200 protein-coding genes, 3 tRNA genes, 3 pseudogenes and 1 riboswitch (1 of these 207 running past the window's edge) are annotated in these 221561 nt (G+C 71.1%); of the genes and pseudogenes, 102 read left to right on the forward strand and 104 right to left on the reverse strand.

What is annotated here, in order from left to right; translation table 11 throughout:
* Positions 1–590: the 3' portion of a ferritin-like domain-containing protein gene (locus ABZV93_RS20360; RefSeq protein WP_354938369.1), read on the forward strand. Its footprint begins 226 nt before the window's first position; the window shows 590 of its 816 coding nt (coding positions 227–816); its start codon lies off the left edge, out of view; it ends in the stop codon at positions 588–590.
* Between the two features lie 64 nt (positions 591–654).
* Here ABZV93_RS20360 and ABZV93_RS20365 read toward each other — a convergent pair whose 3' ends face one another.
* Positions 655–1218, reverse strand: a complete 564-nt coding sequence (locus ABZV93_RS20365) for a helix-turn-helix domain-containing protein (protein ID WP_354938372.1) — start codon at positions 1216–1218, stop codon at positions 655–657.
* 347 nt (positions 1219–1565) lie between these two features.
* Here ABZV93_RS20365 and ABZV93_RS20370 point away from each other — a divergent pair, with 347 nt between their 5' ends.
* On the forward strand, positions 1566–3131 hold the full coding sequence (locus ABZV93_RS20370) for an MDR family MFS transporter (protein ID WP_354938375.1): 1566 nt from the start codon (positions 1566–1568) through the stop codon (positions 3129–3131).
* Here ABZV93_RS20370 and ABZV93_RS20375 read toward each other — a convergent pair.
* Entirely contained in the window at positions 3120–3968 is an 849-nt protein-coding gene (locus tag ABZV93_RS20375; RefSeq protein ID WP_354938378.1) for a hypothetical protein, read from the reverse strand. The genes ABZV93_RS20370 and ABZV93_RS20375 overlap by 12 nt on opposite strands.
* Positions 3969–3988: 20 nt before the next feature.
* On the opposite strand from ABZV93_RS20375, the gene ABZV93_RS20380 reads away from it, so the two are divergent.
* Both ABZV93_RS20380 and ABZV93_RS20385 read left to right on the forward strand, forming a co-directional pair.
* Entirely contained in the window at positions 3989–4414 is a 426-nt protein-coding gene (locus tag ABZV93_RS20380; protein WP_354938381.1) for an NUDIX domain-containing protein, read from the forward strand.
* On the forward strand, positions 4411–5208 hold the full coding sequence (locus ABZV93_RS20385; RefSeq protein ID WP_354938384.1) for a class I SAM-dependent methyltransferase: 798 nt from the start codon (positions 4411–4413) through the stop codon (positions 5206–5208). The genes ABZV93_RS20380 and ABZV93_RS20385 overlap by 4 nt, the downstream gene beginning before the upstream one ends.
* On the opposite strand, the gene ABZV93_RS20390 is transcribed toward ABZV93_RS20385, so the two are convergent.
* The gene (locus ABZV93_RS20390; protein ID WP_354938387.1) at positions 5209–5862 is read right to left on the reverse strand and encodes a DUF1707 domain-containing protein; all 654 of its coding nucleotides are present in this window, start codon (positions 5860–5862) and stop codon (positions 5209–5211) included.
* A gap of 106 nt (positions 5863–5968) precedes the next feature.
* Here ABZV93_RS20390 and ABZV93_RS20395 point away from each other — a divergent pair, with 106 nt between their 5' ends.
* A complete protein-coding gene (locus ABZV93_RS20395; protein WP_354938390.1) occupies positions 5969–7354 on the forward strand; it encodes an FAD-binding oxidoreductase in 1386 nt (461 codons plus the stop codon).
* 86 nt (positions 7355–7440) lie between these two features.
* Here ABZV93_RS20395 and ABZV93_RS20400 read toward each other — a convergent pair whose 3' ends face one another.
* The 5 genes from ABZV93_RS20400 to ABZV93_RS20420 form a co-directional block, all read right to left on the reverse strand.
* Positions 7441–8043: a hypothetical protein gene (locus tag ABZV93_RS20400; RefSeq protein ID WP_354938393.1), complete on the reverse strand. Its 603-nt coding sequence runs from the start codon at positions 8041–8043 to the stop codon at positions 7441–7443.
* 242 nt (positions 8044–8285) lie between these two features.
* Positions 8286–10445: a catalase gene (locus ABZV93_RS20405; protein WP_354938396.1), complete on the reverse strand. Its 2160-nt coding sequence runs from the start codon at positions 10443–10445 to the stop codon at positions 8286–8288.
* A 93-nt stretch (positions 10446–10538) separates the two neighbouring features.
* On the reverse strand, positions 10539–11426 hold the full coding sequence (locus tag ABZV93_RS20410) for an SDR family oxidoreductase (RefSeq protein WP_354938399.1): 888 nt from the start codon (positions 11424–11426) through the stop codon (positions 10539–10541).
* Entirely contained in the window at positions 11423–12478 is a 1056-nt protein-coding gene (gene selD, locus ABZV93_RS20415; RefSeq protein WP_354938402.1) for a selenide, water dikinase SelD, read from the reverse strand. The genes ABZV93_RS20410 and selD overlap by 4 nt, the downstream gene beginning before the upstream one ends.
* A 53-nt stretch (positions 12479–12531) precedes the next feature.
* Positions 12532–12951: a DUF3224 domain-containing protein gene (locus tag ABZV93_RS20420; RefSeq protein ID WP_354938405.1), complete on the reverse strand. Its 420-nt coding sequence runs from the start codon at positions 12949–12951 to the stop codon at positions 12532–12534.
* 174 nt (positions 12952–13125) lie between these two features.
* Here ABZV93_RS20420 and ABZV93_RS20425 point away from each other — a divergent pair.
* The 7 genes from ABZV93_RS20425 (at position 13126) to ABZV93_RS20455 (ending at position 22638) form a co-directional block, all read left to right on the forward strand.
* Positions 13126–13220: transfer RNA gene (locus ABZV93_RS20425), tRNA-Sec, on the forward strand.
* Positions 13221–13307: 87 nt separating this feature from the next.
* A complete protein-coding gene (gene selA, locus ABZV93_RS20430; RefSeq protein ID WP_354938408.1) occupies positions 13308–14681 on the forward strand; it encodes an L-seryl-tRNA(Sec) selenium transferase in 1374 nt (457 codons plus the stop codon).
* Positions 14682–14693: 12 nt separating this feature from the next.
* Positions 14694–16586, forward strand: a complete 1893-nt coding sequence (gene selB / locus ABZV93_RS20435) for a selenocysteine-specific translation elongation factor (RefSeq protein WP_354938411.1) — start codon at positions 14694–14696, stop codon at positions 16584–16586.
* A gap of 55 nt (positions 16587–16641) precedes the next feature.
* Complete coding sequence (gene fdh / locus ABZV93_RS20440; protein WP_354938414.1) at positions 16642–19962, forward strand: formate dehydrogenase; 3321 nt, start codon at positions 16642–16644, stop codon at positions 19960–19962.
* On the forward strand, positions 19962–20909 hold the full coding sequence (locus ABZV93_RS20445) for a 4Fe-4S dicluster domain-containing protein (protein ID WP_354938417.1): 948 nt from the start codon (positions 19962–19964) through the stop codon (positions 20907–20909). The genes fdh and ABZV93_RS20445 overlap by 1 nt, the downstream gene beginning before the upstream one ends.
* Positions 20906–21973, forward strand: a complete 1068-nt coding sequence (nrfD, locus tag ABZV93_RS20450) for an NrfD/PsrC family molybdoenzyme membrane anchor subunit (RefSeq protein WP_354938420.1) — start codon at positions 20906–20908, stop codon at positions 21971–21973. Before ABZV93_RS20445 ends, nrfD begins: the two co-directional genes overlap by 4 nt.
* The gene (locus tag ABZV93_RS20455; protein ID WP_354938422.1) at positions 21973–22638 is read left to right on the forward strand and encodes a uridine kinase; all 666 of its coding nucleotides are present in this window, start codon (positions 21973–21975) and stop codon (positions 22636–22638) included. Before nrfD ends, ABZV93_RS20455 begins: the two co-directional genes overlap by 1 nt.
* A 45-nt stretch (positions 22639–22683) precedes the next feature.
* Here the strand turns inward: ABZV93_RS20455 and ABZV93_RS20460 are convergent, their stop codons facing one another.
* From ABZV93_RS20460 to ABZV93_RS20470, 3 genes are all read right to left on the reverse strand, one after another.
* Positions 22684–23724 carry an MIP family channel protein gene (locus tag ABZV93_RS20460; RefSeq protein ID WP_354938425.1) on the reverse strand — a complete coding sequence of 347 codons (1041 nt, stop codon included), beginning with the start codon at positions 23722–23724 and terminating at the stop codon, positions 22684–22686.
* A gap of 91 nt (positions 23725–23815) precedes the next feature.
* Positions 23816–24994 carry a cytochrome P450 gene (locus ABZV93_RS20465; protein WP_354938428.1) on the reverse strand — a complete coding sequence of 393 codons (1179 nt, stop codon included), beginning with the start codon at positions 24992–24994 and terminating at the stop codon, positions 23816–23818.
* Positions 24991–25674 carry a class I SAM-dependent methyltransferase gene (locus ABZV93_RS20470; RefSeq protein WP_354938431.1) on the reverse strand — a complete coding sequence of 228 codons (684 nt, stop codon included), beginning with the start codon at positions 25672–25674 and terminating at the stop codon, positions 24991–24993. The genes ABZV93_RS20465 and ABZV93_RS20470 overlap by 4 nt, the downstream gene beginning before the upstream one ends.
* Before the next feature lie 251 nt (positions 25675–25925).
* On the opposite strand from ABZV93_RS20470, the gene ABZV93_RS20475 reads away from it, so the two are divergent.
* The 4 genes from ABZV93_RS20475 (at position 25926) to ABZV93_RS20490 (ending at position 29167) form a co-directional block, all read left to right on the forward strand.
* On the forward strand, positions 25926–27494 hold the full coding sequence (locus tag ABZV93_RS20475) for a serine hydrolase domain-containing protein (RefSeq protein ID WP_354938434.1): 1569 nt from the start codon (positions 25926–25928) through the stop codon (positions 27492–27494).
* Positions 27491–28033 carry a GNAT family N-acetyltransferase gene (locus ABZV93_RS20480; protein WP_354938437.1) on the forward strand — a complete coding sequence of 181 codons (543 nt, stop codon included), beginning with the start codon at positions 27491–27493 and terminating at the stop codon, positions 28031–28033. Before ABZV93_RS20475 ends, ABZV93_RS20480 begins: the two co-directional genes overlap by 4 nt.
* Positions 28034–28177: 144 nt before the next feature.
* On the forward strand, positions 28178–28375 hold the full coding sequence (locus ABZV93_RS20485; RefSeq protein WP_354938440.1) for a hypothetical protein: 198 nt from the start codon (positions 28178–28180) through the stop codon (positions 28373–28375).
* 63 nt (positions 28376–28438) lie between these two features.
* Positions 28439–29167 carry a GntR family transcriptional regulator gene (locus ABZV93_RS20490; protein WP_354938443.1) on the forward strand — a complete coding sequence of 243 codons (729 nt, stop codon included), beginning with the start codon at positions 28439–28441 and terminating at the stop codon, positions 29165–29167.
* 13 nt (positions 29168–29180) lie between these two features.
* Here ABZV93_RS20490 and ABZV93_RS20495 read toward each other — a convergent pair whose 3' ends face one another.
* From ABZV93_RS20495 to ABZV93_RS20505, 3 genes are read right to left on the reverse strand one after another with little or no spacing between them, the layout of a single operon-like run.
* Positions 29181–30137, reverse strand: coding sequence for a BadF/BadG/BcrA/BcrD ATPase family protein (locus ABZV93_RS20495; RefSeq protein WP_354938446.1), 957 nt, complete (start codon positions 30135–30137; stop codon positions 29181–29183).
* Between the two features lie 16 nt (positions 30138–30153).
* Positions 30154–31860, reverse strand: coding sequence for a DUF4127 family protein (locus ABZV93_RS20500; RefSeq protein ID WP_354938449.1), 1707 nt, complete (start codon positions 31858–31860; stop codon positions 30154–30156).
* 59 nt (positions 31861–31919) lie between these two features.
* Positions 31920–32678 carry a putative N-acetylmannosamine-6-phosphate 2-epimerase gene (locus tag ABZV93_RS20505; protein WP_354938452.1) on the reverse strand — a complete coding sequence of 253 codons (759 nt, stop codon included), beginning with the start codon at positions 32676–32678 and terminating at the stop codon, positions 31920–31922.
* Between the two features lie 514 nt (positions 32679–33192).
* Here ABZV93_RS20505 and ABZV93_RS20510 point away from each other — a divergent pair.
* Positions 33193–34209, forward strand: coding sequence for a sigma-70 family RNA polymerase sigma factor (locus ABZV93_RS20510; RefSeq protein ID WP_354938455.1), 1017 nt, complete (start codon positions 33193–33195; stop codon positions 34207–34209).
* Here the strand turns inward: ABZV93_RS20510 and ABZV93_RS20515 are convergent.
* The 5 genes from ABZV93_RS20515 to ABZV93_RS20535 all read right to left on the reverse strand — a co-directional run bounded on the left by ABZV93_RS20515 (position 34120) and on the right by ABZV93_RS20535 (position 38793).
* Complete coding sequence (locus ABZV93_RS20515; RefSeq protein ID WP_354938458.1) at positions 34120–34548, reverse strand: STAS domain-containing protein; 429 nt, start codon at positions 34546–34548, stop codon at positions 34120–34122. The genes ABZV93_RS20510 and ABZV93_RS20515 overlap by 90 nt on opposite strands.
* A 231-nt stretch (positions 34549–34779) precedes the next feature.
* On the reverse strand, positions 34780–35898 hold the full coding sequence (locus tag ABZV93_RS20520; protein WP_354938461.1) for a sigma-70 family RNA polymerase sigma factor: 1119 nt from the start codon (positions 35896–35898) through the stop codon (positions 34780–34782).
* 14 nt (positions 35899–35912) lie between these two features.
* Positions 35913–37481 (reverse strand): AAA family ATPase, encoded by a 1569-nt coding sequence (locus ABZV93_RS20525; protein WP_354938464.1) that lies wholly within the window; start codon positions 37479–37481, stop codon positions 35913–35915.
* 20 nt (positions 37482–37501) lie between these two features.
* A complete protein-coding gene (locus ABZV93_RS20530; RefSeq protein ID WP_354938467.1) occupies positions 37502–37924 on the reverse strand; it encodes a CBS domain-containing protein in 423 nt (140 codons plus the stop codon).
* A 101-nt stretch (positions 37925–38025) separates the two neighbouring features.
* Entirely contained in the window at positions 38026–38793 is a 768-nt protein-coding gene (locus ABZV93_RS20535) for a sigma 54 modulation/S30EA ribosomal C-terminal domain-containing protein (protein WP_354938470.1), read from the reverse strand.
* Positions 38794–39278: 485 nt separating this feature from the next.
* Between ABZV93_RS20535 and ABZV93_RS20540 the strand changes: the two genes are divergently transcribed.
* Together ABZV93_RS20540 and ABZV93_RS20545 are read left to right on the forward strand one after the other, a co-directional pair.
* On the forward strand, positions 39279–40643 hold the full coding sequence (locus ABZV93_RS20540; RefSeq protein WP_354938473.1) for a phosphoribosyltransferase: 1365 nt from the start codon (positions 39279–39281) through the stop codon (positions 40641–40643).
* 805 nt (positions 40644–41448) lie between these two features.
* Entirely contained in the window at positions 41449–43242 is a 1794-nt protein-coding gene (locus tag ABZV93_RS20545; RefSeq protein WP_354938476.1) for a DUF222 domain-containing protein, read from the forward strand.
* A gap of 89 nt (positions 43243–43331) precedes the next feature.
* Here the strand turns inward: ABZV93_RS20545 and ABZV93_RS20550 are convergent, their stop codons facing one another.
* The 5 genes from ABZV93_RS20550 to ABZV93_RS20570 all read right to left on the reverse strand — a co-directional run bounded on the left by ABZV93_RS20550 (position 43332) and on the right by ABZV93_RS20570 (position 48408).
* Positions 43332–44147, reverse strand: coding sequence for a discoidin domain-containing protein (locus tag ABZV93_RS20550; protein WP_354938479.1), 816 nt, complete (start codon positions 44145–44147; stop codon positions 43332–43334).
* A gap of 142 nt (positions 44148–44289) precedes the next feature.
* A complete protein-coding gene (locus ABZV93_RS20555) occupies positions 44290–45978 on the reverse strand; it encodes an alkaline phosphatase D family protein (RefSeq protein ID WP_354938482.1) in 1689 nt (562 codons plus the stop codon).
* Between the two features lie 319 nt (positions 45979–46297).
* The gene (locus ABZV93_RS20560; RefSeq protein WP_354938485.1) at positions 46298–46465 is read right to left on the reverse strand and encodes a hypothetical protein; all 168 of its coding nucleotides are present in this window, start codon (positions 46463–46465) and stop codon (positions 46298–46300) included.
* 262 nt (positions 46466–46727) lie between these two features.
* Positions 46728–47675, reverse strand: coding sequence for a nucleoside hydrolase (locus ABZV93_RS20565; protein ID WP_354938488.1), 948 nt, complete (start codon positions 47673–47675; stop codon positions 46728–46730).
* Between the two features lie 121 nt (positions 47676–47796).
* Complete coding sequence (locus tag ABZV93_RS20570) at positions 47797–48408, reverse strand: ParA family protein (protein WP_354938491.1); 612 nt, start codon at positions 48406–48408, stop codon at positions 47797–47799.
* Between the two features lie 224 nt (positions 48409–48632).
* Between ABZV93_RS20570 and ABZV93_RS20575 the strand changes: the two genes are divergently transcribed.
* Positions 48633–50285, forward strand: coding sequence for an FAD-dependent oxidoreductase (locus ABZV93_RS20575; RefSeq protein WP_354938494.1), 1653 nt, complete (start codon positions 48633–48635; stop codon positions 50283–50285).
* A 36-nt stretch (positions 50286–50321) separates the two neighbouring features.
* On the opposite strand, the gene ABZV93_RS20580 is transcribed toward ABZV93_RS20575, so the two are convergent.
* Genes ABZV93_RS20580 through ABZV93_RS20590 form a run of 3 tightly spaced genes read right to left on the reverse strand, consistent with a single transcriptional unit; the run spans position 50322 to position 51978 of the window.
* The gene (locus tag ABZV93_RS20580; protein WP_354938497.1) at positions 50322–50777 is read right to left on the reverse strand and encodes a YbaB/EbfC family nucleoid-associated protein; all 456 of its coding nucleotides are present in this window, start codon (positions 50775–50777) and stop codon (positions 50322–50324) included.
* Positions 50778–50812: 35 nt separating this feature from the next.
* The gene (locus ABZV93_RS20585; RefSeq protein ID WP_354938500.1) at positions 50813–51682 is read right to left on the reverse strand and encodes a hypothetical protein; all 870 of its coding nucleotides are present in this window, start codon (positions 51680–51682) and stop codon (positions 50813–50815) included.
* Positions 51682–51978 carry a hypothetical protein gene (locus ABZV93_RS20590; RefSeq protein WP_354938503.1) on the reverse strand — a complete coding sequence of 99 codons (297 nt, stop codon included), beginning with the start codon at positions 51976–51978 and terminating at the stop codon, positions 51682–51684. Before ABZV93_RS20590 ends, ABZV93_RS20585 begins: the two co-directional genes overlap by 1 nt.
* A 144-nt stretch (positions 51979–52122) precedes the next feature.
* Here ABZV93_RS20590 and ABZV93_RS20595 point away from each other — a divergent pair, with 144 nt between their 5' ends.
* The 3 genes from ABZV93_RS20595 to ABZV93_RS20605 all read left to right on the forward strand — a co-directional run bounded on the left by ABZV93_RS20595 (position 52123) and on the right by ABZV93_RS20605 (position 55126).
* A complete protein-coding gene (locus ABZV93_RS20595) occupies positions 52123–53322 on the forward strand; it encodes a hypothetical protein (protein ID WP_354938505.1) in 1200 nt (399 codons plus the stop codon).
* Positions 53323–53362: 40 nt separating this feature from the next.
* Positions 53363–53749, forward strand: a complete 387-nt coding sequence (locus tag ABZV93_RS20600; protein ID WP_354938508.1) for an MmcQ/YjbR family DNA-binding protein — start codon at positions 53363–53365, stop codon at positions 53747–53749.
* Between the two features lie 240 nt (positions 53750–53989).
* Positions 53990–55126 (forward strand): carboxymuconolactone decarboxylase family protein, encoded by a 1137-nt coding sequence (locus ABZV93_RS20605; protein ID WP_354938511.1) that lies wholly within the window; start codon positions 53990–53992, stop codon positions 55124–55126.
* Positions 55127–55311: 185 nt separating this feature from the next.
* On the opposite strand, the gene ABZV93_RS20610 is transcribed toward ABZV93_RS20605, so the two are convergent.
* The 3 genes from ABZV93_RS20610 to ABZV93_RS20620 form a co-directional block, all read right to left on the reverse strand.
* Entirely contained in the window at positions 55312–56529 is a 1218-nt protein-coding gene (locus ABZV93_RS20610) for an RNA polymerase sigma factor (RefSeq protein WP_354938514.1), read from the reverse strand.
* A 28-nt stretch (positions 56530–56557) separates the two neighbouring features.
* On the reverse strand, positions 56558–56920 hold the full coding sequence (locus tag ABZV93_RS20615) for a YciI family protein (protein WP_354938517.1): 363 nt from the start codon (positions 56918–56920) through the stop codon (positions 56558–56560).
* A gap of 67 nt (positions 56921–56987) precedes the next feature.
* Entirely contained in the window at positions 56988–57974 is a 987-nt protein-coding gene (locus ABZV93_RS20620) for a DMT family transporter (protein WP_354938520.1), read from the reverse strand.
* A gap of 132 nt (positions 57975–58106) precedes the next feature.
* On the opposite strand from ABZV93_RS20620, the gene ABZV93_RS20625 reads away from it, so the two are divergent.
* The 5 genes from ABZV93_RS20625 to ABZV93_RS20645 all read left to right on the forward strand — a co-directional run bounded on the left by ABZV93_RS20625 (position 58107) and on the right by ABZV93_RS20645 (position 62191).
* Complete coding sequence (locus ABZV93_RS20625; protein ID WP_354938523.1) at positions 58107–59441, forward strand: DUF4038 domain-containing protein; 1335 nt, start codon at positions 58107–58109, stop codon at positions 59439–59441.
* Between the two features lie 154 nt (positions 59442–59595).
* On the forward strand, positions 59596–60120 hold the full coding sequence (locus ABZV93_RS20630; protein ID WP_354938526.1) for a GNAT family protein: 525 nt from the start codon (positions 59596–59598) through the stop codon (positions 60118–60120).
* 138 nt (positions 60121–60258) lie between these two features.
* The gene (locus ABZV93_RS20635) at positions 60259–60675 is read left to right on the forward strand and encodes a PPOX class F420-dependent oxidoreductase (protein ID WP_354938529.1); all 417 of its coding nucleotides are present in this window, start codon (positions 60259–60261) and stop codon (positions 60673–60675) included.
* A gap of 430 nt (positions 60676–61105) precedes the next feature.
* Positions 61106–61675: a phosphotransferase gene (locus tag ABZV93_RS20640; protein ID WP_354938532.1), complete on the forward strand. Its 570-nt coding sequence runs from the start codon at positions 61106–61108 to the stop codon at positions 61673–61675.
* A 42-nt stretch (positions 61676–61717) separates the two neighbouring features.
* Entirely contained in the window at positions 61718–62191 is a 474-nt protein-coding gene (locus ABZV93_RS20645; protein ID WP_354938862.1) for an NUDIX hydrolase, read from the forward strand.
* 73 nt (positions 62192–62264) lie between these two features.
* Here the strand turns inward: ABZV93_RS20645 and ABZV93_RS20650 are convergent, their stop codons facing one another.
* Positions 62265–63068, reverse strand: a complete 804-nt coding sequence (locus tag ABZV93_RS20650) for a nucleotidyltransferase domain-containing protein (RefSeq protein WP_354938535.1) — start codon at positions 63066–63068, stop codon at positions 62265–62267.
* Positions 63069–63165: 97 nt separating this feature from the next.
* On the opposite strand from ABZV93_RS20650, the gene ABZV93_RS20655 reads away from it, so the two are divergent.
* The 3 genes from ABZV93_RS20655 (at position 63166) to ABZV93_RS20665 (ending at position 65084) form a co-directional block, all read left to right on the forward strand.
* Positions 63166–63660 (forward strand): GNAT family N-acetyltransferase, encoded by a 495-nt coding sequence (locus ABZV93_RS20655; RefSeq protein ID WP_354938538.1) that lies wholly within the window; start codon positions 63166–63168, stop codon positions 63658–63660.
* 223 nt (positions 63661–63883) lie between these two features.
* A complete protein-coding gene (locus tag ABZV93_RS20660) occupies positions 63884–64687 on the forward strand; it encodes an ArsR family transcriptional regulator (protein ID WP_354938864.1) in 804 nt (267 codons plus the stop codon).
* A gap of 7 nt (positions 64688–64694) precedes the next feature.
* On the forward strand, positions 64695–65084 hold the full coding sequence (locus ABZV93_RS20665; RefSeq protein WP_354938541.1) for a VOC family protein: 390 nt from the start codon (positions 64695–64697) through the stop codon (positions 65082–65084).
* Positions 65085–65094: 10 nt separating this feature from the next.
* Here ABZV93_RS20665 and ABZV93_RS20670 read toward each other — a convergent pair whose 3' ends face one another.
* Positions 65095–65874 (reverse strand): HAD family hydrolase, encoded by a 780-nt coding sequence (locus tag ABZV93_RS20670; RefSeq protein ID WP_354938544.1) that lies wholly within the window; start codon positions 65872–65874, stop codon positions 65095–65097.
* A 98-nt stretch (positions 65875–65972) separates the two neighbouring features.
* Positions 65973–66098 (reverse strand): hypothetical protein, encoded by a 126-nt coding sequence (locus ABZV93_RS20675; RefSeq protein WP_354938547.1) that lies wholly within the window; start codon positions 66096–66098, stop codon positions 65973–65975.
* Between the two features lie 399 nt (positions 66099–66497).
* Between ABZV93_RS20675 and ABZV93_RS20680 the strand changes: the two genes are divergently transcribed.
* Positions 66498–66944 carry a PPOX class F420-dependent oxidoreductase gene (locus ABZV93_RS20680; RefSeq protein ID WP_354938550.1) on the forward strand — a complete coding sequence of 149 codons (447 nt, stop codon included), beginning with the start codon at positions 66498–66500 and terminating at the stop codon, positions 66942–66944.
* A 14-nt stretch (positions 66945–66958) separates the two neighbouring features.
* On the opposite strand, the gene ABZV93_RS20685 is transcribed toward ABZV93_RS20680, so the two are convergent.
* Both ABZV93_RS20685 and ABZV93_RS20690 read right to left on the reverse strand, forming a co-directional pair.
* Complete coding sequence (locus ABZV93_RS20685) at positions 66959–67318, reverse strand: VOC family protein (protein ID WP_354938553.1); 360 nt, start codon at positions 67316–67318, stop codon at positions 66959–66961.
* 128 nt (positions 67319–67446) lie between these two features.
* Positions 67447–67851, reverse strand: coding sequence for a GNAT family N-acetyltransferase (locus ABZV93_RS20690; RefSeq protein WP_354938556.1), 405 nt, complete (start codon positions 67849–67851; stop codon positions 67447–67449).
* A gap of 157 nt (positions 67852–68008) precedes the next feature.
* Here ABZV93_RS20690 and ABZV93_RS20695 point away from each other — a divergent pair, with 157 nt between their 5' ends.
* Together ABZV93_RS20695 and ABZV93_RS20700 are read left to right on the forward strand one after the other, a co-directional pair.
* Positions 68009–69082, forward strand: a complete 1074-nt coding sequence (locus ABZV93_RS20695; RefSeq protein WP_354938559.1) for a phosphotransferase — start codon at positions 68009–68011, stop codon at positions 69080–69082.
* Positions 69083–69100: 18 nt separating this feature from the next.
* Complete coding sequence (locus ABZV93_RS20700; protein ID WP_354938562.1) at positions 69101–69289, forward strand: DUF2750 domain-containing protein; 189 nt, start codon at positions 69101–69103, stop codon at positions 69287–69289.
* 74 nt (positions 69290–69363) lie between these two features.
* On the opposite strand, the gene ABZV93_RS20705 is transcribed toward ABZV93_RS20700, so the two are convergent.
* Together ABZV93_RS20705 and ABZV93_RS20710 are read right to left on the reverse strand one after the other, a co-directional pair.
* Positions 69364–69996, reverse strand: a complete 633-nt coding sequence (locus tag ABZV93_RS20705; protein WP_354938565.1) for a class I SAM-dependent methyltransferase — start codon at positions 69994–69996, stop codon at positions 69364–69366.
* Positions 69993–70832 carry an alpha/beta hydrolase gene (locus tag ABZV93_RS20710; RefSeq protein WP_354938568.1) on the reverse strand — a complete coding sequence of 280 codons (840 nt, stop codon included), beginning with the start codon at positions 70830–70832 and terminating at the stop codon, positions 69993–69995. The genes ABZV93_RS20705 and ABZV93_RS20710 overlap by 4 nt, the downstream gene beginning before the upstream one ends.
* A gap of 133 nt (positions 70833–70965) precedes the next feature.
* Here ABZV93_RS20710 and ABZV93_RS20715 point away from each other — a divergent pair, with 133 nt between their 5' ends.
* Positions 70966–71832 carry an endonuclease/exonuclease/phosphatase family protein gene (locus ABZV93_RS20715; RefSeq protein WP_354938571.1) on the forward strand — a complete coding sequence of 289 codons (867 nt, stop codon included), beginning with the start codon at positions 70966–70968 and terminating at the stop codon, positions 71830–71832.
* Between the two features lie 23 nt (positions 71833–71855).
* On the opposite strand, the gene ABZV93_RS20720 is transcribed toward ABZV93_RS20715, so the two are convergent.
* Entirely contained in the window at positions 71856–72689 is an 834-nt protein-coding gene (locus ABZV93_RS20720) for a DUF899 family protein (protein WP_354938574.1), read from the reverse strand.
* Positions 72690–72841: 152 nt separating this feature from the next.
* Here ABZV93_RS20720 and ABZV93_RS20725 point away from each other — a divergent pair, with 152 nt between their 5' ends.
* Both ABZV93_RS20725 and ABZV93_RS20730 read left to right on the forward strand, forming a co-directional pair.
* The gene (locus ABZV93_RS20725) at positions 72842–73174 is read left to right on the forward strand and encodes a YciI family protein (protein WP_354938577.1); all 333 of its coding nucleotides are present in this window, start codon (positions 72842–72844) and stop codon (positions 73172–73174) included.
* Entirely contained in the window at positions 73171–74418 is a 1248-nt protein-coding gene (locus ABZV93_RS20730) for a sigma-70 family RNA polymerase sigma factor (protein WP_354938580.1), read from the forward strand. The genes ABZV93_RS20725 and ABZV93_RS20730 overlap by 4 nt, the downstream gene beginning before the upstream one ends.
* A gap of 14 nt (positions 74419–74432) precedes the next feature.
* Here the strand turns inward: ABZV93_RS20730 and ABZV93_RS20735 are convergent, their stop codons facing one another.
* Positions 74433–74948, reverse strand: a complete 516-nt coding sequence (locus tag ABZV93_RS20735; RefSeq protein ID WP_354938583.1) for a putative immunity protein — start codon at positions 74946–74948, stop codon at positions 74433–74435.
* 181 nt (positions 74949–75129) lie between these two features.
* On the opposite strand from ABZV93_RS20735, the gene ABZV93_RS20740 reads away from it, so the two are divergent.
* From ABZV93_RS20740 to ABZV93_RS20770, 7 genes are all read left to right on the forward strand, one after another.
* On the forward strand, positions 75130–76005 hold the full coding sequence (locus ABZV93_RS20740; protein ID WP_354938585.1) for an MEDS domain-containing protein: 876 nt from the start codon (positions 75130–75132) through the stop codon (positions 76003–76005).
* On the forward strand, positions 76002–76967 hold the full coding sequence (locus tag ABZV93_RS20745) for a sensor histidine kinase (RefSeq protein WP_354938588.1): 966 nt from the start codon (positions 76002–76004) through the stop codon (positions 76965–76967). The genes ABZV93_RS20740 and ABZV93_RS20745 overlap by 4 nt, the downstream gene beginning before the upstream one ends.
* 65 nt (positions 76968–77032) lie before the next feature.
* Positions 77033–78388 (forward strand): serine hydrolase, encoded by a 1356-nt coding sequence (locus tag ABZV93_RS20750; protein ID WP_354938591.1) that lies wholly within the window; start codon positions 77033–77035, stop codon positions 78386–78388.
* Positions 78389–78423: 35 nt separating this feature from the next.
* Positions 78424–78873, forward strand: coding sequence for a VOC family protein (locus ABZV93_RS20755; protein ID WP_354938594.1), 450 nt, complete (start codon positions 78424–78426; stop codon positions 78871–78873).
* 27 nt (positions 78874–78900) lie between these two features.
* Positions 78901–79833: an aminoglycoside phosphotransferase family protein gene (locus tag ABZV93_RS20760; protein WP_354938866.1), complete on the forward strand. Its 933-nt coding sequence runs from the start codon at positions 78901–78903 to the stop codon at positions 79831–79833.
* A gap of 24 nt (positions 79834–79857) precedes the next feature.
* Positions 79858–80985 (forward strand): nucleotide disphospho-sugar-binding domain-containing protein, encoded by a 1128-nt coding sequence (locus tag ABZV93_RS20765; protein ID WP_354938597.1) that lies wholly within the window; start codon positions 79858–79860, stop codon positions 80983–80985.
* Positions 80986–81005: 20 nt separating this feature from the next.
* Positions 81006–81350 (forward strand): DUF664 domain-containing protein, encoded by a 345-nt coding sequence (locus ABZV93_RS20770; protein ID WP_354938868.1) that lies wholly within the window; start codon positions 81006–81008, stop codon positions 81348–81350.
* A gap of 17 nt (positions 81351–81367) precedes the next feature.
* On the opposite strand, the gene ABZV93_RS20775 is transcribed toward ABZV93_RS20770, so the two are convergent.
* Genes ABZV93_RS20775 through ABZV93_RS20785 form a run of 3 tightly spaced genes read right to left on the reverse strand, consistent with a single transcriptional unit; the run spans position 81368 to position 82908 of the window.
* The gene (locus tag ABZV93_RS20775) at positions 81368–81946 is read right to left on the reverse strand and encodes a dihydrofolate reductase family protein (protein ID WP_354938600.1); all 579 of its coding nucleotides are present in this window, start codon (positions 81944–81946) and stop codon (positions 81368–81370) included.
* 60 nt (positions 81947–82006) lie between these two features.
* On the reverse strand, positions 82007–82351 hold the full coding sequence (locus tag ABZV93_RS20780; RefSeq protein WP_354938603.1) for a DUF6578 domain-containing protein: 345 nt from the start codon (positions 82349–82351) through the stop codon (positions 82007–82009).
* Positions 82303–82908 (reverse strand): hypothetical protein, encoded by a 606-nt coding sequence (locus ABZV93_RS20785; protein WP_354938606.1) that lies wholly within the window; start codon positions 82906–82908, stop codon positions 82303–82305. The genes ABZV93_RS20780 and ABZV93_RS20785 overlap by 49 nt, the downstream gene beginning before the upstream one ends.
* A 165-nt stretch (positions 82909–83073) precedes the next feature.
* Here ABZV93_RS20785 and ABZV93_RS20790 point away from each other — a divergent pair, with 165 nt between their 5' ends.
* Entirely contained in the window at positions 83074–83610 is a 537-nt protein-coding gene (locus ABZV93_RS20790) for an alpha/beta hydrolase (protein WP_354938609.1), read from the forward strand.
* 465 nt (positions 83611–84075) lie between these two features.
* On the opposite strand, the gene ABZV93_RS20795 is transcribed toward ABZV93_RS20790, so the two are convergent.
* Entirely contained in the window at positions 84076–84699 is a 624-nt protein-coding gene (locus tag ABZV93_RS20795; protein ID WP_354938612.1) for a GNAT family N-acetyltransferase, read from the reverse strand.
* A 451-nt stretch (positions 84700–85150) separates the two neighbouring features.
* A complete protein-coding gene (locus tag ABZV93_RS20800) occupies positions 85151–85762 on the reverse strand; it encodes a VOC family protein (RefSeq protein ID WP_354938615.1) in 612 nt (203 codons plus the stop codon).
* 49 nt (positions 85763–85811) lie between these two features.
* Here ABZV93_RS20800 and ABZV93_RS20805 point away from each other — a divergent pair, with 49 nt between their 5' ends.
* From ABZV93_RS20805 to ABZV93_RS20815, 3 genes and pseudogenes are all read left to right on the forward strand, one after another.
* Positions 85812–85964: a helix-turn-helix domain-containing protein gene (locus tag ABZV93_RS20805; RefSeq protein WP_354938618.1), complete on the forward strand. Its 153-nt coding sequence runs from the start codon at positions 85812–85814 to the stop codon at positions 85962–85964.
* 650 nt (positions 85965–86614) lie between these two features.
* Positions 86615–86908 (forward strand): annotated as a pseudogene (locus ABZV93_RS20810) (tyrosine-type recombinase/integrase); the annotation flags it as partial.
* A gap of 323 nt (positions 86909–87231) precedes the next feature.
* On the forward strand, positions 87232–88797 hold the full coding sequence (locus ABZV93_RS20815; protein WP_354938621.1) for a class I adenylate-forming enzyme family protein: 1566 nt from the start codon (positions 87232–87234) through the stop codon (positions 88795–88797).
* A gap of 66 nt (positions 88798–88863) precedes the next feature.
* Here ABZV93_RS20815 and ABZV93_RS20820 read toward each other — a convergent pair.
* Positions 88864–88936 (reverse strand) — tRNA-Arg (locus tag ABZV93_RS20820).
* 225 nt (positions 88937–89161) lie between these two features.
* Between ABZV93_RS20820 and ABZV93_RS20825 the strand changes: the two genes are divergently transcribed.
* Genes ABZV93_RS20825 through ABZV93_RS20840 form a run of 4 tightly spaced genes read left to right on the forward strand, consistent with a single transcriptional unit; the run spans position 89162 to position 95155 of the window.
* Positions 89162–91096: a polyprenyl synthetase family protein gene (locus ABZV93_RS20825; RefSeq protein WP_354938624.1), complete on the forward strand. Its 1935-nt coding sequence runs from the start codon at positions 89162–89164 to the stop codon at positions 91094–91096.
* Positions 91081–92670, forward strand: a complete 1590-nt coding sequence (locus ABZV93_RS20830) for an SDR family oxidoreductase (RefSeq protein WP_354938627.1) — start codon at positions 91081–91083, stop codon at positions 92668–92670. The genes ABZV93_RS20825 and ABZV93_RS20830 overlap by 16 nt, the downstream gene beginning before the upstream one ends.
* Positions 92667–94217: a phytoene desaturase family protein gene (crtI, locus tag ABZV93_RS20835; RefSeq protein WP_354938630.1), complete on the forward strand. Its 1551-nt coding sequence runs from the start codon at positions 92667–92669 to the stop codon at positions 94215–94217. The genes ABZV93_RS20830 and crtI overlap by 4 nt, the downstream gene beginning before the upstream one ends.
* A complete protein-coding gene (locus ABZV93_RS20840; RefSeq protein WP_354938633.1) occupies positions 94214–95155 on the forward strand; it encodes a phytoene/squalene synthase family protein in 942 nt (313 codons plus the stop codon). The genes crtI and ABZV93_RS20840 overlap by 4 nt, the downstream gene beginning before the upstream one ends.
* On the opposite strand, the gene ABZV93_RS20845 is transcribed toward ABZV93_RS20840, so the two are convergent.
* Together ABZV93_RS20845 and ABZV93_RS20850 are read right to left on the reverse strand one after the other, a co-directional pair.
* A complete protein-coding gene (locus ABZV93_RS20845) occupies positions 95037–95420 on the reverse strand; it encodes a lycopene cyclase domain-containing protein (protein ID WP_354938636.1) in 384 nt (127 codons plus the stop codon). The two genes, ABZV93_RS20840 and ABZV93_RS20845, sit on opposite strands and share 119 nt — an antisense overlap.
* Positions 95413–95808: a lycopene cyclase domain-containing protein gene (locus ABZV93_RS20850; RefSeq protein WP_354938639.1), complete on the reverse strand. Its 396-nt coding sequence runs from the start codon at positions 95806–95808 to the stop codon at positions 95413–95415. The genes ABZV93_RS20845 and ABZV93_RS20850 overlap by 8 nt, the downstream gene beginning before the upstream one ends.
* 107 nt (positions 95809–95915) lie before the next feature.
* On the opposite strand from ABZV93_RS20850, the gene ABZV93_RS20855 reads away from it, so the two are divergent.
* From ABZV93_RS20855 to ABZV93_RS20870, 4 genes are read left to right on the forward strand one after another with little or no spacing between them, the layout of a single operon-like run.
* Positions 95916–96815 (forward strand): B12-binding domain-containing protein, encoded by a 900-nt coding sequence (locus tag ABZV93_RS20855; protein ID WP_354938642.1) that lies wholly within the window; start codon positions 95916–95918, stop codon positions 96813–96815.
* Positions 96812–98221 (forward strand): deoxyribodipyrimidine photo-lyase, encoded by a 1410-nt coding sequence (locus tag ABZV93_RS20860; RefSeq protein ID WP_354938645.1) that lies wholly within the window; start codon positions 96812–96814, stop codon positions 98219–98221. Before ABZV93_RS20855 ends, ABZV93_RS20860 begins: the two co-directional genes overlap by 4 nt.
* On the forward strand, positions 98218–100614 hold the full coding sequence (locus tag ABZV93_RS20865; RefSeq protein ID WP_354938648.1) for an FAD-dependent oxidoreductase: 2397 nt from the start codon (positions 98218–98220) through the stop codon (positions 100612–100614). The genes ABZV93_RS20860 and ABZV93_RS20865 overlap by 4 nt, the downstream gene beginning before the upstream one ends.
* 30 nt (positions 100615–100644) lie before the next feature.
* Positions 100645–101409, forward strand: a complete 765-nt coding sequence (locus ABZV93_RS20870) for a phosphotransferase (RefSeq protein ID WP_354938651.1) — start codon at positions 100645–100647, stop codon at positions 101407–101409.
* A gap of 29 nt (positions 101410–101438) precedes the next feature.
* Here ABZV93_RS20870 and ABZV93_RS20875 read toward each other — a convergent pair whose 3' ends face one another.
* The 3 genes from ABZV93_RS20875 to ABZV93_RS20885 form a co-directional block, all read right to left on the reverse strand.
* Complete coding sequence (locus tag ABZV93_RS20875) at positions 101439–102452, reverse strand: DUF5914 domain-containing protein (protein ID WP_354938654.1); 1014 nt, start codon at positions 102450–102452, stop codon at positions 101439–101441.
* Positions 102453–102545: 93 nt separating this feature from the next.
* Complete coding sequence (locus ABZV93_RS20880; protein WP_354938657.1) at positions 102546–103565, reverse strand: TAXI family TRAP transporter solute-binding subunit; 1020 nt, start codon at positions 103563–103565, stop codon at positions 102546–102548.
* Complete coding sequence (locus tag ABZV93_RS20885; RefSeq protein WP_354938660.1) at positions 103562–105673, reverse strand: TRAP transporter fused permease subunit; 2112 nt, start codon at positions 105671–105673, stop codon at positions 103562–103564. The genes ABZV93_RS20880 and ABZV93_RS20885 overlap by 4 nt, the downstream gene beginning before the upstream one ends.
* A gap of 16 nt (positions 105674–105689) precedes the next feature.
* On the opposite strand from ABZV93_RS20885, the gene ABZV93_RS20890 reads away from it, so the two are divergent.
* The 3 genes from ABZV93_RS20890 to ABZV93_RS20900 all read left to right on the forward strand — a co-directional run bounded on the left by ABZV93_RS20890 (position 105690) and on the right by ABZV93_RS20900 (position 110540).
* A complete protein-coding gene (locus tag ABZV93_RS20890; protein ID WP_354938663.1) occupies positions 105690–107396 on the forward strand; it encodes an FAD-binding oxidoreductase in 1707 nt (568 codons plus the stop codon).
* A 159-nt stretch (positions 107397–107555) separates the two neighbouring features.
* On the forward strand, positions 107556–108446 hold the full coding sequence (locus tag ABZV93_RS20895) for a TIGR03621 family F420-dependent LLM class oxidoreductase (RefSeq protein WP_354938666.1): 891 nt from the start codon (positions 107556–107558) through the stop codon (positions 108444–108446).
* 237 nt (positions 108447–108683) lie between these two features.
* A complete protein-coding gene (locus tag ABZV93_RS20900) occupies positions 108684–110540 on the forward strand; it encodes a phosphoenolpyruvate carboxykinase (GTP) (protein ID WP_354938669.1) in 1857 nt (618 codons plus the stop codon).
* On the opposite strand, the gene ABZV93_RS20905 is transcribed toward ABZV93_RS20900, so the two are convergent.
* The 3 genes from ABZV93_RS20905 to ABZV93_RS20915 form a co-directional block, all read right to left on the reverse strand.
* On the reverse strand, positions 110515–112323 hold the full coding sequence (locus ABZV93_RS20905; RefSeq protein WP_354938672.1) for an acyltransferase: 1809 nt from the start codon (positions 112321–112323) through the stop codon (positions 110515–110517). The two genes, ABZV93_RS20900 and ABZV93_RS20905, sit on opposite strands and share 26 nt — an antisense overlap.
* A 73-nt stretch (positions 112324–112396) precedes the next feature.
* The gene (locus ABZV93_RS20910; protein ID WP_354938675.1) at positions 112397–113629 is read right to left on the reverse strand and encodes a hypothetical protein; all 1233 of its coding nucleotides are present in this window, start codon (positions 113627–113629) and stop codon (positions 112397–112399) included.
* Positions 113630–113828: 199 nt separating this feature from the next.
* Positions 113829–113919 (reverse strand) — tRNA-Ser (locus ABZV93_RS20915).
* 407 nt (positions 113920–114326) lie between these two features.
* Here ABZV93_RS20915 and ABZV93_RS20920 point away from each other — a divergent pair.
* Positions 114327–115853 carry an LCP family protein gene (locus ABZV93_RS20920; RefSeq protein ID WP_354938677.1) on the forward strand — a complete coding sequence of 509 codons (1527 nt, stop codon included), beginning with the start codon at positions 114327–114329 and terminating at the stop codon, positions 115851–115853.
* Between the two features lie 19 nt (positions 115854–115872).
* Here ABZV93_RS20920 and ABZV93_RS20925 read toward each other — a convergent pair whose 3' ends face one another.
* Together ABZV93_RS20925 and ABZV93_RS20930 are read right to left on the reverse strand one after the other, a co-directional pair.
* Positions 115873–116400: a hypothetical protein gene (locus ABZV93_RS20925; RefSeq protein ID WP_354938679.1), complete on the reverse strand. Its 528-nt coding sequence runs from the start codon at positions 116398–116400 to the stop codon at positions 115873–115875.
* Between the two features lie 36 nt (positions 116401–116436).
* The gene (locus ABZV93_RS20930; protein WP_354938681.1) at positions 116437–117027 is read right to left on the reverse strand and encodes a TetR family transcriptional regulator; all 591 of its coding nucleotides are present in this window, start codon (positions 117025–117027) and stop codon (positions 116437–116439) included.
* 91 nt (positions 117028–117118) lie between these two features.
* Here ABZV93_RS20930 and ABZV93_RS20935 point away from each other — a divergent pair, with 91 nt between their 5' ends.
* The gene (locus tag ABZV93_RS20935) at positions 117119–118078 is read left to right on the forward strand and encodes a nuclear transport factor 2 family protein (RefSeq protein WP_354938683.1); all 960 of its coding nucleotides are present in this window, start codon (positions 117119–117121) and stop codon (positions 118076–118078) included.
* Here the strand turns inward: ABZV93_RS20935 and ABZV93_RS20940 are convergent.
* The 8 genes and pseudogenes from ABZV93_RS20940 to ABZV93_RS20975 form a co-directional block, all read right to left on the reverse strand.
* The gene (locus tag ABZV93_RS20940; protein WP_354938685.1) at positions 118068–118964 is read right to left on the reverse strand and encodes a carbohydrate ABC transporter permease; all 897 of its coding nucleotides are present in this window, start codon (positions 118962–118964) and stop codon (positions 118068–118070) included. The two genes, ABZV93_RS20935 and ABZV93_RS20940, sit on opposite strands and share 11 nt — an antisense overlap.
* Entirely contained in the window at positions 118964–119911 is a 948-nt protein-coding gene (locus ABZV93_RS20945; RefSeq protein WP_354938687.1) for a sugar ABC transporter permease, read from the reverse strand. The genes ABZV93_RS20940 and ABZV93_RS20945 overlap by 1 nt, the downstream gene beginning before the upstream one ends.
* A 6-nt stretch (positions 119912–119917) precedes the next feature.
* Positions 119918–121204 (reverse strand): extracellular solute-binding protein, encoded by a 1287-nt coding sequence (locus ABZV93_RS20950; RefSeq protein ID WP_354938689.1) that lies wholly within the window; start codon positions 121202–121204, stop codon positions 119918–119920.
* 562 nt (positions 121205–121766) lie between these two features.
* Positions 121767–121982 (reverse strand): hypothetical protein, encoded by a 216-nt coding sequence (locus ABZV93_RS20955; protein WP_354938691.1) that lies wholly within the window; start codon positions 121980–121982, stop codon positions 121767–121769.
* A gap of 304 nt (positions 121983–122286) precedes the next feature.
* Positions 122287–123228 carry a cation diffusion facilitator family transporter gene (locus tag ABZV93_RS20960; RefSeq protein WP_354938693.1) on the reverse strand — a complete coding sequence of 314 codons (942 nt, stop codon included), beginning with the start codon at positions 123226–123228 and terminating at the stop codon, positions 122287–122289.
* A gap of 251 nt (positions 123229–123479) precedes the next feature.
* Positions 123480–123707: pseudogene (locus tag ABZV93_RS20965) on the reverse strand (metalloregulator ArsR/SmtB family transcription factor); the annotation flags it as partial.
* 193 nt (positions 123708–123900) lie between these two features.
* Positions 123901–124695 carry an SDR family oxidoreductase gene (locus ABZV93_RS20970; protein ID WP_354938695.1) on the reverse strand — a complete coding sequence of 265 codons (795 nt, stop codon included), beginning with the start codon at positions 124693–124695 and terminating at the stop codon, positions 123901–123903.
* Positions 124692–125717, reverse strand: a complete 1026-nt coding sequence (locus ABZV93_RS20975) for an alcohol dehydrogenase catalytic domain-containing protein (protein WP_354938696.1) — start codon at positions 125715–125717, stop codon at positions 124692–124694. Before ABZV93_RS20975 ends, ABZV93_RS20970 begins: the two co-directional genes overlap by 4 nt.
* Before the next feature lie 240 nt (positions 125718–125957).
* On the opposite strand from ABZV93_RS20975, the gene ABZV93_RS20980 reads away from it, so the two are divergent.
* On the forward strand, positions 125958–126935 hold the full coding sequence (locus tag ABZV93_RS20980) for a pirin family protein (protein WP_354938698.1): 978 nt from the start codon (positions 125958–125960) through the stop codon (positions 126933–126935).
* A 47-nt stretch (positions 126936–126982) separates the two neighbouring features.
* On the opposite strand, the gene ABZV93_RS20985 is transcribed toward ABZV93_RS20980, so the two are convergent.
* On the reverse strand, positions 126983–127918 hold the full coding sequence (locus tag ABZV93_RS20985) for a LysR substrate-binding domain-containing protein (protein ID WP_354938700.1): 936 nt from the start codon (positions 127916–127918) through the stop codon (positions 126983–126985).
* A 198-nt stretch (positions 127919–128116) separates the two neighbouring features.
* Here ABZV93_RS20985 and ABZV93_RS20990 point away from each other — a divergent pair, with 198 nt between their 5' ends.
* Positions 128117–129262: a putative sulfate exporter family transporter gene (locus tag ABZV93_RS20990; RefSeq protein ID WP_354938702.1), complete on the forward strand. Its 1146-nt coding sequence runs from the start codon at positions 128117–128119 to the stop codon at positions 129260–129262.
* 18 nt (positions 129263–129280) lie between these two features.
* Here ABZV93_RS20990 and ABZV93_RS20995 read toward each other — a convergent pair whose 3' ends face one another.
* Positions 129281–130456 carry a low temperature requirement protein A gene (locus ABZV93_RS20995; protein ID WP_354938703.1) on the reverse strand — a complete coding sequence of 392 codons (1176 nt, stop codon included), beginning with the start codon at positions 130454–130456 and terminating at the stop codon, positions 129281–129283.
* 258 nt (positions 130457–130714) lie between these two features.
* Between ABZV93_RS20995 and ABZV93_RS21000 the strand changes: the two genes are divergently transcribed.
* Positions 130715–131656, forward strand: a complete 942-nt coding sequence (locus tag ABZV93_RS21000; RefSeq protein ID WP_354938705.1) for a diacylglycerol kinase family protein — start codon at positions 130715–130717, stop codon at positions 131654–131656.
* Between the two features lie 42 nt (positions 131657–131698).
* On the opposite strand, the gene ABZV93_RS21005 is transcribed toward ABZV93_RS21000, so the two are convergent.
* The 3 genes from ABZV93_RS21005 to ABZV93_RS21015 all read right to left on the reverse strand — a co-directional run bounded on the left by ABZV93_RS21005 (position 131699) and on the right by ABZV93_RS21015 (position 133459).
* Positions 131699–132538 carry a DUF1206 domain-containing protein gene (locus ABZV93_RS21005; RefSeq protein WP_354938707.1) on the reverse strand — a complete coding sequence of 280 codons (840 nt, stop codon included), beginning with the start codon at positions 132536–132538 and terminating at the stop codon, positions 131699–131701.
* A 170-nt stretch (positions 132539–132708) separates the two neighbouring features.
* Positions 132709–132948 carry a DUF6458 family protein gene (locus ABZV93_RS21010; protein WP_354938709.1) on the reverse strand — a complete coding sequence of 80 codons (240 nt, stop codon included), beginning with the start codon at positions 132946–132948 and terminating at the stop codon, positions 132709–132711.
* A 298-nt stretch (positions 132949–133246) separates the two neighbouring features.
* Complete coding sequence (locus ABZV93_RS21015) at positions 133247–133459, reverse strand: CsbD family protein (protein WP_354938711.1); 213 nt, start codon at positions 133457–133459, stop codon at positions 133247–133249.
* Positions 133460–133657: 198 nt separating this feature from the next.
* On the opposite strand from ABZV93_RS21015, the gene ABZV93_RS21020 reads away from it, so the two are divergent.
* Complete coding sequence (locus tag ABZV93_RS21020; RefSeq protein ID WP_354938713.1) at positions 133658–134371, forward strand: hypothetical protein; 714 nt, start codon at positions 133658–133660, stop codon at positions 134369–134371.
* A gap of 42 nt (positions 134372–134413) precedes the next feature.
* Here ABZV93_RS21020 and ABZV93_RS21025 read toward each other — a convergent pair whose 3' ends face one another.
* Together ABZV93_RS21025 and ABZV93_RS21030 are read right to left on the reverse strand one after the other, a co-directional pair.
* On the reverse strand, positions 134414–136594 hold the full coding sequence (locus ABZV93_RS21025) for an ABC transporter substrate-binding protein (protein WP_354938715.1): 2181 nt from the start codon (positions 136592–136594) through the stop codon (positions 134414–134416).
* A gap of 206 nt (positions 136595–136800) precedes the next feature.
* Entirely contained in the window at positions 136801–138168 is a 1368-nt protein-coding gene (locus ABZV93_RS21030) for a class I SAM-dependent RNA methyltransferase (protein ID WP_354938717.1), read from the reverse strand.
* Positions 138169–138263: 95 nt separating this feature from the next.
* Here ABZV93_RS21030 and ABZV93_RS21035 point away from each other — a divergent pair, with 95 nt between their 5' ends.
* Positions 138264–138914: a hypothetical protein gene (locus ABZV93_RS21035; RefSeq protein WP_354938719.1), complete on the forward strand. Its 651-nt coding sequence runs from the start codon at positions 138264–138266 to the stop codon at positions 138912–138914.
* Here the strand turns inward: ABZV93_RS21035 and ABZV93_RS21040 are convergent.
* The gene (locus tag ABZV93_RS21040) at positions 138885–139736 is read right to left on the reverse strand and encodes an AraC family transcriptional regulator (RefSeq protein ID WP_354938721.1); all 852 of its coding nucleotides are present in this window, start codon (positions 139734–139736) and stop codon (positions 138885–138887) included. The two genes, ABZV93_RS21035 and ABZV93_RS21040, sit on opposite strands and share 30 nt — an antisense overlap.
* A gap of 147 nt (positions 139737–139883) precedes the next feature.
* On the opposite strand from ABZV93_RS21040, the gene ABZV93_RS21045 reads away from it, so the two are divergent.
* The 3 genes from ABZV93_RS21045 to ABZV93_RS21055 all read left to right on the forward strand — a co-directional run bounded on the left by ABZV93_RS21045 (position 139884) and on the right by ABZV93_RS21055 (position 142992).
* Positions 139884–140720 carry a phytanoyl-CoA dioxygenase family protein gene (locus ABZV93_RS21045; protein WP_354938723.1) on the forward strand — a complete coding sequence of 279 codons (837 nt, stop codon included), beginning with the start codon at positions 139884–139886 and terminating at the stop codon, positions 140718–140720.
* A gap of 65 nt (positions 140721–140785) precedes the next feature.
* A complete protein-coding gene (locus tag ABZV93_RS21050) occupies positions 140786–141118 on the forward strand; it encodes a hypothetical protein (RefSeq protein WP_354938725.1) in 333 nt (110 codons plus the stop codon).
* A gap of 185 nt (positions 141119–141303) precedes the next feature.
* A complete protein-coding gene (locus ABZV93_RS21055; protein ID WP_354938727.1) occupies positions 141304–142992 on the forward strand; it encodes a diguanylate cyclase in 1689 nt (562 codons plus the stop codon).
* A gap of 106 nt (positions 142993–143098) precedes the next feature.
* Here the strand turns inward: ABZV93_RS21055 and ABZV93_RS21060 are convergent, their stop codons facing one another.
* The gene (locus ABZV93_RS21060) at positions 143099–144340 is read right to left on the reverse strand and encodes a S8 family peptidase (protein WP_354938729.1); all 1242 of its coding nucleotides are present in this window, start codon (positions 144338–144340) and stop codon (positions 143099–143101) included.
* A 533-nt stretch (positions 144341–144873) separates the two neighbouring features.
* On the opposite strand from ABZV93_RS21060, the gene ABZV93_RS21065 reads away from it, so the two are divergent.
* The 3 genes from ABZV93_RS21065 to cbbX all read left to right on the forward strand — a co-directional run bounded on the left by ABZV93_RS21065 (position 144874) and on the right by cbbX (position 147866).
* Positions 144874–146319, forward strand: a complete 1446-nt coding sequence (locus tag ABZV93_RS21065) for a form I ribulose bisphosphate carboxylase large subunit (protein WP_354938731.1) — start codon at positions 144874–144876, stop codon at positions 146317–146319.
* A 34-nt stretch (positions 146320–146353) separates the two neighbouring features.
* Positions 146354–146806, forward strand: coding sequence for a ribulose bisphosphate carboxylase small subunit (locus ABZV93_RS21070; protein WP_354938733.1), 453 nt, complete (start codon positions 146354–146356; stop codon positions 146804–146806).
* Positions 146807–146990: 184 nt separating this feature from the next.
* On the forward strand, positions 146991–147866 hold the full coding sequence (gene cbbX, locus ABZV93_RS21075) for a CbbX protein (protein ID WP_354938735.1): 876 nt from the start codon (positions 146991–146993) through the stop codon (positions 147864–147866).
* 12 nt (positions 147867–147878) lie between these two features.
* On the opposite strand, the gene ABZV93_RS21080 is transcribed toward cbbX, so the two are convergent.
* A complete protein-coding gene (locus tag ABZV93_RS21080; protein WP_354938737.1) occupies positions 147879–148847 on the reverse strand; it encodes a phosphoribulokinase in 969 nt (322 codons plus the stop codon).
* Positions 148848–149102: 255 nt separating this feature from the next.
* Here ABZV93_RS21080 and ABZV93_RS21085 point away from each other — a divergent pair, with 255 nt between their 5' ends.
* A complete protein-coding gene (locus ABZV93_RS21085) occupies positions 149103–149876 on the forward strand; it encodes a response regulator transcription factor (RefSeq protein ID WP_354938739.1) in 774 nt (257 codons plus the stop codon).
* Positions 149873–151081, forward strand: a complete 1209-nt coding sequence (locus tag ABZV93_RS21090) for a GAF domain-containing sensor histidine kinase (protein ID WP_354938740.1) — start codon at positions 149873–149875, stop codon at positions 151079–151081. The genes ABZV93_RS21085 and ABZV93_RS21090 overlap by 4 nt, the downstream gene beginning before the upstream one ends.
* Before the next feature lie 13 nt (positions 151082–151094).
* Here the strand turns inward: ABZV93_RS21090 and ABZV93_RS21095 are convergent, their stop codons facing one another.
* Positions 151095–151652, reverse strand: a complete 558-nt coding sequence (locus ABZV93_RS21095) for an NAD(P)H-dependent oxidoreductase (protein WP_354938742.1) — start codon at positions 151650–151652, stop codon at positions 151095–151097.
* A gap of 115 nt (positions 151653–151767) precedes the next feature.
* On the opposite strand from ABZV93_RS21095, the gene soxR reads away from it, so the two are divergent.
* Together soxR and ABZV93_RS21105 are read left to right on the forward strand one after the other, a co-directional pair.
* Complete coding sequence (soxR, locus tag ABZV93_RS21100) at positions 151768–152223, forward strand: redox-sensitive transcriptional activator SoxR (protein WP_354938744.1); 456 nt, start codon at positions 151768–151770, stop codon at positions 152221–152223.
* Between the two features lie 77 nt (positions 152224–152300).
* Entirely contained in the window at positions 152301–153308 is a 1008-nt protein-coding gene (locus ABZV93_RS21105; protein WP_354938746.1) for a phosphotransferase, read from the forward strand.
* A 92-nt stretch (positions 153309–153400) separates the two neighbouring features.
* Here ABZV93_RS21105 and ABZV93_RS21110 read toward each other — a convergent pair whose 3' ends face one another.
* Both ABZV93_RS21110 and ABZV93_RS21115 read right to left on the reverse strand, forming a co-directional pair.
* Positions 153401–156586: a discoidin domain-containing protein gene (locus ABZV93_RS21110; RefSeq protein ID WP_354938748.1), complete on the reverse strand. Its 3186-nt coding sequence runs from the start codon at positions 156584–156586 to the stop codon at positions 153401–153403.
* A 146-nt stretch (positions 156587–156732) separates the two neighbouring features.
* Positions 156733–157524 carry an LLM class F420-dependent oxidoreductase gene (locus tag ABZV93_RS21115; protein WP_354938750.1) on the reverse strand — a complete coding sequence of 264 codons (792 nt, stop codon included), beginning with the start codon at positions 157522–157524 and terminating at the stop codon, positions 156733–156735.
* Positions 157525–157731: 207 nt separating this feature from the next.
* Between ABZV93_RS21115 and ABZV93_RS21120 the strand changes: the two genes are divergently transcribed.
* Positions 157732–159471: an ABC transporter ATP-binding protein gene (locus ABZV93_RS21120; RefSeq protein WP_354938752.1), complete on the forward strand. Its 1740-nt coding sequence runs from the start codon at positions 157732–157734 to the stop codon at positions 159469–159471.
* Between the two features lie 62 nt (positions 159472–159533).
* On the opposite strand, the gene fdhF is transcribed toward ABZV93_RS21120, so the two are convergent.
* Genes fdhF through ABZV93_RS21135 form a run of 3 tightly spaced genes read right to left on the reverse strand, consistent with a single transcriptional unit; the run spans position 159534 to position 166523 of the window.
* Entirely contained in the window at positions 159534–162251 is a 2718-nt protein-coding gene (gene fdhF, locus ABZV93_RS21125; RefSeq protein ID WP_354938754.1) for a formate dehydrogenase subunit alpha, read from the reverse strand.
* On the reverse strand, positions 162248–163963 hold the full coding sequence (locus tag ABZV93_RS21130; RefSeq protein WP_354938756.1) for an NAD(P)H-dependent oxidoreductase subunit E: 1716 nt from the start codon (positions 163961–163963) through the stop codon (positions 162248–162250). The genes fdhF and ABZV93_RS21130 overlap by 4 nt, the downstream gene beginning before the upstream one ends.
* Before the next feature lie 7 nt (positions 163964–163970).
* Positions 163971–166523 (reverse strand): cation-transporting P-type ATPase, encoded by a 2553-nt coding sequence (locus ABZV93_RS21135; protein WP_354938758.1) that lies wholly within the window; start codon positions 166521–166523, stop codon positions 163971–163973.
* 119 nt (positions 166524–166642) lie between these two features.
* Here ABZV93_RS21135 and ABZV93_RS21140 point away from each other — a divergent pair, with 119 nt between their 5' ends.
* The 3 genes from ABZV93_RS21140 (at position 166643) to ABZV93_RS21150 (ending at position 172679) form a co-directional block, all read left to right on the forward strand.
* A complete protein-coding gene (locus ABZV93_RS21140) occupies positions 166643–169402 on the forward strand; it encodes a GNAT family N-acetyltransferase (protein WP_354938760.1) in 2760 nt (919 codons plus the stop codon).
* A gap of 27 nt (positions 169403–169429) precedes the next feature.
* Positions 169430–170689, forward strand: a complete 1260-nt coding sequence (locus ABZV93_RS21145) for an NAD(P)/FAD-dependent oxidoreductase (RefSeq protein WP_354938762.1) — start codon at positions 169430–169432, stop codon at positions 170687–170689.
* 79 nt (positions 170690–170768) lie between these two features.
* A complete protein-coding gene (locus ABZV93_RS21150; protein WP_354938764.1) occupies positions 170769–172679 on the forward strand; it encodes a hypothetical protein in 1911 nt (636 codons plus the stop codon).
* Position 172680: 1 nt separating this feature from the next.
* On the opposite strand, the gene ABZV93_RS21155 is transcribed toward ABZV93_RS21150, so the two are convergent.
* The 4 genes from ABZV93_RS21155 to ABZV93_RS21170 form a co-directional block, all read right to left on the reverse strand.
* A complete protein-coding gene (locus ABZV93_RS21155) occupies positions 172681–174834 on the reverse strand; it encodes an HNH endonuclease (protein ID WP_354938766.1) in 2154 nt (717 codons plus the stop codon).
* Positions 174835–175477: 643 nt separating this feature from the next.
* Positions 175478–176161 (reverse strand): SUMF1/EgtB/PvdO family nonheme iron enzyme, encoded by a 684-nt coding sequence (locus ABZV93_RS21160; protein ID WP_354938768.1) that lies wholly within the window; start codon positions 176159–176161, stop codon positions 175478–175480.
* 219 nt (positions 176162–176380) lie between these two features.
* Positions 176381–176755: a TraR/DksA C4-type zinc finger protein gene (locus ABZV93_RS21165; protein WP_354938770.1), complete on the reverse strand. Its 375-nt coding sequence runs from the start codon at positions 176753–176755 to the stop codon at positions 176381–176383.
* Entirely contained in the window at positions 176748–177374 is a 627-nt protein-coding gene (locus ABZV93_RS21170; RefSeq protein WP_354938772.1) for a TetR/AcrR family transcriptional regulator, read from the reverse strand. The genes ABZV93_RS21165 and ABZV93_RS21170 overlap by 8 nt, the downstream gene beginning before the upstream one ends.
* Positions 177375–177462: 88 nt before the next feature.
* Here ABZV93_RS21170 and ABZV93_RS21175 point away from each other — a divergent pair, with 88 nt between their 5' ends.
* Both ABZV93_RS21175 and ABZV93_RS21180 read left to right on the forward strand, forming a co-directional pair.
* Positions 177463–178854: an MFS transporter gene (locus tag ABZV93_RS21175; protein ID WP_354938774.1), complete on the forward strand. Its 1392-nt coding sequence runs from the start codon at positions 177463–177465 to the stop codon at positions 178852–178854.
* A gap of 30 nt (positions 178855–178884) precedes the next feature.
* Positions 178885–179361, forward strand: a complete 477-nt coding sequence (locus ABZV93_RS21180; RefSeq protein ID WP_354938776.1) for an NUDIX domain-containing protein — start codon at positions 178885–178887, stop codon at positions 179359–179361.
* An 84-nt stretch (positions 179362–179445) separates the two neighbouring features.
* Here ABZV93_RS21180 and ABZV93_RS21185 read toward each other — a convergent pair whose 3' ends face one another.
* The 3 genes from ABZV93_RS21185 to ABZV93_RS21195 all read right to left on the reverse strand — a co-directional run bounded on the left by ABZV93_RS21185 (position 179446) and on the right by ABZV93_RS21195 (position 181906).
* A complete protein-coding gene (locus ABZV93_RS21185; RefSeq protein WP_354938778.1) occupies positions 179446–179703 on the reverse strand; it encodes an acyl-CoA-binding protein in 258 nt (85 codons plus the stop codon).
* A 150-nt stretch (positions 179704–179853) separates the two neighbouring features.
* Complete coding sequence (locus ABZV93_RS21190; RefSeq protein ID WP_354938780.1) at positions 179854–180861, reverse strand: Gfo/Idh/MocA family oxidoreductase; 1008 nt, start codon at positions 180859–180861, stop codon at positions 179854–179856.
* Between the two features lie 154 nt (positions 180862–181015).
* A complete protein-coding gene (locus ABZV93_RS21195) occupies positions 181016–181906 on the reverse strand; it encodes a phytanoyl-CoA dioxygenase family protein (RefSeq protein WP_354938782.1) in 891 nt (296 codons plus the stop codon).
* Between the two features lie 167 nt (positions 181907–182073).
* Here ABZV93_RS21195 and ABZV93_RS21200 point away from each other — a divergent pair, with 167 nt between their 5' ends.
* Positions 182074–183288, forward strand: a complete 1215-nt coding sequence (locus ABZV93_RS21200; protein WP_354938784.1) for a cytochrome P450 — start codon at positions 182074–182076, stop codon at positions 183286–183288.
* On the opposite strand, the gene ABZV93_RS21205 is transcribed toward ABZV93_RS21200, so the two are convergent.
* Entirely contained in the window at positions 183285–183878 is a 594-nt protein-coding gene (locus ABZV93_RS21205) for an NUDIX domain-containing protein (protein WP_354938786.1), read from the reverse strand. The two genes, ABZV93_RS21200 and ABZV93_RS21205, sit on opposite strands and share 4 nt — an antisense overlap.
* Positions 183875–186505, reverse strand: coding sequence for a hypothetical protein (locus ABZV93_RS21210; RefSeq protein ID WP_354938788.1), 2631 nt, complete (start codon positions 186503–186505; stop codon positions 183875–183877). Before ABZV93_RS21210 ends, ABZV93_RS21205 begins: the two co-directional genes overlap by 4 nt.
* Before the next feature lie 249 nt (positions 186506–186754).
* Between ABZV93_RS21210 and ABZV93_RS21215 the strand changes: the two genes are divergently transcribed.
* Positions 186755–188230: a sugar porter family MFS transporter gene (locus tag ABZV93_RS21215; RefSeq protein ID WP_354938790.1), complete on the forward strand. Its 1476-nt coding sequence runs from the start codon at positions 186755–186757 to the stop codon at positions 188228–188230.
* 64 nt (positions 188231–188294) lie between these two features.
* On the opposite strand, the gene ABZV93_RS21220 is transcribed toward ABZV93_RS21215, so the two are convergent.
* On the reverse strand, positions 188295–190394 hold the full coding sequence (locus ABZV93_RS21220; protein ID WP_354938792.1) for a phosphocholine-specific phospholipase C: 2100 nt from the start codon (positions 190392–190394) through the stop codon (positions 188295–188297).
* Positions 190395–190645: 251 nt separating this feature from the next.
* Between ABZV93_RS21220 and ABZV93_RS21225 the strand changes: the two genes are divergently transcribed.
* The 4 genes from ABZV93_RS21225 (at position 190646) to ABZV93_RS21240 (ending at position 193626) form a co-directional block, all read left to right on the forward strand.
* Entirely contained in the window at positions 190646–191188 is a 543-nt protein-coding gene (locus tag ABZV93_RS21225) for a HEAT repeat domain-containing protein (RefSeq protein WP_354938793.1), read from the forward strand.
* 175 nt (positions 191189–191363) lie between these two features.
* Entirely contained in the window at positions 191364–192179 is an 816-nt protein-coding gene (locus tag ABZV93_RS21230; RefSeq protein WP_354938795.1) for a helix-turn-helix transcriptional regulator, read from the forward strand.
* A 38-nt stretch (positions 192180–192217) separates the two neighbouring features.
* The gene (locus ABZV93_RS21235; protein ID WP_354938797.1) at positions 192218–193333 is read left to right on the forward strand and encodes an exo-alpha-sialidase; all 1116 of its coding nucleotides are present in this window, start codon (positions 192218–192220) and stop codon (positions 193331–193333) included.
* Between the two features lie 8 nt (positions 193334–193341).
* Positions 193342–193626, forward strand: coding sequence for a hypothetical protein (locus tag ABZV93_RS21240; protein ID WP_354938799.1), 285 nt, complete (start codon positions 193342–193344; stop codon positions 193624–193626).
* 40 nt (positions 193627–193666) lie between these two features.
* On the opposite strand, the gene ABZV93_RS21245 is transcribed toward ABZV93_RS21240, so the two are convergent.
* Together ABZV93_RS21245 and ABZV93_RS21250 are read right to left on the reverse strand one after the other, a co-directional pair.
* Entirely contained in the window at positions 193667–194359 is a 693-nt protein-coding gene (locus ABZV93_RS21245; RefSeq protein WP_354938801.1) for a methyltransferase, read from the reverse strand.
* 224 nt (positions 194360–194583) lie between these two features.
* Positions 194584–195717, reverse strand: a complete 1134-nt coding sequence (locus ABZV93_RS21250) for an NlpC/P60 family protein (protein WP_354938803.1) — start codon at positions 195715–195717, stop codon at positions 194584–194586.
* A gap of 9 nt (positions 195718–195726) precedes the next feature.
* Positions 195727–195914: riboswitch (cyclic di-AMP (ydaO/yuaA leader) on the reverse strand.
* A 507-nt stretch (positions 195915–196421) separates the two neighbouring features.
* Between ABZV93_RS21250 and ABZV93_RS21255 the strand changes: the two genes are divergently transcribed.
* Positions 196422–196577: a hypothetical protein gene (locus tag ABZV93_RS21255; protein WP_092650604.1), complete on the forward strand. Its 156-nt coding sequence runs from the start codon at positions 196422–196424 to the stop codon at positions 196575–196577.
* Between the two features lie 138 nt (positions 196578–196715).
* Positions 196716–197483, forward strand: coding sequence for an alpha/beta hydrolase family protein (locus tag ABZV93_RS21260; protein WP_354938805.1), 768 nt, complete (start codon positions 196716–196718; stop codon positions 197481–197483).
* A gap of 79 nt (positions 197484–197562) precedes the next feature.
* On the opposite strand, the gene ABZV93_RS21265 is transcribed toward ABZV93_RS21260, so the two are convergent.
* Genes ABZV93_RS21265 through ABZV93_RS21275 form a run of 3 tightly spaced genes read right to left on the reverse strand, consistent with a single transcriptional unit; the run spans position 197563 to position 200679 of the window.
* Positions 197563–198912 (reverse strand): ABC transporter substrate-binding protein, encoded by a 1350-nt coding sequence (locus ABZV93_RS21265; protein WP_354938807.1) that lies wholly within the window; start codon positions 198910–198912, stop codon positions 197563–197565.
* Positions 198913–198931: 19 nt separating this feature from the next.
* On the reverse strand, positions 198932–199810 hold the full coding sequence (locus ABZV93_RS21270) for a carbohydrate ABC transporter permease (RefSeq protein ID WP_354938809.1): 879 nt from the start codon (positions 199808–199810) through the stop codon (positions 198932–198934).
* Positions 199807–200679 (reverse strand): sugar ABC transporter permease, encoded by an 873-nt coding sequence (locus tag ABZV93_RS21275; protein ID WP_354938811.1) that lies wholly within the window; start codon positions 200677–200679, stop codon positions 199807–199809. Before ABZV93_RS21275 ends, ABZV93_RS21270 begins: the two co-directional genes overlap by 4 nt.
* A gap of 280 nt (positions 200680–200959) precedes the next feature.
* Here ABZV93_RS21275 and ABZV93_RS21280 point away from each other — a divergent pair, with 280 nt between their 5' ends.
* The 4 genes from ABZV93_RS21280 (at position 200960) to ABZV93_RS21295 (ending at position 203983) form a co-directional block, all read left to right on the forward strand.
* A complete protein-coding gene (locus ABZV93_RS21280) occupies positions 200960–201082 on the forward strand; it encodes a hypothetical protein (RefSeq protein WP_354938813.1) in 123 nt (40 codons plus the stop codon).
* Positions 201083–201175: 93 nt separating this feature from the next.
* The gene (locus ABZV93_RS21285; protein ID WP_354938815.1) at positions 201176–201799 is read left to right on the forward strand and encodes an SDR family NAD(P)-dependent oxidoreductase; all 624 of its coding nucleotides are present in this window, start codon (positions 201176–201178) and stop codon (positions 201797–201799) included.
* 64 nt (positions 201800–201863) lie between these two features.
* Positions 201864–202907, forward strand: coding sequence for a Gfo/Idh/MocA family oxidoreductase (locus ABZV93_RS21290; protein ID WP_354938817.1), 1044 nt, complete (start codon positions 201864–201866; stop codon positions 202905–202907).
* 113 nt (positions 202908–203020) lie between these two features.
* Positions 203021–203983, forward strand: coding sequence for an aldo/keto reductase (locus ABZV93_RS21295; protein ID WP_354938819.1), 963 nt, complete (start codon positions 203021–203023; stop codon positions 203981–203983).
* On the opposite strand, the gene ABZV93_RS21300 is transcribed toward ABZV93_RS21295, so the two are convergent.
* Positions 203971–204204: a hypothetical protein gene (locus ABZV93_RS21300; RefSeq protein ID WP_354938821.1), complete on the reverse strand. Its 234-nt coding sequence runs from the start codon at positions 204202–204204 to the stop codon at positions 203971–203973. The genes ABZV93_RS21295 and ABZV93_RS21300 overlap by 13 nt on opposite strands.
* A gap of 79 nt (positions 204205–204283) precedes the next feature.
* On the opposite strand from ABZV93_RS21300, the gene ABZV93_RS21305 reads away from it, so the two are divergent.
* The gene (locus ABZV93_RS21305) at positions 204284–204811 is read left to right on the forward strand and encodes a hypothetical protein (protein ID WP_354938823.1); all 528 of its coding nucleotides are present in this window, start codon (positions 204284–204286) and stop codon (positions 204809–204811) included.
* A complete protein-coding gene (locus ABZV93_RS21310; RefSeq protein ID WP_354938825.1) occupies positions 204808–205998 on the forward strand; it encodes an XdhC family protein in 1191 nt (396 codons plus the stop codon). The genes ABZV93_RS21305 and ABZV93_RS21310 overlap by 4 nt, the downstream gene beginning before the upstream one ends.
* A 33-nt stretch (positions 205999–206031) precedes the next feature.
* Here ABZV93_RS21310 and ABZV93_RS21315 read toward each other — a convergent pair.
* The 5 genes and pseudogenes from ABZV93_RS21315 to ABZV93_RS21335 form a co-directional block, all read right to left on the reverse strand.
* Positions 206032–206469 (reverse strand): annotated as a pseudogene (locus ABZV93_RS21315) (transposase); the annotation flags it as partial.
* A gap of 58 nt (positions 206470–206527) precedes the next feature.
* Entirely contained in the window at positions 206528–206707 is a 180-nt protein-coding gene (locus ABZV93_RS21320) for a transposase (RefSeq protein WP_354938827.1), read from the reverse strand.
* A gap of 210 nt (positions 206708–206917) precedes the next feature.
* A complete protein-coding gene (locus tag ABZV93_RS21325) occupies positions 206918–207949 on the reverse strand; it encodes a hypothetical protein (RefSeq protein WP_354938829.1) in 1032 nt (343 codons plus the stop codon).
* A 110-nt stretch (positions 207950–208059) separates the two neighbouring features.
* A complete protein-coding gene (locus ABZV93_RS21330; protein ID WP_354938831.1) occupies positions 208060–209655 on the reverse strand; it encodes a CYTH and CHAD domain-containing protein in 1596 nt (531 codons plus the stop codon).
* A gap of 114 nt (positions 209656–209769) precedes the next feature.
* Positions 209770–210195 carry a pyridoxamine 5'-phosphate oxidase family protein gene (locus tag ABZV93_RS21335; protein ID WP_354938833.1) on the reverse strand — a complete coding sequence of 142 codons (426 nt, stop codon included), beginning with the start codon at positions 210193–210195 and terminating at the stop codon, positions 209770–209772.
* A 59-nt stretch (positions 210196–210254) separates the two neighbouring features.
* Between ABZV93_RS21335 and ABZV93_RS21340 the strand changes: the two genes are divergently transcribed.
* The 4 genes from ABZV93_RS21340 to ABZV93_RS21355 are packed head-to-tail and all read left to right on the forward strand — an operon-like array spanning position 210255 to position 211775.
* Complete coding sequence (locus ABZV93_RS21340) at positions 210255–210434, forward strand: hypothetical protein (RefSeq protein WP_354938835.1); 180 nt, start codon at positions 210255–210257, stop codon at positions 210432–210434.
* A gap of 41 nt (positions 210435–210475) precedes the next feature.
* On the forward strand, positions 210476–210664 hold the full coding sequence (locus ABZV93_RS21345) for a hypothetical protein (protein ID WP_354938837.1): 189 nt from the start codon (positions 210476–210478) through the stop codon (positions 210662–210664).
* 31 nt (positions 210665–210695) lie between these two features.
* Positions 210696–210845, forward strand: a complete 150-nt coding sequence (locus ABZV93_RS21350; protein WP_354938839.1) for a hypothetical protein — start codon at positions 210696–210698, stop codon at positions 210843–210845.
* A 24-nt stretch (positions 210846–210869) separates the two neighbouring features.
* On the forward strand, positions 210870–211775 hold the full coding sequence (locus ABZV93_RS21355; protein ID WP_354938841.1) for a phosphotransferase: 906 nt from the start codon (positions 210870–210872) through the stop codon (positions 211773–211775).
* Positions 211776–212059: 284 nt separating this feature from the next.
* Here ABZV93_RS21355 and ABZV93_RS21360 read toward each other — a convergent pair whose 3' ends face one another.
* The 3 genes from ABZV93_RS21360 to ABZV93_RS21370 all read right to left on the reverse strand — a co-directional run bounded on the left by ABZV93_RS21360 (position 212060) and on the right by ABZV93_RS21370 (position 216087).
* Positions 212060–213499 carry a sulfatase gene (locus ABZV93_RS21360; RefSeq protein WP_354938843.1) on the reverse strand — a complete coding sequence of 480 codons (1440 nt, stop codon included), beginning with the start codon at positions 213497–213499 and terminating at the stop codon, positions 212060–212062.
* On the reverse strand, positions 213496–214767 hold the full coding sequence (locus ABZV93_RS21365; RefSeq protein WP_354938845.1) for an MFS transporter: 1272 nt from the start codon (positions 214765–214767) through the stop codon (positions 213496–213498). The genes ABZV93_RS21360 and ABZV93_RS21365 overlap by 4 nt, the downstream gene beginning before the upstream one ends.
* Positions 214768–214878: 111 nt before the next feature.
* Entirely contained in the window at positions 214879–216087 is a 1209-nt protein-coding gene (locus ABZV93_RS21370; protein WP_354938847.1) for an FAD-dependent monooxygenase, read from the reverse strand.
* A 209-nt stretch (positions 216088–216296) separates the two neighbouring features.
* Here ABZV93_RS21370 and ABZV93_RS21375 point away from each other — a divergent pair, with 209 nt between their 5' ends.
* Positions 216297–217304 (forward strand): TetR/AcrR family transcriptional regulator C-terminal domain-containing protein, encoded by a 1008-nt coding sequence (locus tag ABZV93_RS21375; RefSeq protein WP_354938849.1) that lies wholly within the window; start codon positions 216297–216299, stop codon positions 217302–217304.
* Positions 217305–217348: 44 nt separating this feature from the next.
* Here ABZV93_RS21375 and ABZV93_RS21380 read toward each other — a convergent pair whose 3' ends face one another.
* Positions 217349–218944, reverse strand: coding sequence for an alkaline phosphatase D family protein (locus ABZV93_RS21380; protein WP_354938851.1), 1596 nt, complete (start codon positions 218942–218944; stop codon positions 217349–217351).
* 375 nt (positions 218945–219319) lie between these two features.
* Between ABZV93_RS21380 and ABZV93_RS21385 the strand changes: the two genes are divergently transcribed.
* Positions 219320–221473 carry an AAA family ATPase gene (locus ABZV93_RS21385; RefSeq protein ID WP_354938853.1) on the forward strand — a complete coding sequence of 718 codons (2154 nt, stop codon included), beginning with the start codon at positions 219320–219322 and terminating at the stop codon, positions 221471–221473.
* Positions 221474–221561: the final 88 nt, after the last annotated feature.

Consider the following 221561-nt stretch of genomic DNA (forward strand, 5'->3'; position numbering starts at 1 on the left):
AGGAGTACTGGCACGGGGAGGTCATCGACCGGATCCTGGCCGTGCACGGGGAGGACCACGGACCGGCCCGGGCCCGCACGGTCCGGCGCGCGCAGGGCGTCGCGAACGTCGTCAGCCCGATCAGCCAGTGCCTCGCGGCGGCGGCGATCGGAGAGGACTTCATCGCCACGCACATGAGCTGGGGCGCGATCAACGAATGGTCCACCCATGCCGCGTACGCCCGGCTGACCGAACGCGAGAACCACCCCGTCCTCACCACCGTGCTGCGCCGGATCATGCGCCAGGAGACCCGGCACGTCGCGTTCTACACCTCCGAGGCGCGCACCCGGCTGGCCCGCAGCGCCCGTGCCCGCAGGTTGACCCGCTGGGCGCTGCGCACCCGGTGGCGCCCGGTCGGTTCCACAGTGATGCCGAGGTCGGAGACGAGGTTCCTGCTCGGCTACCTGTTCGGCGACGAGAACGGCCGCGGCGTCGTCGGCGACCTCGACCACAGGATCGACCGGCTGCCCGGCCTGGAAGGACTCGGGCTGGTGTCCCGGGCCGTCGGCCGGTTCGGCCCACGTCCGGGCGAACTCGCCGAGCCGACCTGACCTGACCTGACCCGGCCGACCCGACCTGACCTGACCTGACCCGGCCGACCCGACCGGACGCCGGTCAGCCGCGCTCGGCACCCTCAGCACCCTCGGTGCTGTCGCGGTCGACGAGGTCGAACGCGACGTCGAGGGCCGCCTGGTTGGCCTCCTCGACGCTCAGTCCCAGGCCTCCGCCGAAGGGCATGCCGGAGTCCCCGCTGAGCGCGGCGGCCATGTGCATGCCGACGATCGCGAGCAGCGCCCTGATCCGGCTCTGCGGCGGGCCGCCGTCGTAGAGCACCCCGTGCAGCGCGGCCATCCGCTGCTGGAACTGCTCACCGAGTCCCGACTTGTGTATCCCGGCGGGGTTCTGCTGGAAGAACCTCATCGACGGGAACCGGACGCGCACGATCTCGGCGTAGCGGCGCAGGACCTCGTGCCTGGTGTCGGTCGTGCGGGGCTGGTCCTCCGCCCAGGCGACCAACTCGTCGATGTCGGCGAGGAAGTCCTCCACCGTCGCGACGACGATCTCTTCCTTGGACCGGAAGTGGTAGTACAGCGCCGCCTTCGTCACCCCGAGCCGGTCGGCGATCTCCCGCAGCGAGGTGGAGTCGTAGCCCTGCTCGGCGAACAGTTCCAGGGCCACCTCCTGGATCCGGGCCCGGGTGTCCGACCCACCCGCCGGCCGGCCCGTCCGCGTCTCCGCCCGCCGACGCTCCGACCGGTGGTCGGCCCGGCTACTCCCCCGGCTGCCCGCTCGGCCACTACCGGTGGACCGGCCACGCCGGGGCTGATCGGACGACTCGTTCGGGCGTTGCGGCATGTGTCCTCCGTGGCCGGGGCGGGGAGACCTCACTTGACGAGCTATTTACTTGACGGCCGGTTAGTTCGCAACTTACCGTACGGCAAGTAAGCCTACTAGCCGGTCGGCAAGTAAGCCAGCGCGCGGCAGTCGCCGCGACGCAGTCGGCCAGTCTCACCAGCGGAGATCCAGTGACCACGACCGTGACCCCACCGGCTCGACGGGAAGTCCTCGTCGTCCTGCCGGGACTGCTCCTCGCGATGTTGCTCGCCATGCTCGACCAGATGATCGTCGGCACCGCCATGCCGCGGATCGTCGGCGAACTCGGCGGCCTGGACCACCTGTCCTGGGTGGTCACCGCCTACGTCCTGATGTCCACCGTCTCCACGCCGCTCTACGGCAAGCTCGGCGACCTGTACGGTCGCAAGCGCCTCTTCCTCGGCGCCATCGTGATCTTCCTCGTCGGCTCGGCCCTGTCCGGGATGGCGCAGAGCATGGTCCAGCTGATCGGGTTCCGTGCCCTGCAGGGCCTCGGCGCCGGCGGCCTGATCGTCGGCGTGATGGCGATCATCGGCGACCTCATCCCGCCCCGGGAGCGGGGGCGCTACCAGGGGTACATGTCCGCGACGATGGCGGCGGCCACGATCTGCGGCCCGCTGCTCGGCGGCTTCCTCACCGACCACTTCAGCTGGCGCTGGGCCTTCTACGTGAACATCCCCGTCGGCGTCCTCGCACTCGTCCTCGTGGGCACCACCCTGCAGCTGCCGCGACACCGGATCAGCCACCGCATCGACTACCTGGGGGCCGCGCTGCTGACCGTCGCCGCGACGTCCCTGGTGCTGGTGACCACCTGGGGCGGTACGCAGTACGACTGGGGATCGGTGCAGATCCTCGGCCTGGCCGTGCTCGGCGTGACGTCGGTGGTCGGCTTCGTGTTCGCCGAACGCCGGGCGGTCGAGCCCGTCCTGCCGCTACGGCTGTTCAGGGACCGCAACTTCACCGCGGCCACGCTGATGGGTTTCCTGGTCGGCTTCGCGATGTTCGGCGCGGTGACGTTCCTGCCATTGTTCCAGCAGACGGTGCAGGGCGCCTCGGCCACCAACTCCGGTCTGCTCCTGCTGCCGATGATGGCCGCGTCGCTGGTGGTGTCCCTCGTCGTCGGCACCGTGATCACCCGGACCGGCCGCTACCGGGCGTTCCCGATCGCCGGCGGCGCGATGCTCACCCTGGGCGTCTTCGCGCTGTCGCTGATGGACACCGGCACCACCAAGTTCACCCTGTCGGTCTACATGGTGATCCTCGGTATCGGGATGGGCCTGCTGATGCAGGTCACGCTCCTCATCGTGCAGAACAGCGTGGAGGCCAAGGACATGGGCGTGGCCAGCAGCACCTCGACGTTCGCCCGCTCGATCGGCGGGTCGTTCGGGGTGTCGCTGTTCGGGGCGATCTTCGCCAGCCGGCTGAGCGACTCCCTCGCCGGTATGCCGGGTGCGGAGAAGCTGGCCGGTGGCGGCGGGGCACACATCGACCCGGCCACCCTGCACCAGCTTCCCGCCGCCGCGCGCGACACCGTGCTCACCGCGATCGCGGACGGGATGCACAGCGTCTTCTTGTGGGCGGCGCCGTTCGCATTGGCCGCGTTCGCGATCGGCTGGGCGATCAAGGCGGTGCCACTGCGCGGTGGTCCCGGCCAGGTGGGCCCGGCCGGACCGGCGGGACCGGAGGGGGAGCCGATCCCGGCCGACTCACCCAGCTGACACCACGCCCAGGATCACCGAGGCGTCGTCGTGCACCTTGCCGCGTTCTCGCCGCCGCGCCGGTTCCGCGGCGGCGTCGGCGCGCTCGGCCTCCCGGGTGCGGGCGACCCACGCGTCCGGGCCGTCGGCCACGAGGGCGTCCAGCATTCCCCGCCAGTCGCTGGTCCCGAACGTGTCCACCAGCCGGGTCGCGCCGTCGGTGGCCACGGACAGTCGGCGCAGACCGGTCGCGTCGATGGTTCCGGTCAGGGCTTCGTACGCCGGCTCCGGCCGGTCCGCCGCGACCCAGTACCCGCCCGGCCTGTTGCGGTGTGACCGCACCCGCGGCGCGGAGGGAGTCTCGCCCTGGGCGCGCAGGCGCCGTCCCACGTCGCCGGCCCGGTGATCGGTCAGCACTACCGGGTCCTCGTCGCCGAGATCGAGCAGTACGACCGAGTCGGCGAGCACGAGGTAGTCGAGCACGTCGAGGCCGTCGCCGCGAAGCCGGGCCGCCGCCACCGTCGCCGCGGGGCTGTCCGGGTGGGCCAGGTCGCAGGTCCCGGCGTGCAGGTCGCGGGTCGCGACGATCGCCTCGGCCAGACAGTCGGCCAGCGACTCGGCGCCCTGCCCGTCGCCCGGCCCGTCGTCCCGGCCCGCAAGCCGGACGAAGTGGCCGCCGAGCGTCTGCGCGTACCACGCCACGCCGTGCCGGCATCCGGTGTCGGTGCGGACCATCGGGGTCACGCCGTCGAGCACCACCGCGAGCCGCGGGCCCGCGAACAGGAAGTCCTCGTTGTCGAGGTCGGGACTGCCGGGTTCACTCGCGTACATCACCTGCACGGTGCGCTTGGCCGTCACACCTGTGCACACTATCCGGCATGTCGCAGCCACCGACGGGACGTTCGTACCGCCATCTGGTCTCGGTCAAGGGGGTGTGCTTCCAAGGGGACCGCGTCCTGTTGCTGCGCAACGAGCGCGACGAGTGGGAGCTGCCCGGCGGCAAGCTGGAGTACGCCGAGGATCCGGCCGAGTGCGTGGCCCGGGAGGTCGCCGAGGAGAGCGGGTGGGCCGTACGGGTCGGGCCGATGCTGGACGCCTGGCAGTACGCCATCTCCCCCGGCGTCGACGTGCTCATCCTCACCTACGGCTGCCACGTACTCGACTCCACGGCGCCGGTGCGCAGCGACGAGCACCTTGACATCGGGCTGTTCACCGTCGAGGAGGCGGCCGGGCTGCCCATGCCCGCGGGCTACCTGCGTTCGGTCCGCGCCTGGCGACACCTTGACTTCGGAGGTACGCGATGAAGGGGAACACCGCACGCGGCGGACGGCTGAACTTCGACCGGGTGGTGGACGCCTACGACACCGGCCGGCCGAGCATCCCCTCCGAGGTGGTCGACCGTGCCGTCGAGCGCACCGGCCTGCGAGCCGGCGACACCGTGCTGGAGATCGGCGCCGCCACCGGTCAGCTGACGAAGGAGCTACGGGCGCGCGACCTCTCGGTGGTGGCGCTCGAACCCGGGCCGGCGCTGCGGACCCGGCTGGTCCGCCACCTCGACGAGGACACCGGGTTCGTCGTGCGCGGTGAGCTCTTCGAGGACTACCCCGGAGAGGAGGGGCCGTTCGCCGCGATCTGGTCCGCGAACGCCTTCCACTGGGTCGATCCGGCCGTGTCGTACGAGAAGTCGGCGCGGTTGCTCGCACCGGACGGTCACCTGGTGCTGATCTGGACGCACCCGATCCTGCACGACGAGGTGCAGACCGCGATGAACGCCGGCGCCTTCGCCGAGGAGCCGGACTTCGCCTACGACCCGGGACAGTTCGCCGACTACCTCGACCGGGTGGGCGCCGAGGGCCGGGAGGAACTTGCCGCGTCGGGGGTGTTCGAGGAGCCGGAGTACGAGTGGACGGCGCAGGAGTACACGCAGGACGTGGACACCTACGTCGCGTACCTCATGTCGTACGGCCACGTCGCCGCCCGCGAGCAGGACGAACGCGACGCGCTGGCGACCAAGGTACGCACGACGCTCGGCACCCTCGGCGTGGACCAGGTGGAGCTCACCCTGCACTGCTACACCTGCGTGGCGCGACGCCGCTGATCAGTGGTCGAAGTGGTGGCGCCTGCGCTTCTTGGGGTGGAAGTCGGCGCCGCCGAAGATTGCCACGCCCCGGATCACCACGACCGGCGCGTCCGGCGGCGGATCGGTGTCGCCGGTCTTCACCGAGATCCCGCCCATGATCCCGCTGGCCTCGTTGCGGACCACCACGCCCTCGGGGAGGGCGACGTCGACGCCGCCGAACATCGCGAACAGCTCGATCACCACCTCCGGCGCGTCGAACGTGGCGTCGGAGAGGTCGAGGTCGACCCCGCCGAAGACCGCCACCGCGCGGCTGCGCCGGCGCAGCCGCCAGCGGCCCTTCCGCTCCACGCCGCCGAAGATCGCGATCATCTGGTCGACGCTCTCCGAGGCGCCCACCGGGTCGACCACGGGAGCGCTGGCGGACCGGTCAGCCGGCCGCGCCTGCGCCTGCGGCTGGGGCGAGGTCGCGGCGAGGTCGTAGGTGATCGGCTCGAGCTCGCCCATCGTCTTGGCCTCGTAGACGGCGTCGAGGCGCTCGGAGTGCTCCTGGACGTCCAACCGCCCGTCGGCCAGCGCTTCCCCCAGCACCTTGACGATCCGCTCCCGATCGGCGTCGGAGGCACGCAGGTGAGACGCCCCGGAGGGTCGCACTGGTTCAGGCAGGTTTGTCATGGCGGAAGGATAACCGCCGTTGCCGCCGACGTAGCGTGTGAGGAAGGGGCCTCCTCCGCTGCTTCCCGACCGTTGGTGGTCGCGCCGGAGGGCGGTGAAGGACAACATGGACAAACCCACTGTCGACGACCTCCGCGACCGGGTGCACGGCCGCGTGGTCACCCCGGACGACGCCGAGTACGAGCAGGCGCGGCGGGTCTACAACGCGATGATCGATCGCCGGCCGCGGGTGGTCGTCCAGGCCACCAACGCCGGCGACGTGCGGGCCACAGTGGACTTCGCCCGGGACAGCGACGTCGACCTCGCCGTGCGCGGCGGCGGGCACAGCGTGCCGGGGTACGGCACCTGCGACGACGGAGTGGTGCTCGACCTGTCCGGTATGCGTGGCGTACGGGTCGATCCGCGGACCGCCACCGCGCGCGCCGAGGGAGGCGCCACCTGGGGCGACTTCGACTCCGCCACCCACGCGTTCGGGCTGGCCGCACCGGGCGGGATCATCTCCACCACGGGAATCGGCGGGCTCACCCTCGGCGGCGGCATCGGCCACCTCGACCGGTCGCTCGGACTGTCCTGCGACAACCTCCGCAGCGCCGACGTGGTGACCGCGGACGGGCGGTTCCTCCTCGCGAGCCCGGACGACAACGCCGACCTGTTCTGGGCACTTCGAGGTGGCGGCGGCAACTTCGGCGTGGTGACGTCGATGGAGTTCGGACTGCACCCGGTGTGCGACGTCTACGGCGGGCTGGTCTTCTTCGACCTCCGGCACGCCGCCGACGTTCTCCGCTTCTACCGCGACTTCATCGAGACCGCGGACGAACGGCTGTCACTGTTCCCGGCGTTCCAGATCGCCCCGCCGCTGCCGTTCATCCCGGTCGAACGCCACGGCGAACCGCTGGTGGGAGTGGTGACCTGCTGGTCCGGGCCGATGGAGGAGGGCGAGCGGGCCGTCGCGCCGATCCGCGACCTGGCGCCGCCGGTCGCCGAGCACCTCGGCCCGATGCCGTACCCGGCGCTCAACTCGATGTTCGACGCGCTGGTGCCGCCCGGGATGCAGCACTACTGGAAGACGGCCTTCGCCCGCGAGCTCACCGACGAGGCGATCGCGGCGCACTGCGACTTCGGGCCGCGGCTGCCGGCACTCAACTCCACCGTGCACATCTACCCGGTCAACGGTGCCGCCCAGCGCGTCGACGCCGGCGCCACCGCCTTCGCCAACCGGGACATGACGTTCGCGACCGTCGTCGCCGGCATCTGGCCCGACCCGGGCGACAACGAGGCCAACATCGGCTGGGTGCGCGACTACTACCACGCCGTCGCGCCGTACTCGGCGGACACGGGATACGTGAACTTCATGTCCGAGGACGACCAGCCGAAGACCCCCACCAACTACGGGGAGAACTACGACCGGCTGGTCGCGGTGAAGCAGGCGTACGACCCGGGGAACCTCTTCCACCTCAACCAGAACATCGTCCCCCGACAGACGAGAGGGTGAGGACCCGCAGGGCCTGGACCCCGCGGGTCTTCACGTTTCACGCACGACGATCGAGTTCGGAGTTCGGTGCCGGAATCGCGTACGTACTAGTCGATCCGGCGCAGGTAACGGTGCCGGGCGCGCACCTCGTCCAGGAGTTCGTCGGCGCTCAGCGCCAGGTGGTCGAACCTCGGGTCCACCTCGTGCACCCGGGTGGCGTCGACGAGCTCGGCCTCCGGGGGCAGCTGCTCCCGCACCGCGCTCGCCGCCTCGGCCATGGTCGGGGACTCAAGACCCATGCTCTCGACGTACTTGGACGGGTCGTTCTTGCGGGCCGCCCGCAGGGCGCTCGTCTCGCGGAGTACGACCTCCACCTTCGCCAGCGTCTCCCGCGCGTCGGCGAGGACGGCGTAGGCACCCTCGATCCTGGCCTGCATCTCCTGGCGCTCGAGGACGGCGTGGTTCATCTCGGTCTTGGCGTCGGAGATCCTTCCCTGGTTGAGGGAGTATCCCAGCACCGCGCCCAGGGTCGCCGCGACCACCGCGGCCACACCGGCGTACAGGCTCACGAAGTGGTCCCACGAACCTGCCTGGACGGACAGGTACGCGACGAATCCACCGAACCCGACGATCACCAGCAGGCCGAAGAACGCCCGCGGGTCACTCCACGTGAAACCGCCGCGCTCTCGCCTGGCGTCGTCCCTGCTCATGTTTCCCCCCGCGGAAATCGAATCTGTCGGACACTCCGCACGCGGCCCAGGACTTCTGTTACCGACTCATCATCCTAGACACGGCCGTCGCCGGTCCGCTGTCAATCCGGGGTGGACAAAAACAGGAGAGTGGTGCGGAGATCCCTTGTGGGCAAGGGATCTCCGCACCACCCTTTCGAGCAGGCAGCCGTACGCCAGCACTTCAGTACGGCAATGCGTCAAGCAATGCGTCAAGCAATGCGTCAGGCCGGAACGGCGTCGGTCTCCCGGTCCCAGTGCCGGTGCAGGCTCATCGCCTCGGCGAACACCCGGCAGAAGTCCTCCAGCCGGTTCTTGTCCGGCCCGCGGCCCTGGGTGACCACGCCGCGGTCGTTGACCGGCTGGTCGGCGTTGGTGGCCACCATGACCTCACCGATGGGCGCCCGGGACAGAACGTCGATCCCCTCCGCCACCGCACCGACGGTCTTGGCGTGCTTGAACGCCTCGGCGACGAAGTGCAGCGCCTCGCCGTCGCGGGACAGCGCCTGCGCGGCCTCGGCGCCACCGGGCACGATCACCGCGTCGTACAGGACCGACGCCATGGTGTTCAGCCGGCGGTCGGCCTCGACCGTGGAACCGTTCGTCGTGGTGATCTTTCCGTCGCGCAGACCGAGCACCTCCGGCCGCAGACCCATCCCGGAGAGGTTCTCCACCAGGGCGGTCACGTGCACCTCGTCCACGCCGTCGGCAGCGAGCACAGCGACCATCCGGGTGGCGATCGGCGCGCCGGGGCGCACCTGACTCAGTGCCGGGGACGACTGCCCGTGGTTGGGGCGTTCCGCCTTGGCCGGCGGCTCCACCCCGATGCCCTGGGCGACGGCGACCGCGAGCTCGTGGTCGATCCGGTTGAGGTGCTCGACGACTCGTTCGCGGATGTACGTGCGCTCGACCTTGCCCAGCTCGAACTGGTACGCCGCGACGATGTGCTCCTTCTCCGGCGCCGACATGCTGTTCCAGAACAACGTGGGCTGGTTGTAGTACTCCTTGAAGCTCTCGCTCCGCCGGCGGATCTTGTGGCCGTCGACGCGTTCCTGGTAGTGCCGGAACACCTCGCCGTCACCGCCCACGGCCGGGCAGCCGCCGCCGATGGTGTTAGGGGAGTAGCTGGACTGCGTGCGGTAGATCTGGTGCTGGTGGTAGCCGTCCCGGTGGTTGGTGGTGACCGGAGCGACCGGCCGGTTGACCGGGATCTGGGCGAAGTTCGGCCCACCCAGCCGGATCAGCTGCGTGTCGAGGTAGGAGAAGTTGCGCGCCTGCAGCAGCGGGTCGTTGGTGAAGTCGATGCCCGGCACGACGTTCGCGGTGTGGAACGCCACCTGCTCGGTCTCGGCGAAGAAGTTGTCCGGGTTGCGGTCGAGCACCAGCTTGCCGATCCGGCGTACCGGCACCTGCTCCTCGGGGATGATCTTCGTCGGGTCCAGCAGGTCGAAGTCGAACGCGAACTCGTCCTCCTCCGGCACCAACTGCACGCCGAGCTCCCACTCCGGGTAGCGGCCGGACTCGATCGCCTTCCACAGGTCCCGTCGGTTGAAGTCGGGGTCCTTGCCGGCGATCTTCTGCGTCTCGTCCCACACCAGCGAGTGCACGCCGAGCAGCGGCTTCCAGTGGAACTTGACGAAGGTGCCGCGGCCCTCGGCGTCGACGAACCGGAAGGTGTGGACGCCGAAGCCCTCCATCATCCGGAAGCTGCGCGGCAGCGCGCGGTCCGACATCAGCCACATGACCATGTGGAGCGACTCCGGCTGCAGCCCGACGAAGTCCCAGAACGTGTCGTGGGCGGACGCCGCCTGCGGAATCTCGTTGTGGGGTTCGGGTTTGACCGCGTGCACGAAGTCGGGGAACTTGATGCCGTCCTGGATGAAGAACACCGGCATGTTGTTCCCGACCAGGTCGTAGTTGCCCTGCCTGGTGAAGAACTTCGTCGCGAACCCGCGTACGTCGCGCACGGTGTCGGCCGACCCGCGCGAGCCGGCGACGGTGGAGAACCGCACGAAGACGGGAGTACGCCGGCCCGCCTCGGCCAGGAAGTCGGCGACGGTGATGTCGGCCATCGACTCGTACGCCTCGAAGTAGCCGTACGCACCCGCACCGCGCGCGTGCACCACCCGCTCGGGAATCCGCTCGTGGTCGAAGTGGGTGATCTTCTCCCGGAAGTGGAAGTCCTCCAGCAGCGTCGGACCGCGCTCGCCCACGGTCAGGGAGTCGTCGGTGTGGTCGACGCGGACACCCTGGTCGGTGGTCAGGTGCGTGCCCTCGATGTCCACCCGGGACGCCTCGAGCTGCCGGTCCTTGCTGTCGGCGTCCGCGCGGACATGCCCGTCGCCGGATGCCGTCGTCGGGTTGTTCGTGGTCGGGTCGTCCATGCCCAGCCCCCTGGGGTAGTTGCGTTTGTCCTCTGCCCCTACCCGGGTGACGCGCTGGTACTCACGGCCGGCACGGCCGCGTACGGACCCGGATCAGAACGTGCGCTTGCCGCCGCCCGCGTACAACGTCTGCCCGGACAGCCACCGCGCCTGCTCGGAGGCGAGGAACACCGCGATGTCGGCGATGTCCTCGGGTTGCCCGAGCCGGCCGAACGGGCTCATCGCCGCCGCGGTCCCGGCGAGGTCCGGCCCGATCCAGCCGGTCTGCACCGGGCCGGGCGCGACGGTGTTGACGGTGATGCCGGCCGCGGCCATCTCCTGGGCCGCGGATCGGCTGAGGCTTTCCAGGGCGTACTTCGTGGCGCCGTAGGACACCTCGCCCGGGAACTGCGGCGCACCGTCGGTGCCGATGTTGACGATCCGGCCCCAGCCGCCGCCGCGCGCCAGTACGCGGCGGTGGAAGTCGGCCATCAGCAGGGCCGGCGCGCGAGTGTTGAGCGCGTAGTGCCGGTCGAGGTTCGCCGCGTCCAGGACCGGGTGGTCACCGAAGTAGAAGACCGGATCGCGCTGGGGGACGAACGTGTCCGGTACGGAGAGGGCGGCGTTGTTGACGAGGATGTCGACGGGACCGAGGGTGTGCTCCACCTCGCCGAGCAGACCGGCGCTGGCTGCCGGGTCGGTCAGGTCGACGACGAAGATCTCCGCCTCGACTCCTTCCGCGCGTACCTCCGCGAGCACCTGGGAGCCGTCGGACGCGGTCGCCACCGCGTAGGCCCGTGCACCGGGTTCCCAGTCCTCCGCGTACTCGGGCCCTCCCACGGTCGCCGGCTCGACCGGCGGAGGCGGGGTCGGGAGGAACGCGAGCCCGATCGCGACGCCTTCGCGAGCCAGCGCGCGGGCGATCGCGGCGCCGATGCCGAGAGGGCTGTTCGAACCGGTCACCACCGCCACCCGACCGGCCAGGCCGGTGTCGATCATCATCGGACCACGAGGACGTGCTCGCCGCGCGGGACGAGCTCGCCGACCACGGGCGCGCCGGGCACCTCGCCCGCGACCAGTAGACCGCCGGAGGTCTGCGCGTCGGCGAGCAGCAGCGCGTCGTCGGCGGACACCGCGGACAGGTCGGCGTGCGGCGCCACCCAGTCCAGGTTGCGGCGCGTACCGCCGCTGACGTAGCCGTCCCGCAGTGCCTCCCGCGCACCGGGGAGGTACGGGACCGCGGCGGCGTCCACGACCGCGCTCACCCCGCTGGCCCGCGCCAGCTTGTACAGGTGCCCGAGCAGCCCGAACCCGGTGACGTCGGTCGCGCACCGCACCCCTGCCGCCACCGCGGCGCGCGCGGCCTCGGCGTTGAGCGCGGTCATCGAGGCGACCGCCTCCGGAAACACCTCGCCGGTCGCCTTGTGCCGGGAGTTCAGGACGCCGACGCCGAGTGGCTTGGTGAGACTGAGCGGCACACCGGGCCGGCCGGCGTCGTTGCGCATCACCTGGCCGGGGTCGACCAGCCCGGTCACCGCCATGCCGTACTTCGGCTCCGGGTCGTCCACGCTGTGCCCGCCGGCGAGGTGGCAGCCCGCCTGCCGGGCCACGTCGAGGCCGCCGCGCAGCACCTCGGTGGCCAGCTCGAACGGCAGCACCTCGCGCGGCCAGGCCAGCAGGTTGACGGCGACGACCGGCGTACCGCCCATCGCGTAGACGTCGGACAGCGCGTTGGCGGCGGCGATCCGGCCCCAGTCGTAGGAGTCGTCGACGACCGGGGTGAAGAAGTCGGTGGTGAGGACGAGCGCCAGGCCGTCGCGAACGCCGACGACGGCCGCGTCGTCGCCCGCGTCCAGCCCGACCAGCAACTCACCGGGCGGCGTGGGCGCGTCTCCCCCTGCACTTCCGGCAGCCCCGTCCGCCCGCACACCACCTCCGGCGAGCCCCGCGACGATCTGTTCCAGCTCTCCCGGCGGGATCTTGCAGGCACACCCGCCGCCGTGGGCGTACTGCGTCAGCCGGATCGCGGACGCACTCACCTTCGTCTCGGTCATGTCCTCATGCTTCCCGCGCCGGCCGTCACCCGCCACACCGGGTGTCCTCCGAACTACTCCGCCGGCGCGAAGTCGTACTCGATGGCGTAGGTGTGGCTGCCGTCCTCGTGCACGGTGATCGTCACCTCGCCGCGGATTCCGGTGAGGTCGCCGGTCCCCGTGTCGGGGACGACCGTCACCGTCATGGTGCTGCGCTGCTCCTCGCCCTCGCCCTCCATCGTCGCGGCGTGCTGGACGGCGAAGCTGCCGGTACGGCCGTCCAGGGTGCCGGTCATCCGCTCGACCGCGACGTACGCCGCCGAGGTCGTCACCCGCCCGGCGACCGTGAGCAGCCGGGCGGTGCTCGTCCCCGTCAGGCCGCCGCGGAACTCCTTGCCGACGAGGATGCTCGCGATGGTCACACCGCCGTCCTCCTCCTCGGTGGTGGCGTCCCAGCGGGTGATCTCGAAGCTTCCGGTCACGCGGTGTCCCATGGGGTCCCCTCCTCCTGGCCGGGTCCTGTCCGCCCGGCTGCTGACGGGACCACCCTCGCGGACGTACCTGTCAACCGGTGTCAGGAATCTGCGAAAACCTGCCGCCCGGACGACGCGGATCGGACCATGGCGGGGGCACCCACGTGCGACTGTCATGATGTGGCGGTGGTCCGTGGAGGCGTCTCCGGCCTGGTGGCCGGCACGGTCTTCAACACCGATGAGCGGCAGGAGCTGTCGCTGGCGGGTTCGATTCCCGTCCGCCTCCGCCACCACGCCCACGTACCGACCCACGCACCCGCACCCACCCCTCGGCCACACCGACCAGACCTCGGTCCTCCACCCGGAGTGAGAACGCGATGACCGACGCCCGCCGCCGCGTACCCCGTACGGACGCCGTCCTCGCCGACCCGCGGCTGGCCGAGCCGACGCAGCGCCTCGGCCGGACCGCCGTCAAGGCCGCCGTCGTCGCCGCACAGGAACGCGTCCGCGCCGGCCGGGTCGAGCCGGAGGCGCTGGTGGACGCCGTACTCGCCGACCTTCCCGCCTCGGCCACCAGCCTGCGCCGGGTGGTCAACGCGACCGGCGTGATCGTGCACACCAACCTCGGCCGCGCGCCGCTGTCGGCCGCGGCCCGGGAGGCGCTGGACGTCGCCGCCGGGGCCACCGACGTGGAGTACGACCTGACCAGCGGCGCCCGGGCCCGGCGCGGGCGAGGTGCGCTGGACGCGCTCGCCCAGGCTGTGCCCGACGCGGACGGGGTGCACGTCGTCAACAACAATGCCGCCGCCCTGCTGCTGGTCGCACTGACCCTCGCGCAGGACAAGGAGATCGTCCTCAGCCGGGGCGAGTTCGTGGAGATCGGCGACGGCTTCCGGATCCCGGACCTGCTCGCCGCGAGCGGCGCCCGGCTGCGCGAGGTTGGCACGACGAACCGGACCACCCGCGCCGACTACGAGGCGGCGATCGGGCCGCGGACCGGATTCGTGCTCAAGATCCACCCGTCCAACTTCGTGGTGTCCGGCTTCACCGGCAGCGTGGACGTCGCCGACCTCGCCGGCCTGGGCGCGCGCCTCGAGGTGCCGGTCGTGGTCGACATCGGCTCCGGCCTGCTCGCCCCGCACCCGCTGCTGCCCGACGAACCGGACGCCGCGAGCGCCCTGCGCGCGGGCGCGACCCTGGTCACCGCGAGTGGTGACAAGCTGCTCGGCGGCCCGCAGGCCGGACTGCTGTTCGGCGTACGGGAGATGGTGGAGCGGGTCCGGCGGCACCCGGCGGCGCGGGCGATGCGGGTGGACAAGCTCACCCTCGCGGCCTTGGAGGCGACGCTCCGTGGGCCGGTCGCGCCCGTGCGCGCCGCGCTGGACGCCGAGCCGGGCGAGTTGCGCGTGCGGGCGGACAAGCTCGCCGCCGCGCTCGCCGGAGCCGGGATCGACGCCACCGCGGTCGCCTGCCGGTCCGCGGTGGGCGGCGGCGGAGCGCCCGAGGTGGAGCTGGCGAGCTGGGGCGTCGGCGTGCCCGCGGGGTGGGCGGTGCCGCTGCGTACCGGCGACCCGCCCGTGGTCGGCCGGGTGCACGAGGGCCGCTGCGTCCTCGACCTGCGCACCGTTCCACCCGAGGTCGACACGCTGGTCGCGGACGCGGTCGCCCGGGTGGCCGCGCGCTCGGTTCCCGGCTCGTCGCCCGGCTCGTCGCCCGGCTCGTCGCCCGGCTCGTCGTCGTCGGGGACCTGAGGACGGCACCGGATGTACGTCATCGCGACCGCCGGCCACGTCGACCACGGCAAGTCGACGCTGGTCCGCCGCCTCACCGGCATGGAGCCGGACCGCTGGGCCGAGGAGCGCCGCCGCGGGCTGACCATCGATCTGGGCTTCGCCTGGACGCGGCTGCCCGACGGCCGGCCGCTGGCGTTCGTCGACGTGCCCGGGCACGAGCGCTTCGTCCCCAACATGCTCGCGGGCGCCGGGCCGGTGGCGGCCGCGATGTTCGTGGTGGCCGCCGACGAGGGGTGGCGGGCGCAGTCGGCCGAGCACCTCGCCGCGCTGGACGCGCTCGGCGTACGCCACGGGCTGCTCGTCGTCACCCGTGCGGACCTCGCCGACCCCGAGCCCGCCCGGGCGCAGGCGCTGGAACACCTCGCGGACAGCACCCTGGGCGCCGGCGGCATCGGCGGCACCGTCCCCTCGGTCGCGGTCAGCGGCCGCACCGGCGCCGGGCTGGAGGGCCTGCTGGCCGAACTGGTCGCGCTGACCCGCCGGCTGCCCACGCCGGACCCGGACGCCGACGTACGGCTGTGGGTGGACCGCTCGTTCAGCGTGCGTGGCGCCGGCACCGTGGTGACCGGCACGCTGACCGCGGGCACGATCGCGGTCGGCGACGCCCTCGCCGTCGCCGGCTCCACCACCGGGTCCACCACCGGGTCCCGCGAACGCAGGCTGGTCCGGGTCCGCGGCCTGCAGGCACTCGGCGAGGACCTCGCGCGCGTGTCCGGAACCGCCCGGGTCGCGGTCAACCTGCGCGGTGTGGACCGTACGGACCTCGGCCGCGGCGACGCGCTCCTCACCCCGGACGCCTGGCGGGAGACCGAGGTCGTCGACGTGGCGCTCCGGTGCGACGGGGACGAACTGCCGGGATCGCTGGTCCTGCACGTCGGCGCGGCCGCGGTGCCGGCGCGGGTCCGTCCGCTCGGACCGCACGCGGCCCGGCTCACCCTCGCCCGGCCGCTCCCGCTGCGCACCGGCGACCGCGGCCTGCTGCGCGACCCCGGCCGGCACCAGGTCGCCGCGGGGGTACAGGTGCTGGACGCCGCACCGCCCGGACTGCGGCGACGGGGTGCGGCCCGGGCCAGGGCCGAGTCCCTCGAACCCGCCGTACGGGAAGCGCACGGCACCGCCGCCGAGCCGAGTGCGGCCGCCGGAGGAACCGGCCTCGCCGCGTACGTCGCCGGCCTCCACCTGCGCCACCACGGCTTGGCGCGCCGCTCCGAACTCCGCGCGCTGGGCCTGCCCGAGGTGCCGCCGGGCAGTCTCGACGTCGGCGCCGGCTGGTGCGCCGCGGAGGACCACTGGGCGGAGCTGGTACGCCGGGCACCCCAGGAGCTGTCCGGCTGGGAACGCGAGCAGCCGCTGGCCGCGGGCATGCCGTCCGACGTACTCCGGCAGCGCCTCGGCGTCCCCGCCGCCCTGCTGCCCGCCGTGGCCGGCGCCGCCCACCTGCTGCTGCGCGACGGCCAGGTACGCCGGCCCGGCACCGAGGCGACGCTGCCTCCCGCGGTGGAGAAGGCGGTACGAGCCGTCGAGGACGACCTGGCCGCCGAGCCGTTCGCCGCGCCCGAGGCGGCCCGGTTGGCCGAACTCTGCCTCGGCACCCGCGAGCTCGCCGCTGCCGTACGCGCCGGCCGCTTGCTCCGGGTCACCGACACGGTGGTGCTGCTGCCCGGCGCCCCCGACCAGGCCCGGCGTACTCTCGCCGCCCTCGACCAGCCGTTCACGCTCAGCCAGGCGCGGATCGCGCTGGGCACCACCCGCCGGGTGGCGGTTCCCCTGCTGGAGCTGCTCGACGAGCGCGGCGTCACCGAACGGCTCCCCGACAGCAGCCGTCGGCTCGTCCCGCGAGCCAGTGTCGGCGAAGACCGATAGGGTCGAACGCGCACCACAGCACCACACTCCTCACGCAAGATCGCAGGAGGGCGACATGGGCGTACGACAGTGGATCGAGGGCTGGCCGGTCTATCGCCAGCTCACCGGTCCGGATCCGCTCGGCCGCGGCGCCGCGGTCACCTCCGACCACACCCGCCACCTGCGGGCGCGCACCGAGCAGGCCGACAAGGTGGTCCGGTCGATCTGCCCCTACTGCGCGGTCGGCTGTGGCCAGAAGGTCTTCGTCAAGGACGGACAGGTCACCCAGATCGAGGGCGACCCCGACTCCCCCATCTCCCGCGGCCGGCTGTGCCCGAAGGGGTCTGCCAGCAAGCAGCTCGTCACCAGCCCGAGCCGGGTCACCACGGTGCTGTACCGGCGCCCGCACGGCACCGACTGGGAACGCATCCCGCTCGACCGGGCGATGGAGATGGTCGCCGACCGGGTGCTCGCCACCCGGCGCGAGACCTGGCGGGACGAGGAGAACGGCCAGGTCACCCGCCGCACCATGGGCATCGCGAGCCTGGGCGGGGCGACGCTGGACAACGAAGAGAACTACCTGATGAAGAAGCTCTACACCGCGATGGGCGCGGTGCAGATCGAGAACCAGGCCCGGATTTGACACTCCGCAACCGTTCCCGGTCTGGGAGCCAGTTTCGGTCGCGGCGGCGCCACGACGTACCAGCAGGACCTGAGCAACGCTGACTGCATCCTCATCGAGGGCTCGAACATGGCCGAGTGCCATCCGGTCGGGTTCCAGTGGGTGATGGAGGCGAAGGCCAAGGGCGCGCGGATCATCCACGTCGACCCGCGGTTCACCCGTACGAGCGCGCTCGCCGACACCCACGTGGCGCTGCGGGCCGGCTCGGACATCGCGTTCCTCGGCGGACTGATCAACTACGTGCTGAGCAACGGCCTGGAGTTCCGGGAGTACGTCACCGCCTACACCAACGCGGGCGCGATCCTGCGCGAGGACTTCCGCGACACCGAGGACCTCGACGGCCTGTTCTCCGGCTTCGATCCGGAGAACCTCTCCTACGACGCCGAGTCCTGGATGTACGAGGGGACCGACACCGCGCCGGCGGCGGGCGAGCGGGACCAGTCCGGCGAGGACTCCGGCGACGGCGACGGCGAGGGTTCGGGCAGCGAGGGCGACGCCGGCACCGAGCACGGCGGGCGGCGGCACCGGGAGACGGCCCGCGCCGACACCTACGGCAGCGGTGGCGCGCCCCTGCGGGCCAAGCCGCGGATCGACCCCACCCTCCAGCACGAGCGCTGCGTCTTCCAGGTGCTGAAGCGGCACTTCGCCCGCTACACCCCGGAGGTCGTGGAGGAGACCTGTGGCATCCCGGTCGAGCAGTTCCTCGACGTCGCCCGGGCGGTGACGGAGAACAGCGGCCGCGAGCGCACCACCGCGATCGTCTACTCCGTCGGCTGGACCCAGCACACGGTCGGGGTGCAGTACATCCGTACCGCCTCGATCCTGCAGACCCTGCTGGGCAACATAGGACGTCCCGGCGGCGGCATCATGGCGCTGCGCGGCCACGCCAGCATCCAGGGGTCCACCGACATCCCGACGTTGTTCAACCTGCTGCCGGGCTACCTCCCGATGCCGCACGCGCACCAGCACCAGGACCTCGACGCCTACGTCGCCTCCGACGCGGGCCAGACCGGGTTCTGGGGCAACATGCGCAGCTACGCCGTCAGCCTGCTGAAGGCCTGGTGGGGTGACGCGGCCCGGCCGGACAACGACTTCTGCTTCGACTACATGCCGCGGATCACCGGCGAGCACGGCACCTACCGAACGGTGATGGAGCAGATCGCCGGCAACTGCAAGGGCTACTTCCTGGCCGGGGAGAACCCGGCCGTCGGCTCGGCCAACGCCAAGCTGCAGCGGCTCGGCCTGGCCAACCTCGACTGGCTGGTGGTCCGCGACCTGCAGATGATCGAGAGCGCGACGTTCTGGAAGAACGGGCCGGAGATCGAGACCGGCGAGCTCGCCACCGAGGAGATCGGCACCGAGATCTTTTTCTTCCCGGCCGCCGCGCACACCGAGAAGGACGGCAGCTTCACCAACACCCAGCGGCTGCTGCAGTGGCACCACAAGGCGGTCGAGCCGCCGGACGACGCGCGCAGCGACCTGTGGTTCTACTACCACCTGGGCCGGTTGATGCGGGAGAAGCTGGCCGGCTCCACCGACGAACGCGACCGGCCGCTGCTGGACCTGACCTGGGACTACCCGACCGAGGGCCCGTCCGCGGACCCGTCGGCGGCGGCCGTGCTCCGCGAGATCAACGGCGTCGGACCCGACGGCGCGCTGTCGGCGTACACCGAACTCACCGACGACGGCTCCACCGCCTGCGGGTGCTGGATCTACTGCGGTGTCTACGCCGGCGAGCACAACCACGCCGCGGACCGTAAGCCGGGGCGGGAACAGAGCCTGGTGGCGCCGCAGTGGGCGTGGGCGTGGCCGGCGAACCGCCGGATCCTGTACAACCGCGCCTCCGCCGACCCCGACGGCCGGCCGTGGAGCGAGCGCAAGAAGTACGTCTGGTGGGACACCGAGCAGGAACGCTGGACCGGCGAGGACGTGCCCGACTTCGAGCCCACGAAGCGGCCCGACTACGTCCCGCCCGAAGGCGCCCGCGCCGAGGACGCACTGGCCGGCGGCGACCCGTTCATCATGCAGGCCGACGGCAAGGCGTGGCTGTTCGCGCCCGCCGGGCTCACCGACGGCCCGCTGCCGGCGCACTACGAGCCGGAGGAGTCGCCGGTCGCCAACCCGCTGTACGGCCAGCAGGCCAATCCGGTCCGGCAGCGCTACCCGCGCCGGTACAACCGCTACGGCCCGAGCGACTCCGAGCCCGGCTCGGCGGTGTTCCCGTACGTCTTCACGACGTACCGGCTCACCGAGCACCACACCGCCGGCGGGATGAGCCGCACCCTGCCCTACCTGTCCGAGCTGCAGCCGGAGTTCTTCTGCGAGGTGTCGCCGGAGCTGGCGCAGGAGCGGGGGCTCACTCACATGGGCTGGGCGACGATCATCTCCGCCCGGACGGCGATCGAGGCGAGGGTGCTGGTCACCCCGCGGATGAAGCCGCTGCGGATGCGGCGCCGCACCGTCCACCAGGTCGGCCTGCCCTACCACTGGGGACCGAACGGGCTCAGTGTCGGCGACGCGGCCAACGAACTGCTGTCGGTCGTCCTCGACCCCAACGTCCACATCCAGGAGGCCAAGGCCGCGACCTGCGACATCCAGCCCGGTCGCCGGCCGCGAGGTCGTGACCTGCTGGCGATGATGGACCGCTACCAACTGCGGGCGGGCCTTCCGGCCGACACCCCGGCACTCGACGCCCCGACAGGAGAGCCGACCTGATGAGCAACCGCCTGGCGGGACCCCTCGCCGACCCGGCCGCCGACGCGGGGCACCCGGACGACCATCCGCAGCGGGTGGGCTTCTTCACCGACACCTCGGTGTGCATCGGCTGCAAGGCCTGCGAGGTCGCCTGCAAGGAGTGGAACGCCCTGCCGGAGGACGGCCTGAACTTCCTCGGCCAGTCCTACGACAACACCGGCGCGCTCGGGGCGAGCACCTGGCGGCACGTCGCGTTCGTCGAGCAGCAGGCACCGGCTGCCCGGCCGGCGGTCGATCTCGGGATGCCCGGCATGGGTACGCCGGCCCAGCTCGACCCGGCCACCGCGCGCACCGTCGGCGAGGACGGGCCCGACAGCGGAGCCGGCGCTGAGGACGCCGGCGCCCTGCGGTGGCTGATGTCCAGCGACGTCTGCAAGCACTGCACGCACGCGGCCTGCCTGGACGTCTGCCCGACAGGCGCGTTGTTCCGGACCGAGTTCGGCACCGTGGTCGTGCAGGACGACGTGTGCAACGGCTGCGGCTACTGCGTCTCGGCCTGCCCGTACGGCGTCATCGACATCCGCCCCGACAACGGCGGCGCGTTCAAGTGCACGATGTGCTACGACCGGCTCGGCGACGGGCTGGAGCCGGCGTGCGCGAAGGCGTGCCCCACCAAGTCGATCCAGTTCGGCCCACTGGACGAGCTGCGGGAGCGGGCCCGCGAGCGGGTGGCGACGTTGCAGGAGGCCGGGGTCGACACCGCCCGGCTGTACGGCGCGGACCCCGACGACGGCGTGGGCGGCGACGGCGCGTTCTTCCTGCTGCTGGACGAGCCGGAGGTGTACGGCCTGCCGCCGGACCCGGTGGTGACCACCCGCGACCTGCCGGCGATGTGGCGGCAGGCGGGCCTCGCGGCGGCCACCGTCGCGGTCGCGGTCGCGGCGTCCTTCCTGGGCAGGCGCCGGTGAGCACCCGCGAGGAACTCCAGGTACCGAAGGCGGAGTTTCGCTCCTACTACGGTCGGCCGATCCTCAAGGAGCCGACCTGGAAGGTGCCCGACGTACCTCTCTATCTCTTCCTCGGCGGCATGGCCGGCTCGTCGGCGACGATGGCCGCGCTCGCCGACCTCACCGGGAACCCCGGCCTGGCCCGCACCGGCCGGTATGCCGCGGCGCTCGGGTCGACCGCCAGCGTGGTGGCGCTGGTGCACGACCTGCACCGGCCGACCAGGTTCCTGAACATGCTGCGGGTGTTCAAGCCGACCTCGCCGCTATCGGTGGGTTCGTGGATCCTGGCGCCGTTCTCCGGTGCGGCGAGCGCCTCGGCCGTGTCCGCGCTGACCGGGATCCTGCCGGCCTGGGGACGGGCGGCCGGTGTCGCCTCCGGCGTCCTCGGCCCGGCGCTGTCCACCTACACCGCGGTGCTGCTGGCCGACACCGCGATCCCGGCGTGGCACGAATACCACCGCGAGCTGCCGTTCGTGTTCGGCGGAAGCGCCCTGGCCAGCGGGGCCGGTGCCGCACTGCTGGCCGCGCCGCCTGCCGAGGTGGAGCCGGCCCGCCGGATGGCGGTGCTCGGCGCCGGGATCGAACTCGCCGCCGCCACCCGGATCGAACGGACCGGCGGCATCGTCGGTGAGCCCTACCGCACCGGTCGCCCGCGCCGGCTGATGGCCGCCGGACGGATCCTCACCGGTCTGGGCGCCGGGCTGGCCGTGGCCGGGCGCCGCAGCCGGTGGGTGTCGGACCGGAACAGCCGGCTGCTGTCCGCGGCGGCCGGTGTCTCGCTGCTCGCCGGCGGGGTGTGCACGCGCTTCGGCGTGTTCTACGCCGGCCGGGTGTCCGCGGCCGACCCCAAGTACGTCGTCGTCCCTCAGCGGGAGAGGGTCGCCGCCCAGACCGGCGGCGCGGGCGACGTGTCCGCCCTCGCCCCCGACGAGGGCTCGGCGACGGCGAAGACCGGCGGCGCCACCGGCCCCGGTTCCCCGCCGAGTCCCGGTTCCCCGCCGAGCCCCGGCTCGCCACCCGCGTGATGCGGGTCCGCGCGATCAGTCCCGCCCTGCTGGTCACCGAACTCGCCGACACCATCGCCCGCCTGCCGACCAGCTCGGATATCGACGCCGGCGCCGAAACCGGCGCCTGGACCCGGGTGGCCGTCGACGGTGCGCCCGCGACGAACCCGGACCGGTGGGCCGACGCGCTGATCGAGCCGCTGCGCGAGCGCGGCCGGGCCGTGGTGCGGGTCCGCGCTGACGACTACCTTCGCCCGGCGTCGCTGCGGCTGGAACGCGGCCGGGAGGACCCGGACGTGTTGTACGAGGACTGGCTGGACGACGCCGGCCTGGTCCGCGAGGTGCTCGAACCCCTCGATCCCGGCGGCACCGGCCGGGTGCTGCCGGCGTTGTGGAACGCGCGGACCGACCGGGCGCACCGCGCCGACTATGTGACCGTCGCGCCCGGCGGGCTGCTCGTGCTCAGCGGCTCGCTGTTGCTCGGGCGCTGGCTGCCGATCGACTTCGTCGTCCACCTGGAGCTGTCGCCGGCCGCGCTGGCCCGGCAGACCCCGGCCGAGCAGCAGTGGATGCTGCCCGCGTACGACCGGTACGCCGCGGAGGCCGAACCCACCCAGGCGGCCCAGGTGGTGGTCCGGCTGGACAACCCCGAACGCCCTGCTGTGGTGGAGCACTCGGCCGACTGAGCCGACCGGCCCACCCCGACCGGACCAGACCTGTGATCGCACGCGCTAGGGGCCCTCACCGCGGGGACCTCGAGGCCCCTCGTCGGACGGCCCCCGGTCGGTGCGGCCGCGCTCCTCGCCGAACCCGCCGTCGCCGAACCCGCCTTCTTCGGCCGCGCCCTCACCGGCCCGCCCGGCCGGCGGCGCCTCCGCCTGCGCCCGCCGCGCCGCCAGTACGTCGCCGATGAAGTAGTCGTACACGAACACGCCGATCACACCGCCGACGAACGGCCCGACGATCGGTATCCAGAAGTACCAGCTGAACGCCCCGGGTACCGAGCCGGGCAAGGCCACCTCACCCCAGCCGGCGATCCAGGCGAGGACGCGCGGCCCGAAGTCGCGCGCCGGGTTGATGGCGTACCCCGCGTTCACACCGAACGACAGGCCGATCGCGCCCACCACCAGGCCGGTGACCAGCGGCCCCATGTTGCCCGCGGGGGCCATGTTGCGCTTGTCGATGACCGCCACGATCAGCAGCAGGAGCAGGGCGGTGCCGACTATCTGGTCGACGAGCGGTCCGACCCAGCTGCCGTGGAAGTACGGCGCGGGGAAGGTGGCGAAGATGGAGAACGTCGGCAGCGCGTGGCCGGAGCTCTTCGGCGTGTGGGCCGCCGCGTTGTAGGAGTTGATCGCCGACTGGTACACCGCGTACACCACCGCGGCCCCGACGAACGCCCCCGCCACCTGCGCCCCGATGTAGGGGCCCACCTTGTTCCACGGGAACTGCCTCCGCACGGCGAATGCCAGGGTCACCGCGGGGTTGATGTGCGCGCCGCTGATCCCGCCCGCGACGTACACCGCGAACATCACCGCGAAGGCCCAGCCGAAGACGACCAGCAGCCAGTCGCCGACGCCGACGAACGACGTCACGGACGTGGCCGTACGCCCCGACCCGGGCAGACCGGCGACCGCCGTCGCGACCGCGCCGTCGCCGAACATGATGAGGATGAAGGTGCCCAGGAACTCGGCGAGGACCTCTCCCCACGTACCGCCGACGCGCTTCAGCCCGCGTGGGCCCCGCCGCAACGCGGGGATCTCTTCGCTCACCCCTCGCCCCTCTCCCCCGTGGACGCTCTCCCTCCTGTCTTGCCTCACGCTGAGGTACTTAACCTCTCATTTGGGTCACCGGCGCCATCTGTCACCAGCGGACCGGGAGTTCCGCCCACCCGCCGGTGAGCAGGTGGCTGCGCGGACGCAACTGATCCGGCGGTACGGCCAGCCGCAGCTCCGGGAACCGCGTGAACAGCGTCTCGAACAGCGCCGTCAGCTCGATCCGGGCCAGCGGCGCGCCCACGCAGAACCGCGGTCCGTGGCCGAACGTCACGTGCGGGTTGTCGGTCCGGCGTACGTCGAAGTCCGCCGGCTCGGGGAACCGCTCGACGTCCTGGTTGGCGTCGCGCAGGTCCAGCACCACCAGGTCCCCCGCCGCGATCGTGACGTCACCCACCTCGATGTCGGCGTTGGCGTACCGCGGCAGGCCGGCCGCACCCTCCTGCTCCGCGCCGGGGTTGGGCAGCCCGAACCGCAGGATCTCCTCCACCACCCGGGACACCGCCTCCGGTCCGCGTTTCAGTTCGGCGATCTGCTCGGGGTGGGCGAGCATCAGGACGACGCCGGAGTCGATCGCGGTGACCGTCGTCTCGTGGCCGGCGAAGAGCAGGCCGGCGCCGAGCTGCGCCGCGCTGTCGGTGTCGTACGCCGGCCGCCCGTCCACCTGCGCGGTCACCAGGTCGGTGATGACGTCCTCGGCGGGTTCGGCCCGGCGGCGTTCGACCAGCTCGCGCATGTACGCGTGCAGGGCGCCCATCGCGGCCGCGGACCGCTGTCCGTCGGTCATGTCGCCGACGTCGTCGGACCAGCGCCGGAAGTCCTCCCGGTCCGCGTACGGAACGCCGAGCAGCTCGCAGATCACCAGCGCCGGAAGGGGGAACGAGATCGCGTCGTGGAAGTCGGCCGGCTGCGGCCGGGCGGCGAGGTCGTCGAGGAGTTCGGCCACCACGGCCTCCACCCGCGGCCGGAGCAGCGCCAGCCGGCGGGCCGAGAACGACTTCGCCAGCAGCCGGCGCATCTGCCGGTGCTCGGCCACCTCGGTCGGCCGGGCCTGCTCGGGACCGAGGACCTGCGCGTCGGAGAAGCGGGCCGCCCGCTCCGGCTCGGGGTGGGAACGGCCGAGGCGCGGGTCGGCGAGCAGCCGCTTCACCGTGTCGTAGCCGGTGACCAGCCAGGCCGGGTCCCCGGCCGGAGTGGTCACCTTGCGCACGTCGGGCGTCGTCGGGGTCGCCGGGGTGGTCGGCGTCGTCGGCGTCGTGGGAGTCATCGCGGTCCTCCGGTTCGGGTGGCGGTGCCGAGGATGTGCGGGCTGGAGGGAGAGGGCAGCGGCCCGTCGGGAAACCGGAACCGCTCCAGGTGGTTCACGGCGAACCCGGCCGACTCGATGCCGGTGAGGGTGTCGCGGGACAGGTGGCAGCCGCCGACCAGCGCGGGCCACACCGTCAGGTCGAGGACACGCTGCAGGCCACGCAGCGCACGGTGGTCGGCCCGGACGTGTTCGAGGAAGCGGAGCTGGCCGCCCGGGCGGATCACCCGGTGCAGCTCCGCCAGCGCGGCCCGCTGGTCGGGTACGGAACACAACACCAGGCAGACGACCGCGGCGTCGAAGGCCCCGTCCGCGCCCGGAACGTGCTCGGCGGTGCCGTCCACCAGCGCCACCGGCACCGGCGCGTGGGCGGCGTTGCGGACGGCGTACCGGAGCAGGCTCGGCTCGGGTTCGACCGCGAGCACCCCGGCGACGCCGGCCGGGTAGTGGGCGAAGTTCAGGCCGCTGCCGGAGCCGATCTCGACCACCCGTCCGGTCAGCCCGGCGAGCAGCCGACGGCGACGCCCCGCCAGTCCGGCGAGGTCCATCGCCGGCGCCAGCCGCGCGTACACCCGGGCGAACAGCGGATGCCGGGCCAGTCGCCCGGTCCGCCGCTGCCGCCACTTCGGTAGCGCCCCCATCGCTGTCCACTATGGCGCAGTCACGCTCCGCCGTAACCCCCGCGAGTGATCATGACTGGCCCCCGGGGCGGAAGGTCACGAAATTTCGGGCTCGGGAGAAACAGCGCGCATAGGATCGGCGTTCGTCCGGCAGGTCCGGCTCGGTCAGGTGATTGGTCCCGGCAACGGGATCGGCAACAAGATCGGTAACGGGATCGGCAATTGTCCCGGCAAAGCTCTCGCAACGGTCTCGGCAAGGGGAGGTGCGGCCGATGCGGCGAACCACAGGCACCCGTGCGGTGCTCGTGTTCGCGGCCCTCGCGATCCTCGCCGCGCTGCTCACGCTCGCCGCCCTGGTCGTCGTCGCCGGGGCCACCTCCCGGCCCGCGTCCGCCGCGTCCGCGCCACCCGCCGCGTCCGCGCCCGACTTCGCCGCGATCGACCGGTTCGTGAGCGACCAACTCGCCGCGCAGGTCGTCCCCGGCGCCGCCCTGGTCGTCACCCACGGAGCAGAGGTCGTGCACGTACGCGGCTTCGGCCACACCTCGGCCGGTACGCCGGTGAGCCCGCGCACGCAGTTCCGGCTCGGCTCGGTGAGCAAGTCGTTCACCGCGACGGCAGTCCTGCAGCTGGTCGACGCGGGCCGGGTCCGGCTGGACGAGCCGGTCCGCACGTACGTCCCCGACTTCGCCGTCGACGACCCCCGCGGCAACCGGATCACCGTCCGCCAGCTCCTCAACCACACCAGCGGCCTGAGCGACCGGGGCTTCCCCGAGCAGAAGCTGCCCGCGCCGCACAGCCTGGCCGATCGGGTCACCAGCCTGCACACGGCGAAGCTGGTCAGCGCGCCGGGCACGCGGTTCCAGTACTTCAACCCCAACTACGACGTCGCGGCCAGGGTGGTCGAGGTGGTGAGCGGGAAGCCGTTCGCGACCTATCTGCGGGAGAAGGTCTTCGCACCCCTGCGGATGAACGACACCCTGCTCGCGTACACCAAACTGATCCCGTCGACCGCGCCGCGACTGTCCCGCGGCTACGCCCTCGTCCTCACCCGCCCGGTCGCGCGGCCCGAGCCCGACGGCTTTCTCGGCGGAGACGGCGCGGTGATGTCCACCGCCGCCGACCTCGGCCACTGGCTGGCGATGCAGAACTCGAAGGGGCGGTACGCCGGACGGCAGATCGTCTCCGCGAACGGCCTGGCCACCGAGCACACGCCGCCGACCGGACCCAACGGCCCTAACGGCCCGGACGGCCACGACACCTCGTACGCGATGGGCTGGACGGTCGAGCGGCCCGAGGTCGGACAGCCCCAGCTCACCCACAACGGCGTCCTGTCGACCTACTACGCCGAGCAGGCACTGGTCCCCGGTAACGGCTACGGCGTGGCGCTGATGTTCAACACCTCCAACGGGCTCGTGCCCTACCACGCGATCACCGAGGGCGTGCTCGCCCAACTGGAGGGCCGGGAGCCGGCGGCGGTGCAGCCACCGACGCGGCTGGTCGAGTACGTCCTGGTGGCACTCACCGTGCTCATCCTGCTGGTCCGCTGCTGGGAGCTCCTGCGCGCCCGGGCCTGGGCGCGGCGCCGCCGGACGCGTTCCACGTGGCGGGTCGTCCCCGGCATGGTCTGGCTGCTGGTCCCGACCGTGCTGCTGGCCGGACTGCCCTGGCTGGTGGGCACGTTCGCCGGGCGCGTGTTCACCCGGGAGCAGCTGTTCTGGGCGATGGCGACGGTGCACGTGTTTCTCGGGGTGGCGGCGGTCAGCGGCCTGGCCCTGATCGCGGTTCGCCTGGTGGCGTTGGTCGGTACGAAGTCGGTATCCACTCCGGAGGCATCATGAGCGACGCGGCACGGCAGACTGGCACGGTGCAGCACGACCTCACCCGCCTCACCGTCCGCCCGGCACGCGCCGAGGACGACGCCGCCCTGCTCGCCATCGACGGCGCGTCCTGGACCTCGACTTCGGGTTTCCCCTCCCTGCAGGGCGAAACCCGCACGTCGTTCTTCGACGACCACAACACCCCCGACCTGCACTTGGTGGCGGTGTCGAACGGCACGCTGGCCGGATACGTCCGGATCACCCCGATGGTGCCGTTTCCCGAAGGTGCGCACGTCCTGGGGATCTACGGGTTCGCGGTCGCGCCGGCAGTGCGGGGGCAGGGAGTGGGGTCCGCACTCCTGATCGCCGCGCAGGAGTACGCCCGCGGCCGCGGCGCGCGCAAGCTCAGCTTGCGGGTGTTCGGCACCAACACGACCGCGCGACGGCTGTACGAGCGGCACGGGTTCGTGGTCGAGGGCACCCTGCGGGCGGCGTTCCTGATCGAGGGCCAGTACGTCGACGACGTATGGATGTCGAAGTTCCTCGACCCCACCGACTGATCACGACCCGATCCGGCTGCCCCGGCCGAACTCTCCCGTTTCCGTGCACGCCAGACGTTCAGCGGTGGGGCTCGCGACGTGCGATCATCGACCCCTCGTCGGCGTCGCGGGCCCTGGGCCCGCCCTGGAGTGGGAGTACAGCACATGAGGATCGTCGGGGTCATCATCGCCATCTGGCTGCTCATCGGCGTCGTCGCAGTCGCCCAGCGGGGCTACTTCGGCGGGGGCGAGCAGAACTGCGCCAAGGCCGGCACCATCGCGGTGACCGTGGTGGCCGGGCCGCTCAACTACGCGGGCGCCAACCCGAAGGTGAAGTGCGAGCTGCCGCAGCCTTCCTCCTAGGTCGGCGCGCCGCCCCCTAAGGTTTCCCTGCAGGCGAACCAACGCGGCAGGGAGGCGATCGGTGTGGCGGATGCGGAGCCCGGCGGCGGTACGGTCGCCAAGTACGCCACGGTCCGCGCGCACCTGCTCGACCTGATCCGCGACCGGCTCGAGCCGCACGAGCGGCTGCCCACCGAGCGCCAGCTGTGCGCCGACCTCGGCGTGAGCCGGCTGACCGTACGCCGGGCCGTCGAACAGCTCGTCGGCGAGGGCGTGGTCTACCGCATCCAGGGTTCGGGCACCTACGTCGCCGAGCCCGCCATCCGCAAGCGCGAACTCCTGTCCTCGTTCAGCGACGACATGCGCACCCGCGGCCTCACGCCGGGGGCACAGCTGCTGAGCGCCGAGCAGACCGTCGCCGGCGCCCGGGAGGGCTGGCGCCTCGGCGTGAGCCCGGGCGAACCACTCGTCCACCTGGTCCGGCTCCGGCTGGCCAACTCGGTGCCGATGTGCCTGGAGGACGTCTGGCTGGTGGCCGGGCTGGTTCCGGACCTGCTGGACTCGCCGGTGGAGGGTTCGCTGTACGAGACGCTGCTCAGCCGCTACCGGATCACCCTCGACCGGGCCGAGCAGGAGGTACGCGCCACCGTCGTCGACCGCGAGCAGGCCGCGCTGCTGGAGGTACCCGCGCTGACCCCCGCCCTGCTGGTGGAGCGGGTGACCTACGACGTACGCGGGCGGGCGGTCGAGCTCGCCCGGTCGCTGTACCGCGGCGACCGCTACAGCCTGGAACAGACGCTCCGCCGACAGTAGACCTGCGCGGGGCTCAGCCGTTCACGGCGAGCAGCACGGCACCGTCCAGACCCTCGCCCACGGGGTCGACCACGCGGGCCCGCGGAATCTCGGCCTGCACCCGCCGGCGCCACGGCTCCCGTACCAGGTCGGCGACGCCCATCAGCCCACCCGCCCAGGACACGGCTACGTCCGCTCCCGCTCCGTCGGGGGACGTCGCGGTCAACTCCAGGTAGCAGTCCACCGCGGCGCGGGTCGTACCCACCAGCGCGGCCACGCCGTCGCGCCAGATCCCGACCGCCACCGGGTCACCAGAGCGGGCGGCCTCGGCGACCTGCCGGCTGAACCCCGCCACGTCGGCCACCGTCCCGCCGGTCCCGTAGAGCCGGCGCGGCAACCCGTCCAGCGGACCGAACCGCTCCGTTGCCGCGGCGACCAGCGCGGTCCGCGGCCCCCTGCCGTCGTACGCGGCGAGTGCGGCCCGCAGCCCGTGCCGGCCCACCGCGAAACCGCCGCCCTCGTCCCCGAGCAGGTGGCCCCAGCCGTCGACCCGCGCGGTGGCCGCCGCGCCCCCGCCGTCACCCGTCCTCGCCAGCGCCACCACGCCGGTACCCGCGACCACGACCACGCCGGGTGCCCCGCCCAGCGCGCCGAGGTGCGCCGTCACCGCGTCGTGGGCGACTCGTACCTCCACTCGTCTTCCGGCGCGCGTCCCGGCCGCGCCCAGCAGGTCCGCGACCCCCGCCTCGATCCGGCGTACCTCCTCGGGCCGGTGGTCACCGGTCAGGCCCATGCCGATCCGGTCCACCGGCCTGCGCTGGTCCGCGGGCAGCCGGTCCCAGGCCTGCTTCACCAGCGCGAGTACGGTCGCCGCCGGGTCGCCCGCGTCGTAGTCGAACCCGCCGGCCGTCGCCGTCGCCGTACTCCCGTCAGGCCCCACCACCCGCAGTCGCAGACCGGTCTGCCCGCCGTCGACCGCCGCGATCCTCACGCCGCCTCTCCCCCGTTCATGCACGGGGCACCAGGTCGAAGTCGATCTCGAAGGTCCGCCCCCACGGCAGCCGCGGCGCACTGATCAGCCAGCGGCGCGCGTCGGCCCCACCCAGCTCCTCGGCCACCTCCGGCAGCCGCTTCGCGCAGCGTTCCAGGTAGCTCTCGACGTCGGCAGGGTCGGCGAATGGGACGGACATGTGGTCACCGTACGGCTGCTCCTGCGCCAGCTCGCCGCGTACCACCGCCTGGTACGCGTAGTCCTCCACGATCCGGTGCCACCGCAGCCGGCTCTGCGCGGTCTCGTCGACGCCGCCGCGCCGGTGCCCGACGACGTGCGCGACCAGCGCGGCCACCACCGACCCGACCGTGTTGCCGGCGGTGTTCCAGCCGCCGTACGCCGTGATCCGGTCCAGTACGCCGCGCTCGGCGAGCGCGCGGACCAGCCCGGGGTCGGCCCCGTTGACGTACCGGACGTCGGCCACGCCGACGCTGCGGCCGGCCTCCACCAGTTCGGCCACCCGGTCCACCACGGCCTGCACGACCTTCCGGTCGGTGGCCTCGCCGGCACGTGTCCGGTCGCCGCGGTGCGGGTCCGGCGCGTGCACCACGATCACCGCGTCCGCAACGGCCCGCTCCCCGGATTCCGCCCCGCCCGGCACCGTCCCGCTCGGCTCGCCTCCATCCGGCGCACCACCCAGCCGGCCACCACCCGGCACCACCTCGGCACCGGCGGCGGAGATCTGCCGGGCGACGCCGGCGGCGACGGGCACGTTCTCGTACGGCGCGATCCGGTCCGCGCCGCCCTCCTCGCAGATCTCGATCGCGATCCGCACCGCCTCGTCGTGCACGGGCTCTTCCTGCGCCGCCTCCTCCCGCACTGGCTCCTCCTGTGCAGCCTGCCCGGCCTGTCCCGACTGCCCGTCCTCGGCGGAGGACAACTCCACCGCGTCGCGCGAACCCTCCTTGCCGGCGGGACCGTCGGCGAGAGCGCGGGCCACGAGCACCGACCCCACCTCGTCCGCGCCCGGATACATCAGCACCCGGGTGTCCAGCCCGGTCGCCGACACCCAGTGCCTCAGCCAGACCTGCTCCAGCGAGCCCGCCGCCCGCGGCGCGGTGTCGTCGGCGGTGACCAGCAGGGTGTCCAAGGTTCCCCGCCCGGCCAGGCCGAGGGCGAACAGGTCGACGGTGTGGTTGCGCAGTCGCCGCAACCAGAAGTCGGCCTGTACGTCGGCCGGCACCGCCGCGGTCAGCCGCTCACGTTCGTGGGACTCGCCGAGGAACTCCCGGTGCAGCGCGCCACCCAGATCGTGCAGCTCGACACCGTGCTGGGACCAGTACTCCGGCTCCTCGGCTGGGCTGTACGAACGCGACGCGCGCATCACCGTCGTCACCGCGGTGATCGGCAGCCGTGGCCGGCTCGGCCGGATCCGTTCCAGGACCGCCAGTCGCTCCACCACCACGGACGCCGCGTCCAGCGTCGTCCGCGAACCGATCAGCCCGCCGTACCCCAGCATGTCCAGCGACACCACGAGCGCGTCGGCCTCGCCGGCCACCTCCGCCAGCCAGCCGGTGAGTTCGTCGGCGCGTCCGGGCGTCCGCATCCGCGGCAGCAGTTCCGCGGGCGGCGTGAGGACCTCGACGCCGGCGATCGCCGCGATGTGCGCGGGCAGGGTCGCGTTGACAGGTCGTTCGTCCAGGGGCAACAACGCGATGCGCACGGGAATCCCTTCCAGGGTTGGTCTGTGCTGACACTGTTTGTGAGCAGGTGCGGTTGCACTCACTCACGAGGTACGCGGTTCGGCTCCACGCCGCGCCTGGTGCGTGGCACGCCGGCGGCGTACCTGCGGGTCAGCGAGATCGGGTCGGTGATCGCCGTACCCACCACCACCGTCCACGCGCCCGCCTCGAACGCCGCCCGGACCTGCTCGGGCCGGTCCACCCGGCCCTCCAGGACGGCGCGCACCCCGTGGCGCGCGAGGTCGGCCACCAGGCCGAGATCGGGGCCGACGCGCGACGCCGAGGCGAGGGTGTAGCCGGACAGGGTGGTGCCGACCAGATCCGCTCCGGCCGCCCACGCCGCCAGCCCCTCCTCCAGAGTCGAGACGTCGGCCATCACCGGACGGCCGAGTTCCTCGCGAACGACCCGGATCAGGTCGGCCGCCTCGTCGGCGTGGGCGCGGTTGTCCGGAACCGCCTCCAGCGCGATGATGTCCGCGCCCGCGTCCGCGAGCGCGGCGCAGTCGGCCAGCGTGGGTGTGATGAACGGACGATGCGCGCCCACCTCGACCTTGCGGATGCCGATGACGGGCAACCCGATCCGGCTGCGCACCGCGCGCACGTCCTCGGCCGACTCGACGCGTACGCCGACCGCGCCGCCCAACTCCGCACACGCGGCGAGCCGCGCGATGATCTCCGGGTCGGCCAGCGGATGTCCGGCACCTGCCTGGCACGACACCACCAGCCCGCCCTCGAGTGCCTGCACCGCCGCACTCGCTGCCGCACTCGGCGCCGCACTGCTCTCCGGGCTGGTCGCCATCCGCGCTCCGTTCACTCGTCGTCGGCTCGAACCGCTCGTCCGCTCGCAAGGCGTTCGCCGGCTTGTCGTTCGCTTGTCCTGCATCCTCGGCCGTCAGACAAAGGACAGTACCAATGCCCGCCGCAGTCAATGCCGCACGTCTCACCGATCACTCGGCCAGTCCAGGCCGGGCAGCACCTGCGCTCCGCAATTGATCCGGACCTTTGCCGACGTCGACCGAACCTCCGCGTGGGACGCGCCGCCGCACCGTGGGCGACGTTCGGCCTCCCGCGGGCGCGCGACCGGCGCCTTTCTCCATGACTGCGCAGCGTCACTTCGTCCCCGGTATCGCGATCAGCGTGCCCGAGTAGGTGCAGTCTGTCGGACCCGGCCGTTACGATGCCCAGACGTTCGCGTCGGAGGGTACGTGCCCGATGTCGGCGCGGAGCGAGGCTGCTGATCGACGCTGGTCGACTCTGGTCGAGGGTGATCGACGCGGCCGGGGATCGACGCTGATCGACAGGAGTGCGTTCCGATGACCGAGGCCGCAACCGATGTGACCGCGACCGACGTACGCGACGTGCCGCGTAACGCCGCCGAGTTGGAGGCGAGTCTCGCGCGCCATCGGACGGAGCTGACCGGCTACTGCTACCGCATGCTCGGCTCGGGGTTCGAGGCCGAGGACGCCGTGCAGGAGACGCTGGTCCGGGCCTGGCGGGCGTTCGACCGTTTCGAGGGCCGAGCGGCGTTCCGGTCCTGGCTCTACCGCATCGCCACCAACGTCTGCCTCGACCTGCTGAACGGCCGCAACCGCCGCGCCCGGCCGATGGACCTCCAGGCGGCCTCGACCGCGTCCGCGCCGCTTCCGGGTGCACTGCCCGAGGTGACCTGGCTGGAGCCGATCCCCGACGGGCGAGTGGTGCCCGAGGACGCCGACCCCGCCGAGGTGGCCACCCGCCGGGAGACCGTCCGGCTCGCGTTCATGTCCGCGTTGCAGCACCTGCCTCCCCGCCAGCGGTCCGTGCTGATCCTGCGCGAGGTGCTGGAGTGGCACGCCAGCGAGGTCGCCGAACTGCTCGGCACCACGGTCGCGTCCGTCAACAGCGCCCTTCAGCGCGCTCGAGCCACGTTGGCGGCCGCCAACGTCACCGAGTCCGACGTGTACGCACCGCTGAGCGAGGAGCAGCGTGACCTGCTCAAGCGGTACGTCGACGCGTTCGAGCGGTACGACCTGGAGTCCCTGACCTCGTTGTTGCGCGACGACGCCACGCTGTCGATGCCGCCGTACGACCTGTGGCTGCGAGGGCACGCGGAGATCCAGGCCTGGATGCTCGGCACGGGTTCGGGCTGCCGGGGCTCGCGGCTGCTGCCGACAGTCGCCAACGGCTCGCCCGCCTTCGGCCAGTACCGCCCCGCCGCCGACGGTGGCTACGAGCCGTGGGCCCTGCAGGTCATCGAGATCTCAGGGGGCCAGATCGTCGGGCTGAACAACTTCCTCGACACCGACCGGTGGTTCCCGCTGTTCGGGCTGCCGCCCCGCCTCGATCCCTGACCTGCGTTCGGCCGGCTCCACGCGCATACCCGTCGGCAACGACGGCACCACGTCGGCCAGCCCGACCAGCGCGATCAGTTGCCGTAACTCGCACCCGGCATGCCGTAGCCACAGGTGGCAGCCGAGTCGGCGTGCGGTCAGCTGGAGCCGCGCCAACGCCTCCACCGCGACCGCGTCGCATTCGGTCAGCCCGGCGACGTCACAGATCACCCGCCTACCGGGTCCCTCGCCCAGCAGCTCCTCGAACCGCGCGCACAGGTCCGGAATCTCCGACCGCCCGATCGGCCCTTCCAGGAAGACCACCAGCGCACCGGCACCGCCTGCCGCGGAGTCCGGCACCGACCGGAGGTCGCTGGTGCGCCCTCGTGTTCCCCACCCGTCGTCCACGATCTCTTCGACCCGGGAACCGCCCGCAACTCATCGGTCACCCGGCTCGGATCCGCCGGGGGCAGGTACGGCTGCCCGTCGGCCCCGTCGGCCCCGTTGGCCCGTCAGCCCCGTCGGCCCCGATGGCCCGTCAGCCCCGTCAGTCCCGGCGGCCCTGGCAGCCTCGTCAGCCTCGTCAGCCCGTCAGTCCCGGCGCAGGGGCAGGCCTGCGAACGGGAACATCTTCTCGGTGTCCAGGAACGCGTTGATGGCCGTCACCGCGCCGTCGGCGACCTCGATCACCTGCAGGGCGAACGCGACATAACCACCGGCAGGGTCCGGACGGTACTGACCGAACGCCGGTGAGCCGTTCACGGCGACCGGGACCAGCAGGGAACCCGCGCACCCGATCCCGGGCCCGCTCATCCAGGTGACGATCTCCGCCGGACCGTGCACCCACAGGGAGTACGGCGGCATGGACAGGGTGGCGTCCTCGTGCAACAGGGCGACCAGGGCGTCCATGTCGTAGCGTTCGAAGGCGTCGACGTAACGAGCGAGCAGCTTCTGCTGGTCCTCGTCGTCCATCCGCACCGGGGCCGCGGAGCCGGCGAAGGTCACGTCGAGCTCCTCCAGGGTGGCCCGAGCGCGCTGCAGGGCGCTGTTGACCGACGCCACGCTGGTGTCGAGGAGCTCGGCGACCTCGCTCGCCCGCCAGCGCAGCACCTCCCGCAGGATCAGCACCGCGCGCTGGCGAGGCGGCAGGTGCTGCAACGCGGCCACGAACGCCAGCCGGATCGACTCGCGAGCCACGGCCACCTCGGCCGGGTCGCCCGAGCCCGGCAGCACCTGCCCGTCGACCACGGGTTGCACCCACACGGAGTCCGGGAGCGGCTCGCCGAGGGCGAAGTTGTCCGCGGTCTGTGCCGGCCCGAGATCCATCGGCCGGGCCCGTCGCTTCCGTCCCTCGAGGGCGTCGAGGCACACGTTGGTGGCGATGCGGTAGAGCCACGAGCGCAGGGAGGCTCGCCCGTCGTATCGATCGTGGTAGCGCCAGGCGCGGAGCATGGTCTCCTGCACGGCGTCCTCGGCCTCGAACGACGAGCCGAGCATGCGGTAGCAGTAGCCGGTCAGCTCGACCCGGTGCCGGTCGAGCACCTCGCCCAGCTCACCTCGCTGGCCGCTCGCCGCCAGATCGGGCGGCGCCGGAGCGCCGGCCGTACGGTCACCCGCCGCACGGTCGTCTGCCGCACGGTCACCCGCCGCACGGCCGTCTGACGTACGTCGGCTCGCCGACCCAGGACTCGTCGCCACGGAACTGGCCATGCGGGATGCTCCCCTCACGTCACCGGCACCACGTCGTCGCCGGTGGAGGAAACCGTAGGCGATCCCACCGACAACTCCGTCCCCGTCGGCTCGCGGACGGCGGCCCAGGCAGCCTCCAGCGCGTTCTCCGTGCGGCCGGCACAGTCGATCTCCACCGCCTCAGGCCACGGCGCGTACGTACGCCCCATCCGCCGCGCCACCTCCACCGTCGCCTCGGACAGGTCACCTACCCGCTCCCGGATGCGTCGCTCACCCACGTCCGCCGGCGCCACGCACCGGATCTCCGCCAGCGTGCTGGAGGTGTCCCGGGCGAGCCGTCTCGCGGCGTCGCGTTCGGCGGCGTCGCTCCAGGTGGCGTCGAGAACGACCGAATCGCCACGGGCGAGCAACCGGCGCGCGCGGGCGAGCAGTTCCCGGTACGCGGCGTGCACCCGCGCCGGGGTGTAGCGGCCGCGTTGGTATCCGCCACCGCCGGTTTCTTCGCGGGGAGTGGGCAGCCGCGCGCCCGGCTTCTCGCGGCGGATCTCGTCGGTACGCAGGACGACCGCGCCCATCCGGTCTGCCAGAGCGCCCGCGACGGTCGACTTGCCGGTACCCGGCAGGCCGCCCACCAGCACCAGCCGGACCTCTCCCGCGTGGAGGTGGTCGAGCGTCAGACCGGCCAGCTGCCGTGCCGTCGCCCGAGCCGGCGCCATCCCCTGCCGAAACCGCAGGCAGGCCACCTTCGCCCGGACGAACGCCCGGTACGCCACGTAGTGGTGGACCAGCGACGCCACCGGCAGCCCGCCGGTGAAATCGCCGTACCAGCCGAGGAAGCTCTCGGCCAGGTCGGGCGCGCCCAGGCGCTCCAGATCCATCGCCAGGAACGCCGCGTCGTCGACCCCGTCCACGTACCGCAGCGCGTCGTCGAACTCCAGGCAGTCCAGCACCCGAGGTCCGTCCGGCAGGCAGAAGATGTCGTCGGCCAGCAGGTCGCCGTGCCCGTCGACGACGAGGCCCGCCCGCGCCCGCGCGTTCAGCAGCGCACCGCGTCCGCCGACGTACCGTTCCACCAGCCGGGCGATCTCGGCCACCGTTCCGGGGTCCAGAACCTCGCCCACGAAGGGTTCGGCCCCGGCCAGGTTGTCCCGCCACCTGCGCAACAGCGCGCTGGGCCGGCCGGCGGCCGCGACCTTCGCACCGTGCGGAGCGCGGGCGTGGAAGGCCGCCAGCAGCCGGGCGAGTTCGCGCAGGTCGTGGCGTACGTCCGCACCCGCGGCGACCAGCGTGGACAGCCGGCGCGCGGACGGCATCCGGCGCATGACGAGTACCCAGTCCCGGGTCTCACCCGCGTCGTCCACGAGATGGCGAACCTCGAGGTAGACGTCCGGTGCGAGCCGCCGGTTCAGCTCCAGCTCCCGGCGGCACGCCTCCTCCCTGGCGCGCACCGTGGTGAAGTCGAGGAACCCGAGGTCGACCGGCTTCTTCACCTTGTACGCGCGGTCGCCGACGAACACCACCACCGCGGAATGACTCTCGGCCAGCGCGGCGGAGGCGAAGGCCGCACCTTCCCCGCCCGAAGCTTCGCCGGACGCTCCGGGCAATGCTCCGCCCAAGACGTCGCTCAGGTCTTCGCCGCCGAGACGACCTCGACGAAGTGCGTCACCTGGTCTTCGCTCAGATGGCGGCCGAGGTCCACCTCGCTGATCATGCCGACAAGCCGGTGGTTCTCGATCACCGGCAGGCGCCGGATGTGGTGTTCCTCCATCAGCCGGAGGACGTTGTCGATGTCGTCGTCGGCGCTCACCGTCAACGTGGATCCCTGCGCCAGTTCGCCCGCCGTCATCGACGCGGGGTCGCCACCGGCCGCCACGCACTTCACCACGATGTCCCGGTCGGTAAGAATCCCGTGCAGCCGGTCGTCGTCGCCACAGATCGGCAGCGCACCCACGTTCTGCTGGCGCATCCGGCGGGCGGCGTTCTGCAGGTTCTCGTGTTCGCCGACGCACTCCACTCCGGCGTGCATGATTTCCCGTGCGGTCGTCATCTCGAACCTCCTTGTTCGTCCGGCATCCCGAGTCCCTACGACCCTCGGCGTTCTTACATCCGCCGCGCGTACGGCCCTCCGCCGTTCGCACGACTCACCCGTCACTCCGCGCTGATCAGCCCGTAGTGGCCGTCGTATCGCCAGTACATGACCCGTCCCCGTCCACTCGCGGGGTCCAGGTAGAAGACGAACCGTTCGCCGCCCGCGTCCAGCCGTTCCCGCGCGGCCGCCTCGCTCAGGGGCGGTGGCTCCACCTCCGTCACCGCGGCGACCGCACCCCGCGCACCCCGCACGATCACGGCGTCGCGTCCGGTTTCCCGATCCGTGTACAGGTAGAAGTCGTGGTCGAGGACGTCCATCTCGTACGCCGCCTCCTCCGCCGTCAACGGCACCAGCGCGAACGTCTTGCGGCGCACGACGGTCCGGTCCTCGACCGGGCGCGGGAAGTGCGGCTCCGGGCGGCGGGGCTGGTCACCGTGCCGCCACTCGTGCTCGGCCACCTCACCGGTCCAACGGTGACGGGTGCGTTCCCGGTCCCGCAGGCGCACCAGCCTTCGACGCAGCCGGTCCTTCATCAGGTCGGCGGCCTCGAGGGCGTCGTGCCCACTGACCACGGCCCGGACGGGTACGCCGTCGACGTCCAGGCCCACCTCGAGCCGGACCGGCTGGTCCTGAGCGGGGTTCTGGGACACGACAATCACGACATGCGCGTACAGAGCACGCGCGCGGGTGGCCTCCAGGACGCTCTCGACCTTGCGGACGGCATACGCGGTGGCCTCGTCGGGTACCTCGCCGCGAACGGTCAGCTCGACCGGCGTCCCCTCCGCAGTTCCCGGTGCCGCCGTCGACCTGTGTGCTGATCTGGCCATCGGTCCCCCTCGGCTCGCGTCCGATCCCGCCCGCGTCCGGCTCGCGTCGGGCCCGCGTCCGGCTCGCGTCCAGCGTGCTGGTGGGGACCCGCATCGCCGAACCGTCTTCGGGCCCCCACCAGCACGCTCGCCGGTCCGCCGGGCGCAGGCCAGGGACGAAGGTCACCCAGCATCAATCGCGCCAACCGGCAACGGCACGAGGCGGCGGCTCGGCACGACCCCTCGGCGCGGCCCTCCGGGCATGGGCACCTCGGCGCGGGGCCGCGGGCCCTCCGGCACGGCCCTCCGGGCACGGGCCCTGGCACCTGCCCGGCACGGGCTCCCCGCGGCCCGGCGAAGCTTGTCGGCGCCTCGCCGACGGACTTTCGCCACTGTAATTTCCCGCCGTACGGGCATTGGATCGAACTCGATCCCCGATCATGGCCCGCGCCGCGGGGGGATGACCCGTTGACTTCGTGGTCGTCCCGAGGTTGAGGAGGCTGACGATGCTCTTCCGGAACCGGAAGGAGGCCGGCCGACAGCTCGCTGACCGGCTGATACCCCACAAAGCGCCCGACATGGTGGTTCTCGGGCTCCCCCGGGGCGGCGTACCGGTCGCGTTCGAGGTCGCACGGGCGCTCGACGCGCCGCTCGACGTCCTCGTCGTCCGCAAGCTCGGTGTGCCGTCCCAGCCGGAGCTCGCGATGGGCGCGATCGGCGAGGGCGGCGTGCGGTTCGTGGACGAGTCGCTGGTACGGAAGTCCGGCGTCCGGCCCGAAGAACTCCGGGCCGTGGAGAAGCGCGAACACGCCGAGCTCACCCGCCGCGCGCAGGCGTTCCGCGGCAACCGTCCGCAGACCCGGCTGGCGGGTCGCACGGTCATCGTCGTCGACGACGGGATCGCCACCGGGTCGACCGCCTGGGTCGCCTGCCAGGTGGCCCGCCAGCTCGGTGCGGCCCGCACGATACTGGCCGCCCCGGTCGCCTCGCCCCGCGCGGTCGAGTACCTGTCGATGGCCGCCGACGAAGTGGTCTGCCTTGACACCCCGGAGTCGTTCTACGCGATCGGGGAGTTCTACTCCGACTTCCGGCAGACGCCCGACAGCGAGGTCGTCGCGCTGCTGCACGAGGCCCAGGACGCAGCCGACGCAGCGCACTCGCAGCACACCGAACCCACGCAGCACGCGGAAGGCACGGAGCACGCGGAAGGCGCGGAGCGCGTGGACGAGGAGGTCACGATCCCGGCCGGTACGCAACGGCTCGCCGGTCATCTCACGCTGCCGGAGAACGCCACCGGGATGGTCGTGTTCGCCCACGGCAGTGGCAGCAGCCGGCACAGCCCGCGTAACCAGTTCGTCGCCTCCGCACTGAACGCCGCCGGCCTGGGCACGCTGTTGTTCGACCTGCTTTCCTCCGCGGAAGAAAGCGACCGCGCCAACGTCTTCGACATACCCCTGCTCGCCACGAGGCTGGTGGAAGTCACCAACTGGCTGCGCGAACACCCCGCGACGCGCGACCTGCCGATCGGCTACTTCGGCGCCAGTACCGGTGCGGCCGCGGCACTGTCCGCAGCAGCCGAGGTGGCCGACTCGACCAACGTCGCCGCGGTGGTCTCCCGTGGCGGCCGGCCCGACCTCGCCGCGTCCGACCTCGACCTCGTCCGGGCGCCGACGCTCCTGATCGTCGGCGGCCACGACCCCGTCGTCGTCGACCTCAACCTCGACGCCGCCCGCCGCCTGCACTGCGAGAAGTCCGTGCACGTCGTGCCCGGCGCCACGCACCTTTTCGAGGAACCCGGCACCCTCGAAGCCGTCGCGGACCAGGCCACCCGCTGGTTCACCAGCCACCTGCGCGCCAAGGCGTCGCACTGACCTGCCGCGATCACTGCCGCTGCCCGCTCCGGCTCAGGCGGGCGGGAGTTCCAGTGCCACCCGTGCGCCTCCGGCCGGCGACCGCCCGACCAGCAGGCGCCCGCCTGCCTCCTCCGCGTCGCGGCGGACCACGTCGAGGCCCAGCCCCGTGGAGCCGACTGCGAGTCCGGTCCGTCACCGACGCGTCGCCGACCACTCCGCTCCAGCCCGTACGGGAGGCCGGCGCGGACTGTGACCGCCACCCCGCGGATGACGAGCACGGCCGGATTTTCTTCCGCGGAAGAATCCGTCTCGGCCCGAAGCCACCGGAGGCGGCTTGCCGATGATCTCGTACCGGCGCGAGCTGCCGTGGATGGACGGCCGGCCTCCCGGATTCTTCCGCGGAAGAATCCGGGAGGCGCGTGGGCCCGCCACCTCTCGCGGCTCTTCGTGAGGAGTCTCCCGTCCCCGTCGGACTCCGGTCGGCATGTGTCCGGCCCCGTCGTACTCCGCACCGCAGCTCCGTTGTAGTCCGCACCGCATTCACTCTCGGCGCGAGGCGGCGCGGGGGTGAGACTCGCCGACCGGCCGGTTCGCCGAATCAGCGAGCCTGTCGGCGGCCAGGTCTACCATCGAACACATGAGCGATTGCACTTCCCCCACCTCGGCCTTCACCGCTGTGCCGAAGGACGCGCCCGCGTCGGCCTCCACTCCTGCGGCGCGGATCCCACACCCCGCGTCCCCTGACCAGGCCACTACAGGAGTAGGAGAGTCTCCGCCCGGCTCAGGTGGGGCCGGCTCAGGTACGCCCAGGTCGCTGGAAGGCTTGGAGGCCGAGATCTGCGACCTTGCGTCCAGGATCGCCATCGCCACCCACGAGTGGTTACGGCTGATCGTCGCCTTCGACCGGCGCGAGGGCTGGCGCACCTGCGGGTGCAGGTCGACCGCGCAGTGGCTGTCCTGGCGGTGCGGGATGAGCCTGTCCGCCGCCTACGAACACCTCCGCGTCGGCCGTGCCCTCGAAAACCTCCCGAAGGTCGCCGCGGAGTTCGCCGCCGGGCGCCTGTCCTACTCCAAGGTCCGCGCCCTGACCAGGATCGCCGACGCCGACCAACGCTCGTCCCAAGCCGATCGCCCTACCACCGGCGACAAGACCACGAATGCGGGCAAGACCAAGGGGGCGGGCACGAGCGAGACCGCGGACGAGACCGGCCGTCGAGCACAACATGCCGAACCCGAAGCGAACGGCGAGCCCGGCGCCACCACTCCAGCCAAACACCCCCCAGACACAGCAGGTACGAGCGATCAGGGACCGCAGGGACACGCAGACGCCGAGGACGACCACGGGTACGAGGACGACGAGGACGCCACGGCAGAAGACGCCGAGGCAGACGCCGAGGACGAACTGCTCAATCTCGCGCGCAGTGCCACCGCCTCCCAGCTCGACCGGATCGCCCGCGGCTGTGCGGCGGCTCGTTCCAAGGACCAGAACCTCCGCCGAGCTATGCGCCGCGGGGTCTGGTGGTACACCGACGACGACGGCTCGCTGGTCATCCGCGGAAGACTCGCCCCCGACGAAGGTGCAGTCGTCGTCGCCGCACTCGAAGCCGCACTCGACACCCTGCTCGCTCGGAAACCTGGGCCACCCGCGCCAACTACATCACCCGAGCCAGCCTCCCCTTCCGCAGAAGCGCCGGTCCAGGACCGCGACTCCGCGGGATCCGGCAACTCCACCAACCCCGCCCCGGGCGGCAGCGAACCCACGCCCCCTCCGAACTCGGATTCTTCCGCGGAAGAACCCCCGCCGGACCAGACCCCACCGAACGACCCACCACCAGACGGCACCCCGCGGGCCATCCCGCACCGCCACCGCGGGGCACTGGCCGCCGACGCCCTCGTCCTGATGGCCGAAACGCTGCTGACCAACACCCCGGCATTCCTCAACTCCGCCGACAAGTACCGCATCATCGTCCACCTGACCCCCGCAGCAGCCCCAGGCACGGCCACCGCACCGCACCACCCCGCATCCCTCGACGACGGCACCCCACTCCCACCCGAAACAACCGACCGGCTCGCCTGCGAAGCCACCGTCACCAACCTCCACCTCGGCCACGACGGACAGATCCACGGCCTGAGCGACCCCACCAGATTCCCCCGCACCGCCACCGCACGAGCCGTCCGAATCCGCGCACACCACACCTGCCAAGCCCCCAGCTGCACCACCCGCCGCGGACTCCAAATCCACCACGTACGCCACTGGAGCCACGGCGGCCCAACCAGCCTGAACAACCTCATCCTCATCTGCCGCTACCACCACTGGCTCGCCCACGAAGGCAACCACACCTTCACCGCCCACCCCGACGGGACCTTCACCTTCCACCGACCCGACGGCACCGAAATCCCCGCCACACCCCCACTACCCGGCCCCACCAAAAGACCAGCCCACACCACCACCGACCACGACCACGACCACGCGGCCCGATCCGCGCTCCACCCCTGGATCAACCCACACCAACCACTCGACCAAGACGCCCTCACCCCACCCTGGTGGTCCGGTGACCCCCTCGACCTCCACTACGCCATCAGCGTCATCCTCGACACCCAAGCCGCACCGAACTGACGCCGCCGGCCGCCTGGTCACCCGACACACCCGTCCCTACCCGCAGATTCCGACGCACCGCAGATGCCGGCTCACCCGCAGGTCTCCGGTCACTCGTAGATCTCGAGTTCGACGATGCGGGAGTACGTCGCGTCGTTCGAGGCAAGGGCAAGGATCCGCACCGCGGTCGTGGAGACGGGATCGAAGGTCGAGCTGACCATGGCGACGGTGTTTCCGCGCACGCTGGCGACCGTACGCCAGTCGCCACTACCCGCGTTGGCACCGGCATCCCAGACCTGCACGTCCCAGTCCCGCAGCGCGTTCCGGTCGGCCGGATAGCGAGCGGTGCCCAGCGAGTACAGGTCCACCCGGCTCACCTGGTGCGGTTGGGTGAACGTCGCCGCCAGCCAGTCGGGGAAGATCAGCCTGGTGGCGTCGTTCCACCCGGTCGCGACCAGCCAGTCCTCGGGGTTGTTGTCGCCGTCGATGGCGCCGCACGCCGGGAAGTTCGCGTGGGACGATGACGCACTCACCGTCGCCGACAGCGCGAGATTGGCACCGGGACCGCTCGGTGGGGCCTTCACCACCACAGGGACGGAGATCTGGGGACCGCGGCCTGTCCGGCCCGCCCGAATGGTGACCTTGGCGTCGGAATCGACGCTGCCCAACGGCGCGGACACCTGCACCGGTGTGTGCAGCGTGTATCCCACCGGCAGGTAACTGGAGATGACGTCGGGCGTGACCCTGAGCGGAGCCTCCGCGGTGAGCAGGACATCGGCGTACGTCGGCTGCGAGGAGTCGTTGCGTACGGCGACGTCGACCTTCCGCCCTCCGCAGGGTGCGGCCAACACGTTCAGGGTGGTCGGCGTCGCTGTCAAGGTGAGGTTGTCACCGGCCCGTGCGTTGCCCGCACCCGCGGAAGCCACGGCGGGCGAGCCGATGGCCGCAGTCAACCCCGCGACTCCGGCAATCGCAGCCAGGACGAGCCCCGCCGGATGACCAAACCGCAACCACCGAACGCCGGGCGGTGTTCCGGGTCGCTTCCCTCCGGTCACGTCGACCACCTTCCTACTTGTCCGGCGGGTTCCGCAGCGGCTCGGGCGGCTGGATGTTCTCCGAGTAGCGAACGCCCAGTGTCGGGTTGTCGGCCACCGGCTGCAGGCCGGGGTGACCGTCCTCGGTGACGAAGCTCGCCCTGGTCTGCACGGGTGCGCCGGGCTGCCGGATGTAGGGCACCACCCGGTAGTCCGACCGCAGCTCCTGCTGGTCGAGGTCGAACCGGACGTACCCACGCAGGGCGCTGTAGAACTTCACGTGCTGGTTGGCCAGGAAGGGTTCGGCGAACTCGTCGCGGTCGGCGCCGTCCTGCCCGGAGCTGACCGAGGTTCCGATGAACTCCGTGGCCACCGTCGCCGAGGCCGGGTCGTCGAAGTTCGCCTTCACCTCCGCGGCCATGGCGCGGTGGATGTCGCCGGAAAGGATCACCGGGTTGGTGACCTGGCGCTCGGTCAGGCCGTGCACCACCCGGTCCCGTGCGGGCTTGTAGCCGTCCCACAGGTCCATGCTGAACGCCCCACCCGGGTCGGTGGTGAAGTCCAGCTGCGACAGCATGATCTGCTGCGCGATCACGTTCCAGCGTGCCCGGGAGGCGCCGAGACCGTCCAGCAGCCATGCTTCCTGCTCGGCGCCGAGCAGCGTCCGCGAAGGGTCCAGGCGTTCGGCGCAGTCGGTCTTCAGGCCGTCGCCACAGGCCTGGTCGGAGCGGTACTGCCGGGTGTCGAGGACGCTGAACTCCGCCAGCTGCCCGAAGGTGAACCGGCGGTACAACGCGGTGTCCGGGCCGACCGGTTGCTGCGGCAACCGCAACGGCATGTGCTCCCAGTAGGCGCGATAGGCGTTCGCCCGGCGTACCAGGAAGTCGGCCGGTGGCGCGCTGGGGTGGTTGAGGTTCGCGTAGTTGTTGACCACCTCATGGTCGTCCCAGGTGACGATCCAGGGAGCCGACGCGTGCGCTGCCTGCAGGTCGGGATCCAGCTTGTAGAGCGCGTACCGGTCTCGGTAGTCGCTGAGCGACACGGTGACCCTGTTGTACTTGTCCGGCAGCGCGGGATAGCCGGCGCGCCCGCCGTTGGTCTGGACGCTGTACTCGTAGATGTAGTCGCCCAGGTGGAAGACGACGTCGAGCTCCTCGTCGGCGAGATGCTTGTACGCGGTGTAGTAGCCGTCGAACCAGGCCGCGCACGAGACCGCCGCGAACCGAAGCCGGTCGGGGTTCGCGCTCGGGGCCGGGGCCGTTCGAGTCCTGCCGACCGGAGAGATCCGCGGGCCGGTACGGAAGCGGTAGAAGTACTCCCGGCCCGGTTGCAGGCCGTCCACGTCGACGTGCACCGTGTGGACGTACTCCGGCAACGCGAGGGCTGTTCCCTCCCGCACGATCTTCCGGAACGCCTCGTCCTCGGCGACCTGCCAGTCCACCGCGTACCGCGTCGGCCGCATGCCACCAAAGGAGTCCATCGGATCCGGTGCCAGCCGGGTCCAGATCACCACCGCGTTCGGCAGCGGGTCACCGGACGCGACCCCGAGGGTGAACGGATCGGTGCGGAACGACGGCGCCGCGCTGGCGTGCGTCGCCGTAGGGTCGACCATCGCGAACGCCAGACCGAACGCGCTGATCCCACTCAGCCGGACGAACTCACGGCGGTCCCAGAGCGAGCGTTCCTCGCGTTCCCAAAGACGTCGTAGGTTGACCAATGCCATCCCCCCGAGACCGCACGAATGGTCGCCGGCAGCGAAAAGAAGAGCCACCACAAACCAGCATCAAAGCGTTCGTGGAAAGCGCTGTACCCACATCAGAAGAACAGGAAACGAACAAAGCCGCCGAACACGAGCGTTCCGGACACGACCGGTCAGTGACTCGGACGGTAGTCCAGGGTGCGGCCCGCAACCAGTTCCGCCGTCCTGCTCCGGCCACTCGTGGACGCGCCGCTCTGGTCGCGGCGTCAGGCGTGACGGCTCGGGGAGCGGGGGCAGCGGGTCAGGAACTGACGTCAGGCGTCAGCGCCTGGACGTCAGGGAATCAGGCGTAGATCTGGAGTTCGATGATGCGGGAGTACGCGTGGTCGTTGGAGTTGCGGGCGACGATGCGGACCGCCGTCGTCGTGACGGGCGTGAACGTCGAGGTGACCGCACCCCTGGTGTTGTCGCGCACGGTGGCGACCGTCCGCCAGGCGTTGTCGACGAGCACCTGCACGTCCCAGTCACGCAGCCCTTCTGCGCAGCCGGGTACTTGGTGGAGTTCAGCGTGCGCAGGAACCAGTCGGCGGAGATGGTGTTGCCGTCCAGTGCACCGCACGGGGTCCAGTCCCGGTAGTCGCTCAGGTACGTGGCGAGCTGGAAACCGTCGTCCTGCCATGGGCACGAACGCGACGCCACACCTCGACAAGACTCCGAACGTCCCGGGCTGACAACCTTCGCACCGGTTCGTTACCAAGCCGAAACCCCTGCCCCTATTGGGCAAACCGGTCGTCGGCCCGCTGGGGCTTCCGGTCTGTCCGGGCGAACTGGCGAAGCTTGGCGAAGAAGTCCTCGAACAGGAAGCGGGAGTCGATCGTCTCGTAGACCCGGATCGGGCGGTGGGTCCTGCCCAGGTCGTAGCTGCCGTCTGCGCGGAAGGTCGGCGCGGGACGCTCGACGATGCGGCCGCAGTTCTCGTTCAGCAGAACACCGATCGCCGGTGAGTCGCCCAGGGAGCGGTACTCCATCGGGCCGCGCACGTGGGCGGAGTTCCACTCGACCAGTTGGCGTACGAGATAGTCACCGAGCTCGCCGCACGGCGCCACCTTCTCGTCCAGCTCGGCGTAGCTCACCGCGGTCATGACGTACGTCGACCGGGGAATCTGCCACACCGGGAGCGCGGAGGCGAAGACGACGTTGGCGGCGACGATGTCGTTGGCCAGGTTGAACTCCGGGCGACCGGCGGCCGGCTCCGGCCCGTAGGAGGGCCCGCCGATCCAGACCACGGTGACGTCCCGTTCGGCGATCCGCGGCTCGGCCAGCAACGCGGCGGCCATGTCGGTCAGCGGCCCGAAGAACGCGACGTACAGCGGGCCGTCGTCCTCGCGCATCGCCTCCTCGACGATCAGGTCCGCACCCGGCGAGGGAACCGGCGTCAGCTCGTCCGGCAGCGCGTAGGGCGCGCCGTTCTCGACTCTGACCTTGCCGGTGAGATCCATCAACCGCAGCAGGAGGTCCACCTCGTCGCGGCTGTCCAGCATGCTGCGTTCGCTACGGCCGGGACGCATGCCGAAGTGTGCGGCGACGATGCCCCGGACGTCGAGGCTGGGTGACAGGAGGCCGTGCACGATCGCGAACTGGTCGTCCGCCTCGTTCTTCGCGTCGGTGTCGATGATCACCCGGCGCTGGCGCGGGAGGGTACGCGTGTGCACGGGAAGCATGGGGGCGAGCGTAGGCCCGCCCCGGGCGCACCTCCAGAGCCACGACCGGCTCCGGCTGTCGGACCGTGGCCGGCCCGCGGCCGCCCGCTGAGGCTGCTACCGGCTCCGGCGCTTCCTCCGGCTATCGGCTCCCGGCGGAGGAGCGGGCGGCGGACTGCGCCCGGCGCCACACCTCGCGGTAGGCCTCCAGTCCGTCGGGGCACAGCGGGCCGTCGGGACCGGCGGTGATGGCGACGCGTTCGGGCACCGTCCCCCACACCGTGATGTCGGACTCCGCCCACGACCCGAGCGCGTCCTGGTAGCTGCGGGTGTAGGTGCGGGCCGAACAGACCACCAGGCCGGTGGGGGTCTCGGGGGGTACGACCTCGAGCACCGCCTCCACCCGGGACATCTCGATACCGCCCACCCGGGTCGGGATCACCACGACGTGTGCCTTGCCGAGTGCCTTGTTGAGCAGGCGCTCGTGTGCCGGAGGTGTGTCGACCACCACGACGTCGTCGGCGCCGGCGCGGTCCAGGGCCTTGCCGAGCAGGCGCTCGGTCGGCGCCTCCACGACGGAGACCTTCAGCAGCCGCTCGTCGGCGGCGTACTCGATCCACTCGGCCGCGCTGGCCTGCGGGTCGGCGTCGACAAGGGTGACCGAACGCCGGCCGGAGGCCGCGAGCGCGGCGAGGTAGACGGACGTGGTCGTCTTGCCGACCCCGCCCTTCAGTGCGGCTGAAACCACGATCACCTGACCGACGCTACCCCGCCGAGGGCCCGCGACACGAGACCCGCGCCGATCCGTGTCCGAGACCCGGATCGCCGGCGATCCGAGACGCGGACCGCCGGCCGGTGCGAGACCCGAACCGCCGACGGTGTGAGACCCGGGCCGCTGGCCGGTCCCGGAACGCTCCGCCGGCGCCGTCCCGGGTGGCCGGTAGCGTCGCGCCTCGAGGCTACCGAGAGTGGGAGACGATGCGGGAGACGCGGACCGACGTACTGGTGGTGGGCGGTGGCCTGGGCGGGGTCGCGGCCGCGCTGACCGGGCTGCGGCTGGGCCGGCACGTGGTGCTCACCGAGGAGAGCGGCTGGCTGGGCGGTCAGCTGACCAGCCAGGCGGTGCCGCCGGACGAGCACCCGTGGATCGAGAGCCGGTACGCCTCACCCAGCTACCGTGACCTGCGCCGGCGGATCCGCGACTTCTACCGGCGCAACCTGCCGTTGACGAAGGAGGCGGCCGACGACCCGTTGCTCAACCCGGGCAAGGGTTCGGTGAGCCCGTTGTGCGCCGAACCCGCGGCTGCCGTCGCCGCGATCCACGAGGTGCTGGCGCCCTACCTGACGGCCGGTCGGCTGACCGTCCTGCTGCACCACGCGCCGGTGACGGTGCACGGGCGGGGCGACTCGGTGGAGGCGGTGACGCTGCGCACCCTCGAAGGTGGCGGTGGCGGTGGCGGTGGCGGTGGCGAGGTGACGGTGACCGCCGCGTACGTCGTGGACGCCACCGAGCTCGGCGACCTGCTCGCGCTCGGCGACGTGGAGCATGTCGTGGGGGCGGAGGGGCAGGACCAGACCGGCGAGCCACACGCACCGGCCACCGCGGACCCGCTCGACCAGCAGGCGATCACCTGGTGCTTCGCCGTCGAGCACCGGCCCGGCGAGGACCACACGGTGGCTCCGCCGGCGAGCTACGAGCACTGGCGTACGCACGTGGCACCGTTCTGGCCGGGCCCGCAGCTGTCCTGGACCGACGTCGCCCCGGAGACGCTCGAACCCCGCCACCGCCCGATCTTCGTCGGCGACTCCGACGCCGACCGCTCCCCCGACTTCTGGCACTACCGCCGGATCGTCGCCCGTACGAACTACCGCCGGGACAAGGCGTCGATCGACTCCGACGTGACGCTGGTCAACTGGCCGCAGAACGACTACTGGGAGACTCCGCTGCTCGGCGTTTCCCAGGCCGACCGGGAACGCGCCCTGCGGGAGAGCCGCGAGCTGTCCCTGTCGTTTCTGCACTGGATGCAGACGAGCGCTCCGCGCGAGGACGGCGGCGAGGGGTACCCGGGCCTGCGCCTGCGACCGGACATCACGGGCACGGCCGACGGGTTGGCGATGCGGCCCTACGTCCGGGAGTCCCGCCGGATCCGCGCGGAGTTCACGGTCACCGAGCTACACGTCGGGGTGGAGGCCGCCGGCCCGGACGGGCCGGTGCAGTTCGACGACTCCGTGGGGCTCGGCAACTACCGGATCGACCTGCACCCGAGCACGGCCGGGCGTACGTACGTCGACATCGACTCCTACCCATTCCAGATCCCGCTCGGCGCGCTCGTCCCGGTCCGGATCGACAACCTGCTGCCCGCGAACAAGAACATTGGCTCCACCCACATCACCAACGGCTGCTACCGGCTGCATCCGGTGGAGTGGGCCATCGGCGAGGCGGTCGGTGCCCTGGTGGCGTACTGCCTGGACGGCGGCCGGCGGCCTCGCGAGGTGTACGCCGAACCCGTCCGGCGAGGCGACTACCAGCGCCTGCTGGCCGACGGGCTCGGCATCGAGCTGGCCTGGCCGCGCGAGATCCGCACCCTGTCCACCAGCCGGCGCCCGGCGTACCCCCAGCTGGTCGAGTAGGAAGCCAGGCGCTGGGGAGCCGGTTGAGTAGGAAGCTCAGGACTCCGTCATCCGCCGCATGCGTTCCATGATGTCGGTGATCTCCTGGCCCATGTGCTCGGTGTCCCGGAGGATCTCGTCCATCGTCTGCTCGAACGCCGGTAGCTGTTCGGCGATCTCGCGCGGGTCGGGAGCACCGTCGGCGAACGCCTCGTCGACCAGTCCGGAGATCTGCCGCTGCACGTCGTCACGGGCCTGGTTGACCAACCGGGTGATCTCTTCGGCGAGGTCCTGCGAACCCATCCGCATGGCGCGCGGGTCGATGCTCAGCCCCTGGACGCCGTTGGCCTCGGAGTAGGACACGGCAATGCGGTCGTCGTCACTGCTGGCGGAGCCGACGGCCTCCCGGACCCGGCGCTGGAGCTCCTCCGCCCTGGCCATGCGTTCGCGCTGCGCACGCATGATCTGCTCGGGGTCCTGGAAGAGGTCCGCCAGCTCGAAGTGTCCCGACATTCGCACCCATCCCTTGATCTTTGACCTCGGTGAGTTCAGACCCCAGTGAGTACGGCGAGTTGCTTGCGCTTGAGCTTCTCCACCAGGTCGCCCGCGGCCCTGATCGCCGCGTCCCCCATGTCCTTGTACCCCTCGCCGTTGCCGAGCCGGATCGAGTCGCTGACTCCGGCCTCGAGCGTACGCAGTGCGACGAGCGCGGCGTGCGCCTGACCGACGCGGAGCATGATCTCGTCCATCAGCCGGATGATCCGGGGCAGCATGCGGGCGATCACCTGGCCCGCGTTGCGGATGGAGACCGCGACCCCCTGGCCGAACGGAATGGCCATCGCGATCCAGAACGCCGCGGCCATGATGGCCAGTATCCCGGCCAGGACGCAGGAGATCGCCATCTGCGCGAACCGCAGCGACCCCACGACGGCGGTGAGGGCGGCGGTCTCCCAGGCCAGGCAGTAGGTGTTCTGCACGCTGTCACGGTGCTTGCGGAGGCGTTCGCTGTAGGCAGCCTGGTCGTTGGCCTGCCAGACCTCGGGGGTGATGCTGTAGTACAGGCCGTTGAGATCCTCGAGGTATCGCTTCCCGGCCGAGCCCGACTCGTGGATCCGCGAGCAGGCCTGCAGCATCTTGCCGGTGTCGGTGACGATCAGCTTCAGCCGCACGGGCACGCTGGTGAGGACCCCGCCAGTGACGGTGAGGGTCTGCCCGCCCAGCGACACCGAACGGTTCAGCTTCCACTTCTGGCCCACCCGCTGGAGCTGTTTGAGGAGGATGCCGCTCTTGTCGGCGGGGATCGGCAGCAGCAGCTCCGGCCACACCGAGCAGGCGACGATCGAGGACATGAAGGCGGTCTTCCCCAGCGTCTCGCCGGAGGAGAAGGCGCCGGCCATGGAATCGTAGGCGTTGGCCATCAGCGGATCGTGTTCCTCTCCTCGGTCGTGTGCCAGTGCTCGGCGATCTTCTGCGCCGCCTGGTCCAGCTTCCCGGCGTCGGTCAGCTTGGTGTCCCAGGCCTGCTCTGCGTATTCGGAGGCGAAGAAGAAGGCCAGCACCACGAGAAGGCCGCCGCCCTGCCCGGCGCCCATCATCAGGTCCTGCGCCTCACCGGCGAGTCGCTTCGCCGACGGCACGGCGTCGCCCGCGGTACGGTCGATGTCGCGTCCGAGTCCCCTGATGTATGCCCGGTCGATGACCTTCGGCTCTCCCACGGGAGAGGAGTCTAGGGCGGCGCGGCGACCGCCCGCCGGGATGCCCGGACGATCTGTGGACAACCACGGGACGCGGGTGGCCGCCACGGTGCGTGGAGCCTCCAGTCAGGCTGTTCGTTTCCGGACATGCCCTACGGTGAGCCCGTGGATTACACGTTGCTCCAGGCCCACAACACCACACCGGGGGACGTCGAGGACGCCATCAGGCTGCTCGCCCCCCACTGGGCCGGCGGTACGGCCGTCGACCACTCCGACTTCTGGGTGACGGTCCCGACGACGGAGACCGCGGCGCGCGCACTCGCCCCGCGACTGGCCTCCCTGATCGGGGACGACGTGGTGACGACGACCGTCGCCGGCGACGAGTGCCGGATGGCGCTGGACCGTCCGGGCGGTGACCGGACCGTCGGCCCGGTCGACGGACGCGACACCGGCGCGGCTACCGAGCTGGCGGGTGCACTGCGCGGACGGAAGGCCGAGGAGTTCGCGGCAGCGCTGGCGACGGACCTGCCGGCGGCCGAGCGGCACCGGTCCGCCGCCCGGGCGCTCGGGTTGCCGGTCCCCGACCTGTCCGGCCTGCGTCAGCACGCCGGGCTCCTGGTGGTGTGGGCGGCCGCGGGCACCGTACGATCCCGCCTCCCGGTGGACGGGCACGGAGCGCACGTCGTTCCTCTCGGGTCGAACGCCTGCCTCGTGGTGCCGGACGGTTCGGGGTGGTCGACGGACCCGCGTACCCACGGCCGCGCGTTCACCAGGACCGCGGGCACCCCGCTCCCTGTGGTGGGGATCGACTGGGGCACCAACCCGGCGATGTGGGTGTCGAGCGGGCCGGAGGATTCGACGCTGGACCTGGCCGCACCGAGCCGGGGTCAGGTCGCGGCGGCCGCAGCGGCTGTCGCCCGAGTGGCCGGGCGACCTGAACTGGAGACGAAGGTGGCCGCCGCGCTCGACCCGGCCGCCGACGTCAGCGCGGGTCGGCGCGCCGCCGACCTGCTCGGCGTCCTCGGCGCGGGCGACGTGCCGGCCGGCGCGTCGGCCGGCGACCTGGCGTCCTGGGCGGCCGAGCGTGACGGCGGCACCCACGTCGCCGCCCAGCCGGGCCGGGCGGTGGCGCTTCGCCACGATGACCCCGCGGCGGTGGCACCGGCCTTCCGGCAACGCCGAAACCTGCGGCGCGTACGCAACGCCGCGGGCATTCTGGAGCTGGTCGGCTGGGTCGGCATCGTGATCTTCGTGACGCAGGGCCCGATCGTGTGGGCCGCCCCTACGATCGTGGCGATCGGACTGCTGGAACTCCTGCGCAGATACCTCAAGCGCCGGCTTCCACCGCCGGAGTCCCGCCGGTAGCTCGACGAAGATCTCGACGGAAGTCTCAACGGAGGCAGAGATGGCCGACCAGGACGACGTACGCCGGATCGCGCTCGCGCTGCCGGACACCTCCGAGGGCGAGGACCGCTTCGGGTTCTCCGTACGAAACAAGGGCAAGGACCGCGGGTTCGCCTGGGTGTGGATGGAGCGCGTCCACCCCAAGAAGGCCCGGGTGCCGCAGCCGGAGGTGCTGGCGGTGCGGGTGGCGAACGACGGCGAGAAGCAGGCGCTGCTCGCCTCCGACAGCGAGAAGTTCTTCACCGAGCCGCACTACAACGGGTACCCGGCCGTGCTCGTCCGGCTGGCCAACGTACCGGTCGACGAGCTCGAGGAGTTGCTCACCGACGCGTGGCGCTGCCAGGCTCCACGTCAACTGGTGAAGGAGTTCGACGAGGCCCGCGGCTAGGGCGTGTCCTGCGGATCAGGCGGCGAAAGTGAGCGGGCCATCCGCGCTCGGCTGGCAAGGCGGAGGAGGAGCGCGTAGCGGTGTTCTACGCGCGACGACGACAACGCGGCCAGGCGGGTGCGGGGGCACGCGAGCCGGCGCAAGATCCGCAGGAAACGCCCTAGCAGCCGGGTGGTTGGTTCCTGGGGTCGGGACCCGTCCCGCGGATCACGCCCTTTCACCCGATCGGGGTGAGGCGCAGTGCCCCTTGCGATGTCTTGTGGGGTCTGTGGGGGGCGGCAGACATCCGTTTTGGGCCGCCCGGTCTGTCAGGAAGGAAACGCCATGACGGCACAGACACCTGAAGGAACCTTGGGAGCCTTTTCGCATGGGGAACACCCGATCTTCGCGCAACTGGCCAAGATGAGTGTCGACACGTTGCCCAATTCCGAACTCGACCCGCGCACGTACCACATCGTCAGACTTGCCGCACTGATCGCGATGGACGCCGCACCCGCGTCGTACCTCGCCAACCTCGCGGTCGCCCGGGAAGCAGGGCTGACGGTACAGGACGCGCAGGGCGTCTGCGTCGCCATCGCACCCATCGTCGGCAGCTCGCGCGTCGTCGATGCCGCGGGCAACGTCCTGCGTGCGTTCGGACTGGCAGAGCTCGCCGCGGAGTACGTCGCCGAGGAGGACGTCACCGAGGAAGGCGCCATTGAGGAAGGCGTGCGGGCCGAAGGTTCCGAAGAGGGCACCAGAGAAGGAACCGGTGCGGGAACCGGGGAAGGCATGCGCGAAGGAGCCGGAGGAGGCGCGGCAGGTGCGGTCGCGGGTGGAGCGGCAGGCGCAGGTGCCGCGACCGCGATACCGGGGCAGCGCCGCGAGGAGGCCGCCACCGAACTCGGAGAGGACAAGATCGGCGAGGACCGGATCGAGGAAGGCCGGCTCGAGGAGAGCAGGATCGAACAGGAGAGTGCGGAACGAGTCCCGGAAGGACGCGGGCCGGCCGGGTACGCCGAAACCACGACCGAGGAGCGGTTCGTCGAGGGCTCCGGCGCGGGTGGTGGTGCCGCGATGTACGAAGAGTCCAGGGAGGAACGCTTCGCCGGCGGACCCGAGAGCGCACAGGGTGCGTCGGGCGTCACCGGCGCCCGCGAGGCCGCTGAAGGACGCGCCGAGCAGGGTCGCGAAGAGCGCGGCGGACAGGGAGCAGGCGGACAGAAGGCAGATGAACCGGGAACCGGGGAGAAGCAGGGCTTCGGCGAACAGGTGCAGGGTGCCAAGGAGAAGGCACAGGGCGCCAAGGAGAAGTTGACAGGCGAAGGCGAGAAGGAGGAGACCATCGAGGAGAAGCTGCGCGGAAAGGTCAGCGGCTGGATGAAGCGCGACCAGTAGACCGCTCGGCAGGTCCGTCCAGCACGCCCGTAGATCCTGCAGGTTATGCATATCGTGCAGTCCGTCTGGCAGACCCTTCACCTGTCGGCTGTACATCACCGGGCGCCGCGTCAAGACCTACTTGACGCGGCGCCCGGTCGTGTTCGTATCGGCGGGTCCTGCCGGGTGGTTGGTAGGCGCCGTCGTCAGGCGAGCAGGTCTCGCTGCCGTTCCAGGAAGGACCGCTCGGCGTGGTTGCCGCTGCGGGCGATGGCCGCGTCGTACGCGCGTACCGCCTCCTCGTCCCGGCCGAGTCGACTCAGCAGCTCGGCCCGGATGGCGTGGAACAGGTAGTAGCCGTCCAGGTCCAGCTCGTCGACCAGCGCAAGCCCTGCCTGTGCCCCCTCGACCTCCGCGACGGCGACCGCTCGGTTGAGCGCGGCGACCGGGTTCGGGCCGTGTGCCAGCAACTGGTCGTACAGCGCGACGACCTGCGCCCAGTCCGTCTCCGCGGCGGTGGGCGCGTCGCTGTGCACGGCGTTGATCGCCGCCTGGATCTGGTACGGCCCCGGCCGGCCGCGGCGCAGGCACCGTCGTACGAGCGTCTGACCTTCCTGGACCAGCGCCCGGTCCCACAGCGAGCGGTCCTGGTCCGCCAGCCGGATCAGGTCGCCGTCCACACTCGCCCGCGCCGGCCGCCGCGACTCCACCAGCAGCATCAGCGCCAGCAGGCCGAGCACCTCCGGTTCGTCCGGCATGAGGCCGGCGAGGACGCGCCCCAGCCGGATCGCTTCCGCACAGAGCTCCGCCCGGACGAGTTGCTCCCCGCCACTCGCGGCGTACCCCTCGTTGAAGATCAGGTAGATGACCGCCAGCACCGCCCGCACGCGGTCGGGAAGGTCGGCCTCGTTCGGCACGCGATACGGGATCCCGGCGTCGCGGATCTTGCCCTTCGCCCGCACCAGGCGCTGCGCCATGGTGGGCTCGGGCACCAGGAACGCCCGGGCGATCTCGGCCGTGGTGAGGCCACCCAGCAGCCGCAGCGTGAGCGCCACCCGGGCGGCGGGCGCGAGCGCCGGGTGGCAGCAGGTGAAGATGAGGCGCAGCCGATCGTCGCGCACGGCGCCCTCCTCCAGCGGTTCGTCGGCCGCGTGCAGCAGGGCGGCGTGGGCGTGCCGGTCCGCGCGGGACGCCTCCCGCCGGAGCCGGTCGATCGCGCGGTTGCGGGCGGTGGTGATGATCCACCCGGCCGGGCTCGGCGGAAATCCGGCGTCGGGCCAGCGTTCCACCGCGGCGGCGAACGCGTCCTGCACCGACTCCTCGGCGAGTTCGATGTCACCGAGGACGCGCACCAGCACCGCGACGGCGCGGCCGTACTCCGCGCGGAAGACGCGTTCGATGTCCGCCGTGCTGACCGTCGGCACGACTCGCGAGACCCGGGATCCAGGGGACCTAGAGGTGGTCGCCCGGCTCACCCTGGAACGGGCGGACCTCGATCGGCAGCCGGGCCGCCCTGGCCAGCCTGCGCCCCCATTCCAGGGCCTCGTCAAGGTCCGCAGCGGCGATGATCGACAGGCCGCCGACGTGCTCCTTGCCCTCGACGTACGGGCCGTCGGTGGTGAGCAGATCGCCGTCGTCGTACCGGACCACGGTAGCCGTGGTGGGCTCGTGCAGGCCGCCGGCGAAGACCCATGCGCCCGCCTCGCGGAGTTCGTCGTTGAACCTCGCGACGTCGGCCATGATCGGCTCGATGATCTCCGGCGGAGGCGGTCCGCCGTCGGGCTGCTGGATGCTGAGCAGGTAGTGCTTCGTCACGGTGTCCTCCGAGCTCTCTCGTGCGGTCTCCCCGGCCGGGACGCTCCTTGGTCAGTCCCTGGCCCGGTCAGTCTCGGTGCCGGTCACTCTCCACACGAACGCGACCCGCCCGCATCGACACCCGCTCCCGACCGTTTTCCGCCGAGCGGGAGGCGAAGTAGCCGCATCCGAGGATCAGCACGCATCCCAGCAACTGCGCCACGGTGGGGCGTTCGTGCAGGACCAGCGCGCCCAGCGCCACCGCGCCCACGGGGGTGAACAGCAGCAGGATCGCCCCGAGATGGCTGGGCAGCCGCGGGGAGGCCAGCGCCACCAGCAGCCAGCCGATCACCTGCCCGAACACCGACACGAGCGCCAGCCAGCCGATCGCGGACCAGCCCGGCGAGAGGTCCACGCCGTGCCAGACGGCACCGAGCGCGAGCGAGACGACCGCGGCGGTGGCGATGACGTCGCCGTACGCCGCGACCACCGGGCCGCCGTGACCTCCGCGCCGGAGCAGGAACAGGTAACCCGAGTAGCACAGCGCCGCCAGCCCGGCATGCACCGCGCCGGCGACCGGCCGGCTGCCGGCCGCCCCGCCGTCGAGGACACCGGCCGTCAGCGCCACTCCCGCCAGCAGCAGTGGGAGCACCACGAGGAACCGCGAGGTGACGCGCCCGCGGTCGACGATCCAGGCGAGGAGTGGTACGAACACGACCTGCAGGTTGACCAGCACGGTCGACAGACCCGCGCCGACCTCGGCGATCGCCTGCGTCCACAACAGCATGTCGCCCGCGAACATCACCCCCGCCACCACGGCGAGCAGGTGCAGTCGCGGCGACAGCGCACCAGAGCGCCGGCGTTCCAGCGCGACCAGCGGGGCGAGCAGGGGCAGTGCGAGCAGGCACCGGTAGAACGACGCGGTGCCGGGTGACGTGCGGGACAGGTCGATCAGGACGGCCGAGCCGGAGACGCCGAGCGCGCCGACGGCCAGAACCGGCGCCGGATGACGTCCCAGCCAGGTCCCGTTCTGCCCTGTGGCGTTCTGCGCCGTAGCGTCCGCCGCGTCACCCATCACGTCGCCTCCCGCCTGTGCAGGCGTCGTTTCGCGTCGTCCGGCGGGCCGCGAGCCGGCGTGCGATGCCCGCGGTCCACGTGCCCCGGCGACCCACGATAGGTGTCCGACCTGACTGGTACGTTCCCCCACATGTCGCGGCTGACCGTGGACCCGTCGGGCACTCACCTGCGTCTCGGCGAGGCGTTCTTTCCGCTGATCATGGACACGGCGTGGAGCAGCTTCGCCGACCCGAGCGAGGAGGAGTGGCGCAGCTACCTCGCCACCCGCCGCCGGCAGGGTTTCACCTGCGTGGCCGTGTCGGTGCTGCCGATCCTGCACGACCGGGACGAGCGCGCCGGCTCGCGCGACCCCTTCGCCCTCGACGCGGTCGGGCACCCCGACTTCGACCGGCCCGACGAGGGCTACTTCGCCCAGGCGCGGGAGTTCACCCGGATCGCGCACGAGGAATACGACCTGCGGCTGCTGCTCGTCGTGTTGTGGAACAACTACGTTCCCGGCACCTGGGCGGCGGCCCGCACGCCGTACGCCGTGATGGCCGACAAGCACCGGCGTGCGTACGTCGAACGCGTGGCCCGCACGTTCGGCGACCTGGAGCCGATCTTCGCCGTCGGCGGCGACGACAACTACCGCGTCCCGGAGGCGAACGCGGCCTACCTCGAGGCGGCCGCCCAGCTGCGTGACGTCGCGCCGAGCTGCCTGCTCACCACGCACTCGGCCCCGCATGCCGACCTGCCGGACGACCTCGCCGGCGCGCTGGACTTCTTCTGCCACCAGTCCGGTCACGACGCACGCAACGTCGACCTGACGTGGCAGCAGGCCGCTCCGTACCTCGCCCGGTCTCCGCGGAAGCCGCTGCTGGCGGCCGAACCTGCGTACGAACAACACGGCAGGGTCAACGGTCACGGTCGGTGGACTCGCGACGACGTGCGCCGAGCGAGCTGGACGAGCGTGCTGGCGGGCGCGGCCGCCGGGATCGGGTACGGCGCGCACGGGATGTGGATGTGGCACTCCCCGAGCGCGCGGTTCACCTCCGGCGGCTCCTCACTGGAGCCCTACCCGTGGCAGGTCGCGCTCGGATTCCCTGGCGCGCTGGACATCTCGCTGATGGCCCGGCTGTTCACCGACCATCGGCTGTACCGGCTCACGCCCGCGCAGGACCTGCTCGCCGACCGTGCGGGAGACGGCGTGGAAGGCGGCGTGGAAGGCTCCGGCGCCGACGAACCGGGTGCCGGGGAGGTGCTCCGGTTGGGCGCGAGCCCCGACCGGGACCTTGTCGTGCTCTACCTGCCGTACAGCCGGGATGCGGAGGTGCTGGTCGACCTGCGCGTCCACCGCCTTACCGGGTGGGACCTCGCAGAACGTGCCCCGCTCACCGTCGACCCGGTCTTCGGGGACGGCCGGACGCGACTGCGGCAACTGCCGAGCCTGGGCGACCAACTCGTCGTCGCCGAGCGGACCGCCTGAGGTGCCCGTCACCAGACCGGCCATCCGCTGTTCTGGACCCCGGACGGGGCGGAGGTGATCCGGGCGCGGGCGGAGGCGGTCACGCCGCCGCGCGTCGACGTGACGGCGATCGGCCTGGGGCAGGGCTTCGTTAGGAGATAGGTACGGTAGCCCGATGTCCGACACGTCCATACGGTTCCAGCCCGCCACGCCGGACGTCGCGGAGGCGGTGCTGGACGCGCTGGTGCGCAGCCGGGAGCACATGCAGCTCTGGGATCCGGACCGTCCCGCCGACTTCTTCACCGTTCGCGCGCAGGCCGAACGCCTCGCCGGCCCAGACGTTCGCCGCTGGCACCTGGTCGACGGCGAGGTGATCGCCGGCGAGTTCACCTTGTCGACGATCGAACTCGGCGCGTTCCGCAGTGCGCGTCTCGGGTACTGGATCGACGTCGGCTACACCCGCCGCGGCCTGGCGACCCGCGGCGTGGAACTGGTGTGTCAGGCGGCCCGGGACGAGCTGGGCCTGCACCGCGTAGAGGCGTCGACCATCGTCGCGAACGTCCCGTCGCAGGGGGTGTTGCGCAAGTGCGGGTTCGAGCAGTTCGGCACCGCGCCACGCTACCTGTATGTCGGCGGCGAGTGGCAGGACTGCCACCTGTTCCAGCGGACCCTGCACGACGACCCGCCGCCGGCGGCCTGAGTCGACGGGTGGCCGTGCCTGAAGGGTTTCCGGCGTACGCATCGCACGCGGATCACCGGAATGCGGGCGGCCCGCATCGGGTTGCCGAAGGCGTACGCATTCATTCGATGGGACCGCGCGCCCGGTGAGGAGCCGACCATGACGGCCGTACTGCCCGAGGACCTGAAGAAGCTCATCGACGAGGAGAAGGTGTTCGCGACCGTCGCGACACTACTTGCCGACGGACAACCGCACCTCACCGTGGTCTGGGTGAAGCGCGAGGGCGACGATCTGCTGTTCTCCACCACCGAAAGCCGTGTCCAGGGCAGGAACCTCGCCCGTGATCCGCGGATCAGCGTGCTGATCAGCCCGCCGGGGAAGCCCTACACCTATGCGGAGATCCGCGGCACGGCGACCATCGTGCCCGATCCCGATCGGCAGCTCCCCGACGAGCTCTCCTTGAAGTACATGGGAAGCAAGTACGGCGAGCGGAACCCCGACTCGGTGCAGGAGACCGACCGGATCATCGTGCGGGTCACACCGGAGAAGCTCACCCACTGGCCCAAGCCCGCCTGAACGTCCCAGAGCGGGCTCAACGACCGGCACGCCTACATCGCTGGCAAGGACGCGTTCGTCGCAACCATCCTGGCCGACCTGCACGTGGAGCGGCCGTCAAGTGCGTCCTGACATACCGGACTCCGTGGTCGACCGCCTGTCCGGAGAGGATGGAAGCAGGGTCCTCGACGTCAGGAGCAGTCCCCTGACGGGCGGCACCGGCGCGGCCACAGCCGATCTCACCCGTCTGACCGTTCGCCTGAGTACGCCGAGCGGTCACCTCGCCCAGCGGGACGTCGTACCCAAAACTCTTCGGCCGTTGCGAGGCGGTCCTCATCGGCATGGTACGGAGGATCCCACCCACTGGGCGTACTGGAAGCGCGAACTGTTGGCATATGCGTCCGATGCACTGCCGAGTGGACCGGGCCTGCGCGCACCCCGCTGCCTCGGCGTGTTCGAGTCGACCGTCTACCTCGAACACGTGCCGCCCGCGGCCGCGGACGGCGAACTGGCCGCGAAACACCTTGCCCGTTGGCAGTCCGAAACGACCACCCCCGGCGTTCCCTGGCTGAGCGGACACCAACTGGCGCAGCGCATCGAAGCAACCCACCTGGACTGGTCGGCGGTGGAAGACGCCCGTGCCGAGGCGTTGTGGAGCGATCGTGGACGACTGCTTGCGCGGCTCGCCTCGGTTCCGATGGTGCTGTCCCACGGCGACTTCCACCTGGACAACCTGCGCGCCGACGCCGGCGACACCGTGGCCCTCGACTGGGGAACCTTCGGCCTCGCACCGGTGGGCGCGGACCTCGCGCATCTCGCGCTGAGTGTGCGAGAGGACCTGGTGCCGGCCTACCTCGCCGCCGTCGGAGGACGCTTCGAGGAGCACCAGGTCGTGGACGGCTACCGATGCACGCTGGTGCTGGTGGGCGCGAGCCGCGTGCACTGGATGCTCGCTCGCGGCATCGAACCACCGCAAGGCTACGTCGACTTCCTCTGGGCCAACCGTCCCGCGGTCGACTGAGAACCAGCGTGGCACGTGGAAGACTGTGCGCTCGTGAACGACATGCCTGCGCTACCGGTGAGGAACGCCGACGGGTCTGCTCTGGTGAGTTTCGAACGGTGCGACGAGGATGGCCTCGCCGGCCTGGATCCGTCCGTACCGTTGACTGCCTCGCTGGTCGTGCTCTGGCATGGCGAGACCTGCCTCATGGTCTTCAACCGGTTCCGGCAGTTGTGGGAGTTGCCTGGCGGCATGATCGATCCGGGTGAGACTCCTCGCGAGGCCGCCGTACGCGAGCTCGACGAGGAGAGCGGCCAACGGCCGGGCAAGCTCGACCTCGCGGGCGTGGCTCGGGTGACCTGTGCGCCCGACGACCGGCCGGAGTTCCTGGCCATCTACCGGGGTCGGGTCGACACACCGCTTCCGTTCGTACCGAACGCGGAGATGTCCGACGCGACGTGGTGGCTCCCGGACGAGGACCTCCCCGAGCTGACACCCATCGACGCCGCCCTCGCCCGGTTGTGTCCCGCGGGGTAGGCCGGGCCGGCTGAACCGGAGTCAGACGAACGAGGTCGTGCGAACGAGGTCAGGTGAATGACGTCGAACGGCGTCAGGTTTCGTTCGCGGCGACGACGGTGGCGAGGAAGTCCCGAGTGTCGCGGAGCCGGTGCCGAAGGTCCCCGTACGTCGGCGGCCCGTCGTCGTTGGACCTGATGCGCAGCGCCTCGGTGAGGATCGGCACCCATCGCGGCCCGAACGCCCCGGTCCGCACCGCCCACCGGCCGGCACCACCCTTGGAGTGCAGCCGTCCGGTGACCAGCAGGGCGTGCAGGCGGACGGAGCCGAGCACGCACCACTCCACGAACCACGGATCGACCGCGCGGTCCGGCTCCTTCTCTGCAAGCTCGTCCAGCTTGTCCACCCATCTCTTCCAGTACGTCCGCAGGTTGTTGCGGGTGTTGGCGAGTAGCGCGCCCTCGTCCGTCCACACGCCGAGCTCCGCGATCGCCGGGCCGCGGACCGCCACGCCGTGCTCGGCCAACTCGTGCCACGTCACCAGGGACACCATGATCCGTCCACTGGGCTCGAATCTGGTCTCGTGGCAGCCCGGGATGTCCGGGCAACGGTCCGGATCGGCGGCGAGGTCGGCGGGCAGCAGGTACGCCCCGTCGAAGTACGGGCGCGGGTGGAGCCGGTCCAGCTCCTCGTGGACGGCGGCGAGCGCGCCGATCTCGGCCTCGTCGGGGCGGTGCGAGGTCAGCGCCACGAAGTCGATGTCGCTGTGACCCGGGCTGAAGTCCCCCAGCGCCGTGGATCCGTGCAGGTAGAGCCCCTGTACGAGATCGGGCACGGCCGCGTCGACGAGTCGGAGGTAGGTGTCCGTGACCTCGCGCACCTGCTCAGGCAACGACATGCCACCCCACCTTATTGGTGTTGATCGTCGGGGGGTCACCTGGTAACGATTGCCGAAGGCCGTCAAGGCGTTCCTGACAGAGGAGGCAGGCTGCCACATGCGCGGAGAGTACGAGGTCCGGCCGCCGACTCCCGCCGACGCCGACGCCCTCGGTGTGGTGCACACCCGGGTGTGGCGCGAGGCGTACCAGGGCCTGATGCCCCAGAAGTACCTCGACTCGTTGGACTCCCGCCGGTCGGCCGAGCGGTGGCGAGCCACGCTGAGTGGCGAGAACGACGACCAACTCGTACGACTGGTCGGGCTTCGCGGACCGGAGATCGTCGGGTTCGTCGTCGTCGGCCCGGCGCGAGACGACGACCCGCCGACACCACGGGAACTCCAGGTCATCAACGTACTGACCGCCCATCACGGCACCGGCCTCGCCGACCAACTGCTGGCCGAGGCTCTCGGTGACTCGCCGGCCTACCTGTGGGTCCTCGAGGGCAACGAGCGCGCCATCGCGTTCTACCGCCGGCACGGCTTCGCGACGGACGGTGCCACGACAAGACACGAGCCCACCGGGAAGACCCTGCTCCGGATGGTCCGGCGCTGAACGGGACGGTTCACTACGCGAGGGCTTTCTAGCCGACCGGCCGCGGAGACCCATTGCGCCGGTCCAGGGCGGAGTCCGCTCGCTCTGAGCCGCCACGCCCTCAGCGTCTTCGCCCGCACCATATACATCGAACTGATTTGATGTATATGGTGAGGGCGTGGTTGCCGAGTCGACTTGTAGGGACGTCTCCCCGCCCGCCTTTCTCCAGTTGGCGGGGAATCCCGTGCGCTGGCGGCTCCTCACGGAGCTTGCCCGTAGTGACCTACGGGTCGGGGAGCTCGTCGCCGCGATCGATCAACCGCAGAACACGGTTTCGTACCATCTGGGACGACTGCGTGCCGCCGGGCTCGTCTCGATGCGGCGCAGCTCCGCCGACCAGCGCGACAGCTACTACCACGCGGACCTCGCCCGATGCGGCGAACTGCTCGCCTCGACGGGGGCAGCGATCCACCCCGGGCTGAGCACCGCGGTCCAGCCAGCAGCCCGGCACGGCGTCCAGCCGGACTTGACAGTGCGCCCGCGCCGGCGCGGGGACCGAGAACGTCGCACGGTGCGGGTGCTGTTTCTCTGCACGGGGAACAGCGCGCGTTCCCAGATGGCCGAGGCGCTGTTCGCGCAGGCTGCCGGCGAGTACGCCGAGGTCGCCAGTGCGGGCAGCCGCCCCAAGGACCTCCACCCGCATGCCGTACGTGCCATGCGGGCGTACGGCATCGATCTCACCGTCCGGCGGAGCAAGCACCTCGACGAGTTCGCCGGGCAACGATTCCACTGCGTGGTCACTCTGTGCGACAGGCTTCGCGAGATCTGCCCGGAGTTTCCCGGGAGCCCCGAGACCGCGCACTGGAGCATCGCCGACCCCGCCGCCGAGGGCGGCTATCCAGCCTTCCGGCGCGTCGCGGCCGATCTCCACACCCGGGTTGCGTTCCTCACCAGCTACCTGGCCATACCTACGGGACCAACGCCGTCAACGGCACCCGCGGGACCTACGAAACCAACGACACCCACGACACCCACGACGAGGGAGTGAGCCCGTCATGACCGAGACCGTAGACAACGTCGTCAGCGTCCGCTACATCGTCGACGACGTACAGGCCGCCATCGACTTCTACACCACCCACCTCGGGTTCACCGTGCGAACAGCCCATGTGCCGGCGTTCGCCGATGTGACCCGCGGCCCACTGCGACTGCTGCTGTCCGGGGAGCAGAGCTCCGGCGCTCGCGCGACTCCGCCGGACGCCAAGGAACCGGGCCGCAACAGGATCCACCTCGTCGTCGAGGATCTCGACGACGAGATCGAGCGGCTGCGCGCGGCCGGGCTGTCCTTCCGCAGCGACCTGGTGACCGGCCCGGGTGGCCGGCAGATCCTCCTGGCCGACCCGTCCGGCAACCTCGTCGAACTGTTCGCCCCCGCCGGGCGCGGCTGACCGGCCGGGCTCAGCCGCGTTCGGCAGCCGGGAGTCGCAGCAGGGCAGGGAGTTCGGCCAGCGAGGTGATCACCTGGATGCCGGGCTCGCGCGCCAGGCCGGCGGCTGCCCCCGTACGGTCCAGCCAGTACGCCTGCAGGCCGGCATCGCGCGCGCCCACGGCGTCCACGGCGTACTTGTCGCCGACGTAGGCGACCTCGTGAGGTGGCAGCCCGAGCCGTTCGCAACCGGCCAGGAAGATGCTCGGGTGCGGCTTCGCCGGCCCGTGCGACTCCGAGCAGACGATCGCGTCACCGAAGTACGGCAGCAGGCCGATCCGCTCCAGCTTGTGCAGCTGATGATCGTGTGAGGAGTTCGAGATGACGCCGAGGCGGTAGTCGGTCGCGAGGAGTTCCAGCAACGGCGCCGCGTCCGGGAAGGCCGCCCAGCTCGCGTTCCGATGGGATACGTAACCGGCGAACCACGCGGCCGCCTCCGCGTCGGAGATCCCGCGGTCGGGAAGGTGCCCGAGGTGGGCGAGGAAGCGCCTGGTCCGGGACAGTTGCTGCTCGGTGAAGGTCTGCTCGCCCGCGAGGAAGCGTGCGTGCTCCTCGTCCACGAATCGCCGCCAGACGGCGACGAGTTCGCCGGGTTCGAACTGGTCGAGGAGCCCCAGGGCGGCCAGGTGCCCGAGCAGGCCGGACGTCTCCGAGGACGTGTAGTCGAAGAGGGTGTCGTCGATATCGAACAGGACACCCCGGACGGGCGTCGGTCCGGACTGCATGGGCGACGTCGGCTGGTCGCTTGTCATCGCGGCGGGGCGCCCCTCAGGTGTGGCCGACGTCGCGAAGCGTCGGCCGGCGACAGTTCAGCAGTTCAGCTTTGCCTCGGCGCCGATGACGCCTCGGTTCAGCCCCATCCTGACATGTCGGCGTGGTCCGGAGGCGGGGAGTTCTCCCCACCCTTGCTCGTGCCCAGCGTCCGTGACCTCTGCGCGTCCTGCAGCGCCTCCTCTCCCCGGAACCGAGAGGTCATTCCGAAGAGCGCAAGCGCCGTGATGACGACGAATACGATCCACCATCCCATGAACGGAGTGTGCGAACCGATGCGCGCACCGGCAACGGCCGTGTCCGATCGGTGACCCGATCGTGTCCGGCCCTACGCTTCGGTCAGCCCGCCGCGAGCTGATCTCGCGCCGTGGCCAACCCTCGAGCGGACCGTCTACGATCTTGTCAGGTAAGTAACAGACCCTCGGCATCCCTACGGCCGACCCGCCGTGCGCTCAGCGGCCAAGCGGGCGCGACGCTCATCCGGATGCGGGCTACCCATCCGGTGCCTGCCGCGCTGGTCGTTGGTTCCGCGACTCCGGAACTCCCCGTGGCGGCAAGGATTCTGCACCTTATCGACTTGTGGTGAGTAGGTACGGTGATGTCCATGGCAGAGGGAACACCATCCGCGACCGAGGTTCCCGAGGAGTTGCGGGAGCTGATCGCCTCCGGGCCGATGGCTCACCTGAGCACCATCAATCCCGACGGCACCCCGCAGGTTTCAGTCATCTGGATCGGGCTGGACGGCGATGAGATCGTCAGTGGTCACATGAGCCGGTACGCCAAGCTGCGCAACGTCGAACGCGACCCGCGCGTCGTGTTGTCGTTCGACGCACCGAGGAAGCCCGGCGTCTTCCTCAACCCGTACGCCGTGTTGCGTGCCCGGGCCACCGTCGAGCCGAGTGAGGAGGCGTGGGACCTGCTGAACCGTCTGGCCAAGGTCTACATGGCTCCCGACGCGGAGTTCCCGGCGCCCAGGGGACCCGGCTACATCCTGCGGTACGCCGTCGACCGTATCGGCGGCGTCGGCCCCTGGGTTCCCAGTTCACACTGACGCGGTGTACGCCCTCACTGGTCGGTGTGGCTGTTGACGTTGATCACGTTGCCGTCGGGCGCGCGGACGAAGAACCTGCGGATGCCCCAGGGCTCGGTGGTGAGCGGGTAGACGATCTCGTAGCCGCGCCGTTGCGCGTCCTCGTACGCCGCCTCGATGTCCTCGCCGACCGCGGCCGAGATCACCGAGTCGACCGGGGCGGTGGCGTCACGGGTGACGAGCTGAACGACGGCCTGGCCGTCCGGGGACTGGAAGTTGGCGACCCAGCCCATGTTGAACGCCTCGACGCTCAGCCCGAGGTAGTCGGTGTAGAAGTCGCGAGCTTTGCCGATGTCCGGGACGGACAGGTTGGCCCTGATGCCGGTGACCTGCATGAGAGGCTCCTCTTACTCAGCAGCGGTACGCCAGAGCCATTCTGTGCCGTTCCGACCCGTCGATCCAGCACAGCGCGCGACCCACGGAAAGCGGGTCGCGGCTGACGTCCGTCTGTGCGCGGCTCCACTCACGGGGCTGGATACCGCTTGGCGTCAGGAACCCAGGCCAACCACGGACCTGTGGTTCGCTTGAATCCCGCCGAGGCATAGAAGTCGATCACGTCCTCGTCGAGAGCGGACACGAAGACGACTTCGGCTCCGGACGCCGCCAGCCACGTCAGACTGCGGTCGAGCAGCGAGCGGCCCGTCCCCTGCCCGCGAAATTCTGGGTCGACGACGAGTTCCTCGACCGACCCGTACGCCTCGACTCCGTAGTCGACGAGCGTGGCGACCACCAGGCCGACAACCTGCTCGCCGTCCGTGGCGACGAACGTCTGCGCCTCCTGGCGTACGCGAGGGAGCGTCGTGCCCTCGGCGTCTGCTCCGTGCAGGTGCCGCAGGAGCCGAGTGATGCCGCTCCGATCCGCCGACACCGCCTGGCGAACCGGCCTTGGGTGGTTGTGCCGACCAGCCCTCATTGACCAGTCCTACATCGCCAGGCGCAGGGCACGCTCCCCGATATCCACTCGCCAGCTGGTGAGCATCCCCCGTAGCCTCGGCGCGACCGGCTGACCAGAAGGGCGGGATCACGTGGAGGGCGCTGTCGAGGTCGAGAGGGTACGCGGGGAACGCGCGACGCCGACCCGTGAGCTACTGAGGGCCGTTTGGGGGACGTACGCACTGGATGGCGAGCCCCGGCTCGGCGACGCCTCCGGCACGTCCGGCATCCGCGACCTGGGTGGCAGCTCCAGCCTCAACCTGCTCGCCAGGCGTGCCGGACGTCCGGTGGTCGTTCGCGTCTACCTGCCCTGGGTCGACTCGACCAGGCTGTCCGACCTGCAGCGAATCCGCGGTCTGTTGCGCGACGCGGGCGTTCCCACCCCACGCGTCGTTCCCACCGCGGACGGGCGGCAGATGATGCCGTACGACGGACGCCTGGTGGAGCTGGAGGAGTACGTCGAACACGACGCCGAGATGGACACCTGGGCCCGCCTGAACGCCGGGATGCCGACGCTCGGCCGGGTCCACTCTGTCCTGGATGGCGTCGACGCCGCAGACGTGACGCGATACCCCGGGTTCGCCAACGCGGTCGAAGCCGCCGACGCCCGAGCAGTGACGAGTCGCGGGGTCACGCGAATCCGATCGTGGGGCGACAACAGTGCCGACTGGGCGCGCATGTGCGACGAGGCCGAGGAAATCGCCGAGATCGTCGCAACCGCCGAAACCGCTTCTCCGCCGACACGTCGCCAACTGGTGCACGGTGACTTCTGGGACAACAACGTGCTGTTCTGCGCTGGCCAGGTGGCCGCGGTCATCGACCTCGACTTTCTCGGCCACCGGCCGCGGGTCGACGATCTGGCACTGACGCTCTTCTTCGCGGACCAGACGCTCCTGCCGGCACTGGATGAACGCATCCCTCTGCTACGCAGGCTGGTCGACTGGTACGACAGTGGGCTCGACCAGCCGCTGGCGCCGGAGGAGCGAGCCGCCATCCCGGCTGCGCTCGCACGCCAGCAGTTGTGGGGATTCGGGCATGTCGTCTGGCTCGACGAGAAGCCGGCGAGAAATCTCGTGGACGTCATGGTCGGGGAAGTTCGGCGAACCGTTGCGATCGCACGCGACCTACCCGCCTGGCGCGCCGCCTTCGCCGAGGTGGGAGCCTGATGCGTCGGCAGGAGAGCCATGCGGTTCTGGTCGACCGAGACCAGGGTGAGGCGCATCATCGCGGCAGTTGAGCCGTACGCGGGCTTCGTACCCCAGGCGATCCCGCTGACTTCCTGGCAGGAACGCTGGCTGCCAGGCCTTCGGCGCGACGACCTGCTTGCCGGTCTGAACTGGACCGGCGCCCGGGCAACCGGGTTCGACGTATGACCGGGCCAGTCAGGGTGCCGTGGACATCCTCCGCGAACGCATCGACGGCGCCACGGGCGAGTAGTGCTCGCCGGTCAGTCGGAGATTCGGCGACAGTGAACGGAGAGCCAGTCTCTGTGGGAGCGCGTTCGGCGTGCGGCACGGACCTCGAAGCCGGCAGAACTCAGCAGCGCGGTGAGTTCCTCCTCGCGGTGGTAGGTGAACCAGCGCCGTTGCGTGGCGCCGTAGCTCGACGCGATCTCCCACCCCTCGCCGTCGCCTTCGGCCACCGACAGGTAGAGGTGCCCGCTTTCGTGGACCACACGTCCGAGCTCACCGATGACAGTCGGTACCGCCTCACGCGGGATGTGCAGCAGCGCTGCCTGGCACCAAACAGCGTCAACCGATCCGGTACGAACGGGCAGCTGACGCATGTCGGCCTGCGCTACGCCGGACTGCCCTCCGGCTCGTAGCTGCCCGATGGACAGGTCGAAGCCCACCACCCGAAGCCCGCGCTCGCCAAGGAGCCTCATCTCCCGTCCGGGCCCACAGCCGACGTCGGCGACGAGAGCACCGGGCGGCAGGCATGCAGCCAGCGACGCGATGGTCTCCAGCAGTCGCGGGTAGCCCGACGAGTTCTGCCGTGCGTACTCCCCGGCGATCACGTCATAGGTCTGCCGCGTCTCGCCAAGAGGCTCGCGCATGCCGTCGGATCCGGCGTTGCTCACCAGAACGAGGGGGTGGCCGGAGGTACGTCGTCCAGGAACTCGGTGACCATCGGCTCGAGGACCTGCACGAATCCGGAGATCGAGACGTGCGAGGTCGCGGGGAGAACGACGAGCCTGGCTTGAGGAACCTCGGAGAGCATCCCTCTCGCGGCCGCTTCCTCGTCGCCTCCACCGCGCAGCTTGAACATCTCCACGGCGTGCTCGGGTCGCACCCCGTCCGCATCACCGATGATGACCATCGTCGGAGCCTGGATCGACCGCAGTTGCTCGTCGCTGATCTGCTGGTCCTCGAAGTTCAGCACCCGCATCTTCTCGATCCACGCATCGAACGCCCCGGGATCGTCCGTGTGGTTGCGAAACGCTTCACCGACCGGTGTGTCCTTGAAGACGGCACCGGAGAGACCTTCGAGCGCCTGCAAGACCGAGGGATACCAGCCGTCCTGCCGGTAGGTCGCGGACAACGTGACGAGCTTGCCGACGCGTTGCGGGTGCCGCAGCGCCAACTGCAACGCGACTCCCCCGCCTTGTGAGTAGCCCATCACGTCGGCGCGCTCGATCTCCAACGCCTGCAACAGGGCTGCCGCGTCGTCGCCGAACTGTTCGTACGACATCGCGCGCGGGGTGTCCGCCGTACGGCCGTGTCCCTGCTGGTCGAAGACGATGACCGGGCGTCTGGCGGCGAAGGCCGCGACCCACGGCTGCATCGTTTCGGTGGCCATGAAGGCGCCGGGAATCAACAGCAACGGCGCCTTGTCAGATGCGCCCAGCTCACCATGCACCTCGTAGTACAGCTGAAGGCCGTTGATCGGAAGATGCCCACCGCGCGAAGGCTTCATGCCGGAAGAATAACGAGCCGTTTCCATCGGCTGTATTCGCACACGACGAGGCACTGTCGGTAGCAGCGGATCCGAACGCCCACTAGTCCGACGGCCTGCGTTCGCTGCCCACCCGGACCCCTGGGAGATCCCGTTGAGCTGGTTCGTACGCCTGTCTCGTCGGCTCGCGGCGCTGTCGACGCCGGAGAAGCCCTACTACGCGGCTTCCTCCGACGACGCCGGCATCGTGTCCGGGTTCGCGATCGTCGAACAGGCTGATCTCCCGTACGCCAAGAAGGCCGTCCTCAACGTCCACGGCCGGGAGGTGGCAACGTACGCCGCGCATCTCTACTACCGCAACTACGCGACCTATCTCCCCCGCGGCTACGGCGGCGGCGTCGAGGAGCCCAGCGAGTTCGCGAAGTACGACTGGGACAAGCTGCCGGGCGGACCCGTCCTCGACGTGAACAAGATCCTGAAGGTCAACGCGGACTCCGGCCGGCCCGACGTCATCGGCACCATCGTCGCGGACGCGGCAGGAGAGCGCGCGAAGAGGCGGGCGGTGTTCCTCGGCGGCGACTTCAACGAGCCGTCGGTCCACGACTGGACCGCGGCGACCGGCTCGCTGTTCGACCACCAGGGACTCACGATCCCATGGCAGACGACCGCGCTTCTCCGAGACGCGGGCTATGTCGACGCCTACCGCAGCGAATATCCCAACCCGGTGACTCACCCCGGGTTCACCTGGCCGTCCGACAACCCCGACAAGGCGGTGTCCGACCTGACCTGGGCGCCCGAGGCCGACGAACGCGACCGGATCGACTTCGTCTTCCACCAGTCCGCACCCGGGGTGAAGCTGCTGAGCGCGGGCATCGTCGGGCCGCGTTCGACGATCGTGCGCAGTGAACGGGTCGTCGAGGACACCGGCGACAACTTCCTTCCGATCCCCGAGCACTGGCCGAGCGACCACAAGGCGGCGCTGGCGACCTACCGGCTGGCCGGGCCACCGCCCCGCCGCTGAGCGGCGATCCGGCCGGCCGCCCGTCAGTGGCAGCCCGAGCAACCGGCCGCCGCGCCGTCTCCGCTGCCAAGCTCGACGCCGAGGTCGTCGGAACGGCCGGCGTGGATGCGCGGCCACTGCGCGATCGGGCGTCCGTCGACGCGGAACGGGTCGGCACCCTTCGCCCAGCGCGCCTCCGGCCAGCCGTCCGGCGTGTCCTGCCAGCCCTCCCGCCGGCCGTGGACGGTGAGGTCCAGCAGGCCGTAGGTGTTGTCCATCGCCTCCAGCCCACGACCGGTCGTCCAGTAGGTCTCGAAGACCCGATCCCCCTGGCGCAGGTAGCAGACCATCGGCGCGGGCGAGCGAGGCCGGTCGCCGAGCAGGGCGCCGAGTGAGTCGCGGGCGGAGTACCACGGCACGTCCCAGCCCATGAAGTCGCGGTAGCGGGTGCTCGCGTCGTACGGACCCTGGCAGAGCGTGGCGTAAGTGACGTCGCGCGAGTGCAGGTACGCCAGTTCGCGGACCTGGCCGTTGAAGAACGTGCACCCCTCGCACTGCCCGGCGGCGGGCTGCCCGTCGTGCCACATGTGGAAGTACGCGATGAGCTGCTCGCGCCCCTCGAACACCTCGAGCAGGCTGACCGGGCCGTTCTCCCCGACCACCGTGATCGTGGGGTCGACCTCCACCATCGGCAGCTGCCGCCGGGCCGCCGCCAGTGCGTCCCCTTCGTGGGTGTACGCCTTCTCCCGGACCAGAAGCGCATCCCGCTCGGCCTGGAAGCTGGCCCGGTCGACGATGCGCGGCCGGGCGCTTCCGGCTCTTTCGGCGCTTACTGTGGTTCCGGCGGTTACGGTGCTTTCCCTCGGCGTGGTGGTCATGATCTCTTCTCCTCCGGACGTGGACTCACCCACCGACGAACGGGACCCGCCGCGATTCGACATGGCGCCGAAATATTTCCTGCCCCGAGTTCTAGAGTCGGGTTCGGGAGACTTCGGCGGAGCTCGGACGAGTTCGGAGGAGGTGGCCGCCGGTGAAGTACGCGTTGATGATCTGGCACGGCGAGGAGCACTCGGAGCCGCCGGAGGAGATCGGCGAATGGCCCGACCACAAGGCCTGGATGGACGATCTCGTCGCCCGTGGCGTCTTCAAGGGTGGCGCCCGGCTGCGGCCGACGGCCACCACGAAGGTGCGCGTCCGTGACGGCGAGACGTTGGTGTCCGACGGCCCGTACGCCGAGACCAAGGACCTCATCGGCGGTTTCCTCGTGATCGAGTGTGCGCACCTGGACGAGGCGATCGAGATCGCGGCAGGCCACCCGTTCGCGGCGTTCGGCACGGTCGAGGTCCGGCCGGTCTGGGAATGAGCCGGGACGCGAGCGGAGATCCGAGCGGGGAGTCCGACCAGGACGTCGAGGCTGCGGTCTCCGCCGCGTTCACCGCCGAGTGGGGCCAGGTCGTCGCCACCCTGATCCGCCTCACCGGGGACTGGGACCTCGCCGAGGACAGCGCCGCGGACGCGTTCGCCACCGCGCTCGAACGCTGGCGACGCGACGGCATCCCGCGCAACCCCGGCGCCTGGCTCACCACCACCGCACGCAACCGCGCGACCGACCAGATCCGGCGGGAGGCCACCGGCAACGTCAAGTTGCGCGAACTCGCGCTGCTGGCGCATGACGGTCAGGATGCGGGCGAGCCGGACGAGGTACGCGACGACCGCCTCCGGCTGATCTTCACCTGCTGCCATCCCGCGTTGCCGTTCGAAGCGCGGATCGCGCTCACCCTGCGGACCCTGACCGGCCTCACCGCGGCGGAGATCGCGCGCGCGTTCCTGGTGCCCGAGCCGACGATGTACCAGCGGCTGACCCGCGCCAAGAAGAAGATCCGCGAGGCCGGCATCCCGTACCGCGTCCCGCCCCCACATCTGCTGCCGGAGCGGCTCTCGTCGGTGCTCGGCGTCCTCTACCTGCTGTTCAACGAAGGGTACGCCGCGACGGCCGGCGCCGACCTGATCCGGGCGAACCTCAGTGCCGAGGCGATCCGGCTGGCCCGGTTGCTCGTACGGCTGCTGCCCGACCCGGAGGCACGAAGCCTGCTGGCGCTGATGCTGCTGCACGACGCCCGCCGTGCGACGAGAGTCGGGGCCGACGGTGAGCTGGTGACGCTGGACCGGCAGGACCGTGCGCGCTGGGACCGCCCCAAGATCGCAGAGGGCGTACGACTGTTGCCGGCCACGCCCGGGCCGTACCAGCTGCAGGCGGCGATCGCGGCCTGCCATGCCGTCGCCGAAAGCGTCGAGGTCACCGACTGGGCGCGGATCGCGGCCCTCTACGACGAACTGCTCGTCCATGCACCGTCGCCGGTCGTCCGGCTCAACCGTGCGGTCGCCGTCGCGATGGCTGACGGGCCGGCCGCAGGTCTCGCACTGGTCGACGAACTGACCGCGTCCGGGGATCTCGCCGGCTACCACCTGCTGCCCGCGACGCGCGCCGACCTGCTGCGCCGTACGGGCGAGCCCGAACGCGCCGCCGAGGCCTACCGCGAGGCACTCGCTCTCGCCGCCACCGACACCGAACGCGACTACCTGCAAGCGCGCCTTGACGAACTCTGACAACCCTGCCGGGCTCAGCAGTCGAACACCGACCAGCAGATGTCGTTGCGCAGCCGCTGGTCGTCGAGGACGAGTTCGCGGATGGCCTCCGGGAGCTGGTCGCGTTGCCACTGGCACTCGCGTCGTCCCGCGGCCTCGCCCTCAGCTTTCGGAGCAGCGGCGCGTACGGCCTTGATCGCGTAGGCGGCTGCACCGAGTTCGTGTGCTGCGACGTGGGCGACGACCCCGGCCTGACCCGCGGCGTACGCGGCATGTCGGGCCGCACCACGCAGCTCCCTGGCCGCACCCATCGCGTGGCCGCCCGCCGCACGCGCCTGCATCATCTTCACCTCACCACGCACCCAGGCGCGTGCATGCTCGATCGCCTGCCGCGGTCGTGGATCCTTCGGCCGTTCGGACTCGAACAGGCCGAGGACGTGCTCTGCACACGACGCCGCCCACAGGGCAAGGAGCTGGTGGTCGGAATCGGTGAGGGTCCCACCACGGCGGATCGTCACGAACCGCGGGTCCCGGACCTTCGGGAGGATCATGGTCGCCGCTCCTCCTGGGTGCGTTCCACCTGCGTACGTTGGCCTACGTACCCAGGCCGGCGTGTGGTCTTCTTTTTTAGCAATCCTCGCAAGCAGGGGATTTCGTGAGTGATGGTAGCCGCACGAGGCCTTCTTGCCTTCGGATGTGCGGCGTAGTGTTGGCCGTTGAGGAAAATCAGCCGTGAACGACGTCGCCCAGCAAACCGTCGGCCAGATGCGCGCCGGCGACCACCACTGTCTCAGTTTCGGCACCGACGCTGAGCAGCAAGAGGTGCTCACTTCCTACATCGACAACGGACTCGCACACCACGAGCAGGTGACGTACTTCGCCGCCGACGACCCCGTGGCGGTGCTGGACTTCCTGCGTGCCGGCGGACTCGAGCCGGACCGGTATGCGGCGATCGGGCAGCTTCGGGTCATGGCTCCGCAGGAAGCATTCCTCGCGTACCGGCCATTCGATCCCGACGCGATGCTCGGGGAGTTGAGGCGGGCAGTCGACATGGCGGTCGCCGCCGGTTACCAGGGCCTGCGGGTCACCGGAGAACCCCGGGTCCTTCGCGGTCGGCCCGGCTCGGACAAATGGCGCGAGTACGAACACAAAGTCGCAGATATCTTCAGCGACAGGCCCGTGCTGGGGTTGTGCCAGTACGACCGCCGCGTCTTCACCCCAGCCGAGATCTCCGACGTCGAGTCCCTGCACACCCACACAGTGGTCCCGGACCCTCTCTATCAGGACCCGCACCTGTCGATCTTCCCGATGTTCCAGCCTCCGGGCTTCCGCATGGTCGGCGAACTGGACATCGCACAGGTCGCGGCCTGGCTCAACTGGATCAGCCGGGCGGCCGCGGGCACCGAGGACGACCTGCGGCTGGACCTGGCCGACCTGCGCTTCATCGACGTCGCCGGCGCCCGGATGCTGGCCCTGCTGTCCGACCGGCTCGCGCAGCGCGGCAGACGTCTCGTACTCCAAGCCCTGCAACCCGCGCAGTGCATCGTGTTCCACATGGCCGGTTGGGACCGGCTCCCCAACCTCATCCTGGCGGAGGCACAGAGATGAGCGGCGGCGTGGTGGACAGCTACGCGGGACACATGCACGAGACCGGCTTCTACGCGTCCGACGAGGACTTCCGCGCGCTGATCGTGCCCTTCGTCGAGGAAGGTCTCGCCGCCGGTGAGCCGGTCGTCATCGGCTACGACGAGCGCAAGACGGACCTGCTCCGTTCGTGGCTGGACGACCCGTACGCGGTCACCTTCCAAACCGGCGGGAGCATGTACGCGACGCCCGCGCGAGCGATCGGGGCCTGGCAGAGGACGTTCGAACGCCACGTCGCGGCCGGAGCGTCGCGGGTCCGGATCGCGGGCGACGTTCCCCATGCGGGCAACGGCGGTTGCTTCGAGGGGTGGGACCGCTACGAATCCGCCCTCAACACCGTGTGGGGCAAATTCCCGGTGGACAGCCTCTGCCTGTACGACGCCACGACGGTTCCTGCGCCGGTGCGTGACGTCGTCGAACGGACGCACCCGCGCATCCTCACCACCGACGGCGTGCACACGACCAACAGCCGCTACGACAGGCGCGTCACGAACGCCCGCATTCCCGTGGCCGCTGACCCGTTGGAAGCTTCGGTGCCCAATGTCGAACTCGTCAATCCCTCCGCGGCAGAGGCCCGGCACGCTCTGGAGCAACTCGGCCGCGACCTGGTCCGCGACAGCAAACTCGACGATCTGCTGTTCGGCATCTCCGAGGCCGTCACCAACGCGCGCCTGCACGGCGTGCCGCCCACGACCGTCCGCATCTGGTCCACTGACGACCGGCTGGTGGCCGACGTACAGGACAAGGGGCGCGGACCGACCGACCCGCTCGCCGGACTCGTCCCCATGTCGAGCACCACGTTCGGTACCGGCCTCGGCCTGTGGGTCACCCACCTGCTCGACATCGACGCGGCCCTCATCTCGACGGCGGACGGCTTCTCGTTCCGGCTCCGCGCGGGCCGCGACCCCGCGCTGGTCCACCAGTAGGTCGGGGCAGCCGAATCACGTTCTCGTCCTGTCGGGGAGTCCTCGTCCTGACGTAGGGTCTCGGCATGCAAGATCAGCCGACTGTCCTCGACGACGTGGTGGAGGCGGCCCAGGAGCTCGGCGTTCCCGGCGTCGCCGTGGGTGTCGACCACGGCGGGAAGCGTGAGACCTTCACCCACGGCGTCACCAGCATCGAGCGCGGCCGGCCGGTCGACGAGGCGACGTTGTTCCAGATCGGCTCGACAGCGAAGACCTTCACCGCCACGGCGATCATGGTTCTGGTCGACCAGGGGCGGATCGAGCTCGACCAACCGGTACGCCGCTACCTCCCCGACCTGCGGTTGCGGGACGCCGGCACGACCGAGACCCTGACCGTCGGTCAGCTTCTCAACCACACGGCGGGCTGGGACGGCGGCGACGTCTGGACCGACACCGGTGAGGGCGACGACGCGCTGGAACGCTCCGCCGCACTGCTCGCCGGCCTGCCGCAGCAGTTCACCCCGGGGACGGACGCGTCCTACAACAACGCGGCCTTCGTGCTTGCCGGCCGGGTGGTGGAGAAGGTGACCGGCGAGACCTTCGAACGAGCGCTGGCTCGGCTGGTCCTCGACCCGCTCGGGATGGCCCAGACGCTGACGTCGCTGAACGAGATCATGACGCGGCCGTTCGCGACCGGCCACCGGATCGACGGCGAGTCGCTGGCGGTGTGCCGACCGTGGAGCGACCCACGCGGTTACCTCCCTGCCGGGGCCAGGCTCGCCTCCAGCCTCGGCGACCAGCTGACCTGGGCACGATTCCAGCTGAGCGACGGCCGATCCCCCGAGGGGACGCGGGTGCTGTCCGAACAACTGCTGCGGGCGATGCACACGCCGACGACGAATCACGAGCTGTGGCCGGGCGTCCAGATCGGGATCGCGTGGCTGCTGCGGGAGATCGACGGCGTACGGCTGATCGAGCACCACGGCGACGTCTCCGGCCAGCACTCCACGATCGCGGTGGTGCCCGAGCACGACTTCGCGGTCGTCGTACTCACCAACGCCACCCCGTCCGGCCGGGAGCTTGCGGAACGCATCGTGCGCGAGACCCTGGAGAGCAGGCTCGGACTGGCCGAACCTCCGCCCGAGCCGCTCTCGCTCGGTCCCGACGAGTTGGCTCCGTACGCCGGGGACTACCGCACCGAGGGCCTCGAGCTGCGGATCGTCGTCGACGGCGACGCGCTCGTCATCCACGGCACCCTGACCGACGACGGAGTCGCGGAGACGCTGGAGTTCCCGTCGAGAATGCTGCCCGGTGAACGGTTCCTGGTCGTCGGTGGCCCGTTCGCCGGCCTGCAAGGGGAGTTCGTCCGTGACGCGGGCGGGGTCGTCGCGGTCAAGCACGTCGGCCGGCTGGTTCCGCGGGCCGCGGTGTCGTCGGCCTGACCCGGCGTACCTGAAGCAAGGAGAGTCAACCCGCCATGGCGTACGACATTCACATCGTCTTCGACTGTCACGACGTCGACAGGGTGTCGCGGTTCTGGCTGGCCGCGCTCGAGGGCTACAACTATCCGGGCAGCCCGCTGGACCAGCCACCCGGCAGTCCACCGGAGGGCTTCGACAGCTGGGCGGCCTTTGCCGACGCCAACGGCATACCCGAGGACCAGCGATATGCCGTGCGCACGATCATCGACACGGTGGGCGGGAGGCCGGACATCTTCTTCATCGCCGTGCCCGAGGACAAGGCTGTCAAGAACCGCTTGCATCTGGACATCAAGGTTTCCAGGGGGTTGCCGGCCGACCAGGTACGCATGCGGCAGGACGCCGAGGCGGAGCGACTCGTCGCGGCCGGCGCGAAGGTCCTCACCCGTGTGCCCGACGGGGTCATCGTCATGCAGGACGTCGAAGGAAACGAGTTCTGCATCGCGTAGCTGACTCGTAGGGTGGCCGCTGTGCAGATGTCGCCCGCCCACCAGCGCGCCGCGAGTGTGGTCACCGACTTCTTCGGCCTATCACCGGCCACGGTCCGGACCGTGACGACGTGGAACCCGACGGTGGTCGTGAAGGCGGTGCTCGCCGACGGATCCACCGTCTTCGTCAAGGCCGCCGAGACCGAGAACGTCCACACCGAAGCAGCAGCGCTGGATCACGTACGGCCTGCTGGTGTGCCGACCGTCGAGACGCTCGGTGTCGGCATCGACGATCAGCTGCCTGGTGGGCGTTGGATGATCACGAGCGCGGCACCAGGGCGCACGCTCGAATCCGTCGGCCTGCAGACCCCCGCGACCGCACGGACCCTCGCCGACCTGGCCGAGTGCTACACCCGACTCCACCGGGTGAGGCTTCCGGGCTTCGGTCCGCTCACCGACGACGGGCGAAGCGGCACGCTCGAAAGCTGGTCGCAGTGGCAGCGGCTGGCCATCGAGCAGGCACTGGCAGCGCTGGAAGGCGCTCACGCGGTTGCGCCCGGATTCACCGATCGGGTACGCGATCTCTGTGCGTCCTTCGCGACATCCCTGGACGAGGCTCCGGGTGCGCTGCTGAACGCGGAGGTCGGGGACGGGGAGGCGTTCGTCGACCCCGCAACCGGTGCCGTCACCGCGATCGTGGACTGGGGCTCTGCCCTTGTCGGCGACCCGCTCTACGACCTCGCACGCTTCGTCGCCGGAGGTCCGGCGGACGACCCGCGGCCGGCTCTCGTCCATCCCCGGTTGCACGCCGAGTACTTCGCCCGCAACGCCTACGACCCGGGCCATGCGCGGCGGATGTTGCGCTTCTATCGGTTCCACATCTGTGTCATCGAGGCGGCGTGGGGCCAGGAGCTCGGCTGGACACCGAGTCTGGTCGCCCGGGCCGAACAACTCCTGGCGGAACTCGAACCAGATCGGTGAGGCGCCGCCGGTAGCCTGCAGGTTGTGCGCGTGCTGTTCACGTTCGTCGGCGGTCCCGGCCACCTCCTACCGCTGGTCCCGATCGCGCGGGCGGTCGCCGCCGCTGGCCACGTTGTCGCCTTCGCCGGCAGCGGCTCGATGACCCAGGCCATCGAGACCTGTGGCTTCCGGGCGTTCGCCACCGAGCCGGCCAGTACGGGCGTACGACCGCGACGCCCGTTGCCCAAGCTTGACAACGAGCGCGCCGCGTGGGAACTGACCGAGATCTTCGCCCGGTCCGAAGCACCCAGACGCGCCAAGGCGATACTCGAGCTTGCCCGTGAGTGGGAGCCGGACGTCATAGTGGGCGACGAGGTTGATTTCGGCAGCATGGTCGCGGCGGAGCGGCTGAGTATTCCTCACGCCGGCGTGCTCGTCCTCGCGGCAGGAGGCCTTCTGCGTAAGGAGATCGTCGTCGAGCCGCTGCGGGAGTTGCGGGACACTTACGGGCTTCCGTCAGACCCGGAGCTCGCCATGCTCGACAGCGATCTCGTGTTGTCTCCCGTCCCGCCCAGCTTCCGCGATCCGGACTTCCCGCTGCCGGCGACCGCTCATGCGATCCGCACCTGCGACGTGACGCCGCGACGTCCTGGCCGACCGGACGGCCCGCTGGTCTACTTCACCCTCGGCACGGAGTTCAACACCGAGTCGGGCGACCTCTTCTCCCGCGTACTCGCCGGCCTCGGTCAGTTGCCCGTCACCACTGTGGCCACCGTTGGCGTACACGTCGATCCGGCCGAACTGGGCCCACAACCGCCCAATGTCCGAGTACGCCAGTACGTCCCGCAAGGTGAGCTCCTGCCGACCTGCGATCTGGTCGTGTCACACGGAGGCTCGGGCACCGTCATCGGCGCACTCGCCCACGGTGTGCCGTGCCTGCTGATTCCGCTGGGCGCCGACCAACCGCACAACGCGGCGCGGTGCGCAGCGCTCGGGGCAGGGGAAGTGTTCGACCCGCTCTCGCTCACTCCCGAGACGATGCGGAGTGCGGCGTCGGCGATGCTGTCCGATCCGCGCTACCGCCAGGCAGCCGAAGCCGTACGCCGAGAGGTCGCCGACCTTCCCGGACCCGAGTCCGCCGTACCGCTGCTCGAACGGCTGACGAAGCGCTGACGCCCGAGCCGAACGCGCATCTGTGGGCAACAGCCGACGAGTCACGCGAGCAGATCGTCGAGCGTTACCGCCGGGCCTGGGCGCACTCCGACGCGACCGTCGCCGCTGTGTCGCTGGACACCATCGGCAGGGTGCCGTGGTGGCCGAGCGACGACAACGAGCTGACGTTGCACCATGCGCTGGTCCGCGTCATCGCCGACACTCATCGCCACGCCGGGCACGCCGACATCCTCCGGGAACTCCTCGACGGCTCCGTCGGAATGAACGAGGACAACGACAGCATGGCGCAGCGCGACCCGGCGTGGTGGGCGGCCCATCGAAGCAACCTGGAGTTGACGGCCAAGCAGGCGTCCCACCTCAGCTGAAGAGGAGCGCCACCAAGTCAGCCGTGCAGGGTGGGCCGGTAGACGAGCTCGTGCGTACGGCCGTCGAGGATCCTGCTCTCCAACAGCTCGAGGTCGAAGTCGGCCGCCCCCGCGAAAATGGGGTCCGATCCGGTCTGCCCGGTGATCACGGGGAAGAGCGTCACCTGAACCCGGTCGACCAGGCCGGCTGCCATGAGTGCCCGGTTCATCGACAGACTGCCGTGGGAACGCAGGGGCACGTCGGACTCCTCCTTGAGCCGGGCGACGACGTCGACGGCATCACCTTTCACGAGCGTCGCGTCCGGCCAGTCCAGAGGGCCGTCAAGGGTGGTCGACACCACCGTGGCCGGCAGGTTCGTCATCCGGGTCACCCACGGGTCACGGACCTCGGAGTCCTCCGTACTCGACGCCAGCAGCTGCGTGAACGTCCGGTACGTGTTGGCCCCGAAGACCATCCGCTGCTCCTCGTCGTACACCGCGAGCCGGTGCTCGAGCAGCTCGGGACCCTGCTTGCCCCAGTAACCGGACCAGTTGGCGATGGCCGTGCCGAAGCCGTCCAGGCTGGTGAAGACGTCGAACGTGTAGGTGGCGGTCATGATCTTCTCCCTGAGCGAGGTGGGTCTGCTGTGAGGAGAGACCGGACGGCACGCTGAAACTCATCGCGCCAGGACGAGTTCGGTCTGCCGGAGATCGACGAGGCAGCCGCGTAACTCGACTCCCTTCCTCGCAGGCTCCCACCCGTCGCCGGAGCGGACGTCAACCATGCTCGTCGTTCCCGGCACCGCGCCGAAGAGGCGGTCGTCACTCGGCTCCAGCCGGCAGTACACCGCCCGAACGCCCCGCACCTTTCCACGTACGGCTGGAAGGGAGTCCACGTCACCTTGGTCCCCGATCAGGGGCCCTCCGCCGGGTGGTGTGCGCCGCCCGCGGCGCTCCTTGCGCGCGGCGTGAGCTAGCTCTCGGGGTCGTACAGATGCCTGAGCGCCTCGGCAGGATGGCACATGGCTATCTCGCGGATGCCACCCGCGGTGTCGCTGAGCGGAAGCTTGTAGACGTGGTGCCGTCCGAGCGCGGACCACCTCAGGGGGATCTCCTCGATGCCGGAGGTCTGTCCTTCCTGGCAACGCGGTTTGGTGACCGTCACCCACAGTACGACCCACTCACCGGGCTTGATCGTGACGGGGAAGGGCCGCACGTCGCTCGCGTAGCCGCCCATCAACTCACCGTTGCCCGACGGGGGCACCCAGCCCACAGCGGTGAGGCCGTAGGCGTGGTCGGAGGCCAGGCCGTCGACACGTACGGTGAACCTGCCGTAGTTCTCCAGGTCGTAGGCGAGCCTGCCGTGCCGGCCAACGGCTGCGTCCACGATGTAGCGGGTGGGTGTCACCCCGTCGGTCAACGCCTTGACCGAGCGGGTCTCCGGGGCCATGAAGCTTCCCGTGGACAGCGGCGCGTAGCGGGAGGAGTACACGACCCACCCCGCGACGACGGCGGCCACGACCAGGACGGCGCACCCCACGACCCAGGTCGCGCGCTTGCGAGGTCCACTCCGGCGCACTGCCCCAAGCTCTGACGTCACAGCTGCTCCCCGGACAGGCCCTCGTATGGTGCTCAGAACATAGCTGCCGTGGCAGGCCTTCGGGCGACAGTTCGATCAAGGGCCACACGAACCCCTACCATGCGCCGGCTAGTACGGCCTCGTCCCGGACGGAAGGAACCTCTCGTGAACCGGAAAGCCATCCTCTTCCACGGGACCGGCGCGAACCCCGAGGTCGTGTGGCTCCCGTGGCTACGCGACCGGCTGGGGGGCCGCGGCTACGCCGTCGAGAGCCCGCACTACCCCGACCTCAACGTCGAGCCCGTCGACAGCTTTCTGCCGAGGGTGCTGGCCAACCACACCTTCGACGAAGGCACCGTGCTCGTCGGCCATTCTGGCGGCGCCGCGCTGCTCCTGGCGATCCTGCAACACATCGACGTCCCGGTGGCCCAGGCCGTCCTCGTCGCCGGATACTCCACGCAGCCGAACACCAGCGACGAACCCGTCCTGCAGGCCGCGTACGACTGGACCGCCATCAAGGCCCACGTCCGCGACCTGTACTTCGTCAACTCCCGCAACGATCCGTACGGCTGCGACGAGCGGCAGGGACGGGCCATGTTCGATCGACTCGGCGGCACCCAGATCATCCGCGACGACGGACACTTCGGCGACTATGACCAGCCGTACCCCACATTCGAACTCCTGGACAAGCTGATCGACTGAGCCAACGAGGCCTTCATGATCGTCTGGCATTGCTTGACGGCTCTGCGCGGCCAGATCGCGGTCACTTTCGTGCTCACTCGGGAGCGTCAGGCGGGAGAACGTCGAAGCCGCCGTGGCGCCACAGCCACACGTGGGCGTACCGGTCGAGCCATGGTGTCCAGAACCAGATCCGCGCCCATCGCAGTACTCGTTCGAGGTGCGGTTCGATGCCATCGGGTGGCGTCCAGTTCCAGCCGGGTCGGACTCCTGCTGGTGGTCTCCATCCGCCTGGTGATGGACGAGCGTAGGTCATCCAGCGGACGCGCTGCTTATGGCGCTCACCCCAGTCGTCGCCGGCGTCGCCCGTCGGACCCGTGCCCTCATTGTCCTGGCCGTCGCCGCCGTGTGCGGCGGTCCAGGACGCTCCTTGATGCCATCAACGGGCAGGGAGGCCAACGGAGGGCGTTCGTGCAGGTCAGCGGGCCGTTAGTGATCATGGTTGGATGTCTCTGGCCGGTCTGGTTGCCGTACTTCTGTGCTGTACGCGAGAACCTTCCCCCTGGCCAACCTGCTCGGGGTCGTCGAGGGTTGGCCACCGCCCCCCGGTGGACGCACCATGAACACGTCGATCGAGTCTTGGGCTTCCACGACGAATCCGTGACGCTCGTAGAGCCGACGGGCAGCACTGCCCAGCAAGACGTTCAAGCCTACGGTCATGCCCTGCGCGTCGGTCCGCTCCAGCACCGTGCGCAAGACAGCGGATCCGAGCCCTCGGCCCTGTCGGCGCGGAGCAACGTAGAAGTGCTCCAGCCACTGTCTGCCTCCGGCAGGCCGGACAGTGACGCATCCTGCGAGTTCACGGTCGATCATGATGATCGACGTGTGCTGTGTGGAGAAGGAATCCCTCAGCCGCTGCCGCACCCGGTGCTCGTCGTAACGCCCAAGGCGCTCCAAATCCGCACGCATGACCGTGGCCCGCAACTCCGCGATCACCTCGATGTCCGCTGCCACCGCAGAACGCAGCACCCAGCCCGCGGCGTGCGCCGACGTGCTTTCTGCAGGCACCGCCACGTCCGATCGCGTCCCGCTCCCCGTCACCCCAGCATCCATGGCCGGAGTATCTCGTACGGGAGCGCCTTACCGGGCGGCGGCGCAGGGGCCCGCAGTTCCCGGCACCAGCCACGCACACTGCCGCGGAGCGGGACGTGATGAGGGTCGCCAGTGTTCTGGCGGCCCTCTTGTCGCGCCCAGCCGCGCTGGCCGACCGGGCGCCGAAGGCGCGGAGGGAAGCCGGCGCCGTGAGGCGGGCGGGCGGCGGCCGGTGGCCGCCTTTAAAGACGTAGGGAAACTCTTCACCGCATGGCCGGTGGCACGCGTGTGCTCCGTTGTGCTCGGCTTGGACAGAGCCGCGCCGAGTTGGCTGGCTAGGGTGACCGCGACCTGGCGCTGCTTCATGGTCGGGTGCCCCACCTCAGTGGTGCCAGGCCGTGGCCGCCCGCCGGCAGTTGTCCGCGGCCCGGCCGTCTTCTGACACGACTGGAGGCTGACGTCAACCTCGGCACTACCGGCGACGCAACTCGGACACGATCGAGTGCACAACGTCCATCTCGTCACGCGCCCCCGTCGCCGCGCAGGCTAGCTGCAGTCGATCGTCTTCGACCTCCGACAGAACTCGCCCCAGTAGCTCTTCGACCTCCGCCTTCATGCAGAAGTAGCGGCCGCGCCGGTCGACGGCGAACAGATAGTGCCCGTCCGGATCGAAAAATCCCATCGTCAGGTAGCCGCCCTTGTAGTGAGGCTCCCTGTGAACCTCTGCGCCTGCCTTCTCCAGCCGTCGCTGCAACGCGTCCAGGTCGACGACGGACAGTTCGAAGGGCGAGAACAACTCGCCCCATTGTTCCCAGTGATGATGCCGAAACTCGCCCTCGGCCGCCTTCATCAGATAGAGCCCGGGTTCGGCTCCCGCAGCCGGCCACAGGAGCGATTCGACTTCACCGACCGACTCGCTTCGTGCGTAGCCGATCACGTCGCAGTAGAAGTCCGTCGACCGCGTGACATCGCGGACCGGCAGTCGCAGGCAGCAGTAGCCCGTAACGTGCGCGTCGTTCGACGTGGATCGAGATGCGTTAATGGGATCCCTCCAGCCAGACCATCCGAGCACACGGGTGGTCACTCGGCAGAGGGTATACATCGCCACCGACAACCAGGCTGAACTACTGCGGGTGTGTGAGTACCTGGGCGTGCCGATCGAGACGCTGTATCGGTGGCGCTACATCGGCGCTGGTCCTCGCGCCGCGCGGATCGGCAAGCACCTGCGCTACGACCCGGCCGACGTGTACGCCTGGGTCGCGGAACAGAAGGCGACCGCCGCATGAGTGTGGAGAAGCGGGGCGACCGTTGGCGGGCCAGATACCGCGGCCCGGACGGGCGGGAGCGCAACAAGAGCTTCCGCCGCAAGCTCGACGCGCAACGCTGGCTTGCCGAGGAGCAGACCCGGATCGGTCGCGGTGACTGGGTTGACCCCGCCGCGCCGAGTGTCGAGTTCGGTGTGCTCGCGGCCGAGTGGTTCGGAACAACTCTGCATCTGAAGCCGCGCACGCGAGATGGCTACAGCCGACTGCTGAATCGGCGGATCCTCCCCCGCTGGGGGCGGGTTCCGATGGGCAAGCTCGACGGCCTGGTACCAGAGTGGATCACGGAACTCGGCGCGGCGGGACTGTCACCGACGGACATCCGGCAGACCGTGTACGTGTTCTCGGCGGTGTGCCAGTACGCGGTGCGAACCGGTCGGGCCCGGGCGAACCCGGTGGCGGGTCGGAAGCTGCCCAGGCCGAAGCCCGCGCGGGAACGGATGCTCCTGAGCCATTTGGAGGTGGGCCGTCTCGCCGACGCAGCTGGTCAGTACGGGACACTCGTGCACGCTCGCCTACACCGGACTTCGCTGGGGCGAGCTGATCGCGCTTCGGGTCCGGGACGTCGACCTGGCTCGCCGTGCGGTTGACGAACTTCCCGGCGTTCGGCGTGGCACCCGGCCGTCGCCGCAGCCGGGCTGGACGGGCTAACGATCCACGGCATGCGGCACACGGCCGCGTCGCTCTACATCTCGGCCGGCACTCCGCCCAAGGTCGTCCAACACATCCTCGGGCACGCGTCGACCATGATCACGATGGATCTGTACGGCCATCTGTACGCCGACGAGATGGACACGTGGGCCGCACGGCTGGACGACACCGCCCGGCAGTTCGACGTGTGGCCAGAACGTGGCCAAAACGACGATTCCGAGGTGATCGACTCGAACCCCCAACCTTCTGATCCGTAGGAAAGGGCACCTTGATCACGAGCTGGCCGTTTCCGCTGAGGAGGTACTCGGCCCGGTGCTCATGGTCGTCCGGTGTTGCACCTCGTTGGAGTCAGGCTGGGGTCAGTTGGCAGGCAGCGAAGTCCGCCTTGAGGAAGTACGCTCCTGTGGTGTCGAGAGCGCTTGAAGGCTTCCTAGATCTTGCGGCACCATCAAGGCAGATGGGATGCGCCTGTTGAATGGCGGCTCCAGGTCGGGCGTCGCAACCAACCTCTCACTCTGCAGGCGGCTCCTCATTCGCTTCTACGGCGTTCGATGCTGATCTCGATCACGGGGGTGGCAGCGTGGCCGGGATTGCCGGAAGGGCGTTGGAGGGGCCGGTGAGCCCGTGCGGTCTGCTTCGCACTGGTCTGGATGCTAATCCTGATAGGCTCGCGCTGATCTCGGCGGATACGCGCTGGACGTGGCGCAGGCTCGATGACCTTAGCAATCGCTTGGCTGCGGGTTTGCTGGGTCTGGGACTGAACCCCGGTGATCGGGTCGCTTCGCTCATGCCGAATCGTCCTGCACTCATCGTTCACTACCTCGCCTGTTTCAAGGCGGGCCTGGTCGCAACGCCCCTCAATTACCGTTACATGGCACCGGAGATCGATCACGCCCTGGCGGTCAGCAAAGCCCGCGCGCTGCTCGCGCACGCCGAGCGGGAGGAGGATCTCGCCGCAAGCCAGCTCGCCCGACAGCTGCCGTTGGGCACCATCAGCTACGGCGGCGGACGAGGAGCGGGTCCGGTTTTCGACGAGCTGATCGAGGGACAGGCTGTATCTTCGCCTCCGCCGCCTCCTCCTCCGGCGGCGCCGGCCGTGATCTTCTTTACCTCAGGGAGTACCGGGCGCCCGAAGGGGGTCACGCATACCCACGAGACTCTCGGCTGGATGTTGGCCATCGGGGCGGCAGGGCTCGAATTCAGCCCGGACGATCTGCTGTTGGCTGGTTCGTCGCTGTCGCACCTCGGTGCGTTCTACCTGTCGTTCGCCTCGCTGAGCGTGGGCGCAGGCGTGATTGTGGCCCACACGTTCGATGCAGACGAGTTGCTCCCGCTGCTGCGCGAAGACCGCCCGACGGTGCTGTCGATGCTTCCTTCGAAACTGTCCGCGCTGACCCGCGACCACGGCGCCCGGCACGACGACTTCGCCTCGCTGCGGCTGTGCCGGGCGGCGGGTGACACCGTCTCCGCGGAGCTGGGGCGGGAGTTCACCGCGCTGAGCGGGTTGGTGATCGACGAGGCCTACGGCATGACAGAAGTCGGGCTGGCGACCGTGAGCCCGCCGTCAGGTCGGATCAAGCTCGGTTCGGTCGGGCAAGTGGTTCCCGCGGTCTCGCTGTCAATCCAGAACGAGGACGGCGAGGAGCTGCCGGCCGGGAGTGCAGGCCGCTTGTGGATCAAGACTCCCGCGGCTACCGCCGGCTACTGGAACGACCCGGGCGCGACCGAGGCGGCCTTCAGCAACGGGTGGCTGGACTCAGGCGACATGATGCGAGTCGACGAGGAGGGCTACTTCTTCTTCTGCGGGCGCAAGAGGCAAATCATCGTCCACGACGGCTCGAACATCTGCCCCCAGGAGGTCGAAGGTGCCCTGCTCCAGCACCCGGGCGTCACGAGCGCCGGGGTGATCGGGATCCACGACCTTGTGCATGGTGAGAACGTCCGCGCCTACATCACCCTCGCGGAAGGGACCGAGCAACCCACCAGCCAGGAACTGATCCAGTTCGCGCGCGCGAGGGTCGGCTACAAGGCGCCAGAGGAAATAGTCGTCCTCGCCGACATGCCCCGCACAGCCACGGGAAAGCTGGACCGGACGTCCCTGAAGCGAATGGCCGAGGCGAACCTCGCACGTCGGGCTAGCCGATGAACCCGTTCTCAACGACGAAGGCCCCTGCTCAGGCGTTGTGCCTGGTCAGGGGCCGTCTGGGTGGTGCGCGCTCGGAGGGATTCGAACCCCCAACCTTCTGATCCGTAGTCAGATGCTCTATCCGTTGAGCTACGAGCGCCGGGAACGGTTGGAGAGTCTACAGGTACCCCTCCGGTGCTGCCGAACCAGTTACCCCTCACCGTACCGTGTGCCCGTTCCGGCCCGGTTCAGGCGGATCCCTCACAGGGCGAATCCCCAGGTCAGAGGCATTGTGGGCGAACCGGAGCCGAGGACTGCCTGGCCTCTCCGAAGGAGGGGAGTACTCAACCGTCGGTTTTAAGTGCTAAAACTGAGGTCCACACCGGTGGAACTCCCAGTCCCCGAGCCATCGGTGCACGCGGAGGAGGACGCGACCATGGCCAACGGTTCGGCTGCCGACCCGGTTCGCACAACCGCGTCCACCACCGATCGTGCCCCCGCCCGCCCCCGGCAACCGTCCGTCACCTGCGTAGTTGCCGGTGGCGGGCCGGGGGGCATGATCGCGGCGTACCTCCTCGCCCGCGCGGGAGTCGGGGTGACCCTGCTGGAGGCGCACGCCGACTTCGACCGCAACTCCCGCGGCGACTCCCTCCACCCCGCCACCCTCGAGCTCCTGGACAGCCTCGGCCTGGCCGACGAGCTCCTCCGGCTCGACCACTACCGCGACCGGCACTTTCGCTTCCACACCCCCACCGCGACGCTCACCACCACCGACTACGGCCGCCTGCGCACCCGCTTCCCGTACATCGCCCTGATGCCGCAGGACCGCTTCCTCGACTTCATGGCCGCCAAGGCGGCGGAGCTCCCGACGTTCGAGTTGCGGATGCAGGCCCGGTCACCGGTCTGTGGACGAGTCCGTGCTGACGTCGGCCTCCGCCCACAGCAAGGCGTCGTGACGATGCTGCCCGAGCCCGGCCGGGCAGACGGCGAAGTCCTGGGCACCCACCACGCGGCCAGGGAGAACCCGATGGCTCTCGCCCGACCCGACAACCCCCGATTCCCCGAGGACCGGCTCCCCGAGGACCGGCTCCCCGACGACCGAGCCCGTTTCGACACCCTGCCCGTCGACCTGCCCGTCGACCTGCCTGACGGCCTGTCGGACGGACTGTCCGACGGACTGCCTGACGCGCACGCCGACGCACTTGCGGACGAGCTGGCCGACAGTTCGGTCGCGGAGGTGTGCGACGAATCTCCGGGCAAGCTGACCGCCGGCTTCGACCGGGCGGTCGACGTCTACCTGCGGGACCTACTGGCCACCGAGGTGCGGCCGTGGACCGACGGGCTCGCCGGGAGGCTGACCGACCGGGCCGGCGACCGGGTGGCCGAGTTGCTCGCCGACCTGCGCGCCTGCCTCACCGGCGGCAAGCGATTGCGACCGGCGTTCTGCCACTGGGGTTTCGTGGGAGTGGGCGGTACGCCGCCCGACGACACGGCCGTCCGGGCCGCCGCCGCGCTCGAACTCCTGCACACGTTCGCGCTCGTCCACGACGACGTGATGGACGGCTCGTCCTCCCGGCGCGGCGCGCCCGCGCTGCACGCCACCCTGCACGCCCGGCACACCGGCCGCGGCTGGCGCGGCGACCCGCGGCGGTTCGGGGAGGGACTGGCGGTGCTGGTCGGCGACCTCGCGTTCACCCTCGCCCACCGGATCGCGGCCGGCCTGCCCGATTCGGCCGTACGGACCTGGCATCAGATGTGTACCGAACTCGTGGTCGGGCAGCACCTGGACATGCTGGGCAGCGCCACCGGCGAACTCGACGCCGATTACGCCACGTCCGTCGCGACGCTGAAGTCCGGGCGCTACACAGTCGTCCGCCCGCTGCAGCTTGGGGCCTGCCTCGCAGGTGGAACGAGGTCGCTCGTGGCGGCGTACGCCGAGTACGGAGGTCCCCTCGGCGTCGCGTTCCAGCTACGGGACGACCTGCTCGGCGCGTTCGGCGACAGCGCCGCCACCGGAAAGCCGGTCGGTGAGGATCTGCGGGAGGGCCGGCCGACCCTGCTGCTGGCGGTAGCCGCCGAACGCGCCGGGCCCGAAGACCGGCGGCTGCTGGACCGGGTCGGCGACCCCGACCTGGACGAGGACGAGGTGGCCGCGCTGACCGACGTACTCCGCCGGACCGGTGCCGACGTGGAGGTCGAGCAGCAGATCAAGCTGGCCGTCGACCGCGCGCTGCTGGCGCTGGAGCGGGCGCCGATCCACCCGAGGGCGGTGCCCGCGCTGCGCGCGCTCGCCGAGGAGGCCGCATGGCGGCAGCGATGAACGACGCCGGGACGAACGACGCACCGGTCCTGGTCACCGGCGTCACCGGGTACGTCGGCGGCCGCCTGGTCCCCGAACTCCTGGAACGCGGCTACCGCGTCCGCGTGCTCACCCGGTCGGTCGACCGGATCCGCGAACGCACCTGGTTCGCCGACGTCGAGGCCGTGGAGGGCGACGCCGGCGACCCCGACGTGCTCTCCCGGGCGCTGGACCACGTGTCCGTGGCGTACTACCTGATCCACGCGATGGGTACGTCGGCGAAGTTCGAGGAGCGCGACCGCGGCACCGCCACCGAGTTCGCGCGGGCCGCCGAGCGGGCGCGGCTGGGCCGGATCGTGTATCTCGGCGGCATCACTCCCCTGGACGAGAACGGCCGACCGGCGACCGGCCTGTCGCCGCACCTGCGCTCGCGCGAGGAGGTGGGGCGCATCTTCTTGGACTCCTCGGTCCCGGCCGCGGTGTTGCAGGCCGCGGTGATCATCGGCTCCGGTTCGGTGTCGTTCGAGATGCTGCGTTACCTCACCGAGCGGCTGCCGGCAATGGTGGCGCCGTCGTGGGTGCGTACGCGGATCCAGCCGATCGCGATCCGGGACGTGCTGTGGTACCTCGCCGAGGCGCCGCGGCTCGCGCCGGCCGTCAACCGTACGTTCGACGTCGGCGGCACCGACGTCCTCACGTACGAGCAGATGATGAAGCGGTTCGCCGCCGTCGCCGGACTGCCCCGGCGGGTGATCGTGCCGGTGCCGGTCCTCACTCCGAGGCTGTCCAGCCACTGGGTGGGCCTGGTGACGCCGGTGCCGAGCGGGATCGCCAAACCGCTGGTGGAGTCGCTGCGGTACGAGGTGGTGTGCCGGGAGAACGACATCGCCGACCACCTCGGCGGACCTCCCGGCCGGCTCGGGTTCGACGACGCCGTTTCCCTTGCCCTGAAGCGGATCCGGGAAGCGGACGTGACCACCCGGTGGTCCTCGGCGTCGGTGCCCGGCGCGCCCAGCGACCCGCTGCCCACCGACCCCGACTGGGCCGGCGGCAGCCTGTACGTCGACGAGCGCCGGCGCCGGGTGCACGCGTCCCGGGAGACGCTGTGGTCGGTGATCGAGGGGATCGGCGGCGAGCGCGGGTGGTACTCGGTCAGCACGCCCTGGCGGGTACGCGGACTCATGGACCGCGCGGTCGGCGGTGTCGGGCTGCGGCGCGGGCGGCGAGACCCGAACAGGCTGCAGGTCGGTGACGCGCTGGACTGGTGGCGGGTCGAGGCGCGCGAGCCCGGTCGGCTGCTGCGGCTGCGCGCGGAGATGCGGCTGCCCGGTCTGGCCTGGCTGGAGTTCCACCTGGAAGACGACGGCGACGGCGACGGCGAGGTGACTCTCGTACAGCGCGCGTTGTTCCACCCGCGCGGGCTGGCCGGTCAGGCGTACTGGTGGAGCATCATGCCCTTCCACGGGGTGGTCTTCGGGACAATGATCGCCAACATCGCCCAGGCAGCCGAACGCGGCCGGCCACGCCCGCTGCGCGCCGGCGAGCAGTGGCGCCGGGAGGTCGCAGCACGGCGAGACGAAGGAGACCACCGATGAGCCCGACCGGCTCCAGCACCGGCACCGGCACCGGCCTGTCCGGCACCCGTCCCAGACGCCGGGTGGTCATCGTCGGCGCCGGGCTCGGCGGGCTGTCCGCCGCCTGCCACCTCGCCGGTGCGGGCCATCAGGTCACCGTCGTCGAGCAGGCCGCGCGCCCGGGCGGCCGGGCGGGGCGGATCGAGTCCGGCGGCTTCACCTTCGACACCGGACCGACCGTGCTCACCATGCCGGACCTGCTGGAGGCGACGTTCGCCGCGGCCGGCACCTCGATGGCCGACCTGCTGACGCTGCACCCGCTCGACCCGTCGTACCGCGCGAACTTCGCCGACGGCTCGACCATTGCACTCCGGCACGGCAGGGACGCGATGGCGGCGGAGATCCGGGAGAAGTGCGGGCCGGCCGAGGAGGCCGGGTTCGTGCACATGTGCGACTGGCTGGAATCGCTGTACCAGTTGGAGATGCCGGCGTTCATCGACCGCAACTACGACCACTTCTGGGACCTCGCGCGGCCGCTGGCGCCGGCGCTCGGACTGTTCCGGCTGGGTGCGCTGCGGCGGCTGGAGAGCGCGATCCGGCGGTACTTCACCGACGAGCGGCTGGTGCGGCTGTTCAGCTTCCAGGCGATGTACGCCGGGCTCGCGCCCCAGCAGGCCCTCGCGGTGTTCGCCGTGATCACCTACATGGACTCCGTGCGCGGGGTGTACTTCCCCGAGGGCGGCATCGGGGCGGTGCCGGCAGCGATGGCGACGGCCGCGCAGAAGGCGGGCGCCACCTTCGTCCACGGCGCCCGCGTCGTCCGCGTGCTGCACGAGGGCACCGTGTCCGGGTCGGCGAGCGCCGGTCGCGCCGCCCAGGTGCGGGGCGTCCTGCTCGCCGACGGCACCGAGATCCCCGCCGACGCCGTGGTCGTCAACGCCGACCTGCCGACGGCGTACCGCACGCTGCTGCCCGAGCTCGCGACACCCGTCGCCGCCCGCAAGGGCCGCTACTCCCCCTCGGCGTTCCTGTGGCACGTCGGGGTGCGCGGCCTCCCACCGCCCGAGGCGACCCACCACAACATCCACTTCGGCAAGGAGTGGTCGTCGTCGTTCCGCACCCTGCTGCGCGAGGGCAAGCGGATGCCGGACCCCTCCGTGCTGGTCACCGTGCCCACGCTGACCGACCCAGGCCTGGCGCCGGACGGTTCCTCGGTGCTTTACGTCCTGGAGCCGGTGCCGAACCTGTCCGGCAAGGTCGACTGGACGGTCGAGCGCGGCGCCACCCGCGACCGGCTGGCCGGCCTCGTCTCCGACTGGGGCTACCCGAGCGACGTGGTGGTCGAGGAGACCGTCGACCCGACCGACTGGGCCTACCAGGGCATGGCACGGGGTACGCCGTTCGCCCTGGCGCACACGTTCTTCCAGTCCGGGCCGTTCCGACCGTCCAACGTCGACCGCCGGATGCGCGGCCTGGTCTTCGTCGGCAGCGGAACCGTCCCTGGCGTGGGCGTTCCCATGGTGCTCGTCTCCGGCCGGCTGGCCGCCGAACGCGTGGAGGAGTTGTGAGCGGGGGCTCTGCCGAGAACAACAGACCAGGCAAGAACGGGTTGACACCGGAACTCGAGCGGTCGTACGACCTGTGCCGCACGATCGCCCGCGCCCACGGCAAGACGTACTCGATGGCAGCCCGGCTGCTGGACGCCGAGCAACGCCGGCACGTGCACGCGGTGTACGCGTTCTGCCGGGTCGCCGACGACATCGTGGACGAGGCCGGCGAGCGTGACCTGGCCCGGACCCGGGCGGCGCTCACGGAGTTCGGCGCGAGATTCGACGCGGACCTCGCCACCGGCCACTCCGACCATCCCGTGCTCGCCGCCGTCGTGCACACCGCACGTACGCTGCACATCGACCCGGACTGCTTCACGAGGTTCATGCGGTCGATGTCGATGGACCTCGACACCACGAAGTACGGCACCTGGGCCGACCTGATGGACTACATGGACGGGTCGGCCGCGGTGATCGGCGAGATGATGGTGCCGGTGCTGCGGCCTCGTGACTTGGCGGCCCTGCGCCCGGCCCGCGACCTCGGGGTGGCGTTCCAGCTCACCAACTTCCTGCGCGACGTCGGCGAGGACCTCGACCGCGGCCGGGTCTACCTGCCGCAGGAGGACCTGTGGCGGTTCGGCGCGGACCCGCAGGCCCGCACGGTCACGCCGGAGTGGCGCGCGCTGATGAGGTTCGAGATCGCCCGTAACCGCGAGATCTACGCCGCCGCCGACACCGGAATCCCCATGCTGGCAGGGCGTTCGGCGCGCTGCGTGCACACTGCCCGGGTGCTCTACAGCCAGATCCTCGAACGCATCGAGGCCGCCGACTACGACGTGTTCACCGCTCGCGCCCGGGTGCCCGGGCGGAGGAAGCTGGCGGTCGCGGTGCGGTCGATGCTCGGGCGTCCTCCCGGGCACGCTGCCGGGCGCCCAGCCGATCCCACAGCAGCAACGTGAGCGTCATGAGGCTGAAGCCGAACGCGAAGTCCTCCACCGGGATGTCCCACGGCATCCGGATACCGCTGGCGTGGCTCTCGGCGTACAACACGATCGGCGCGCTCAGCTTGGTGAGCCAGCCGTCCACCGGGATCTGGAAGCCGAACACGATGACGGCGGTGATCCAGAACGCCGGGCGGCGGAACATCCCGGTGCGCAGCCAGGCCAGCTCCAGCGCCACGACGAGGACCACCGACACGACCGCGGCCAGGGTGTACTCAGGCATGCTCGGCCCCCTGCGGTTCCTCGGCTGTTCCGGGCCGGCGGGCGCGACGGCGGTCGGCGAGGTAGCCGAGCATGGTGCTCACCGACTCGTACGTCAGCAGCGCGCAGATCGGGATCGCCAGGAAGAACGCGAACTCCTCCACCGGGATCCGCAGCGGCAGCAGCCAGCCGGTGGTGTAGCGGTCGCTGAAGTGCCAGTGGCCGCGGGCGACCGCCACCGCGTCCCAGGCGAGGAACACCACCAGCACCGGGACGAGCGTCCGCACCAGCCGGCTCGGGCGGCGGTAGACCCGGGCGCGGAACACGAACTCCAACGGCAGGGTCAACACCAGGCACGCCGCCATCAGCAGGAGGTACTGGAACCTGTCGATCTGCGGACTCCTCGGCACTCGGTGCGAAACGGCGACACTCCTGAAGTCTGCCCTGCGACCGACCCACGGCGACTGGTCCGGCCGGGCGTACGCGCGGACAGACCACCTGCGAGGGTAGTAACGAGATGACCGGCACCCAGGGTTCCGGGGGCCGCGACCGCGACGACGATCCCGCCGATCAGGTGGATTCCCCGCGTTCGGGACACCCTCTCGACCTCGCCGAGGTGGCTCGGCGGCTGGACGTGCACTACATGACGGCCTACCGCTATATCCGCCTCGGCCGGCTGCCCGCTGCCCACAGCGGCGGGCGCTGGTGGGTGGATCCGGCCGATCTGGACCGGTTCGTCGCCCAGCGTTCCGCCGCACCGCCCGCACGGCGCGGCGACTGGCATCCGGAGGCCTACCGCACCCGGCTCGGCGAACGCATGGTCGAGGGCGACGAGGCGGGTGCCTGGGCGGTGGTGGAGTCCTCGCTGGTGTCCGGCGTCGCGCCGAAGGAGGTGATCCTCGGCGTACTCGCCCCGGCGATGCGGGCCATCGGCGACGGCTGGCAGGAGGGCCGGTACACCGTGGCCGAGGAACACCGCGCCAGTACCGTCGCCCTGCGCCTGGTCGGCCGGCTCGGGCCGCTGTTCGCCCGCCGGGGACGCCCGCGCGGCATCGTCGTCCTGGCCGCGGTGGCGGGCGACCCCCACAGCCTGCCCACCGCGATGGTCGCCGACGTGCTGCGCGGCGAGGGGTACGCCCTGGTCGACCTCGGCGCCGACGCACCCGTCCGGTCGGTGGTCGAGGCGGTCGGCAAGACGCCGCGACTGCTCGCGCTCGGGCTGAGCGCCGGCGCCGACCAGCACCTGGAAGCCGTACGCCGCACCGTCGGCGCCGTCCGCGCGGAGCGGCCCGAGCTGCCGATCTACGTCGGTGGCCCGGCGGTGGTCTCCGCCCGGCAGGCCACCGACCTCGGCGCGAACGGCTGGGCCGCCGACGCGGCCGGGTTCGCCGACCTTCTGGAAGGACTGACCCCTTGAGCCACGCCGAGCCGCCCGCCACCGGGGCCCCCGGCACGGGAACATCCGCGGCGGCGGGCCACACCACGGTGGTGCTGTTCACCCGTGACCTGCGGGTTCGCGACCACCCGGCGCTGGCCGCCGCGTGCCGGTGGTCCGCGCGGGTGGTGCCGCTGTTCGTCGTGGACGACCGGATCGTCCGCGGCCGGTACGCCTCACCCAACCGGGGCGCGTTCCTGGGCGAGGCGCTGGCCGACCTGCGGGCCGGCCTGCGCGAGCGCGGCGGGGACCTGGTGGTCCGGTCCGGCGACCCGGTGGCCGAGACGCTGCGGGTGGCGAAGGAGGTCGGGGCGGACCGGCTGGCCGTCAGCGCCGACGTCACGGCGTACGCCCTGGCCAGACAGGACCGGCTGGCCCGGGAGTGTGAGCGCGCGGGGCTGGACCTGCGGGTGTTCCCCGGCGTCACCGTGGTCCCGCCGGGTGAGCTCCGGCCCGCCTCGGGTGCGTCGTACCAGGTCTTCACGCCGTACTGGCGGGCCTGGGAGTCCGCCACCTGGCGTAATCCCGACCGTGCGCCGGCGCGGGTCGACCTTCCGGACGGGATCGCGCCCGGTGACCTGCCCGGCCGCTCCGACCTGGTGTTCGGCGAGACGTCGCCGCGGCTGCCGAAGGGCGGGGAGAGCGCGGGCCGGGCCGTACTGGACGCCTACGTGCGCAGGCTGCCCGCCGGCGGCGGCGAACTCGACCGGGACGACCTGGCCGGCGACCAGACCACCCGGCTCAGCCCGTACTTCCACCTCGGCTGCCTGTCGCCGCTCTGGGTCGCCAACCGGCTGCGCGGGAGGGCCGACGACGTCGTACGCCAACTGTGCTGGCGGGACTTCTACCACCAGGTGACCGCCGCGTTCCCGCGCATCACCACCGACGACCTGCGCAACCGGGGCCGGGAGTGGACCGCCGACATCGAGGACGCGGTGGAGGCGTGGCGGACCGGGCACACCGGCGTACCCCTCGTGGACGCCGGGATGCGGCAACTGCTCGCCGAGGGCTGGATGCACAACCGTGCCCGGATGCTGGTGGCGTCGTTCCTCACCAAGCAACTCGGGATTGACTGGCGGATCGGCGCCGCGCACTTCATGCACTGGCTGGTCGACGGCGACGTCGCCAACAACTACGGCAACTGGCAGTGGGTCGCGGGCACCGGCAACGACACCAGGCCCAACCGGGTGCTCAGCCCGATCCGCCAGGGTGAGCGCTTCGACGCCGACGGGGAGTACGTCCGCCGGTACGTCCCCGAGCTGGCCGGGATCGCGGGCGGCGCGGCGCACCAGCCGTGGCGGCTGCCCGAGGACGTCCGCCGTAATCTGGACTACCCGCCACCGTTGATCGACCCCGTGCCCAGGCGCGGACAGAGGGGGCCCACGTGACCGACCGGCTGTTGCGCCCGGCCGAGGTGGTGGCGGGCTTCGACGACGCGGCCGACACCTACGACCTTCTGGTCGGATCCAATCCCGGCTACCACACCCACCTGCGCAGGTCGGCCCGCCGGCTGGTGCCCTCGTCGTCCGGCGACGGCTCCGGGCTGCGGCTGCTCGACCTCGGCTGCGGCACCGGTGCGTCCACCGCCGCCCTGCTGCGGGTCGCGCCGCGCGCCCGGGTCGTCGCCGTCGACGGGTCGGCCGGGATGCTGGCCCAGGCACGGCGCAAGCCCTGGCCGGCCGGGGTGAGGTTCGTCCACGCGGACGCCTCGAATCTGACCGCCGGGCTGGCCGCGGCCGGTGAGGACGGCCCGTTCGACGGGGTGCTGGCCGCCTACCTGCTGCGCAACCTCGACGATCCCGACGCCCTGCTGCGTGAGGTGCTCGGCCTGCTGCGTCCGGGCGGGACGCTCGCCGTGCACGAGTACTCCGTCGCCGGGTCCGCGCTCAGCCGCGCCGTCTGGCGGGCGGTGTGCGCGTCGATCATCGTGCCGATGGGCCGGGCGGTGTCCGGTCATCCCGCGTTGTACGAACACCTGCGACACAGCGTGCTGCACTTCGACAGTGTGGGCCAGCTGTCCGCGCGGCTGCGGTCGGCGGGCTTCACCCGGGTGCGGGTGGCGCCGATGTCGGGCTGGCAGCGCGGGATCGTGCACACGTTCCTCGCCAGCCGTCCGGCCGACGGACAGGTGAACGCTCAGCTCAACGGCCACGCCAACGGCCACGTCGGCGAACTCCCGGACAAGCGGGGCGACGGCTCCGCCGCCCGGCCCGGCGACACCGCCGACACGCCGCGGCCGCCGGGGCGGGACCGCCGGGCGACACTGCTCCCCTCCCCCACGGTGGGCCCGGTGTCGCCGCCGCCGGCCACTCCCCGGGTCGCCGTCGTCGGCGGCGGGATCGCCGGGGTGAGCACAGCGGTCGCGCTGGCCGAACGCGGTGTCCGGGTCGTGTTGTTCGAACGCGAGCCACAGCTCGGTGGGCGGCTGGCCGGCTGGACCACCCGGCTGAACGACGGCAGCGACGTCACCATGACCCGCGGCTTCCACGCGTTCTTCCGGCAGTACTACAACCTGCGCGCCCTGATCGGGCGAGTCGACCCCGGGCTCACCTCACTCGTCCCGCTGCGCGACTACCCGCTGCTGCACGCCGACGGTGTGCGCGACACGTTCACCCGGGTGCCGCGTACGCCGCCGTTGAACGCCGCCGTCTTCGCCGCGACCAGCCCCACGTTCGCCGCCCGCGACTTCCTCCGGCTGAACCCCCGGGCCGCGCTGCCGATGGTGGACGTGTCGGTGCCCGACGTCTACCACCGGCTGGACGAGGTGGACGCGCTCACGTTCCTGAACCGCATCGGCTTCCCGGCGGCGGCTCGCGACCTGGCGTTCTCGGTGTTCTCCCGGAGCTTCTTCGCCGACCCGCGCGACCTGTCCGCGGCCGAACTGGTGGCGATGTTCCACCTGTACTTCCTCGGCTCCAGCGAGGGGCTGCTGTTCGACGTGCCGTCGGCGCCGTTCCCGCAGGCGTTGTGGAACCCGCTCGCGAACTACCTGTACGACCGCGGCGCGCAAGTAGAGCTTGACACCCCGGTACGCGCGGTCGAGCCGAGCACGGTCGGCGGAGGTGGCCGTACCCACCTCGTGCACACCGACCGCGCGGTCTACGACGTGGACGGTGTGGTGCTGGCCGCCGACGTACCCGGTCTGCGATCCCTGGCGACCGGATCCTCCGCACTCGGCACGCCCGAGTGGCGGGACCAGCTCGCCGGGCTGCCGAGCGCACCGGCGTTCCTGGTCTCCCGGCTGTGGCTGTCCAGGCCGGTGCGGGCGGACCGACCGGCGTTCGCGGGTACGGCGGGATATGGCCCGCTGGACAACGTGAGCGTGCTGGACAGGTACGAGGACGAGGCCCGGGCCTGGGCTCAGCGCGCCGGCGGGTCGGTGGTCGAGTTGCACGCGTACGCCGTGCCCGACGGCACCGACGTGGACAAACTGCGCCACGAAGTGCTCGAGCAGCTGCACCGGGTGTTCCCCGAGACCGCCGACGCGACCGTGGTGGACGAACGCCACGAGTTCCGCGCGGACTGCCCGCTGTTCCCGCCCGGCGGGTTCGACCGGCGGCCCACCGTCACCACCCCGGACCCGGCCGTCGTCGTCGCGGGTGACCTGGTGCGGGTGGACGCGCCGGTGGCGTTGATGGAACGCGCCGCCACCAGCGGCCTGCTCGCGGCCAACCACCTGCTCGCCCGGTGGGGCCGGGAGACGCACCCGGTGTGGAGCGTCCCGAACGCCGGCCGGTGGCGGGCGCTGCGCGCGTTGTCCCGCCGGTACGCAAGGTCGTGAGCGGGCTGACGGGCCGAACGCCACAGTTTCATGGCTGAGCAGCGGCTGGAGGGCGGGAACGTCGGCGGTGCGGTGCGGTCAGGGGACACGGTTCGCCGGGCGGCCGGTCCCTGGACGCCGGCCGTGCACGCGCTGCTCGTACACCTTGCCGACAAGGGGTTCACCGGCGCGCCACGACCCCTCGGGTTCGACGTGCAGGGCCGGGAAGTGCTCACCTTCCTGGAAGGCGAGACAGTCGGAACCCGTAGGCCGCGGCCGGCCTGGGTGCACGCCGAGGACACCCTCGACCAGGTCGCCCGCTGGATGCGCGCCTACCACCAGGCCGTCGCCGACTTCGTGCCACCCGCCGGTGCCGTCTGGCGCGGGGGCGGCACGTGGTCTCCGGGCCTGATCATCGCCCACAACGACGCCGCCACCTACAACGCGGCCTGGCATCAGGGCAGGCTCACCGGGTTCTTCGACTGGGACTTCGCCGGGCCGGCCACACCTGCGTGGGACCTGGCTCTCACCGCCTTCAGCTGGGTTCCCCTGCACACCCGGGACGTCGTCGCCGCCGAAGGATTCACCGACTTCGCCGCCAGACCGCGCCGGCTGGCCCGGTTCCTTCGTACCTACGGGTGGCCGTCGACGACCGGAGAGTTCCTGGACGTGGTCGAGGCACGCGCCAGGTCACAGGCCGACAGCATCCGCGACCTCGCCGCCTCAGGAGACGAGGCATTCGTACGACTGCTCGGCCAGGGCATCCCCGATGCCCTGGACCAGGCGGTCGCCGAACTCGCGACCTTCCCGCGATAGCGTCCGGATCTCGCCTCTGCGCGTCCGGCTCAGCCGGGGAAGCGTCCGGTGCTGCGCAGTTCGTACCGGCGTTCGGCGTAGGCCAGGTCGTCCTTCCACAGCCGGCGGGCGGCGACCCGCATCAGCGGCCGCACGGCAGGCGCGACCCGCCGGGCCAGCGCGAACCCGGGCCGCCCGGAGTAGGCGATCGTCGCCTCGATCACCGCGGTCAGCGGCCGGCCCCGCTCGTCCGGGCCGAGCGGGGTGGCGTGGGTCTCCACGACGCTGGTCGCACCCTCGCCGTCGAGGATGTGCATGAGGACGGTGCGCGGCTCGGGACAGCTGAACGCCACCCGCACCGGCACCCCGACCCGGCCGGCGACCCGGAAGGTCACTTCCACCATGAGGTTGTCGTCCTCGAGCGTCGGATCACGCGGGGCGTCCAGCACCTTCAGATGGGCGAAGGAGTACGGGTGGAACCACGCGCCGTGCCACGGGTCGAGCCGGTTCGCCACCACGTCGGACGGCTCACACCGGCCGACCACGGTGGCCACCGCGTCGATGCTCACCGGGAGGTCCGGCCGCGCGGGCAGTACCGGCGCGGGCAGCGGTTCCTCCCCGCCCGGCCCGTCCAGCCGGACCCAGCACAGCACGCCGTCGTCGTGAACCGGGTACGGATCCCAGCCAGGAAAACCCTGTGCGCCGAGGCCGAGTCCGTGCCAGCGACAGATCAGCTTGCCACCGTCAACGGCCGCTTGACACAGCGGTGCGCCGAGGTGTGGGCAGGCACCGGGACCGACGTGCGGCGCACCGTCCGGCGTACGCCAGGCGACCAGCTCGATCCCGGCGACCGTACGCCCGAACGGCCGGTCGGCACGGATCTCCGCACTGCTTGCCAGCACGAACCAGTTGCCGGACGGCCGGGCCTCGGCACGCTTGAGGGCGGCCTCGATCAGCCCCGGGCGAGCACCTTCCCAGGTGGGCGTCTGCTCCGCCCACCGGGTCGCCGCCATTCGCCGCAAGGGGATCTTGCCCGCGACCCGCTCGGTCAACCGCCCGGCCATCTGCCCACCTCGCCCGCGTCGCGTGTGTCACCGCTCCCACGCTAACTGCTGGCGAGCCCGGGGGCGGGTATGCCCTGCCTCGCGCCGAGTTCCCTACTTCGCGCCGAGATCGCTGAGGGCCTTGTCCGCGCCGGAGTTCAGCGGGATGGGGTCGGTCTTGCGCGCGGTGTCCAGGGAGATGTCGTTCGCGGCCGGGTTGACCTTCGCCAACTCCGCCTTGCGGTCGAACACCAGCTTGACCAGCTGGCCCGCGAGGTCTGGGGCGAAGCCCTTCTTCACCACCAGCACGTTGGGTACGACGATGGTGGGCACGTCGGCGGGCTGGTCGTACGTCGCCTTCGGCAGCGTGCCGGCCTCGTAGATCTCGCCGTACTCGTCCCGCAGCTTCGGCAGCTCCGCGGACAGGTCGAGGAACTTCACCTTGCCCCGCAGGGACGTCGCGAGGTCGGTGATGCCACCGGTGGGCAGGCCACCGGACCAGAACATCCCGTCCACCGTGCCGTCCTTCATGCCGTCCTGGGTCTCCGGCAGGCCGAGCCGCTGCGCCTTGACGTCCTTGGCCGGGTCGAGCCCCGCGGCCTTGAGCAGCCGCTGGGCGATCACCTCGGTGCCGGAGTTCGGCGAGCCGGTGGAGATGCGCTTGCCCTTCATGTCCGCGATCGAGTCGATCCCCGAGCCGGTGCGTACCAGCACGTGGGTGTAGTTGGGGTAGAGCCGGGTCAGCGCCTCGACCGGCTGCTTGGTCTTGAACGCCCCCTTGCCCTCGACCGCGTCGCCGGCGGTGTCGGCGAGGGAGAACGCGACGTCGTAGGTGCCGGCCACGATGCCCTGGATGTTCTGCACCGACGCGCCGGTCTCGCTGGCGGTGGCCTTGTAACCGTCGATGTCCTGGCCGATCAGCCGGGCCAGGCCGCCGCCGAGCTGGTAGTAGACGCCGGTGGTGTTGCCGGTGGCGATCGTGAGCCGGCCACCGGAGCTCTTGCCGCCACCGGAGCCACCGCCTGCGTCGTCACTGCCGGCGTCGTTGCGTTTTCCGCCGCAGCCGGCCAGCGCGAGCACGCCCGCGAGCAACGCCACCGCGATCCGCACAGGCATGCGGGTGGACCTGGTCATGTGGTGCTCCCTTGCGTGTCCGGCACCGGCGCGTCGGGCCTGCCACGCAGGCGGCGCCGGAGCAGATGGAGGACGACGGCGACGCAGATCGCAGCGCCGCCGATCCCGGCGGTGAGCGGTTCCAGGTAGAGAAGCAGGAGGGCGGCGGCGAAGGCAAGGACCCGTTCCGGCGCGTTGGCCGGCCCGACGATCCAGCCGCCGGTGGCCGCGGCGAGCGCCGCGACGGCGACCACCGACACCGCGGTGGCCGCGAGGATGCCGACGATCGGCCCCTGTGCCAGCAGGGCCGAGCCGTTGTCGGTGAGCACGAACGCGAACGGCACGAGGAACGCCGGCAGCGCGTACCGCCAGGTGGCCCACATCGTCCGGATCGGGTTGCCGCCGGTGATAGCGGCGGCGGCCACGGCGGCCAGCGCGGTCGGCGGGCTGACCTCGGACAGCACGGCGTAGTAGAAGACGAACATGTACGCCTCGGGCCGGCTCACGCCCAGCTCGACCAGCGCCGGGGTGATGATGACCGACGCGATGATGAAGGACGCGGTGACGGGTACGGCGAGGCCGAGGATCGCCACCGCGACCGCCGCGAACACCGCGGTGAGCACCAGCACCAGCGTCGGGTGGTCGCCGACGACCTGCGCGGCGTCGATGATGATCCCGGCCAGGTTGAGGCCGAGCCCGGTGAGGGTGACGACCGCGACGATGATGCCGGCCGCCGCGCACACCGCCGCCACCGGAAGCACGCTGCGGGTGCCGGCGGCCAGCGCCTCCAGCAGTCGCCGGGGGCCCATCCGGTGCGCGGGGTCCAGGAACGAGAACAGGAACTGCAGGATCGTGGCATAGACCACCGCGCGGAACGGCGGGATGTCGGCCGCCATGAACGCCACGATCAGGAACAGCGACGCGAAGTGGTAGCCGAAGCGCACCAGCAGCTTGCGCGCCGACCCGGCCGGGATGTCCACCGCGCGGGCACCGTGGCGGCGGGCGTCGATCTCGATCGCCAGGATGATGCCGACGTAGTAGAGCAGCGTCGGGATGATCGCGTACACCAGCACGGTGAGATAGCTGGTGCGCAGGAGTTCGGCGATGATGAACGCCGCCGCGCCCAGCGTCGGCGGGGACAGGATCGCCCCGATCCCGGCCGCCGCCAGCACCCCGCCGCCCTGCTCGCGGCCGTACCCGGCGCGCCGCAGGATCGGCCACGACACCGAACCCAGGCTGACCGCGGTCGCGGTGCCCGAGCCGGAAACGGTGCCGAGCAGGAAGCCGGCGAGGGTGACCGTCCGACCCGGTGCGTTCGGTGACTGCCGTCCCTTGCGGCCCTGGAACGCCGCGAACGACAGGTCGATGAAGAACTTCCCCGCCCCCGACATGTCCAGCACCGCGCCGTAGATCGTGAACAGGACGATGTAGGTCGCGGCCACGTTGAGCGGCGTACCGAAGAATCCGCTGGTCCCCATGTAGAGCTGCGGCACGATCTCGTCGATGTTGAAACCCACGTGGGCGAGCGACCAGTCGGCGGGCAGGTAGCCGCCGTAGTAGGCGTAGGCGAAGAACGCCAGGCAGATCGCCGGCAACCACCATCCGGTCGTACGCCGGCACGCCTCCAGCACCAGCAGGGTGAGCAGCAGCCCGGCGACCAGGTCCAGGGTGGTCGGCACCTGACGGCGTTCCAGGAAGCCGTCGAAGTCGATCAGCGGATAGAGCGTGACCGCGAGGGAGAGGATGGCGAGCGCCCAGTCGAGCACGCCCGGGTTGTCGGACGCCTCCGCGCCGCCCGTGCCATCCGGGTCGACGGGAGGCTTCGGCCTCGGCCGGTACGACACGAACGTCAGCGGCAGGATCGCGGCAAGGAAGAGGACGAGGTAGTACTGCGTACCCCGCGCCAGCGGGAAGAACACGACGTACAACACGAACACGCTGACCACCGCACACGCCACCGTGACCACCAGCGCGACCCGGCCGGACAGCCTACGGGCGGGGCGTTCCTCGTCGTGCTCGGCGATGATGCGCTCGACGTCGGGCTGCTGCTCGTCCGCGGCCGGCGGCGTCCCGGCGCCCGAGGGCACGGTGGAGGATCTGGTCGACGCCGGGTGATCACCCTCTGCCATATGTCACGCTCTCCCCATGGACGAGCTTGCGCATGCAGGTCTCGGTCCCCGGCCGTTCGCCCGGTGGGCGGACCCCGAGGACACGGCGGTGCCGTCGAGCAAGGTCCCAGTGTGGCTGGTACGCCGCCTCGGTGGGCTGACCCCGAGCCCGGCGGTGCCGGTGTCGGACATACCGGTGCCGCCGAGCGCGCTGCCGCCCGCCGCCGCGGACGCGCTGCGTGCCGCCGTCGGTGCCGCACACGTCGGCACGGATGCGCCGGCCCGGCTGGCGCACGCGGGCGGGCAGTCCTACCTCGATCTGCTCCGCCGCCGCACCGGCGTCGAGGTCGCCATGCCGGACGCGGTGGTGTCGCCGGGCAGCCACGACGAGGTGGCCGCGGTGCTGTCCGCCGCGGGCGAGCACGGGTTCGCGGTCGTGCCGTACGGCGGCGGCACCAGCGTGGTCGGCGGGGTGGAACCGGTCCGCGGCACCACGCCGGACGGGCAGCCGCGGCGCGCGGTGGTGACGCTCGACCTGTCCCGGATGGACGCGCTGGTCGGGGTGGACGAGGTCTCGCGTACGGCGACGTTCCAGCCCGGAGTCACCGGACCGCGCGCGGAGGCGCTGCTCGCGCCGCACGGCCTCACCCTCGGCCACGTGCCGCAGAGCTTCGCCCGCGCGACCCTGGGCGGCTACGTCGCGACCCGCTCCGCCGGTCAGGCCTCCACCGGCTACGGCCGGCTGGACGACCTGGTGGTCGCGCTCCGGCTGGCCACCCCGGTCGGTGAGGTCCGCGCGGGCACCGGCACGCCGAACGCCGCCGGCCCCGACCTGCGGGCGATGTTCGTCGGGTCCGAGGGCGCGTTCGGCGTGGTCACCGAGGTCACCCTGCGGGTGCGGCCGGCGCCGGCCGAGCGCAGGTACGAGCTGTGGGCGTTTCCGTCGTTCGAGCGCGGGCTGGCAGCGGTGCGGGCGTTCGCGCAGGACTGCCTCCGGCCGCCGGACGTCGTACGCCTGTCCGACGAGGAGGAGACCCGGGTCACCCTCGCCACGCAGGGAGCGGCGGGCCGGGCGCTGTCGATGTTCGTACGGGCCCGGGCGGGCCGCACCCCGGCGGTCTGCGTACTGGGCTGGGAGGGTGCGGCCGGGACGACCTCTGACGCGCGGTCGGCCGTCCTCCCCGTGCTGCGGGCGCACGACGCCATCCGGGTCGGCACCCGGGCCGGTCAGGCGTGGCGGCGGCACCGGTTCGCCGGCCCGCACCAGCGGGACGTCCTGCTCGACGCGGGCGCACTTGCGGAGACGGTGGAGACCGCGACCTGCTGGGCGAACCTGCCCGATCTGTACGCCGCGGTGCGTACGGCGCTCACCACCAGCCTCGACGGGTCCGGCACCCCGCCCTTGGTCTTCGCGCACGTGTCGCACATCTACCCCACCGGCGCGTCGCTGTACTTCACCGTCCTCGCCCGGCGGCTGGCCGACCCGGCGGCCGCACTCGCCCAGTGGTCGGACGCCAAGGAGGCTGCCAGCGCGGCGATCCGGGCCGCCGGCGGCACGATCACCCACCACCACGCCGTCGGCCGCACCCACCTGCCCCACCTCGTGGGCGAGATCGGCCCGGTCGGTACGCGGGTGCTGGTGGCGGTGAAGGCCGCGCTGGACCCGGCGGGGATCCTCAACCCGGGCGTCCTGGTCGAGCCGCCGAGCGGCGCCGACGGCGACGGCGTACGCCCGCGGGAGTAGGCACACCGCGCGCCCGCACGCCGTCCGCCGTACCCGGGATCACCCCGTCGAGCGGACGCGACGGACTCCCCGCCCCGGCCATGCTGGGACGCATCCACTCACGCCGCTCAGATGCCACCCGGCCGGTCTGAGCTACCCAGCCGCAACTGAGGAGTCGTCATGGCCGACCGACCGTTCCGCTTCGGCATCGTCGCCGGGCTCGCCGCCACCGGACCCACGTGGGCGGAGACCGCCCGCCGCGCCGAGAGTCTCGGCTACGACACCCTCCTGGTGCCGGACACGCTGTGGACGCTCTCCCCGTGGGTCGCGCTGGGCGCCGCCGCGACCGCCACGTCCAGCCTGCGGCTCGGCACGTTCGTCCTCAACGCTCCCCTGCGCACGCCCGCGGCGGTCGCGCACGAGGCGATGAGCCTGGACCTGGTGAGCGGCGGCCGGCTCGAGCTCGGCCTCGGCGCGGGGCGGTCCGGAGCCGATGCCGACGCGGCCCGCCTGGGCCTGCCGTGGGGCACGCCCCGCGAGCGCGTCGACCGCCTTGCCGAGACGATCCGGACGGTGAAGGAGACGCTGGCCAAGAGCGCCGCCGACGCCGGCTCTCCCGGCGGCCGGGCGCGCGGACCGGCGCTGCGGGCGGTGCAGCAGCCCGGCCCACCGATCATGGTGGCCGGAGCCGGGCGGCGGCTGCTCACCCTCGCCGCCGCCGAGGCCGACATCGTGGCGCTCGGGGTGCCGCCGACCGGCACGGAGTACGACCTCGCCGCCAAGGTGGGTGAGCTCCGCGACGTCGCCGGTGACCGGTTCGATCGGCTGGAGGTCGCCTACAACCTCGCCGCGGTCGGCTCCGACCTCCCGGGGTGGCTGGCCGGCCAGCTCGGCCGCGACCCGGCCGAGCTGCTCCGATCGGGGTCGGCGGCGATCCTCACCGGTACGCCGGCAGAGATGACCGACACCCTGCGCCGGCGCCGGGACGCGCTCGGGATCTCCTACATCACCGTGAACGGCGCGTTCATGGACCAACTCGCGCCGGTCGTGGAAGCCCTCGCGGGTCGGTGAGATCCACGTGGATCCACCTGGTTTTTGTACAACCCTCGTGAACGGCGAAGCTCCGGCGTAGGTATGGCCTGGTCCGGACCAGTCACGCCGTCTTGCGGCTGATCATGACGAACCCGGCCGGTCGCCGGCAAGACCTTGCAACACATCCGCAAGAACCGGTAGGACAGCCCTTTCCCGTTGTCGCGGGCCCCTTCCCGATCCCGTCCCCGGCCGCGTGCCCGCACCTACCGTGACCGCATGTCCACCACCACTACGCCTACCGGCAGGGTGTTGCACGCCACCGGCGACACCCCCGCCGGAATCCCCACCAGCCATGCCCGCCTGCGCGCCTGGGTCGAAGACGTCGCCCACCTGTGCGAACCGAACCAGATCTGCTGGTGCGACGGTTCGGACGAGGAGTGGGAGCGGCTCACCGACGAGCTCGTCGAGGCCGGCACGCTGGTCCGCCTGAACCCGGCGAAGAAGCCGAACTCCTTCTGGGCGCGTACCGACCCCAGCGACGTCGCCCGGGTCGAGAAACGCACGTTCATCTGCTCCCGGCGAGAAGCCGACGCGGGACCCACCAACAACTGGGTGGACCCGCGGCAGATGAAGGACACGATGACCCAGCTGTACCGCGGCAGCATGCATGGCCGGACGATGTACGTCGTGCCGTTCTGCATGGGCCCGCTGGACGCCGAGAACCCGTTGTACGGCGTGGAGATCACCGACTCGGCGTACGTCGCGGCGTCGATGCGGATCATGACCCGGATGGGGCAAGCCGTCCTTGACGGTCTCGGATCCGACGGCGACTTCGTGCCCTGCCTGCACTCGGTGGGCGCACCGGTGGAGCCGGGCGAGCAGGACGTGACCTGGCCGTGCGACGACACGAAGTACATCTCGCACTTCCCCGAGACCCGGGAGATCTGGTCGTACGGATCCGGCTACGGCGGCAACTCCCTGCTGGGCAAGAAGTGTTACTCGCTGCGGATCGCCAGCGCCATCGCACGCGATGAGGGCTGGCTGGCCGAGCACATGCTGATCCTCAAGCTCACCTCGCCCGAGCAACACGTCCACTACGTCGCCGCCGCGTTCCCGAGCGCGTGCGGGAAGACCAACCTCGCCATGCTCGAGCCGACCCTGCCGGGGTGGAAGGTGGAGACGCTGGGCGACGACATCGCCTGGATGCGGTTCGGTCCGGACGGCCGGTTGTACGCGCAGAACCCCGAGTACGGACTGTTCGGGGTGGCGCCGGGCACCGGCTGGAAGACCAACCCGAACGCCATGCGCACCGTCGAGCGCGGCAACTCGGTGTTCACCAACGTCGCGCTCACCGACGACGGAGACGTGTGGTGGGAGGGCTACAGCGAACAGCCGCCCGCACACCTCACCGACTGGAAGGGCAGGGACTGGACGCCGGACAGCGACGAGCCGGCCGCCCACCCCAACAGCAGGTTCTGCACGCCGCTGCCGCAGTGCCCGATCGTGGCGCCCGAGTTCGACGACCCGCGCGGCGTACCCATCTCCGCGTTGTTCTTCGGCGGCCGCCGCGCGACCACGGTGCCGTTGGTGACCCAGGCACGGGACTGGACGCACGGGGTCTTCCTGGCCTCCACACTGTCCTCGGAGCAGACCGCGGCGGCGGAGGGCAAGGTCGGTGTCGTACGCCGGGACCCGATGGCGATGCTGCCGTTCATGGGCTACAACGCCGGTGACTACTTCGACCACTGGGTCAACATCGGCAAGCACCACGACGCCGCCAAGCTGCCGCAGATCTTCTACGTCAACTGGTTCCGGCGCGACGAGGACGGCTCGTTCCTGTGGCCCGGCTTCGGTGAGAACGGCCGCGTCCTGAAGTGGGCGATCGACCGCATCGAAGGACGCGCTGACGCCCGGGAGACGCCGATCGGGTACGTGCCCGCGCCGGGCTCACTCGACCTGTCCGGGCTGTCGATCGACGACGACACGGTCGAGGAACTGGTGCGGGTCGACGAGGAGGAGTGGCTGGCCGAGGTGCCCGGCATCGCCGAGTGGTTCGAGACCATCGGCGACACCGTGCCGGCAGCGCTGTGGGGCGAGCTCGACGGCCTCAGGCACCGGCTCGGGGAGCGGTGACGCCTCGCAGCGACGGCGCCGGCTCGGGCCGGTGCACGCCGCGCGGTCGGTAGCCGAGGGCGCCGCTCTCGCCGAGATAGTCGGCGAGCAGCCAGATCACCGCCAGCCACATCTCCGTGCCCTGGAGGCCGGGCGTACGGTCGCGCTCCGCGCCGCGGCCGTCCTCCAGGGCGAAGGAGAAGCCCGCGCCGTCACGCCACCGGGTGAGGGCCCGATCCAGTTGCCAACGTGCCCACTTCTCGCCCTCGTCGCGGCGCAGCCTGGTCTGCTTCCCGATCAGCCACAGCGGGTGGATCACGTCCAGCACGTTGCAGGCGTTGCCCAGGTCGTCGGCGAAGTACGCCGCGTCCCGGCTGTGGGTGAGCACGGTGTCCAGGGCCTGCTCGGGATAGGGCAACGGCAGCCCGAACTGCGCGTACGTACCGCGGGTGAGCCGGTAGAAGCCGTTCACGGGCTGCAGCCACCGGCCGTTCACGTCCGGCCTGCTCCACATGCCGGTGAACGGGTCGGCGTGGGTGAGCAGCCAGCCGAACAGCGGCTCCGCCGGTCCGGTGACGCCTGCGTCGACGAGGTTGCGGTGCAGGGCGGTGCCCACGCCGTCCACCCAGGAACCGGCCGACCAGCCACGGGTGTCCCAGGGCAGCGCCGCCAGCCGGGTCAGGAGCTCCGGCCCCGGCAGGTCCGAGACCGCCCGGATCGGCTGGGGGAACGACGTACCCAGCAGTTCCAGCGCGTAGCCCACGCACAGGATGTGGTAGCTCCCGCCGTTGTCAAGGCTGGGTTGCTCCGAGCGTTGCCCAGGTGTGGCGTACTCCGGAACGAGCCCGGTCGCGGCGTCCTGGCGGCCCCGCAGGTGCGCGGCGATCTCCTCACCGGGCAGCTGCGGCGGTGCCGTGCCGAGCAGCAGGTCGGCGATCTCCACCGCGTCGCACCAGGCCCGCACGGTGGGTACGGCGCCGGGCCGGTCCAGGAACCGGCCGCCGTGCAGGACACCATCGCGCGGGCCGTCACCGGCATCGGCGTCCGGCACCGGCTGCCAGCAGCGGGCCAGCACCGCCTCGGCCTGGTCGCGTGCCCGGTCGGCGAACGCCGACAGCCGCGCGGTCAGGTCGCCACCGGGCAGCCGCGTCCGCTCGGTCCCTGTCCGCTCGGTCCCTGTCCGCTCGGCCGGGCGGGTCTGCCGGCGGTCCCTGATCTGCCGCGCGGGGTTGCCGCCGACCACCGCCCACGCGGGCACGTCCTTCGTCACCACCGCGCCCGCGCCGAGCACCGCGTGGTCGCCGACGTGCACACCGTCCAGGACGACCACGTGGGAACCGATCCACACGTCGTTGCCGATGGTGATGCCCTTGGACGTCGTTGGCTGCTTGCACACCGGCCGGTCCGGGGCGATCGAGTGGTTGAAGCCGAGCAGGGAGGTATGCGCGCCGATCCGCACCTGGTCGCCCATCCGGACCTGGCCGCGCACCACGGAGTAGGGGTTGAGAGTGCACTCCGACCCCATCTCCAGGACGTCCACCTTCACCAGGGCATGGCCGCCGATGTAGGACTGCGCGCCGATACGCAGCCGCCCGGGCTGGACGTGGGCGCGAGGAGATACGAACACGTCCGGGCCGAACTCCACGTCGCCGCGGCCGGCGAGTTCGTTCTGCCACTCCTGTTGCGCCTTGCGCTCGGCCTCGGTCGCGTCGCGGTGGAACGACCACGGCGAGCCGAAGTCGTAGTACGTCTCATAGTGGGGCTCTGGTCGGGTCTCGGGCACCGGCACACCGCCGTCGGTCATCGACTCCCCCTCGGGAAAACGCTCTCCGACCTACCAGTCTGGAGCACTCGCCCCGCCCCGGACAACGTGCGGTTCAGGAACCGGCCGACCGGCCCCGTCGGCGGAGGAGCCGCCTGCGGGCGCGCCGGCCCAGGATCCTCACCAGTTCGGTGGAGCGAACCTTGTGCACCGGCACACCGACCTTCTGCGGCTTCACCACCGGCGGAGCGGGGGGCAGTACGGGGTTGAGGGTCGGCACCGCGGCGATCGCGCCGAAGAGCGCCTGGGCCGCCGCCTCCGCGTCCACCAGCGCCGCCGTCGTCGGCTCCTCCGCGGCGTCGGCCAACTGCGTGTGCAGCAGGTCCAGGTCGCCGATGACGCGTACTCCCGAGCCCGCGATCCAGTTCGCGATCTCGCGGCCGATCGCGACCGCCTCCTCCTGCGCCCACCGCGGGGTGGTCACCCTCGGCTCGTCCGGCCCGGGCTGGCGGGCCTCCTTCAGCCGCTGGATCGCGCCGTACCGGACCAGCCTGGAGTAGAAGTTGTCCGGCAGATCGTCCTGGCTGCGGAACTCGACGTTGAAGCGCCGGAGCATCTCGATCTCGCCGAGACTGAGCGACCGGTTCGTCGCCACCGGCACCGCCGGGAGCGTCCCGTCCGGCAGTCCGAGCAGCGATTCGAACACCCGCAGCACCATGTCGCGTTCGGAGTCGTCGACCACGACCACGGTCACCCGGTCGCGCCCGACCACGTCGACCCACCGCTCGATCAGCCGATCGTGCCGGTGCCGGCGCCAGAAGCTGGGGTTCGGCTCCTCGTACGGCGGAACCCGCAGCATGTGGTGCAGCCAGTTCTCGTAGGTCGTCCGCTGCCCGTTCTGCACGTACTGCTGCCACTGCGAGGGAAGGATCTTCACCAGCGGCCGGAGCGTCACCACGACGTGCACCCGCTCACCACCGACGTCCTCGACGATCCGGGCGATCGCCTCCGGTCCGGCCTCGGAGAAGAACTCGCTGCTGATCACGCCGGTCTGTGCCTCCGAGACCAGCATGTCGTTGAGCAGGCGGTCCCAGTGCCGCTGCTTCGGCGGGTCGTCACCCATCATCGAGTGCCGACCGGTCACGGCGAGCACGGCGTGCATGGGATGCCGGTCGTAGCTCGGGTAGTAGATGCCCCGGCCGGCCAGCTCCTCGCGGATCTCGAACAGCGCCGCCTGCACGGCGGTCGTTCCCGTCTTGTGCGGTCCGATGTGCAGCAACCGGGTGCCGGTCGGCAGCCTCCACCCGTCAGCGGGCGGAGCGGACGTCAAGGCGAGATCGTCTGTCATGGCAAAGGCACGGTAATGCCACATACAAGTACGAGCTACGCAGGGTACGTTGCGCGTCCGAATGCGGACACCGATCCGACCGCGGGTGACCGAGCCGCTGCGGTGAGGAGCAATCGGTAAGGCCGACAGCGCCGGGCCCCGCACTCTCGGTGAGGTCTGGGCCCGGCGCTTCGCCGAGGGCGTTGTGCCGTGGTGAGGGCGGAGGCGGCGGGATTTGAACCCGCGAGAGGGGATGAACCCTCAACCCGCTTAGCAGGCGGGCGCCATAGACCGGACTAGGCGACGCCTCCCCTCGCCTGGCAGAGCCAGGACGCCGCATCAGGGTAGCGGGCCGGGGCGGAGCCGGGCAAAGCGACCTGCCACAAGCGGCGAACCACGAGGTCAGATGGTCAATCTCAGGGTGGTGGCGTACCGTGCGCAGATCCGGGTGCACGTCGCCTATGCCGGGAAACCGGCCGATTGCGCGGGCTGAACCGGAGAAAACGTACCGAAAACGGGCATCAACCTGTCACCAAGCCTGTCCACCAACTGGAGCAGCACGTGGAGTTCGGCACACCCTGCGGCACGAGCAGACCGGATAAGGCACCCATAGGTGCAACTCCGGGCACTGCTCGCACGTCGTGCCAGGGTGAGAGCCCGCACATCCGCATCCGAGGGTGGTCATGGACGGGGGTCCGCGTGGGATTGAATACGGTCCATGTCTGAGCTGGTGAGGGACGACCACGGCACGTCGTCGAGGCCGCCGGTGACCGACCGGCGACGTCGTCGGCCGATGTCGTTCACCAGCGCCCTCCTGCTCACGGTCGCCGGCGCGCTCGTGCCAGGACTCGGCCTTCTCGCCGCCGGCCGCCGCCGCCTCGGAGCAGCGGTGCTGGCTGTCGCCGTGGCCCTCCTCGCGGTCTTCGCCTGGATTGGCCTCACCCAGCGTCGGTCGGTCCTGCACTGGCTGGTCCAGGCGGACACCCTCCGGGTGATCGGGATCGTCCTGCCGGTGATCGGCCTGGCCTGGATGGTGGTGATCGTCCTCACCTACCGTTCGCTGCGGCCCTGGAGCGTCAGCGCGCTGCAGCGCATCCTCGGCTCGGCCCTCGTCACCCTCCTGGTGCTGGCCGTGCTCACCCCACTCGCCGTGGGCGGTCGCTACGCGCAGGTGCAGCGCGGCGTGGTCCAGGACGTCTTCGCCGGTACGGAGAGCCGGAGCGCCACCCGGCCCAAGAACGTCACGGCCGCCGACCCGTGGGCCGGACAGGACCGCGTCAACGTCCTGCTGCTCGGCGGCGACGGCGGCAAGGACCGCGCCGGCATCCGCCCCGACAGCATCCAGGTCGCGAGCATCGACACCCACACCGGCAACACCGTGCTGTTCAGCCTGCCGCGCAACCTGGAGAAGGTGCCGTTCCCGCCGGGCTCGTCGCTGGCCAAGGCGTACAAGGGCGGCGTCTACGCCGGGCCGGGCGACCAGCTGGAGTGGATGATCAACTCGATCTACCGCAACGTCCCCGCCCAGCACCCGGGCCTGCTCGACAGCGACAACCCCGGCGCCGACGCCACCAAGCTGGCCGTCGGCGAGGCACTCGGGCTGAAGCTGGACTACTACGTCCTGATCAACCTGCAGGGCTTCGCGCAGCTGGTCAACGCGCTCGGCGGGATCACCGTCAACATCAACGAGCGGGTGGCCATCGGCGGCGCCACCGACGAGGGCATCAAGCCGTCGGGCTACCTCCACCCGGGCCCCAACCAGCACCTGGACGGCTACCACGCGCTGTGGTTCGCCCGCGGCCGCTACGGCGCGGACGACTACCAGCGGATGCTGCGCCAGCGGTGCGCGATGAAGGCGATCATCGACCAGGCCAACCCGGGCACGGTCCTCACGAGGTACGAAGCGATCGCGAAGACGTCGAAGCACATCGTGCTCACCGACATCCCGAGCTCGCTGCTCCCGGCGTTCGTCGACCTGTCGATGAAGGTGAAGGGCGGCGACGTCAAGAGCATCGCCTTCACCAACAAGATCATCAAGCCGTGGAACCCCGACTACAAGCTGATCCACAAGCGGGTGAGGACCGCGCTCGCGGCCAGCGAGAAGGCACCGCCGACCAAGAAGCCGGCGACCAACCGGACGGCGAAGCCCACCCCGACGCCCACACCCTCCGGCAGTGCGACCCCGGACCCGAACGCGCCGGCCGACTCCCTCGCCGACGCCTGCGCGTACCGCCCGGTTCAGTAGTGCGGGCGTAGTCGGCGCTTCACCCGTTGAGCGGGCGGTAGCCGTGCGCGGTGTTCAGCCGGCCCTGCAACTGCTCTTCCAGCGAGCCGACGGGGGCGTCCAGCAGGCGGGCGGCGATCAGGCTGCGCCGGCCGTCGGCCAGCGCGACGACGAACACCGGGCCGGTCGCGCTGTCGGACCGGCCCACGTCGGCGACCTCCGACCAGCGCGCCGACCGCACGCTGTCGCGGCGCCAGTTGGTCCGGTTGACGAAGCCCTCCTCCGACAGCACCAGGCCCGACCGCCGGCTGAGCAGTGACCAGGCAGCCAGCGCCACGACGATCAGGAAAACTGCGAAGAAGATCCACTCCAGTGCCACGACGACGGTGCCGTCGATCGCGGGTACGCCTCGTCGGAGCGCCTCGAGCACCACGACCAGGGCGAGCCACACGCAGGCCATGCCGAGCATGCGTGCACCGAGCGCCGGGCGCAGGCGAAAGCTGACCGGGGAGTTCGAGCCGGGCGAACCGGGCGTGGGCGAGCCGGACGGGGTCTGTGGGGCGGACATGACACCGGAGTCTGTCACGCCGCCACCACGCCCCCGTCAGGCGTCCGGCCCGGTTCCGGAGTCCGCGGGGCCGCCGATCAGCGCCTGGAACGCCGGCCGCAGCAGTTCGGTGATCTGTTCGGGCGAGGCGTCGCGCAGGTGGTCGAGTTCGAGCAGGTGACGTCCGGTGGTGACCCCCAGCAGCACCGCGACCAGCAGGGCCGACCGCAGCTCCGGGTCGTCGGCGGGGATCGCGGCGGCGCCCTGGGCGATCTGCCTGGCCAGCGACTCCCGTACCGCCTCGGTCGCCTCCGGATGGGTGAACGCCGACCGCAGCAGCGGCATGCTGGCGGGCTGCCCGCTCAGCTTGACGCCCAGGATCGACAGCAGCAGCTCGGCGAACTCGGCCGGCTCGGCGGGTAGCTCCTCACCTGCCGCTACGTGCACGGCCTGCCGGAACAGCTGGTCCTTCGAACCGAAGTACTGCATCACCAGCGCGGGGTCGACCCCGGCCGCACCGGCGACGCCCCGGATGGTGGTGCGTTCGTAGCCGCGCTCGGCGAACTCCCGCCGCGCCGAGGCCAGGATCCGCTCCTCGGTCTGCCGGCGGCGCTCGGCCCGGCTCTGCCGTGGACGGTCGGCGCTCATTCTCGTGACTCTACCGGCGTTGACCGAAGCCGGGATTTCGCTCTACGCTCGTTGAGATTCAACACATGTTGAGTGAACAGGGAGCGTCGACATGCCTGATCTGCACCCGGATGCGAAACCGGACCTGACCCCACGCCACGCGTTCGAGCGGTTCCGCCGGTCCGTCCTGTCCGGCACCACCGACGACTCGGGCGACCAGGCCGAGGACGTCGTGGTCGAGTGGCCGTTCAACCCGCCGGGCCGGCCGCGCCGACTCCAGGGCAGATCCCGGCTCGAGGCGCTCACGCGCGCCGGCCGGGCGGCGCTGCCGATGCGCATCGAGGAGGTCCCCGTCGTGGCGATCCACGACAGCCTCGACCCGGAGGTGGCGATCGTCGAGTACGAGCTCGCCGGGACGCTCACCGCCACGGGCGAGCGCGTGTCGGGTGCGGCGCTGGTGCTGCTCCGCGTCCGTGGCGGGCAGGTCGTGCACGTCCGCGAGTACCAGGACGTGGTGGCGATGGCCCAGGCGTTCGGCCGGTTCGACGAACTGCTCGCCGCGGCGAAGGAGCACGACGAGCGGGGCGACCTGCGCGCGGACCCCGGCGAGCGCGAGCGCCTGCCGTTCCTCTCCGGCGACGCCACCGGGCACGTGCCGGACCCGCACGCCGGGCCGCGCGGCGTCTTCGCCCGCTTCCAGCAGGCGGTGCTGGCGAACTCCCGCGACGCGATGGCCGACCTGTTCGCGCCCGACGGCGTGCAGGAGTTTCCGTTCCGGGCGCCGGGGATCCCCGCGCGCCTGGAGGGCCGGGAGGCCGTCCGCTCCTGGCTCTCCCGCAACGCCGGGCAGCTGATCCGGTTCGAGGCGTACCGCGACGTCACCATCCACGACACCACCGACCCTGAGGTGATCGTCGTCGAGCACGCCATCGACTGCACGCACCTGCCGACCGGTCGTCCGCTGCGGATGTCGTACGTCTACGTGCTGCGTGCTCGCGACGGGCAGATCGTCTCGCTGCGCGACTACGTGAACCTGCTGCCGGTGCTCACGGCCCGGCTGGTCAGCCCTTGATGCCGGTCTCGGTGACGCCCTGCACGAGATAACGCTGCAGGAACACGAAGATCAGCACCAGCGGGAGGATCGCGACCGCGGCGGCCACGAACAACTCGTGGATGTTGATGGTCTGCGCGGTGACGAACGTCGACAGCGCCACCTGCACGGTCCACGACGAGGAGTCCTGGCCGATCACCAGCGGCCACAGGAAGGCGTTCCAGTTGGCGATGAAGGTGATGGCGGCGATCGCGGCGCAGAACGGCAGCGAGTTGGGCATCACGATCAGCCAGAACGTCCGCCAGTAGCCGAGGCCGTCGACCCGCGCCGCCTCCTCCAGCTCCTTGGGGAAGTTGACGAAGTACTGCCGGAACAGGAACGCCGCGAACCCGCTGAACAGCCCGGGGATGATCAGGCCGCGCAGGGAGCTCACCCAGCCGAGTGAGGAGACCAGCACGAAGCTCGGGATGAACGTCACCGCCGCCGGGATCATCAGCGTGGCCACGATCAGGTAGAAGATCTTGTCGGCCCAGCGGTTGGGGATCCGGGCCAGGCCGTAGCCCGCCATCGCCGCCAGTAGCAGCTGCCCTCCGGTGCCGAGCACGCCGACGACCGCGGAGTTCCACAGCGCACGCGCCATCGGAACCTCGGTGTCGTTGAAGAGCTCGGCGATGTTCCCCCACTGCAGCGCGGTCGGAAACACCGTCCAGCCTGGCGCGGTGATGTCGGCGTCGGTGGACAGCGCGTTGCGCACGATGAGGTAGAACGGCACCAGGAAGATCACGGTGACGACCAGCAGTGCCGCCCACCGGGCGACCTTGGCCACCATCGCCATCGGGCCGCGCCGGTGCCCGATCGGGACCGGCGTTCCGGTGGAACGTACGGCGGGTTGGGTCGTGGTCGCCATCAGTCCGCCTTACCGAAGCCGAAGATCCTGCTCTGCACCAGCGTGAGGATCATGATGATCGCCGCCAGGATGAGTGCACCGGCGCTGCCCCGGCCGAGGTCCTGGATGGAGCCCAGCGAGACGCTGTAGAGATACACCAGCGGAGGCCGGGCGTAGTTGACCTGGCCGACGAGGTTGTAGAACTCGTCGAACGCCTGGTAGGCCGCGATGAGGTTCAGCAGCAGCACCGCGATCGAGGTGGCCCGCAACTGCGGGAACGTGATGAAGCGGAACACCTGCCAGCCCGGCTTGGCACCGTCGACGTAGGCAGCCTCGTAGAGCTCGGTCGGGATACGTTGCAGGCCGGCGATGAACAAGATCATGTAGAAGCCGAGCTGCAGCCACAGCCGCACGGTCACCAGCGGGATCCAGTACCACGGCGGGTCGACCGTGCTCAGCCAGGCGATGTTGTCGATGCCGAACCAGCTCAGGACGGTGTTGGCCAGGCCGAACCGCACGCCGTTGAAGATGGACAGCTTCCAGATCAGCGAGGCCACGACGTACGAACACGCGGTGGGCAGGAAGAACACCGAACGGAAGAAGGCCCGCGCCACCCGCACGCCGTTGACCAGCAGGGCCAGCCCGAGCGACAACGCGAACGTCAGCGGCACGATGAACACCGCGAACACCGTGAAGGTCACCATGCTGGACAGGAAGTTCGGGTCCGTCAGCATGTCCGCGTAGTTGCGCAGCCCGACGAAGTCGGTCGGCGTGACCGTGTTGCGGGCGTCGAAGAAGCTGAGGAACAGGCTCCACAGGATCGGCACGTAGCCGAAGACCAACAGCCCGACGAGGAACGGCCCGACGAAGAGCCAGAAGGCGAGGGAGGTGCCGCGGATGCCGCGGCGCCTCCCCCCACCCGCCGACGTGGTGCCGTCCGCGGTGGACGGCTCGGTGACGGCGCTCATCGCCCCTCAGCCGAACAGCCGGTTGAGCTCTGCATTGGTGGTCTTCTCCGCCTTCGCGGCCTCCGCGACCGGGTCGGCGCCCTTCTTGATGATGTTGGTGAGCATGTCGCCGAACGCGGTGCCCATCTTCGGTGTCCAGGCCGGGTTGTCGGTGAAGCCGTTGTCCGCAGCGAGTTTCACCGCCTCGGCGGCCGCGCCGGACTGCAGCTTCTTCGCCTTCGCCGCAAGGCTCTTGCGCGGCGGGATGTGGAAGCCGTAGCTCAGGGACCAGTCCTCCTGGAAGTCGGTCTTGTCGATCCACAGCCAGCGGACGAACTTCTTGGCGGCCTCGACGTTCTTGCTCTTCGCCGAGACGAACTGCGTCCAGCCGCCGGAGTAGACCGCGTCCTTGCCCTGCGCGTCCAGCTTCGGGAACGCCATCACGCCCACGTCGTCGCCGAACTTCTTCAGGATGGCGGGCATCGCCCACAGGCCGAGCCACTGCATCGCGGCGAGTTCGTTGATGAACGCACCCGGGTCGGTCCACTCGGTGGGCGCGCCGAGCAACAACGACTTGCTGGCGTAGAGCTCGTGCAGTTTGGAGTACGCCTCGAGGGCCCGCTCGCCGGTGAAGTTGGGCTTGTGGTCCTGGGTGAGGTAGGTGCCACCGGAGGAGTGCAACGCGGGCCCGCCCATGGCTAGGCCGCCGTCGTTGCCGGCGTACAGGCCCTTCATGTTCTTGTTGGTGAGGGCCTTCGCAGCGGTGATGAGCTCGTCGATCGTCGTCGGCGGCTTGAGTCCGGCCTTGTCCAGCAGGCTCTTGCGGTAGTAGATGAGCTGCGGGTCGTCGATCATCCGGATGCCGTAGAGCTTGCCGTCGACGGTGTTGGTGGTGATGTCGTTGGCGTTGAAGTCGTCCTTGACGTCGCTGATGATGTCGTCGAGGGGTACGACCTGCTTGCTCTGCACCATGGCGATGTTGAGCTGGCTCTCGAAGATGTCCGGGCCCTTGTCGGAGAGCAGTCCGGAGGCGAGCTTCGACGCGTAGTCCCCTGGTGTCCACTGCACGTTGACAGCTGCGTCCTTGTACGCCCTGGCGTACTTCAGCGCTGCTTCCTTCGTGCCGGTCTCGCCGTACTGGTGGTACCACTGTGACAACTGCGTGTTGCCACCCCCACCGCCACCGCCGCCACCCGCCGGACGTCCGGTGTTTCCGCCGCAGGCCGCGGCGAACGCGCCGAGGGCTGCGAGCCCACCTGTACGGCGCAGGAAGGTACGTCGGCTCCAGGCGCCGGCCGGCTGTGTCGGGGTCATGCGAACACACCTCCGAGGAAGAAACGCCAGCCGGATCGATCACAGCTGACGGCATACGTGCGTACTCCCGGTCACGTCGACCGACGCGGGAAAGCACGCTGACACTGCCGACGGCCCGTCGGCGACATTAGTGATCTCCCACGTTGGAAAACAGTCGCAGTTGGCGGGAATGGCGTCAAGAGTTAAGTCGTTCGTGCACCGTTTCGTTGCACGCAACATGCACGAAAATGACGAACCCGGGCCGGGACGGCCCAGATCGCGGAGGCGGGCGATCTGGACCCTCCGAGCACGGGCTCGACGAGGGTGCCGGCACCGGGCGATGCGGCGGCCCGGCGGATGTGCGGTCGGTGCGTTGGTGCGGTTGCTGCGGCGGTGCGGGGCGTTCGGTGGTTCGAGGTGCGGCGGTGCGCGGGAACTTCCGGTGGTGCGATGCTGCCGGGTGCTGCGCTGCTGCGAACTTCTTCGAACTCCTTCGACTTTCGTCGTCGGGCGACTCCGCGGTCGGCGGTGCTACGGCGCGCGCCGCGCCTCGGCGTACCAGCCGATGATCGTATCGGCGTGGCTACGGCGTCACCTCTTCCGGGCCGTACTCCCGTCCGGACTCGTCCATCCGGTCGTCGACCCAGTACGCCCCACCGAACCCACCGGTCCCCCCACTCACGCAGAAGACCAGCGGATCGCGGACCTGGCCCCTCCCGACGTCCGGGTCCGGCGCGGTGCACGAGGGCCCGGGAGACCCCTGTGCCGCGGCGAACTCGAACCCGTGTGGTTCCGGCATTGACGCCGCCTTCCGATCTCGTGCTGTACCCCATGGTCACCTGCTCCAATGCCGGTCAGCACCGGTTTCCGCAAATTTGCCACCCAACTTGACGAGGGATCCCTCATGTACGAGACGGCTCCGCGCGGCGCGGCCGGGCAGCGCGCACCGGCGCGGGCTGCGGGTTTTTCCGCGGAAGAATCGGGGGACAAACGAGCCCGGCGCGAGGCGCCGGCGCTTCCCGGCTCACGGATTCTCCCGGGAAGAGAATCGGCGAACTGCCGAGCCCGGCGCGAGGTGATGCGCGGCGCTCTGGCCGCGAGAGTCAGTCGTGTACCGGGCTCTCGTGCTCGCGGTGGGTGGCCGACTCGATCTGGAACGTCGAGTGCTCCACGTCGAAGTGCCCGGCCAGGCAGGTGCACAGCGCGTCCAGCACTCGTCCGGTGTGGCCGCCGGCCATCGTCGCCTCGTCCACGACGACGTGCGCGGACAGGACGGGCAGGCCGGAGGTGATCGTCCAGGCATGCAGGTCGTGTACGTCCACCACACCGGGCACGTGCGTGATGTGGTGGCGTACGGCCTCGATGTCGACGCCGCGCGGCACCGCCTCCAGGAGAACGTCGATCGCCTCCCGCAACAACCCCCATGCCCGGGGCAGGATCATCAGTGCGACCAGACCGGAGGCGACCGCGTCCGCGCGCTGCCAGCCGGTCAGCGTGATGACCAGCGCCGCCACCACCACCGCGACCGACCCGAGCAGGTCTCCGAGGACCTCGAGGTAGGCACCGCGGAGGTTGAGGGAGTCCGACTGCGCCCGGTGGAGCAGCAGCAGGGACGCGGTGTTGGCGGCCAGGCCGACCAGCGCGACCACCAGCATCAGCCCCGACTTCACCTCGGGCGGTTCGGACAGTCGCTGCACCGCCTCCACCAGGATGTACAGCGCGAGGCCGAAGAGGATCACCGAGTTGGTCGCGGCGGCCAGGATCTCCGCGCGTTGCCAGCCGAACGTCCGCCGGCTGGTCGGCGCGCGCTGGGCCAGCGTCACCGCCACCAGGGCGAGCACGATGCCGGCGGAGTCGGCCGCCATGTGGCCCGCGTCGGCGAGCAGCGCCAGCGAGCCCGAGGCGATGGCGCCGACGACCTGGACCATCAGGACCGACGCGGTGAACGCCAGGACGAGCATCAGCCGGCGCCGGTGGCCGCCGGTCGCGGTCCCCCGCGGAGCGGCGTGGCCGTGCCCGTGGCCGTGCCCGTGTCCGGCGGCCATCAGCTGGCCCCTTCCCCGCGCGGGGCCCGATGGCCGGTGCGACCGGGACGGTGCGCGCGGACCGGTCCGGACTCCTGCGTCCGCGCCGGCTCGTGTCCGCTGGCGGGAAGGCTCTCGTGCGGACGGGCCGAGCGAACGAAGCCGGGCGCCGGCTCAACGGAGCGGTCGCGTACGTCGGCCCGGTCGGGTACGCCGGCGTCCGCGCAGGTGGCCTGGTCGGCACCCTCGTTGACCACGGCCAGGAACTCCACCAGTGCGTGCGCGAGGTGCGGGCTGGCCAGGTCGTAACGGACCTGGCGGCCCTCCGGCGTGGCCGCCACCAGGCCGGATCCGCGCAGGAACGTGAGGTGGTTGGAGACATTCGGCCTGGTCAGGTCGAGCGTCTCGGCGAGCTGGGCCGGGTAGGCGGGCCCGGCGACCATGGCGAGCAGGATGCGGCACCGGGTGGGGTCGGCGATCGCCCGGCCGAGCCGGGACATCGCGTCGACGTCAGCCGGGCCGATCGCGGCCTGCGGTCGACGGGGTTCGGGCGACGACGTGAGCACGCAGTCAAGGTACAGCGCTCACTGAATTAAGCAAATACTGAATCGTCGCGTACGCCCGGGATCGGCCGGTACGCCGGTCGGGGACGAAGCGCCGGCCGGGAATCGAATGCCGGCCTCGGGAATCGGATCAGCGTGCCAGCCAGCCACCGTCCACCGGCACGACCGCACCCGACACGTAGTTCGAGGCGGAGGACGCCAGGAAGACGACCACGCCGGCGAGGTCGTCCGGGCGCCCCCAGCGCCCGGCGGGGATCCGCTCCAGGATGGCCCGGCTGCGGTCCGGGTCGTTGCGTAGCGCCTCGGTGTTGTCGGTGGCGAAGTAGCCGGGCGCGATCGCGTTGACGTTCACGCCGTACGGGGCCCACTCGCTGGCCAGCGCCCGGGTCAGCCCGGCCAGCCCGCTCTTCGCCGCGGTGTACGCGGCGACGTTGATCCCGCCCTGGAAGCTGAGCACCGAGCCGGTGAAGATCACCTTCCCGGCGCGGCGGCGCACCATCGGCCGGCCGAGCTCGCGGGTGAGGGCGAACTGCGAGGTCAGGTCGACCGCGAGCACCTCGTCCCAGTTGGCATCGGCGTAGTCGAGGGCAGGCGATCGGCGGATCGTGCCGGCGTTGTTGACCAGGATGTCGACCGGGCGGTCCCGGTCGGCGAGACCGCGCGCGAACTCCGTGACAGCTGCCCGGTCGGCGAAGTCGACCCGGTGACCCTCGAAGGAGCGGCCGAGCGAGGTGACCACGTGCTCGGCCTCGCTGCCGCTGGTCGCCAGGCTGGAACTCACCCCGATCACGTCCGCGCCGGCGGCGGCCAGCGCCCGGGCCATCGCCAGCCCGAGCCCGCGGTTGGCGCCGGTGACCAGCGCCAGCCGCCCGGTCAGGTCGAAGATCCCGCCCGGGCCGGCCGGGGCACCGGAAGGACCACTCACGAGGCGTCCTGGCAGTCGATCAGCACCTTCATCACACCGCCGCCGGACTCCAGCGCGTCGAACGCCGCGCTCGCACCGGACAGCGGGACCACCCGCGAGATCAGCTCCTTGGCCGGCACCTGCCGGTCGGCCACCAGCTGGACGGCGTACTCGAAGTCGTCGCGGGCGTAGACCCGGGTGCCGAGGATGGAAAGCTCCCGCAGGAAGACCTGGTTGAGGTCGACCAGCCGGGGCTCGGAGTGGATGGCCACGACCACCATCCGGCCGCGTACGCCGAGCACGTCGGTGGCGGTCCGTACGCCGGCCGGCGCTCCGGACACCTCGAACGAGACGGGGGCGCCCGCGCCGGAGGTCCAGTCCGCGACGTACGCGCCGATGTCGGTGCGGCTCGGGTCGACGACGGTGAGACCGAGCGCTTCGGCCGTCGCCTGGCGGTGCGGGTCGAGCTCGAGGAGGACGACATCACTTCCCTGCGCCTGCGCGACCCGGGCGATCAGCACCCCGATCGGCCCGCCGCCCACGACGACGGCCTTCTCGCCGGGGGCAAGGCCGGACCGGCGTACGTCGTGCACCGCGACCGCCGTCGGCTCGACCAGCGCGGCGACGTCCAGCGGCAGGCCGGCGGGCAGTCCGACCACGACGTCCGCGGGCACCGTCCAGCTCCCCTGCATGGCACCCGGGATGTCGACGCCGATGACCTTCAGCGTCTGGCACACGTGGGTGTGGCCGGCCCGGCACGCGGCGCAGGTGCCGCACCAGCGCAGCGGCATCACCGTCACCGGGTCGCCGACCTGCCGGCCCTCGACGCCCTCGCCCACGGCGGCGATCCGGCCGGACGACTCGTGGCCGAGCACCGCCTTGGCCGGCACGCGGTGGTCCATCGCGCCGTGCCGGATGTGCAGGTCGGTGCCGCAGATTCCGGCGTACGCCACCTCGATCTCGACCTCGCCCGGCCCGGGGGGAACCCGTTCGCGGTCCTCGACGATCAGGTTCGGGTCACCGGTGTACAGGGCCGCGCGCATGCGATCTCCTCCGCCGTCCGGGTGCGTTGCGTGTCGGTCCGGGGGTCACCTGCACCCCCGGTCGCGGTTGGAGTGCACCACACCGGCGCATTCCCGGCCAAGCCGGTGTCCGGCGCTGTTACGGGCCGCGCCGCCGGAGGGAGCGGGGGTAGCGGGAATGTTGACGCTTCAACTATCGTTCCTCGTGGCAGGACCGGCCGCCAGTCGGGCGGCAGGCCCCCACCGACCCAAGGAGTGACCATGCCCGCGGTCAGCGTCGACAACATCCTCGTGCTGCCTCGCCTGCCCAAGGTCGACCCCGCGACCGTCACCGAGCGGAAGGTCTCGTCGGTGACGACCGCCCCGACCGGGTTCGAGGGCGAGGGCTTTCCGGTCCGCCGGGCGTTCGCCGGCGTCGACCTGAGCAAGCTCGACCCGTTCATCCACATGGACCAGATGGGTGAGGTGGAGTACGCACCGGGTGAGCCCAAGGGAACGCCCTGGCACCCGCACCGCGGCTTCGAGACCGTGACCTACATGATCGACGGCACGCTGCGCCACCAGGACTCCAACGGCGGCGGCGGCCTGATCAGCGACGGCGACACCCAGTGGATGACCGCCGGTGGCGGCCTCCTGCACATCGAGGCCCCGCCGGAGGAGGTCGTGATGAGCGGTGGCCTGTTCCACGGCTTCCAGCTGTGGGTCAACCTGCCGGGGCGGCTGAAGATGACCGCGCCGCGCTACCAGGACATCCACCGCGGCGACGTGGGCCTGGTCAGCTCCCACGACGGCGGCGCGCTGCTGCGCGTCATCGCCGGCGAGGTGGGCGGGCACAAGGGCCCCGGCGTCACCCACACGCCGATCGCCCTGCTGCACGCGACCGTCTCCCCCGGCGCGCAGGTCAGGCTGCCGTGGCGGGCCGACTTCAACGCGCTGGTGTACGTCCTGAACGGCACCGGCACCGTCGGCGCCAACCGGCGCCCGATCCGCAGCGGCCAGCTCGCGGTGTTCGGTCCCGGTGACGTGGTGACGTTGGACGCCGACCAGAACCAGGAGAGCCGCAGCCCCGCGCTGGACGTGCTGGTCCTCGGCGGGCAGCCGATCCGGGAGCCGGTCGCGGCGTACGGCCCGTTCGTCATGAACACCCGGCAGGAGCTCCTGCAGGCCTTCGAGGACTTCCAGGCCGGCCGGCTGGGCACCATCCCGGCCCAGCCGCACCCTGGTCACGACGTGCTCTGAACCTGAACGAGCCCGCCCGGCTCGCCTCTCCCGCTACGACCTTTCCGCTACGACCCTCGCCGGGTCGGCGCCCTCCGGGGCCGCCGGCCCGGCGAACTCGTTGCGGTCGCCAGCAGGCGTGCGGCCGGACCGCTGGGGTCGCGGCCGGGCAGCCACACCGCGCGGAACCGGCGTTCGAACCGCAGGTCGCGTACGGCCACCGCCACCAGCCGTCCGTCGGAGAGCTCCGCGCCGACCGCGAGCGCGCTGAGCACACCCGGCCCCTCCCCGGCCATCACCGCTGCCTTGATCGCAGTGGTGGAGCCGAGCTCGAGACCGGTGTGGACACGGTGGCCCGCCACGGCGAGGCGGCGGACGAACACGTCCCGCGTACCCGACCCCTCCTCCCGCAGCACCAGCCGGGCCGCGGCCAGCTCGTCCGGGCGCACCCCCGCCGCCCGCCGGGTCCACCGGTGGCCCGGCGCCACCACGACCAGCAGTTCGTCCGCACCGACGGTGCGGGACCGCAGGCCCGTCGGGGCGGAGGTTCCCTCGACGAAGCCGAGGTCGGCGCGCCGGTCGCGAACCATCGCCGCGACCTGCTCGGAGTTGCCGACCCGGAGCGCGACGTCCAGGTCGGGTTCGGCGGCGTGCAGCCGGGCCAGCCAGCCGGGCACGAGGTACTCCGCGACCGTCATCGACGCCGCCAGCCGTAGCCGACCGGACTGTTCCGCGCGCAGGGCGGCGACGCCGAGGGCGAGTTCGCGGGATGCTTCCAGGACGGGCCGGGCCCAGTCGACCACCGCGGCGCCGGCCGGGGTGAGCGTCGAACCGACCGTGGAGCGTTCGAGCAGGCGCAGCCCCAGGCGGCGTTCGAGTCCCCGCAGCCGCTGGCTCACCGCCGGCTGGCTGATGCCGTGCAGACCGGCCGCCTGCCGCAGGCTCCCGGTCTCCGCCACCGTGACCAGCAGGTGCAGCGTCGCGACCTCGGGGAGTTCGAGCACACCGCGAGCATAGGCGTCCGGGCGCACGGCTATAAGTCGGCCTTATCACCTGCCCGGCAAACGACGGCTACCGCCGGCGCCCGCTGACCAGCATCGTGGGAACTGCACCGGTAGGTCCGGAATCCGGTCGGCCAGGAGAACCGGTCGGCCTGGAAAACCAGTTGGCCGGAAACAGGAGATCGGAGAGAGAGGGGCAGCGTGGCCACGGATGTGCGGAACCCCACCGTCCAGGAACCCACCGCGCAGGTGGGTGCGGACAGGAAGCACGCCGCCGCGGCACCCCGCACGACAGCGCTCCTGGCGGGTCTCGCGGTCCTGACGATCCTGGCGACCGCGCTGGTGGCCACGGTCCTCGGCGGGCACGTCCCGGTGGTCGGCGCACCAGTGGTGGCGTTGGCGCTCGGCGTACTCCTCACCAGCACCTGCCCTCCGGTGGCCCGGCTGCGACCCCTGCTGGCGCGGATCGGGCGCTGGTGTCTACAGGCCGCCGTGGTCGTACTCGGCACCAGCCTGTCGCTACGGCAGATCGCCGACACCGGCCTGGCCTCGCTGCCGGTGCTGGCGGGGACGCTGGGCGTCGCTCTGGTCGCGACCCCGCTGCTGGGTCGCGCCCTCGGTGTCAACGGTGGCTTGCGCACGCTCGTCGGCGCCGGAACAGCGATCTGTGGAGCGTCCGCCATCGCCGCCACGGCAGGCGTCATCGCCGTCACCGAGGCCGAGATCGCCTACGCAGTCGCCACGATCTTCGCGTTCAACATCGCCGCCGTGGTGGTCTTCCCCGTCCTCGGCCACCTGCTCGACCTGTCCTCCGCGGGCTTCGGGCTGTGGGCGGGCAGCGCCGTCAACGACACGTCCTCGGTCGTGGCGGTGGGGTACGCGTTCGGTGCCGCCGCCGGGACCCACGCCGTGGTGGTGAAGCTGACCCGCACCCTCGCGATCGTCCCGCTCACGCTCGGTCTCGCGTTCGTCCAGGCACGTGCCGCCAGAGCCGCCGGCACCGGCGCCGGCACCGGCACCGGAGCAGGTGGTTCCACTTCGGGCGACGGGACGGCCACCCCCGGTCCGCGAGCGTTCCGGTTGCGACAGGTCGTACCCGCCTTCGTCGTACTGTTCGCCGTCGCCGCCGGCGCCAACAGCCTGGGGCTGGTGCCCGCGACCGTCCACGAACCGCTCGGCCACGTCGCGGCGTTCCTCGTGACGGCGGCACTCGCGGCGGTCGGACTCGGCACCCGGCTGGGCGAACTGCGCACGGCCGGGGCCCGGCCGCTGCTCCTCGGCGCGCTGCTGTGGGTGTGCGTCGCCGGCACTGCGCTGCTTCTCCAGGCCGCGACGGGCCAATGGTGACGGACAGAAACGCCGACGTCAAGATGAGGTTGACGCTGCATCACGACGGGCCAACGTCTCGGCAGTGCTGACCAGGGCCAGGAGCAGCAGGCCGGTGACCAGCGGGGCAGCTCCGGTGAACGTCGACCCCAGCACCAGAAGGGCGGTGCCAGGGTAGACCGCGTTGCGGGTGGCGGAGAGCCGGTGCGGTCGTACGTGCAGAGCCCACAACGCACACAGGAACACCGCGACCGGGACGGTGACCGCCGCGCCGGCGGTGAGCGAGGGCACCGATTCCTGCCGGGACACCCGGTCCACCTCGGCGCCGAGCCCGGCACCGACCGCGGCCGCCGCCGCGAAGATGAGGTAGTGGCCGTAGCTCCACGCGAATGCCTCCCGGACGGACGTCAGGAACACCTGCGCCGGCTTGGAGAAATACAGCCACCACATACCGAACACGATCAGCAGCCCGCCCAAAACCAGTACGTACAGGCCACCTGCCACCCGGCGGGCGTCGATCGCGGTCTGCACCGCGACCGTCGCGGCGAGGATCGCCTCGCCGAGGACGATCAGCGTGAACAGGCCGTATCGCTCGGCGACGTGGCCCGGGTGCCACGACGTGCGCCCGGCGCTCTCGGCGATGACGGGAACCGCCAACTCGGCCGCCACCATGACGACGAACGCCCAGACCGGGCAGTCCGGCCGCAGCAGAAGCAGCGCCCACCCGACCATGCACGCACTCAGGCCTGCGGCGAACCGCAACGCCGTGGCTCGTACAGTCGGCACCTCCACAGCCACTCGCAGCCACTGCCCGACGAGGGCGACCCGCATGACGGTGTAGCCGAGCAAGATGACCACGAAGTCTCGGGACTCGAACGTCCTGGGAACTCCGGCGGCGATCACCAGGGCGCCTGCGATCTCGACCATGGTGGCCAGCCGGTAGGGCACATCGTCGTTGTCGTACGCCGAAGCGAACCAGGTGAAGTTGACCCACGCCCACCAGATCGCGAAGAACACCATCAGATAGCCAGTGACACCGGCGCCGACATGGCCCACCGTGACGGAGTGGTGCAAGTGCGCCGCGGCCTGGGCGACGGCGGCGACGAAGCACAGGTCGAACAGCAGCTCCAGCGGTGTGGCGGCGCGGTGTTCCTCACCGGTGTCGCGGGCCACCATCGTCCGGCGCCAGCCCGTGAGTACCGCGGGCTTCGTCATCTGGCCTCTGCCATGGCTTGTGGCGGGCATCCGCGTCCGTCCGGCGCCTCACCGTAAGGCACGGTACGACGCCGGACGGCGACCCGGCAGGCGGCACGCGGAAGGCGTCGACAGCCGAGCACCGGGACGATCATGCTGTTTCCGTACGGCGGTTCGGTGCGGTCGCGCTTCGGTGCGGCCGAAAGCCTAGGGTGTGCTGCGGCACACCCAGACTCACCGGCCGGTGGGCCGCGGGACGGGACGAAGGATGGGTCGCAGATGCTGGTCATCGCCAACAAGGACGCCGGCAGCACCGAACCCGACGCGATCGAGCAGGCGTTGGAGGTGCTCCGCGGCGCCGCACCGACCGAGCTGGTCTACTGCGAGAGCCGCGACCACCTCCAGGAATGCCTGGACGCCCGCGCCGGCCGGCCTGTCGTGGTCGTCGGCGGCGACGGCTCGCTGCACACCACGATCTCCGCGCTGTACGCCCGTGGCGAGCTCGCCGACACCCCGGTCGGCCTGATCCCGCTGGGGACCGGCAACGACCTCGCCCGCGGGCTCGACCTCCCGCTCGACGCGGCGAAGGCCGCCGAGGTCATCCGCGCCGGCTCGCTGCGGGCGATGGACCTGATCGCCGACGACACCGGCGGGGTGGTCGTCAACGCCGTCCACGTCGGTGCCGGCGCCGAAGCCGCCCAGGCGGCGACCCCGCTGAAGCCGCGGCTCGGTCCGCTGGCATTTCCGCTGGGCGCCGTGGTCGCCGGCCTGCGTACGAAGGGATGGCGGCTCACCGTGGTCGTCGACGGGCGCACGGTCGCCCGGCCCCGGCGGAAGACCCTCATGGTGGGGCTCGCCAACGCGCCGAGCATCGCCGGCGGCACCGCACAACTGTCCCCCGACGCGGTCCCGCACGACGGACAGGTCGACGTCGTGGTGTCGCACTCGGTGGGCCGGCTGGCCCGGATGGGCTACGCCCTGCACCTGACCCGCGGCCGGCACACCGGACGCGACGACGTCGTGGCGCTTCGGGGACGTGAGGTCGTGGTGTCCGGCGAGGAGTTCTTCATCAACGCCGACGGCGAAGTGACCGGGCCACGGCGGCACTCCTCGTGGCGGGTCCTGCCGGGCGCCTGGCGGATGTATCTCCCGAGCGGCCCGCTGGCCGGCGCCGACGCGGCCGCGGACACGTCGACGGGCGGGTCTCCTCACCTGGCGTGAGGAGACCCGCCCGTCGGTCGCTGTCGATCCCTTGGGTGAAGCTCAGCTCCTGCGGAAGCGGGCGTCGAAGAAGCAGTAGATCCCGTAGCACGCCACGCCGAGCGCGATCAGCCCGAGCAGCACCGGGCCGTAGGGCTGCTTCGCCAGCGTCTGCAGCGCGCCGTCCAGGCCGGTGGACTTCTTCGGGTCGTACGTCACCGCCGCGGCGAGAACCAGCACACCCACGAGGGCGTACGCGACACCGACGGCGATGAATCCCACCTGTCCGAGCCGGATCGCAGTCTTGCGGGTGCCCAGGCTCGCCCGCACGAGGTCGAGGTCCTCCAGGAACTTCTTCTTCCAGCCGTGGTAGGCGAGGTATCCCGCACCGGCGATGATGCCGAGCCCGACCAGTCCGACCAGGATCTGGCCGCCGGGGAGTTCCATGACCTTCGCGGTGATGGTCTTCTGCTTGCCTCCGGAGCCGGCGCTGCCGCCGGCCGCGATCTTGCCCGCGCTGAACGCCAGCGCGGCGAACGCGATCGCCTTGCCCGCACTACCGAGCCGGCGGAACGTCCGGCGCTTGCCGGAGTCGGCGTACCCGTATCCGACGCCGGCCTCGGTGAGCTGCCACACCGCCAGTGCGACCAGGCCGATGGTGATCACCCACAGAAGGACGCCACCACCCGGCTGGCTCGCCAGCGTCTGCAGCGCTCCCTGCTTGCTGGCGTTGCCGCCACCGCCGCCGCTGAAGGCGACCTTCGCCGCGAGGTAGGCGAACAGGAGATTGACGAGTCCGTACGCGGCGAGTCCGACCCGTCCGAGCATCCTCACCGGCTTGCTGTCAGCGGCCTGCTGGGCCTGCCGGCCCGCGTTCTCACCGCTTCTCACCTGCGCGTTCATCCGCGCTCCCACCCCTGTTCTCTTCTGCTCGAGCGTGTCGTTCCGGGCTCAGGTTGTCCGTACACAGTCAGTGCCGTTGTTGTCCGGCTTGTCCCGAAAAGGGCTCGACCTGCGGGCATGACTGTGCCGGGGGCAGGTCAGGCGTGACCTGCCCCCGGTCGTGAAGGGGGTCAGACGGCTGGCGGCCCGTCGTCGTACACCCGGCGCTCCTCGACCCGGCTGGTGGGAGCCGCGGCCGCACGGCGACGGCGGGGGCCCCAGATCAGCGCGGTCATGATCAGGCCGATCACACCGACGACGATGAGGATCCAACCGATCACGTGGATGTCGAGGCCGGAGATGTTGAAGTCGACCGCGAACGCCAGAATGGCGCCTACCGCGATGAGAAGAATGCTCGCACCGATACCCATACGTACCACCTCGTGGCTGGGAAAACTGGACCTTGTTGTCCCCCCGATTGCCATACCGTCGGCAAACCATAGGCCAATTCGAAGGTCGGCGCGACCAGGCACGAGCGGGGGCGGTGAGCGGCCGGCCGCACCGGAAATCTCTCGGGGATCCCACCGGTACTTTTCGCCTGCACACCGCACGGATGCGCCCGGACACCGACCGGGATTCCGGCGGCCCGTCCATGCGAAACGGGTGTCCCGCACCGGTCGGCGCGGGACACCCGTCCGTTACGTAAAGACGTGATCCGACCGTGCGGCGTCACTTGTCCTTGTCGAATGCCTTCTTCACGGAGTCCTTGGCGTCCTCGGCGGCGTCGCCCACCTTGTCGCCGGCGCGCTTCACGCCCGACGACGCCTGGTCGGCGCGACCCTCGTCACGCAGCTGGTCGTCGCCAGTGACCTCGCCGGTCTTCTCCTTGGCCTTGCCCTTGGCGCCTTCTGCCTTGTGCTTCATCTTGTCGCCTGCAGCCATTACGGAAGTCTCCCTTCCCGTGACGCGGCCATCGGGTGGTACCGACCGCGACCTCACCCCCAGCACATACCCAAGATCGCCTTCCTGCAACTGGCCACGCCGACTTTGTGAATTTCCGAACAATCCAGAGCGGTCCGCAACAAGACCTTGACGCCCGGTCCCCTAGGGTGTCGGGAAACACACTTCGGGGGACGAATCATGACCGAACACGCTCCGCACCGCCCGGGTGCCGCCGAGCCGCAGACAGGCGCGCAGATGGGCGCGCGGATGGGCGCGCAGCCGACCGGGGGACACAACACCGCGCCGTTCGGGGCGGACGCACCGGCTGCCGGCCTGGCCCGGCCGGAGGTGCGCGGGCGGGCAGTGGGCATCGTGGCGATGTCGGCGTTCGCGCTCGTCTGGACCGCTTGGGGACCGTCCACCGGTGTGCCGCCCGCGATCCAGAACGCCGGGCGCATCGTCAGCGCCCTGTGTTTCCTCGGCCTGGCGGGCTGGGCCGTCCTCGCGTTCCGGCGGTCGGCGTCGCTGCGCCCGGGACGGGACGACTACCAGTCGCAGCGGGTGGGACGCACCTTCGGCATCGTGGTCGGCGCGGAGTTCCTCGGCCTGTTCGTCGTGTCCGCGATCCTCGGGCGTACCGGCCACCCGGAGGTCATCGCGCCGGTGGTCTGCCTCGGCGTCGGCATCCACTTCTTCCCGCTGCGCCGGCTGTTCGGCGTACGCCTCTACGACGCGACGGGGCTCGCGATGTGCGCGATCGCGGTCGCCACCGCGATCGCGGCGCCGCTGTCCGGCAACACCGCCCTGTGGACGCTGCTGCCGGGCGTGGGCGCCGCGATCACGTTGTACGCAACGGCTGCGCTCCTGCTGCGTCCCTCCGATCTACGCGTTCCGGACCGGCCGGCCGACTGAGCAGGCCCCCCGCGCCGGCGGCACTGGTCAGGTGTCGTCCGGTCAGGCGGTGTGCTGGTCGGGGTTTGTCCAGTGCCACGTCTCCGGGTCGTACACTGCGGGCGTGGGATGGCTCCACGGTCCGGCAAACCCGTTCAGGGCAAGGTTGTCCCGTCGCGGCACGTTGCGCAGGTCCTTGTGCGCAAGGATCGGCACCGGAGTGTTCGCCACCGGCCCGATGAAGAACGGCCCATCGGTCACGTGGACCTTCACCATCTCCCACACCAGCCGGTAACGGCGCAGGGCGTCCGGCTCGACCTTCGCCCGGTCGTGCAGCTCCCACAGCCGGGCGATCGGTCCGCCCTTCTCGGGTTCGATGCTCGGCGGCTTCCGCTCGTACGGGTCGGTGTTCTTCACCTTCGCCGCTTCGGGCGTGTTGCGGATCGCGTGGTAGTTGGCGTGCAGCGGAGCCCACCAGTCGGCGAAGCCGGCCAGGGGTACGAGAACCTGCGGCTCCACCAGGATCTCGTGGATACCGCCGCCGTTCTCCCAGGCCGTGGTGGTCATCAGCTCACCGGCCTGCCACTTGATCGAGAACGCGTCCGGCGCAACGGGATTCTGCTTCACCGCGATGCCGATGGCCCGCCAGTCACGTTCCAGCAGTGCGTTCTTGTGGATGTGTTCGGGTGAGGTGCCCGCCGGATAGTCCAGGCGTACGACGAGTTTTCCGCCGTCGGGAAGCTCGCGCAGGCCGTCGCCGTCACGGTCCACGACGCCGAGGTCGTCCAGGATCGCCTTCGCCTTCTCCGGATCGTGGCGTACGTAGCTGTCCCGCCAACCGGTGTAGGCGTGCTTGGCCTGCGCACTTCCCTGCAGGTCGATCGCCTTGGGGCTGTAGGTGCCGGTGGTGAGCTCGCCGGTGTTGAAGTAGATCGCCTTGCGGGCGTCGGCCCGGTTGAAGGCGTACGACAGCGCCTGGCGAAACCTCGGCTCCCGGATCAGCGGCCGCAGCTTGTCGTCCTTGTAGTCGTAGTTGAAGAAGAAGATCGACCCGGTGCCCGAACCCCCGTCCCACAACAGGACTTCCAGGCCGGTGCGCTTCTGCGTCTGCTTCAGCCCGGACACGTCGCCCAGGGTCAGTGACAGGAACGGCCCGTGCGCGTGGTCGAGTTTTCCCTGCTGCAGTTGGAGTTTGGTGACCTCGAGGTCCTGGACCGAGACGAGGGTCACCGTGTCGAGGTAGGGAAGCTGGTTGCCGTCGGTGTCGACACACCAGTAGTAGGGGTTGCGTTCCCACACCGCGCTGCGGCCCTCGCGGTAGGAGCGCACCTTCCAGCCGTTCATCGTCGGGCAGTCCGGGTTGGTGCCGTAGTCACGGAGCCGGTCGAACTTCCCACCGGCCGCCGCCCAGTCGGCGCCGACCTTCGGGTTGTAGCGGGGGTGGTACTGGGAGAGGTAGTGCTTGGGCGCCATCCAGGCCGGCCCGACGTTGCCGTTCACCCACCGGGCAAGGTGAAACGGCGTCAGCGGGGCGGGCGTGGTGAACCGCAGCACCAGCGTCTGCGGGTCGGGCGCGGACATCTTCACGAGTTCGCCGTCCGCACCCTTGGTCTCGTCCGGCGGCGCCTCGGAGTGGTCCTTGTTCAGGACCATGTCCTCCCACCAGAACATGATGTCCGCCGTCGACCACGGCTTGCCGTCGGACCAGCGAAGGCCCTTGCGGAAGAGGAAGGTCCACTCCGAGGCGTCGGCGTTGGAGTCCCACTCCTGCACGAGTCCCGGGCCCACGTCGCGGCCGTCGTTCAGCCAGCGCAGGAGGGAGTGGCCGTACATGTACTCCTTGTTGGACGCCCCGGCCGGGTCGGTGGTGGGCATCCGCAGGTTGCCGCCGTACTTGCCGGGCGTGACCCACCGGTGGGGTACGACGTACGGCGAGGTGGGCAGCCGCTTCGCGACCGGCGGCAGGCTTCCGGCCCTCACCTTCGCGGCCAGGTCGGGTGCCTCGGCGAACTTCGCCGGCGGCCTGATCGGCGTGGTGGCCGAACCCTTCCGGCTCGCCCTGCCGGTGGTGGCGGCGTCCTTCGCGGTGTCCTTCGAGGTCTTTCCCCCACCCTTCCCACCACCCTCGTCGTTCCCGCTGCCGGCGGAGCAGGCCGACAGGGTGACGGCCACGGCGGCCGTGGCGGACGCCAGCAGGAAGGCGCGGCGGTTCGGGGCGACAGGGAGGTTCGAGGGAGGGTTCACAGCCCGGACGCTAGGCGGTGCACCGGGGCGCGCGCGTTCGCGAACGGCGGGTGAAACGTACACGAACACCCGAACCGCTCCCCGCGGTTCCGGATCGGGCCACCGGTGTCGCACCTTCCGGGCCAAGGGCTACGAGGCCACCTCGACCCAGGATCTGTGCGAAGCGACCCGGCTCGGCCGGGGGCGGCCACGCTCGCCCGGTGCAATCAGCCGTGAGCCGCTGACCGGCGCAGGATCGCCACGCACTCCACGTGGTGCGTCATCGGGAACGCGTCGAACGCCCGCAGGCCGGCCGGCTCCCAGCCGTGCTCGGCGAAGTAGCCGAGGTCGCGGGCCAGCGTGGCCGGGTCGCAGGAGACGTACGCGATCCCCCGGCCGGCGAGGCCCGCGACCTGGCGTACGACGTCGGCACCGACCCCGGCGCGCGGCGGGTCGAGCACCACCAGGTCGGCCTGGTCGAGCCGCTTGAGCACCTCGTCGACGCGCCCCTGCTCCACAACGGCGTTGGGCAGGTCGCGCAGGTTGTGCCGGGCGTCGCGGACCGCGAGCGCGTTCTCCTCCACCCCGACCAGTTGGGCGTACGGTCCGACCGAATCGGCGAGCGCACCGAGGAACAACCCCACGCCGCAGTAGAGATCGAGAACCGACTCGTCCGTACGCGGGGCCAGTCCCGCGAGCACCGCGTCCGCGAGCGCCTGGGCCGCGCCCGGGTGCACCTGCCAGAACCCCGCCCCGCTGACCTGCCAGGTCCGACCGGCGGCGACCTCGCGCACGTACGGCAGGCCGGGTCCCGGCCGGGGCTGGCCGTGCAGGACCCGCACCGGGGCGGCCAGCCGGGGTACGCGGACCCGCGCCCTGGGACCGCGCCCGGACACCGCGACCACCCGGTCACCGGTGGCGGCCGAGGCGATGCCCTCCACCCGCGCCGCACCGGGCCAGCGCCGCCGTTCGATGCCGAGCACCTCCACCTCGGGGTGGGCGATCAGGCACTCGTCGACGGGTTCGATGTCGTGCGAGCGGTGCCGGCGGAACCCGATCGCGCCGTCCCGGCGTACCGCGAACTGCACCCGGGTCCGCCAGCCGAGCCCGTCGTCGGCGTCCCCCTCAGCGTCCTCAGCGACGTACTCACCGGCGTCCTCGTCCTCGACGGGGACCGGCACCGGCTCCACCTCGACCGACCGCTCGATCCCGGCGATCCGGCGAAGCTGGTCCTCCACCACCGCGGCCTTCAACCGGCGCTGGGCGGGCAGGGTCGCGTGCTGCCAGTCGCAGCCACCGCACCGGCCCGGCCCGGCGAAGGGGCACGGCGGCGTCACCCGGTCCGGCGACGCGGCCAGCACCTCGATCGCGTCCGCTCGCAGCAGGCGCGCGGTCTCCTCCACCACCTCGGCGCGGACGCGTTCACCGGGCAGCGTGTGCCGGACGAACACGACCTTTCCGTCGTGGTGGGCCACACACCAACCGCCGTGTGCGACCGGGCCGATCTCGAGTTCGAGGACCGTGCCGACCAGCTCGGGGCTGCCGTCGGTGCGGGCTGGGCTGCGTCTGCCGTCGTCGCTGTCGCTGTCGCTCATATCGGGTCGAGTCTGTCAGTCTCCCCGCGGGCGGCACCGGCGACCTCGGGACGCCCCTAGGCTCGACTGGGAATTGACCGCCCCGAGGAGGCTCGATGAAGTTCTACGCCGACCTGCCCGGGCGACGGGCCGCACAGATGCTGGCGGACGTGCTCAGCCTCGTCTGGATCTATCTGTCCGTACGCCTGATCGTCGCGGGATACGACCAGATGATCGGGTACGCCATCCCGGGGCAACGCCTGGAGACGGCCGGAACGGACATCCAGGACAAGATGACCACGGCTGGGCGGGAGGTGTCCGGGACCCCGGTCGTGGGGGACGCGCTGCGGACGCCGTTCGAGACGATGGCCGGCACCGGGTCCTCGATCGCCGACACCGGGCGCACGGTGCAGGACTTCGTGCACCAGCTCGCCGTGGGGACCGCGGTCGTGCTGGGCCTCGTGTTGTTCGGGCTGTTGCTGGTCCGCCTCGCGTTCCGCGTCCGGTGGATCGTGCGGGCTACCTCGGCCAGCCGGCTGGCCAGTACGCCAGGTGGCATCTCGGCACTGGCACTGCGCGCCCTGGTCAACCGCCGGTACCGCCCGCTGGTCGCGGCTGCACCCGCGCTGGGTGACGCCTGGCGCCGCGGCGACCCCGAGTCCCTGCGCCGGCTCGCCTCGGTCGAACTCCACCGCCTCGGCCTCGAGCTCACCTCGGTAACTGGATCCGGGGCCGGCTCAGTGGCCGGCGCGGACCGCACGCGGTGAGGCGCCCAGCTCCCGCCTGCAGGCCTTGTTGAACGCCTGCAGGTCACCGATCCCGACCGAGGCCGCGATGGTCGGAATGGACAACGTGGACTCGCGCAGCAGGTGGCGGGCGCGTTCCAGCCGGCGCCTGCGGATGTGCGCGACCACGGTGTCGCCGGTCTCCGCGCGGAACAACCGGGTCAGGTGGTTGTGGGAGACGCCGGCCGCCCGGGCGACGTCGGGGACGGTGATCGGGCTGGCCAGGTTGGCGGCGATGTAGGCGAACGCCCGGGCGACCGCGGCGTGCGGCCCGCCGTCGGTCGCGGCGCCGAGTTGCACGACGTTCCACAGCGCCGCCCACACCTGCGCGGTGGCCCGGGCCGGCGAGTCCGGCCAGGCCGCGACCGCGCGGGAGAGGAGCTCGGTCAGCTGCGGGGCGTCGGCGCCGGCGTCCTGCATCAGCGGCACGACCCGCGCCGGGCCGGTGGCCGGAAGCCGCAGGTGGGCGTACAGGTGCTCCGAACGTCCGCGGTAGATGTACTGCACCTGTACGCCGGGAGGGATCAGGCTCACCCGGCCCGGCCGGATCACGTACGCCGAGCCGTCCACCACCAGGTCGGCGGAATAGCGGTACAGGTGGAACTGCCACATGTCCGGCAGCCGGAAGACGTCGCGGCGGCGGACCGTGCCGTGCACGCCGACGCCCATGCTCACGACCTGCGGCGGCTCCTCGATCCGGATCGCGACCTGCCCGGGCGGGACCAGACCGGGTCCGGCCAGCCCGGCCCCGGCGTGTCCGGCGTCGGCCAGCGCGGACCGGGTTGGGACAGCGTTCTCCGGCACGGTGAAAAACTACCAGTAATGGTGATTGGAACCCACGCGTGGAAAGGTGATCGCGGCCTAGCGTGGACGGGTGCCTACCAGCACGTCCGCCGGCAGCCTCCAGCTCGCCGGCGCCCACCGGCACACGCCCCGGCCCTCGGAGAGCACATGACCTTCCAGCCAGCCCGCGACCACCTGCTCACCTCGGTGCAGATGGCGCACTTCGTCTCGCACGGCTCCCTCATCATGGAGGCGGTCGTCCCCGACGAGTTGAACGCCCAGGCGCTCGACGTCTTCCGCGCCGGCATCCCGGCGGTCCCGTACGGCACCTCCATCGAGGACTCCTTCCCCGAGGGCTCGTTCGCGCGCCGCCTGGTCGAGGTCCCCCAGATCGCGGGTGCCATCCACAGCCTGGTCGGCCCCGGCCCGACCATCGACCACCACGCGGTGCACATCCGCAGGCCGAGGGACGGCCAGGCGCAGCCGCTGCACGGCGACGCGATCATCGACGTACGGCTGGACGCGTTCGACGTGCAGCTCATGTACTACCCGCAGGACGTCACGCTGGAGATGGGCGGAACGCTCAGCGTGCCGGGCAGCCACCTGCGCCGTACGAACGAGAGCGACACCGGCCGCTACCAGAACCTCCGCGGCCAGACCCGGCTCACCTGCCCGGCGGGCACGGTCGTCTTCGTCCACCACGGCATCTGGCACGGCGGCCGGCGCAACGACAGCGACATCGAGCGCTTCATGTTCAAGATCCGGTTCAACCCGACGGTGCGCCAGTTGCGGCTGTGGAACACCGACGACATCGACAAGCCCGAGGTCGGTGAGAAGCTGCGTACCCGCTTCCCGTGGTACGAGCACGCGACCGGCCGGCTGGAGATCTACAACCGGGTCCAGATGTGGCGGGCGCTCACCGGCGACGACACCTTCGACATCGACTACTGGTCGACCAGGGTGAGCAACCGCCCGCAGCGGGTCGTCGCCACGGCCGGGCGCTGACGGCCTTCACACCCCGGCCCACCGCGTCCACTCCGCGTCCACTCTTCATCTGGAGTCACTGATCCATGAGCACCACGACCGAACAACTCTTCACCGCCGGACCGGACGGAGCGGGTGAGCAGGTCCTGCGCCAGCGGGTTCTCGTCCTCTACCTCGCCACGTCCGCACTGGACAGCAGCGTCGTCGGCTGGGCCAACTACGACGGGACCGGGCAGACCTCGCCGACGACCGGCGACAGCGACGAGCCGCCGTACGACACCGGCGTCGCCGCGTTGCGGGACGGCTGGCGGCTGATCCAGGCGTCGCAGCTCATCCCGCCCTATCCCGGCCACGAGTACGACGTGTCGTTCCTGAAGCACGAGTTCCTGTTCGAGAAGCTGGTGAACGTCGCCGGCTAGGGTCCGCAGGACAGCCCCAGGGCGTACGCCCCACTGGTCGGCGGTCTCCCGGGCGAGCGCGGCCTGACGCCCGGGAGACCGCTTTCTGACATCTTCACGGCATCGCGTCCGGCGGTGTTGACATCGACGTATTTCCGTCGTATCTCCACCTGGCAAAGAACCCAGAGAGATCCTACGGTTACGCAATGGCAGATCGAGCCGCTCACCGGGTGCGGAGCTGGGGGCTGTGGGCGCTCCCCGCTCCGGCCATGGTGTTCCTTCTGCTGGTCGAGTTGACCGCGCTCGTCTGTGCCGCCGGTCTGCTGAGCGACCGCGCCGCGTTCGGCGGAACCATGACCGCGGTGATCCTGGGCGCCTGCGGCGTGGTCAGCGTCGAGGGCGCCCGGCGGGTCGAACGCCGTCGGCGCCGGGGCGGGGCGCTGCACAAGGACCTGCAGCCGGTGTGGATGATCGCCGCCGCGATCGCGTTGCCGGCGGCCACCGCCCTGGTGTGCGTCGTGGCACTGCGGCTGTGGTGGCGGGTGCGCGCGAGCAGGTGTATCCCGCACCGCTGGGTGTTCTCCACCGCTGTGGCGATGCTGGCCGCAGCGTTCGCGCACTCGACGTACGTCACGGTGGACGGCGCCCTGACCAACGGCGACTGGTCGCCGCGGCAGGTGCCGATCCTCGCGATGGTCGCCGCCGCGGTGGTGTTCATCGCCGTCGACGCCGTTCTGTGCGCGGTCGTCATCCGCCTTCTGGACCCGGCCAGCACCCCCAGCGAGATGTTCGGCGACCGGGCCGGCTTCACCGTCGACGCGGTGGCGGCCGGGCTGGGGTGCCTGGTGGCGGCGGCCTCGATGGTGACGCCGTGGGCGGGCATCCTCGGCGTATCGATCACGCTCGCCGGCCAACGCGCCCTGCTGCTCGGCCAACTGGAGTCCGAGGCGTCCACCGACGGCAAGACCGAGTTGACGAACTTCCCCCGTTGGCGGCAGGAGGTCGAGGAACTCCTCGACCGGGCCCGCCGCCGGGATGGCAGGTTCGCGATCCTGCTCGCCGACATCGACCACTTCAAGCTCATCAACGACCACCACGGCCACCTCGCGGGCGACCACGTCCTGCGCCAGGTCGCCGACCGGATCCGGAGCGTGATCCGGTCGGCCGACGTCGCCGGCCGGTTCGGTGGGGAGGAGTTCGTCATCGGCATGCCCGACGTGGACGTACGCCATGCCGTCGGCGCGGCCCACCGGCTGCGGTCGGCGATCTCCGACGCCCGGCTGCCGCTGCGCACGCGTGACTCCGGCGACTCCGACAGCTCTGGCGACTCCGACGACTCCGGCGACCTCCGAGAGGCCGCGCTTCCCGCCGGCGCGGACTGGGTCCGGCTCACCGTCTCGGTGGGAGTGGCGGTCTACCCCGTGGACGGAACGACCCTCGACCAGTTGCTGGAGTTCGCCGACCGTGGGCTGTACGCGGCCAAGACCGCCGGCCGGGACCGCGTCTCCCGCGGGCTGCCGCCGGCTGGCGAGGTCCTCCCGGCGACCGGCTCCCTCGACGACTCCGCGGACGGTTCCGGAGCCGACCCGCTCCCCGGACCAGTGGCCGGGCCAGTGGCCGGGTCAACTGTCGGATCGGTTGTCTCGCAGGGCGAATCGGTGCTGCCGCGGACGGGCGCGGCACTGCCGCACCCCGGCTCGGCGCCGGCCTCCGCCGACGATCTCGTCCGAGCCGATGCCGGCTTCCCGGCGGGTGCGGGCGTGCCGAGGGAACGCGTCTCGGGAACGAACTCGCGTCCGCCCGGCAGACACGCCCGGCCAGGACGCCACGCCCTGCCGGGCCTGCCTCCCGAGCAACCCACCGATCCCGGGCACCTGACAGCATCCTCGTCGTGACCGACCGCTGGTAGTGACCCTACGCAGGCGAAAGCGCCCGGGACAGATCGGCCAGGTGACCGTCCCGGGCGCTTCCGCGACCCCTCCCTGCGCGGCTTCGAAGCTGTTAGAAGCGGGTGTAGAGCAGGAGGTTCGGCGAACCCGTACGCGCGTTTCCGACCACGCCCTGGGTGGCCGCACCGACCAGTGCGTTACGAACGCTCGCCGGCGAGGCGCTCGGGTGGCCCTGCAGGTACAGCGCCGCCGCGCCGGTCACGTGCGGTGTGGCCATGGACGTACCGCTGATGGTGTTGGTCGCGGTGTCGCTGGTGTTCCACGTCGAGGTGATCGACGAGCCGGGCGCGAACAGGTCCAGGCAGGAGCCGTAGTTGGAGTACGAAGCTCGCGCGTCGGTCGAGGTGGTGGCACCCACGGTGACCGCCGCGGCGACCCTGGCCGGCGAGGTCCGGCTGGCGTTGGTGTGGGAGTTGCCGGCGGCCACGGAGTAGGTCACGCCTTCGGCGATGGAGTTGGTGACCGCGTTGTCCAGCGAGGTGGAGGCGCCCCCACCGAGGCTCATGTTCGCCACCGCCGGGCTGCCGGAGGAGTGGTTGGAGGTGACCCAGTTGATCCCGGCGATCACACCGGAGGTGGTGCCGCTGCCGTTGCAGTCGAGCACCCGCACGCCGACCAGCCGCACCGCCTTGGCCACGCCGTACGTCGCGCTGCCCACGGTGCCCGAGACGTGCGTGCCATGGCCGTTGCAGTCGTCGGCGCTACCGCCGTCTACCGCGTCGTAACCGCTCACCGCGCGCCCGCCGAACTGCTGGTGGCTGAACCGGATGCCGGTGTCGATGATGTACGCGGTGACGCCGGAACCGGTCGCGGTGTAGACGTAGCTGTTGTTCAGCGGCAGGGTGCGCTGGTCGATCCGGTCCAGTCCCCAGGTCGCGGGCGACTGCGTGGTGTCGACGCTGACCCGCTGGTCGGCCTCGACGTACTTCACGTTCGGGTTGGCCCGGACCTTCGCCAGCGCGGGCCCGGACAGGGTGGCAGCGAACCCCTTCAGCGCTGTGGCGTAGCTGTGGTGCACCCGGGCGCCGGCCGCGACCGCCTGGCCGCGTACGGAACGCACCTTCGCCGCCGAGGCCGAGTCGTCCAGGACGACGATGTAGTGACCCTTCACGGCAGTCGCCTGCTGGGTCGCGAGCAACGGTGCCGGACTCGGCCGCGGGCCGGCCGCGTTCGCCACACTCGCGGCGCCGACGGCCCCGGAGGTGCCGAGCGTCGCCAGGAGCGCGGCGGCGAGAGCGGCGAGCGGACGGCGCCAGGGCCGCCCCGAGTTCGTCGTCGATGACCTCCACGACATGGAGCCTCCTCATGGGTACGAGCCCGGCGGAGGCTGGGGCGCGCCACCGATGGACACTCTCCGTCGCCTCCACGCCGCACTGCGTCGGACTGACCGCATGTGTACGGGATCTCGGGGCCTTTGTCCATAGCTGCCCCGGTGACCGACAGGAAGTTTGCACAGTCCGGAAGGTGCCGCAACATCCCGTTCACGGAACGGGACCGAACGCTCAGGTGGTGACCCGGCCGTACCGGCGCACCTCGGTCCACCCGACACCCAGCGCGAGCGTGCGATGCGGGCGGTCGGCCAGCGCCTCGTCGACGAAACCGCGAGGTCGAGTTCGGCGTCACCGGCCAGGACCACCACCCTGGTGTCGCCGACGACGCGAAGTCCGCCGGCCACGTACGACACTTCCACCGGCGAAGCCGTCCACCATCGGGCAGCCGATCGAACCCGCTCGTGAGTAGCACCCGGCCCGATCGGGTACCTCTTCGAACGCCAAGCCTGGGAGGCCGATCCCACGGCCCAGTCACACCGTGTCGCGGGGAGTGTCGATGACGACCGGAGAAACCATGGATCGCTGGGGAGCCGGCGTCATCCCGTACGCGGAAATGGGTTACTGGCAGCCCGATTACGTCGTGAAACCGTCCGACATCCTGGCGGCGTTCCGGATCACGCCGCAGCAGGGCGTGCCCGCCGAGGAAGCCGGTGCCGCCGTCGCCGGTGAGTCGTCCACCGCCACCTGGACGGTGGTGTGGACCGACCGGCTCACCGCGTACGAGCGCTACCAGGGCAAGTGTTTCCGTGTCGATCCCGTGCCCGGCAAGAGCGGGGAGTACATCGCCTACGTCGCCTACGACATCGACCTGTTCGAGGAGGGGTCGATCGCCAACCTCACCTCCTCGATCATCGGCAACGTGTTCGGCTTCAAGGCCCTGCGCGCGCTGCGCCTCGAGGACATGCGGATCCCGCCGCACTACACCAAGACGTTCCAGGGACCCGCGCACGGCATCGTGATGGAACGCGAGTACCTCAACAAGTACGGCCGCCCGCTGCTCGGCGCCACCGTGAAGCCGAAGCTCGGCCTGTCCGCCCGCAACTACGGCCGGGTGGTCTACGAGGCGCTGCGCGGCGGACTGGACTTCACCAAGGACGACGAGAACATCAACTCCCAGCCGTTCATGCGCTGGCGGGACCGCTACCTGTTCTGCATGGAGGGCGTCACCCGAGCGGAGGCCGAGACCGGCGAGATCAAGGGGCACTACCTCAACGTCACCGCGGCGACGATGGAGGACATGTACGAGCGGGCGGAGTTGGCCCGCGACCTCGGCAGCGTCATCGTGATGATCGACCTGACCGTCGGCTACACCGCCATCCAGTCGATGGCCAACTGGGCCCGGCGCAACGGCATGTTGCTCCACCTGCACCGGGCCGGCCACTCGACGTACACCCGGCAGAAGACGCACGGCGTGAGCTTCCGGGTGATCGCGAAGTGGATGCGGCTGGCCGGTGTCGACCACATCCACGCCGGTACGGTCGTCGGCAAGCTGGAGGGTGACCCCAACACCGTCGCCGGGTTCTACGACACGCTGCGGGCGAACACGCTCGAACCCGATCCGATGAAGGGCCTGTACTTCGAGCAGGACTGGATGTCGCTGCCGGGGGTGATGCCGGTCGCCTCCGGCGGGATCCACGCCGGCCAGATGCACCAGCTGCTGCACTTCCTCGGCGAGGACGTCGTACTCCAGTTCGGCGGCGGCACGATCGGCCACCCGATGGGCATCGCGGCCGGCGCCACCGCCAACCGGGTCGCCCTGGAGGCGATGATCAAGGCCCGCAACGAGGGCCGGGACTACCTCCGCGAGGGCGAGGACATCCTGCGGGCCGCCGCGCGGCACAGCCGCGAACTCGACGTCGCGCTGTCCACCTGGGGCGACGTCACCTTCAACTACGAGTCGACCGACACCCCGGACGTCGTCGAGACGCCGACGTCGATCTAGGCCCACCGGCAGGCAGAACGCGAGGACGGATCGCATGCGGATCACCCAGGGCACCTTCTCCTATCTCCCCGACCTCACCGACGAGGACATCGAGAAGCAGATCCAGTACGCCCTCGACCAGGGCTGGTCGCTCGCGGTCGAGTTCACCGACGACCCGCATCCGCGCAACCACTACTGGGACATGTGGGGGCTGCCGATGTTCGACCTGCGCGACGCGGGCGGCGTGCTCTACGAGGTGAACGAGTGCCGGCGGGCGTACCCGGCGCGCTACGTCCGGGTGAACGCCTACGACGCCACGCACGAACGCCAGACCACCGCGCTGTCGTTCATCGTCAACCGGCCGGCCATCGAGCCCGGCTTCCGGGTGGTCCGCGAAGAAGGCCCGGATCGGCGGCTGCGCTACACGATCGCGTCGTACGCCGCCGACCGGCCGACGGGCGACCGCTACCCCAACGGCGACCACCCGGACGGCGGCAGCTCGAAGTGAGGCCGGTCGACGTGGGGCCGGACGACGGGAGCAGGGCCACGTGAGCGGGGGGGACGAGCGGCGGCGCGGGTTCGGGATGCCGACGCCCCGTCGCTCCGCTGCCGGCGGCGACGGGGCGTCGGCAGAAGCGGGCGAAGCCCCCGACGGTGGTGCACCGTCGACAGACGGGAGGTCCGTCGAGCCGTTGCCGGCCGACGCCTCCGTCGACCTCGCCGCCGAACGCCGGGCAGCCGGCATCGACGCGATCCTGGACTCCCTGGACGCCGAACTGGTCGGCCTGCGCCAGGTGAAGACCCGCATCCGGGAACTCGCGGCCCTGCTGCTGGTGGACCGCGTACGCCAGCGGTTCGCGCTGATGTCGTCCCGGCCCAGCCTGCACATGTCGTTCACCGGAAGCCCCGGCACCGGCAAGACGACCGTCGCCCTGCGCATGGCCGAACTCCTGCACAGGTTGGGCTGCATCGACCGCGGCCACCTGGTCGCGGTCACCCGGGACGACCTGGTGGGCCAGTACGTCGGGCACACCGCGCCGAAGACCAAGGAGGTGATCAAGCGCGCGATGGGCGGGGTGCTGTTCATCGACGAGGCGTACTACCTCTACCGGGCCGAGAACGAACGCGACTACGGCCAGGAGGCGATCGAGATCCTCCTGCAGGTGATGGAGAGTCAGCGCGACCGGTTGGTGGTGATCCTCGCCGGCTACAAGGACCGGATGGACTCCTTCTTCGCCTCCAACCCGGGCATGAGCTCGCGGCTCGCCCACCACCTCGACTTCCCCGACTACGACCTGGACGAGCTCGCCGCGATCGCCCGGCTGATGCTGGCGCAGGAGCACTACGAGTTCACCCCGGAGGCGGAGCGGACCTTCCGTGACTACCTGGAGCGGCGCATGCGCCAGCCGCGGTTCGCCAACGCACGTAGCGTTCGCAACGCGCTGGAACGTGCCCGGCTGCGGCAGGCGAACAGGCTGCTCGACGCGACCGGGCGCACCTGGCGCCGGGAGGACCTGATGCGGTTCGAGCCGGAGGACTTCCTCGCCAGCCGGGTGTTCGCGCAGTGACCGGTACGGATGTCAACCGTGGCTTGCGCGGACACCCCGAGCAGCCAGCAGGTGGTAGAGCAGCAGCAACTGCGTGATGGCCAGCGGCTCGCTGCGCTCACCGCTGCCGATGTCGCCCAGCGTCTCCGCCGGGAAGCCCGCGTCAACTCCCAGTTGCGCCCACAGCACCTTCTCCACGATCCGGCTCTCCTCGCGCGGGACGTAGCCGTGGATGTGGAGTACGTCGACGGGCTGGCCGTCCTCGTCCCTGCACAGCCGAAGGTGGATCGCCCGCTGGTCGCGCTCGGCCAGTGAACCGCTCAGGTCCGGGTGGCGGATCGTGGGGCGCAACATGAGCTCGGCCGACAGCGGCGTACCCGGTGGGTCGTCCCGCCCGGCGACCGGGGCGAACATCACGACGATGTCGGCGAACGCGCGTTGCGGGCGGATGTAGGCGGCGGACTCCGGCTCGCGGTCGACGAGTTCGGCCAGCACCTGGTCGGCGGTGTAGCCGCGCCTGCTGGTGTCCCGGCGTACCTTCCACTGCCGGCGGATGTCCTCGGGCGGGCCGAGGTAGGCGGTGATGTCGAAGCAGGCCCGCATCAGCCGGGTGTGCAACGGCAGCAGACCCTCCACGATGACGAACTCCTTCGGCCGCACCAGCACCGGCCGGGTGAGCTCACCGGTGGAGTGGTCGTAGACCGGCTTGAGGATCGGCTGCCCGCCGGCCAGCAACTCCAGATGCTGCTCGATGATCTCGACGTAGTTGCAGTCCGGGTGCAGCGCGGTGAACGGTTTGCCGCGGCGTTCCACCCGGTCGTAACGGTGATAGTCGTCGACGCAGATCGTGGTCACGCGCTCCGGGCCGAGCGCCTCGGCGAGCCCCTTGGTGAGGGTGGTCTTCCCGGCCGCGCTGTCGCCGGCGATCCCGATCATGATGGGCTGGCGTACCGGCGCCTTGTCGTCACGGACGCGGTGCATCCGGATCAGCTTGTGCGGCATGTCCTTTCCCTCCCCTCCCCGTACGGACGTGTCGCCACCGCCGGGACATGCCGCCAGCCAGTGCGTTTGACCCGGGACCCGCACCATGTCCGCAAACGACACGGGGTCCCCTCGTCCGCCTGCCCGAAACCGTAGGGCGGGCCGGCCGGGAGCGGCATCCCCCCGCCGAGGGGCGGCCGGGGTGAGGTCGTTGCCGACGGCGTGGGTACACCAGAAAGGCCCCGGTGCCTGCCTTGTCGCTCCTACCCTCGGTGCATGGACAGCCGAGCCGGGGGCGGCGGTCGAACCGTACGTGGGCGGGCGAATCCGCCCGGGCGTACCAAACCCCCACCCAGACCGGAATCCAGGCCGGAATCCAGGCAGGGCGGGAACGGGCGGCCGCTGCGGATCATCCTGGTCGACGACCACGAGATGGTCCTGGAGGGGCTGAAGGCGCTGCTCGCCCGGTTCCGGGGCCGGGTGCGGATCGTGGCGCAGTCGGTGAGCGCGGACGCCGCCGAGCCGATGGTGGCGGCACTCGACCCGGACCTCGTGGTCTCCGACGTACGCCTGCGCGGCTCGGTGAGCGGGCTGGACCTGTGCCGGCGCCTGGTCGAGACCACGCCCGGCCGCCGGGTGGTCCTGCTCAGCGCATACGACGACGAGCAGTACCTCTTCCAGGCCCTTCGCGCAGGGGCGGCGGGCTACCTGCTCAAGTCCATCGACCGGGAGGAACTCGTCCGGATGCTGGAGCGGGCCGCGCGCGGGGAGACGGTGGTCGACCCGAGCATGGCCGGGCGGGCGGTCGCGTCCGCGGCGCGCCTGCAGGCCGGGGAGTTCTGGCCGGGCGCGCACCTGGGTCTCAGCCAGCGGGAGAGCGAGGTGCTCGGGTTCCTCGTCACCGGGCTGTCCAACCGGGCGATCGCCGGGAAGCTGGTCCTCGGCGAGGAGACGGTGAAGACGCACGTCCGCTCCATCTTCCGCAAGCTGTCGGTGAACGACCGGGCCGGCGCGGTCGCGGTCGCCCTGCGCGAAGGGATCTTCCGGTGACCGGCCGCGCCCTCGGCCTGGCCGACGCGGCGTCGGAGAACGCGCTGCTCGTCGGCATCATCGAGGCCATCTCGGCCGGACCCGAACTCGAGCTGCTGGCCGCCCGGGTCGCTCCCCTGATCGTCGCCGCCACCGCCACCGACGAGTGCTTCGTCCACGTCCTCGACGACACCGAACAGTCACTCACGCTCGCGGGCGCGACCCCACCGTTCGACCAGGAGGTGGGGCGGGTACGCCTGCGGCTCGGCGAGGGCGTCACCGGTTGGGCGGCGAGCCGTCGCGAGCCCGTCGTCATCGTGGAGGGCAAGGCGAACGACCCGCGGTACCGCTACTTCCCGGAGCTGCGCGGTGAGGAGTACACCTCGATGGTGTCGGTGCCGATGGCCAGCTCGCCCGGCGGGCTGGTCGGCGTACTCAACGTGCACACCCGGCAGCGACGGGAGTTCACCGAGGCGGACGTACGGCTGCTGACGTCGATCGGCAGCCTGATCGCCGGCGCGGTGCACCAGGCCCGGCTGCACCGCCGGCTGGCCACCCGCGAACGCGCGCACGAGCGGTTCGCCGAGCAGGCGGTCGCCGCCCAGGAGGCCGAACGCCGCCGGCTCGCCGCCGACATCCACGACGGCATCACCCAGCGGCTGTGCAGCCTGCGGTTCCACCTCGACGCGGCGGCGGAGGCGCTGACGGAGGAGCCGGCGTTCGCCGCCGAGCAGCTCGTACTGTCCCGCCGGCTCACCCACCTGGCGATCGACGAGGCCCACGCGGCCATCAACGGGCTGCGCCCGCCCGTGCTGGACGATCTCGGCCTGGCCGACAGCCTGGCCAGCCTGGCCCGCGCCGTCGCCGGGGTCGACGTGCTCGTCGAGGTGGACCGGTGCGCACTGCCCGAGCACGTCGAGATCGCGCTGTACCGCATCGCTCAGGAGGCGTTCCAGAACGTCGTGAAGCACGCCGGAGCGAGCAACGTCCGGCTGAGCCTGCGGCGTTCGGGGCCGGAGGTCTCGCTGGAGGTCAGCGACGACGGGCGGGGCTTCGACCTGCTCGCCGCCGACCCGCCCACGACGACGGTGGGTCCCCACTGCGGCGGCTACGGGCTGGGCAGCATGGCCGAACGTGCCGAGCTCATCGGCGGGCGGCTCGACGTCCGGTCCGCGCCCGGCCGGGGCACGACAGTCCTCGCCCGGGCCGCTGTCCAGCCGCAGTGACGCTTGCGACCGGTCAGTCGCCGTACGGTCGGGCGTCGCGACCGGCCCGCAGCGTGAACGCCCACCAGGCGAGCTGGTCCAGCAACACCTTCGCGGCGAGTTCGACCGCGCCCGGTTCGATCGGCTCACCCTCGCCGTCGAACCTCGTCCGCGCCTGATGGAAGCTCACCGTCTCCCGCACGGTCACGGCGTGGAGTTCGGCGAAGACCTGGCGGAGTTGCTCAGCCGCGCGCAGACCGCCGGACACACCGCCGTACGTCACGAAGCCGACCGGCTTGGCCCGCCACTCCACCCGGACTGTGTCGATCGCGGTCTTCAGCGGACCCGGGTAGCCGTGGTTGTACTCCGGCACGATCACGACGTAGGCGTCCGCCGCACCGATCCGTTCGGTGAACCCGTCGACGTCTCGCGGCATGCCGTGGTCGGTGACGTCGGCGAGGTCGATGACGTCCACCACGATGTCGCCGCGGCGTTCGACCTGGCCGAGGAACCAGTTCGCGATCACCGGCGCGAACCTGCCCTCGCGGACACTGCCGACGATCACCGCGAGCTGGAACTTGCTTTCGGACACAGGGAAATCCCTTCGGATCGGCTCGGGCACCCGGGTCCGGTGGGCGCCCGACTACCAACCTAGGACCTGAAGTAATGTTCAGATCAACGTCGAGCGGTCCGTGGAGGTGGCCAACTTGGACGGAGTGTCCTGGGACCAGAAGGAACTCTCGGTCGGTCAACTCGCCGAACGCAGCGGAGTCGCGGTCTCCGCGCTGCACTTCTACGAACGCCAGCACCTGATCACCAGCAGGCGCACCAGCGGCAACCAGCGCCGCTACCGCCGCGACACCCTGCGAAGGATCGCGCTGATCCGGGTGGCCCAGCGGGTCGGCATCCCACTCGCCGACATCCGCGCCGCGCTTGCCGAGCTACCTGACGGGCGTACGCCCAACCGGGACGACTGGGCCCGGCTCGCCCAACGCTGGCGGGCCGAACTCGACGAACGCATCCACCGGCTGACGCAGTTGCGAGACGAGTTCACCGACTGCGTGGGCTGCGGGTGCCTGTCGCTGGACCGATGCGTCCTGGCCAACCCGTACGACCGGTTGTCCACCCATGGCGCCGGGCCACGGCGCGTGCTCGAGTCCTGATCCCCTACCTGCTGTGTATTTGCCTGCTGGGTAATTGCGTGGCGGGCTCGGCTTTCGCCCATGCAGGCTTGGCGGTCATGGACACCTTGATGCGGCGATGGTGGACCGGCGACCCGACCGACCCGGACGTCACCAGCGCAGACGATCCGGCCGTACGCCGGCTGCTGGAGACCGTCGCGCCCGGGTCGCCGACGACCGACCTCGGTGGTTGCTTCAGTCTCAACCTGCACCTGCACGATCCCGGCCTGGTGCTGCGGGTGCAGCAGCCGTTCGTGTCCCGTGACCGGGCGCTCGCCATGCGGGAGGTGCGCCGTCGGCTGGTTGCCCACGGGCTGCTCGCCGCCGAGCCGGTGCGGTGGCGGGATCGGGAACTCCTCACCTGCCGGGGCCGCTGGGCCGAGCTGGAAACCTTCGTCCCGCATGCGAAACCCGAGGTGACGTGGGAGTCCTACCGCTGGATGTACCGGGCGATGGGCGAACTGCACCGTCTCCTGCGAGACGTCGACGCGACGTTGCCCAGGCCGGTGATCGCGACCTACGCCCCGCCGAGCTCGCTGCGCCGGTGGCTCGCCGTCACCGAGCCGGCGGTCGCCCACGACCCCGGTGCGGCCGAGGTCACCGCGTCGCTGCGGCGGATGCTGTCGAAGCTGCGTGCCCAGTGGGTGCCGGCGTCGGCGTTGCCCAACCAGGTGGTCCACGGCGACGTGCGCCTGGGCAACGTCGGGTTGACACCCAGCGGGGAGTCGGTCTACCTGGACTTCGGCTTCGCCGCGAACCGGCCACGCGTGCACGACCTCGCGTACTCCCTGGCGTGGATCATCCTGCGGCCGGACTCCTCCGGGTCCGGCGAGACCTTCGACTGGTCGACGCTGCCTGCGTTGCTGGACGAGTACGAAGAAGGGGCGCGGACCCGGCTTACTCCGCTGGAGCGCCGGGCGCTGGGACCCTACGTCGCGACGGTGCCGATGTACCACGCGGCCCTGGCTGGGTACGACGCCGATCCGGTCACCACGGTGCGCAGGAGAGCCTGCTTCCTGCGGATCGCCTCGTGGCTGCTGGACAACCCCGAAGCCACACGCGGCTGACCGATCCGGGCCGGCCACGTTCGGCCGAGTGGGGAAGACTTATGGGTGCCATAGGCCCCAAAAGTCTTCCCAGCCCGTCAGCGGCAGGCAGGTCAGGGGTGCGATCCGGTCACGGTCAGGTCGGCGAGTCCCGCCTGGCCGCGGTGCCAGTCCCCGACGAGGACCGACACGTAGCGGGCGGAGGCGGAGAACTCGAACGACCTCGCGTGCTGCCCGTCCGACGCACCGGCCACCCGCGTCCACGTGGTCCCGTCGGTGGACACCTCGATCGCGTACGACGGCACCGTCGCGGAGGTCCATCGCACCGTCGTTCCCCGCACGTCCGCGGCAGCGCCGAGGTTGACCACCAGCCGCCGGTCACCCCCACCGGGTACCCATGCCGTACGCACGTCGCCGTCCACCGCACGGTCTGGGTCGCTCATGCCGGGCGGCAACGGTGACGAGGGATAGGTGGTCCGGTCACGGGCCAGATCGCTTGTGGGCGTAAGGATCCCGACCCGGAACCGCACCTCCCTGGACGCCCCCCGCGGCACGGTCACCGCAATTCGCTCACCGGTCGCCACCGACGTCAACGTCAGCTTGGCAGCAGCGACCTCCGCCGGATTCGTCAACCGGACAAGGCGGGAGTCGACCACCTCCGCGACCAGGCCGGCCGGGACCTGCGCGCCCGCCCGACCGGCCGACAACGTGAACCGCGGCGCCTGCACGGCTGCCGTACCAGTGGCCATGTGGACGTCGTACGTCAGGCCGGTCGCGGTCGTCGCCTGCCGGCCGAGGTACAGCGTGCGGACGCTGCCGTCCTCGGGCACTGTCAAGGCTGCCTTGTCAACGGCGGCCGACGACAGGTTGAACAGACTCAGGTAGCCGTCGCTCAGCGCCGAGCGCAAGGAGGTCGGCCCACCGGAGGGCTGCGGCGCGGCGGCGAGCCGGGCGGTCTGCGGCGGCGGCTGCGCCGGGAATCCCTGTACGACCATGCCCGCGGCGCCGTCTGCCGGACCGTGGGAAAGCGCGACGCCGGTCGGCGCGACCGCGATCGGGTTGGTGCTGCCCCGGACGACGAACCCGGCCCGGCCGTCGACGTTCAACCACTGCCCGTCGAAGTCCTGCCACCTCGGAACGCCGGTCACCGTACGCCAGTTCTGCCCGTCGTCGGAGACCTCGATCCGGTAGTTGATCGGCCAGGCGTCCTCCTGCCAGTGGATCGTCACCTGGGACACCATGCGGGACGCACCGAGGTCGACCGCGAACCAGCCCTTCATCGTCGGGCGTTCGGCGGCGGAGTTCGCCCAGCGGGTGGTCGGATCGCCGTCGACCGCCTTGGCCGGCACCGACGCCTCGCCGTAGCTGGAGGACGCGGTGGCCGGCTGGTTCAGCGCCAGATTCGCTTCCGAGGAAGGCCCGCGCACCTCGAACTCGTACATCGAGTAGCCCCACTGCGACGCGGCCTGCACGCCCGTCATCCGCACATACCGCGCCTGCGTGGGCGTGAACCCCAACTGCTCGGTCCCGCCGCCACCGAGCCCGTCCGGCGTCAGCGTCGTACTCCCGTCCGCCGTGGTGAACGTCCGGTCCCCGTCCAGTCCGGGCACGCCGGGCATGTCGAGGTTGCGCAGCCGCAGGGACCCCTCGTCGTCCCCGGTCCCGGTGGTGGCGTAGACGACCGAGCCGTTCGGGAGCGTGGTGTAGCCGGCGTAGGAATCGCCGCGCCGCACGACGGTCGCGGACGCGTCGACCCCGTCGCGCAGCCGGGTGTAGGTCCGGGAGGTGTGCTCGTCCACCGCCGTCACCGACGGAAGGAACGACGGCGCCTTGGCGCTCACGTCGAACAGCCAGTCGTCGTGCTGCGGGAGGTAGGCGAACTTCACGTACCCCGGTTTGCTCCCCGCCGCCATCAGCGCCCTCGGCGACTGCTGGTCGACCAGGCCGGGCACGTCGCCGAAGTCGGTGACCTTCGACGCCCGGGCGAAGTACTCCCGCTCGCTCACCGGCGCCACGTCGCCGGCCAGGTGCGCGCGCCAGTAGTGCAGGAGGTACGACATGGCGACCTCGGCCCGCGCCTCGGTCTCGTACTTCGTGCCCTGGCGGAACTTCACCAGCATCCCCGCCGGCGGGTAGTCCACGTACGGGCCGAGCCGGGCGGCCAGCATGCGTTCGGCCCGGGCAGCCATCCGGTCGCCGGTGACCATGGCGCGGTACGTCAGCGGGATCAGGCTGCGCCCGTAGAAGTGCACGCGGTCGCCGACCATCAGCTCGGCCGGCACCCCGGCGTCGGTGCCCAGCTGGTTCAGCACGCCCTGGATCTCGTCGTTGCTCGGCAGCGTCCGCTGGCTGGCGGGAACGGGCTGCCCGGCGATGAGGTACTGCACGACGTTGCGCCCCGGATAGGTGGCGGCCGACTGCTGGTACATGCCGTTCCAGCCGCCGTGGTTCTCGCTGGTGAAGGTGTCGAAGATGTTGTGCGCGCTGGTCCACGCGGCCACCGGGCGGCCGTCGACCACGGTCGGGTTCACCTCGTCGGCGACCGGCAGGCCGTCCATGTTGAGGGTCCAGCGGTTCAGCCACTCCCGCCACCGCGACCGGCCGGCGTCGCCGGGCAGGAACGCGTCGGCGGCCGCCAGCATCATCGTGCGGGCGCCCATCTCCTCCATCTTGGTGTCGTCGACGTACCCGCCGAGCAGGCCGTTGGTGGTGCCGCCCTCCCGGTCTGGGTCGCCGGGCCCCGCGCCCGCGTCGACGAGGTAGCCCGCCTCACCGCGCAGGATGGTGTCCACGCCGGCGCGCGTGTGGTCGTCGAGGTCGGCCCACATCAGGTGCGCGGCGGCGACGAGGTACGCCTCCATCGTGGCGTCCCAGTAGATCCGCGCGCCCCACGTGCCGTGCGCGGGGTCGACGAACCTGTTCGCGGCGATCGCCGCCTCGAGGCTGCGCACGGTGTGGTCGCGGAGCACGTTGCGGGAGAAACCCGCCACCGACGCGTCGTACGTCCCGAACCGCAGCAGGACGGCGTTGCCGAGGGCGCCCACGACGTCCCAGCTCTCGATGCCGTACGTACCCTGCTCGGCGTTCCAGGTGCTCTCCTGGAAGCGGGTGTTGCGCAGCAGCAGTCGGTAGTACGTCCGCGCGAGCTCGTCCTCGGACCCGCTCGGCAGAGCGGCGGATCGGAGGGAACCGCCGGAGAGTGTGGCGCCGGAGGCGGGACGAGCGCGCGCCGCGGCACCGAGTGGCGCCACGAGGGCCAACGCGACGACGGCGACCGCGAGACGGGCGAGACGACTCATGCGGATCCCTTCCGCCGCCCGCACGCGCCAGCGGACGACGCGCCGGGCCGCTCAGGACGAGGAGAGCCGAGCAGACGCGATCGTAACCAGGGATCTATCGGAATAAGTCATACTTCTCGCCCGGTTGGGCAAATCTGGCCGCGCCGTCACTCGCCGTTGAAGTCGGCGATGGCCGCCTCCCACTGCTCCAGTGCGCGCTCGACAGTGCTGCGCGAACCCGACGGCAGCCAGTGGTTCGCCCGCTTGATTCCGGCCTCGTTCATGCGTTCCAGCACCGCCGGGTCGGGCGGCGTGGACAGCATCTGCACGTCGATCGGCCGCTCGGCGCGGTTGCGCAGTTCCGCGACCCGCTCGAAGATCGCGTCGCCGGAGTAGTTGGGGATCCACGCGTCGCCGAAGGCCAGCACCCGGTCCAGCACAGTCGGGCCGTCGCCGCCGACGAGGATCGGTGGGTACGGCCGCTGCGCCGGCTTGGGGTAGGACCAGATGCGGTCGAACGTCACGAAGCGTCCGGCGTAGGACGCCTCCTCCTCGGTCCAGATCGCCTGCATCGCCTCGACGCGCTCGCGGAGCACCGCCATCCGCTGCTTCGGGTCGGTGCCGTGGTGGCGCATCTCCTCGCGGTTCCAACCCGCGCCCACGCCGAACTCGAACCGGCCGCCGGACAGGTGGTCGATGCTGGCGACCTCCTTCGCGGTCACGATCGGGTCGCGCTCGATGACCAGGCACACGCCGCTGCCGATCCGCAGGCTCGACGTCGCCTCGGCGGCCGCGGTCAGCGCGACGAACAGGTCGTAGGAGTGCCAGTACTTCTTCGGCAGCGGCTCACCGGCCGGATAGGGCGTCTCGCGACTGGCCGGGATGTGCGTGTGCTCGGCGAAGTAGACGGCGCTCTGGCCGCGTTCCTCGAGCATCCGCGCCAGGGGGCCGGGTCGCATGCCGTCATGTGTCGGGAAGTAACCAACTCCGAAGTCCACCACCCCTCCATACCCCGCTCGGCCGGTCCCATGTGTGCGGACACGCCGACCGTTCCCGCTCCGGTTCGTATCCGGCGCCGGAAGCCGGGTGGACACGCCTGCGAAGATCGTCGGGGTCCACAGCGATCGGACGAACCCCCGAGTCGAGACGGCCAGAGGAGATCCGCGATGACCAAGGCCGGCGCGTTCCGCGCTGCTCTGGACGCTTCGGTGTACTCGGTACGACGTGCCTGGGGGTACTCCCCGGGGTGGCTGCTGAGGTCGTCCGTCGGTTACCTGGTGCTGGCGATCACCCCCGCCGCGCAGGTGCTCGCGGTTTCCTGGCTCGCGGAAACATCAGGGGGTCCGGCACGCGAGTATGTCCCGCCGCTCGTGGTGCTGACCGTCCTGCTCGGTCTCGGGCAGGCGATGGAGCAGAACTCGAACATGATCGGTCAGCGGACGACCAACCGTCTGCGCGCTCACTACCAGGACGAGCTGATGCGGACCATCGCGGCTCTTCCGCCGCAGCGTGTCGGCCTGGCGCAGACCAACGCGACCATCCAGGGCTGCCGTAGCTCACTGCACGATCTGGGCAGGTTGGCGAGCTCCGTGGTGGCGTCGGTGGGCGCACTCGTCACAGCCGCCGCGCTGTGCGTCTCGGTCTGGATGATCAGTCCCCTCGCTGGTGCCCTGGTGGTGGCCGCGCTCCTTCCCAACCTGCTCGTGTTCGCCTGGGAAGCGAAGATGCAGGACGCCGCGTTCGTCCCGTACGGCGAATGGGAGAGGCGTTCGGAGTACGCCGTGGAGCAGTTGGTCGCGCAGCGCACGGCGACCGAGTTGGCGACCCTCGGCTCCGGTGCCGTCGTCGCGGAGGTGGCCGACACTCGCCGCAGGACGGCCGACGCGATTCTCGACCGCATCCTGGCGCTGCTCACGCGTTCGGGGACCGTTGCCGGTGGCGGTACGGCGATCCTGCTGGGCGGAGCGCTGGCGGGCGTGATCGTGGGAGGGGCCAGGGGCGCGGGAATCGCCGCGGGAATCGTCGGTGTCCTGTCCGGAGTCGCGGCCACCAGGTCCGCGGGATTCTCCTTCGGCGACCTGGTGTCGTTCGCCCCGAAGGTCCGCGCCTACCGTCAGTTCGTCGACTCCGTCCCGCCCCCGGCGGACACCCGGATCCGGTCCGATGCCCGAAGCGTCGACGCGCGCCGGTTGACCGTCACCTATCCGGGCGCGGACACACCGGCGATCAGGGACCTCTCCCTCTCCGCGCGGAAGGGTCAGATCGTCGCGCTCGTCGGAGTGAACGGCGCCGGAAAGACGACCGCGATCAACACGATCCTCGGACTCCTCGAACCCGACGCCGGAGCGGTCACGGTCGACGGCATCGATGCCACGACCATGCCGCTGGCAGCGCGCCTTGGTTACTTCGGGCTGCTCACGCAGGAGTTCGGCCGGTACGAGTTCACCGTTCGGGACACCCTCAGAATCGGCCGGCCGGACGGCAGGGCGACCGACGAGGAGATCTGGCAGGCACTCGACTCCGCTCACGCCGGGGACTTCGTCCGGAGACTGAAGGACGGACTCGACACCCAGCTCGGCTCCCAGTTCGGAGGAGTCGGCCTCTCCGGCGGCCAGTGGCAACGACTCGCCCTCGCGCGCATCTACCTGCGCGACGCGCCGATCTGGATTCTCGACGAGCCGACCTCTGCCATCGACGCGGAGGCCGAGCAGCAGATCTTCGCGGAGCTGCAGAGGACCAGAGCCGATCGGATCACGATCGTCGTCTCGCACCGTGCGTGGACCCTCAGGGGCATGGACCACATCTACGTCCTCGACGAGGGACGAGTCGTCGAACAGGGAACCTACGAGCAGCTGATCGCCCAACGGCGCCGGTTCTCGCAGATCTTCGCGGAGCAGGTCGCCTGAAGATCGATCTCCGCTCGCAGTTCCGCACCGCCTGAGGGTCGGCACCGGTGACGGGGCAGGTGTCAGGCGCGGCGCAGCCTGACGGCGGTGAGCTTGTACTCCGGACACGACGTCGCCTCGTCCACCTCGTCGGAGGTGAGCAGGTTCGCCGGCACCTCCGGGAAGGCGAACGTCAGGAACACCTCGCCCACCGCCACCTCGTCGGTCACCCGGGCCGGAGCGGTCACGGTGCCCCGCCGGCTGCTGACCTCGACCGGATCGCCGTCGCCGACGCCGAGCCGGTCGGCGTCTTCGGGGTGCAGGTCGAGGTGTTCACCGGGAGCCAGCGCCAGGTTCGGCGTACGCCGGGTCATCGTCCCGCTGTTGTAGTGCACCAGCCGCCGGCCGGTGATCAGGGCGTACGGGAAGTCCGCGTCGGGTGGCTCGCCCGGCGGCAGCCAGGGCCGGGCCGCGAGGTGCGCACGCCCGTCCGAAGTGGCGAACGCCGTCCCGTACAACCTGGCCTCGCCCGGGTCGTCCAGTCCCCGGCACGGCCAGTGCAGCGCACCCTCCCGGTCCAGGCGTTCGTGGGAGACACCGGCAAACACCGGGGTGAGCTCGGCGCACTCGGCCAGCGCGGCGGCCGGGTCCGGGCAGCCGAGGTCGACACCGAGCGCGCCGCCGACGGCGCACAGCACGTCGAAGTCGGTGTACGCCTGACCGGGCGGGTCGAGCGCCCGCCGCACCCGCTGAAACCGCCGGTCGAAGTTGACGAATGTGCCGTCCTTCTCCAGGAACGAGCTACCGGGCAGCACCACGTCGGCGGCCTGTGCGGTGGCGGACAGGAAGATCTCCTGGCTCACCACGAAGTCGCACGCCTCCAACGCCGCGCGGACATGCCCGGAGTCGGGATCGGTCGCCAGGATGTCCTCGCCGAACACGTACATCGCCCGCACCTGCCCGGCGAGCGCGGCGTCGAACATCTCCGGGATGCGCAGGCCCGGCCGTTCCGGCACCGGCGTCCCCCACGCGGTGGCGAACCTCTCCCGCACCCGAGGGTCGTCGACCCGCTGGTAGCCGGGGAGCACATCGGGCAGCGCGCCCATGTCGGAGGCACCCTGAACGTTGTTCTGGCCGCGCAACGGGTTGACGCCCCCGCCGTGCGGCGTCCCGACGGCACCGCGCAGGATCGCCAGGTTGGCGAGCGTGCGGACCCCGTCGGTGCCGTGCAGGTGTTCGGTGACACCGAGCCCGTAGACGATCGCCGGTCGCCGCGCGGTGCCGTACGCCTCGGCCGCCGCGGCCAGGGCGTCCGGGGAGACACCGCTCAGCTCGGCCACCCGGTCGGGTGGATAGTCGGCCAGCAGTTTCCGCAGCTCCTCGGCCCCGGCCGCACGCGTGGCGAGAAACTCCTCGTCCACCAGGCCGCGGTCGAAGAGCAGCCCGGCCAGCCCGTTGAACACCGCGACGTTCGACCCGGGCCGGCCCCGCAGGTGGACGTCGGCCAGCCGGGCCAGTTCGGTCCGCCGCGGGTCGATGACCACCAGCCGTGCGCCGTGCAGCGCCGCCTGCACGATCCGCGCGCCGATCACCGGATGAGCCTCGGTGACGTTGGCACCGGCGACGAGGATGCAGTCCGCCGCATCGAGGTCCTCGGCGGGGTTGGTGCCGCCGGCCAGCCCGAAGCTCGCGATCAGCCCGGCCGCCGAGGGCGCGTGGCAGATGCGCGAGCAGTTGTCGACGTTGTTGGTGCCGATCGCCGTCCGCATCAGCTTCTGCAGCAGATAGTTCTCCTCGTTGGTCGACCGGGCGGAGGAGATCGCGGCGATGGCGTCCGGCCCGTGCCGGTCGCGGATCCGGGTCAGTTCGCGGCCCACCACGGCGAGCGCCTCGTCCCAGGTGGCGTGTTCGAGCCTGCCGTTCCGCCGCACCAGCGGGGTGGTGAGCCGGTCCGGGGACCGCACGAACCCGTACGCGAAGCGGCCCTTGACGCAGGCATGGCCGCGATTGACCGGACCGTCCAAGGCCGGGGTGACGGCGAGGATGCTGTCGTCGCGGGTGTGCACGTCCAGGGTGCAGCCCACCCCGCAGTAGCCGCAGGTGGTGCGGGTCACCGGGTCGGCGGTGCGACTGTGCGACGTGAGCACTGCGGCCGGTCCGCTCAGCGCGCCGCTCGGGCAGGAGTCCACACAGCCTCCGCACGACACGCACGCCGACTCCACCCAGGGGCCACCGGCACCGGCCGCCACGACGGTGTCCGCACCCCGGCCGGCCATGGTCAGCGCGAAGGTGCCCTGGACCTCGTCGCACATCCGCACACACCGTCCGCAGGCGATGCACAGGTCGGCGTCCAGCCGGACGTACGGGTGGGAGTCGTCCCGGCCCAGGCCCCGGCCGGCCAGGTCGAAGTCCGCCCGCTCCAGACCGAGCCGGGCACACAAGGCCGTGAGTTCGGTGGGGAGTTCCAGCGCGCGTTCGGGGATGCGTTCCACCATCAGCTCCACCACCCGGCGGACCGTGGCGGCGACCTCGTGGTCGTCGGTGCGCACCTCGACACCTTCCTCGGCCGGGGCGGTGCACGCGGCGACCACGCCTCGGTCGGTGCGCACCAGGCACACCCGGCACGCGCCCGACGGTGCCAGCCGGTCGTCGAAGCAGAGCGTGGGTACGTCCGCGCCGGCCGCACGCGTAGCGTCCAGCACCGACGCGCCCTCGGCTACCTCCACCGGTGTCCCGTCGACCCGCAGCCGTACGACGCCGCCGTCCCGCGCCTGTCCCCCGGTCACCGCGCCGCCGGTCACGACAGCTCCTCCGCGTACACCCGGCGCAGGCTGCGCACGACGGCCGGAAGCCGGGTGCCGAACGGACACAGGCTCGCGAGCTCCATCGTGTCCAGCAGGGAGTCGTCGCGGGCGGCCGCCTCGGGCCGGCGTTCGCCGAGCCGGGTGCCCTCGCGGCACGGGGTGCACGTGCCGCAGCTCTCCCGCGCGCCGAACTCCCACAGTGCTCGCAGCAGGTCGCGCGGGTCCACTCGGTCGTCGACGGCGACCAGGCTGCCGTGCCCGGGTGGCGCGTCGGCCGCGACCAGGGCGGCTCCCAGCAGCGGCAGGTCGAGTTGATCCGGACCGAGGAAGCCGCCGAGCGGGCCGCCCACCTGAAGCGCGCGCAACCTGGCCTCCCCCGCCAGGCTGCCGCCGAGGCCGAGCACGATGTCCCGCAGCGGCGTGCCCAGCTCCACCTCGTACAGCCCCGGCCGCCGGAACCGTTCGTTCAGGCAGACCAGCAGCGTCCCGGTCTCCGGCGGCACGCCGCGCGTGGCGTAGGTCCGCCCACCCTCGGCGACCACAGCGGGCACCGCCGCCAGCGTCTCCACGTTGTTGAGCGCGGTGGGCCGGCCGAGCAGGCCGTAGTCGGTGGGGTACGGCGGGCGGGGGCGCACGGTGGCCCGCAGCCCGGCCAGCGACCGCAGCAGTGACGTCTCCTCCCCGGCCAGGTAGGACCCGGCGCCGGCCACGACCGCGACGTCCAGCCGGACACCGGAGCCGTACAGGTCCTCGCCCAGGCGGCCGTCGGCGTAGGCCCGTTCGACCGCCTCGCGGAGCCGGTCGAACGCGCGTGGGTACTCCGACCGCACGTACACGAACCCCCGCTCCGCACCGCAGGCCAGCGCGGCAAGGGCCAGGCCCTCCAGCACCCGCTCGGGATCCTCCTCCATCAGCACCCGGTCGGCGAACGAACCGGGGTCGCCCTCGTCGCCGTTGGCCACGACGTAGCGCTGCGCGGGCGGAACGTCCGAACCCGCCACCGCCCGCCACTTGTGCACGGTGGGAAAGCCCGCACCGCCCCGGCCGCGAAGCCCGGCGGTCGCCACCTCGGCCCGGATCCGGCTGGCGACGGCGGCGGGGCCGCCGTCGGATCGAACGGCCGCCAGGATCCGCGACCACACCTGCCAGGACGACTCCTCGCCGACGACACCGCGCAGGACGATCGGTGGGGTGGCGGCCCGGACGACGGGCTCAGGCGCCGGTCGCGGCGGCACAGCCCCGGCGAGCTGCGCGGCGAGGTCGGCCCCCGCCCGCGGCTGGTCGCCGTCCAGCGCGGCCGGACCCGTGTAGCAGTAACCCAGACAATGCACCACCTGCAGCGACACGCGCCCGTCCACGGTGCACTCGCCGGCGGGTACGCCGAGGGCGCGGGACACCTCGGTGAGGTGCCGGCCGCCACCGCCGGCCACGAAGCAGGCCGTGCCCGCGCACACCCGCACGTGGCGCGTGCCCTGCCGGCCGCGCAGGTCGGCGTAGTAACTCGCGGCGCCGTGCACGGCGGCGAGCGGAAGGCCCACCTCGTCGGCGACGGCGCGTTCGTCGGCCGGGGTGACCACGCCCCGCGAGGTGCGCGCCGCGCGCAGGCGGCTCAGGCCGTCGTACGCCGGTCCGCCGGTGCGGCGTTCCAGTCCGTCCAGCGACGCCCCGGTCGGCCCACGGTCCGCTCCACCATCACGATCCTCACGCACGCAGCCCTCATGCCCGGCGGCGACCGGCGAGGAACCGATCCAGGCGAATCGCGACGTACCCGGCGAACGACACCACGCACACGACCGCGAGGTCGGGCAGGGACACGGGTTCGGTGCCGAGCAGGTCGCGCAGCAGCGGGACGTACACCCCGGCCGCCTGCAACCCGAACGCCACCACGACGGCCAGCAGCAGGAACGGGTTGGTGAGGGTGCCGGGCCGGGCCCGCGAGCCCAGGCCGATCCACAACTGCGTCGCGCCCAGGGTCAGGAACGCCATGCTCTGCCAGGGCCGCCCGGTCGCGTGCGCCCACACGGCCACCCCGAGCGTCACCGCGGCGACCACCACGGCCAGCCGCACCACCCGCTGCCACAGCCCGGCGCCGAGGATGCGTTCGGCCGGCGGCCGCGGCGGGGAGCGCATCAGGTCACCCTCGGCCGGCTCGGCGCCGAGCGCGACGCCGGGCAGCCCGTGCGTGAGCAGGTTGACCCACAGGATCTGCGCGGGCAGCAGCGGCAGGGGGAAGCCGAGGAACGGACCGGCCAGCATCACCAGGATCTCCGCGGCGCCGCCGGCCAGCCCGTACGCCAGGAAGCGGCGGACGTTGGCGTAGATCCGCCGGCCCTCCTCCACCGCGGCCACCAGGGTGGCGAGTTCGTCGTCGGCGAGGACCAGGTCCGCCGCTTCCCGGGCCACCTCGGTACCCCGCCGGCCCATGGCCACGCCGATGTCGGCGCTGCGCAGCGCCGGCGCGTCGTTCACGCCGTCGCCGGTCATCGCGACGACCTCCGAGCGGTCGCGGTACGCGTGGATGAGGGCCAGCTTCTGCTCCGGACTGGTCCGTGCGTACACCCGCCCGTCCTCGCCTCCGCCAACTGCCTCGCTCCCGGCCCCCTCGATGCCGACCTGGCGGGCGATCGCGTGTGCGGTCGCGGGGTGGTCACCGGTGATCAGCACCGGCGCGATCCCCGCCCGCCGGCACGCGGCGATGGTCGCGGGCGCCGAGGCTCGCGGCGGGTCGGCGATGGCCACCAGGCCGAGCAGGCGCAGGCCCTTCTCGAGGGCGGCCTCCCAGCCGACCGGGCCGTCCGCGGGCGGAAGTGCGGCCCGCTCGGCAGTGGCGACGGCGAGCACCCGGAAGCCCTGCGCGGCGTACTCCTCGGTCCGCGCGACGGCGCCGCCCAGCACGTCACCGCCGTCGGACAGCAGCGGGTTGCGCAGGAGCACCTCGGGCGCACCCTTGCAGATGACGAGGTAGGTGCCGGGTTCGCGGCGATGCACCGTGGTCATCCGCTTGCGCGCGTTGTCGAACGGGATCTCGCCCACCCGCGGCAACGTGCGCTCCAGCGCGGCCCGCGTCAACCCGACCTTGCCACCGGCCGCGAGCAGCGCCGCCTCGGTGGGATCACCCGCCGCGCTCCAGACCTCCCCGTCGGTGCGCGGAGGCAGCAGGCTCGCGTCGGTGCACAGGACACCCGCCCGCAGCAGGGCCACGACGTCGGCCACCTCCGACGGATCCACCGGCCGACCGTCCCGGACGAGCTCCCCCTCCGGCGCGTACCCGGCACCGGTCACCTCCACCTCACCCGCGTACGTCCACAGCCGCTGCACCACCATCGCGCCCTCGGTGAGGGTGCCGGTCTTGTCGGTGGCGATCACCGTCACCGAGCCGAGCGTCTCCACCGCCGGCAGCCGGCGCACGATCGCGTTCCGGCGGGCCATCCGGCGCGCGCCCAGGGCCAGCGCCAGCGTCACCACCGCCGGCAGCGACTCCGGCACCGCCGCGACCAGCAGGCTGATGCCGGTGAGCACCATCAGCTCCAGCGGCTGACCGCGTACCAGACCGAGCACCAGCACCACGACGCACAGGACGGCGGCGCTGATCGCGAGCACCCGCGCCACCCCGGCCAGCCGGCGCTGCAACGGCGTACGAACCGGCTCGGCCGACATCAGCGCGGCCACCCGCCCCATCGCGCTTGCCGTGCCGGTCGCGGTCACCACCGCGAGCCCGCGGCCGCGTACCACCACCGTGCCCGCCGACACCTCGTCACCGGACTCCTCGGTCGACGCAACCGCCTTGTCCACCGGCACTGCCTCACCGGTGAGCATGGACTCGTCCGCGGCGAACGCGACCGCCTCTACCAGCCGCGCGTCGGCGGGGACGACCTCGCCCTCGGCGAGCACCACCAGGTCGCCGGGCACCACCTCCGCGGCGGGCACCTCCCGCTCGGCACCGTCACGCACGACCCGCGCCGACGGGGCGGCCAGGGCGGCCAGCTCGGAGATCGCCTGGTCCGCGCGGACCTCCTGGCTGACCCCGACCGCGGTGTTCATCACGATCACCAGCACGATGACCGCGGCGTCGGAGATGTCCCGGGTCGCGATGGTGAGGACCGCGGCGACCAGCAGGACGACGATCAGCGGGTCGCGCAGCTGGGCGGCCAGCCGGCGGTGCAGCGGCACCGGCGGGCGGCGCGGCGGGGCGTTCGGGCCATACCGCTCCAGCCGGGCCGCGGCCTCCGCCTCGGTCAGCCCCGCCTCGGTCGGCCCGGCCCGGTCCACAGTTGTGGCGTACCCAGCGAACCCTCTGCTCAGCGCTCCCCCGGCGCACCGGACATGGCTTACCGTGTGCCCTGAAACCGGTGGGGGCCGGCTGGGCGGGGACGGTGAACGGAGCACGTATGGAGCCAGACCGGTCGGCGACGAAGGTCATGCCGGACGAAGCAGGACAGATCGTTCAGACCGTGCCGTCCACCGGCCAGGCCGTGCGCGCGGTCCTCACCGACGGACGGGTCGTGGAGCTGCGTCCCCTCGGGCCGGACGACCTCGACGACCTCGTGCGGCTCCACCAGGACCTTCCCGAACGCGACACCTACCTTCGGTTCTTCACCACCCACCCGGTCGGTCTGCCCGAGCTCCTCGGTCAGCTCGTCCGGCCCGGCGACGCCCACCGGCTCACCGTCGGCGCGTTCGCCGGGCAGGCTTCGGGGCACCAGCTGATCGGCGCCGCCCACTGCGAGGTGTTGTCGGACCCGGCCGAGGCCGAGGTCGCGATCGTGGTCGACCACCGGCAGCAGGCGCACGGCCTGGGCACGCTGCTGCTGGAGCATCTCGCCTCCGCGGCCCGGCGGCGCGGAGTACGCCGGTTCGTGGCCGAGGTGCTCACCGAGAACGCCGCCATGGTGCGGGTGTTCCGCGACGCGGGGCTGCCGATGACGATGCGACTGGAGGGTTCGTCGTACCTCGTGACCCTCCGGCTGGTCGAGGGCGCCACCAGCTACGCGGCCGCGGTCGGCGAACGCGAACGCCTCGCCGACGTGGCCAGCCTGGGCGCCCTGCTGCGGCCGAAGGCCGTCGCGGTCGTCGGCGCCGGCCGCCGGCCGGAGTCCGTGGGGCACGCCGTCCTGGCCAACCTACTGGCCGGCGGCTACACCGGCGCCGTGCACGCGGTCAACCCGCATGCCGACGTGGTGGCCGACGTCCGGTGCGTCCCCTCCGCCCGCGACCTTCCGGCCGGCGTCGACCTGGCAATCCTCTGCGTACCGGCCGCGGCCGTCGCCCAGGCGGCGGAGGAATGCGGCGAACGCGGTGTCCGCGCGCTGGTCGTCATCACCTCCGGCGTGACCGACCATCCAGAACTCGCGGACGCGCTGCGGGCCGCGGTGCGCAAGTACGGCATGCGGATGGTCGGCCCCAACTGCCTCGGTGTGATCAACACCGCCGAGGACGTCCGGCTGAACGCGACGTTCGCCCGCGGCCCCGCACCCGCCGGGCGGGTCGGCGTCGTCACCCAGTCGGGCGGTGTGGGGATTGCGCTGCTGGAACAGTTCGCCGCCGTGGAGCTCGGCGTCTCCAGCCTGGTGTCGACCGGCGACAAGTTCGACGTGAGCAGTAACGACCTGTTGATGTGGTGGCAGCGCGACGAAGCCACGGACCTGGCCGTGATCTACGTGGAGTCGTTCGGAAATCCCCGCAAGTTCGGCGTGCTGGCGCGCGCGCTGGCCGCGCGCAAGCCGGTGTTGGCAGTACGAACGGGCACCAGCGAGGTCGCCCGGCGGGCTGCCGCCTCGCACACGGCCGCGTCCGCGACCCCGGCGGTCAACCGGGACGCGTTGTTCGACCAGGCCGGCGTCCTCGCGATGGACCACCTGAGCGACGTCGTGGCCACCGCGTGCGTGCTCAGCTGGCAGCCGCTGCCGACCGGCAACCGGGTCGCGGTGATCGGCAACGTGGGCGGGATCGGCGTCCTCGCCGCCGACGCCTGCGCGCGCCAGGGGCTTACCCTTCCCGACCTGAACGAGGTCACCCGGGCCGAACTCCGCGCGCTGCTGCCGCCGACCGCCAGCCTGCGCAACCCGGTCGACACCACCGCGGACGTTCCCGACGAGATCTTCCACCGGTGTGTGCGGGCGGTGCTGGACGACCCTGGTGTGGACGCGGTTCTGGTCCTGACGGCACCGACCGCGGTGACCGACCCGCTGCCCAGGCTGGCCGACGAGGTGCCGTGGGAGCTCGGCCTGCCGGTCGTCGCGGTCCGCGTCGGGCAGACGGCGGTGGTCGACGCGCTGCACCCCACCGACCCCGCCGCGGGGCGGCCGGTGCCGGTGTTCAGCGATCCCGCGCACGCCGCGGTCGCGTTGGGCAAGGCGTTGAGGTACGGCAGCTGGCGCGCGCGTCCGGCCGGGACCGTGCCCGACCTGCCGAACGTCGACGTCGACGCCGCCCGCGCTCTGGTGGCGGAGTTCCTCACCGCCCATCCCGACGGCGGCTGGCTGGACCCCGAACTCGTGGTCACGCTGCTCGGGCACGTCGGCCTGCCGGTCGCCGGCGTCCGGGTCGTGCGGAACGCCGACGAGGCGGTGGCGGCCTTCCACGAGTGCGGCCGGCCGGTGGCGCTGAAGGCCGCGGCGGCGGACGCCCTGCACAAGAGCCGGGCCGGCGGGGTGCTGCTGGGCCTGTCCGACGAGGCTGCCGTACGCCACAGTTTCGACATACTGCGGGAGCGGTTCGGCCCGGCGCTGACCGGCGTCGTCGTCCAGCCGATGGCCGCGCCCGGGCGGGAGCTTCTGGTGGGGGTGAGCAGCGACCCGACGTTCGGCCCGCTGGTGGCGTTCGGACTGGGCGGGGTCGACACCGACCTCGTCGGCGACCGTACGTACCGGATGGTGCCGCTCACCGACCTCGACGCCCGCGAGATGCTGACCGCGCTGCGGGCGGGGCCGGCGCTGTTCGGGGAGAACGCCGACCCCCGGCTGGACACCGACGGCATCGTCGAGGTGCTGCTGCGCGTCGGCCGGCTCGCCGAACTCGTGCCCGAGGTCGCCGAGCTCGACCTGAACCCGGTCGTCGCGACCACCGCCTCCTGTGTGGTGGTGGACGCGCGGGTGCGGCTCGCGCCGGCCGAGCCCGGTGACCCCTTCCTGCGCCGGCTGCGCACCTGAGTCACCGTCCGGTCGGGGAGGAGTCACGTGGCCGATTCCGAGTACGACGTGGTGGTGGTCGGCGCCGGCATGGCCGGCCTGGTGGCCGCCCTGGATCTGGTCGCCGCCGGTCGTACGGTCACCGTGCTCGAACGTCAGGAGCGTCCGGGCGGCCGGGTCACCTCCGACCACCGGTCCGGGTTCACCCTCGACCGCGGCTTCCAGGTGCTGAACACGTCCTATCCGCAGGTGCGGCGACGGCTCGACCTGCCGGCGCTCGACCCGCGTCCGTTCAACGCCGGTGCGCTGGTGCGGTACGCCGAGAAGCTGCACCGGCTGGGAGACCCGCGCTGCCACCCGGGCGCCCTGCCCGACATGATCGGCTCGAGTCTGCTGCCGTGGCAGGCGAAGCTCGCGCTGGCCGCGTACTCCGCCGACGTCGGGTTCGCGCCCCTACGCCGGCTGCTGCAGGCGAAGGAGACCACGGCCGCGGAGTCGCTGGCTCGGCGCCGGCTCGCCGGTCCCGCGGTGGAGAGGTTCCTGCGCCCGTTCCTGTCCGGCGTACTCGCCGAGGACCAGCTCACCACCTCCAGCAGGTTCGTCGACCTGGTGTGGCGCAGCTTCGTCCGCGGCACCGTCATCGTCCCTGCCGCCGGTATGGGAGCGATCCCAGCTCAGCTGGCGGCCCGGCTTCCCGCCGGCACGCTCCGTACGGGTGTCGAGGTCGAGCAGGTGACGCCCGGGCTCGTCCGGTCTGACGGGCAGGAGGTGCGTCCGCGCGCCGTCGTGGTGGCCACCGACCCGGCGACCGCGGGAAAGCTCCTGCCCCGCTTGAGGATTCCGCCCATGCGCGGGCTCACGACCTACTACCACGCGGCGTCCGAACCACCGCTTGCCGAACCCACGCTGCTGCTCGACGGCGCCGACGACCGGATGATCGTCAATTCCGTCGTACTCACCGCGACCGCGCCGTCGTACTCCACCGACGGCAGGGCGCTGATCTCCACCTCCGTCCTCGGACCGACCGGTCGCGACGGCGGTGCGCCCCCGGACGAGGCGGAGATCCGGCCGAAGCTGTCCGCGCTGTACGGCGTACCCACCGACGGGTGGGACCACGTCGAGACCACTGTGGTCCGTGAGGCGCTGCCGGCCGCCCCGCCCCCGCTCGGCGACCTGCGCAAGCCCGTCGACCTCGGCGAGGGATTGTTCGTGGCCGGCGACCACCGAGACACTCCGTCCACGCAGGGTGCGATGGCCAGCGGCACCCGCGCGGCTCGTGCCGTTCTGCGTCACCTCGGCGACGGCTGACCATCCATTCCAGGCCGGTTCAGGCCGACCTCGGCTCCGTCCTCACCGGTTCGCCGGCGGGGTGCCTACAGTGCCGAGAGTGCCGAACGAGCGAACCGACGAGGCGACCGACGCGATCCCGGTGATCGAATCGCACGAGGTTGCCGCGCCACCGGAATGGGCCCTGCTCCAACGTGAACTGCTGGCGGCCTCGGAGGAGGCCGCGCTGGAGTTCGTCGACAGGTACGCACGCCCGGACGGCACCCTGCCGTGGCGGGAGTCCTGGCCGGGGATGGACGGCTCGGACGACCCGTACGAGGGGTTCCAGGGACTGCCGATGCTGTACCTCCTCGGCGGGCGTACCGAACTCCTCACCCTCGCGCGCCGCCAGTGGGACGCGGTCACCTGGCAGTGGACGGAGTACGGCCAGATCCACCGCGAGTTCGACGCGTACTACGACTGGATGCACCACGGCGAGGCGAACAACCTCCTGTACCTGCTGGCGCTCGCCGACCCGACGAGTGTGAAGGAACGGCAGCGGGCCGTGCGGTTCGCCGGCTTCTACACCGGCGAGGACCCCGAGGCGGCGAACTACGATCCTGCCCGGCGGCTGATCCGCTCCCCGCTGACCGGTTCACGGGGCCCGCGGTTCACCGTCACCGCCGAGGACTGGAGCACCCACCGCGAGGTGCTGGACAACTACCCGCCGCCGTTCGAGGACCTGCCGGGTGTCGACGGGCCGACGTGCCCATGGACCGACGACGCGACGTACGCACGCATCCTGGACCGGATGAACGCCCGGATGACCCGCGGCGACGTACCGCTGAACCTCACCGCGACAAGCCTGTTGACGCACGCGTATCTGTTCACCGGGGACGTTCGGTACCGCGACTGGGTGCTGGACTACCGCGCCGCCTGGCAGGAGCGGGCCGAGCGCAACGGCGGCTTGCTTCCGGACAACGTGGGGCCCGACGACGTGATCGGGCAGTACATGAACGGCGCGTGGTGGGGTGGCTACTACGGCTGGCGCTGGCCGCACGGCGCTCACCAGATCCTCGAGGCGGTGGCTATCGCCTGCACCAACGGGGTTCTGCTCGGCGGGACCCTTTCGCAACTGGACCTGATTCGTTCCCAGCTCGACGCGTTGTGGAACCTCGGGCGCGACGACGACAGCGGAGCGGGCGGTCGGCTGGTGCCGCACCGGCATGTCAACTCCGGCTGGACGGACTACCGCGGGCCCGATGCGCGCGTGCCCGTCGCGTGCTGGAGTCTCAGCCACGCGGCGGAGGATCTCGACCGGGTGCTCCGGTTGCCGGGATCGGCGGAGTGGGGTACGCCGACGGACCGGATCGCCAAGGCCAACGGCGCCGCCAACAGCGAGCACTGGTTCGCGTACGTGCACGGGGCCAACCCCGACTACCCCACGGAGATTCTGGCCACCAACCAACGTCAGCTTCGCGATCGGCTGGAGCGGATCCGTCGCGACGACGGTGACCCGGCGGAGTGGGACGTCCACCACTGGCAGGACATGAGCCCGGTCTTCGCCGAGGGGCTCGTGCAGACGATGTTCGGCGCGCCGCTGCACGTCTACCACGGTGGGCTGCAGTTCGCGACCGTTCGGTACTTCGACCACGTCGCGCGGCGTCCCGGCCTGCCGCCGGACGTGGCCGCCCTGGTGGAACACGTCGACGCCTCCTCGGTCACCGTGCAGGTGGTCAACTGTGGGGACGAGGAAGGGCGCGAGGTGGTCGTGCAGGCGGGCGGGTTCGGCGAGCACCACTTCGAGTCTGCGACGGTGCTCGATGCGGACGCCGACGCTGACGCTGATCCTTGGCAAGTCGAGGTTGACAGTCGCTGGCTGCGCGTACGCCTGGGTCCGGGTGGACAGATCCGGCTGCGGCTTTCCATGCGACGCTTCGCCAACGATCCGTCGTACGACACGCCGTGGGTCAGCCGCGCCGACCAACCCGCCCTGATTCGCTCCCGCGCTCTCTCGGAGTTCGCCGAGTAACTCAGAACGGTGGCAGGTCATCCTCGACCGTCCTCGCACCGGCGGTGGCTGTTGCGGGCTCGGTTGGTGTCGCCGGGTCGGTGAGGGAGGGCGCCCGGCTGCTGTACTGCCGGCCGAAGGGGTCGGTGAGGGTGTGTTCGCCGGGCCCGGTCTGCTTCAGTTTCCAGTCGCGTTCGGTCTTGGCCTGGTGGTGGCGTGGGCACAGGGGTGCGATGTTGTCCACGCCGGTTTCCCCGCCGTCCCGGTGCTCGGTGTTGTGGTCCAGGTGGCAGGTAGCCGCCGGTCTTCTGCACGTCGTCCATACGCACCGCTGGTCGCGGGCAGCCACCAGCTCGGCTTGGAGTCCGCGCAGGAACCTCGCCGGTAGCGGATGCAGATGCAGTAACCGCCCCGTGACGGGATGGGTGATCCCTACGCTGAATCTGGCTTCGGGGTTGGTGAGGTTGTTCGCCACCAACCGCTCGGCCACCTCGGTGATGACGGGTCCGAACCCGCCGAGCTCCCCGGGCCGGGTGGACAGTCCCATCAGCGTGGTCAACGGGACGTTCAGCTGGATCTTGGCGCGCGTTCGGATCGGCCCCCAGCTCGGCTGCGAGGAGGACCAGGCCGGTGGTGGTGGTGGTGGTGGTGGTGGTGGTGGTGTCGAGTTGTCCGGTGGCGGGTCGGGTGGATCTGGTGGACCCGGTGGGTCGGCCGTCTCATCCGGTGGCCGGTTCTGCTGCGGGATCTGACCATCGGCCGAAGGCCCGGTCGCAGAAGCCGCACTCTCACCGGTTGCGCTGCTTCCGGCCACGTTCTCCCCGGCCACTTTCTCCCCGGCCACGTTCTCCCCGGCCACTTTCTCCCCGGCCACGTTCTCCCCGGCCACGTTCTCCCCGGCCGAGCCGCGGTCGGCGGCAAGGTGAGCTGCGGTGTCATGGACCGAGACGCCGGTCATCGCGGCGCCGCCGCACACCGTGCACGTGGCGACCGGCACAGGAGAACAGTCGCCACACTCACACCAACTGTCGTGCAGATCATGGTCGGGGAACCGGTGAACACCACAGTGCCCCTGCCCTGCTTCGCCCTGCTCGGCTTCGCCCTGCGCAGACTGGTCCGGCTCGGCTTCGTCCTGCTCAGACTGATCCGGCTCGGCTCCGCACTGCTCGGCTCCGCACTGCTCGGCTCCGCACTGCTCGGCTCCGCACTGCTCGGCTTCGTCCTGCTCAGACTGGTCCTGCTCAGACTGGTCCTGTGCCGCTTGGCAGTGCTCAGAGTCTGCGTCCGCTGCGTCCTTCGCCGTCTTGGGCTGGGTCTGGCTTTGCCCGGTGTGGTTGTCAGTGACTGTAGGGGCGGAGCAGTCAACGATGTCGGCGGTGCCGGCGAGCAGGGAGTAGGCCACGTCTGCACGCAACTGGCTGAGGTTGCGGGGGTCGCCGCTGGACTTGACGGCCCGGGCGATGGCGTCGATGTAGCCGTACGCCTCGGCTGCCTGGTCCGCGGAGAGGCCGCGGATGGCGAGGTCGGCGACTCCGTCGACGGCAGGCCAGATCGCCACGTTGCGCCCGGTGCGAGCTTCCCGGTGACGTTTGGCGGCTGCTTCGGGGTCGGCCTTGACCACCTCGGCCTCCACCTTCGCGCGCAGCAGACCGCCGCGCAGTTCCAGCACCTTGGGGAAGATCGCGTCCTCGATCGCGCCCCACAGGTGCGGTTTGGCGTCGGTGATCCGGTCCACGATGATGCGGACCTCGGGCAACTCCAGCCGCCCCGAGGCCAGCGCCTGCCGCACCCGGGGCAGCCGGGGAAGGGTGATGGCCAGCGTCAGGTACCAGTCGGCGTGATAGCCGGACCACCCCAGCAGCGACTCCAGGACGACCTGGGTCATCGAGTCCAGCTCGACACTGCGTTGCGCCGGCTCCTCCGGCATACCGGGGGCGGTGTGTGCCAACTCGTTCACATCGGACAGGCACTCGGCCTCAAGCCAGCTGATCAGCTTCCGGCGCGCCCTGACCAGCTCTTCCAGCTCGAACCCGTTACACAAAGCCCGGTCGACCGAGGCAACCAGCACAGCAAGCCGCGGCCCAGCCGGCATCTCCGCCAACCCCGCAGGCAGCACCCGGCGACGACCCGGGCCCCCACCCAAGTCGTCGCCGAAGAAACCACTGCCGTCGCTCATGCGTTCGATTCTACCCGACAAGATCGGCTAACTCTCGCCGGAAACCGCTTATCCACAAAGGGAATCTGCGCGACTTTTGTGCCGACGATTTCAGCGATCCGACCTACCCCGTCTCCATTGGAATCAGCCGGCGCGCTGGCCAGGACCTGTTTCGTAGACGTCGATGCCCCGAGAGAGGGCAGGCAACTGACGCAGGTCAACTGGCTGCTCAGGCAACTACGAGCCGCGCCGGACACCCTGCGGGTGGAGTCGTTGTGGCGTCGACCAGCACGCTCGGCACCAAACGGAACCGAGGACGGGGTTCGGCGATCGACTCGGTCCTTACCGCAGCGGACTCCTTCTACGGAAGGGTTCTGCGGAACCTGAAGGCGTGGACCCCTTCGCCCGCCAGGCTTCGCGATGTCGCAGAGGTCCCGACCGTCAGCCCGCCCTCACTTTCCAGTACCGCGATCTCCTCGCAAGACGGCGCCGGGCCGGCCGGCGCCGACAGCAGCGACGCCTCGGGCGGTTCGAATGGGTGGAGTACTGCACCGCCGGCGGCTGAAGGAGCCCACTCGGACGAGGAGTCCACGAAAGCTTCCGTCAACGACACAGGCGTGTGCGGCGATGGTTCGTACGAAGCCGAATCCACCGACAGAGATCGTCAGGGCAGGGTACGGGCGAGCCGGAAGCCGAGGTCGTCGATCGCGAACGACGGGTGGCTGCGGCGGCGTACGGTGGCGCCGCAGCCACGTGCCTGCTCGGCCCATCCGCCACCGCGGAAGATGCGGTAGGAACCGTAGACCTCCTCGTCGTAGAGGTCCCAGCACCATTCCCAGACGTTGCCCAGCATGTCGAACAGCCCCCACGGGTTGGGCGTCTTGCCGCCGACGTCGTGTGCCAGCCCTCCGGAGTTGTCCGCGTACCACGCGATGTCGTCGAGTTCGCCGTAGCGGTATCCGGTGGTGCCCGCCTTGCAGGCGTACTGCCACTCGGCCTCGGTCGGCAGCCGGTAGCCGTCGGCCGTGCGGTCCCAGATCACCTCGCCGGTACGGGATTCACGGGAGTACGCCGGTGTGAGCCCGAACCGGCCGGAGAGCCGGTTGCACACGTCCACCGCGTCGACCCAGCTGACGTTCGTCACCGGCCGGGCACCGCTCACCGACCGATCCGGTTCCGCTCCGACGGCGGCGTGGTGAAGCTCCACCGTGACCGGCACGCTTGCCAGCAGGAAGGGCGCGAGCTCGACCTGCCACCGGGTGCCGATCCTGTCGTCGCGCAGGTCGACCACGCCGCCGGGTATCTCGACCATCGCCGGCGCGGTCGGGTCGTCGATGGGCAGGCGCACGTGAAGTTCCTTCGTCTGGGGGTCGGCGGGAGGCGAGCCGGGCGCCACGATATGCGGCGCCGGCTTCCGGCCGCACGCGGATTTGGACATTTGAGGACACACCAGCTCGGCAGTGAGCTCCACCTGCGCGACCGGGTGCATGCGGTGATCCTGACGTACGAACCGGGTTTGGTGCGGCCGGGCAACCATCCCCTGGTCGGCGGCTGACCGGCCGACTGCTCAGCGGGTACGCGCGGCGCAGGTGACGCAGGTCGTGGTGGCGGGGCGGATCCGCAGGCGCTCTACCGGGATGGGCCGGCCGCAGCGTTCGCACATTCCGTACGTCCCGGCGGCCATCCGCTCCAGCGCAAGGTCGAGTTGACGCAGGTGCTCGCGCGCCTGGTCCAGCAGTGCCTGCACGTGTGCGCGTTCGAACGCGGTGGAGGAGCCCTCCGGGTCGTGCTCGTCGTCGGTGGCCACCAGTGCGGCGGAGTCGACGATGCCGGTCAGGTCCCGGGTGAGGAACGCCAGCCGCTCGGTGGTGCGTTCGCGGTCCGCCTCCACCAGCGCGCGCAACTCGGCCAGGTCCTCCGCCGGCAGTCCGGGGTCACTCATGCCGGCCGCGCCTGTCGGGTACGCCCGCCGACAACATCCTCGTGACGGTTCGCTGGTACGCCTCGAAGTCCATGTCGGGCAGCACCGCGCGGTGCAGCAGCAGTCCGTCGATCAGTGCCGCGAACACTCCGGCGGACACGACCGGGTCAGGGTGCCCGCACGCCGCCAGCCAGTCCGCGAGCCGCTGCCGGATCTCCTCGATCAGGGTGGCGAACTCCGCCCGCAGGGCGTCCTCGCGGGTGGCTGCCAGGAAGCCCTCCACCATCAGCAGCGACGCCGGGTCGGTGCCGGTGTAGGGACGCAGGAAGCCGAACAACGTGTCCACTCCGGTGCGAACGTCCCCGGCCTGGGTCAGTACGTCCACCAACTGGAACACCATCTCGCGAGCAGTCCGCATCACCGCCTCGCGCAGCAGGTCGGCCACCGAGGAGAAGTGGTAGTGCACCAGCGCCGGGTTGACGCCGGCGCGCTCGGCGACCAGCCGGGTGGAAACCGCGCCCCAGCCGACCTCCCCGACGAGGTGGGCGGCCGCGTCCAGCAGCCTGGCCCGGGTTGCCTGGCCCCGCCCGGACGACGCCTGGCCGCGTCCGGAGGGCGCCTGCCCGCCTCTGCCGGTCACCTCCGCGCACCCGGGTTTCGCACGTCGCCTCCGTGATTGGTCGGTCGCCTAGGACGCTAACACGCACCCGCCCGGGTAGGACCGCAGCATGACCGGGTCCGGCTCGACGCCGACACCGCACGTAGGCGCCGACGCGCCACGCCTGCGCGGCGTCCTGATCGCGGCCTCGCTGTCGATGTTCTGCGTACAGCTGGACTTCTTCGCGCTCGCGCTCGCCGTACCCCGGATGGCACACGACCTCCAGTCCACCCCGACCGACCTGCAGTGGGTGCTGAGCGGCTACATGCTCGCCCTCGGGTCGCTGCTGGTCCTCGGCGGCCGGCTCGGTGACATCCTCGGCCGCCGGCTGGTCCTGGTGACCGGCCTCGGCGTCTTCGGCATGGCCGCGGTGCTGTGTGCGGTCGCGACCACGGCCGGCATGCTGATCGCGTTCCGGATTCTGCAGGGCGCCGGTGCGGCCCTCATCTTCCCGATGACCGTCGCCGTTCTGACCAGCACCTACCCGCCGGAACGCCGGGGCCGGGCGATCGGCCTCACCTACGGCCTGGCGGCCGTGGGGACCGCTGCCGGACCGTTCGTCGGTGGCCTGCTGACCGCCGGACCGGGATGGCGGTGGATCTTCTGGACGCTGGTGCCGTTCGTGATCGCGGCGGCGGCCGTGGTCCTCCTCAGTACGCCGGAGTCGAGGGACGAGACGGTGGCCCGCCAGGTCGACGTCACCGGGGCGGTGCTGCTCAGCGGGGGCCTGGCGCTGCTGACGTACGCCGTCGACCGGGCGCCGACGTCGGGCTGGACCTCCCCGCTCGTCCTGGTGTCGGCCGTCGTGGGGCTCGGCTTCCTCGCCGCGCTCCCGCTGGTGGAACGCCGGGTACGGCAGCCGCTGATCGACGTCGAGCTCTTCCGCAACGCCGCGTTCGTCCTGGTCACCGCGGCCGGGACGATGGCCAACATCGCCTACGCCGGCACGGTCTTCCTGGCCACGCTGTACCTACAGGACGTCCGCGGCCTGTCCCCGCTCACCGCCGGCCTGGTGTTCCTCGCGCTCTCCGCGGCGTCGGGCTTCGCCGGGCCGCTGGCCGGCCGGCTGGGCGAGCGCCACTCCGCGCGGGTGGTGATGACGCTCGCGAATGCCGGTGGCGGGATCGCCGTGCTCGCGTTGTCGTTCACCCGCGCCTGGCCCGCGTACGTCGTGGCCTTCTTCTGCTGCGGGCTCGGCCTCGGACTCGGCTGGTCCTTCGCCTCCATCGGAACCCAGCGGGTCGTCCGGCACGAGCGAACCGGCCAGGCCGCCGGCGTCAGCCAGACCGCGATCATCGTGATCGCCGGGCTCGCGCTCGCCGCCGCGGCCACCGCGCTGGAGCTCCTGCACGAGGCGGGCCACTCCCCGGGCGGCGCGATAGCGATCGTGCTGCGCGTGTACGCCGCCGGGCTGCTGACCTCGGCGCTCCTGCTCGGGGCGTTCGGGCGGCGGGCACGCTGAGCCCGGCGGACCCGCCGGTACCGTGTCGGGGTGACCGATCGATTCCAGGTGGTCCCCGCCGCGTACGTGATGTTCCGCCGCACCGTGGACGGCGCCGAGCAGGTGCTCCTCCAGCTACGCCAGGGCACCGGCTACATGGACGACCACTGGGCGATGGCCGCGGCCGGGCACGTCGAGGACGGCGAGTCGGTGTTCGAGGCGGCGTGCCGGGAAGCGCAGGAAGAGCTGGCGGTGAAGATCGAGCCGGCCGACCTCGTACCGCTCACCGCCATGCACCGCACCGGACGCACCGGCGACCCGATCGACGAGCGGGTCGACTTCTTCCTGCAGTGCCGCGCCTGGACCGGCGAGCCCCACCTGGTGGAGCCGGACAAGGCCGCCGACCTGCGGTGGTTCCCGCTGGACGACCTGCCCGACCCGGTCGTACCCCACGAGTTGTTCGTCCTGGACCGCGTACGCGCGGGTGGCATCGACGCCGTGGTCAGCTTCGGGTTCACCGGGCGCTAGAAACGTCACCGCCAGGCCCGCCGTCGACCGGAACGACGGCGCCGCACACGTACGCGTAGACGGACCGGAACCGCACCCAGAGTGTCAGCCGATCAGGCCGGTGGCGAGGTCGACGTACGCCTGCTTGGCCTGCGCCGAACTCATCCCGCTGACCGACGCCCACGCGTCGTGCTTGGCCCGCCCGACCGGGTTGGTGAAGCCTGGCCGCTTGCCGTCGACATCGCCGATCGTCGCCTGCTTGTACAACGCGTACAGCCGCAGCTTGACGTCGTTGCCCGGGTCCACCCCGAGCGCGGCCACCGCCTTCACGGCGCCGGTGAAGTCGGTCTCCAGGTCGCTCATCCCGCACCTCCCCATCCGGGACGGTGTCGCCCCGCTCCACCGGTCTATGCCCCGTCACGGCCGCGCGCAACGGCTTCCGGGGTCTTCGGCCAGATGTTCCGGCCGGGTTTCCCGGTCGTCGTCGCGCGCGGCGCGCGGGTCATGAGGGTGTCAGCGGACGGAGACGCGGGCGCCGCCCTCGCCGGCCGAACGGTAGATCGCCTCGCTCAGCTCGGCCACCGCGATGCCGGCTGCGGGCGGTGCCTCGTTGACGGCCTCGCCGCGGATCGAGGCCAGCAGGGCCTCGTGGATCTCCGGGGGTTCGGGGAGGTTCACCGGCTGCACGAGCTCATCGCCGCGGTAGTGCACCACCCGGCCGGTCCGCCACGGGTGCTGCGGGTCGGCCTCGTACCGCAGCAGGCCGTTCGTGCCGGAGACGGCGACGTTCTCCATCCAGGTGGTGGCCAGGTCGCCCACCACGTGGAGCTGGCCCTGGACGCCACCGGCGAACGACACCGTCGCCGAGGTGTTGATGTCCACCGGCGAACCGGCGTTGTCGACCAACGCCGAGACGGTCTCCACCGGCTTGCCGACCAGCCACAACAGCATGTCGGCGAGGTGGGAGCCTGAGTCCATCAGCATGCCGCCGCCGGACAGGGCGGGGTCCTGACGCCAGGTTCCGACGGTGTTCTTCAGCCAGCGCTGGCCGACCGACACCATGATCGATCGCAGCTCGCCGAGCTCACCGGAGGCGATGACGTCGCGCATGTAGCGGTACGCCGGGTCGAACCGCCGCTGGTAGCGCACCATGACGGTCACCCCGGCCGTGGCCGCGGCGGACTCGATCTCCCGCGCGTGCGCCGGGTCGCAGGTCAGCGGCTTCTCGCACAGCACGTGCAGGTTGCGCTTGATCGCCCCCATCACGATCGGGTGGTGCAGGGTGTGCGGGGTCACCACGGTGAGCGCCTGCACCTCGACCCCGGCGTCGTACAGCTGCTCCACGTCGGCGTACGACGGTACGTCGGCGACGGCGGGCACCCGGGTACGGAAGCTCGCGAGGTTGCGCTCACTCGGGTCGACCAACGCCACGATCTCGAAGTCGGCGAGGTTGGCCAGCGCCAGCGCGTGACCGGTCGCCGCACCTCCACAACCGACCACAGCGACCTTCAGCCTGCTCACGTCCATGCCTCCCAGCGGTGCGGATTCTGTTTCCGCACCCGACCCTTCCACACCGGCCCGGACGGGGCGGAACCCTTATCCGGGAACGGACAACGGCTCGGCGGCCCGTCAGGGCTCGGCTACGGAGGGGCAGATCGCCGGGTGCTCGGCCGTCCTAGCGTGACGCCGGCCGAGCCGCGCGTGACCACACGACCGGGAACGCCTCGTCGGTCATCAGCTCGCCGTCGCCGACGGTGACGAACCTCTTCATGATGTGCTCCCCGGCCGCGACGTAGCGGGTGTCGTCACCCATCACGTGCATCGCGATCGCCCGGCGCGGGCGGTTGCTGGTGTTGCCGTGGGAGCCGTGCCAGGTCAGCGAGTGGTGGAAGTGCACCTCGCCCTTGGCGACCGGCCGCAGGACCACCTCGACCGGGTTTCCGTCGTACGTCTCGGGCAGGGCCGGGTCGTCCTCGGTGCGCCGCAGGAAGTCCATCTGGTCACCCCACCGGTGGGAGCCGCGCACCATGCTCATGCAGCCGTTGGTCTCGTCCACGTCGTCCAGCGCGACCCACGCGGTGACCTGGGTGTCCGGGGTCAGGATCGGCCACAGCGGAGCGTCCTGGTGCCAGTGCAGCAGACCACCCTGCTCGGCCGGCTTGTACTGGATCTGGTCGTGCCACACCCGCAGCTCGCCGGCGCCGCTGAGCTGGGCCAGCTCCTCGGTGATCGTCGGGTGGTGGATCAACCGCTCGAACGCCGGGCTGGCCTGCCAGATGTTCACGATCTGCCAGATGGGCCGTTCCTCGGTCCCGAGGTTGGCGAGCTGGACCGGCTTCGGCACGTCGGTGCGGTCGCGCTGGTCGATGACGCGCTCCATCTCCGCGCGCAGCTCGTCGACCTCCACGTCGTCGAGCACCCGCGAACCCTTCACGAACCCGTCGGCGCGAAAGCGCGCCACCTGCTCCTGCGTCAGCATGCTGAGGATCTCCTGACCCTGTTCGCGGCGGCGCGGCCGGCGTGCCTGCGCGCCCGCGTGCTGCCCGCACACGGCCCGCCGCCGCATCCGTTCTGGTTACGCCTTATGCGCAACGTGTCGCGGCAACGCCGGAATTGTCAAGCGCCGTTCAGGGTTCGGACCGAGTTGGCCGCCTCCGGGAGGGCCCGGGAAGCGGGACCAGTAGCCGTTGACCCGCGCGAGGCGGGGGCGGACGCTGGTGGGGAGGGGGAACGATGACCACAGTCACCGACACCTGGGCGACCCATCCGGACCAGTTCTGGCTACGCGGGCAGGCGCCACCGACGGTGGTGGAGTACGCCGAGAAGCTCGGATTCTGGAAGGTGTACGGCTATCCCGAGGCGGTACGCATCCTCGCCGACCCGCGGACGTTCTCCTCCGACACCAGCCGCTTCGTACCCCGCCAGGACTTCGTCGAGGGCAACCTGCCGACGATGGACCCGCCGGAGCACCACAAGCTCCGCAAGCTGGTCAGCCGGGCGTTCACGCCGAAGGTCGTGGCGGATCTCGAACCCCGCCTCGCCGAGCTGACCAACGACCTGCTCGACCAGGTGGGAGCCGACGGGACAGACGGCGGCCGGACGGACGGCCGGATGGAGCTGGTCGCGGACCTCGCCTATCCGCTTCCGGTCACCGTCATCGCCGAACTCCTCGGCGTTCCCAGCAGCGACCGGCACCTGTTCAAGCAGTGGGTGGACGGTGCGTTCAACAGCTCCGAGCAGTTCTCCCTGGTCGAGCCGAGCGAGCGGCAGCGGCGCGCCATGGACCAGGCGTTCGAGCAGCTGCACCACCTCACCGACTACCTCGGCGAGCACGCCGCCGAACGACGCCGGCACCCGCGGGAGGACCTGCTCACCAAACTCGTCGAGGCCGAGGTGGACGGCGAGCGCCTCAGCGACACCGCGGTGGTCAACTTCGCCAACGTGCTGCTGATCGCCGGGCACATCACCACCACCATGCTCCTCGGCAACACGGTCCTGTGCCTGGACGCCCACCCGGACGCCGCCGCCCGGGTGCGTGCCGACCGGTCCCTGGTGCCGGCGGCCATCGAGGAGTCGCTGCGGTTCCTCAGCCCGTTCGCCGCCCTCGCCCGGGTGCCCACCACCGACGTCGAGCTGGGCGGATCGCCGATCCCGGCCGGCCAGATGGTGATGGTGGTGCTGGCCGCCGCCAACCGGGACCCGCGGCAGTTCACCGACCCGAACGTCTTCGACCCGGCCCGCGATCCCAACCCGCACCTGGCGTTCGGGCGCGGCATCCACTTCTGCATCGGGGCTCCGCTGGCTCGCCTGGAGGGCCGGGTCGCGCTGAACATCCTGCTGGACAGGCTCCCGCACCTGCGGACCGACCCGGACGAGCCGCCGACGTTCCTGCCGTCCCCGAACCTCACCGGCGTACGGACACTGCCTCTCCTGCTCGACCCGCGTTAGCGCTCGACCCGCAGGGCGGCGTTCACGAACGCGAGCGAGATCGGCGACAAGTCCAGCGTGACGATCTCCCCGGCGTCGGCGAGGAAGGTGCCGAGCTCCCACCCGTCGAGGTCGGCCCAGTCCTCACCGGTGTCGACCGCCCGGGTGCGCGCGACACCCGAGTAGATCAGCTGCAGGAAGTCCGGGTGCGGATAGGGATGGCCCGGCGGAGCGCCGACGAGGCGTTGCAGATGAAGAAAGCCCAGCGGGTGAAGGGATTCCGGGTCCAGGTGCCAGCCGGTCTCCTCGTACACCTCACGAACGGCGGTCTGCGGTGGGGTCTCGCCCGGCTCCGGGCGCCCACCGGGAAGTGCGTGGAGCTCACCGGGCACCCGGCACACCACGAACTTTCCGTCCACCCGCACCACGCACCGGATCGAGCTCACCAGCTCCGCGATCGGAGGAACCCCGACGTAGGCGGACACCCGTAACGGCAGCGTCCCGTTGGCCCACACGTCGTTCGTCGTGACCACCGGGGTATGGCGTGCGAGGAGTGCGATCAGGTCCGGATGGCGCTCACCGAAGCCGGGCCGCACGCCGCGACCGCTCACCGCGCACAGCCTGCCGGCAACGGCACCGACGTCCCGATCGGCGCGGACAGCCGACGGCACCGGGACGAACCACCGATCGCCGCGCCGGACAGCCGGATCTCCCCGGCGGCAGCGTCGACCTCCATGTCGAGCGTCCTGCCCCGGAAGGTCAGCCCGGAGACGCCTCCGTCCACCTCGTCCGACATGCGAAGGAACACCGGCGTCCCCTCATCGGCACGGTAGCCGTTGCGCAGCCACACGAAGTCGACGAGGTTCACCGCGCCGAACATCGACGGACGGACACCGGTGCCGACCGGTCCGCCCGGTGGGTCGTCGTACACCTCGGCGAACGAACCGGCCCGGACGATGTCGCGGACGTTCGCCTGGACGAACACGTCCGCCTCCGTCGTCATCCCGTTGTCCAGCAGGCCGTACGTCGTGAAGGTGACGTCGGGAGCCTTCACGTCGGGAAAGCCGAAGCCTGCCAGGGTCGCCTCCGGCGAGAAGGCGGCACGGAACCGGCTCGCCAGCAGGTCCCGTTGCCGAGCGGTCAGCTCCGGCAGATGCAGGCCGGTGCACACCCACAGCGTGTTGCCCGGGCTGTCGGCGTGACTGCCCTCGACGTAGTGGTACTGCAGTGTGGGCGAGGGCCCGCCGGCCGGGAAGAACCAGTTCCCGTAGTCGCGCGTCAACCCCTCTTTGCGGGTACGCCAGAAGGCCACGTCGCCGGTCTCACCGACCACGGTCGCGATGCGCTCGGCGTAGCCGAAGTCGACGATCAGGGACACGACGAACTCCGCGTCGCGCTCGTCCGGGATGTCGTGGTCGCCGAAGATCCACCGCGGATTGTCCTGTGCCCACAGCAGATACCGGCGCAGGTCGGCATAGATCCCGGCCAGGCGAGCGCGGTCCCCGGTCACGGCGTACAGCATCCACGCGGTCTGCGCCTTGCGGCTGGGCAGACTCTCTCCGCCGAGTTTGCCGTCGGCGTCCACCAGCGACATCAGTCCCTCGAACGACGCCCAGGCGACGTCGGGCCGGAGGTAGCCGAGGTACTGGATGCCGAGCAGGCTGTCCCAGCTGGCCGACGGCCGGGCGCCATCGGCTCCGTAGTTCCACATCGACGGCTTGCCGGTGGCGACCTGTGGGTGGTGGTAGCCGACCTCGGGCGCCTCCGGCAGGGTGTTGGCGGCGAGGAAGTGCCAGGCCCGGTAGTAGGTCGCGGCCACGTCGTCCGGGCTGATCCCGAAGGCCGGTACGCCGGGCAGGGTGAAGTCGCGCGGCCGCGGGACCCGGGCGAGCTCGGCGTCCCAGTACGCCGTCCAGCGGGCGTGGTCCCTGTCCGCCGCGTCCGGCCGGGCCGCGTCAAGCGCGCGTTGCGCCGAGCGCGCCGAGCCCTCACCGGCGTAGGCGAAACCGACTCCGATGGTGAGGTCCCGCGCCGGAACCGCCACGCCCCAGCAACCACTCGGCGGCGGCCCGCCGAGTTCGGGTCCGCCGGCCCGCAGGTCCGTCTCGTTGGCGTAGTAGCGCACCCGAGCACCGCGCCCGACCGTGACGGAGTAGCTGAACGCCTCGCCGCGTACCGTCAGCACGCCGCGCCCGTCGAGAGCGGCATCCCCCGTGAATCGTCCGGCCAGCATCAGCGCACGACCGTCGCCGGCGACGTCGCGCACAGCCAGCACCCGGGTGAGACTCGTCGCGTCGTGGAACTGGTCCCGCCCCTGCACGCTGCCGCCGGAGGCGTAGTCCGCGGAGAACTCCAGTGCCTGTGGGCGCCACGTGGTGGAGAAGTCGTTCGCGGGTTCGAGCCACGACGTCGGCTCTTCCTGCACGGTGATCCGGTCCACGACCAGCGGTGCGTTCTTCTGGACGACGAACAGCCGCAGCGTGAAGGTCCTCGTGCCCGACCAGCCGGTGATCCTGCGCAGGTCGTAGGAGAACGCGCCGGTCGCGGTCGTGTCCCCCTGCAACACCGTGTCGACCGGTGCACCACCCTCGTTCACCTTCAGCGCCCAGGCACCGGCGACACTCGTCACGTCCACCGTCACGACCGGGTACGCGTCGACGTCCACGGTCAGCGTCCTCGACAACGCGCCCCACGGGTTGGGTGCCGCGTCCGGGAGCGTCATCGTCAACCGGGAGTTGGCGACGGTGGCCTCGACTCCCGGTTCTGCGCTCCACCGCGGTGAGAGGTCGTCGAAGTCGTCGGCGAACACGGTGGCAGGCGGCTTCGGGTCCGGCTCACCGGCTGGGCGCACGTACAGGCTCAGCAACGAGGGCACCCGGACTGCCTGGTTGTGGGCGTAGTAGCCGACCGACAGCGGGAGTTCGGGCCCGCTGTTCTGCTCCACCTCACTGCTTGCCTGGTTGAAGTCGTACGGGTTGACGACGATCCGGCTCATCGGCACCGACAGCCAGCGGGGTTGCCCCGGCCCCGACACCGCCAGCAGCTCGGTCCTGGGCGGCGGTGGCTTGGCGGCCGCCACCGGTGCGGCGTTCGCGGTCGCGGCGGTGGCGGCAACCGCCTGGCCCCGCGTGCCACCGACCAGCGTCGTCAGGCCCAGCCCTGCGACACCTGCGAGCACCCGGCGCCGCGTGGGGCCGTCGGTGTGAAACCTGCCGGCCGAGCCGTCGTCGGTGAGCACGAGACCAGACCCTAACCACGCATGCACGCTCGGTGAATCGGCTCGTCCTGCATAGGTCAGCTCGATGTCCGATCGCCTGCACGCGAGGAGACGTGCGACAACTCCTCAGGCTGCTACATTGCCCGGCACGAAGCACCCGGCCGCCGGCCAGAATTCGGGTTGTCCGCCTTGTGTGGTTGACGTCCGCGTGCTGTGGTCGACGTGCGCCGTCGCACCAGACCGAGGTGACCGGCGCGATGGAGGTGTCCCATGAGTGAGGCGACCAGTTCCAGAAGAGACGCGCTGGCCACACTGGACGACCACGTACCCACTTCCTTTTACTGGAAGTTGACCTTGCTGGCGACCGTCGGCGGCTTCCTGTTCGGTTACGATACGGCGAACATCGGTTCCATCCTGGGCTTCATTCCCTGGAAGCTGGGCGACCTCGCCACCGGTTACCTCGTGGCGGGCGCTTCACTGGGTGCCGCGGTCGGCGCGTTCTTCGCCGGTTCACTGACCGACCGGTTCGGCCGGAAGTCGTTGCTGGTCGCCGATGCCGCCATCTACGCCGCCGGCGCACTGCTGTCCGCGTTCGCCTGGGACGTCGGCGTCCTGTTGTTCGCACGTACGCTGATCGGCCTCGCGGTCGGGGCCGACTCCGCGATCGCTACCGCCTACATCGCTGAGTACGCACCCCGCAACCGGCGTGGCGCGCTGAGCATGCTGCAGCAGTGGATGATCACCGTCGGCATCCTCGTCTCCTACCTCATCGCGCTGGTCATCCTGAAGGCGATGCCCGGCCAGGCGACCGGGCTGGACTGGCGGCTGATCCTCGGCCTCGGCGCGGTCCCGGCCATCCTGGCACTGGTGCTGCGTACCCAGATGCCGGAGTCGCCGCGCTGGCTGCTGCGGCAGGGCCGGGTCGACGACGCCAAGAAGGCCATCGGGCTGCTCGGCCACCAGGTGACCGACGAGCAGATGCAGGCCAGTGCCCGCCACATCCAGGCCACCGCCGGTGAACGCGAGCACGAGGCGAAGGTCCGCAACTGGACGCCCGGTGTCAAGCGCGCCTTGATAGTGGTCGTCGTCTTCTTCGTCTTCCAGCAGATCACCGGCATCAACGTGCCGTTCTACTACGGGCCGAAGATTCTCGAGCCCTACTTCGGGGGCGGCAACGCGGTCGACGCGGCCACCACCGCCGTGGGCATCACCGCGGTGATGAGTGCGGTCAACGTGATCGCCACCTACTTCGCGTTCCGGTTCATCGACCAGATCGGCCGGCGCAAGCTCGCCCTGTGGGGCTTCGCCGGCATGGGGGCCTTCATGGTGGTCGGCGCCGTCGGCAACGGCGCCCTCGCCGGGGTGGCGAAGATCGCGGTCGTGCTCATCGCGCTCGACCTGTTCATCGCGTCCTTCGCGGTCGGCGTCGGCGGCACCGGATGGCTCATCCAGGGCGAGGTGTTCCCGACCGCCGTGCGCGGCCGGGCCGCGGCGATCGGCGCCACCGCCGACTGGCTGGCCAACTTCGCGCTGATCCTGGTGTTCCCGTTGGCGGTGAGCGCCATCGGGTTGTCCTGGGTGATGGTGGCGTTCGCGGTGCTGTGCCTGCTGGCGATCGCGTTCGTCGCCGCGTACCTGCCGGAGACGAAGGAACTGTCGGTCGAGCAGATCACCGAGGTGTTCGACAAGGCAGCGTCCCACGGGGTGCTGGCCAGGCCGAAGGAGCTGCACGGCCCCAGGGAGTAAGCGGGCGCGAGGAAAGCGCAGCGATGCGGGCCCGCCGGTCGCCAACCGGCGGGCCCGCGCAACCTCAGGCCGTTCGCCCCGCCCGTCCGTCCTCGATCCGGCCGACGAGCCGGCGGCGGAACGTCGGGTCCTCCACCGCCTGCACCTCGACGTCGTACCACCCCTCGTCGACGGGCCACTCGACCAGCCGCCGGTGCCTGCCGGCCAGCCTCAGCGTCCGGTCGGTGTCGCCATGGTCGAGGGCCCGCAGCCGAAGGGTGACGGCTGTCCCACTGGCATTGCTCACCTGGAGGTGGATGCGGTCCTCGCCGACCGGCCCGGCGACCCGGACGTCGACCCCGGCGGCCGTACCGGCGACCGTCCCGGCGAGTTCGTACCAGAACCTGTTCGGCCCCTGCACGCCGAGCCGGTACCGCCCGCCGGACACCTGCACCCGTTCGACGTGGCTCCCGTGCACGTCGAGGTGGAGCGGGTCGGCGAACTCCCCGGCGTACGGATAGATCGCGAAGTGCGCCGAGGCCGGTCCGTCGTTGCTGAGAGTCAGCGCGAGCCGGCCACCCCGCTCGAGCCGGGTGCGTACGGCGGGGCGGTAGGGCAGGGCGCGCGCCGGACGGTGGCCGGGCTCCTGCGGCGGCACCGACTGGTCCGTTGGCGCCTGCGGGTGCCAGCGGTCGATCGGGGCGGGCACCGGCCCGGGACTGCCGAGCCGGGGCGCCCGGCCCCGCCGGTCGAAGTCGAACGCCGAGGTGAGGTCGCCGCAGACCGTGCGGCGCCAGCTGCTGATGTTGGGCTCCCGTACGCCGGTCCAGCGTTCGAGGAACCGGAGCACCGACGTGTGGTCGAAGACCCGTGAGTCGACGTGTCCACCGATCGTCCAGGGCGAGACCACCGTCATCGGCACCCGCGGACCGAGCCCGATCGGCTGACCGTCGTACCAGTCGTCGCCGTTGCCGGACGCCGGACGCGGCGGCACCGGCGGCGGCACGTGGTCGAAGTACCCGTCGTTCTCGTCGAAGTTCACCAACAGCACCGTCCCGGACCACGTGTCCACATCGGCGGCGAGCGCGTCCAGCACGTCGTGGATCAGGTTGGCGCTGCCCACCGGGGTCGAGGATCCGGGGTGCTCGGAGTCCACCGCCGACGGCACCAGCCAGCTCACCTTCGGCAGCCTGCCGGCGGCGATGTCGGCGCGCAGCCGGGGCACCAGGCTCTCCGGCTCGCTGCGGTAGAGCGCCCGGTCGAACAGGCTGCGCTCGGCCGCGGACAGTCCCGCCCGCCCGGCGGCCAACTGGTCCAGCAGCTTGCGCCGCTCGGCCTCGGGCCGGTCGAACAACGCGGAGTACAGCTCCTCGGTGGTACGGAACTTCTCCTCCACCGCCGTCAGCGCCTTCGTACCCACCTGCTTGAACCGGCGGAAGTACTCCACCGCGTTGTCGGTGAAGTTGTCCCACTCCTGGTAGATCTGCCACGAGATGCCCGCGGCCTCCAGGCGCTCGGGGTACGTCGTCCACTCATAGCCCGGGTGGTCGTAGTCGTACGCCGCGTTGGTGACCGCTCGCTGCGTGGTGCCGGGCTCGTAGCCGACCGTGCCGCTCCACAGGTAGTTGCGGTTCGGGTTCGTGGAGCCGAACACCGAACAGTGGTAGGCGTCGCAGAAGGTGAAGGTGTCCGCGAGCTCGTACTGCAGCGGGATGTCGCGCCGCTCGTAGTACGCCATGGTCGCCTCGGTCTTCGCCGCCACCCAGTCGTCGTACCAGCCGCGCGCCCAGGCCTTGGTGCTCCCCGGCCAGCTGTGGTCCAGAGCACCGAGGTACTGGATGTCGGAGGGGTCGCGGTGCGCTCGTTCGGCGCCCTCGCGGACAGAGAACGGCAGCACCTCTCCGCCGCCGGGTCGCGGCTGGTACGCCACCGGTCGCCCGCTCGGCAACAGCAACGGCGTGCGGTCGCCGTACCCCCGGACTCCGCGCATCGTGCCGAAGTAGTGGTCGAAGGAACGGTTCTCCTGCATGAGCACGACGACGTGCTCGACGGCCTTCAGTCCACCCGGCCGCATCGGCGCGGCCATCGCACGATGCAGGGACGGTGGCAGCACGGACGCGAGTCCCGCTCCGGCCGCGGTGGCCGCGGCCGAGCCGAGCAGGCGGCGACGAGAGAGTTGGGTCACGTACGCAGTGTCGTCGCGGTGGGTGCACCTGTCTCCAACGGCGACCGATCCCGCGGTGGCCGGTTGGTGACGTCCCGGGATCGCGGGACGAACAAACGCGTTGCGGTCCGCGCACGTGCGGTCGTAGCGTCGTACGCGCCGACCCCGTCGGATGGAGCGACGCAGGACCTCGGTCCTGGTGTGAAGTTCGGCGGGGCGGCCTTTCTGCCTCTCGTCCCCGGACGTCATCTCGACGTCATCCGGAGGAAGCCATGGACACTCCCCGGGATCGGCTGGCCCACCTGGATCGCGCCGGCCTCCTCGAGGCGGTCAGCGACCCCGACCCGGCGATGCGTTACTGGGCCTGCCGGTTGCTCGACCACCACGAGCTCGACACCACCGTCGCCAACCGCATGCTGGCCGCGGCCGAGGACAGGAACAAGAAGGTCCGCCAGGCGGCGCTGCACACCCTTGCCTGCGAGGCCTGCAAGCCCGACGACTCCGCCTGCTTCCCGATCGACGTCGTGGGCGTCGTCCTGGAGAAGCTCCGCAGCGACCGGAGCCTGCGGGTCCGCCGGGCCGCTGCCGGACTGATGATGTGGAAGAACCCGATGGAGCCGCGCATCCTCAGGGCGTTCCGCCGAGTGCTCCGGGACGAGACGGACCCGGTGCTGCGTTCCAAGGCCGAGAAGGCGCTGTACTTCTCCTCGGCGCGCCGCAGCCCGGACGGGTCGAGCCGGCAGGTGCAGACGCGGCCGGTGGCCCGCAATGCGTCTTGCCAGAAGAGTGGCGGCTCGAACGTGTGTTCGATATAGTCGGCGTCACCAGCGCCTGTAACTACCCGGGGAGGGTCGGCAACGGTGTAGGCGAGGTGCTGGAGCCGGCCGGGCCCATCCTCTAGGGTGGGCCCGCCGGTCCGGCTGTCAGCACTGTCAGCACTGTCAGCAGAGGAAACGACGGCGTTCACACGCAGTACGGCGGTGCGAGGCGATGCACGAGGTCGCGGTCAAGGCGGCACGCTTCCTCGCCGAGCATGCCACCGAGCCGATCCACCTGGGCGACGTCGCCGACCACGTGGGCTACAGCCCGTTCCACCTCTCCCGGATCTTCGAACGCCACCTCGGCCTCCCACCGGGCCAGTTCCTCGGTGCGCACCGGTTCCAGCACGCCAAGCGGCTGCTGCTCGACAGCGAGGAACGCGTCATCGACGTCTGCTTCGCGGTCGGCTTCACCTCCGTGGGCACGTTCACCAGCAGGTTCGCGGCCTCCGTCGGCGTCGGACCGCGCGAGTTCCGGCGGATCCCGGAGGCACTCGCGGACGGACCGCCGCGGCCGGTGAGCCGGCCAGGCGGTGATCCGCACGGCGGCGTGGTCGCCGGAGTCGCCCAGCTCAGCCCCGCCGCCGTGGCCGCGCTGGGCGGTTCCGCCGCCGTCTACGTCGGCGTGTTCACCCGGCGTGCCCCACGCGGCACGCCGGTGAGTGGCGCCCTGCTCGACGACGGTGGCTCCTTCGTCCTCACCGGTGTCCCACCGGGCAGCTACTGGCTGCTCGCCGCCGCACTGCCCGGGCGCGCCGACCCGCTGGGGCAGCTCCTCCCCGAGTGCGGTGTCAGCGGTCACTCGCCGTGGCCGGTGCGAGTGACGCCGAGCGCGCCGCCGATCCACCGCGACGTCCACCTCGACCTCACGCCGTCCTGGTCCGCGCCTGTCGTCGTGGCGCTACCGCCACTGGCCTGCGGAAGCGCAAGATTGGAGAAGACGGCGGCCGGTCGGACCGCTAGCTTGACCTCGGGGCACGCAGGGTAGACAGCTGCGCGGCGCGGGCCGCGACGAAGGAGCACACAGTGAGCGGCGTACGCGTTCTGGTCGGCACCCGCAAGGGCGCCTTCATCCTCACCTCCGACGGCCGGCGCCAGGACTGGAACGTCGACGGACCACACTTCCCCGGCTGGGAGGTCTACCACGTGAAGGGGTCGCCGGCCGATCCCGACCGCCTGTACGCCGCGCAGTCCGGAGGCTGGTTCGGTCAGGTGATGCAGCGCTCCGACGACGGCGGAAAGACCTGGCAGCCGGTCGGCAACGACTTCAGTTACGACGGCACTCCCGGAACCCACCAGTGGTACGACGGCACCCCGCACCCCTGGGAGTTCGCCCGGGTGTGGCACCTGGAGCCCTCGGCGAGCGACCCCGACACCGTCTACGCCGGAGTCGAGGACGCCGCGTTGTTCCGTACCACCGACGGCGGCCAGTCCTGGGCCGAGGTGCCCGGCCTGCGCAACCACGGGTCCGGGTCCCACTGGCAGCCCGGCGCCGGCGGCATGTGCCTGCACACGATCCTGCTCCACCCCACCGACCCCGAGCGGATCTTCGTCGCCATCTCCGCCGCCGGGGCGTTCCGCACCGACGACGGTGGCAAGAGCTGGCAGCCGATCAACCGCGGCCTGAAGTCCGAGGGCATCCCCGACCCGAATGCCGAGGTCGGCCACTGCGTCCACCGCCTCACGATGCACCCGTCCCGCCCGGACGTGCTGTACATGCAGAAGCACTGGGACGTCATGCGCAGCGACGACGCCGGCGACTCGTGGTACGAGATCAGCGGCAACCTGCCCACCGACTTCGGCTTCCCGATCGACGTCCACGCGCACGAGCCGGAGACCGTCTACGTCGTCCCGATCACCAGCGACTCCCACCACTTCCCGCCCGAGGGGAAGCTGCGCGTCTACCGCAGCCGCACCGGCGGCAACGACTGGGAGCCGCTGACGAAGGGGCTCCCGCAGAGCCACTGCTACGTCAACGTGCTGCGCGACGCGATGGCGGTCGACTCGCTGGACTCCTGCGGTGTCTACTTCGGTACGACCGGCGGCCAGGTCTACGCCTCCGCCGACGCCGGCGACTCCTGGGCACCGATCGTGCGCGATCTGCCGGCGGTCCTGTCCGTCGAAGTCCAGACGCTGCCATGATCCGGGTCGTGCTCCCCGCGCACCTGCGCAGCCTGTCGGGGGCCGACCGCGAGGTGCGGCTGGAGGTGCCCGGCGAGCCGACCCAGGCGCTGGTGCTGGACGCTCTGGAGGCCCGCTATCCGATGCTGCGGGGCACGATCCGCGACCCGAAGACTCGCCGGCGGCGGGCGTTCGTCCGGTTCTTCGCGTGCCAGCAGGACCTCTCCCACGACGATCCCGACAAGCCGCTGCCCGGCGAGGTGGCCGATGGCACCGAGCCGTTCCTGGTGGTCGGCGCCATGGCGGGCGGCTGAGCGGCAGTTCAGCCGGCCGCCCGGCGGGCTGGTCCGTCGGTCAGGTCGTCACGGGGACGGCGCGTACCCACGTTCCGTCCTCGGTGAGGTAGGCGTCCACCCGCAGCGCCACCTCGGCCAGCGCCTGCTCGAACTGCTCGGTGGTCAGCGGCCGGGAGAGGAACGTCTGCGTCCACACCGCGTCGGGGAAGGCGTACTCGAAAAGCACCGAGTTCACGCCGGGGCCGACGGGTTCGGACGAGACGACCCGGGCGACCCCGTCGCCGATCGGGCGCTCCCGGGGGACCACGTCGTGCCAGTCCCGGCCTTCCCGCTGGATCAGCACGCATCCGCCCGGCGCGAGATGGTTCAGGCAGGTACGCAGCAACCCCCGGCGGACATCCTCTGATCCGGCATGCACCAGGAACGACGCCAGGAGCACGACGTCGAAGCGTTCACCGAGGTCCAGCGTCTCGATCGGACTGAGCACGGTGCGAGCACCTCGGACGCGTTCCAGCATCTCCGGGGACTCGTCCACCGCGGTCACCGTGAACCCACGCTCGAGGAGGGGGTGCGTCGTCCGCCCGACGCCGCAGCCGAGCTCGAGGATCGTGGCGTCGGCCGGCACCGACGCGGCGATCAGGTCGGGCGAGTCGTCCACGGGGATCCTGCTGTAGAGCTCGACCGCGCAGCCGTCCGGTGTGATCGCTCCCGGCCCGGTGCCGTGGTAGCCCTCTCGCCGTCGTACTTCCATTCCGGCCACTCCTCCCGCTCGGTTGCACTTCTCGTTCGGTCAACGACGCAACCGGGCAGGTAGCTCCCTGGTGGCCGCCCACCGCGCGGTCCGCCCGAACGAGGCGGGTGACCGCGGGAGAACGCGGTGCACATGGAGCTGGACAGCACGACAGGCGCTGACGCCAGCGGGGGGTTCCGGCATCAACGCCTGTCGTGGTTCGGGGGGCGCGGAGGGTGCGCGGCCTAGCCGGGCCGCACCGCTCCGGCGTAGGGCATGTACGCCATCTTGATGTACTCGACGGTCTTACCCGGGCGCGGCGCGTGGATGACCATGCCGTTGCCCGCGTAGATGCCCACGTGGTGACGGTCGCTGTAGAAGAGCACCAGGTCGCCGGGCCGCAGCTGCGACTTGGAGATCTTGGTGGAGATGGCGTACTGCGAACGCGAGGAGTGGGGCAGCGAGACGCCGGCCGCGCGCCACGCGCCCATGGTGAGGCCGGAGCAGTCCCAGCTGTTGGGGCCGGCCGCACCGAAGACGTACGGCTCACCGAGCTGGGCCCTGGCGAACGCCAGGGCGGTCGCGCCGCGGCCACTGCCGGAGGGAGCCGGAGCAGGCTTGGGGGCGGGCGCGGGGCCCGGGTTGGACGGGAGGTCGGACTTCGGGGTGGTGCGGCCACCGCCGGTGCTGCGGGTCGACCGGGACTGGGCCTGCTCCCGTGCGGCCTGCTCGCGGGCGGCCTTCTCACGTGCAGCCTTCTCGGCGGCCGCGATGCGCCGCTTCTGCTCGGCGGTGAGGCGTTCGAGCAGCGCCTTGGCCTCCGCGACGTTACGCAGTGCGGTCTTTCGGCGGGCGTCGGCCTGGCTCTTGGCCTCGCGGTAACTCGCGAGCTCCGCCGACCGGGCCGCGCGCTGCTCGGCGAGCCTCTTCTGGCCCTCCTGCAGCTGCCGGAGCATGTCGCCCTGCTGCGCGTCGACGACCTTGACAGTGCGCATCCGGGCGAGGTACTCGTTCGGGTCCTTCGAGACCGCGAGCTGGGCGGTCATGTCGACGTTGCCGGCGCGGTACTGAGCCGCGGCGAACTGACCGATGTCGCCACGCAGCGCGCTCACCCGCTGCTGCTGGCGAGTGACGTCGGCGTCGAGGCTACGGACCCGGCGGTTGATGGCCGTCATCTTGTCACCCAGCTCGTTGGCCTGCTCGGTGACCTTCTCGGCCTTCGCGTACAGCTCGTCGACCTGCTGTCGGACCTCGCCGATGCTGCGCGTCGACGGCTCGGCGTAGCTCGAACCAGGAAGCGCGACCAGCGCGGCCAGCGTCGCCGTGGTGGTGCCGACGACGAACAACGCGCGCCCTGATCGGGCCCTGCGGGTTGTCACAGGCGGATGCCTTTCTTCCTCAACGCCTACCGGGTGAGCTGACGGGTTCGGGCCGGGAAGTTGCCCTACGGCGGACCTGGCGGTCAAGGTGCGACCGTCACGCCTGCCGATTCACCCCAGAAAACATGTGGTTCCCCGGCTCCCCGCAGGACCGATCCACTCGGATCGACCCAACAGGGACTAAGCGAGACATCTGCGCCGACCGGGACGGCCGACTCAAACTGGACAGATATCTGATGGAGACCATAGTGACCAGTCCGTGATCAATCAACACCGGCACCCCCGAGAAGTTGTCCGGAGATTCGACATTCGCAAAGTTTGTTCCCGCGTCGTGGGATCACAGCGGCGAACAGCCAAGTCACAGGTCGTCGAGGACGCCCACCGACGCCCTCCCGACCCGTCGTCGCGCGTCGTACGGCGTGGGGGCCCGAGTAGTAAGAGGGCGCGGAACCTGCCCCAGCCGGCGCGGAAGCATCTCGGCGCGACCACGGGTGCCGGCCTGCAAGGGGCCGCAGCGCGCGCATGCCTGGCTGCGGCAGGACATCGGAACATCGCAGTGCGGCCACATACGGCGAATGATCACAGTCTGGATACGGATCCCGGACACAGCCCCGGAAGACCGCTACGCTGCAGCACCGAAAACCCCGGTGCGGATCGGTTAACCGCCCGCCCGGTGACCCCCTAGAAAAGATGAGGCAGTCACTGTGATCATCCTCGGCATCATCCTCACGATCCTGGGCTTCGCCCTGGGCATCTCGATCCTCTCGACTATCGGCATCATCCTGCTGGTCATCGGAGTGGTGCTCTTCATCCTCGGAGCTATCGGCCGGCCGGTCGGTGGCCGGAAGGTCTGGTTCTGACCCGAGCGGTCCTCTGAGCCAACCGGTCCATCCGCCGCATGACGGCGGGCGACCGGGTTCGGCCGTTGCGCTGGCAGCCTTCCTTCGGGAAGGCTGCCAGCGACGTGCTTTTCCGGCCACAGTGAAGGACTTCCGCCGATGGCGTTGCTGCGTTGCGACTTCTTCTCCGAGGCACTCGAGCTCAGCACCTCGATGACGGTGATCCTGCCGCAGGAGACGACCACCCAGATCGGGATGTCCGGGGCCGCACGCGAAGGCGGTGCCCCCGTCCTCTATCTCCTGCACGGTCTGAGCGACGACGACACCATCTGGCTGCGGCGTACGTCCATCGAACGCTACGTGTCCACCCTCGGCCTCGCGGTCGTCATGCCTGCTGTGCACCGCAGCTTCTACGCCGACGAACTGCACGGCAACCGCTACTGGACGTTCCTTTCGGAGGAGCTTCCCTCGCTCGTCGGCCGGTTCTTCCGGGTGTCCGACCGGCGGGAGGACACGTTCGTCGCCGGCCTGTCGATGGGTGGGTACGGCGCCGTCAAGTGGGCCTTGCGCCAGCCGGAACGCTTCGCGGCGGCGGCCAGCCTTTCCGGTGCGCTCGACGTGGCCGACCCCGGTCTGCGGGAAGGCCGTGGCGGGCTCATCGACCGGGTCTTCGGCGACGAGGTCCGCGGCACCGACAACGACCTGCTGTGGTTGCTGGAGCAGGCCGCGAAGTCCGGCCGGGAGCTGCCGGCGCTACACGTCTCCTGCGGCACCGAGGATCACCTGCTGGCCCACAACCAAGCGTTCGTCGACACCGCCCGGCGCCTGGACGTGCCCGTCACGGTGGAGTACGAGCCGGGCGAGCACGAGTGGGGCCTGTGGGACCGCAAGATCCAGGACGTGCTCCGCTGGCTGCCGCTGTCCTGACGGCAGGCTGAGCGACCCCGGGCGGACCTGCCGCCCGGGGCACCACTCCGGCTCTCTGACTGCCGGCTACCGCCGACGGCTACTTGTAGTGCTTGGTGTAGCTCTCCTCGATCAGGTCGGCCCTGGACTGCAGCTGCTTCTGCAGCCGGCCGAACACCGCATCCACCGACTCGGTGGAGGAGTACAGCTTCTGCAGGCCGACGTCCATCATGTAACCGGCGTTGGACACCAGCGGGCGAACGAGGTCCTGCGGCTTGGTCTTCGGCAGCTGCCGCAGGGCGGTGGAGAAGTTGTCGTCCTGCTTGGTCAGCGCCACCAGCTTGGGGTCCTTCTGGGCCGCCTTCACCACCGGCAGGTAACCGCTGGCCATCGTCCACTGCGCCGACTTCGCGGGCTGGGCGAGGAACCGCAGGAACTCGAACGCCGCCTGCTTACGCTCGGCCGGGGCGTCCCGCAGGATCCCGAACCCGCTGCCCCCGGTGGGACAACCGAAGGCACCCTCGTGCTCGGGCAGGAAACCGGTGCCGATCTCGAAGCCCCCGGCCTTGGCCAGCTCGGAGGTGTTCTTCAGGCTGCCCGTGCTGAGTACGGTGCACGCGGTGACGCCCTGGCCGAAGTCGATGTCCGGCGTCTGGGAGAGGTAGGCGGCACGGTCCTTGCGGATGAAGTCGACCATCCACCGGCCGGCTGCCAGCGCCGGCTCGTCGCCGATGCTGATGTCCAGGCCCTTGGAGAAATTGCCGCCCCAGACCCAGACGTTGTTCTGGAAGTACCAGCTGGCGTAGGTGCCGCCCATCGCGAACGCCTTGGGCGTACCGCCCTTGCCCTTCACCTTCATCATCGCCGGCGCCCACTCGCGGAACTCCTCCCAGCTGCGGGGCGCCCGCGCGGGAAGCCCAGCCCGGGAGAAGATCTGCTTGTTGTAGTAGAAGAGCGGCGTGCTCCGGGCGAACGGTATCCACCACGTTCTGCCTTGGACCGTGCCCTCCTCGATGAACTGGTCGATGTAGGTGTGCGGGCCCAGCCGGTCGTCGAAGTAGGAGTTCACCGGCTCCAGTGCGTCGGCCAGGTGCATCTTGCGCCAGGTGATCTCGGAGAAGACCGCCAGGTCGGGAATCTGTTTGGCGATGATCGCCGCCGCGACCTTCTGCATCGTCTGCTCGTAGCTGCCCTGGAACTGCGCCTCGACGAAGATGCCGTTCTGCGACTGGTTGAACTCGTCTATCAGCTTCTGCAGCGCTTCCTGCAGGATCCCGCCGAAGGAGTGCCAGGCGACGACGTGGGTACGCCCGCGATACTCGCGCGGCGTGGCGCCGATGACCTGGGTGTAGGCACTGCCCCCGCAGCCGGCGAGCGCGCCCATTCCCACTCCGCCGAGCGTGGCCAGGAAGCCGCGGCGGCTCCACCGCGACATGTCGTTCCCCGTCATGCTTCTCCTCATGCCGCCGTCAACCCTTCGTTGCGCCCTGGGTGAGCCCCGCGATGATCTGCCGCTGCGCGAAGAAGAACACCACCAGCGGCGGCAGGACGACGAACACCGTCGCCGCCATCACCGCACCCCAGTTGGTGAAACCCTCGACGTTCTTCAGCATCAGCAGTCCGACCGGCAGGGTCCGCATCGAGTCGGTGCTCGTGGCGACCAGCGGCCAGATGAAGTCGTTCCACTTCTCCACCAGCGCGATGACGACGACCGTCACGACCATCGGACGCGACATCGGCAGGATGATGCTCCACAGGATCCGCAGGTGGCCGGCGCCGTCGACCTTGGCCGCCTCGCTCACCTCTCCCGGCAGCGTCATCATGTGCTGGCGCAGCAGGAACATCGCGAACACGCTGCCCACTCCGGGGATGACCAGCCCGGCGTAGGTGTTGACCCAGCCGAGGTTGGCGATCGTGAGGTAGTTGGGCAGGAGTACGACCGCGCCGGGCACCATCATCGCGCCCAGGAAGATCAGGAACACGAGGTTCTTGGCCGGGAAGCGCAGGTAGGCGAACGCGTACGACGACAACACCGCGACGCAGATCTGAATCAGCGCACCGGCCAGGGTGACCACGATCGAGTTGACGTAGAACCGGCCGAACGGCGCCGACGCCCAGGCGGCGGGGTAGTTGTCCCACACCCAGTGCAGCGGGAACCACTGGAATTGGAAGATCTCTCCCGACGGGGTGACCGAGGCGCTGAGCAGCCAGTAGATCGGGATGACGGCCACCAGCCCGACCACCACCAGCAGGACGTACAGGCCGCCGCGGCCGAGAGGGTTGCGCCGAGTGCCCCGGCTGGTCGTGTTGTTGCTCGTCTCGCGTCGGCTTCCGACCACGGCGCTCATCGGTAGTGCACCCTTCGTTCCATGAACCGCGCCTGTGCACCGGTGATGGCCAACAGGATCACGAACATCACGATCGCCCCGGCGCCCGCGTGCCCGGCGTCGAGCGCCTGGAAGGCCTGCTGGTAGACGTACCAGGACAGGGTTGTCGTCGCGTCACCCGGACCGCCGCCGGTCATGATCGCGATGATGTCGAACGCCTGGAAGGTGCCGATGACGCTGGTGATGGCGATGAAGAACGTCACCGGCGACAGCAGCGGCAGGGTGAGCCGGCGGAACAACGTCCACGCACCCGCCCCGTCGATGCGGGCCGCTTCGTACAGGTCGGTGGGCAGGCCCTGGAGTCCGGCGAGGTAGACGACCGCGACGAAGCCGAGGTTCTTCCACAGATACACGATGATCAGGCCGGGCAGCGCCCACGCGGAGTCGGTCATCCAGGCCGGCGAGGCGACCCCGAGCGGGGTGAGCAGCGCCTTCAGCAGGCCGTAGCTGGGGTCGAAGATGAACAGCCAGATCGTGCCGATCGCCGCGCCGCTCAGGATGTGTGGCGCGAACGACATCGTGCGGACGAAGTTTCGCCCGCCCAGCGCCTGGTTGAGCAGCAGCGCGATCGCGAGGCCCGCGACCATGCTCACCACCACGACCACACCGGAGAACAGCACCGTCCGCACGAGCACGGAGTAGAAGTCGGGGTCGGTGAACATGTCGGCGTAGTTGGCCAGGCCGACGAACGGCTTGGTCGGGGACAGCAGGTCCCAGCTCGTCAGGCTGAGATAGCCGTTGTAGACCACGGGCCAGTACGCGAAGACCCCCAGCAGGACGACGTTCGGCGCCACGAACGCGAGGAACAGGAGGTACTCGCGGCGCCGCACCCGGGTCCGCGGGTCACCACCGCGTGGTCGCGGCCGTGCGCGGCTCGGCGCAGTCGCCGCGGACGTTTGGTCGGTAGTGGTCAAACGAATCGTCCTTCCCCGTCAAGACGCCGGCACCGCACACGGCGCCTTTCGGACGAACGATCCGAGACTCCAGCAGACACAGGGATCCGCGGCGGCGGCGATGGTGGCAGGCGGTAGGTTATGGGCTGCGGAGCGCTCATGCAAGCGTTTCACGTGCAACGCGCCCTTGTCGGTGCTTACTGCCAGGATGGCCCGCATGCTCGACCATCTCTCGATCCAGTGCGCGGACGTGCCGGCCGGCGCCGCTTTCTACGACGCGGCGTTCGTCCGCGAGCCCGACGGCAACAACGTCGAGGCGGTCTGCCACGCGCCGGAGTGACCGAGGGCCAGGTGCCAAGCCGACCTTGCCGGTCGACGCTTTCGCGGCGCACCTTGACCTTGTCGTTGGCGGCAGGGCCGGATCCTCGACCGCATGAACCACAACGACAACAAGTCAACGCACCCAGGTGACCGGGTGGTCGTGCTGACGGGGGCGGGTACGGGCATCGGCCGGGCGACCGCCCGGGAGTTCGCGGCGATGGGAGCGCACGTCGTCGCGGTCGGGCGTCGGCCGAGGCGCTGCGGACGACCGCCGCCGACAGTCCACGCATCCGGCCTCTCGTCGCCGACATCACCGCCGACGAGGCCCCGGACCGGATCGTGCACGAAGCCGTCGCGTCCTACGGCCGGCTCGACGTGCTGGTCAACAACGCCGACGATCGTCGGAAGTGGCTCACTCGGCTCCTTCACACCCACGTCGATCGGTCCGCAACTGGCGACCAACCTGGTGGCACCGATCCTGCTCACCCAGGCCGCCCTGCCGGCGCTGGAGACCGCCGGTGGTGTCGTCGTGAACGTCAGCACGTCGATCGGTCGACGAGCCTGGCCCGGCAACTCCGTCCACGCGGCGACCAAGACCGCCCTGGAGTTGCTCACCCGCAGCTGGGCGGTCGAGCTCGCACCGCGCGGCGTGCGGGTGGTCGTGCTCGACGAACGCATCGCCGCCCAGACCCGGGCCCGCGACCGGCTGGCGGCGGCGCTGCGCAGGGTCCGCTGACCGACGGCGGCGTTCCGGCCCGCTCACCTCCCGGTCGTCGCGGCCGACGTGGAATGGTGGACGCATGACGCACACCGACCCACGTACGACCAAGCCGTTGAAGTTCGCCGCCGTCGGCCTCGACCACGGTCACATCCTCGGTCTCGTGCACGGCCTGATCGAGGCGGGTGCGGAGTGCGCCGGCCTATGGAGTGAGACCGACACCCCGCACACGGCGGCGCTGGCCGAGCGGGCTCCGCAGATCCCCCGCGTGGCCGAGGCGGACGAGCTCCTCACCGACCCTGACATCGCGCTGATCGTCACCGCCGCCGTCCCCGTCCGCCGGGCCGGGATCGCGGTCGCGGCGATGCGCAACGGCAAGGACGTGGTGGCGGACAAACCGGGCGCCATCACCCTGGACCAGCTCGCCGAGGTGAAGACGGCGGTGGCCGAGACCGGACGCTTCTGGTCGGTGGCGTTCTCCGAGCGCACCGCGTCCAGGGCGACCGTGCACGCCCGCCGGCTGATCGAGGAGGGCGCGATCGGGCAGGTCGTCCAGACCATGGGGACGGGCCCCCACCACCTGCGCCCGCACACCCGCCCGTCGTGGACCTTCGACCCGGGGCTGGCCGGCGGCATCCTCGCCGACATCGCGTCCCACCAGGTCGACCAGTTCCTCTACCTCACCGGCTCGACCACCGCCGAGGTGGTGTCGTCGACGGTCGGCAACTTCGCCCACCCGGAGTACCCCGAGTTCGAGGACTTCGGTGAGGTCGTACTGCGCAGCCCGAACGCCCACGGCTACGCCCGGGTCGACTGGTACACCCCCGACGGGCTTGGCGTCTGGGGCGACGGCCGGCTCACCGTGCTCGGCACGGAGGGCTACATCGAGGTACGCAAGAACATCGACCTGCTCGGCCGGCCGGGTGGCGACCACCTGTTCCTGGTCAACGGCAAGGACACGCAGTACCTCGACAGCGGCGACGTCGAGCTGCCGTACTTCCCGGCCATCCTCGACGACGTCGTGCGACGCGGCGACACCGCGATCCCCCAGGACCTGGTGTTCACCGCGACCGAGCTGGCGCTCACCGCCCAGGCCAACGCCACGCGCGTGGGCGGCCTGCGCTGACGACGTCCGCTCGCCGCGCGGCCGGGCGTACGCCGGATTGATCGGTCTGAGTGCTCAAACTCAGCGAATTCTGCTGTTGGACTACTGGCTGCCCGCCTCGGAGGATGGAGAGCATGGAATTCACTCACCTCGGTCGTACCGGCCTCAAGGTCAGCCGACTCTGCCTGGGCACGATGAACTTCGGTCCGCACACGACAGAGGCTGACTCGCACGCGATCATGGACGCCGCGCACGACAAGGGCGTCAACTTCTTCGACACCGCCAACGTCTACGGCGGCGCGGAGAACAAGGGCAGCACCGAGACGATCGTCGGCAACTGGTTCGCCCAGGGCGGTGGCCGCCGCGAGCGCACCGTGCTGGCCACCAAGGTCTACGGCGACATGGGCGACTGGCCGAACGAGGGCCGGCTGTCCGCGCTGAACCTCCGCCGCGCGCTCGACGCCAGCCTCAAGCGGCTGCAGACGGACTACATCGACCTGTACCAGTTCCACCACGTCGACCGGGAAACGCCGTGGGAGGAGATCTGGCAGGCCCTCGACGTGGCCGTCCAGCAGGGCAAGATCCTCTACGTCGGCAGCAGCAACTTCGCCGGCTGGCACATCGCACAGGCCCAGGAGGCCGCTGCGCGCCGCAACTTCGTCGGCCTGGTCAGCGAGCAGTCGAAGTACAACCTGCTCGCCCGCGCGGTCGAGCTCGAGGTGCTGCCGGCCGCCCAGCACTACGGCCTCGGCGTCATCCCGTGGTCGCCGCTGGCAGGTGGACTGCTCGGCGGTGTTCTCCGCAAGGAGAACGAGGGCAAGCGCCGCCAGCAGGCCGAGGCGATCCAGAAGCACCGGCCGCAGCTGGAGGCGTACGAGAACCTCGCCGCCGAGCTCGGACACGAGCCCGGCGACGTGGCCCTGGCCTGGCTGCTCGCGCAGCCTGCCGTGACCGCGCCGATCATCGGGCCGCGCACGATGGAGCAGCTCGACGCCGCCGAGCGCGCGCTGGACGTCCGGCTGGACGACAAGACGCTCGACCGGCTGAACGAGATCTTCCCCGGACACCGCACCGCGCCCGAGGACTACGCCTGGTAGACCCTCGCCCGGTAGGTAGCTCTACCTGGTAGGTCACGCAGCACCGAAGCCTCCCGGCCCCTGGCGTACGCGCGTCGACTCGGGGTTCCTCCCCGGCCCATCTCGGGCCACATCTGGGTGAGGACACCGATGACGGCGTACGCCTCGGGACGGGAGGCTTCGTTCGTGCCCGAGACCGAGACGTCCTCACCGGCCACGTCGGCCACCTCCGCGCCGGTCACCCCGATCGTCCCTGCTTCGGCGAGCGCGCCAAGCGCGTCGCCTGCGCCGAGCGCGCCGAGCCTGACGGGCGGGTGCGCTGTGGCCGCTCCGCTCCTGCTGCTGGCGTACGGCCTGCTCCGGCTGCTCGACGGCCTGGACGGTTCGCACGGACCGGGCCTGGCCTGGAACCTCGGCCACCTGGCGTTCCTGGCCTCCGTCGCGGCGTTCGGCGTCCTCCTGGTCGGTCTGCGGCGACTGGCGCCGACCGGAAGCCGGCGCGACCGGGTGGGTGCGACCGTCGCCACGGCGGTCGCCCTGGCCGGGGTCGCGGCCTTCTGCTGGGTGATCCTCGGCGATCTGCTGCCGGCTTGGAAGGACGTCACACCGCAGCCGGAGCCGTTGTTCGTAGCCGGTCCGCTGAGTTTCGTGCTCGGTCTGCTCGTGCTGCTCGTCCAGCTCGCCGCCGTCGCGCCCCGGCGCCTGTCGGCGTGGAGTCCGCTGCTGGTGCTCGCGGGGTTCGCTGCGCTCGCGGTCGACCTGGACCTGCTGCCGCTCGGTGCGCTGCTCGTGCTGGCCGGTCTCGCCCCGGTCCGTCACGTGCACCGGCCTGCGATGATCGGGGAATGAGCGGGACAGGCGGGCACGGGGACCTTCGAGAGCTGCTTCCGGTCGTGCTGAGCTGGCTGGACGCGGGCCGACGGTGCGCGGTGGCGACGGTCGTGGCCACGTTCGACAGTGCTCCCCGCGACGTCGGCGCCGCCATGGCGGTCACCTCGGACGGCGCGGTGGTCGGCAGCGTGTCCGGCGGCTGCGTCGAGGCCGCGGTGTACGACCGGGCGCTGGCGGTGCTGGCCGACGGCCGGCCCGTCCTGGAGCGGTACGCCGTCAGCGACGAGGACGCCTTCGCGGCCGGCCTGACCTGCGGCGGAACCATCGAGGTTCTGGTCGAACCCGCCGACCCGGCGCTGCTCCGCAGGCTCGACGCGGCCGTTCGTACGCCGGAGCCGGTGGCGAGCGTGACGGTGGTCAGCGGTGCCGAGCCGGCCGGAACGCGGCTGCTGGTCTCCACGGGGAACACGTACGGTTCGCTGCCCAATCCCGGCGAGCAGGCGGCGCAGGGGCTGGTTGCCGAGGTTCGCACGATGCTCGCCGAGGGCGAGTCCGGGATCCGGCACCTCCCTTCGGCGGAACCGCTCACCGTCCTCGTCCAGGCGTACCTCCCGCCGGCCCGGATGCTCGTGTTCGGCGCCACCGACTTCGCCGCCGCGGTGACCTCGGCCGGTGCGTTCCTCGGCTACCGCGTGACCGTCTGCGACGCCCGACCCGTCTTCGCCACCGCCGAACGCGTGCCCGACGCGGCCGAGGTCGTCGTCGACTGGCCGCACAGGTACCTGGCGCGGGAGGACGCCGCCGGCCGGCTGGACCGGCGCACCGTGGTCTGCGTACTCACCCACGACCCGAAGTTCGACGTGCCGTTGCTCGAGCTCGCGCTGCGCGGCCCGGCGGCCTACGTGGGCCTGCTCGGCAGCCGGCGGACGGCCGACGACCGCCTGACCCGGCTGCGCGAGCGCGGGCTCACCGACGCCGAACTCCGCCGGCTGTCCGCGCCGATCGGGCTCGACCTCGGTGGCCGTACGCCGGCGGAGACGGCGATCTCGGTGGCGGCGGAGATCGTCGCCTGCCGCCGCGGCGGTTCCGGACGGCGGCTCACCCACACCGCCGGCCCGATCCACGACCGGCCGACCCACGACCGGCCGACCCAGGACCGGCCGACCCAGGACCGGCCGACCCAGGACCGGACGGCCTCGCTCTGACCGCAGCGGCGGGGGGGTGTCTCTATGTCGTTGTCAAGCCGCGACGGTGTTCGGTGTGGGTTCTGGGGTGGCGGGGTGCTGGTAGGGCCGGCGGTCGCGGAGCATGGCGTAGAGGACGTCGACGCGGCGGCGGGCGAGGCAGATCAGGGCGGCGTTGTGGCGTTTGCCTTGGGCTCGTTTCCGGTCGTAGTAGGCGCGGCTGGTGGGGTCGGCGAGACTGGCGAATGCCGACAAGAAGAGGGCGCTCTTGAGGGCGTGGTTACCGCGTTGGGAGCGGGTCTCGCCCTTGATCGAGGTTCCGGATCTGCGGGTGACGGGGGCCAGGCCGGCGTAGGCGGCCAGGTGTCCGGGGGAAGGGAAGGCGGAGCCGTCACCGACGATGGTCAAGATCTTCAGGGCGGTCCTGAACCCGACGCCGGGCATCGAGGTCAGGACCTTGGCAAGAGGGTGGGCCTCCAAGCGGGCCTCCAGGTCGGTAGGTCGGCGATTCGGCGCATCGCCAGCCCTGGCAGGTAGCCCACGTCGATGCTCAGCGAGCGGGCCACCGCGATGCAGTCTCGTCGTTGGGCAGAGGCCGGTCGTAGAGCCGGTTCCCGGCCGGGTCCAGCGCGCACGCGTGGTGCTCGCTCTTACCGACATCCACCCCGCAGTACACCCCGTAGCCTCGGCCGGGGCTCTTGTCGGATCGGGACAACACGTCCTCCCACATCGAAACGGGCAGACCGACCAGCGGACACCGCGCAGGCAGCCACGTTACGAGCAGACATGTGGATCAACCAGGTCTCTATCAGCGGTCTCGGCGTCCCCGTACCACGGTGACAACACCCCCCAGATCATGGTCGACAGGGGCGCTCAGTCATGCCGCGGCCGGTGGCCTGCAGCCCCTCTCCAGGGCTGCTCAAGAAGGTAACGGGAGGCGTCACCGGGCGCGGGTCAGGTGGTGGTAGCCCAGGGTCGCGATGCTGAGGGTGACGCCCCAGGCCAGGAAGAGCACCTCGGTTCCGGTGATCGCCCAGGACGACGCGAGCCCTGCCCAGGTGGTCTGGCCGTCGAGGAGCGCGGTGGCGATCATCGACACACCGATCACGCCGTACGACGTGACCGCCACGGAGATCACGCCGGCGGGAACCAGTGCGAGCAGACGGGGAACCCGGCGGCCCCCGAGCCGCGGCACCCAGCGCGGGAACTCCTGTCCCCACCGGGCGGCGAGTCCCAGGGTGAGCAGCCCACCGAGCGCTGGTACGCCGCAGAGTGCGAGGCCCATCGGGACGGTGATGTCCTCGCGAATCTCCGCCAGCATCCGCGCCGGGATTCCGAACCGGACGCCGAGCAGCCACAGGGTGTGCGGCATCGTCCAGCCGAGCAGCGGCAGGACGAACCCGGCACGGGCCCAGGCGCGCAACCACCCGGGTGCCGGGCGAACCCCGGCCGGGCGCCGTACTCCCTGCGTCCGCGGGCCGGCTGCGACCGCGGCGGCGGCGACCAGCAGGCCCCCGCCGAGGAGCACCACGCGGTTGCCCAGGTCGCGCCAGTCGGTGGGGTGGCCGGCAGCGGCGGCGAACTCGAACACCAGGTGTCCCGGGAACGACAGTGCGACCAGGACGGCGGCGGACATCCACAACCCGGCGGCCACCACCCGTCCGGGCCGGATGACGCCGAGCGCCGTCACTGCGACCAGGGCAGCGCACAGGGCGACCGCGCCCCAGCCGGACCAGAACGGCAGGGACTCCAGCCGGTCCGCGCGGCATCCGATGGCCACCTGCTCGGCGGTGTGCTCCACGGTGCGGTCGCACGCGGTGTAACCCCACCGGCTGCCGGTGGCCCACAGGAGGCGGAGCATGGCGTAGGCGCCGGCGAACACGAACGCCGCGAGCACCTGGGCCGGGCGACGTCCGGTCCTGGTCGTGCTCCGGGGCACCGCGCCGGCGGTCACGGGCGAGTTGTCGGTCATGCCTCGACGATGCTCGCCATCGGCCGTCGGGCGCGTGCACCCGCCGAGGGGCACGGCTCACCCGCGGGAGTGAGCCACGCGACTCGCGCCGCTCGCCACCCGCTCCCGGCTCAGCCGAGCCAGCGCCTCGTCTTCCTGCGCCGGATCGACCGCTCCACCGCGGGCAGGTCCTCGAGGACGCGTTCGGCGGCGGCCTGCTCACGGGCGTGCAACAGCCCGTAGGTGAAGGCGTTCTCGTGGTCGAGGTGCGCGCGTACGCCGGCCTCGCGGAGCGTCTGCCGGGCGACGATGCTGTCCTGGTGGGCGCCGAGCACCTTCTGCATCCGCTTGAGCTCCTTCACCAGTCGGCGGGCGTCCTTGCCGCCGACGGCGCTGAGCGCCTCCGCGGCGTACCGCGCCCGCTTCGCCGCCTTTCGCGCCTCGTGCAGCGCGGTCGACCGGTCCCGGACCACGCCGGGAAGGGGCGGGGTCACCGAGGGCGTGGCTTCGGGGTGGGCGGACAGGGCGGCGGCACGGTCGAGCCGGCGGTCGACCCGGCGTAGCGCCTTGCGTGCGCGCTTCCGCAGCTCGGCCGCGCCGGCCTCCTGACCCGCAGTGGCGTCCACCAGAGCCTCCAGGGCGTCCAGCAGTGCGAAGTAGCGCGGGCTGTCCAGCGCGGTGGCGACGCGTTCGCGGGCCTGCGCCTCCTCGGTCGCGAAGTGGTCGCTGATCCGCCGGTCGACCGGGCCGATCACGAGCTCGGTGGGCTCGGCCTCGACGGCGGTGCGCAGGCGCTCGGCCTGCACCTGGCTGTCGCGGAGCAGCCCCAGCTCGCCGGCGAGCCAGCGCAGCTCCACGCCGAGGGGGTCGGTGCGTGCGCGGTCGAGGAACGGCCGGAACGTGCGCAGCGTGCTCCGCAGCCGCCGGCAGGCGACGCGCATCTTGTGCACTGCCTCCGGATCGCCACGTCGTACGTCCGGATCGAGGGTGACGATGGCGTCCCGCTGGTCGGCGATGTACGTCGCGACGGCCGACCACGCGCGCTCCTCGTCGCTGCCCGAGCCACTTCCTGACCGCGGGGCACCGTGCGCACTCGGCCGCCGGAGGTCGAGCGTGCGGGCCAGCTTGGACCCGAACGCGGCCGGCCGCGCACCCGCGTCCAGCAGAAGCCGCTCGGCGGCGTCGAGCAGGTCGGCCGAGCCCTCGACGAGCTCGACCTCCACCTCCCGCCACTCGCGTGCGGTCACCTCGGCGCCGTAGGTGTGTGCCGTCACGTGGTCGTCGCTGACCTCGGCGAGGGCTTCGCCGGAGCCGGAACGCAGGACGCGTTCGAGCCGCCGGGTGCGGATCCCCGCCACCGGGCGCAGCGGGTGCCCCCGGGTCAATGCGCGGAGCTCCTCCGCGAACGCCCGCGGCGGCCTGGCAGCTTCGCCGCCCTCGCCCTCGTCGAGCGGGGCTCTCAGCTCGGTCCGCGCACCGTGATGCTCGGCGTCTCCCCCGGCACCGGCCGGTCGCTTGAGGTGCCAGCCGGCGTCGTGACCGCCGGTGCGGCGGCGAAGCGTCACCCGATGCCGGGACAGGTGCAGGTCGTCGGTGTCGTAGTAGGTCGCGTCCAGCTCGTGCTCGACGGGCTCGTCGACCGAGGCCGCTCCGGTGGCCGAGGACAGATCCGGCAGGATGAAGTCCGGCTCGACGTCGTACTTGCGTTCCACTTCCAGATGACGCATCCAACTCCCTTCGGCGTGCCTCTTGCCTACCGGATGGGAGCCGTTGCCGCCACTTCGCCCGCCCGAGGACCGGGGGCGGGCGCCCGGGCAGGGCAGGACCTCAGGCAAACCGGGTCAGAACGAACCCAGGTCGGAGGACAGCCAGCGCTCCGGCCGCATCGCGACCACGAGCTGCTCTCCGTGCTCGGCCTTCGCCAGCTCGAGGTAGCCCTTCACCACCTCGGGTGGGAGGTATCGCCGGGCCATCTCCTCCAGCTGCTCGTCGGTCATCGGACTGGTCCGGGTGACGGGGCCCTCCACCGAGACGTAGCGCACCGAAGGCTGGACCCGCTCGACCATCAGCGAGAACCGGCCGGCGGCCTCGATCAACCGCGCCTTGCGGGAGTTGACTCCGGTCAGCACCCAGGCCTCGCCGCCCGGCTCGTACTGATACCAGATCGGGACCACCAGGGGCCCGCGACCGTCTTCGGCGTCCACCGCCAGCGCGGCGACGTGCGGCTTGGCAAGGAACTCTTGACGTTCGTTCACAGACAGTGCCATGCCGCAGACCCTACGAGAGACCGCCGACAACCCCGGTGGACCGCTCGTCATCGCCGGGCGTGCGTGTGCGGCTGCTGCGGACCCAGTTCGTCGAGCAGGGTGAACAGGTGGTCGATGCGCTGGTTGAGTACACCCGCTGCGCGGCGCGGATCATCGCCACCCGGCAGAGCACGTCGGCGAGGAAGCGCCGCTGGTTGCCGGCGGCCCGTTCACACGGCAGCAGGGCGTTGAACTCGTAGCTTCCGAGACGTCGAGAGAGTGCGAACGAAGGGATCAACTCGTGCGAACCGGACGGATCCGGCTGGCAGTCATCGTCGGGAGCACCCGGCCGTTCCGTCGCGCCCACTCGGTGGCGGAGTGGGTGTGCGCGGTCGCGAGCGACCCGGACCCGGGCTACGACCTCGTCCCGGTCGACCTGGCCGACCTCGATCTTCCGATGTTGGCCGAGCCCACCGCGACGATCAGGTGATCCAGCGCCGAATGGCGCGACGAGGGCGCAGGTGCGCAGGCAGGCGGTCGACGACGACGGCGAGGCGAGTGCGGACTTCTCCGAGATGGCGATGTACGTCCTCGTCGAACGGGACGGCCGACGGTGGCTCGCCGGTGGGCAGAACACGCCGATCGGGCAGGCACCGCCCTTGCCCTCCTGACGAATCCGACGCAGGGTGTCCGACGTGGATGCGGTGACGAGCAGGGCGCGGCGACTCGTCCAGGACCTCAACGCGCGGACCGGGCTGGACCTCCGGCTCGTCGGGCCCGCCGGGCACGGCGAGGTCAGTGAGGCCGTTTTCGTACGCCGGCCGGACGGGCGGGACGGCGTACTCTCCCGCTCGACCGCGCCCGTCGGCTTCCTACGTCACATCGGCGACGTGCTCGAGTTCGCCCGCGAGCGCGGCGCACCGGTGCCCCGGCACGAACTCGTCACCGAGGTGTCCGAGGGCGCCGTCATCCTCCAGGAGCGCCTGCCAGGCGCACCGCCCGGCCACGTCACGGCAGACGTGGTCGACGCGATCGTCGCGGCGAACGAACGCCTGGCGGGGGTTCTCGCCAGCCGGTCCGAGGTCCACGTTCCCGAGCTACATCTGCGGGAGAGCGGCGACGGCTGGTGCCTGCACGAGACGCTCGACCGGTACGACGACCGGAGCCGCCGCCTGGTGGGGTGGATCCGGGAGGTCGGCGGAGCATCGCCGACGCACCTGTCCGGTGACGACCTGGTGCACCTGGATCTCGTACCCGGCAACGTCCTCCTCGATCCGGCGGGCACCCGTGGCAGCGTCGGACCGGTCAGCGGCATCGTCGACTGGGCCGGTCTCGGGCGTGGTGACCGGCGTTTCGCCCTGCTGAAGCTGAGGTTCTACTGCGCATTCCTGCTGGCCACCAGGCCGACCGGCGGCCCGTCGGTCGAGCCGGAGGCCATCGTCCGCCTGGACGAGATCCTCGACCGGCAGCTGGACCCGGCGATGCTGCGCGCGTACTGGGCACACACGAGCCTGAGCCTGGTCGACTGGGCCCTCCGCCACGGGCCTCGCGAGCATGCCGAGCACTACCTCGACATCGCCCTGTCCCGGATCAGCTCCTGAGCGCCGAGTCAGGTGGGTCCGCGGACCCGGGCGAGTAGGCGTTCGGCCAGCGCTCGTGGATCCTGGTCTTCGGTGGGGAACACCGTCGGAATCAGCGAACGCCCCCCTGCGCGGCGTCGGCCAGGGCGTCGACCAGTTCCTGCGTCCAGCCCCGTGACCGCAGGCGCCTCACCCGCAGCCCGTCCGCGCAGTCCGGCCGCCTCGAGGAGGTACGGAAGCAAGGTCGTCTTGCCCACGCCGGGCGCGCCGGTCAGCAGGTGAAGCGGCGCGAGGTTCGGCATCGGTCAGCCGGGCAGGTCGTCGAACGCGGCGACGGGCGAGGGCCGCGGAAGAATCGCACCGACGTCGCTCAGCCACTCGTCCAGCAGCCGGGACAGCCGGTCCACGACGTCCGGCTCGTCCGCGGCGCGGTCGAACGACTCCGAGATGTCCTCGACGAGGTGATACAGCTCGGTCCGGTCGTCCTCGAAGAACCGCACCAGCTTCCACTCCTCTGCCCGCACAGACGCCGCCGGCGTACCGCCCTGGTTGCTGTAGTGAGGGTAGTGCCAGTAGATCGGCCCACGCCGGAACGGCTCCGCGCGCAGCACCGGCCCGAGGTCCACGCCGTCGACGTGCTGGCCGTCCGGGACGGGCAGCCCGGCCGCCGCGAGGATCGTCGGGTAGAGGTCGGGTGTCGTCACCGGCTCGTCGACCACGCGCCCACCGGACCCGCCGGCTCCATCCCAGCCGCCGCCGGGCCAGGACACGATCAGTGGGGTGCGTACGCCACCCTCGTAGTTCCACCCCTTGCCCTCTGTCAACGGCGCGTTGCACGTCGGTGAGCCTTCCGACGTTGCCAACCCGCCGTTGTCGGACGCGAACACCACCACGGTGTCGTCCGTCTGGCCCGTGCGCTCCAACGCGTCGAGCAGCCGGCCGACGTTGGTGTCGAGACTCTCGATCATCGCGGCGTACGCGGGATCGGACTGGACCACCCGCCGGCGTACGCGGTGATGGCGCAGATGCCAGACCGGGTAGGGCTCACCGTCGGCGAACGCCTCCTGCCGTTCCAGGCCGAGGTCGTGCGCCTTCCGTTCGTACTTCGCCACCAGGTCCGGCGGCGCCTGGATCGGCGTGTGCACGGCGTTGTGCCACAGGTTCAGGAAGAACGGCCGGTCCCGTGGATGCTCCTCCACCAGGCGGATCGCCTCGTCGGTCAGCCGGTCGGTGAGGTACTCACCAGGCGGCCCGTCCTCCAGGGTGGGACAGCCGTACGGACTGAAGTACGTCGGCGGATGCCCCCAGTCACAGCCGCCGAGGTTGACGTCGAAGCCGTGCCGAAGCGGCCAGGTGGAGCGTTCGCCGAGGTGCCACTTCCCGACGTGCCAGGTCCGGTAGCCGCCCGACCGCAGCGCGCGGGCGAGCGAGATCTCCTGCAGGGGAAGGCAGGACAGCATCGGCACGTCCTGCAGCTTGCCGACCGCGTGACCGCCGATGTACTGCGTCACCCCGACCCGCGCGGGGTACTTCCCGGTGAGCAGGCTCGCCCGGGTCGGTGAGCAGACCGGCGCGCTGGCGTACGCCGAATCGAACCTCACTCCGCGCGTGGCCAACGCGTCCAGCACCGGAGTCTCGTAGAACGTGCTGCCGTAGCAGGAAAGGTCCCGCCCACCCAGGTCGTCGACCAGGATGAGGACGACGTTCGGCGCGGTCTTCCGGGCAACGTCCGGGGCGGCGCTCATCGGGCCGCCATGCGCTCGTCCTGGATCTCTTCGAGCGTCTTTCCGGCCGTCCGCGGCATGAACACCAGCCCGATCACGCCACTGGCGACCAGCAGGAGCAGCAGGATCAGCGCGAGTGTGCGGAACCCGGTCGCCGCGAGCACCGGCACCAGGAAACTCCAGCCGCCGATGAGGATCCGCACCACGCCGTACAGCAACGCCTGCGAGCTCGCCCTGATCTGCGTGGGGAACAGCTCGGTGGACCACACCCGGAAGAACGGCCCCTGGCCGAACCCGCTGCCCAGGTTGTTCACCACGAGGTAGACGACGGCGACCGTGACTCCGAGCGGGAACGTGAAGAGCACACCGTACGCGATCGCCTGCAGCGCCGCGCCGATCCCGAACAGCAACCGACGGTGCCGGGTGTCGCTGAGCGGCATGAACACCACCGACGTGGTGATCGACACGATCAGGAACCCCATCGCCTGCAGGGCGACGCTGGTTCCCTGGCCGGCGCCGCCGACGGTGCGCAGGATGTACGGGAAGAAGAACCCGGCCGTCCCCGCGACGAGGTTCCACGGCAGGAACATCGCGAACACAAACGCGAACGCCCGCAGGTTGGCCCGGGTGGTGAAGTCCCGCAGCCGCATGCTCGCCTGCCGGCCGGCGTTGCGCCAGCGTTCGGACTCGACCATCCCGCGGCGGAAGAACCATGTCACCAGCGCCACGACGAGCAGGTGGGCGAAGACGATGCGGATTCCCAGCACACCAAGGGGTGCGAGAGCCCACGCGAGCGCCAGCGTCAGCACGGGTCCGAGCGACCAGAAGACGTTGGTGAGGCCGAGCAGCTTGCCGCGCGCCCGCGCCGGGGAGAACTCCGCGATCAGCGTCCACGACGTGGGGATGTCCGCGCCGACCGCCAGCCCGACGATGACGAAGCCGACCAGCAGTCCGGGCAGGCCGGGCGAGAAGATGATGAACAGCGTTCCGAACGCGTACACCAGAAGGTCCCACTGGTAGACCCGCTTGCGGCCCACCCGGTCACCCAGCCAGCCACCGATCAGGCAACCGACGCCGGCCGAGATCGCGTTCGAGCTGAACGCCGCGATCAGCCCAACTGCGCCGCTGCTCAGGTGGTACGCACTCGCCCACAGGGCAAGGCCGGCCGAGCCCGCCACGATCGAGCCGGCGTCGATGTAGTCGGCCATCGACGCGAGCACCGCCCAGCGCCAGTGTCTGCGGTCCAGAGTCCGGTCGTCCTGCACGCGCGGCTCGCGGGTAGCACTCACGGCGACCATCGTTCTCACCGTGCTCCGGGAGGAGCAAGGCCACGCGACCGGTCTGGCTGGAACCGGTCTGGCTGGAACCGGCCTTGGCCACCCCGGGCCAGGCGGTCGGCGTCAACCCACGCTTGCGAACGCGTACTCGGGCAGCTCGATGTCGGCAGCCTTGGCGAACTGCCGGGCGATCACCGGCCGCATCGGCCAGCGCGTCATCCACCGCATGGACAGCCCACGCGCCCAGATCGCCGGCCTGCTCATCGGCGCGTACCCCGACACCCCGCCCGGCGGGAGTTCCTGCGCGCTGGTGACGTAGGGCCGGATGAGGTCCTCGTAGCGGGCGAACGCGGCCACGTGGTCGCCGTCGGCGGCGGCGAGCTCGCCGGCCAGCACGTACGCACCGACCAGGGCGACGCTCGTCCCCAGACCGGTGAGCGGCGTCGGGCAGTAGCCGGCGTCACCGAGCAGCACGACCCGCCCGCGCGACCAGCGGTCGAGGTGCACCTGCCCGACCGAGTCGAACGCGAAGTCGGTGCAGGCACGCATCCCGGCGAGCAGCCGCGGCGCCGGCCAGCCCACGCGTGCGAACCGCGCCGCGATCACGTCCTGCTGCCCGCGCACGTCCCGCCGGTCGTACGACAACGGCTCGGAGCGGAAGCTCAGCCCGGCCTTCACCTCACCGGGCAGGCGACCCGGCCGGGCGGACGTAACCAGGCCGCCGGGCGCGTTGTGCATGAGATACCAGCCGTCCAGGTCGAGGTCCTCGGTGCTGGTGAACCACGCGGTGTAGCAGCCCAGCGGGCGGACGTACTTCTCCTCCGGGCCGAACGCCAGCGCCCGGACGGTCGAGTGCAGCCCGTCGGCGCCCACCACCAGGTCGAACCTGCGGGGAGCGGCGCGTTCGAACGTCACCAGCACACCGTCGTCGTCCTCACGCAGGTCGGTGATGGTGTCGTCGAAGAGGTACTCGGTGTCGGGCAGCGTCGCGTCGTACAGAAGCTCACAGAGGTCACCACGAAGGATCTCGATCTCGGAGATGATGCCCTCGCCACCGAAGGCGTCCCCCGGCACCCGCGCGGTGATCCGGCCGCGCCGGTCGACGAGGGCGAGCCCGCGCTGGTGCAGGCCGAGGGCCCGGGCCCGCTCCATCAGTCCCATTCGGCTGATCACGGTGCGCCCGGCGCCGCGCAGGTCGACCGCCTGGCCGCCGGGGCGGGGTGCCGGCGCGCGCTCGACGACGGTGGGGCTGTAGCCGGCTCTGCGTAGCCAGTACGCGGCGGCGGGACCGGCGATGCCGGCACCGGACACGAGGACGGTTCTGTTCGACATGCCGGTGACTGTACGGTGTACGCACAGCAAGCCGCAAGCGTTATTTACAACGGATCTCACGTCGCCGTACTAGTGCACTGCTCGTCTGCGGCCGACCGGAACGACACGGACCGGCGGCCGGCAGGCGCCGGAACGCTAGGCTGCACAGAGAGGTCAGTGCACTAGTACGGCCCCTGGCGGAGGGCTCCACAGAAGGGGAGGACTCGCGAATGACGGCCTCTTCGACGTCGTCGCGGTACCGCGAGGTCGTCGCCGCGCTCCGACGTCGCATCGAGGCGGGCGAGCTGGCGCCGGGCGAGCGGGTTCCCTCGACCCGGGAGATCACCCGCGAGTGGGGCGTGGCGATGGCGACCGCGACCAAGGCGCTCACCGAACTCCGCCACCTCGGCCTGGTGCGAGCGGTGCCCGGTGTCGGCACCGTCGTCGCCGAGCGCGGACGGGCGAGCAGTCGGACGACGACCACGCCGGCCCGAGGCACCCCCGACGACCGGGCCGGCGCCAGCCGATCCCCCGCGGCCACCGACCGGACACTCACCACCGAACGCGTCGTCGAGGCGGCGATCGCCGTCGCGGACGCCGAGGGAGTTTCGGCCGTCTCCATGCGCCGGGTGGCCGTCGACCTCGGCGTCGCCACGATGTCGCTGTACCGGCACGTGCGCGACAAGGACGACCTGCTGCTGCGGATGATGGACGCGGTGATGGCGGCCTCCCCGCTGCCCGCCGAGCCGCCGCCCGGCTGGCGGGCGCGGCTCGACCTGGTCGCCCGGACGCTGTGGACGATATTCCGCCGGCACCCCTGGCTCGCGCCCACCATGTCGATCACCCGCCCGCAGGCGACCCCGCACGCCCTGCCGTACACCGAGTGGGTGCTTGCCGGGCTGGCCGCCGAGGGTCTCGACCTGCAGGACGCCTTCACCATTCACCTCACGCTGTTCAACTACGTGCGCGGCACGGCGGTCAACCTGGAGAGCGAGGCCGAGGCCGAGGCGGCCAGCGGGCTGACCAACGAGGAGTGGATGGAAGCCCAGCAGCCGGCCATCGACCGGATCGTCGCCGAGCAGCGGCTGGTGACGTTCGCCCGGCTCACCGAGGAGGGGTTCGACTTCGACCTGGACGCGCTGTTCGAGTTCGGCCTGCAGCGCCTCCTCGACGGCTGCACCGACCTGGTGGAGACCGCGCGCAGGCGCCGCCGCCCCCGGCGGCCGGCGACACCGTGACCGTCCACCTGCTGGAGCGGATCAGCGACTGAGCTCGGCTCCGATCAGTCCTCCTGGACGCCGGGCCGGCGGTCCTCGACCACCCACGTCGCGCGGGTGCTGATCGGCGCGCCCGGCCGGGTGACGTACGGCAGTACCCGGAAGTCCGTGCGCCACCGGTGCCTGTCCACGTGCACCCGGACGTAGCCGCGCCGGGCGTTGTAGAACCTCAGGTCCGGGTTCGAGGCGAGCATCAGACGCCCCCGCCCGTCGACCTCCACGCCGTCCCCGCGAGTGGTGACGGACGTGCCCACGAACTCGCTGCCCACCGTCGGCGAGTCGGGGTCGGCGTAGTCGCGCCTGAGGTCCATGGCCTGGTTGCGGTGCCGGTCGCCGGTGATCACCACGAGGTTCCGTACGCCGAGGTCCTGCGCGGCGGCGAGCACGCGGTTGCGGTCGGCGACGTAGCCGTCCCATGCGTCCACCGACACCTTCGTGGCCGGGCCTGGGTCGAGGTCGCCCTGCCCCATCGGGACCTGGTTGCCGAGCACCTGCCACCGGGCCGGCGAGGACGCGAGGCCGGACAGCAGCCACGCGCGCTGCCGGGCACCGAGGATGGTCCGGCCGGCGGCGAACCGCTCGGTGCAGGTGACCGACCGGCCGCCGCCGCAGGGCTGGTCGTCGCGGAACTGCCGGGTGTCCAGCATGGTGAGGTCGACGAGCCGCCCGTACGACAACCGCCGGTGCAGGCGCATCGCCGGGCCCGACGGCAGCTGGGCGTGCCGCATCGGCTGGTTCTCGTACATCGCCTGGAACGCCGCCGCCCGCCGCCTCCGGAACTCCGCCGGATCGCGGTTCGGCACCGGCGTCTGCCCGGGGTGGTCGCCGGCCCAGTCGTCCTCCACCTCGTGGTCGTCCAGCGTCACGATCCACGGGAAGCGGGCGTGCGCGGCCTGCAACGGCGCCTCCGTCTTGTAGAGCGCGTACTGCAGCCGGTAGCCGGGCAGGTCGAAGACCTCGGTGCGCAGCGAGGACTCCTTGATCACGCCGCGCCGGTCGCGGTCGGGCACGTGCTCGTAGATGTAGTCGCCCAGATGGACCACCAGGTCGAGGTCCTCCCGCGCCAGGTGGTCGTACGCGGTGAAGAAGCCGTCCTGCCACGTCTGGCAGGAGGCGAACGCGAAGGCGAGGTCCCGCGGCGAGGAGGAGGCGAGCGGCGTCGTCCTCGTCCGCCCGACCGGGGAGAGCGTCCTGCCGACGCGGAAGCGGTAGTAGTACACCCGGTCCGGTTCCAGGCCGACGATCTCCGGATGCACCGAATGGCCGAGTTCGGGGGTGGCGACCACCCGGCCCCGGCGGACGACGCGGCGAAACCGGTCGTCGGCGGCCACCTCGTACTCCACCCGCACGGGTATCGGCGGCATCCCGCCACTGCCGTCGCCGGCCAGCGGCTCCGGCGCCAGCCTGGTCCACAGCACCACCCCGTCCGGGGCCGGGTCACCGGAGGCGACGCCGAGGGTGAACGGGTCGGCACCCCCGAGCGGGACCGACGACACGGAGTTCTCGACCAGCATCCCGGTGCCCAGCAGCATCGCGGCCGCACCTCCGCCGCCGAACCCCAGGAACCGCCGCCGGGACAGCTGCCACCGTGAGGGGTTCACTGTGCGCGCGTGCGTGGACCAACTCACCCTGATGCCTGACCGAAGTGCCTGACCGATGCCCGAACGGAAGTACGCCGCGCCCGACAGAACGCCGCGCCCGGCTGACGGGAGCAACCGGACGCGGCCGCAGCAGGCGGACGGAGCTGAAGGTGCCCGACACAGTGCGAGCTACCCGTCGGCCGGCCCCGAATAACCGCTGGCGGACCGGTAACCGCCCTGGTAGCGTCACCAGGCTTCCTGGGTGGCTCTCGAGTAATCCTCGAAGGATCGAATCGAACCGGACCTCTGCTCCGGGGCGGGACCCTCGTCGATGGCCGCCGATCTCTTCGTCCTCACGACCTCTTCGTCCTCACGACCAGAGGAGCCCAGGCCCTGATGGAGTCCGTCACCACCGCGGCCGGCCGGTCCGAAGCCGCCACCGCCCCTTCCCATCCCGACAGACCGTACGACCCAGAGCTACGGGCCGAGCGGGCCTTCCTCGACAGCGCCCGCGCGGCGCTGCGCCGCATGCACGCCGACGTCGTGGACACCGAGACGCCGTTGATCGGCGGCGAGGACAACGACGAACGCTTCACCAACGAGTCCAACCTCCGCGCCCGCTGGCTGCGCGCCCAGGCCCTGGTCGACCTGCCGGACGTGCCGCTGTTCTTCGGCCGGATCGACTACGACGCCGGGACCGTGTCGGAGGTGGCCGACCGGATCCACATCGGCCGCCGGCACGTCCACGACGAGGTGGGTACGCCACTGGTGATCGACTGGCGGGCGCGCGTCTCGGTGCCCTTCTACCGCGCCACCCGCAGCGACCGGCAGCGCGTCCACCGCCGTCGCCGCTACGGCTTCTCCGACGCCGCCGACCTGACCGCCTACGACGACGAGATCCTCGATGACACCGGCGCGGCCTCGGACCCCGGCGACGCCGGCGATGCGTTCCTGCGCGCGGAGATCGAGCGGCCGCGTATCGGCCCGATGCGCGACATCGTGGCCACCATCCAGCCCGAGCAGGACGATCTGGTTCGTGCGCCGCTGCAGCCGTCCATCTGCGTGCAGGGTGCACCGGGCACCGGCAAGACGGCGATCGGCCTGCACCGGATCGCCTATCTCCTCTACACCGAACGCGAACGCCTCAGCCGCGGCGGCGTCGTGATCGTCGGGCCGAACCGCTCGTTCCTGTCCTACATCCGCAAGGTGCTGCCCGCCCTCGGTGAGGTCGACGTACGCCAGACCACGGTCGAGGAGCTACTCGGCCAGACCGGCAGCACGGTCGCCGGAGACCCGCACGCAGACCAGCTCAAGGGCGACGCCCGGATGGCGGCGGTCCTGCTCCGCGCGCTGTGGCTGCACGTCGGTACGCCGACCGAGGGAATCCTGTACACGAAGGGATCCAACCGCTACCGCGTGCACGACTACACCGTCGCGGAGATCGTCCAGTCGCTGCGCGGTGCCACGAGGTACGCCCCCGGACGCAACTCCCTGGCCCAGCGGATCGCGCACGAGGTGCTGGTGCTGATGGAGCGCCGCGGCGAGTCACCCGACGATCGCGTCCAGAACGCCGTGGCCCGGTCGCGGCCGATCAAGGCGCTGGTCGACCAGGTGTGGCCGAAGGTGACACCGGAGCAGGTGTTGTTCCGGCTGCTGTCGGACCCGGACTTCCTGGCAACTGCCGCCGGCACCGACCTCACCGCGGAGGAGCAGGCAGCCCTGGCCTGGGCCAAGCCCGCGCGGTCGGTGAAGTCGGCGAAGTGGTCTCCGGCCGGCCTGGTGCTGCTGGACGAGCTCACCGACCTGATCGAACGCCGGGCAGGTTCTCTCGGCCATCTGGTGGTGGACGAGGCGCAGGACCTGTCGGCCATGCAGCTGCGGGCACTCGGCCGGCGTTGCCGTACGGGCTCGGCGACCGTGCTCGGTGACCTCGCGCAGGCGACGTCGCCTGCGACGACGGGTTCGTGGGAGCAGGTGTTCGAGCACCTGGAGATGCCCGACACCCGGCTGGTCGAACTCGAGCGGGGGTTTCGCGTGCCGGGCGAGATCATCGACTTCGCGGCCCGGTTGCTGCCGACGATCGCGCCCGCCCTGGGCCGGCCGACCGGGTTTCGTTCCCTGCCGGGCGCGCTGCGGGTCACCTCCGTCACCTCGGTCGGCCGTCAAGGCTTCCTTGACAGTCTCGCCGACGCCTGCCGGAAGGCCCTGGGTGGCGAGGGTTCGGTGGCGATGATCACGGCGGACGCCGACGTCGCCGACATCCAGGCGGGCCTGCTGGACCGCGGGCTCCCGTCCGCCCTGCTCGGCAGCGCCGACGACGCGATGGAGACGGCCCGGCTGGTGTGCGTACCCGCGATGCTGGCCAAGGGACTGGAGTTCGACGCGGTCGTGGTCGCCGAACCGGCCAGGATCGTGGCGGCCGAGCCGCGGGGGATGGCGCGGTTGTACGTCGTGCTCACCCGCGCGGTCACCAGCCTGCACGTCGTACACGCCGAGCCGCTGCCCGCCGAACTCCGTGACACCGAGGTTCGGACCGGAGCTTTGGCCTAGACATCCCACGGCTCTAAGCTGTCAAGCGGCGATGGCTTCTTGGGTTGGCCAGGCGGTGGCTTCGTTGTAGCTGGTGCCGTGGGTGAGG

The sequence above is a fragment of the Actinopolymorpha sp. NPDC004070 genome (genome assembly GCF_040610475.1).
Lineage (GTDB): Bacteria > Actinomycetota > Actinomycetes > Propionibacteriales > Actinopolymorphaceae > Actinopolymorpha.

Coding starts and splice junctions, on each gene's coding strand:
- ABZV93_RS20950 (WP_354938689.1), bottom strand. CDS start 121,204: ATGACCCCGACACAGCCGGCCGGCGCCTGGAGCCGACGTACCTTCCTG.
- ABZV93_RS20620 (WP_354938520.1), bottom strand. CDS start 57,974: ATGGGTGACGCGGCGGACGCTACGGCGCAGAACGCCACAGGGCAGAAC.
- ABZV93_RS20940 (WP_354938685.1), bottom strand. CDS start 118,964: ATGGCGACCACGACCCAACCCGCCGTACGTTCCACCGGAACGCCGGTC.
- ABZV93_RS21195 (WP_354938782.1), bottom strand. CDS start 181,906: ATGCGGCGGCGGGCCGTGTGCGGGCAGCACGCGGGCGCGCAGGCACGC.
- ABZV93_RS20935 (WP_354938683.1), top strand. CDS start 117,119: ATGCCTGATCTGCACCCGGATGCGAAACCGGACCTGACCCCACGCCAC.
- ABZV93_RS21120 (WP_354938752.1), top strand. CDS start 157,732: ATGACCAAGGCCGGCGCGTTCCGCGCTGCTCTGGACGCTTCGGTGTAC.
- ABZV93_RS20470 (WP_354938431.1), bottom strand. CDS start 25,674: ATGGGGGCGCTACCGAAGTGGCGGCAGCGGCGGACCGGGCGACTGGCC.
- ABZV93_RS20645 (WP_354938862.1), top strand. CDS start 61,718: ATGCCTGCGCTACCGGTGAGGAACGCCGACGGGTCTGCTCTGGTGAGT.
- ABZV93_RS21290 (WP_354938817.1), top strand. CDS start 201,864: ATGACGCACACCGACCCACGTACGACCAAGCCGTTGAAGTTCGCCGCC.
- ABZV93_RS20565 (WP_354938488.1), bottom strand. CDS start 47,675: ATGCTTCCCGTGCACACGCGTACCCTCCCGCGCCAGCGCCGGGTGATC.
- ABZV93_RS20685 (WP_354938553.1), bottom strand. CDS start 67,318: ATGCAGGTCACCGGCATCAGGGCCAACCTGTCCGTCCCGGACATCGGC.
- crtI (WP_354938630.1), top strand. CDS start 92,667: ATGAGCCCGACCGGCTCCAGCACCGGCACCGGCACCGGCCTGTCCGGC.
- ABZV93_RS20895 (WP_354938666.1), top strand. CDS start 107,556: ATGGCCGACCGACCGTTCCGCTTCGGCATCGTCGCCGGGCTCGCCGCC.
- ABZV93_RS20410 (WP_354938399.1), bottom strand. CDS start 11,426: ATGATGATCGACACCGGCCTGGCCGGTCGGGTGGCGGTGGTGACCGGT.
- ABZV93_RS20720 (WP_354938574.1), bottom strand. CDS start 72,689: ATGACCACCACGCCGAGGGAAAGCACCGTAACCGCCGGAACCACAGTA.
- ABZV93_RS20830 (WP_354938627.1), top strand. CDS start 91,081: ATGGCGGCAGCGATGAACGACGCCGGGACGAACGACGCACCGGTCCTG.
- ABZV93_RS20540 (WP_354938473.1), top strand. CDS start 39,279: ATGCTCTTCCGGAACCGGAAGGAGGCCGGCCGACAGCTCGCTGACCGG.
- ABZV93_RS20510 (WP_354938455.1), top strand. CDS start 33,193: ATGACCGAGGCCGCAACCGATGTGACCGCGACCGACGTACGCGACGTG.
- ABZV93_RS21155 (WP_354938766.1), bottom strand. CDS start 174,834: ATGAGCGACGGCAGTGGTTTCTTCGGCGACGACTTGGGTGGGGGCCCG.
- ABZV93_RS20655 (WP_354938538.1), top strand. CDS start 63,166: ATGCGCGGAGAGTACGAGGTCCGGCCGCCGACTCCCGCCGACGCCGAC.
- ABZV93_RS21140 (WP_354938760.1), top strand. CDS start 166,643: ATGGAGCCAGACCGGTCGGCGACGAAGGTCATGCCGGACGAAGCAGGA.
- selA (WP_354938408.1), top strand. CDS start 13,308: ATGACCGACGCCCGCCGCCGCGTACCCCGTACGGACGCCGTCCTCGCC.
- ABZV93_RS21070 (WP_354938733.1), top strand. CDS start 146,354: ATGCGGATCACCCAGGGCACCTTCTCCTATCTCCCCGACCTCACCGAC.
- ABZV93_RS20905 (WP_354938672.1), bottom strand. CDS start 112,323: ATGACCGACGGCGGTGTGCCGGTGCCCGAGACCCGACCAGAGCCCCAC.
- ABZV93_RS20585 (WP_354938500.1), bottom strand. CDS start 51,682: ATGGCCAACGCCTACGATTCCATGGCCGGCGCCTTCTCCTCCGGCGAG.
- ABZV93_RS21330 (WP_354938831.1), bottom strand. CDS start 209,655: ATGCGTCATCTGGAAGTGGAACGCAAGTACGACGTCGAGCCGGACTTC.
- ABZV93_RS20855 (WP_354938642.1), top strand. CDS start 95,916: ATGACCGGCACCCAGGGTTCCGGGGGCCGCGACCGCGACGACGATCCC.
- ABZV93_RS20535 (WP_354938470.1), bottom strand. CDS start 38,793: ATGGCCAGATCAGCACACAGGTCGACGGCGGCACCGGGAACTGCGGAG.
- ABZV93_RS20400 (WP_354938393.1), bottom strand. CDS start 8,043: ATGAGCAGGGACGACGCCAGGCGAGAGCGCGGCGGTTTCACGTGGAGT.
- ABZV93_RS21105 (WP_354938746.1), top strand. CDS start 152,301: ATGGACACCTTGATGCGGCGATGGTGGACCGGCGACCCGACCGACCCG.
- ABZV93_RS20730 (WP_354938580.1), top strand. CDS start 73,171: ATGAGCCGGGACGCGAGCGGAGATCCGAGCGGGGAGTCCGACCAGGAC.
- ABZV93_RS21005 (WP_354938707.1), bottom strand. CDS start 132,538: ATGAACGCGCAGGTGAGAAGCGGTGAGAACGCGGGCCGGCAGGCCCAG.
- ABZV93_RS21325 (WP_354938829.1), bottom strand. CDS start 207,949: ATGACCGACAACTCGCCCGTGACCGCCGGCGCGGTGCCCCGGAGCACG.
- ABZV93_RS20775 (WP_354938600.1), bottom strand. CDS start 81,946: ATGACCGCCACCTACACGTTCGACGTCTTCACCAGCCTGGACGGCTTC.
- ABZV93_RS21285 (WP_354938815.1), top strand. CDS start 201,176: ATGAACCACAACGACAACAAGTCAACGCACCCAGGTGACCGGGTGGTC.
- ABZV93_RS21270 (WP_354938809.1), bottom strand. CDS start 199,810: ATGAGCGCCGTGGTCGGAAGCCGACGCGAGACGAGCAACAACACGACC.
- ABZV93_RS20650 (WP_354938535.1), bottom strand. CDS start 63,068: ATGTCGTTGCCTGAGCAGGTGCGCGAGGTCACGGACACCTACCTCCGA.
- ABZV93_RS20900 (WP_354938669.1), top strand. CDS start 108,684: ATGTCCACCACCACTACGCCTACCGGCAGGGTGTTGCACGCCACCGGC.
- ABZV93_RS20680 (WP_354938550.1), top strand. CDS start 66,498: ATGGCAGAGGGAACACCATCCGCGACCGAGGTTCCCGAGGAGTTGCGG.
- ABZV93_RS20555 (WP_354938482.1), bottom strand. CDS start 45,978: ATGGCATTGGTCAACCTACGACGTCTTTGGGAACGCGAGGAACGCTCG.
- ABZV93_RS21265 (WP_354938807.1), bottom strand. CDS start 198,912: ATGACGGGGAACGACATGTCGCGGTGGAGCCGCCGCGGCTTCCTGGCC.
- ABZV93_RS21165 (WP_354938770.1), bottom strand. CDS start 176,755: ATGAGTGACCCCGGACTGCCGGCGGAGGACCTGGCCGAGTTGCGCGCG.
- ABZV93_RS20475 (WP_354938434.1), top strand. CDS start 25,926: ATGCGGCGAACCACAGGCACCCGTGCGGTGCTCGTGTTCGCGGCCCTC.
- ABZV93_RS21000 (WP_354938705.1), top strand. CDS start 130,715: ATGCTGGTCATCGCCAACAAGGACGCCGGCAGCACCGAACCCGACGCG.
- ABZV93_RS21320 (WP_354938827.1), bottom strand. CDS start 206,707: ATGTGGGAGGACGTGTTGTCCCGATCCGACAAGAGCCCCGGCCGAGGC.
- ABZV93_RS20670 (WP_354938544.1), bottom strand. CDS start 65,874: ATGACAAGCGACCAGCCGACGTCGCCCATGCAGTCCGGACCGACGCCC.
- ABZV93_RS21215 (WP_354938790.1), top strand. CDS start 186,755: ATGAGTGAGGCGACCAGTTCCAGAAGAGACGCGCTGGCCACACTGGAC.
- ABZV93_RS21385 (WP_354938853.1), top strand. CDS start 219,320: ATGGAGTCCGTCACCACCGCGGCCGGCCGGTCCGAAGCCGCCACCGCC.
- ABZV93_RS20405 (WP_354938396.1), bottom strand. CDS start 10,445: ATGGACGACCCGACCACGAACAACCCGACGACGGCATCCGGCGACGGG.
- ABZV93_RS20760 (WP_354938866.1), top strand. CDS start 78,901: ATGTCGCCCGCCCACCAGCGCGCCGCGAGTGTGGTCACCGACTTCTTC.
- ABZV93_RS21115 (WP_354938750.1), bottom strand. CDS start 157,524: ATGCGACCCGGCCCCCTGGCGCGGATGCTCGAGGAACGCGGCCAGAGC.
- ABZV93_RS20505 (WP_354938452.1), bottom strand. CDS start 32,678: ATGGCGACCAGCCCGGAGAGCAGTGCGGCGCCGAGTGCGGCAGCGAGT.
- ABZV93_RS20710 (WP_354938568.1), bottom strand. CDS start 70,832: ATGAAGCCTTCGCGCGGTGGGCATCTTCCGATCAACGGCCTTCAGCTG.
- ABZV93_RS20530 (WP_354938467.1), bottom strand. CDS start 37,924: ATGACGACCGCACGGGAAATCATGCACGCCGGAGTGGAGTGCGTCGGC.
- selB (WP_354938411.1), top strand. CDS start 14,694: ATGTACGTCATCGCGACCGCCGGCCACGTCGACCACGGCAAGTCGACG.
- ABZV93_RS21045 (WP_354938723.1), top strand. CDS start 139,884: ATGACCTTCCAGCCAGCCCGCGACCACCTGCTCACCTCGGTGCAGATG.
- ABZV93_RS21020 (WP_354938713.1), top strand. CDS start 133,658: ATGACCGAACACGCTCCGCACCGCCCGGGTGCCGCCGAGCCGCAGACA.
- ABZV93_RS20625 (WP_354938523.1), top strand. CDS start 58,107: ATGTCGCGGCTGACCGTGGACCCGTCGGGCACTCACCTGCGTCTCGGC.
- ABZV93_RS20455 (WP_354938422.1), top strand. CDS start 21,973: ATGCGGGTCCGCGCGATCAGTCCCGCCCTGCTGGTCACCGAACTCGCC.
- ABZV93_RS21185 (WP_354938778.1), bottom strand. CDS start 179,703: ATGAGCGACCTGGAGACCGACTTCACCGGCGCCGTGAAGGCGGTGGCC.
- ABZV93_RS20420 (WP_354938405.1), bottom strand. CDS start 12,951: ATGGGACACCGCGTGACCGGAAGCTTCGAGATCACCCGCTGGGACGCC.
- ABZV93_RS20485 (WP_354938440.1), top strand. CDS start 28,178: ATGAGGATCGTCGGGGTCATCATCGCCATCTGGCTGCTCATCGGCGTC.
- ABZV93_RS20910 (WP_354938675.1), bottom strand. CDS start 113,629: ATGACAGACGATCTCGCCTTGACGTCCGCTCCGCCCGCTGACGGGTGG.
- ABZV93_RS20385 (WP_354938384.1), top strand. CDS start 4,411: ATGAAGGGGAACACCGCACGCGGCGGACGGCTGAACTTCGACCGGGTG.
- ABZV93_RS21375 (WP_354938849.1), top strand. CDS start 216,297: ATGACGGCCTCTTCGACGTCGTCGCGGTACCGCGAGGTCGTCGCCGCG.
- ABZV93_RS20600 (WP_354938508.1), top strand. CDS start 53,363: ATGGCCGACCAGGACGACGTACGCCGGATCGCGCTCGCGCTGCCGGAC.
- ABZV93_RS20870 (WP_354938651.1), top strand. CDS start 100,645: ATGGCTGAGCAGCGGCTGGAGGGCGGGAACGTCGGCGGTGCGGTGCGG.
- ABZV93_RS21335 (WP_354938833.1), bottom strand. CDS start 210,195: ATGGCACTGTCTGTGAACGAACGTCAAGAGTTCCTTGCCAAGCCGCAC.
- ABZV93_RS20755 (WP_354938594.1), top strand. CDS start 78,424: ATGGCGTACGACATTCACATCGTCTTCGACTGTCACGACGTCGACAGG.
- ABZV93_RS21200 (WP_354938784.1), top strand. CDS start 182,074: ATGACCACAGTCACCGACACCTGGGCGACCCATCCGGACCAGTTCTGG.
- ABZV93_RS20630 (WP_354938526.1), top strand. CDS start 59,596: ATGTCCGACACGTCCATACGGTTCCAGCCCGCCACGCCGGACGTCGCG.
- ABZV93_RS20575 (WP_354938494.1), top strand. CDS start 48,633: ATGCGGGAGACGCGGACCGACGTACTGGTGGTGGGCGGTGGCCTGGGC.
- ABZV93_RS20930 (WP_354938681.1), bottom strand. CDS start 117,027: ATGAGCGCCGACCGTCCACGGCAGAGCCGGGCCGAGCGCCGCCGGCAG.
- ABZV93_RS20885 (WP_354938660.1), bottom strand. CDS start 105,673: ATGGCAGAGGGTGATCACCCGGCGTCGACCAGATCCTCCACCGTGCCC.
- ABZV93_RS20735 (WP_354938583.1), bottom strand. CDS start 74,948: ATGATCCTCCCGAAGGTCCGGGACCCGCGGTTCGTGACGATCCGCCGT.
- ABZV93_RS20520 (WP_354938461.1), bottom strand. CDS start 35,898: ATGGCCAGTTCCGTGGCGACGAGTCCTGGGTCGGCGAGCCGACGTACG.
- ABZV93_RS20395 (WP_354938390.1), top strand. CDS start 5,969: ATGGACAAACCCACTGTCGACGACCTCCGCGACCGGGTGCACGGCCGC.
- ABZV93_RS21360 (WP_354938843.1), bottom strand. CDS start 213,499: ATGAGCGCCGCCCCGGACGTTGCCCGGAAGACCGCGCCGAACGTCGTC.
- ABZV93_RS21280 (WP_354938813.1), top strand. CDS start 200,960: ATGCTCGACCATCTCTCGATCCAGTGCGCGGACGTGCCGGCCGGCGCC.
- ABZV93_RS20890 (WP_354938663.1), top strand. CDS start 105,690: ATGGACGAGCTTGCGCATGCAGGTCTCGGTCCCCGGCCGTTCGCCCGG.
- ABZV93_RS21030 (WP_354938717.1), bottom strand. CDS start 138,168: ATGAGCGACAGCGACAGCGACGACGGCAGACGCAGCCCAGCCCGCACC.
- ABZV93_RS20945 (WP_354938687.1), bottom strand. CDS start 119,911: ATGAGCGCCGTCACCGAGCCGTCCACCGCGGACGGCACCACGTCGGCG.
- ABZV93_RS21110 (WP_354938748.1), bottom strand. CDS start 156,586: ATGAGTCGTCTCGCCCGTCTCGCGGTCGCCGTCGTCGCGTTGGCCCTC.
- ABZV93_RS21260 (WP_354938805.1), top strand. CDS start 196,716: ATGGCGTTGCTGCGTTGCGACTTCTTCTCCGAGGCACTCGAGCTCAGC.
- ABZV93_RS21225 (WP_354938793.1), top strand. CDS start 190,646: ATGGACACTCCCCGGGATCGGCTGGCCCACCTGGATCGCGCCGGCCTC.
- ABZV93_RS20845 (WP_354938636.1), bottom strand. CDS start 95,420: ATGCCTGAGTACACCCTGGCCGCGGTCGTGTCGGTGGTCCTCGTCGTG.
- ABZV93_RS20445 (WP_354938417.1), top strand. CDS start 19,962: ATGAGCAACCGCCTGGCGGGACCCCTCGCCGACCCGGCCGCCGACGCG.
- ABZV93_RS21310 (WP_354938825.1), top strand. CDS start 204,808: ATGAGCGGGACAGGCGGGCACGGGGACCTTCGAGAGCTGCTTCCGGTC.
- ABZV93_RS20960 (WP_354938693.1), bottom strand. CDS start 123,228: ATGGCCGCCGGACACGGGCACGGCCACGGGCACGGCCACGCCGCTCCG.
- ABZV93_RS20875 (WP_354938654.1), bottom strand. CDS start 102,452: ATGGCCGGGCGGTTGACCGAGCGGGTCGCGGGCAAGATCCCCTTGCGG.
- ABZV93_RS20925 (WP_354938679.1), bottom strand. CDS start 116,400: ATGTCCGCCCCACAGACCCCGTCCGGCTCGCCCACGCCCGGTTCGCCC.
- ABZV93_RS21035 (WP_354938719.1), top strand. CDS start 138,264: ATGAAGTTCTACGCCGACCTGCCCGGGCGACGGGCCGCACAGATGCTG.
- ABZV93_RS21050 (WP_354938725.1), top strand. CDS start 140,786: ATGAGCACCACGACCGAACAACTCTTCACCGCCGGACCGGACGGAGCG.
- ABZV93_RS21010 (WP_354938709.1), bottom strand. CDS start 132,948: ATGGGTATCGGTGCGAGCATTCTTCTCATCGCGGTAGGCGCCATTCTG.
- ABZV93_RS21295 (WP_354938819.1), top strand. CDS start 203,021: ATGGAATTCACTCACCTCGGTCGTACCGGCCTCAAGGTCAGCCGACTC.
- ABZV93_RS20745 (WP_354938588.1), top strand. CDS start 76,002: ATGAGCGGCGGCGTGGTGGACAGCTACGCGGGACACATGCACGAGACC.
- ABZV93_RS21060 (WP_354938729.1), bottom strand. CDS start 144,340: ATGTCGTGGAGGTCATCGACGACGAACTCGGGGCGGCCCTGGCGCCGT.
- ABZV93_RS20980 (WP_354938698.1), top strand. CDS start 125,958: ATGCCCGCGGTCAGCGTCGACAACATCCTCGTGCTGCCTCGCCTGCCC.
- ABZV93_RS20795 (WP_354938612.1), bottom strand. CDS start 84,699: ATGGATGCTGGGGTGACGGGGAGCGGGACGCGATCGGACGTGGCGGTG.
- ABZV93_RS21085 (WP_354938739.1), top strand. CDS start 149,103: ATGGACAGCCGAGCCGGGGGCGGCGGTCGAACCGTACGTGGGCGGGCG.
- ABZV93_RS20955 (WP_354938691.1), bottom strand. CDS start 121,982: ATGCCGGAACCACACGGGTTCGAGTTCGCCGCGGCACAGGGGTCTCCC.
- ABZV93_RS21065 (WP_354938731.1), top strand. CDS start 144,874: ATGACGACCGGAGAAACCATGGATCGCTGGGGAGCCGGCGTCATCCCG.
- ABZV93_RS21080 (WP_354938737.1), bottom strand. CDS start 148,847: ATGCCGCACAAGCTGATCCGGATGCACCGCGTCCGTGACGACAAGGCG.
- ABZV93_RS20665 (WP_354938541.1), top strand. CDS start 64,695: ATGACCGAGACCGTAGACAACGTCGTCAGCGTCCGCTACATCGTCGAC.
- ABZV93_RS20700 (WP_354938562.1), top strand. CDS start 69,101: ATGCGGTTCTGGTCGACCGAGACCAGGGTGAGGCGCATCATCGCGGCA.
- ABZV93_RS20465 (WP_354938428.1), bottom strand. CDS start 24,994: ATGACTCCCACGACGCCGACGACGCCGACCACCCCGGCGACCCCGACG.
- ABZV93_RS20995 (WP_354938703.1), bottom strand. CDS start 130,456: ATGACGAAGCCCGCGGTACTCACGGGCTGGCGCCGGACGATGGTGGCC.
- ABZV93_RS21015 (WP_354938711.1), bottom strand. CDS start 133,459: ATGGCTGCAGGCGACAAGATGAAGCACAAGGCAGAAGGCGCCAAGGGC.
- ABZV93_RS20390 (WP_354938387.1), bottom strand. CDS start 5,862: ATGACAAACCTGCCTGAACCAGTGCGACCCTCCGGGGCGTCTCACCTG.
- ABZV93_RS21055 (WP_354938727.1), top strand. CDS start 141,304: ATGGCAGATCGAGCCGCTCACCGGGTGCGGAGCTGGGGGCTGTGGGCG.
- ABZV93_RS20480 (WP_354938437.1), top strand. CDS start 27,491: ATGAGCGACGCGGCACGGCAGACTGGCACGGTGCAGCACGACCTCACC.
- ABZV93_RS20675 (WP_354938547.1), bottom strand. CDS start 66,098: ATGACCTCTCGGTTCCGGGGAGAGGAGGCGCTGCAGGACGCGCAGAGG.
- ABZV93_RS20580 (WP_354938497.1), bottom strand. CDS start 50,777: ATGTCGGGACACTTCGAGCTGGCGGACCTCTTCCAGGACCCCGAGCAG.
- ABZV93_RS20750 (WP_354938591.1), top strand. CDS start 77,033: ATGCAAGATCAGCCGACTGTCCTCGACGACGTGGTGGAGGCGGCCCAG.
- ABZV93_RS20635 (WP_354938529.1), top strand. CDS start 60,259: ATGACGGCCGTACTGCCCGAGGACCTGAAGAAGCTCATCGACGAGGAG.
- ABZV93_RS20920 (WP_354938677.1), top strand. CDS start 114,327: ATGTCTGAGCTGGTGAGGGACGACCACGGCACGTCGTCGAGGCCGCCG.
- ABZV93_RS20880 (WP_354938657.1), bottom strand. CDS start 103,565: ATGACCAGGTCCACCCGCATGCCTGTGCGGATCGCGGTGGCGTTGCTC.
- ABZV93_RS21370 (WP_354938847.1), bottom strand. CDS start 216,087: ATGTCGAACAGAACCGTCCTCGTGTCCGGTGCCGGCATCGCCGGTCCC.
- ABZV93_RS21245 (WP_354938801.1), bottom strand. CDS start 194,359: ATGGAAGTACGACGGCGAGAGGGCTACCACGGCACCGGGCCGGGAGCG.
- ABZV93_RS21230 (WP_354938795.1), top strand. CDS start 191,364: ATGCACGAGGTCGCGGTCAAGGCGGCACGCTTCCTCGCCGAGCATGCC.
- ABZV93_RS20380 (WP_354938381.1), top strand. CDS start 3,989: ATGTCGCAGCCACCGACGGGACGTTCGTACCGCCATCTGGTCTCGGTC.
- ABZV93_RS21175 (WP_354938774.1), top strand. CDS start 177,463: ATGACCGGGTCCGGCTCGACGCCGACACCGCACGTAGGCGCCGACGCG.
- ABZV93_RS20975 (WP_354938696.1), bottom strand. CDS start 125,717: ATGCGCGCGGCCCTGTACACCGGTGACCCGAACCTGATCGTCGAGGAC.
- selD (WP_354938402.1), bottom strand. CDS start 12,478: ATGACCGAGACGAAGGTGAGTGCGTCCGCGATCCGGCTGACGCAGTAC.